This window comes from Gordonia sp. 34D, assembly GCF_056682775.1.
In genome coordinates this window covers 3561873-3790074 of the sequence record NZ_CM155293.1, presented here as the reverse complement: position 1 = coordinate 3790074, position 228202 = coordinate 3561873, and the positions used below count along the sequence as shown (strand labels likewise).

At 63.4% G+C, this 228202-nt stretch carries 224 protein-coding genes, 4 tRNA genes and 1 pseudogene (2 of these 229 only partly in view); 71 read left to right on the top strand and 158 right to left on the bottom strand.

The genetic code is table 11. The features are described 5' to 3' along the window. The 5 genes from AC1L34_RS17695 to AC1L34_RS17675 all read right to left on the bottom strand — a co-directional run. On the bottom strand, nt 1-584 hold the 5' portion of the coding sequence (locus AC1L34_RS17695) for a hypothetical protein (RefSeq protein WP_424294153.1). The gene continues 10 nt to the left of window position 1, outside the view; the window shows 584 of its 594 coding nt (coding positions 1-584); its start codon is at nt 582-584; its stop codon lies off the left edge, out of view. Further along, nucleotides 574-1470, bottom strand: coding sequence for an SDR family NAD(P)-dependent oxidoreductase (locus AC1L34_RS17690; RefSeq protein ID WP_424294152.1), 897 nt, complete (start codon nt 1468-1470; stop codon nt 574-576). Before AC1L34_RS17690 ends, AC1L34_RS17695 begins: the two co-directional genes overlap by 11 nt. Before the next feature lie 33 nt (nt 1471-1503). Continuing rightward, nucleotides 1504-2097: a TetR/AcrR family transcriptional regulator gene (locus AC1L34_RS17685; protein ID WP_424294151.1), complete on the bottom strand. Its 594-nt coding sequence runs from the start codon at nt 2095-2097 to the stop codon at nt 1504-1506. Continuing rightward, nucleotides 2097-3434, bottom strand: coding sequence for a cytochrome P450 (locus AC1L34_RS17680; protein WP_424294150.1), 1338 nt, complete (start codon nt 3432-3434; stop codon nt 2097-2099). Before AC1L34_RS17680 ends, AC1L34_RS17685 begins: the two co-directional genes overlap by 1 nt. A gap of 110 nt (nt 3435-3544) precedes the next feature. Then, a complete protein-coding gene (locus AC1L34_RS17675; RefSeq protein ID WP_424325261.1) occupies nt 3545-4606 on the bottom strand; it encodes an o-succinylbenzoate synthase in 1062 nt (353 codons plus the stop codon). 104 nt (nt 4607-4710) lie between these two features. Here AC1L34_RS17675 and AC1L34_RS17670 point away from each other — a divergent pair, with 104 nt between their 5' ends. Together AC1L34_RS17670 and AC1L34_RS17665 are read left to right on the top strand one after the other, a co-directional pair. Next, a complete protein-coding gene (locus AC1L34_RS17670) occupies nt 4711-5634 on the top strand; it encodes an oxygenase MpaB family protein (RefSeq protein WP_424296420.1) in 924 nt (307 codons plus the stop codon). Between the two features lie 22 nt (nt 5635-5656). Beyond that, the gene (locus tag AC1L34_RS17665) at nt 5657-6184 is read left to right on the top strand and encodes a DUF4334 domain-containing protein (RefSeq protein WP_424296422.1); all 528 of its coding nucleotides are present in this window, start codon (nt 5657-5659) and stop codon (nt 6182-6184) included. Between the two features lie 25 nt (nt 6185-6209). Here the strand turns inward: AC1L34_RS17665 and AC1L34_RS17660 are convergent, their stop codons facing one another. After that, a complete protein-coding gene (locus tag AC1L34_RS17660) occupies nt 6210-6962 on the bottom strand; it encodes an alpha/beta fold hydrolase (protein ID WP_424296423.1) in 753 nt (250 codons plus the stop codon). A gap of 87 nt (nt 6963-7049) precedes the next feature. Between AC1L34_RS17660 and AC1L34_RS17655 the strand changes: the two genes are divergently transcribed. Continuing rightward, on the top strand, nt 7050-7526 hold the full coding sequence (locus AC1L34_RS17655; RefSeq protein ID WP_424322774.1) for a heme-binding beta-barrel domain-containing protein: 477 nt from the start codon (nt 7050-7052) through the stop codon (nt 7524-7526). Between the two features lie 158 nt (nt 7527-7684). Continuing rightward, nucleotides 7685-8620: a hypothetical protein gene (locus tag AC1L34_RS17650; RefSeq protein ID WP_424325263.1), complete on the top strand. Its 936-nt coding sequence runs from the start codon at nt 7685-7687 to the stop codon at nt 8618-8620. A 162-nt stretch (nt 8621-8782) separates the two neighbouring features. Here the strand turns inward: AC1L34_RS17650 and tuf are convergent, their stop codons facing one another. The 5 genes from tuf to AC1L34_RS17625 all read right to left on the bottom strand — a co-directional run bounded on the left by tuf (nt 8783) and on the right by AC1L34_RS17625 (nt 14270). Beyond that, nucleotides 8783-9973, bottom strand: a complete 1191-nt coding sequence (gene tuf, locus AC1L34_RS17645; RefSeq protein ID WP_424321779.1) for an elongation factor Tu — start codon at nt 9971-9973, stop codon at nt 8783-8785. A 175-nt stretch (nt 9974-10148) separates the two neighbouring features. Then, nucleotides 10149-12254: an elongation factor G gene (fusA, locus tag AC1L34_RS17640; RefSeq protein ID WP_424295096.1), complete on the bottom strand. Its 2106-nt coding sequence runs from the start codon at nt 12252-12254 to the stop codon at nt 10149-10151. A 134-nt stretch (nt 12255-12388) separates the two neighbouring features. Then, nucleotides 12389-12859, bottom strand: a complete 471-nt coding sequence (rpsG, locus tag AC1L34_RS17635) for a 30S ribosomal protein S7 (RefSeq protein WP_062393823.1) — start codon at nt 12857-12859, stop codon at nt 12389-12391. A 2-nt stretch (nt 12860-12861) separates the two neighbouring features. After that, complete coding sequence (gene rpsL / locus AC1L34_RS17630) at nt 12862-13233, bottom strand: 30S ribosomal protein S12 (RefSeq protein ID WP_424295094.1); 372 nt, start codon at nt 13231-13233, stop codon at nt 12862-12864. A 362-nt stretch (nt 13234-13595) separates the two neighbouring features. Further along, a complete protein-coding gene (locus AC1L34_RS17625) occupies nt 13596-14270 on the bottom strand; it encodes a FadR/GntR family transcriptional regulator (protein ID WP_424321778.1) in 675 nt (224 codons plus the stop codon). A 55-nt stretch (nt 14271-14325) separates the two neighbouring features. On the opposite strand from AC1L34_RS17625, the gene AC1L34_RS17620 reads away from it, so the two are divergent. Next, nucleotides 14326-15597 carry a CynX/NimT family MFS transporter gene (locus AC1L34_RS17620; RefSeq protein WP_424295090.1) on the top strand — a complete coding sequence of 424 codons (1272 nt, stop codon included), beginning with the start codon at nt 14326-14328 and terminating at the stop codon, nt 15595-15597. Nucleotides 15598-15609: 12 nt separating this feature from the next. On the opposite strand, the gene AC1L34_RS17615 is transcribed toward AC1L34_RS17620, so the two are convergent. The 5 genes and pseudogenes from AC1L34_RS17615 to AC1L34_RS17595 all read right to left on the bottom strand — a co-directional run bounded on the left by AC1L34_RS17615 (nt 15610) and on the right by AC1L34_RS17595 (nt 20339). Next, entirely contained in the window at nt 15610-16371 is a 762-nt protein-coding gene (locus AC1L34_RS17615) for an anti-sigma factor (RefSeq protein WP_424321777.1), read from the bottom strand. Next, complete coding sequence (gene sigK, locus AC1L34_RS17610) at nt 16364-16987, bottom strand: ECF RNA polymerase sigma factor SigK (RefSeq protein ID WP_424295086.1); 624 nt, start codon at nt 16985-16987, stop codon at nt 16364-16366. The genes AC1L34_RS17615 and sigK overlap by 8 nt, the downstream gene beginning before the upstream one ends. Nucleotides 16988-17001: 14 nt before the next feature. Next, nucleotides 17002-18273 carry a class I SAM-dependent methyltransferase gene (locus AC1L34_RS17605; RefSeq protein ID WP_424321780.1) on the bottom strand — a complete coding sequence of 424 codons (1272 nt, stop codon included), beginning with the start codon at nt 18271-18273 and terminating at the stop codon, nt 17002-17004. A 39-nt stretch (nt 18274-18312) separates the two neighbouring features. Further along, a pseudogene (locus AC1L34_RS17600) lies at nt 18313-18969 on the bottom strand (DUF1365 domain-containing protein); the annotation flags it as partial. After that, nucleotides 18966-20339, bottom strand: a complete 1374-nt coding sequence (locus AC1L34_RS17595) for an NAD(P)/FAD-dependent oxidoreductase (protein WP_424295084.1) — start codon at nt 20337-20339, stop codon at nt 18966-18968. The pseudogene AC1L34_RS17600 and the gene AC1L34_RS17595, both read right to left, overlap by 4 nt. 56 nt (nt 20340-20395) lie before the next feature. Between AC1L34_RS17595 and AC1L34_RS17590 the strand changes: the two genes are divergently transcribed. After that, nucleotides 20396-21802: a cryptochrome/photolyase family protein gene (locus AC1L34_RS17590; protein ID WP_424321776.1), complete on the top strand. Its 1407-nt coding sequence runs from the start codon at nt 20396-20398 to the stop codon at nt 21800-21802. Between the two features lie 30 nt (nt 21803-21832). Here the strand turns inward: AC1L34_RS17590 and AC1L34_RS17585 are convergent, their stop codons facing one another. After that, nucleotides 21833-22498, bottom strand: coding sequence for a fasciclin domain-containing protein (locus tag AC1L34_RS17585; protein WP_424321775.1), 666 nt, complete (start codon nt 22496-22498; stop codon nt 21833-21835). Nucleotides 22499-22677: 179 nt separating this feature from the next. On the opposite strand from AC1L34_RS17585, the gene AC1L34_RS17580 reads away from it, so the two are divergent. Further along, complete coding sequence (locus AC1L34_RS17580) at nt 22678-24438, top strand: cytochrome c biogenesis protein DipZ (RefSeq protein WP_424323303.1); 1761 nt, start codon at nt 22678-22680, stop codon at nt 24436-24438. Here AC1L34_RS17580 and AC1L34_RS17575 read toward each other — a convergent pair. From AC1L34_RS17575 to AC1L34_RS17565, 3 genes are all read right to left on the bottom strand, one after another. Then, nucleotides 24435-24950, bottom strand: a complete 516-nt coding sequence (locus AC1L34_RS17575) for a hypothetical protein (RefSeq protein ID WP_424323302.1) — start codon at nt 24948-24950, stop codon at nt 24435-24437. The two genes, AC1L34_RS17580 and AC1L34_RS17575, sit on opposite strands and share 4 nt — an antisense overlap. Nucleotides 24951-25012: 62 nt before the next feature. After that, nucleotides 25013-26887 (bottom strand): flavin-containing monooxygenase, encoded by a 1875-nt coding sequence (locus AC1L34_RS17570; RefSeq protein ID WP_424323301.1) that lies wholly within the window; start codon nt 26885-26887, stop codon nt 25013-25015. Then, nucleotides 26884-27651, bottom strand: a complete 768-nt coding sequence (locus tag AC1L34_RS17565) for an alpha/beta fold hydrolase (RefSeq protein ID WP_424323300.1) — start codon at nt 27649-27651, stop codon at nt 26884-26886. Before AC1L34_RS17565 ends, AC1L34_RS17570 begins: the two co-directional genes overlap by 4 nt. A gap of 133 nt (nt 27652-27784) precedes the next feature. Between AC1L34_RS17565 and AC1L34_RS17560 the strand changes: the two genes are divergently transcribed. Beyond that, entirely contained in the window at nt 27785-28411 is a 627-nt protein-coding gene (locus AC1L34_RS17560; protein WP_424323299.1) for a TetR/AcrR family transcriptional regulator, read from the top strand. 6 nt (nt 28412-28417) lie between these two features. Here AC1L34_RS17560 and AC1L34_RS17555 read toward each other — a convergent pair whose 3' ends face one another. Then, entirely contained in the window at nt 28418-29302 is an 885-nt protein-coding gene (locus tag AC1L34_RS17555; protein WP_424324996.1) for an exodeoxyribonuclease III, read from the bottom strand. A 97-nt stretch (nt 29303-29399) separates the two neighbouring features. Here AC1L34_RS17555 and AC1L34_RS17550 point away from each other — a divergent pair, with 97 nt between their 5' ends. The 4 genes from AC1L34_RS17550 (at nt 29400) to AC1L34_RS17535 (ending at nt 34397) form a co-directional block, all read left to right on the top strand. Continuing rightward, complete coding sequence (locus AC1L34_RS17550; protein WP_424323897.1) at nt 29400-31016, top strand: helix-turn-helix domain-containing protein; 1617 nt, start codon at nt 29400-29402, stop codon at nt 31014-31016. A 164-nt stretch (nt 31017-31180) separates the two neighbouring features. Continuing rightward, nucleotides 31181-32680: an aldehyde dehydrogenase family protein gene (locus AC1L34_RS17545; RefSeq protein WP_424323898.1), complete on the top strand. Its 1500-nt coding sequence runs from the start codon at nt 31181-31183 to the stop codon at nt 32678-32680. Between the two features lie 43 nt (nt 32681-32723). After that, nucleotides 32724-33833 carry an NDMA-dependent alcohol dehydrogenase gene (locus AC1L34_RS17540; RefSeq protein ID WP_424323899.1) on the top strand — a complete coding sequence of 370 codons (1110 nt, stop codon included), beginning with the start codon at nt 32724-32726 and terminating at the stop codon, nt 33831-33833. 54 nt (nt 33834-33887) lie between these two features. After that, a complete protein-coding gene (locus tag AC1L34_RS17535) occupies nt 33888-34397 on the top strand; it encodes a hypothetical protein (protein ID WP_424293320.1) in 510 nt (169 codons plus the stop codon). Between the two features lie 22 nt (nt 34398-34419). On the opposite strand, the gene AC1L34_RS17530 is transcribed toward AC1L34_RS17535, so the two are convergent. From AC1L34_RS17530 to AC1L34_RS17495, 8 genes are all read right to left on the bottom strand, one after another. After that, a complete protein-coding gene (locus AC1L34_RS17530; protein ID WP_424323900.1) occupies nt 34420-35025 on the bottom strand; it encodes a TetR/AcrR family transcriptional regulator in 606 nt (201 codons plus the stop codon). Next, nucleotides 35022-35813, bottom strand: coding sequence for an enoyl-CoA hydratase family protein (locus AC1L34_RS17525; RefSeq protein ID WP_480034970.1), 792 nt, complete (start codon nt 35811-35813; stop codon nt 35022-35024). Before AC1L34_RS17525 ends, AC1L34_RS17530 begins: the two co-directional genes overlap by 4 nt. Before the next feature lie 53 nt (nt 35814-35866). Further along, entirely contained in the window at nt 35867-37024 is a 1158-nt protein-coding gene (locus tag AC1L34_RS17520) for an acyl-CoA dehydrogenase family protein (RefSeq protein WP_424293317.1), read from the bottom strand. Nucleotides 37025-37103: 79 nt separating this feature from the next. Then, on the bottom strand, nt 37104-39146 hold the full coding sequence (locus AC1L34_RS17515) for an acetyl/propionyl/methylcrotonyl-CoA carboxylase subunit alpha (RefSeq protein ID WP_480034969.1): 2043 nt from the start codon (nt 39144-39146) through the stop codon (nt 37104-37106). An 11-nt stretch (nt 39147-39157) separates the two neighbouring features. Continuing rightward, nucleotides 39158-40756 carry an acyl-CoA carboxylase subunit beta gene (locus AC1L34_RS17510; protein WP_424323903.1) on the bottom strand — a complete coding sequence of 533 codons (1599 nt, stop codon included), beginning with the start codon at nt 40754-40756 and terminating at the stop codon, nt 39158-39160. Further along, nucleotides 40753-41913: an acyl-CoA dehydrogenase family protein gene (locus tag AC1L34_RS17505; RefSeq protein ID WP_424324999.1), complete on the bottom strand. Its 1161-nt coding sequence runs from the start codon at nt 41911-41913 to the stop codon at nt 40753-40755. The genes AC1L34_RS17510 and AC1L34_RS17505 overlap by 4 nt, the downstream gene beginning before the upstream one ends. Nucleotides 41914-41916: 3 nt before the next feature. Continuing rightward, on the bottom strand, nt 41917-43635 hold the full coding sequence (locus AC1L34_RS17500; protein WP_424323905.1) for an acyclic terpene utilization AtuA family protein: 1719 nt from the start codon (nt 43633-43635) through the stop codon (nt 41917-41919). Between the two features lie 40 nt (nt 43636-43675). Beyond that, nucleotides 43676-44464: a TIGR03084 family metal-binding protein gene (locus tag AC1L34_RS17495; RefSeq protein WP_480034968.1), complete on the bottom strand. Its 789-nt coding sequence runs from the start codon at nt 44462-44464 to the stop codon at nt 43676-43678. Between the two features lie 226 nt (nt 44465-44690). Between AC1L34_RS17495 and AC1L34_RS17490 the strand changes: the two genes are divergently transcribed. Next, nucleotides 44691-45599 (top strand): PaaI family thioesterase, encoded by a 909-nt coding sequence (locus AC1L34_RS17490; RefSeq protein WP_424321768.1) that lies wholly within the window; start codon nt 44691-44693, stop codon nt 45597-45599. Nucleotides 45600-45733: 134 nt separating this feature from the next. Here AC1L34_RS17490 and AC1L34_RS17485 read toward each other — a convergent pair whose 3' ends face one another. Genes AC1L34_RS17485 through AC1L34_RS17455 form a run of 7 tightly spaced genes read right to left on the bottom strand, consistent with a single transcriptional unit; the run spans nt 45734 to nt 51670 of the window. After that, nucleotides 45734-46966, bottom strand: a complete 1233-nt coding sequence (locus AC1L34_RS17485) for a hypothetical protein (RefSeq protein ID WP_424325001.1) — start codon at nt 46964-46966, stop codon at nt 45734-45736. After that, nucleotides 46963-47517 (bottom strand): nuclear transport factor 2 family protein, encoded by a 555-nt coding sequence (locus tag AC1L34_RS17480; RefSeq protein WP_424293632.1) that lies wholly within the window; start codon nt 47515-47517, stop codon nt 46963-46965. The genes AC1L34_RS17485 and AC1L34_RS17480 overlap by 4 nt, the downstream gene beginning before the upstream one ends. Nucleotides 47518-47520: 3 nt before the next feature. Next, nucleotides 47521-47712, bottom strand: a complete 192-nt coding sequence (locus tag AC1L34_RS17475) for a ferredoxin (protein WP_424293631.1) — start codon at nt 47710-47712, stop codon at nt 47521-47523. Further along, entirely contained in the window at nt 47712-49070 is a 1359-nt protein-coding gene (locus AC1L34_RS17470; protein ID WP_424293630.1) for a cytochrome P450, read from the bottom strand. Before AC1L34_RS17470 ends, AC1L34_RS17475 begins: the two co-directional genes overlap by 1 nt. Further along, nucleotides 49067-49837 (bottom strand): SDR family oxidoreductase, encoded by a 771-nt coding sequence (locus AC1L34_RS17465; RefSeq protein WP_424293629.1) that lies wholly within the window; start codon nt 49835-49837, stop codon nt 49067-49069. The genes AC1L34_RS17470 and AC1L34_RS17465 overlap by 4 nt, the downstream gene beginning before the upstream one ends. Then, the gene (locus AC1L34_RS17460) at nt 49837-51066 is read right to left on the bottom strand and encodes a cytochrome P450 (RefSeq protein ID WP_480035348.1); all 1230 of its coding nucleotides are present in this window, start codon (nt 51064-51066) and stop codon (nt 49837-49839) included. The genes AC1L34_RS17465 and AC1L34_RS17460 overlap by 1 nt, the downstream gene beginning before the upstream one ends. Before the next feature lie 25 nt (nt 51067-51091). Then, the gene (locus AC1L34_RS17455; protein ID WP_424293628.1) at nt 51092-51670 is read right to left on the bottom strand and encodes a TetR/AcrR family transcriptional regulator; all 579 of its coding nucleotides are present in this window, start codon (nt 51668-51670) and stop codon (nt 51092-51094) included. A gap of 86 nt (nt 51671-51756) precedes the next feature. Between AC1L34_RS17455 and AC1L34_RS17450 the strand changes: the two genes are divergently transcribed. From AC1L34_RS17450 to AC1L34_RS17430, 5 genes are all read left to right on the top strand, one after another. Continuing rightward, the gene (locus tag AC1L34_RS17450; protein WP_480034967.1) at nt 51757-53238 is read left to right on the top strand and encodes an aldehyde dehydrogenase; all 1482 of its coding nucleotides are present in this window, start codon (nt 51757-51759) and stop codon (nt 53236-53238) included. Between the two features lie 223 nt (nt 53239-53461). Further along, on the top strand, nt 53462-54199 hold the full coding sequence (locus AC1L34_RS17445; RefSeq protein WP_424293634.1) for an SDR family oxidoreductase: 738 nt from the start codon (nt 53462-53464) through the stop codon (nt 54197-54199). Continuing rightward, the gene (locus AC1L34_RS17440; protein ID WP_424321765.1) at nt 54196-55089 is read left to right on the top strand and encodes an NAD(P)-dependent oxidoreductase; all 894 of its coding nucleotides are present in this window, start codon (nt 54196-54198) and stop codon (nt 55087-55089) included. The genes AC1L34_RS17445 and AC1L34_RS17440 overlap by 4 nt, the downstream gene beginning before the upstream one ends. Further along, on the top strand, nt 55086-55478 hold the full coding sequence (locus tag AC1L34_RS17435; protein WP_424293625.1) for a carboxymuconolactone decarboxylase family protein: 393 nt from the start codon (nt 55086-55088) through the stop codon (nt 55476-55478). Before AC1L34_RS17440 ends, AC1L34_RS17435 begins: the two co-directional genes overlap by 4 nt. A gap of 48 nt (nt 55479-55526) precedes the next feature. Further along, on the top strand, nt 55527-56177 hold the full coding sequence (locus AC1L34_RS17430; protein ID WP_424324248.1) for a PaaI family thioesterase: 651 nt from the start codon (nt 55527-55529) through the stop codon (nt 56175-56177). On the opposite strand, the gene AC1L34_RS17425 is transcribed toward AC1L34_RS17430, so the two are convergent. Beyond that, the gene (locus AC1L34_RS17425; protein WP_424324249.1) at nt 56174-57481 is read right to left on the bottom strand and encodes an ion channel protein; all 1308 of its coding nucleotides are present in this window, start codon (nt 57479-57481) and stop codon (nt 56174-56176) included. The genes AC1L34_RS17430 and AC1L34_RS17425 overlap by 4 nt on opposite strands. A 171-nt stretch (nt 57482-57652) precedes the next feature. Here AC1L34_RS17425 and AC1L34_RS17420 point away from each other — a divergent pair, with 171 nt between their 5' ends. Together AC1L34_RS17420 and AC1L34_RS17415 are read left to right on the top strand one after the other, a co-directional pair. Further along, the gene (locus tag AC1L34_RS17420) at nt 57653-58561 is read left to right on the top strand and encodes an amidohydrolase family protein (protein WP_424324250.1); all 909 of its coding nucleotides are present in this window, start codon (nt 57653-57655) and stop codon (nt 58559-58561) included. Between the two features lie 2 nt (nt 58562-58563). Then, nucleotides 58564-59577, top strand: coding sequence for a TIGR03617 family F420-dependent LLM class oxidoreductase (locus AC1L34_RS17415; protein WP_424321762.1), 1014 nt, complete (start codon nt 58564-58566; stop codon nt 59575-59577). A gap of 86 nt (nt 59578-59663) precedes the next feature. Here the strand turns inward: AC1L34_RS17415 and AC1L34_RS17410 are convergent, their stop codons facing one another. Then, a complete protein-coding gene (locus AC1L34_RS17410; RefSeq protein WP_424293938.1) occupies nt 59664-60632 on the bottom strand; it encodes an NADPH:quinone oxidoreductase family protein in 969 nt (322 codons plus the stop codon). A 43-nt stretch (nt 60633-60675) separates the two neighbouring features. Between AC1L34_RS17410 and AC1L34_RS17405 the strand changes: the two genes are divergently transcribed. The 4 genes from AC1L34_RS17405 (at nt 60676) to AC1L34_RS17390 (ending at nt 66368) form a co-directional block, all read left to right on the top strand. Then, nucleotides 60676-61356, top strand: coding sequence for a class I SAM-dependent methyltransferase (locus tag AC1L34_RS17405; protein WP_424293939.1), 681 nt, complete (start codon nt 60676-60678; stop codon nt 61354-61356). Nucleotides 61357-61569: 213 nt separating this feature from the next. Then, nucleotides 61570-62820, top strand: coding sequence for an ABC transporter substrate-binding protein (locus AC1L34_RS17400; protein ID WP_424321832.1), 1251 nt, complete (start codon nt 61570-61572; stop codon nt 62818-62820). 98 nt (nt 62821-62918) lie between these two features. Further along, nucleotides 62919-65651 (top strand): ABC transporter permease subunit, encoded by a 2733-nt coding sequence (locus AC1L34_RS17395; RefSeq protein ID WP_424293357.1) that lies wholly within the window; start codon nt 62919-62921, stop codon nt 65649-65651. Next, nucleotides 65652-66368, top strand: coding sequence for a branched-chain amino acid ABC transporter ATP-binding protein (locus AC1L34_RS17390; RefSeq protein ID WP_424321833.1), 717 nt, complete (start codon nt 65652-65654; stop codon nt 66366-66368). It abuts the gene before it with no gap. A gap of 103 nt (nt 66369-66471) precedes the next feature. Here the strand turns inward: AC1L34_RS17390 and AC1L34_RS17385 are convergent, their stop codons facing one another. The 5 genes from AC1L34_RS17385 to AC1L34_RS17365 are packed head-to-tail and all read right to left on the bottom strand — an operon-like array spanning nt 66472 to nt 72070. Next, nucleotides 66472-67308: an LLM class F420-dependent oxidoreductase gene (locus tag AC1L34_RS17385; RefSeq protein WP_424294681.1), complete on the bottom strand. Its 837-nt coding sequence runs from the start codon at nt 67306-67308 to the stop codon at nt 66472-66474. Nucleotides 67309-67361: 53 nt separating this feature from the next. Then, complete coding sequence (locus AC1L34_RS17380; RefSeq protein ID WP_424321834.1) at nt 67362-68420, bottom strand: prenyltransferase/squalene oxidase repeat-containing protein; 1059 nt, start codon at nt 68418-68420, stop codon at nt 67362-67364. Between the two features lie 2 nt (nt 68421-68422). Continuing rightward, nucleotides 68423-69139, bottom strand: coding sequence for a class I SAM-dependent methyltransferase (locus AC1L34_RS17375; protein WP_424321835.1), 717 nt, complete (start codon nt 69137-69139; stop codon nt 68423-68425). A gap of 4 nt (nt 69140-69143) precedes the next feature. Then, nucleotides 69144-70379, bottom strand: coding sequence for a glycosyltransferase family 4 protein (locus AC1L34_RS17370; RefSeq protein WP_424294685.1), 1236 nt, complete (start codon nt 70377-70379; stop codon nt 69144-69146). Beyond that, nucleotides 70379-72070 (bottom strand): FAD-dependent oxidoreductase, encoded by a 1692-nt coding sequence (locus tag AC1L34_RS17365; RefSeq protein WP_424294687.1) that lies wholly within the window; start codon nt 72068-72070, stop codon nt 70379-70381. The genes AC1L34_RS17370 and AC1L34_RS17365 overlap by 1 nt, the downstream gene beginning before the upstream one ends. 131 nt (nt 72071-72201) lie before the next feature. Here AC1L34_RS17365 and AC1L34_RS17360 point away from each other — a divergent pair, with 131 nt between their 5' ends. After that, the gene (locus AC1L34_RS17360; RefSeq protein WP_424321836.1) at nt 72202-73020 is read left to right on the top strand and encodes an acyl-[acyl-carrier-protein] thioesterase; all 819 of its coding nucleotides are present in this window, start codon (nt 72202-72204) and stop codon (nt 73018-73020) included. 19 nt (nt 73021-73039) lie between these two features. On the opposite strand, the gene AC1L34_RS17355 is transcribed toward AC1L34_RS17360, so the two are convergent. The 3 genes from AC1L34_RS17355 to AC1L34_RS17345 all read right to left on the bottom strand — a co-directional run bounded on the left by AC1L34_RS17355 (nt 73040) and on the right by AC1L34_RS17345 (nt 74998). After that, entirely contained in the window at nt 73040-73582 is a 543-nt protein-coding gene (locus AC1L34_RS17355) for a DUF3558 domain-containing protein (RefSeq protein WP_424294690.1), read from the bottom strand. Then, nucleotides 73579-74457 carry a DUF3558 family protein gene (locus AC1L34_RS17350; protein ID WP_424325773.1) on the bottom strand — a complete coding sequence of 293 codons (879 nt, stop codon included), beginning with the start codon at nt 74455-74457 and terminating at the stop codon, nt 73579-73581. The genes AC1L34_RS17355 and AC1L34_RS17350 overlap by 4 nt, the downstream gene beginning before the upstream one ends. Nucleotides 74458-74608: 151 nt before the next feature. Continuing rightward, nucleotides 74609-74998, bottom strand: coding sequence for an SHOCT domain-containing protein (locus AC1L34_RS17345; RefSeq protein WP_424294693.1), 390 nt, complete (start codon nt 74996-74998; stop codon nt 74609-74611). A 249-nt stretch (nt 74999-75247) separates the two neighbouring features. On the opposite strand from AC1L34_RS17345, the gene AC1L34_RS17340 reads away from it, so the two are divergent. Next, nucleotides 75248-75700, top strand: a complete 453-nt coding sequence (locus AC1L34_RS17340) for a flavodoxin domain-containing protein (RefSeq protein ID WP_424325031.1) — start codon at nt 75248-75250, stop codon at nt 75698-75700. A gap of 166 nt (nt 75701-75866) precedes the next feature. On the opposite strand, the gene AC1L34_RS17335 is transcribed toward AC1L34_RS17340, so the two are convergent. Further along, a complete protein-coding gene (locus AC1L34_RS17335) occupies nt 75867-76724 on the bottom strand; it encodes a DMT family transporter (RefSeq protein ID WP_480034966.1) in 858 nt (285 codons plus the stop codon). Between the two features lie 56 nt (nt 76725-76780). Continuing rightward, complete coding sequence (locus tag AC1L34_RS17330) at nt 76781-77296, bottom strand: OsmC family protein (protein ID WP_424295579.1); 516 nt, start codon at nt 77294-77296, stop codon at nt 76781-76783. Between the two features lie 178 nt (nt 77297-77474). Between AC1L34_RS17330 and AC1L34_RS17325 the strand changes: the two genes are divergently transcribed. From AC1L34_RS17325 to AC1L34_RS17315, 3 genes are read left to right on the top strand one after another with little or no spacing between them, the layout of a single operon-like run. Next, nucleotides 77475-77756, top strand: a complete 282-nt coding sequence (locus AC1L34_RS17325) for a hypothetical protein (RefSeq protein WP_424295575.1) — start codon at nt 77475-77477, stop codon at nt 77754-77756. Beyond that, on the top strand, nt 77753-78238 hold the full coding sequence (locus AC1L34_RS17320; RefSeq protein ID WP_424295573.1) for a SixA phosphatase family protein: 486 nt from the start codon (nt 77753-77755) through the stop codon (nt 78236-78238). Before AC1L34_RS17325 ends, AC1L34_RS17320 begins: the two co-directional genes overlap by 4 nt. A gap of 30 nt (nt 78239-78268) precedes the next feature. Continuing rightward, nucleotides 78269-78763, top strand: a complete 495-nt coding sequence (locus tag AC1L34_RS17315) for a nucleoside deaminase (protein ID WP_424295571.1) — start codon at nt 78269-78271, stop codon at nt 78761-78763. Here the strand turns inward: AC1L34_RS17315 and AC1L34_RS17310 are convergent. Together AC1L34_RS17310 and AC1L34_RS17305 are read right to left on the bottom strand one after the other, a co-directional pair. Beyond that, on the bottom strand, nt 78760-79866 hold the full coding sequence (locus tag AC1L34_RS17310) for a DNA polymerase IV (RefSeq protein WP_424321838.1): 1107 nt from the start codon (nt 79864-79866) through the stop codon (nt 78760-78762). The two genes, AC1L34_RS17315 and AC1L34_RS17310, sit on opposite strands and share 4 nt — an antisense overlap. After that, a complete protein-coding gene (locus AC1L34_RS17305) occupies nt 79859-80461 on the bottom strand; it encodes a hypothetical protein (protein ID WP_424295567.1) in 603 nt (200 codons plus the stop codon). The genes AC1L34_RS17310 and AC1L34_RS17305 overlap by 8 nt, the downstream gene beginning before the upstream one ends. Before the next feature lie 356 nt (nt 80462-80817). Between AC1L34_RS17305 and AC1L34_RS17300 the strand changes: the two genes are divergently transcribed. Continuing rightward, nucleotides 80818-81741 (top strand): alpha/beta hydrolase, encoded by a 924-nt coding sequence (locus AC1L34_RS17300; RefSeq protein ID WP_480035347.1) that lies wholly within the window; start codon nt 80818-80820, stop codon nt 81739-81741. A 164-nt stretch (nt 81742-81905) separates the two neighbouring features. Here the strand turns inward: AC1L34_RS17300 and AC1L34_RS17295 are convergent, their stop codons facing one another. The 15 genes from AC1L34_RS17295 to rplJ form a co-directional block, all read right to left on the bottom strand. Continuing rightward, a complete protein-coding gene (locus AC1L34_RS17295; RefSeq protein ID WP_424297178.1) occupies nt 81906-85862 on the bottom strand; it encodes a DNA-directed RNA polymerase subunit beta' in 3957 nt (1318 codons plus the stop codon). A gap of 83 nt (nt 85863-85945) precedes the next feature. Further along, a complete protein-coding gene (rpoB, locus tag AC1L34_RS17290; protein ID WP_424321993.1) occupies nt 85946-89446 on the bottom strand; it encodes a DNA-directed RNA polymerase subunit beta in 3501 nt (1166 codons plus the stop codon). Nucleotides 89447-89768: 322 nt separating this feature from the next. Then, complete coding sequence (locus AC1L34_RS17285) at nt 89769-90554, bottom strand: hypothetical protein (RefSeq protein ID WP_480034965.1); 786 nt, start codon at nt 90552-90554, stop codon at nt 89769-89771. Beyond that, nucleotides 90554-91342 (bottom strand): hypothetical protein, encoded by a 789-nt coding sequence (locus AC1L34_RS17280; protein WP_424323312.1) that lies wholly within the window; start codon nt 91340-91342, stop codon nt 90554-90556. The genes AC1L34_RS17285 and AC1L34_RS17280 overlap by 1 nt, the downstream gene beginning before the upstream one ends. A 54-nt stretch (nt 91343-91396) precedes the next feature. Next, complete coding sequence (locus tag AC1L34_RS17275) at nt 91397-92638, bottom strand: MlaD family protein (protein ID WP_424294577.1); 1242 nt, start codon at nt 92636-92638, stop codon at nt 91397-91399. Then, nucleotides 92635-93948, bottom strand: coding sequence for an MCE family protein (locus AC1L34_RS17270; protein ID WP_424294576.1), 1314 nt, complete (start codon nt 93946-93948; stop codon nt 92635-92637). Before AC1L34_RS17270 ends, AC1L34_RS17275 begins: the two co-directional genes overlap by 4 nt. Next, nucleotides 93945-95207, bottom strand: coding sequence for an MCE family protein (locus AC1L34_RS17265; RefSeq protein WP_424294575.1), 1263 nt, complete (start codon nt 95205-95207; stop codon nt 93945-93947). The genes AC1L34_RS17270 and AC1L34_RS17265 overlap by 4 nt, the downstream gene beginning before the upstream one ends. Next, entirely contained in the window at nt 95207-96277 is a 1071-nt protein-coding gene (locus AC1L34_RS17260) for an MlaD family protein (protein WP_424294574.1), read from the bottom strand. The genes AC1L34_RS17265 and AC1L34_RS17260 overlap by 1 nt, the downstream gene beginning before the upstream one ends. A 2-nt stretch (nt 96278-96279) precedes the next feature. Then, a complete protein-coding gene (locus AC1L34_RS17255) occupies nt 96280-97365 on the bottom strand; it encodes an MCE family protein (protein ID WP_424294573.1) in 1086 nt (361 codons plus the stop codon). Then, the gene (locus tag AC1L34_RS17250; protein WP_424294572.1) at nt 97362-98681 is read right to left on the bottom strand and encodes an MCE family protein; all 1320 of its coding nucleotides are present in this window, start codon (nt 98679-98681) and stop codon (nt 97362-97364) included. The genes AC1L34_RS17255 and AC1L34_RS17250 overlap by 4 nt, the downstream gene beginning before the upstream one ends. Nucleotides 98682-98685: 4 nt before the next feature. Beyond that, nucleotides 98686-99558, bottom strand: coding sequence for an MlaE family ABC transporter permease (locus AC1L34_RS17245; protein WP_424294571.1), 873 nt, complete (start codon nt 99556-99558; stop codon nt 98686-98688). Nucleotides 99559-99560: 2 nt separating this feature from the next. Continuing rightward, the gene (locus AC1L34_RS17240; protein ID WP_424294570.1) at nt 99561-100367 is read right to left on the bottom strand and encodes an MlaE family ABC transporter permease; all 807 of its coding nucleotides are present in this window, start codon (nt 100365-100367) and stop codon (nt 99561-99563) included. After that, complete coding sequence (locus AC1L34_RS17235; RefSeq protein ID WP_424294569.1) at nt 100364-101626, bottom strand: ABC transporter ATP-binding protein; 1263 nt, start codon at nt 101624-101626, stop codon at nt 100364-100366. Before AC1L34_RS17235 ends, AC1L34_RS17240 begins: the two co-directional genes overlap by 4 nt. A 523-nt stretch (nt 101627-102149) precedes the next feature. Beyond that, nucleotides 102150-102533 carry a 50S ribosomal protein L7/L12 gene (gene rplL / locus AC1L34_RS17230; RefSeq protein ID WP_424294568.1) on the bottom strand — a complete coding sequence of 128 codons (384 nt, stop codon included), beginning with the start codon at nt 102531-102533 and terminating at the stop codon, nt 102150-102152. A 127-nt stretch (nt 102534-102660) separates the two neighbouring features. Beyond that, a complete protein-coding gene (rplJ, locus tag AC1L34_RS17225) occupies nt 102661-103191 on the bottom strand; it encodes a 50S ribosomal protein L10 (RefSeq protein ID WP_424294567.1) in 531 nt (176 codons plus the stop codon). Between the two features lie 340 nt (nt 103192-103531). Between rplJ and AC1L34_RS17220 the strand changes: the two genes are divergently transcribed. Both AC1L34_RS17220 and AC1L34_RS17215 read left to right on the top strand, forming a co-directional pair. Next, the gene (locus AC1L34_RS17220; RefSeq protein WP_480034964.1) at nt 103532-104722 is read left to right on the top strand and encodes a glycoside hydrolase family 76 protein; all 1191 of its coding nucleotides are present in this window, start codon (nt 103532-103534) and stop codon (nt 104720-104722) included. A 115-nt stretch (nt 104723-104837) separates the two neighbouring features. After that, nucleotides 104838-106916 (top strand): CocE/NonD family hydrolase, encoded by a 2079-nt coding sequence (locus tag AC1L34_RS17215; RefSeq protein ID WP_424321994.1) that lies wholly within the window; start codon nt 104838-104840, stop codon nt 106914-106916. On the opposite strand, the gene AC1L34_RS17210 is transcribed toward AC1L34_RS17215, so the two are convergent. From AC1L34_RS17210 to AC1L34_RS17145, 14 genes are all read right to left on the bottom strand, one after another. After that, nucleotides 106913-107356 (bottom strand): TIGR04338 family metallohydrolase, encoded by a 444-nt coding sequence (locus tag AC1L34_RS17210; RefSeq protein ID WP_480035346.1) that lies wholly within the window; start codon nt 107354-107356, stop codon nt 106913-106915. The genes AC1L34_RS17215 and AC1L34_RS17210 overlap by 4 nt on opposite strands. A gap of 41 nt (nt 107357-107397) precedes the next feature. After that, nucleotides 107398-108225 carry a DUF2786 domain-containing protein gene (locus AC1L34_RS17205; protein WP_424294023.1) on the bottom strand — a complete coding sequence of 276 codons (828 nt, stop codon included), beginning with the start codon at nt 108223-108225 and terminating at the stop codon, nt 107398-107400. A 22-nt stretch (nt 108226-108247) separates the two neighbouring features. After that, on the bottom strand, nt 108248-108511 hold the full coding sequence (locus AC1L34_RS17200) for a hypothetical protein (RefSeq protein ID WP_424294022.1): 264 nt from the start codon (nt 108509-108511) through the stop codon (nt 108248-108250). 67 nt (nt 108512-108578) lie between these two features. Further along, a complete protein-coding gene (locus AC1L34_RS17195; protein WP_424294021.1) occupies nt 108579-109730 on the bottom strand; it encodes an esterase/lipase family protein in 1152 nt (383 codons plus the stop codon). A gap of 393 nt (nt 109731-110123) precedes the next feature. Continuing rightward, the gene (rplA, locus tag AC1L34_RS17190) at nt 110124-110834 is read right to left on the bottom strand and encodes a 50S ribosomal protein L1 (protein WP_424294020.1); all 711 of its coding nucleotides are present in this window, start codon (nt 110832-110834) and stop codon (nt 110124-110126) included. Between the two features lie 90 nt (nt 110835-110924). Then, entirely contained in the window at nt 110925-111359 is a 435-nt protein-coding gene (gene rplK, locus AC1L34_RS17185) for a 50S ribosomal protein L11 (RefSeq protein WP_424294019.1), read from the bottom strand. Between the two features lie 101 nt (nt 111360-111460). Next, nucleotides 111461-112207, bottom strand: coding sequence for a transcription termination/antitermination protein NusG (gene nusG / locus AC1L34_RS17180; protein WP_424294018.1), 747 nt, complete (start codon nt 112205-112207; stop codon nt 111461-111463). A 56-nt stretch (nt 112208-112263) separates the two neighbouring features. After that, the gene (secE, locus tag AC1L34_RS17175) at nt 112264-112653 is read right to left on the bottom strand and encodes a preprotein translocase subunit SecE (protein WP_424294025.1); all 390 of its coding nucleotides are present in this window, start codon (nt 112651-112653) and stop codon (nt 112264-112266) included. 40 nt (nt 112654-112693) lie between these two features. Next, nucleotides 112694-112766: transfer RNA gene (locus tag AC1L34_RS17170), tRNA-Trp, on the bottom strand. 158 nt (nt 112767-112924) lie between these two features. Further along, nucleotides 112925-114019 (bottom strand): fused (3R)-hydroxyacyl-ACP dehydratase subunits HadA/HadB, encoded by a 1095-nt coding sequence (locus AC1L34_RS17165; protein WP_424294017.1) that lies wholly within the window; start codon nt 114017-114019, stop codon nt 112925-112927. Nucleotides 114020-114207: 188 nt separating this feature from the next. After that, the gene (rpmG, locus tag AC1L34_RS17160; RefSeq protein WP_246992217.1) at nt 114208-114375 is read right to left on the bottom strand and encodes a 50S ribosomal protein L33; all 168 of its coding nucleotides are present in this window, start codon (nt 114373-114375) and stop codon (nt 114208-114210) included. A gap of 81 nt (nt 114376-114456) precedes the next feature. Further along, nucleotides 114457-114530, bottom strand: a tRNA-Met gene (locus AC1L34_RS17155). 36 nt (nt 114531-114566) lie between these two features. Then, nucleotides 114567-114639, bottom strand: a tRNA-Thr gene (locus tag AC1L34_RS17150). 131 nt (nt 114640-114770) lie between these two features. Continuing rightward, nucleotides 114771-114851, bottom strand: a tRNA-Tyr gene (locus tag AC1L34_RS17145). Between the two features lie 126 nt (nt 114852-114977). Here AC1L34_RS17145 and AC1L34_RS17140 point away from each other — a divergent pair. The 3 genes from AC1L34_RS17140 (at nt 114978) to AC1L34_RS17130 (ending at nt 116410) form a co-directional block, all read left to right on the top strand. Further along, a complete protein-coding gene (locus AC1L34_RS17140) occupies nt 114978-115469 on the top strand; it encodes a YajQ family cyclic di-GMP-binding protein (protein WP_424321999.1) in 492 nt (163 codons plus the stop codon). A gap of 234 nt (nt 115470-115703) precedes the next feature. After that, the gene (locus AC1L34_RS17135; RefSeq protein ID WP_424294015.1) at nt 115704-115913 is read left to right on the top strand and encodes a helix-turn-helix transcriptional regulator; all 210 of its coding nucleotides are present in this window, start codon (nt 115704-115706) and stop codon (nt 115911-115913) included. Then, nucleotides 115910-116410, top strand: coding sequence for a hypothetical protein (locus AC1L34_RS17130; RefSeq protein WP_424322000.1), 501 nt, complete (start codon nt 115910-115912; stop codon nt 116408-116410). The genes AC1L34_RS17135 and AC1L34_RS17130 overlap by 4 nt, the downstream gene beginning before the upstream one ends. 6 nt (nt 116411-116416) lie before the next feature. Here AC1L34_RS17130 and htpX read toward each other — a convergent pair whose 3' ends face one another. Together htpX and AC1L34_RS17120 are read right to left on the bottom strand one after the other, a co-directional pair. Next, nucleotides 116417-117286: a zinc metalloprotease HtpX gene (htpX, locus tag AC1L34_RS17125; RefSeq protein ID WP_424294013.1), complete on the bottom strand. Its 870-nt coding sequence runs from the start codon at nt 117284-117286 to the stop codon at nt 116417-116419. A 144-nt stretch (nt 117287-117430) separates the two neighbouring features. Next, a complete protein-coding gene (locus tag AC1L34_RS17120) occupies nt 117431-118450 on the bottom strand; it encodes a polyprenyl synthetase family protein (RefSeq protein WP_424294012.1) in 1020 nt (339 codons plus the stop codon). Nucleotides 118451-118548: 98 nt separating this feature from the next. Between AC1L34_RS17120 and AC1L34_RS17115 the strand changes: the two genes are divergently transcribed. Beyond that, the gene (locus AC1L34_RS17115) at nt 118549-119808 is read left to right on the top strand and encodes a geranylgeranyl reductase family protein (RefSeq protein WP_424324835.1); all 1260 of its coding nucleotides are present in this window, start codon (nt 118549-118551) and stop codon (nt 119806-119808) included. 11 nt (nt 119809-119819) lie between these two features. Here the strand turns inward: AC1L34_RS17115 and AC1L34_RS17110 are convergent, their stop codons facing one another. From AC1L34_RS17110 to menD, 3 genes are all read right to left on the bottom strand, one after another. After that, on the bottom strand, nt 119820-120464 hold the full coding sequence (locus AC1L34_RS17110; RefSeq protein WP_480035345.1) for a demethylmenaquinone methyltransferase: 645 nt from the start codon (nt 120462-120464) through the stop codon (nt 119820-119822). Nucleotides 120465-120576: 112 nt separating this feature from the next. After that, nucleotides 120577-121005, bottom strand: a complete 429-nt coding sequence (locus AC1L34_RS17105) for a hypothetical protein (RefSeq protein ID WP_424294009.1) — start codon at nt 121003-121005, stop codon at nt 120577-120579. Beyond that, nucleotides 121002-122690, bottom strand: a complete 1689-nt coding sequence (gene menD, locus AC1L34_RS17100) for a 2-succinyl-5-enolpyruvyl-6-hydroxy-3-cyclohexene-1-carboxylic-acid synthase (RefSeq protein WP_424324836.1) — start codon at nt 122688-122690, stop codon at nt 121002-121004. Before menD ends, AC1L34_RS17105 begins: the two co-directional genes overlap by 4 nt. A 39-nt stretch (nt 122691-122729) precedes the next feature. On the opposite strand from menD, the gene AC1L34_RS17095 reads away from it, so the two are divergent. Together AC1L34_RS17095 and AC1L34_RS17090 are read left to right on the top strand one after the other, a co-directional pair. Then, nucleotides 122730-123344 carry a class I SAM-dependent methyltransferase gene (locus tag AC1L34_RS17095; protein WP_424324837.1) on the top strand — a complete coding sequence of 205 codons (615 nt, stop codon included), beginning with the start codon at nt 122730-122732 and terminating at the stop codon, nt 123342-123344. 60 nt (nt 123345-123404) lie between these two features. Then, the gene (locus AC1L34_RS17090) at nt 123405-124652 is read left to right on the top strand and encodes a saccharopine dehydrogenase family protein (RefSeq protein WP_424294006.1); all 1248 of its coding nucleotides are present in this window, start codon (nt 123405-123407) and stop codon (nt 124650-124652) included. Nucleotides 124653-124781: 129 nt separating this feature from the next. Here the strand turns inward: AC1L34_RS17090 and AC1L34_RS17085 are convergent, their stop codons facing one another. From AC1L34_RS17085 to AC1L34_RS17070, 4 genes are read right to left on the bottom strand one after another with little or no spacing between them, the layout of a single operon-like run. After that, nucleotides 124782-125438: a PaaI family thioesterase gene (locus AC1L34_RS17085; RefSeq protein ID WP_480034963.1), complete on the bottom strand. Its 657-nt coding sequence runs from the start codon at nt 125436-125438 to the stop codon at nt 124782-124784. A gap of 49 nt (nt 125439-125487) precedes the next feature. After that, nucleotides 125488-126150, bottom strand: coding sequence for a TetR/AcrR family transcriptional regulator (locus tag AC1L34_RS17080; RefSeq protein WP_424322004.1), 663 nt, complete (start codon nt 126148-126150; stop codon nt 125488-125490). A gap of 4 nt (nt 126151-126154) precedes the next feature. After that, on the bottom strand, nt 126155-126931 hold the full coding sequence (locus AC1L34_RS17075; protein ID WP_424323743.1) for an enoyl-CoA hydratase: 777 nt from the start codon (nt 126929-126931) through the stop codon (nt 126155-126157). Nucleotides 126932-126962: 31 nt separating this feature from the next. Next, nucleotides 126963-128033, bottom strand: coding sequence for an enoyl-CoA hydratase/isomerase family protein (locus tag AC1L34_RS17070; RefSeq protein WP_424325317.1), 1071 nt, complete (start codon nt 128031-128033; stop codon nt 126963-126965). A gap of 212 nt (nt 128034-128245) precedes the next feature. Here AC1L34_RS17070 and AC1L34_RS17065 point away from each other — a divergent pair, with 212 nt between their 5' ends. Genes AC1L34_RS17065 through AC1L34_RS17055 form a run of 3 tightly spaced genes read left to right on the top strand, consistent with a single transcriptional unit; the run spans nt 128246 to nt 131442 of the window. Next, nucleotides 128246-129199 carry a 1,4-dihydroxy-2-naphthoyl-CoA synthase gene (locus AC1L34_RS17065; protein ID WP_424293232.1) on the top strand — a complete coding sequence of 318 codons (954 nt, stop codon included), beginning with the start codon at nt 128246-128248 and terminating at the stop codon, nt 129197-129199. A gap of 41 nt (nt 129200-129240) precedes the next feature. Further along, a complete protein-coding gene (locus tag AC1L34_RS17060; RefSeq protein WP_424325318.1) occupies nt 129241-130926 on the top strand; it encodes an MFS transporter in 1686 nt (561 codons plus the stop codon). 9 nt (nt 130927-130935) lie between these two features. After that, nucleotides 130936-131442, top strand: a complete 507-nt coding sequence (locus AC1L34_RS17055) for an SRPBCC family protein (protein ID WP_424293234.1) — start codon at nt 130936-130938, stop codon at nt 131440-131442. A 190-nt stretch (nt 131443-131632) separates the two neighbouring features. On the opposite strand, the gene AC1L34_RS17050 is transcribed toward AC1L34_RS17055, so the two are convergent. Further along, a complete protein-coding gene (locus AC1L34_RS17050) occupies nt 131633-132694 on the bottom strand; it encodes an LLM class F420-dependent oxidoreductase (RefSeq protein ID WP_424293235.1) in 1062 nt (353 codons plus the stop codon). Nucleotides 132695-132956: 262 nt separating this feature from the next. Here AC1L34_RS17050 and AC1L34_RS17045 point away from each other — a divergent pair, with 262 nt between their 5' ends. From AC1L34_RS17045 to menE, 4 genes are read left to right on the top strand one after another with little or no spacing between them, the layout of a single operon-like run. Next, a complete protein-coding gene (locus tag AC1L34_RS17045) occupies nt 132957-134177 on the top strand; it encodes an inorganic phosphate transporter (protein WP_424322013.1) in 1221 nt (406 codons plus the stop codon). Nucleotides 134178-134208: 31 nt separating this feature from the next. Further along, on the top strand, nt 134209-134481 hold the full coding sequence (locus AC1L34_RS17040) for a hypothetical protein (RefSeq protein WP_424293236.1): 273 nt from the start codon (nt 134209-134211) through the stop codon (nt 134479-134481). A gap of 48 nt (nt 134482-134529) precedes the next feature. After that, the gene (locus tag AC1L34_RS17035; protein WP_424293237.1) at nt 134530-134841 is read left to right on the top strand and encodes a DUF3349 domain-containing protein; all 312 of its coding nucleotides are present in this window, start codon (nt 134530-134532) and stop codon (nt 134839-134841) included. Nucleotides 134842-134857: 16 nt separating this feature from the next. Next, complete coding sequence (gene menE, locus AC1L34_RS17030) at nt 134858-136033, top strand: o-succinylbenzoate--CoA ligase (protein ID WP_424325319.1); 1176 nt, start codon at nt 134858-134860, stop codon at nt 136031-136033. A 9-nt stretch (nt 136034-136042) separates the two neighbouring features. On the opposite strand, the gene AC1L34_RS17025 is transcribed toward menE, so the two are convergent. Beyond that, nucleotides 136043-137368 carry a PE-PPE domain-containing protein gene (locus AC1L34_RS17025; protein ID WP_480034962.1) on the bottom strand — a complete coding sequence of 442 codons (1326 nt, stop codon included), beginning with the start codon at nt 137366-137368 and terminating at the stop codon, nt 136043-136045. A 165-nt stretch (nt 137369-137533) separates the two neighbouring features. Further along, nucleotides 137534-138895 (bottom strand): alpha/beta hydrolase family protein, encoded by a 1362-nt coding sequence (locus AC1L34_RS17020; RefSeq protein WP_480034961.1) that lies wholly within the window; start codon nt 138893-138895, stop codon nt 137534-137536. 193 nt (nt 138896-139088) lie between these two features. Here AC1L34_RS17020 and AC1L34_RS17015 point away from each other — a divergent pair, with 193 nt between their 5' ends. After that, entirely contained in the window at nt 139089-139976 is an 888-nt protein-coding gene (locus AC1L34_RS17015) for a 1,4-dihydroxy-2-naphthoate polyprenyltransferase (RefSeq protein ID WP_424294299.1), read from the top strand. Nucleotides 139977-140072: 96 nt separating this feature from the next. On the opposite strand, the gene AC1L34_RS17010 is transcribed toward AC1L34_RS17015, so the two are convergent. The 6 genes from AC1L34_RS17010 to AC1L34_RS16985 all read right to left on the bottom strand — a co-directional run bounded on the left by AC1L34_RS17010 (nt 140073) and on the right by AC1L34_RS16985 (nt 145851). Then, nucleotides 140073-140732, bottom strand: coding sequence for a Clp protease N-terminal domain-containing protein (locus AC1L34_RS17010; RefSeq protein WP_424294298.1), 660 nt, complete (start codon nt 140730-140732; stop codon nt 140073-140075). Continuing rightward, nucleotides 140725-140991 carry a helix-turn-helix domain-containing protein gene (locus AC1L34_RS17005; RefSeq protein WP_424294297.1) on the bottom strand — a complete coding sequence of 89 codons (267 nt, stop codon included), beginning with the start codon at nt 140989-140991 and terminating at the stop codon, nt 140725-140727. Before AC1L34_RS17005 ends, AC1L34_RS17010 begins: the two co-directional genes overlap by 8 nt. A 160-nt stretch (nt 140992-141151) precedes the next feature. Then, nucleotides 141152-143680, bottom strand: coding sequence for an FtsX-like permease family protein (locus AC1L34_RS17000; protein WP_424322268.1), 2529 nt, complete (start codon nt 143678-143680; stop codon nt 141152-141154). Between the two features lies 1 nt (nt 143681). Continuing rightward, nucleotides 143682-144362, bottom strand: a complete 681-nt coding sequence (locus AC1L34_RS16995; protein WP_424322269.1) for an ABC transporter ATP-binding protein — start codon at nt 144360-144362, stop codon at nt 143682-143684. A 57-nt stretch (nt 144363-144419) separates the two neighbouring features. Then, the gene (gene cds1, locus AC1L34_RS16990; protein WP_424294044.1) at nt 144420-145523 is read right to left on the bottom strand and encodes an L-cysteine desulfhydrase Cds1; all 1104 of its coding nucleotides are present in this window, start codon (nt 145521-145523) and stop codon (nt 144420-144422) included. A 1-nt stretch (nt 145524) separates the two neighbouring features. Continuing rightward, nucleotides 145525-145851, bottom strand: coding sequence for a DUF4229 domain-containing protein (locus tag AC1L34_RS16985; protein WP_424294043.1), 327 nt, complete (start codon nt 145849-145851; stop codon nt 145525-145527). A 235-nt stretch (nt 145852-146086) separates the two neighbouring features. On the opposite strand from AC1L34_RS16985, the gene AC1L34_RS16980 reads away from it, so the two are divergent. Further along, on the top strand, nt 146087-146302 hold the full coding sequence (locus AC1L34_RS16980) for a BldC family transcriptional regulator (protein ID WP_424294042.1): 216 nt from the start codon (nt 146087-146089) through the stop codon (nt 146300-146302). Between the two features lie 289 nt (nt 146303-146591). After that, nucleotides 146592-146756 carry a hypothetical protein gene (locus AC1L34_RS16975; protein ID WP_424294041.1) on the top strand — a complete coding sequence of 55 codons (165 nt, stop codon included), beginning with the start codon at nt 146592-146594 and terminating at the stop codon, nt 146754-146756. Nucleotides 146757-146813: 57 nt separating this feature from the next. On the opposite strand, the gene ccsB is transcribed toward AC1L34_RS16975, so the two are convergent. The 15 genes from ccsB to AC1L34_RS16900 all read right to left on the bottom strand — a co-directional run bounded on the left by ccsB (nt 146814) and on the right by AC1L34_RS16900 (nt 161191). After that, a complete protein-coding gene (gene ccsB, locus AC1L34_RS16970; protein ID WP_424294040.1) occupies nt 146814-147836 on the bottom strand; it encodes a c-type cytochrome biogenesis protein CcsB in 1023 nt (340 codons plus the stop codon). Nucleotides 147837-147876: 40 nt separating this feature from the next. Continuing rightward, nucleotides 147877-149511 carry a cytochrome c biogenesis protein ResB gene (gene resB, locus AC1L34_RS16965; RefSeq protein WP_424294039.1) on the bottom strand — a complete coding sequence of 545 codons (1635 nt, stop codon included), beginning with the start codon at nt 149509-149511 and terminating at the stop codon, nt 147877-147879. Then, nucleotides 149508-150317 carry a cytochrome c biogenesis CcdA family protein gene (locus AC1L34_RS16960; protein WP_424294038.1) on the bottom strand — a complete coding sequence of 270 codons (810 nt, stop codon included), beginning with the start codon at nt 150315-150317 and terminating at the stop codon, nt 149508-149510. Before AC1L34_RS16960 ends, resB begins: the two co-directional genes overlap by 4 nt. Next, nucleotides 150314-150922 carry a TlpA family protein disulfide reductase gene (locus AC1L34_RS16955; RefSeq protein ID WP_424322270.1) on the bottom strand — a complete coding sequence of 203 codons (609 nt, stop codon included), beginning with the start codon at nt 150920-150922 and terminating at the stop codon, nt 150314-150316. The genes AC1L34_RS16960 and AC1L34_RS16955 overlap by 4 nt, the downstream gene beginning before the upstream one ends. Then, a complete protein-coding gene (locus AC1L34_RS16950) occupies nt 150919-151545 on the bottom strand; it encodes a histidine phosphatase family protein (protein WP_424294036.1) in 627 nt (208 codons plus the stop codon). The genes AC1L34_RS16955 and AC1L34_RS16950 overlap by 4 nt, the downstream gene beginning before the upstream one ends. Next, nucleotides 151546-152901, bottom strand: a complete 1356-nt coding sequence (gene hemL / locus AC1L34_RS16945) for a glutamate-1-semialdehyde 2,1-aminomutase (protein ID WP_480034960.1) — start codon at nt 152899-152901, stop codon at nt 151546-151548. It lies immediately after the preceding gene. 75 nt (nt 152902-152976) lie between these two features. Next, nucleotides 152977-153888: an SGNH/GDSL hydrolase family protein gene (locus AC1L34_RS16940; RefSeq protein WP_424294034.1), complete on the bottom strand. Its 912-nt coding sequence runs from the start codon at nt 153886-153888 to the stop codon at nt 152977-152979. Nucleotides 153889-153890: 2 nt separating this feature from the next. Continuing rightward, nucleotides 153891-154529: a DUF3093 domain-containing protein gene (locus AC1L34_RS16935; RefSeq protein WP_480034959.1), complete on the bottom strand. Its 639-nt coding sequence runs from the start codon at nt 154527-154529 to the stop codon at nt 153891-153893. Next, complete coding sequence (locus AC1L34_RS16930) at nt 154529-154975, bottom strand: hypothetical protein (protein WP_424294032.1); 447 nt, start codon at nt 154973-154975, stop codon at nt 154529-154531. The genes AC1L34_RS16935 and AC1L34_RS16930 overlap by 1 nt, the downstream gene beginning before the upstream one ends. Continuing rightward, complete coding sequence (locus AC1L34_RS16925; RefSeq protein ID WP_480034958.1) at nt 154972-155619, bottom strand: hypothetical protein; 648 nt, start codon at nt 155617-155619, stop codon at nt 154972-154974. Before AC1L34_RS16925 ends, AC1L34_RS16930 begins: the two co-directional genes overlap by 4 nt. A 26-nt stretch (nt 155620-155645) precedes the next feature. Then, entirely contained in the window at nt 155646-156584 is a 939-nt protein-coding gene (gene hemB / locus AC1L34_RS16920) for a porphobilinogen synthase (RefSeq protein WP_480035344.1), read from the bottom strand. Between the two features lie 93 nt (nt 156585-156677). Further along, nucleotides 156678-158285 carry a bifunctional uroporphyrinogen-III C-methyltransferase/uroporphyrinogen-III synthase gene (locus tag AC1L34_RS16915; protein WP_424294029.1) on the bottom strand — a complete coding sequence of 536 codons (1608 nt, stop codon included), beginning with the start codon at nt 158283-158285 and terminating at the stop codon, nt 156678-156680. A gap of 96 nt (nt 158286-158381) precedes the next feature. Next, entirely contained in the window at nt 158382-159305 is a 924-nt protein-coding gene (gene hemC / locus AC1L34_RS16910; protein WP_424294047.1) for a hydroxymethylbilane synthase, read from the bottom strand. Nucleotides 159306-159414: 109 nt separating this feature from the next. Then, complete coding sequence (locus tag AC1L34_RS16905) at nt 159415-160752, bottom strand: glutamyl-tRNA reductase (protein ID WP_424294028.1); 1338 nt, start codon at nt 160750-160752, stop codon at nt 159415-159417. A gap of 196 nt (nt 160753-160948) precedes the next feature. Next, nucleotides 160949-161191, bottom strand: coding sequence for a glutaredoxin family protein (locus AC1L34_RS16900; protein WP_424294046.1), 243 nt, complete (start codon nt 161189-161191; stop codon nt 160949-160951). Nucleotides 161192-161322: 131 nt separating this feature from the next. Between AC1L34_RS16900 and AC1L34_RS16895 the strand changes: the two genes are divergently transcribed. Next, nucleotides 161323-162510 (top strand): HAD family hydrolase, encoded by a 1188-nt coding sequence (locus AC1L34_RS16895; RefSeq protein ID WP_424294027.1) that lies wholly within the window; start codon nt 161323-161325, stop codon nt 162508-162510. A gap of 85 nt (nt 162511-162595) precedes the next feature. On the opposite strand, the gene AC1L34_RS16890 is transcribed toward AC1L34_RS16895, so the two are convergent. The 9 genes from AC1L34_RS16890 to AC1L34_RS16850 all read right to left on the bottom strand — a co-directional run bounded on the left by AC1L34_RS16890 (nt 162596) and on the right by AC1L34_RS16850 (nt 170414). Then, nucleotides 162596-163666, bottom strand: a complete 1071-nt coding sequence (locus AC1L34_RS16890) for a lysophospholipid acyltransferase family protein (protein WP_424322271.1) — start codon at nt 163664-163666, stop codon at nt 162596-162598. A 57-nt stretch (nt 163667-163723) separates the two neighbouring features. Next, nucleotides 163724-164782, bottom strand: coding sequence for an NAD-dependent epimerase/dehydratase family protein (locus tag AC1L34_RS16885; RefSeq protein ID WP_424294302.1), 1059 nt, complete (start codon nt 164780-164782; stop codon nt 163724-163726). 80 nt (nt 164783-164862) lie between these two features. Continuing rightward, nucleotides 164863-164964: a 30S ribosomal protein bS22 gene (locus AC1L34_RS16880; protein WP_003402602.1), complete on the bottom strand. Its 102-nt coding sequence runs from the start codon at nt 164962-164964 to the stop codon at nt 164863-164865. A 252-nt stretch (nt 164965-165216) separates the two neighbouring features. Then, nucleotides 165217-165459, bottom strand: coding sequence for a helix-turn-helix domain-containing protein (locus tag AC1L34_RS16875; RefSeq protein WP_424294309.1), 243 nt, complete (start codon nt 165457-165459; stop codon nt 165217-165219). Between the two features lie 183 nt (nt 165460-165642). After that, nucleotides 165643-166521 (bottom strand): pyrroline-5-carboxylate reductase, encoded by an 879-nt coding sequence (gene proC, locus AC1L34_RS16870; protein WP_424294303.1) that lies wholly within the window; start codon nt 166519-166521, stop codon nt 165643-165645. A 78-nt stretch (nt 166522-166599) separates the two neighbouring features. Continuing rightward, the gene (locus AC1L34_RS16865; protein WP_424323923.1) at nt 166600-167472 is read right to left on the bottom strand and encodes a thioesterase family protein; all 873 of its coding nucleotides are present in this window, start codon (nt 167470-167472) and stop codon (nt 166600-166602) included. After that, nucleotides 167462-168343, bottom strand: a complete 882-nt coding sequence (locus tag AC1L34_RS16860; RefSeq protein ID WP_424294305.1) for a sugar phosphate isomerase/epimerase family protein — start codon at nt 168341-168343, stop codon at nt 167462-167464. The genes AC1L34_RS16865 and AC1L34_RS16860 overlap by 11 nt, the downstream gene beginning before the upstream one ends. Before the next feature lie 10 nt (nt 168344-168353). Next, on the bottom strand, nt 168354-169379 hold the full coding sequence (locus AC1L34_RS16855; RefSeq protein ID WP_480034957.1) for a GtrA domain-containing protein: 1026 nt from the start codon (nt 169377-169379) through the stop codon (nt 168354-168356). A gap of 84 nt (nt 169380-169463) precedes the next feature. Further along, on the bottom strand, nt 169464-170414 hold the full coding sequence (locus AC1L34_RS16850; RefSeq protein ID WP_424294307.1) for a Ppx/GppA phosphatase family protein: 951 nt from the start codon (nt 170412-170414) through the stop codon (nt 169464-169466). A 95-nt stretch (nt 170415-170509) separates the two neighbouring features. On the opposite strand from AC1L34_RS16850, the gene AC1L34_RS16845 reads away from it, so the two are divergent. After that, on the top strand, nt 170510-171376 hold the full coding sequence (locus tag AC1L34_RS16845; RefSeq protein WP_424294308.1) for a DUF3109 family protein: 867 nt from the start codon (nt 170510-170512) through the stop codon (nt 171374-171376). A gap of 114 nt (nt 171377-171490) precedes the next feature. On the opposite strand, the gene AC1L34_RS16840 is transcribed toward AC1L34_RS16845, so the two are convergent. The 6 genes from AC1L34_RS16840 to mshA form a co-directional block, all read right to left on the bottom strand. After that, the gene (locus tag AC1L34_RS16840) at nt 171491-172180 is read right to left on the bottom strand and encodes a winged helix-turn-helix domain-containing protein (protein ID WP_424293899.1); all 690 of its coding nucleotides are present in this window, start codon (nt 172178-172180) and stop codon (nt 171491-171493) included. Continuing rightward, nucleotides 172177-173331 carry a sensor histidine kinase gene (locus AC1L34_RS16835; RefSeq protein ID WP_424293898.1) on the bottom strand — a complete coding sequence of 385 codons (1155 nt, stop codon included), beginning with the start codon at nt 173329-173331 and terminating at the stop codon, nt 172177-172179. Before AC1L34_RS16835 ends, AC1L34_RS16840 begins: the two co-directional genes overlap by 4 nt. A 219-nt stretch (nt 173332-173550) precedes the next feature. After that, nucleotides 173551-173853 (bottom strand): GNAT family N-acetyltransferase, encoded by a 303-nt coding sequence (locus AC1L34_RS16830; RefSeq protein WP_424293897.1) that lies wholly within the window; start codon nt 173851-173853, stop codon nt 173551-173553. Between the two features lie 48 nt (nt 173854-173901). Next, nucleotides 173902-174645, bottom strand: coding sequence for a phosphoglyceromutase (locus AC1L34_RS16825; RefSeq protein ID WP_424293896.1), 744 nt, complete (start codon nt 174643-174645; stop codon nt 173902-173904). 63 nt (nt 174646-174708) lie between these two features. After that, entirely contained in the window at nt 174709-175299 is a 591-nt protein-coding gene (locus AC1L34_RS16820) for a type III secretion system chaperone family protein (protein ID WP_424293895.1), read from the bottom strand. Further along, nucleotides 175296-176615 carry a D-inositol-3-phosphate glycosyltransferase gene (mshA, locus tag AC1L34_RS16815; RefSeq protein WP_424293894.1) on the bottom strand — a complete coding sequence of 440 codons (1320 nt, stop codon included), beginning with the start codon at nt 176613-176615 and terminating at the stop codon, nt 175296-175298. The genes AC1L34_RS16820 and mshA overlap by 4 nt, the downstream gene beginning before the upstream one ends. 165 nt (nt 176616-176780) lie before the next feature. Here mshA and AC1L34_RS16810 point away from each other — a divergent pair, with 165 nt between their 5' ends. The 4 genes from AC1L34_RS16810 (at nt 176781) to AC1L34_RS16795 (ending at nt 180371) form a co-directional block, all read left to right on the top strand. Further along, nucleotides 176781-177683: a metal ABC transporter solute-binding protein, Zn/Mn family gene (locus AC1L34_RS16810; protein ID WP_424293893.1), complete on the top strand. Its 903-nt coding sequence runs from the start codon at nt 176781-176783 to the stop codon at nt 177681-177683. Continuing rightward, on the top strand, nt 177680-178528 hold the full coding sequence (locus AC1L34_RS16805; protein WP_424322729.1) for a metal ABC transporter ATP-binding protein: 849 nt from the start codon (nt 177680-177682) through the stop codon (nt 178526-178528). The genes AC1L34_RS16810 and AC1L34_RS16805 overlap by 4 nt, the downstream gene beginning before the upstream one ends. Nucleotides 178529-178560: 32 nt before the next feature. Next, entirely contained in the window at nt 178561-179388 is an 828-nt protein-coding gene (locus AC1L34_RS16800) for a metal ABC transporter permease (RefSeq protein WP_424293314.1), read from the top strand. A gap of 62 nt (nt 179389-179450) precedes the next feature. Then, nucleotides 179451-180371, top strand: a complete 921-nt coding sequence (locus tag AC1L34_RS16795; RefSeq protein WP_480034956.1) for a homoserine O-succinyltransferase — start codon at nt 179451-179453, stop codon at nt 180369-180371. 21 nt (nt 180372-180392) lie between these two features. Here AC1L34_RS16795 and AC1L34_RS16790 read toward each other — a convergent pair whose 3' ends face one another. Continuing rightward, nucleotides 180393-180869, bottom strand: a complete 477-nt coding sequence (locus tag AC1L34_RS16790) for a DUF2599 domain-containing protein (RefSeq protein WP_480034955.1) — start codon at nt 180867-180869, stop codon at nt 180393-180395. Then, the gene (locus tag AC1L34_RS16785; RefSeq protein WP_424293310.1) at nt 180866-182434 is read right to left on the bottom strand and encodes a carboxylesterase/lipase family protein; all 1569 of its coding nucleotides are present in this window, start codon (nt 182432-182434) and stop codon (nt 180866-180868) included. Before AC1L34_RS16785 ends, AC1L34_RS16790 begins: the two co-directional genes overlap by 4 nt. A 139-nt stretch (nt 182435-182573) precedes the next feature. Between AC1L34_RS16785 and AC1L34_RS16780 the strand changes: the two genes are divergently transcribed. Together AC1L34_RS16780 and rarD are read left to right on the top strand one after the other, a co-directional pair. Beyond that, the gene (locus tag AC1L34_RS16780; RefSeq protein ID WP_480035343.1) at nt 182574-183257 is read left to right on the top strand and encodes a LamB/YcsF family protein; all 684 of its coding nucleotides are present in this window, start codon (nt 182574-182576) and stop codon (nt 183255-183257) included. Beyond that, entirely contained in the window at nt 183254-184180 is a 927-nt protein-coding gene (gene rarD, locus AC1L34_RS16775) for an EamA family transporter RarD (RefSeq protein WP_480034954.1), read from the top strand. The genes AC1L34_RS16780 and rarD overlap by 4 nt, the downstream gene beginning before the upstream one ends. Here rarD and AC1L34_RS16770 read toward each other — a convergent pair. From AC1L34_RS16770 to AC1L34_RS16745, 6 genes are all read right to left on the bottom strand, one after another. Next, entirely contained in the window at nt 184140-185582 is a 1443-nt protein-coding gene (locus AC1L34_RS16770; RefSeq protein ID WP_480034953.1) for a phosphatase PAP2 family protein, read from the bottom strand. The two genes, rarD and AC1L34_RS16770, sit on opposite strands and share 41 nt — an antisense overlap. Before the next feature lie 103 nt (nt 185583-185685). Further along, on the bottom strand, nt 185686-186645 hold the full coding sequence (gene rlmB, locus AC1L34_RS16765; protein ID WP_424322735.1) for a 23S rRNA (guanosine(2251)-2'-O)-methyltransferase RlmB: 960 nt from the start codon (nt 186643-186645) through the stop codon (nt 185686-185688). Further along, entirely contained in the window at nt 186646-188040 is a 1395-nt protein-coding gene (cysS, locus tag AC1L34_RS16760) for a cysteine--tRNA ligase (protein ID WP_480034952.1), read from the bottom strand. It abuts the gene before it with no gap. An 11-nt stretch (nt 188041-188051) separates the two neighbouring features. Continuing rightward, complete coding sequence (ispF, locus tag AC1L34_RS16755) at nt 188052-188516, bottom strand: 2-C-methyl-D-erythritol 2,4-cyclodiphosphate synthase (RefSeq protein WP_424295621.1); 465 nt, start codon at nt 188514-188516, stop codon at nt 188052-188054. A gap of 59 nt (nt 188517-188575) precedes the next feature. Beyond that, nucleotides 188576-189205, bottom strand: coding sequence for a 2-C-methyl-D-erythritol 4-phosphate cytidylyltransferase (ispD, locus tag AC1L34_RS16750; RefSeq protein ID WP_480034951.1), 630 nt, complete (start codon nt 189203-189205; stop codon nt 188576-188578). A gap of 63 nt (nt 189206-189268) precedes the next feature. Beyond that, nucleotides 189269-189757: a CarD family transcriptional regulator gene (locus tag AC1L34_RS16745; RefSeq protein ID WP_424295619.1), complete on the bottom strand. Its 489-nt coding sequence runs from the start codon at nt 189755-189757 to the stop codon at nt 189269-189271. 280 nt (nt 189758-190037) lie between these two features. On the opposite strand from AC1L34_RS16745, the gene AC1L34_RS16740 reads away from it, so the two are divergent. Together AC1L34_RS16740 and radA are read left to right on the top strand one after the other, a co-directional pair. Continuing rightward, complete coding sequence (locus AC1L34_RS16740) at nt 190038-190712, top strand: copper chaperone PCu(A)C domain-containing protein (RefSeq protein WP_424295617.1); 675 nt, start codon at nt 190038-190040, stop codon at nt 190710-190712. Nucleotides 190713-190841: 129 nt separating this feature from the next. After that, nucleotides 190842-192230, top strand: coding sequence for a DNA repair protein RadA (radA, locus tag AC1L34_RS16735; protein WP_424295615.1), 1389 nt, complete (start codon nt 190842-190844; stop codon nt 192228-192230). 51 nt (nt 192231-192281) lie between these two features. Here the strand turns inward: radA and AC1L34_RS16730 are convergent, their stop codons facing one another. Further along, nucleotides 192282-192806: a PaaI family thioesterase gene (locus AC1L34_RS16730; RefSeq protein ID WP_424295612.1), complete on the bottom strand. Its 525-nt coding sequence runs from the start codon at nt 192804-192806 to the stop codon at nt 192282-192284. A 35-nt stretch (nt 192807-192841) separates the two neighbouring features. Here AC1L34_RS16730 and disA point away from each other — a divergent pair, with 35 nt between their 5' ends. Then, the gene (gene disA / locus AC1L34_RS16725; RefSeq protein WP_424295630.1) at nt 192842-193924 is read left to right on the top strand and encodes a DNA integrity scanning diadenylate cyclase DisA; all 1083 of its coding nucleotides are present in this window, start codon (nt 192842-192844) and stop codon (nt 193922-193924) included. A gap of 115 nt (nt 193925-194039) precedes the next feature. Here disA and AC1L34_RS16720 read toward each other — a convergent pair whose 3' ends face one another. Both AC1L34_RS16720 and AC1L34_RS16715 read right to left on the bottom strand, forming a co-directional pair. Beyond that, complete coding sequence (locus AC1L34_RS16720) at nt 194040-194798, bottom strand: hypothetical protein (RefSeq protein ID WP_424322736.1); 759 nt, start codon at nt 194796-194798, stop codon at nt 194040-194042. A 136-nt stretch (nt 194799-194934) separates the two neighbouring features. Continuing rightward, the gene (locus tag AC1L34_RS16715) at nt 194935-195555 is read right to left on the bottom strand and encodes a carbonic anhydrase (RefSeq protein ID WP_424297394.1); all 621 of its coding nucleotides are present in this window, start codon (nt 195553-195555) and stop codon (nt 194935-194937) included. Here AC1L34_RS16715 and AC1L34_RS16710 point away from each other — a divergent pair. Next, nucleotides 195554-196432 (top strand): HhH-GPD family protein, encoded by an 879-nt coding sequence (locus AC1L34_RS16710; RefSeq protein ID WP_424297396.1) that lies wholly within the window; start codon nt 195554-195556, stop codon nt 196430-196432. The two genes, AC1L34_RS16715 and AC1L34_RS16710, sit on opposite strands and share 2 nt — an antisense overlap. On the opposite strand, the gene AC1L34_RS16705 is transcribed toward AC1L34_RS16710, so the two are convergent. Beyond that, nucleotides 196415-197203: an alpha/beta fold hydrolase gene (locus tag AC1L34_RS16705; RefSeq protein ID WP_424297398.1), complete on the bottom strand. Its 789-nt coding sequence runs from the start codon at nt 197201-197203 to the stop codon at nt 196415-196417. The two genes, AC1L34_RS16710 and AC1L34_RS16705, sit on opposite strands and share 18 nt — an antisense overlap. Nucleotides 197204-197251: 48 nt before the next feature. Between AC1L34_RS16705 and AC1L34_RS16700 the strand changes: the two genes are divergently transcribed. Together AC1L34_RS16700 and AC1L34_RS16695 are read left to right on the top strand one after the other, a co-directional pair. Then, nucleotides 197252-197557, top strand: coding sequence for an antibiotic biosynthesis monooxygenase family protein (locus tag AC1L34_RS16700; RefSeq protein ID WP_424297400.1), 306 nt, complete (start codon nt 197252-197254; stop codon nt 197555-197557). Nucleotides 197558-197623: 66 nt separating this feature from the next. After that, complete coding sequence (locus tag AC1L34_RS16695) at nt 197624-199081, top strand: aldehyde dehydrogenase (protein WP_480034950.1); 1458 nt, start codon at nt 197624-197626, stop codon at nt 199079-199081. Between the two features lie 161 nt (nt 199082-199242). Here AC1L34_RS16695 and AC1L34_RS16690 read toward each other — a convergent pair whose 3' ends face one another. The 12 genes from AC1L34_RS16690 to AC1L34_RS16635 all read right to left on the bottom strand — a co-directional run bounded on the left by AC1L34_RS16690 (nt 199243) and on the right by AC1L34_RS16635 (nt 211097). Further along, entirely contained in the window at nt 199243-199854 is a 612-nt protein-coding gene (locus AC1L34_RS16690; protein ID WP_424294322.1) for a hypothetical protein, read from the bottom strand. Beyond that, the gene (locus AC1L34_RS16685; RefSeq protein WP_480034949.1) at nt 199854-200747 is read right to left on the bottom strand and encodes a hypothetical protein; all 894 of its coding nucleotides are present in this window, start codon (nt 200745-200747) and stop codon (nt 199854-199856) included. Before AC1L34_RS16685 ends, AC1L34_RS16690 begins: the two co-directional genes overlap by 1 nt. Continuing rightward, nucleotides 200711-202159, bottom strand: coding sequence for an MCE family protein (locus AC1L34_RS16680; RefSeq protein ID WP_480034948.1), 1449 nt, complete (start codon nt 202157-202159; stop codon nt 200711-200713). The genes AC1L34_RS16685 and AC1L34_RS16680 overlap by 37 nt, the downstream gene beginning before the upstream one ends. Beyond that, nucleotides 202159-203412 (bottom strand): MlaD family protein, encoded by a 1254-nt coding sequence (locus tag AC1L34_RS16675; RefSeq protein ID WP_424294319.1) that lies wholly within the window; start codon nt 203410-203412, stop codon nt 202159-202161. Before AC1L34_RS16675 ends, AC1L34_RS16680 begins: the two co-directional genes overlap by 1 nt. After that, on the bottom strand, nt 203412-204668 hold the full coding sequence (locus AC1L34_RS16670) for an MCE family protein (protein WP_424294318.1): 1257 nt from the start codon (nt 204666-204668) through the stop codon (nt 203412-203414). Before AC1L34_RS16670 ends, AC1L34_RS16675 begins: the two co-directional genes overlap by 1 nt. Before the next feature lies 1 nt (nt 204669). Next, on the bottom strand, nt 204670-205896 hold the full coding sequence (locus AC1L34_RS16665) for an MCE family protein (RefSeq protein WP_424294317.1): 1227 nt from the start codon (nt 205894-205896) through the stop codon (nt 204670-204672). Between the two features lie 20 nt (nt 205897-205916). Further along, nucleotides 205917-206972 (bottom strand): MCE family protein, encoded by a 1056-nt coding sequence (locus AC1L34_RS16660; protein WP_424321966.1) that lies wholly within the window; start codon nt 206970-206972, stop codon nt 205917-205919. Next, nucleotides 206972-208150 (bottom strand): MCE family protein, encoded by a 1179-nt coding sequence (locus tag AC1L34_RS16655; protein ID WP_424294315.1) that lies wholly within the window; start codon nt 208148-208150, stop codon nt 206972-206974. The genes AC1L34_RS16660 and AC1L34_RS16655 overlap by 1 nt, the downstream gene beginning before the upstream one ends. A 5-nt stretch (nt 208151-208155) precedes the next feature. After that, complete coding sequence (locus tag AC1L34_RS16650; RefSeq protein WP_480035342.1) at nt 208156-209007, bottom strand: MlaE family ABC transporter permease; 852 nt, start codon at nt 209005-209007, stop codon at nt 208156-208158. A 3-nt stretch (nt 209008-209010) separates the two neighbouring features. Further along, nucleotides 209011-209775: an MlaE family ABC transporter permease gene (locus tag AC1L34_RS16645; RefSeq protein WP_424294314.1), complete on the bottom strand. Its 765-nt coding sequence runs from the start codon at nt 209773-209775 to the stop codon at nt 209011-209013. 152 nt (nt 209776-209927) lie between these two features. Further along, entirely contained in the window at nt 209928-210818 is an 891-nt protein-coding gene (locus AC1L34_RS16640; protein WP_480034947.1) for a 3-oxoacyl-ACP reductase, read from the bottom strand. An 84-nt stretch (nt 210819-210902) separates the two neighbouring features. After that, nucleotides 210903-211097, bottom strand: a complete 195-nt coding sequence (locus tag AC1L34_RS16635; RefSeq protein ID WP_347956332.1) for a ferredoxin — start codon at nt 211095-211097, stop codon at nt 210903-210905. Between the two features lie 123 nt (nt 211098-211220). On the opposite strand from AC1L34_RS16635, the gene AC1L34_RS16630 reads away from it, so the two are divergent. The 3 genes from AC1L34_RS16630 to AC1L34_RS16620 are packed head-to-tail and all read left to right on the top strand — an operon-like array spanning nt 211221 to nt 215079. Next, nucleotides 211221-212402, top strand: a complete 1182-nt coding sequence (locus AC1L34_RS16630; protein WP_480034946.1) for an acyl-CoA dehydrogenase family protein — start codon at nt 211221-211223, stop codon at nt 212400-212402. Between the two features lie 28 nt (nt 212403-212430). After that, on the top strand, nt 212431-213543 hold the full coding sequence (locus tag AC1L34_RS16625; protein ID WP_424321962.1) for an acyl-CoA dehydrogenase family protein: 1113 nt from the start codon (nt 212431-212433) through the stop codon (nt 213541-213543). Nucleotides 213544-213564: 21 nt separating this feature from the next. Beyond that, entirely contained in the window at nt 213565-215079 is a 1515-nt protein-coding gene (locus tag AC1L34_RS16620; protein WP_424324806.1) for an AMP-binding protein, read from the top strand. A gap of 131 nt (nt 215080-215210) precedes the next feature. Here AC1L34_RS16620 and AC1L34_RS16615 read toward each other — a convergent pair whose 3' ends face one another. Together AC1L34_RS16615 and AC1L34_RS16610 are read right to left on the bottom strand one after the other, a co-directional pair. Further along, entirely contained in the window at nt 215211-216341 is a 1131-nt protein-coding gene (locus tag AC1L34_RS16615) for an NAD(P)H-dependent flavin oxidoreductase (RefSeq protein ID WP_424293116.1), read from the bottom strand. Between the two features lie 30 nt (nt 216342-216371). After that, nucleotides 216372-218000: an acyl-CoA synthetase gene (locus AC1L34_RS16610; RefSeq protein ID WP_424293117.1), complete on the bottom strand. Its 1629-nt coding sequence runs from the start codon at nt 217998-218000 to the stop codon at nt 216372-216374. Here AC1L34_RS16610 and AC1L34_RS16605 point away from each other — a divergent pair. After that, nucleotides 217968-218867, top strand: a complete 900-nt coding sequence (locus AC1L34_RS16605) for a crotonase/enoyl-CoA hydratase family protein (RefSeq protein WP_424293118.1) — start codon at nt 217968-217970, stop codon at nt 218865-218867. The two genes, AC1L34_RS16610 and AC1L34_RS16605, sit on opposite strands and share 33 nt — an antisense overlap. A gap of 92 nt (nt 218868-218959) precedes the next feature. On the opposite strand, the gene AC1L34_RS16600 is transcribed toward AC1L34_RS16605, so the two are convergent. The 3 genes from AC1L34_RS16600 to AC1L34_RS16590 form a co-directional block, all read right to left on the bottom strand. After that, entirely contained in the window at nt 218960-220180 is a 1221-nt protein-coding gene (locus AC1L34_RS16600) for an acyl-CoA dehydrogenase family protein (RefSeq protein ID WP_424293119.1), read from the bottom strand. A gap of 130 nt (nt 220181-220310) precedes the next feature. Next, a complete protein-coding gene (locus tag AC1L34_RS16595) occupies nt 220311-220988 on the bottom strand; it encodes a TetR/AcrR family transcriptional regulator (RefSeq protein WP_424293120.1) in 678 nt (225 codons plus the stop codon). An 81-nt stretch (nt 220989-221069) separates the two neighbouring features. Then, nucleotides 221070-222104, bottom strand: a complete 1035-nt coding sequence (locus AC1L34_RS16590) for an LLM class F420-dependent oxidoreductase (RefSeq protein WP_424293121.1) — start codon at nt 222102-222104, stop codon at nt 221070-221072. A gap of 200 nt (nt 222105-222304) precedes the next feature. Between AC1L34_RS16590 and AC1L34_RS16585 the strand changes: the two genes are divergently transcribed. The 4 genes from AC1L34_RS16585 to AC1L34_RS16570 all read left to right on the top strand — a co-directional run bounded on the left by AC1L34_RS16585 (nt 222305) and on the right by AC1L34_RS16570 (nt 226173). Continuing rightward, on the top strand, nt 222305-223318 hold the full coding sequence (locus AC1L34_RS16585; protein ID WP_424295700.1) for a Zn-ribbon domain-containing OB-fold protein: 1014 nt from the start codon (nt 222305-222307) through the stop codon (nt 223316-223318). 28 nt (nt 223319-223346) lie between these two features. Beyond that, the gene (locus AC1L34_RS16580; protein ID WP_424295702.1) at nt 223347-224390 is read left to right on the top strand and encodes a thiolase domain-containing protein; all 1044 of its coding nucleotides are present in this window, start codon (nt 223347-223349) and stop codon (nt 224388-224390) included. Beyond that, on the top strand, nt 224390-225559 hold the full coding sequence (locus AC1L34_RS16575) for a thiolase domain-containing protein (protein ID WP_480034945.1): 1170 nt from the start codon (nt 224390-224392) through the stop codon (nt 225557-225559). Before AC1L34_RS16580 ends, AC1L34_RS16575 begins: the two co-directional genes overlap by 1 nt. 155 nt (nt 225560-225714) lie before the next feature. Further along, on the top strand, nt 225715-226173 hold the full coding sequence (locus tag AC1L34_RS16570; protein WP_424322351.1) for a DoxX family protein: 459 nt from the start codon (nt 225715-225717) through the stop codon (nt 226171-226173). 85 nt (nt 226174-226258) lie between these two features. On the opposite strand, the gene AC1L34_RS16565 is transcribed toward AC1L34_RS16570, so the two are convergent. Further along, nucleotides 226259-226702, bottom strand: a complete 444-nt coding sequence (locus AC1L34_RS16565; protein WP_424297074.1) for a nuclear transport factor 2 family protein — start codon at nt 226700-226702, stop codon at nt 226259-226261. A 6-nt stretch (nt 226703-226708) separates the two neighbouring features. Next, on the bottom strand, nt 226709-227932 hold the full coding sequence (locus AC1L34_RS16560; RefSeq protein WP_480035341.1) for a cytochrome P450: 1224 nt from the start codon (nt 227930-227932) through the stop codon (nt 226709-226711). Between the two features lie 203 nt (nt 227933-228135). On the opposite strand from AC1L34_RS16560, the gene AC1L34_RS16555 reads away from it, so the two are divergent. Next, nucleotides 228136-228202: the 5' portion of a steroid 3-ketoacyl-CoA thiolase gene (locus tag AC1L34_RS16555; protein WP_424297076.1), read on the top strand. The gene runs 1097 nt beyond the window's last position; the window shows 67 of its 1164 coding nt (coding positions 1-67); the start codon lies at nt 228136-228138; its stop codon lies beyond the right edge, outside the window.

Below are 228202 nucleotides of genomic sequence, written 5' to 3'. Positions count from 1 at the left end.
AACACCAGCCCGGAGATCTTCAGCACGCCGTCTTCGGGAACCATGCTGACCAGCAGGCGCAGGGGCTCAATCGGTGCGGGTGCCGTCGTCGACTCACCCTTGGTGACCTGGACGTTGGCGGCAATCATGATGTCGGCACCCTCGTTGGAGCGATACGAGACGGCCGCCGCATCGACCGTCCCCTTACCGTGCGCGCCCGAACTCTTGACATAGGTCGTGTAGGCGTCGGCCGACTGGGCAAACGAGTCGTGAAACTCACCGGTCGCACCGGTAAGGATGCGGCGAGCCCGGTCGGGGTCGTTGGCATCGACATTGAGGAGTAGGTCGACGCGACTGGTGGCAGCCGCCAGGTAGTCGGCGTCGGAGTACTGCGTGGGCGCCGACGCCCAAAACCAAATGCCGACTACCGCTACCGCTATCAAGGCGGCACCGATCCCGGAGATGATCGCTTTGGTTCGACGCGGCAACGTGGCACGCAGTCCTGCCGACGCCTCTGCCTCTGATAGGTCTTGGCGCGCCCGGCGCACCTGCTTGCGCGAACGACGCCATTGACCCCATAGGTCGTCCGATTCGTTAATCCCCACGCGGCCTAGCGTATCGACTCCTGCCGACACTTTGTCCGATCCGGTTGCTGTACGCCGACCGGGTGTCTGGGTCGGGGTTGAGGAAAATTGCCCCCGACTTATTCGTGATCGAGCGCTTGAGGGCCTGCGGCAAGATCGGGTACACGTTGACCCAACCCATCGAGCGCGGTGCCGCGACCCGGACCCGGACCTTTGCCACCGACGCGAGTACCTGTTGCGCCACCACTTGGGTTTCGACGACGGTCACCATCGAGTTGGTGGTCAGGCCCTCAATCAAGCCGGTGTTGGTGAAGGTCGGCAAGATTGACGACACCCGCACCCCCTGGGCCGACAGTTCCGCGTCGAGCGCCTCGGAGAATTCAATGACCCCGGCCTTCGCCGCGTTGTAGACGGTCAGGCCCGGCGTAGGCAGACGACCGGCAACCGACGCGATATTAATAATCTGGCCGTGCCCGCGGGCCACCATGTGCGACGCCGCGGTCCGACTTCCCAGAATGACGCCGAGCAAATCAATCTCGAGCGTCGAGCGGATCAGCGACTCCTGGTAGTCGAGGAACGGCCCGACCGGCATGATGCCCGCGTTATTGATCAGCACATCGACCGGGCCCACCCGCTCGCTGACCTCGTCAAAGAACTCCTCGAACGATTTGCTGCTCGTGACATCGAGTTCGAGACCCTCGATCCCGAGGTCCGCGGCAGCCTTGGCGACGGCGCTGGCATCAATATCACCGATTGCCACGCGGGCACCGGCGTCGAGCAGTTCGGTAGCGATCTCGAAACCAATACCGCGGGCCCCACCGGTGATGGCAACGACCTTGCCTGCCACGCCGGCGCGGATACGAGCCAAACGTGCGTCAGCACGGTCGGCACGAGAGAAAAATGACATGCACACTCCCAAAGATCGAGGCGAAAAAGGGGTCTAGTAAATCATTGGCGCGAGATGCTTCTCGGCGACTCGTCGCACGTAGCCGGGGTCCCACCGGCCGGGGTCACTGGCGGGCACTTCCAGGTAGGAAATGACCACGCGGACATGAATTTCGACCGCTTCGAGGAGATCGTCGTCGGGCATTTCCGCTCCGCACGCCCGCAGGGTTGCGCCGACGCGGGCTGTCACCATTTCAATAAACAGCGACCCAATGCTGTCGGTAACCTGGCGCACCGAATGGTCCTCGTGAACCATCCGGCGCAGCAGCGGCTGAGTCTCAACCATCTCCGCGCCGAGCGCGAAGATCTCGACGACGGCTTCTTTCGGCGGCAATCCGACGACTGCGTCTTCCAGGGCCGCGACGCCGACTTCGAACGTTTCGACGGCCACCGCCCGAAACAGCGCATCCTTATTCGGGAAGCGTCGATACAGCGTCGACCGACTGACACCGGCGCGCGCAGCGACGTCGTCCATGTTGGCACCGCGATAACCGACGGCCGTGAACTCGGCCGCCGCCGCCGCGAGGATGTCCTGTTCCTGCTGCGGCACCGAAGTCTTGATCCGCGTTTTGCGGGAGGTCGGGCCCACTACAGTCGACGCATCTGTACCGGCAGTTTGTCCTTCGGTACCGGTAGGGCGCTGTAGTCCATCGGCATGGTGTAGCCCTCCGGCACTGACCATTCGTAGTGGCGCAATAGTTGGTGCATCACCGTCTTGATCTGCATCTGCGCAAAGTACAGCCCAATGCACTTGTGCACGCCGCCGCCGAACGGGATCCACGCCATTCGATGCGCTTTGTCCTCCGCGCGATCGGGCGCAAAGCGTTCGGGGTCGAACATGTCGGGGTGCGAATAGATTTCTGCACTCCGGTGATTCGCCAACTGCGGCACCACCACGAAGGTCCCCTCGGGGATGAAGTAGCCGTTGACCTCGGTATCTTTCATGGCCATGCGCGGTTGCGCTGGCACCGGCGGACACAGTCGGAGCGATTCGCGCATGATGAGGTCGATGACGGTGAGGTTCGCCAGATCCGCGTACTCGAGGTTGTCGCCGAACTCGAACGACTGTGCCCGCGCCTTCTCCTGCCATTCGGGATGCTTAGCCATCCAGTACGACATCTGCGTCATGGTGATGGTCGTAGTGTCGTGGGCAGCCATAAGAACGAAGATCATGTGGTTGACGACGTCCTCGTCGGTAAACGACGTCCCGTCTTCACTTTCCGCGTGGCACAACACCGAGAATAGGTCGGGCGTGAGGGTGGCACGCTTCTCGTCAATGTGCGCGTAAAAGAATTCTTCGAGGATCTTGCGCGAACGAATCCCCTTCCACCAGCGTCCGCCGGGGATGGGCTTGCGCACGTAGGCAACGCCGGCGCGAACGGTCTCGATGAACGCTTTGTTGAGGCGATCTGCTTCGTCCTGCGGTAGTTCCAGTCCGAGGAACACCTCCAGCGCAACGTCGAGGGTCAGTTGCTTCAGTTCGGAGAGCATCTTCACCTGCCCGGTCGGGAACCGGGAGATTCGATCAGCGACCATCGGCTGCAATTCGTCCATGTACCCCTTGAGGACCTTCGGCGTGAAGGCCTGTTGCAGGATGTGGCGATGGTCGCGGTGCTCGTCGAAATCTAGGAGCATGATGCCGCGGTTGAAGAACGGGCCGATCAGGTAGGTCCAGGCTGGCCCATTGGCAAATGCGCGGTCTTTGTTCATCAGGATCTGGTTGGCCGCGTCGGGCCCAGAGCAGGTCACGATGGTAATCCCCAGCGCGTTCATCCCGGAAACACGGCCGTATTTGCGCTCACGCTCAGCCGAGAAGGCAAAGGGATCACGCCGCATCCGCATCATTTCCAGAATCCCATTGCGGGTACTGAACGGAACCGCCTTCAGACTGCTTTCCGCGTCTGCCTGAGCGAGCACTGCACCCATCGTTCCTCCTCGGTAGTGGCACATCGGTGTGATGCAGCCCATACCCCTATTGAAACAAAGGCGACGATCTGTGTCTATAGCTCTTGGGACATTTTTTAATTTCGTCGCAATCAGCGGCGAATCAGCAGCTCATGGCAGCGACGGAGGCGGTCGTGCCACCACTGCTCCCGCTCGGCGGAAGCCAACGGCAGATCGAGGCCCGGCTGTATACGACGGCGTTTCATGGCTCCATGGTGAATCCGGAACGACGACGCCACATCCCGACTAAAGAGCTCGCCGGTACCCAATCCACAGGCGCGATGCAGACCAGGCAGGGCCGTTGCGGCGTCGACACCGGCGGCAATACCGATAGCGGTGTCGAGCGCGCTTGAGACAACAACGTCCATCGGCAACTTGCCAGCGAGCGCGATCAACGACCGCATACCGCCCAGCGGCGCCACCTTCAATACTGCGATATCGGCTGCCTTCAATGTCGCGACGCGCAGCGGATCGCCGGAGCGGCGAATCGACTCGTCAGCTGCAATCAGCGCCTTCACCGAACCGCGAACCTCAGCCAATTCCTCGACCGTGCGGCAGGGCTGCTCCACGTACTCGACATCACCAATGGCCTTGATGGCTTCAATAGCCTCGGCGACACCCCACCCGCCGTTAGCGTCGATCCGCACAGTGCCAACCAGTTCACGTGCGGCCTCGACGCGAGCGACGTCGTCGGCGAGACTCTGGCCGGGCTCGGCGACCTTGACCTTAACCGTGTCGACGCCCGGATAGCGGGCGATCAGAGCGGCGACATCCTCGGCCGGGACGGCGGGAACGGTCGCATTGATTCGAACTTCCTCGCGGATTGGTTCGGGCGGACCGAGAAACGCCGCCTCAATCCCGGCCGCAAGCCAGGTCTTAGCTTCGGCGTCGTCATATTCGGGAAAGGGTGCGAACTCGCCCCACCCGGCGGGCCCCTGGAAAACGAGCGCCTCCCGGACGCGCGTGCCACGGAACCGCGTGTGCATCGGCAGCGAGACCACCTTGGCCGTATCGAGGAGGTCGTCGGCGGTCGGCATTCCCGGCGGCGGTGGATTCTTTGGCGTCAAACGAAAGGTCGGGACACCCTTTTTCCGATCGTCGGTCGCGCCAACATTTGATTCCTTGTTCCGTCCAACCGGCGAAGAGAAGACCATATCGTCAGGGTAGGCCAGCCCAGCGACAATTCCCTCGACACCCCAGCCTGGACACAATGACACAGTTCTTTACATCTGTGTCATCAAGGAAGTACAGTCGCCTCATGACAACCCTCGACGAATTCGAGACCGGCATCCGCGAAGCCGAACCGGCCTGCATTGAGTTGACCGAAGTCGATATCGATTCCATCGACCTCCGACTCGGCGCCGACTCCCTCGTCTGGAAGTTTTACGGCGATATCCGCGGCCTCTTCGGATTCCAGCGGCTAGCGGGCACCGAGAACTGCATCGAGCAACTCGCCCAGGGCGTTGAAGACCACTCGGTGATCTTCAACGACTTTATTGGCCGAGCCAGGCGCTCCGGACCGCCAATCATGCGAACCGTCTACTCGGATGAACCCCATCAGTGGGGACGCCGCGTTCGTGACTTCCACCGCGACATCAAAGGCACCATCAACGACGGTTCGCGCTATCACGCCCTCAACCCGGAACTCTTCTACTGGGCGCACGCCACCTTCGTCGACCAAGTTCTCTACATCACCGACACGTTTATCCGACGACTGTCGTACGAGGAGAAAGTCCAGATCTTCGAGGAGAGCAAAACCTGGTACGACCTCTACGGCGTCTCTTCGCGCAGCCAGCCGCAAACCTACGAGGAGTTCCGCGCGTACTGGGAAACCATGTGCGACAAATTCGTCCCCACCCGGACCATCATGTATGCGACCGGCTACCTCCGGCAGGGCATTCCCGGCCCCAAATGGATGCCTAAACCCGTCTGGCGGGTACTCGGCGCACCGCTCAACGGTGCCGTGCAGACCATCCTGATCGGCACGCTGCCACCCCAGATGCGCGCGGTATGCGAGCTCGAATGGAACGTCAAGCGCCAACGCCGCTTCGATCGGTTCGCCGCCTTCATGCGCGCCGCAAACCCGGTGTTCAATCGGCTTCCCATCAAGATCCTGTACATCGAATGGGCGGCCGAGGGATGGGCGCGTACCGGCGTCGATCCTCGCAAGCTGCACAACTGACCTGCGCATTAAGGAGATCCCCATGAGCACACCCACCGTCGACGAGCTAAGCACCGGCCTGGCCCGAGCCGACGCCGAAGCCCTGTTCGATTCCCTACCCGCCGTCACCGTCGCTGAAATGTCGGGACGCTGGCACGGCACCGAAGTTCCCACCGGCCACCCGATGGACGGCCTCCTCGCGATTTCCGGCTGGTACGGCAAGCAGTTCGACGATGCCGACCACGTGCACCCACTGCTCTTCGGCGAACCCGGCGACCTGTATCCGGTGAACCCGAAGCTGATCCCGCTGTCGACGCTCAATCACGTCGGGCCCAAAGTGCCGAAACGCTCGATTCCCGGCAGCGATGTCGCCTTCCGCGCGCTATCTACCCGCAAACATCGGGCGAGAACTCGGGCCGTCGAATACCGCGGGATGGTCAGCGCCGCGATGGTTTACGACGATCTCCCCATCATCGACCACTTCCGCAAACTCAGCGAGGACGCGGTCCTGGGTGCGATGGACCTGCGAAACTCGCCAGCCCCCTACTTCTTCCTACTCGAACGGGACTGATCAACCGTTGACGGCCCGTCAGCCGCTAGCTGACGTCGAGATGTTCTAACAGGGCCGAAAGGAACTCGGCTCGACGGTCGCGGTGCACACTGTGCCCGGCGGGGATGGTCGTAAAACGACCATCGGGCAGCGCCTGCGCCACGTCTTGCAAATGTGTCGGCGGCAGGAAGCTGCGGTCGCCACCCGACACCACCAGCGTCCGGGCCGTCACCGCCTGCAGCCTGTCCCACCATGCCGGGTCGGAAACGTTGAATTGTTCGGTGACCAGGTTGGGCACCGCGCGGTCGAAGCGCAGATATGGGGCCGGGTTAGCGATGAGCGCACCAAGCCCGCGGACCCGCTCCCCCAACGTCGCGGTGGGTGCGATGTGCTCGGCAAGGTCGGCTTCGTCGCGCGGCATCGGTGGCACTTCCTCAAGGACGAGCCGACGTACCCGCTCCGGATTTCCCATCGCGTAGCGCAGTCCTGCGTGCGCGCCGAGCGAATGTCCGACGAGGTCGATTTCCTCCAGCCCCAGGTCATCAACAACGCGGGAGATGTCGGCGGCGAAATCGTCGAGCAAGTAGCTGTCGGCGCGGGAACTGCGGCCATGCCCGCGCAGGTCGATGGCGACCGTCGAACGACGGCTTGCCCGTAACTGCCGGACTGCGGCATCCCAGGTGGTGTGGTCACTGCCCATTCCGTGCACCAACACCACCGGCGGGGCACCGGTGAGGCCACCGGAGATGCCAACGGCCAGATCGGGCAGGTGGGGCTCTGCACTGACAATCATGCGCATCAAACCAGGTTAGAACTTTCGCGTTCTGCGCCTTTGGTCGGTACCGGCACCTACCCGTCGTCGGCGAGGTGGGGATAGCCTGGCAGCATGTCCGATTCTTCGCACGATGTCTTGGGTCCACTCGCGGCTTTCGCTGGCAATTGGCGCGGTTCCGGTGCTGGCCACTACGCCACCATCGACAGCTTCGTCTACGACGAGGAGATCGAACTGTCCCCGAGCGGCAAGCCATTCTTGTTTTATCGGCAGAAGACCTTCGCCCCGAACGGTGGTCGTCCGATGCATACCGAGACCGGCTATTTGCGGCTGGCCGGGTCTAACCACATTGAATTGGTGATCGCCCAGCCCACCGGCTTCGCCGAACTTCAGCGAGCACCTGCACACCCGACAATTCTGGAATTTGTGCAGCACACGCTCGGCGTCTCCCCCGACGCCAAGCAGGTCCTGTCGGTCCGTCGCCGCTTTGAACTGACGTCCCCGGACACCCTCGTCTACGACCTGTGGATGGCCTACGCCGACGTCCCCATCAGCCACCACCTCCGAGCCGAACTCACCCGCGCGGACTAAGCGCGTCGCTCCGCTCCCCTGAGTTCTCGCATGATGCGTCGATTCCCGCACTATGTCTGACATAGTGCGGGAATCGACGCATCATGCGGGAACGGGCAAATGTCAGGCCTGTGGATAACGTAGGAGACAGCGGCCCGCAGTGCCGCTTCAATTGGTCTATGTGGCCATCGGATAGCAACGGCATCATCCGCCGATCAACGGCACTCAACGTAGGTATCAGTGATCTCGAAATCAAGCGGGCTTTACGCCGGCGTGAGATCACGATTCTCGATCGCGGTCGATACGTCCAGACTCAACAATTGCCAGCACCCGACGAACTGGGTCCGGACCAATTCGAAGCGGAGCGTTATCGACTGAAGGTCCTCGCGGCGGCAGACGACGGCGTCGACGAACTCATTGTCAGCCACGAGTCGGCGGCCGCCGTCCACGGGATGCCGACGCTCAACACCGACCATCGTTTCGTCCATTTCGCGACGTCGAGGGCCGCCAGCGGTCGCAAGCTCCGCTCCCGACATGTCCATCCGGGGCTCCCGCCCAATTCGACGACGCTGGTCGGCTCGGTCTTGGTGACGACGCTCGCGCGAACCGCTGTCGATATCGCCGCGTGCAGCGATTTTCCTCGCGGACTCGCCGCCTGTGATTCGGCATTGCGAATGGGTGTCGCCGTCGAAGAGTTGGAGGCCGAGGCCGGAAAACGCCGAATGCGCGGAGCGGCCAATGTTCGAGCCGCGATCAGGTACGCCGATGGACGCGCCGCAAACCCGGGCGAATCGTGGAGTCGTGCCTTGATGATCCAGGCAGGATTCCCAATTCCGGACCTGCAAACTCACTTTCGGCTGCTCAACGGCAACGATGCCTTCGCTGACTTTTCGTGGAACCGCAAACTCGCTGGCGAGTACGACGGCAAGCGAAAGTACATTCGCGATTTGCTGCCGGGAGAGGACGCGGGAAGCGCCGTCTATCGCGAGAAGCAACGCGAAATTGAACTCCGCCGGGTCAACGTGGGCGTCGTCAGATGGATAACGCAGGATCTCCGCGATGGCTCGATGCTCGTCCGCGTCGGCGAAGCACTCAAGGACGAGCGCCTCCTCTGACTCGTTCTCGCATGATGCGTCGATTCCCGCACTACGTCTGACGTAGTGTGGGAATCGACGCATCATGCGAGAACGGGAGGAGGAACGACGACCGGGGGAAAGCAGAACGCCCGCCCCGCGGAAGCGGGGCGGGCGTTCTAGAAAAGCCGTCAGGCTAGATCATCAGGCGATGATCTTGGTGACGCGGCCGGCACCGACGGTGCGGCCACCCTCGCGGATAGCGAAGCGCAGGCCTTCGTCCATAGCGACGGGCTGGATGAGCTTGACGGTCATCTCAGTGTTGTCGCCGGGCATGACCATCTCGGTGCCCTCAGGGAGGGTAACGACGCCGGTCACGTCCGTGGTACGGAAGTAGAACTGCGGGCGGTAGTTGTTGAAGAACGGGGTGTGACGGCCACCCTCATCCTTCGACAGGATGTATGCCTGGCCCTCGAAATCGGTGTGCGGGGTGGTGGTACCCGGCTTGACGATAACCTGGCCACGCTCCACGTCCTCACGCTTGAGGCCGCGCAGCAGCAGACCGGCGTTGTCGCCAGCCTGAGCCGAGTCGAGGAGCTTGTGGAACATCTCGATACCGGTGACGGTGGTCTTGGTGCTCTTCTCGCGGATGCCGACGATCTCGACTTCCTCGTTCACGTTGACCTCGCCACGCTCCACGCGACCGGTGACGACGGTGCCACGACCGGTGATCGTGAAAACGTCCTCAACAGGCATGAGGAAGGGCTTGTCGGTCTCGCGGACCGGGTCCGGGATCGAATCGTCCACAGCCTGCATGAGCTTCTGGACCGACTCAACCCACTTGGGGTCACCCTCGAGTGCCTTGAGCGCCGAGATCGGAACGACGGGGGCATCCTCGTCGAATTCCTGAGCGGCCAGCAGTTCGCGGACCTCCATCTCGACGAGCTCCATGATTTCCTCATCATCAACCATGTCGGCCTTGTTCAGGGCGACGAGGATGTAAGGAACGCCAACCTGGCGAGCCAGGAGGACGTGCTCACGGGTCTGCGGCATCGGGCCGTCAGTAGCAGCCACGACCAGGATTGCGCCGTCCATCTGGGCAGCACCGGTGATCATGTTCTTGATGTAGTCGGCGTGACCCGGAGCATCGACGTGAGCGTAGTGACGCTTCTCCGTCTGGTACTCAACGTGGGAGATGTTGATCGTGATACCACGAGCCTTCTCCTCAGGTGCCTTATCGATCTGATCGAAAGCGAAGCTCTCGTTCAGGTCGGGGTACTGGTCGGCCAGAACCTTGGTGATGGCAGCCGTCGTCGTGGTCTTGCCGTGGTCGACGTGACCGATGGTGCCGATGTTCACGTGCGGCTTGGTCCGCTCGAACTTCGCCTTCGCCACTTGATGTCCTCCTGGACTGTCAATTCTGTCGGGAGTTTCCCGACAGTTGGTATGGGTTCTCCGCAATATGCGGAGAGGCTGGTGGAAATGGTCCCCGAACGGCGGCGGAAGCCGCCGACCGGGGTATTCGTTTGTTCACGCCGAGGCGTGGGTTCCGCCAAGGTGGCAGACGATTTTACTCGCCCGTCGCCTTCGCGATGATCTCCTTCGACACGTTCGCCGGAACTTCAGCGTACGAGTCGAACACCATGGAGTAGTTCGCTCGGCCCTGAGTCTTCGACCGAAGGTCTCCGATGTAGCCGAACATCTCCGACAGCGGCACCTGAGCCTTGACGACTCGAGCACCACTGCGCTCCTCCATGGCCTGGATCTGACCACGGCGGGAGTTCAGGTCGCCAATGACATCGCCCATGTAGTCTTCCGGAGTCGTGACCTCAACGGCCATGATCGGTTCCAGAATGACGGGCTTTGCCAACCTCGCGGCCTCCTTGAGGGCCTGCGAGCCAGCGATCTTGAAGGCCATTTCTGACGAGTCGACGTCATGGTACTGACCGTCGAGCAGAGTGACCTTCAGGTTAACCAGCGGGTAGCCGGCCAGGACGCCGTACTGCATCGCATCCTGCGCGCCGTGATCCACCGAGGGGATGTATTCACGCGGGACACGACCACCGGTAACGGCGTTCTTGAACTCGTAGGTGGCGCCGTCTTCGGCGTCGACCAACGGTTCGAGCTTAATAATGACCTTCGCGAACTGGCCCGAGCCACCCGTCTGCTTCTTGTGGGTGAACTCGTGCTTTTCGACCGTGTTGCGAATGGTCTCACGGTACGCAACCTGCGGCTTGCCAACGTTGGCCTCAACCTTGAACTCGCGACGCATACGGTCGACGAGGATGTCGAGGTGGAGTTCGCCCATGCCGCCGATGACGGTCTGGCCGGTCTCCTCGTCGAGCTGAACTGAGAACGTCGGATCCTCTTCGGCGAGCTTCTGGATAGCCGTTCCCAGCTTCTCCTGGTCCGACTTGGTCTTCGGCTCAATCGAGACGTTGATGACCGGTGCCGGGAAGCTCATCGATTCGAGAACGATGGGGGCCTGCGGATCGCAAAGGGTGTCACCGGTGGTGGTGTCCTTCAGTCCGATCATGGCGTAGATGTGGCCGGCCACCGCGTCGTCGACGGGGTTTTCCTTGTTGGCGTGCATCTGGAAGAGCTTGCCGATGCGCTCCTTCTTACCCTTGGTCGCATTGAGGACCTGGGTGCCCGGATCAACCTTGCCCGAGTAAACGCGGACGAAGGTCAGCTTGCCGAAGAAGGGGTGAGCGGCGATCTTGAACGCCAGAGCCGAGAACGGCTCATCCTTGCTCGGGTGGCGCGTGATGATCTCTTCTTCGTTACCGACAACGTGGCCCTCGATCTCGCCAATGTCGAGCGGGTTCGGAAGGTAGTCAACGACAGCGTCGAGAACCGGCTGGATGCCCTTGTTCTTGAATGCGGTACCGCACAGGATCGGGTAGATCTCGGAGTTGATCGTGAGCTTGCGGATCGCGCCCTTGATCTCCTCGATGGTGAGTTCTTCGCCACCGAAGTACTTCTCCATGAGCGCCTCGTCCGACTCTGCGACGGTTTCGAGAAGCTTTTCGCGGTACTCGGCAGCCTTCTCGACGAGGTCCGCAGGGATCTCTTCGATGGTGGCCTCGGTGCCGATTTCAGTGGTTCCACGCCAGGTCAGCGCACGCATCTCGATGAGGTCGACGACGCCGTCGAAGGCATCCTCGGAACCGATCGGAAGCTGCATGACGAGCGGCTTTGCACCAAGACGATCGATGATCGTCTGCACGGTGTAGTAGAAGTCCGCGCCCATCTTGTCCATCTTGTTGACGAAGCAGATGCGGGGGACGTCGTACTTGGTGGCCTGACGCCAAACCTGCTCCGACTGCGGCTCGACACCTTCCTTGCCGTCGAAGACTGCAACGGCGCCGTCGAGCACGCGAAGGGCGCGCTCAACCTCGACGGTGAAGTCGACGTGGCCGGGCGTATCGATGACGTTGATCTGGTTGTCGTGCCAGAAGCAAGTGACGGCGGCCGAGGTAATGGTGATACCTCGCTCCTTCTCCTGCTCCATCCAGTCGGTGGTCGAGGCACCGTCGTGCGTTTCACCGATCTTGTAGTTCACACCGGTGTAGTAAAGGATGCGCTCGGTGGTGGTGGTCTTACCCGCATCGATGTGAGCCATGATGCCGATGTTGCGGACCTTGGTGAGGTCGTTGAGCACTTCCTGTGCCATCTAATCCCTCCGGGATTCGTGTAGTTCGAAAGACTGTGTGGGGGGCGGTGCGCCGAACCGCGAAAAATTCCCGGCCCGGCACGTACCGTCTGGCGCTAAGCCACCCCCTGCGGAAGCAGCCTTGCGCGGCACTCTTACCAGCGGTAGTGAGCGAATGCGCGGTTGGCTTCGGCCATCTTGTGAGTGTCTTCGCGACGCTTCACCGATGCTCCGAGACCGTTCGACGCGTCGAGCAGCTCGTTGGCGAGACGCTCAACCATGGTCTTCTCACGACGCTGACGACTGAAGGTAACCAACCAACGCAGGGCGAGGGTGTTCGCACGACCGGGCTTGACCTCGATCGGCACCTGGTAGGTGGCACCGCCGACGCGGCGGCTCTTGACCTCGAGGGTGGGCTTGACGTTGTCAAGTGCACGCTTGAGGGTGACGACCGGGTCGGTGCCGGTCTTCTCGCGTGCCTGCTCGAGGGCTTCGTACACGATGCGCTCGGCGGTCGACTTCTTGCCGTCAAGGAGAATCTTGTTGACGAGCTGGGTGACCAGCGGCGAACCGTAAACGGGGTCGCTGATCAGCGGGCGCTTGGGAGCGGGTCCTTTACGTGGCATGACTAGCTTCCCTTCTTTGCGCCGTAACGGCTGCGAGCCTGCTTGCGGTCCTTGACACCCTGGGTGTCGAGCGAGCCGCGGATGATGCGGTAGCGAACACCCGGAAGGTCCTTCACACGACCGCCACGGACGAGCACCATCGAGTGCTCCTGAAGGTTGTGACCTTCACCGGGGATGTATGCGGTGACCTCGACGCCACTGGTGAGGCGCACACGGGCGACCTTACGAAGTGCGGAGTTCGGCTTCTTCGGGGTGGTGGTGTACACGCGGGTGCACACGCCACGACGCTGGGGGCTGCCCTTCAGGGCGGCCGTCTTCTTGGCGGACGTCTTGTCCTTGCGGCCCTTGCGGACCAGCTGGTTAATCGTTGGCACTGAGTTCTTTTCTCTTTGAGGACCGGCTCCCGCCGGGCCTTTCATTTTCGGTGTTGCAGTTGGTGCTCCGGGCAAGTCATCACGCCGCACTCTCGTGCGATATGGCAACCTCCGCAACTCGCCCCACCCGCACTAACGTGCAGGTCAGGTTTGAATCGTGCACCCGGCGTCGGGCGTGTCGCACGCCTTCACCTTGATCACGACCCTCCGCCCATCAGAACCGCTAGGGGAACCGGTAGGTGAGCAGCGCCAAGCATGGCAAGGCGCCGACGGAATACTTTACCGCCCAGATTTCCCACGGTCAAAATCTTTGCTATGTGGTGACCAACACCTACGAAACACTCAACTACCGGCGCCGATGCTCACGATTGTCCGACTTGAACAAGTAGGGCCCTGGCCGCTGCACGTGCGGCAGCTTCGTCCCCTTCGATGACGGCCTCCACCAGTCCAGTGTGCAGGTCATCGTACGAGTCCGCCACTCGGTCTTGATGGTCGGCAATCGCTTCACGCAGCGATGGCAGGAGGATGTCGTAAAACTCTAGATAGATGGCGTTGTGACTGGCCGCCACTATCGCCCGATGCAGTTCGGCATCACTGTCCACGGCAGCGGCACTGGTTGCCCCCGCTTCGCGCTGGACCACCCACAGCCGCTTTGTCTCGGCCAGCAACGCACGCAATCGGGCGATGTCGTCGTCGGTGCGTCTGCGTGCGGCCAAACCCGCCGCGGTCACCTCGAGGCCTTCGCGCAACTCGAGCAGGTCTTGGCGACGTGCCGCAGCAAAGAAGTCACCGATTGCGACAGCGGTCTCATCGGTCGCGATCACATAGGTACCCGACCCTTGGCGTCGTTCCAGGAGGCCGGCGTGCACGAGTGATTGAACCGCTTCGCGGACCGTATTGCGCGAAGTCCCGGTGAGTTCCTGGAGTTCCGGCTCAGTGGGTACACGCTCGCCAACCGCCCAACGTCCTGCGGAAATTTCGGCGCGCAATTGGGCTGTCACCTGCGCGATGAGGCTCTCCCGCTTTACCGTTTGCACCCACTCAGGATAAATCACATTGCCTCGATACAACCATTCATCCTACGATTTGCGAATGACAACGACGCCCGGGACCAGCGCATTTACCCGCCTGACAGCAACGGGACGCTGGCGCGGCCGGGCGATCGTTTTGCTGGCCATCGTCCTGTTCTCACTCAGCCTGCGCACGGCCGTCACCTCAATTACGCCGCTGCTCGCTCGGATCTCCGACGACATCGGCTTCGGCAACACGACCAGCGGCATCATCGGCATGCTGCCCACCCTGATGTTTGGCCTCGCCGGCATTAGCGCTCCCGCCCTCGGTCGCCGATTCGGCATCGAGCAAGTCACTCTCGCGGCCGTCGTGCTGACAGGCATCGGCATCGCCAGTCGGTCCCTGGCGAACGACGTCCCCACCCTGCTGATCTTGTCTTGTGCCGCCCTGTTCGGCATGGGCGTCGGCAATATCTTGATCCCGCCACTGGTGAAGCGCTACTTCAGCGACCGCATCGCACTCATCAGCACGGTTTACATCACGTTTGTCCAACTGGGCACGGCCATTCCGGCAGCACTCGCGATTCCCCTCGCGGACGCTGGCGGTTGGCGGTTGTCTCTTGGCGTGTGGGCCCTGGTGCCGCTGGCGGCCCTCCTCCCCTGGGTGTGGGTGGTGCGCGAACGTCGCGCCACGGTCCGCGCCGAGCGTGACCTACCCGCAGAAGCCCGACCGAGATCTGACGATTCAGCCAGCCTGTCCGATTCCGCCCGAACGTCGCTATGGGGGTCGACGATGGCGTGGGGCCTGACGTTGATGTTCGGGATGACGTCGCTGATGACCTATTCGCTGTTCACGTGGCTGCCGTCCATCTACCGCGACGCTGGCGGCAGCGAAGCCCTCGGCGGCGGCATGGTCGCAGTGTTTTCCGGCGTCGGTTTCGCTGGCACTCTCGTTGCACCGGTCCTGTGCGCCAGGTTCGCCAACCCTTTCCCCTTTGCACTGGCCTTCGCAGCCTGCTGGCTCGTTGGCTTCGGCGGACTCCTGTGGGCACCACTGACCGTGCCATGGCTGTGGGCCATCATGCTTGGCATCGGTCCCACTACGTTCCCGATGGCCCTCACCCTGATCAACCTGCGCACCCGGACAAGTGCGGCGTCGGCGTCGCTTTCTGGCTTCAGTCAGGGCGTTGGCTATCTGTTGGCGTGCGCCGGGCCAATTCTGTTCGGAGTCCTGCACGACGCGACCGGTTCGTGGGCCGCGCCGTTCGGCTTCCTCATCGCGGTGGTCGTGGTGATGCTTTCCGGTGCCTGGGTGATCTGCAAGCCGCGCTACCTTGAGGATCAATTAGCTTGACCTCTCGAGCGGTCACCCCAGGCGCAGTTCGGCGACAGGTGGGGCGATCATCTTTTCCGGAGTCGCCGCATCGCCGACGGTGAAGGCGACCGCCGTCGCACCCGTCATATCGGTGATGACCGCGGTGGTCGACGGCGCAACGTCGGCCGGCGACATGGTCCCGGCGAGCCTGGCACCGTCCGGACCCACCAGCCACATCTGGTAGATCGTGCCCGGGGACGGGCTCGGCACATCGTTCATCACCAGAATTCCTTCGCCTTTCGTCGGCGAATACGTGACGGACGCTTTGCCCCCGGCGACGGTTCCGGTGGTGGTTCGCACGTCGGATGCGGCGAAGATCTGTTCGGCCTGCGAGGGCTGCTGAGGTTCGGAACGATTCGCGACCGTGTACCCGATCACGCCGCCGCCAATACCCAGCACCACTGCTGCCGCTGCAGCGACCGCAGCAAAGCGCGCCCAGCGGGGCTTGCCATCGATCTGTGCGGTCGGCTCATCGACCGTCCGCTCAACGGGCTTTGCTGGCTCACTTCGCCCGACCTCGTCGAGGATTCGGCCACGCAGTTCCTCGGCTGGGGCGACCGCGGTCGCTTCGCTGATGGAAGCGAGGGTGGCACGGACGGCTTTGAGTTCGGCGTTAAAGACGCTGCGTTCAGCCTCGTCCGCACTCTCCACAACCCGCATGATCCGCGCGCGTTCCAGGTCATCGACGGCATCGAGGGCCACGACCGTCGCCAGTTCACGAAGTTCGTCGTCGTTGTAGTTGTATTCAGCCATCGCCCAAACACCCCCGCAGCCGCTTGAGGCCATCTCGTATGCGGCTCTTCACCGTTGGCAAAGCCACGGCGAGGCGGTCGGCGACCTCGCGGTAGGTGAACCCTTCGTAGTACGCCAGGCTCACTGCCTGCGCTTGGAGCGCGGTCAGCGTGGCGAGGCATTCCCTGGCTCGCCGGCCTGCATCACGGGTGAGTGCTTCTTCCTCGACCCCCGCGGTGATCTCGACGAGTTCGCGCATACCGTAGCGGGATTCCCGGTCGGATGCCGACGACTCCGACCGCACGCGGTCAACGGCCCGCCGATGGGCGATCGTCAGCACCCACGACAGCGGGCTACCCTGGTCGGCCCGAAAGCGGTCGGCGTCTCGCCACACCTGCAGGTAGACCTCTTGGGTCACTTCTTCGCTGTACCCGCGATCCTGGAGTACGCGCAGCACCATTCCGTACACGCGGTGGCTGGTCTGGTCGTAGAACTCGCCAAAGGCCGTCCGGTCTCCCTCTGCGACGAGGTCGAGGAGATCAGCCAACGGTTGCGTGCCCGCCGTCATCGACAACTCGGCTGCGGATATGAATTCGTCATCGCCCGCAAGCCTAGTCGGAGCTGGTGCAGTGTTCATGAGATCACCCGTGACTAATGCGGCTTGTCGTACCGAAGCTGGAACACGTCGAGGTAACGCGCGCGGAATCCAGCTTCGGAGTAGGCGAGGTAGAAGGTCCACATCCGCTGGAAGACCTCGTCGAAACCGAGACCGCGGACCGCCTCCGAGTTGGCAACAAACCGTTCCCGCCACAGTTGCAAGGTCTGGGCATAGTGCGCACCGAGCGGGAGCTCGTCGACGAGCCGGAGCCGACTGTGCTCGGCGGGAACCTCACGTAAGGCCTGCAACGACGGAAGTTGACCGCCCGGGAAAATGTATTTGTGCACCCAGGTGTACGTGCCTTCCGACGCCACCATGCGAGGGTGCGGCATCGTGATGACTTGCAGGGCCGCACGACCGCCGGGCACCAGGACGCGGTCGAGGGTCGCGAAGTACTCGGGCCAATACTCGCGGCCCACCGCCTCCAACATTTCGACCGAGACCACTGCGTCGTACTCCCCGTCGACCAGTCGGTAGTCGAGGAGATCCACGCTCGCCCGATCCGACAGTCCCGCCTCGGCGATCCGTTGCAACGCCAGTTCGCGTTGCTCGGTCGATAGCGTGACCGACCGCACCACCGCACCCCGTTCCGCGGCGCGCAAGCACAACTCACCCCAGCCTGTTCCGATCTCCAGAAGTCGCGTACCTTCGCGCACGCCCGCTGCGTCGAGCAGCCGATCAATCTTGGCCTTCTGCGCTGCCTCCAGGTCGGACCACGTGGCGCGAGACGCGGCCTCGTCGGACCCAAAATCGGCGCTTGAGTAACTAAGTGTCGGGTCGAGAAAAGCCGCAAATAGCTGATTCGAAAGGTCGTAGTGTCGCGAAATGTTCGACTGCGTATTGGCTACGGTGTTGGCTTCGTCGACCGGATGACGCGGCAGCACCAGCGATCGCAGTCGCTGAAGTGGCGCAGGCACCAGATCGGCGATGCGTTCGGCAAACGGGGTGAGGACGCCAACGAGGTCGTCGGCGGTCCACTCCCCGGCCATGTACGCCTCGCCGAAGCCGATGAGACCGGAAGATCCGATACGCCGAAAGAACGCTTCGGGATGGGTGATCTGCATGTGCGGCACCCCGTTCCCGGCTGGCGCACCAAGGCGACGACCATCCGGGAACTCAACGCTCACGGGCAGTCTCCGTACCGCATGTACAAAGATCCGTTCGGCGGCAAACGCCCGCACCGGTGACGAAGGAGGTTGCGCAAGGTCCGGCCAACCGTCGAAGGTGTTCGGCGCCTGGGTGACGGGGCGCGGTTGGATGCGCAGCCCGCGCGCCCACAGCCAAACACCGTGGATGCGGATACGCGACGCCACAAGCCACGGGGCCATTGGCGTGCGCAGTTGTGCGCGTACCAGGGCGGAGGTGCTTGCCGGCTGGGCCCGCCCGCTCAGGGTTGCGGTGAATGGTGCCTGACCGGGCCTTTCCAGCACCACCGCCAGGCGGACCCGGCCATCTCCGGTGGGTTCGGGCAACACGAGCCGATATTCGCCGCTGACATCGTTGAACGGTGAAACGTAGAACTCCTTGTCGACCTTGGCGCGGCCATCGGCATCAGTGTGCACCAGATAGCAGTGCCGCTGCCCGTAGGTGTTGTGGACTTCAGCAATGACGTATTGGAGTGCTCCGGTCCGGTCATGGCACCAGAACACGCTCAGCGGATTGAAAACGTATCCCGCCACCCGCGGGGACAGTAGCGCCGTGACGGTCCCGGTTGGTGCCTCCACGCCGGCCGCTGCGGCGAAGGCTTCGATCCGTTCGCGCAGCGTCCGTGCGGGCAGGTCGGTTTCAGCGAAGTGGTCGTCGGCGCGGAATCGTGCCGCCCACCGCAAGCCGCGCGGCAGGCGCGGTAGATGGTCGATGTCAATCAGCCAACTGAGGCTGCGATGGGTAAACGCATGATTGACCGGTTCCCGTCGCGTGTGGGCGATTCGGGTGTGGACGATTGCTGGTGTCGAAATCATTTGCGCACCCGCCTGTCGCTGCCAACGGGAAGCCCCGAAGTGAAGGGAACAACATCGTCGTCATCGACGACTACTGCTTCGGGCCAGGTGGATCCGAAGTGCGCCGCAGCCCTGGCACCCGACGCGGCACCATCTTCGTGGAATCCCCAGCCGTGGTAGGCCCCGGCGAAAGCAATTGCACGCGAATTGAGTTCGGGTAGCCGCTGTTGTGCCGCCACCGACGCGGTGTGGTAGATCGGATGTTCGTAGGTCATCGTCGCCAGGATGCTCGACGGTTCGACGAGGTCCGTTCGGCCCATCGTGACCAGGTAGCGCGGCTGCCCCGCGGCGCGCGGTAAGCGCATCAGCCGGGTGAGGTCGTACGTGACCGCGATATCGGAGTTGTCCGCGCTGATCTGGTAATTCCAGGCGGCACGCGCACGCGGCGCAGTCGGCAACAGTTGCTGGTCGGTGTGCAAGACTGCCGGTTTGCTCGCGTAGCCGATGGCACCGAGGACCTCTCGCTGCAGTGCGGTCCCCTCGCCGAGCATCTGTAGCGCTTGGTGAGGGTGCGTCGCAATCACCACTCCGTCGAACTGCTCCTGGAAGCCTGCCGATTCGACGACCGCGCCGTCGCCGTTCTCCACAATCGAGGTAACCGGGGTGTTGCACCTCACGACGCCGCCTCGTGCGGTCACGGCGTCGGCAACGGCCTGTACGTAGGTTGCCGAGCCACCGGTCACGGTGCGCCAGGTCGGTGACCCGAACACCGACAGCATCCCGTGGTGGTCGAGGAAGGTGAAAAGGTAGCGCGCCGGGTAGGCCGCCGCCTGCGTCGCATCACACGACCACACCGCGGCAACCAACGGCAGCAGAAAATTGTCGCGGAAATACTGCGACAGCCCTGACCGGTCAATAAAAGCGTCGAGGGTCTCGTCGTCGCTCGGGTCGTCGAGGACCCGGCGCGCAAGACGATGAAATCGGGTGATCTCGCCGAGCATCACCAGGTAGCGGCCTCGCAACACCGTGCGCCAGGTGGGGAATAGTCCGGAGAAGCCGCGTGCGCCCGCGTACTCCAGGCCGCTGAGTTCTGACCGCACCGACATTGACATTTCGGTGGGCTGGGTTGCGATGCCGAGTTCGTCGAACAGCCTCAACAGTGTCGGATAGGTGCGGTCGTTATGGACAATAAACCCGGAATCGACGGCAACTTCGGTTCCGTCTGGTGCCCGGAGATGGTGCGTGTGCGCGTGGCCACCGAGACGGTTGTCCGCTTCCAGAAGAGTCACCGTGTGCCGGGTAGAAAGTGCGTACGCGGCGGTGAGCCCGGCGACGCCGCTGCCGATCACGGCAATGCGGGCGGGCTGCGCGAGAGAATCAAAATCAGTCACACCGGTTATTCGGCACCGCTCCGCGATTGGATGGGTCGGTCACGCACACTGGAGAGATGTCTGCTCCCGCGATCCTCTGGTTCCGTCGAGACTTACGATTGGCAGATTTGCCTGCCCTGCTTACGGCCGCCGACAGCGCTAAGTCCGCGCTCGCGGTCTTCGTTCTCGACGACGCGCTGATAAGGCCTGCCGGTGCACCGCGGCTGGCATTTCTTGCGGGCTGTTTGCGTGCGCTCAACGACAGCCTCGACGGACGACTGATGGTGACCCGCGGCGATCCAGTCGAGGTAATCAGACGACTGGCAGTGGACATCGGTGCGCAGTCGGTGCACGTCACTGCGGACTTCGGTCCGTATGGGTCGGCGCGCGACGACGCCGTCGACGCCGCCCTCGGATCGGTACCTCTGGTGCGGAGCGGGTCGCCGTATGCCGTCTCACCCGGTCAGATCCACACGAAGAGCGGTGGTTCGTACCAGGTTTTTACCCCGTTCAAGCGCGCCTGGCTCGACCGCGGTTGGCATACCCCGGCCGCAACGAATGCGGACACTATCGACTGGCTCGACCCCGAAGGACTGTCCGGTCGAGTGCAGCTTGAGGCGCTTTTCCCCGACACCTTTTCGCTCGCCGGGCCCGTCGAGTTGCCGGCCGCGGGTGAGGCTGCTGCCCTGCGCCGTTGGGCTGCCTTCCGCGACGGTCCGGTCAGCGAACTGGACCGCTACGCCGATGATCGCGACCGCCCCGACCTTGACGCGACATCCCGGCTGTCGCCGTACCTCAAGTTCGGCTGCGTGCATCCGCGGACCCTCCTGCACGACCTCCGCGGTCGCAGCGACCCCGGAGCCATGGTTCTGCGCAGTGAGCTGGCCTGGCGCGACTTTTACGCTGACGTGCTGTACCGGCGTCCCGACACCGCTCGCGGCAACTACAACCCGACCTTCGATGGAATGGAATACGACGTTGGCCCGGACGCCGATGCAGCGTTCGAGGCCTGGTGCGCCGGCCGTACCGGCTTTCCGATCGTCGACGCGGGGATGAGGCAGCTCCGGGCCGAGGGCTGGATGCACAATCGGGTTCGGATGATCGTCGCCTCGTTTCTGACCAAAGATCTCCATCTACCGTGGTGGCGTGGAGCGCGTCATTTCATGACGCACTTGATCGACGGCGATCTCGCCTCCAACCAGCACGGCTGGCAATGGACGGCGGGCTGCGGCACCGATGCCGCACCGTACTTCCGGGTGTTCAATCCAATCACTCAAGGCCAGAAGTTCGACCCGACCGGAGATTACGTACGTCGATGGGTGCCCGAACTTGCTGGCATCGCAGGCAAGGCGGTACACCACCCGTGGCTACTCGATCCGGAATTGTTCGGCGACATCGGCCCCGACGTCCCGATGTATCCCGATCCGATCGTCGATCACGCTGCCGAGCGAGAAGTCGCCCTGCATCGATATCGACAGTTGTAACCCGCGGTGTACCGCCTTGCGCGGCGACTGTTAGGGCTTGGCCGGAGGCATCAGCACCTGGTCGATCAGGTACACGGTCGCGTTGGCCGTGTGGACGCCGCCGCAGATCACGCTGGCCCCGTTGACCTTCAGGTCGTCGCCGCTGCCGGTTACCTCAACGGTCTGACCTTCGACGGTGGTGTGCTTTCCCGCCACCTGGTCGGGACTCAACTGGCCGGGTACCACGTGGTAGGTCAGCAGCGAAGTCAACGCGGGCGCATCGGTCTTCAACGAGTCGATGGTGGTAGCTGGAACCTTTGCGAATGCGTCATCGACCGGGGCGAACACGGTGAACTGGCCACCGTTGAGGGTGTCGACGAGGTTGACCTGCGGATTGAGCTTGCCCGAAAGCGCTGCGGTGAGCGTGGTGAGCAACGGGTTGTTGGCCGCAGCGACGGCGACCGGTTCGGTGGACATGCCAGTCACCGAACCAGGGCCGGTCGGGACTTTCTCCGCGTAGGCCTTGCATCCGGATCCAACCAGATCCGCTGCCGGGTCCGCCGTCATGGCCGGTGAACTCATCATGGTTGTGGGTACGGCTTCGCTGGATGCCGTGGTGGTCGAGTTGTCGCTTGAGCACGCGGTCATCGTTGCGGCGATAGCGACCGCGAATCCCATCGCGACTACCTTGGCACCCATCGTTTTGCTCGTTCTCATCAGGCTGCTCTCCCTTGTCGTGGACTTCCGGCGGTCGCCGGAGGTCGTCAGCAGTGACATAGGTCATTCGGAATGCTCGCGGCTCCGGATGGGTTCGCTTGCGAGGAAAGTTTCGAGGGCGGCGCGCGCAGAGTCACGCCGACACCCATCCTGGGTTGGCCCGGCGTCGAATACCCGGCATGAATACAGTCATCGCAATCGGCTTTATCGGCGGACTGATTACCGGAATTTCGCCGTGCATCCTCCCCGTGCTGCCGGTGTTGTTCCTGTCCGGCGCAGACAGTGCCCGAGACCGGGGGTCCGCCACCGACGATGCTGTTGACCAGCCACCGGGGGCCGATCCGGCACCGAAGTCGTGGCGGGCCCGACTGGCCGAGAGTTCACGCCCCTATCAGGTGATCGGCGGCCTGATTGTCAGCTTCTCCATCGTCACCCTCATCGGCTCGACGCTGCTGTCACTGGTGCACCTTCCGCAAGACAGCATCCGGTGGATCGGTTTGGTGGCGCTGACCACGATCGGCCTGGGCTTGATTTTCCCGAAGTTCGAGGAGCTCCTCGAGAAGCCCTTCTCGCGACTTCCTCAACGACCCGTCGGGCAGCGGCGTTCCGGATTCGGACTCGGATTGGCCCTGGGCGTGCTATACGTGCCGTGCGCGGGACCGGTCCTCGCGGCCATCGTTGTCGCTGGCGCGACCGGTGACATCGGCCTCTCCACGGTCGCTTTGACGTTGTCGTTCGCCGTCGGAGCGGCCTTGCCACTGTTGATCTTTGCGTTGGCTGGCCGCCGCGTCGCCGAACGGGTCGCCGCCTTCCGGCGCAGGCAACGGCAGATTCGGGTTGTCGGCGGTTTGGTGATGATTGCCCTCGCCGTTGGCCTCGTGTTCGACGTGCCCGGCGCGTTGCAGCGGGCCATTCCCGACTACACCTCGAGCCTGCAGGAGTCGGTGGGCGGCAACGACCTCAACAACCGCCTCGACCTGGGCGGTATCGTGACCGACGAAAATCGTGAGCTCTCGAACTGCACCGACGGTGCCGCACAACTGCAGTCGTGCGGCCAAGCACCACGACTCACCGGCATCGCCGAATGGTTCAACACCCCGAACAATTCACCGCTGGCATTGTCGGACCTGCGCGGCAAGGTGGTGCTCGTCGACTTCTGGGCGTACTCCTGCATCAATTGCCAACGAGCGATCCCCCATGTCGTCGATTGGGATCGCACGTACCGCGCCAGCGGGCTGGAAGTGATCGGTGTCCACACACCGGAGTACGCCTTCGAGAAAGTGCCTGCGAATGTCACGGCGGCGGCCCGCCGACTCGGTATCACCTACCCCATCGCGCTCGATCAGAACTTCTCCACGTGGACCAACTACCGCAACAGTTATTGGCCAGCCCAGTACCTCATCGATGCGTCAGGGACGGTGCGACACATTGAGTTCGGCGAGGGTGGCTATGCCCAGTCCGAACGCTTGATTCGCGAACTCCTGACCGAAGCCCAGCCCGGGGTCGCCCTCCCGAAACCGACGGAAGAAGCCGATACCACGCCGACGGAACCCACCACGGCGGAGACGTATTTCGGGGTCGGCAAGATGGTGAATTACGACGGTGCCACGCCCTACCGCGCCGGTGCGGCCGACTTCGATTTCCCGGCCACCCAGCGACCCGATTCCTTCGCACTGCGCGGGCGTTGGACCCTCGACTACCAGGGTGCGAGCACCGACAGCGGGGGAACGATCGGTCTCAATTACCAGGCCAAAAATGTCTTCATCGTTGCGGGCGGTACCGGAACCCTGACCGTTCAGAACGGCGGTTCCACCTCAACGATCGCGATTGGCGGCCCACCGACTTTGCATCAGATCGTCGAGGCACCGAGCAACCAGCGCGGGCGCCTGGCAGTGACACCCTCCCCCGGGGTCCAGGTGTTTTCGTTTACCTACGGCTAGAGCTTGCCGAACGACACCGCGCGGTACGTCCAGCCCTTGCCGTTGACGGCGGCTGCGATGGGGTCCTTCATCTCCGAGGTGCGGAAACGATAGTTGTAGACCTCGCCGTACTGGCCCTGCTCGGTGAAGGCATATGCGGAGCCAAACGAAACTTCCTTCTTTTGCCCGCGGAAAGCTTCCCCGCTCATCGAAAGTGACGGCACCCCGGCCCGCCACTCGAGCGTCCATTCACGGTCGACGGCGCGCACCTCGGCCTTCTCCGGGTCGAGTCGCATCTGGATCTGAAACACCGACGTCAAACTGGCCTTGGCGAAGATCTCGTACCAGCGAGCGTCGACAATTCGCCATTCGGCTACGAAATCGCAATCCTCGCCGGGGTTGGCTGGCCGCACCTGGAAAGGTGCGGTTGGCCGGTTCACGGCGAGGATGGCGTTCGCGACTTCCGGCCGCGGCGCCGCCGGAATGTCACTGTCGGGTTTCTTGGTTCCGGTGAGCTTGTCGAAGAGTCCCATGATTAGACATTAGGGCGCTTTGACCTTTCGCGGGCGCGTCGTCGACCAATCGACGGACGGGCTTAGGCGTTCGTTGACTTACGGCGTTCCAACTCGGGGAATTCCTTGTCCGCGCACCATTGCTCAATCATCTTGATGAAAGCCACGGTGCCCGCCGGGTAGCCGCAATTCAACTGGAACGACCGGCCAAACGGTTGGCCATCGTCGTTGTAGTAGCCCGGCGTGCAGTCCGGCCGGCCGAAGGGTTGGCCGAATTCCAGCAACATCGCCACGTAGGCGTCTTGAGCTTCCTTGCTGACCTCGACTTCGTCATTGCCTTCCGCGAGTACTTGCGCGACCACCGCTGCCAAGTTCTGCGCCGCGTAGTTGTTCGCTTGCGTCACGTTGGCACCGAGGAACGACCCCTGGAACAACTGGATGATGAACATATTCGGGAAGCCATGCACGTGCATGCCGTGCAGCGTTTCCATGCCATCGGCCCAGGCCTCCGACAGATCCGTCCCATCGCGGCCGATCAGGTCGAAGCCCGCGCGCTTGACGTACTCGCTGCCACCAGTGCCGTACTCGAATCCGGACGCGTAGATGATGACGTCGAGTGGGTACTCTTCCCCGTCGACGACCGCGCCAGCCTCGGTGATCTCACTGACGCCCTTGCCGTCGGTGTCGACCAGGTGAACGTTGGGACGGTTGAAGCTCTCCAGGTATTCGTCGTGATAACCGGGTCGCTTGCAGAACAGGTCGTACCAAGGCTTCAGACTTTCGGCGGTCTTCGGGTCGGTCACGATCTCGTCGATCCGATTGCGCCGCTCCTCCATCAGCATCAGGTCGAGTTCGCCGACGGCAGCCATCATGGCTTCCATCGAGAACTCTTCCGGTGGCACCGAGTGGATCTGCGCACGCATCCGGCGGCCAAGGTCGGTCCATCCGTCGTTAACCAAATCTTCGACTTCGATGCCCGGCGCGGGTTGGCCGATGAAGCCGTCCCAGTTCACCGAGAAACTCTCGAGCAGCCGTTCCTGACCGTTGCCGCTGCTTAGCAATTCAATTGCTTCGGCCTCGAGCGGGCCGTTGTTGCGGGCCGCCACGGTGCTTGGGGTCCGTTGGAAGACGAACAGTTCCTTGGCGTACTTGGCGACTTCGGGGATCAACTGCAGTGCAGTAGCACCGGTGCCAACCACCCCGACGCGCTTGTCGCGCAAGCCCTCCATCGGCGCTCCCGCTGCGTCGCCGCCCGTGTAGGAGTAATCCCAACGTGCGGTGTGGATCGACTTGCCGGCAAACTTCTCGATGCCGGGGATGCCCGGCAGCTTCGGAACTGACAGCGGACCCAGTCCAATGCCCAGGAATTGGGTGGTGAACCGGTCACCGCGATCTGTTTCAACAATCCACCGAGAGTGGCCTTCATCCCAGGTCACCGTCGTCGCCATCGTGTGAAACAGCGCCTTCCGGTAAAGATCGAATTGGGTACCGATCCGCTTGGCATGCTCCAAGAGTTCCGGGCCGTGGACCCACTTCTCGGTGGGGATGTGTCCGGTCTCATCGAGCAGCGGCATATAGACCACCGACTTGGTGTCGCACATGGCACCGGGGTAACGGTTCCAGTACCAGACGCCGCCGAAGTCTCCGGCACCGTCGATGATGCGGACGTCGGTGATGCCTTGCTTATGCAGTTGCGCACCAGCGCAGAGCCCGGCGAATCCGCCGCCGATGAACGTAAACTGCACATGGTCGAAGACCGGTTCCCGCTCAACGACCGGCATCCACGGGTCGTCCGCAAGCTCGGCGAATTCGTCGGTTAACCGCGAGTATTGGTGCACGCCGTCGGTCCGAAGTCGCTTCTCGCGCTCAAGGTCGTAGCGCTCACGCGTGGCGCGCGCGTCGATCCGCTCATCAAGTTCGACGGGCGCGGTGTTCTGGTCGGTCAGGGAGATTTTCATGCCGCCTGCTCCAAGAAGTTGATCAAGAGTTGAGTAAATTCGGCTTCGCTGTCGAGATTGGCCATGTGGCCCGCACCGTCCAGGACCGCCAGGGTGGCACCCGGGATTGCGGCGGCGATAGTTTCCGAGTGCACTACCGGTAGCAGCATGTCGTCAGATCCGACGATGACGAGTGCGGGTACCGCAATTTCGGGGAGCCTGTCGGTGAAGTTGAGCCCGGCGATCGCTTGGAGTCCGGCATTGAATGCATCCGGGTTGGTGGCGCAAAAGGCCTCGACGAACTCGCGGTAGTACTCGCGGTCTTCGGCGATGGCAGCCGCACAGAAGGTTGCGGGCATGAACATTTCCGAAACGGCGGCCATCCCGATCGTCAGCGCTGCCTGCCCAGAGGCCGCCAGGTTCGTCGCGACGGTTTCGTCGGAGGCCGAACTGGTATCCGCGAGGACGACGCTCGCGACAATGTTGGGGTGATTGAGGGCGAGGGCTTGGGTGATCATGCCGCCCATTGACAGCCCGACGAAGTGCGCGCGGTCGATGCCGACGGCATCGAGGGTCCGGGCGATGTCGTCGGCATAGTCCTCAAGTGCGAGGTCTTCGCCTGCCATCTGCGATTCCCCAAATCCGCGCGAGTCGATGGCGAGGACGCGGTAGGTATCGGCGAGCGCCTCCATCTGCGGACGCCAGTTCCGCCCGTCGCCGCCGATGCCGTGGAGGAAGACGACCGGTATGCCGTCGTTGCCGCCGCCAAGCTCAGTGACGTTCATGTCAATAGTTCCTGCCCTGACTTTCATGCAAACCTCCGGGATCACCTGTGATGTAAGTATCTATTTACTTACAGTGTGATCGTGATCATAGCAAGACTTTGGTTAAACTCGCAGGGCCAATTGGAAGGGATTCATGGAACAGCCACCCCACCGCAAGCGGATGCGTGCACCGCAGCGCCGGGAGCAGATTGTTGTCGCAGCTCGGACGGTATTTACCGAGTCTGGGCACGCCGGTGCGCGGATCTCAGATATCGCCGCAGAAGCAGGGATCAACGAAGCGCTCGTCTACCGGCACTTCGAGTCCAAAGAGCAACTGTTTCAAGAATCGGTCATCGGTCGACTGGATGAAGTCTTGAATCGCCTTGTCAACGAATCTGGCGATCCACCACCGGAGTTCGACGAGGCAGGCGAGGCCATGTACGCCCGAACCTTGCACTACGTGAAAGATCTGGTCGACGCCTTGATCGAGGTCGGCCCACTCCTCGGCGTGGTGTTTTTCGGCGACTCCATTGCCGCCGCCACCTACGTGCGCGAACGTATCTCACCGTTCATGGCGCAAGTCGCGGCAGTGGTCGAGGCCAACCTGCAGGCGTGGCCGCACCGCGACTTCGATCCGGCAATCACCACCGAAGCGACTTTCGGCGCAGTCTGGTTTCACACCACCGTGGCCCGGCTTGAGGGGCGTGTCGTCGACCGCGACAATCTGGCAACCAGCCTCACCACAATGATGATCGACGGGCTCCGTTCGCGGAACCTCTAAGGTCGCTTACTCGCCAGGCGAGTGCGGTTGCTTAATTGACCCCGGCTTCACCTTCGCCGGACGCGACGGCGGCGGCACGACGGGCCCGATGTCGCCGTCGGGCGCCGTGTCGAGGTCGACGATCACCGGTGCGTGATCACTCGGCTTCGTACCCTTGCGGGCCTGACGATCGACCCACGCGGCCGCCGCACGCGCGGCCACCGGAGCGCCAGCGAGGATGAAGTCGATCCGCATCCCCAGGTCCTTGTGGAACATCCCAGCCCGGTAATCCCAGTAGGTGTAGATCTGTTCGTTGGGCCAGCGGTCACGAACGACGTCGTTCATCCCGAGTTCCTTCAACCCCTCAAACGCCGCCCGCTCCGGCCCGGTGACGTGCGTGTGGCCAATGAAAGCCGTCGGGTCGAACGAATCGGCATCGGTCGGAATGATGTTGTAGTCGCCGCAGATCATCGTCGATTCAGCATCGGGGGCGACGGCTTCGCGCAGCTTTTCCAGCCAGGCGAGCTTGTAGTTGTAGTGGTCGGAGTCCACCTCGCGGCCATTGGGCACATAGACCGAGTAGATCCGCACCCCGTCGCAGACCGCGGAGATCGCACGACCTTCGGGTGCGCCGTCGGCTTCGGGGAACCCCGGTGCACCCGGGAAGGCGATGCGGACGTCGTCGAGTCCGACCTTGCTGAGCAGCGCGACGCCATTCCACTGTCCCTGCCCCGCGTGGGCGAACTCGTAACCGCGAGCGGCCAGCTCGGGGCCGAGGTCATCGGCGAATACTTCGTCGGAGACTTTGGTCTCTTGCAGGCACACCACGTCGGGTTGACGGTCGTCTAGCCAGGGCAGCAGACGTGCCGTCCGCTGCTTCACCGAGTTCACATTCCAGGTCGCCACGCGCATACGGACACGGTAGCGGTAGCCAAATACGCAGACCGCAAGGGTATGTCCCGCGACAGACACTCTAGCCAGCCCCTGTAATACATGTCACAGTGGTGCGGTGACAGCGCCCCTACCCCAACGCGAGGTAATCGCCGCATCGTGGCGGCGAGTACGTTCAACCGGACTGACCCCCGACGCCCGGCCAACCCCCGCGGTATTTGATATCGCCTCCGCCGACCCACTGCTCGACGCCGCGCGGCCCGTGCTTGCCCGTGCCGCCGAGACGCTGCACGGCACCAAGACGGCCCTCCTACTGGTCGACAACGAGAGCCGGATGGTCGCCAGGTTCTCCGCCGACGCCACCCTCGAACGGCAACTCACGGACGCGGGCGCGGTCGACGGAGCCGCCTTCGACGAGGACGCGATGGGCACCACCGCACTCGGCACGACGGCGGAAGTACGCGGCGACTTGGTGATCAACAGCGACGAGCATTACCTCGAACAGTTTCGTTCGCTCAGCTGCTTCGGCCGCCCGATCGTGCACCCCGCCACCCGACGCGTAGCTGGCGTCATCTGCATGACCGAGGTTGCACCCCGGATCAACCCGCTGTCGGTCCCATTGATCCGCGGGCTGGTCACCGATATTGCCGAGCGTCTCCTCAGCCGCTCCCACGCCGACCATCGGTCGGTCATCGCGGCATTCGAGAGGGCATCTCGACGGCGCGATGTCGCCGTCGCTGCGGTCGGTGACGACCTCCAGCTCACCAACTCGCTGGCGGCCGAACTACTCGGCCCCGGCGATTTCGGCACCCTTCGCATGATGGTCGACGAGAGCGGCCCCCGTTCCCCCGCCACACGTGACCACCCCATCACCCTGGTCTCCGGGATCACCGCCGACATCGCCGTCGAGCAAATTCCCGGGGTTGGCCACGCTGCAGTTTTCCAACTTCGTCCACGACTGCAACTCGACCCTCCAGCGACCGCCCCGAAAGCACCGCCAGCGGCATCGGTAGCAATTTGCGGCGAGCCGGGTACCGGACGCACCGTCCGCGCACAGTCCCTGACTCCCGACACCCGAGTTCGGATCGATGTCCCCCAGACCTTGCTCGCAGGCGAGGGCCCCGATATTTCCAGTGCCATCCGCCGTGCCCGAACTCTCGAGACCGGACTGATCGTCGATGGTGCCGATCTGCTCGACGACCGGTCACTGCGGCTACTGCAAGCGGCGATTTCCACTCACGAGCGCGGGCAACCGCCGATTGTCGTTGTGTCCGAACCTGCCGCCGAAGGATCGGCGTTAGCCGCTCTCATCGCCTGCTGTCGCCTCCGCATCACTCTCCCTCCGCTACGCCAACGGACCAGCGAGATCGCCGCGCTCGGACAGGCTCTCCTCGAACAGATCGATTCGCGACTTGAACTCAGCTCGACCGCCGCCGACGCCCTGGTGTGTCAGGGATGGCCCGGAAACCTCACCGAGCTGGCGATCGTTCTCGACAACGCTGCATCGGCGGCCCTGACCCGCGGCGCCACCACGGTGACCGTTGCCGACCTTCCGCCGGAATACCGCGGGTCCACCAGAGCCGCACGGCTGATGGGAATGGAGCAGGCCGAGCGGCAGGCCATAATCGAAGCGCTCGACGCTGCTGCGGGGAACAAATCGCACGCCGCCAAGGCTCTCGGGGTTTCACGAACCACGCTCTACACCCGCATTCGGGCTCTCGGAATTAACGGCTGACCTGCAGGTATTCGAAGCTTGAGAGTCGCTGCCGGCAACTGTCCGGCACCACTGTTCAGTTTCCGCACACGGCGATCGCCTCCTGCCGTGGACAGAATGGTGCACCACCAACAAGGTGTCGCGCATCACACTTGCTGCGCGTAGCGTCTACCCCGGAGGCTTACATGACCGCAACGCTCAACTCGGCGCTCCACCCCGCCGTCGCTGACTTCGTCTCCCGCGACCGCCAGATGCTGATCGGGGGCGAATGGGTTGACTCTGCTTCTGGCCGTACCTTCGCCACTCACGATCCAGCTACCGGCGAGATCATCACTGACGTCGCGCACGGCGACGCCACCGACATCGACCGCGCGGTAGCCGCCGCCCGCGCCGCGTACGAGGGGCCGTGGGGCCGCATGAAGCCCAATGAGCGCGAGCGTCTCATTTGGCGTGTCGGTGACATCTTGTCCGAGCGCGCCGACCTCTTTGGACAACTCGAAGCCCTCGACAACGGCAAGTCCGTCGCCATTGCCACCGCAGTCGATGTGAACTGGTCCGCCGACGTCTGGCGCTATAACGCTGGACTCGTCACCAAAATCAAGGGCTCAGCGATTACCCCGTCGATGCCATTCGCTGGCCCCGGTGCCGAGTTCCACGCTTACACACGCCGTGAGTCACTGGGCGTCTGCGGTCAGATTATTCCGTGGAACTTCCCGATCCTGATGGCCACTTGGAAGCTGGCACCGGCGCTCGCCGCAGGCAATACCGTGGTCCTCAAACCCGCCGAGCAAACCCCGCTCAGCGCACTCATGCTCGGTCAGGTCTTCGAGGAGGCTGGATTCCCGCCGGGGGTGGTCAACATCGTCACCGGGTTCGGTGATGCCGGTGCTGCGCTCTCCGCGCACATGGACGTCGACAAGGTCGCCTTTACCGGTTCCACCGAGGTCGGGAAGAAGATCGTTCAGGCGGCCACCGGAAACCTGAAGAAGGTATCCCTCGAACTCGGCGGCAAGAGTCCGAACATCGTGTTCGCCGACGCCGACATTGAGTCGGCCGTCGCGGGCTCGGTGGCGGCCTGGATGTTTAACCACGGCCAATGCTGCGTCGCAGGAACTCGACTGTTTGTCCAACGCAGCATCTTCGACGAGTTCACTCAGGCAGTCGCCGACGCGGCGTCGCAGGCCAAAATCGGCCCGGGTCTTGATCCGACCACCGAACTTGGTCCGCTGGTCTCCCAGGAGCAGTTCGACCGCGTCAGCCGCTACATCAACGAGGGTCTGGCCGACGGTGCCCGCGCGCTGACCGGCGGCAAGCGCTGGGGCGATCAGGGGTACTTCATCGAACCGACGGTGTTCGTCGACGTGCAGCCCGAGTTCTCGATCGTCGAGGAAGAGATCTTCGGTCCCGTGGTTGCCGCCATGCCGTTCGACGACGAAGACGACGTTGGGCGTGCCGCGAATAACTCGATCTACGGGCTCGCTGCCGGGATCTGGACCAAAGATCTATCGAAGGCCCATCGCACCGCAGCAAAGGTTCAGGCCGGCTCGGTGTGGGTGAACCAGTACAACGGCTTCGACACCGCGCTGCCCTTCGGCGGCTTCAAACAGTCCGGTTGGGGTCGGGAGCTCGGCGACTCCGCCATCGACCTTTACACCCAAAACAAGTCTGTCAACATCGCTCTCTGACCTACCGCATCCGACACGAACCACCGATCAAGGAAGTGAACTCATGAAAACCAAAGCCGCAGTTCTCCTCGAAGCAGGCAAGCCATTCGAGATCATGGAGCTTGAGCTCGACGGCCCCCGCGAAGGCGAAGTCCTGATCAAGTACACCGCCGCAGGCCTGTGCCACTCCGATTTGCACCTCACCGATGGCGACCTCCCGCCCCGCTACCCGATCGTCGGCGGTCACGAGGGTTCGGGAATCATCCAGGAGGTCGGGCCCGGTGTCACCAAGGTGAAGCCCGGCGACCACGTGGTGTGCAGTTTCATTCCCAACTGCGGTACGTGCCGCTACTGTTCCACCGGCCGACAAAACTTGTGCGACATGGGCGCCACGATCTTGGAAGGTGCCATGCCTGATGGCACTTTTCGATTCCATGGTGACGGCAAGGATTTCGGTGCCATGTGCATGCTCGGCACTTTCTCCGAGTACGCAACCATCTCGCAGCACTCGGTCGTCAAAGTCGACGATTGGCTGCCGCTGGAAACTGCCGTGCTCGTCGGCTGCGGCGTCCCGTCCGGTTGGGGTACCGCCGTCAACGCAGGCAATCTCCGCGCTGGCGACACCGCCGTCATTTACGGCATCGGAGGGCTCGGGATCAACGCCGTCCAGGGCGCTGTGACCGCGGGCTGCAAGTATGTCGTCGTGGTGGATCCGGTGCAGATGAAGCGGGACGAGGCGTTGAAGTTCGGAGCAACCCATGCGTTTGCCACCGCAGAAGAGGCCCAAACCAAGGTCACCGAGCTGACCTGGGGCCAAGGTGCCGACGCCGCACTGATCCTGGTTGGCACCGTCGACGTTCCGGTGGTGCAGGCCGCAACCGCGGTTATCGGGAAGGGCGGCAAGGTGGTCATTACCGGCCTCGCGGACCCGGCGAAGTTGACCGTCCAGGTCTCGGGCGCGGATTTGACGCTGAACCAGAAGACCATCATGGGCTCTCTGTTCGGTTCCATGAACCCGCAGTACGACATCGTCCGGCTCCTGCGCCTGTACGACGCTGGTGAACTCAAACTCGACGAACTCATCACGCAGCGCTATTCGCTCGAGGAGGTCAACCAGGGCTACCAGGATCTGCGCGATGGCAAGAACATTCGCGGGGTCATCACGCACAGCTAACGCAACAGTCCTAGTTGCCCAACTGGCGCAGCCACGGGTGATTAGGATCTGTGCATGCCTGACACACGTCGTCCACAACCAACGCGTGAGGAGCGCGCAGCTCACCTGAAAGAGTCGATCTATCTCACCTTCGCGGCGCTTTCGGTGACGTTGGCGATCTCGATGCACGGCGGAGTCAGTGCCGCTGCCGCGTTGAGCACGCTGGCGGTTACCCTCGGCGGCACCGTACTCGCGGTCTTCACCGCCGACGTCCTCGCGCACACGGTGGTCCACGGCGAGTTGATCAGTCGGCACCAGTTGGGCTACGCGGTCCGAACCAGTTTCGGTGCCCTGTCCTCGGTGACGCTGCCGTTTATCTTTCTGGGCATCGCGTGGATCACCGGGTGGGACGTGGAGAATGCACTCCTGGCGTCAGCGGTAGCGATGACCGCCGCATTGGTGTTGATCTGCTGGAACACTGTCCGCAAGGTCGGGCTCACGTGGAAACAGCAAGTCATCCTGCTGGGGGTCGAAGCGGCTCTCGCGGGCGCCGTCATCGGACTCCAGGTGGTTTCGCACGGCTGAGATCTGTGGCCCCTGCGTCTTCCTAGCCGGTGCTCAGTGCCACGGCCAGCTGCTCCACCCATGCCGCCTGAACCCCGGCACGGCGACGAGAATCGTCGGTCAGGGTGTCGGCAAGGCCGAAACCGCGAGCGAGGTCCAACGTGATCTGCGCCAGACGGTAGGCCTGCGGGCGGGTACCGTCCGGATCCAGACCCGCGACGACCAATTTGTGTGCCGCCCGCCCGAGCTTGGCCTCCAGCGGACGAATCACGTCGCCGAGGGCCTCGTCGGATGCGGCCGCTGACCACACCTGCAAGGCCGCCTTGAACGGTGTGCCCGTATAGATCGAAACCGCCTGATTCACCACCACACCCACGCGGTCGGGGCCCACCGGCAGATCTTCGATCAACTGGGCGGCCTGGGTAATCATCGTCTCGTACATTTCCTCGATGACCGCGGTGAACAGCGCTTCTCTCGTCGGGAAATGATGCTGCGCGGCTCCACGTGAGACGCCAGCATCCTCGGCGACCCTCGCGACCGTCGTCGCCGCCCACCCGCGGGCGGCGAGGAGTTCCACGGCCGCGGCCAGCAACCGCTCCCGGGTAGCTCGGGAGCGGTCCTGCTGCGGTTCACGGCCCGGTGTGCTCACGATCGAGAAGTATCCCACTCTGGCCGACGCTTACCGAGGAAGGCTGTCATTCCCTCGCGGGCTTGGTCGGAGGCGAAGAGCTTCATCGACTCCTCCGCCCGCTCCGCGGCCGCCTCATCGAAGCCGTCAAGCAGCGATGCGGTCGTGAGCTTCTTGCTCACCGATAGCCCTTGCGGCGACGCCTTGCGGATCCCTTCGAGCACGCTGTCGAGTTCGTCCGCGAGGCCGTCTACGGTGTCCGACGCCGCCGTCACCAGACCGATCCGCTGGGCGACGTCCCCACCGAATTTCTCGCCCGTCAGGAAGTACCGTCCGGCCGAGCGCGCAGTCATCTTGGCCAGCAACGGAATGGAAATGATCGACGCCGCCAACCCCAGCCGCGACTCGGTCAACGCAAACGTTGCGGCTGGTCCGACGAGCGCGATGTCGGCCGCGCCAACCAGACCCAGACCTCCGGCGCGAACATGGCCGTCAGCCACGACAATCACAGGCTTGTCCAGTTCCAGAATCGTCCGGATGAGCCCGACCATCGCCTTACCGCCCTCGGCCGTCGCCTCTTCGGGACTCAAGCCCCGCGTCAACGCCTCCCCGAGGTCGGCACCGGCGCAAAAGGTGCCGCCGGTGTGCGTGAGGACCACTGCGCGCACATCGTCATCGGCCGCGGCGTCGAATGCGGTCTGCAGTTGCGCGACGAGTGCCGAACTGAGCGCGTTGCGGTTCGCAGGCGAATCCAACGTCACCGTCAGCACCGCAGCATCGACGGAAGTACGGACCAGGACATCTGTCACGGGGATCTCCTCTTGGGGTGGGTTGCTTGGCGGCCGTTGTTCGTCGGCTCGAATTAGTACGACTTCGGCAGACCGAGGCTGGTCTGTGCGACAAAGTTGAGAATCATTTCGCGGCTGACGGGCGCGATACGGGTCAGTCGCGATAGCGGCAGCATGGCGGCCATGCCGTATTCGACGGTCAGACCGTTGCCGCCGAGCGTCTGGACCGCGGCATCGACGATGCGCGCGGTTGCTTCACCGGCCGCGTACTTCGCCATGTTTGCCGGAACGGCAGCACCCCAGTCATCGCCGTCGTCGTACAGGGTGGCGGCCTTCTGCATCATCAGCTTGGCCATCTCGAGCTCGATCTTTCCCTGCGCGAGGGGGTGCGCGATGGCCTGGTGCGCACCGATGGGCGTTTTCCAGACGGTGCGGTCGTTGGCGTATTCGACGGCGCGGTCGAGCGCGTAGCGGCCCATGCCGATGGCCGAGGCGGAGGCCATGATGCGCTCCGGGTTGAGGCCGGCAAAGAGCTGGCTGAGTGCCGCATCTTCCGAGCCGACGAGCGCATCTGCTGGCAGGCGCACGTCGTCGAGGAACAAGGTGAACTGCTTTTCTGGGTTCACCATTTCCATCTCAATGACCTGGGCTTCAAAGCCCTTCGCATCGGTCGGCACGATGAACAGTGCAGGCTTAAGGCGTCCGGTCTTCGAGTCTTCGGTGCGCGCGACAATCAGAACCGCCTCGGCTTGATCGACGCCCGAAATGAAGACCTTGCGGCCATTGAGGACCCACTCGTCACCGTCGCGTGCCGCGGTGGTCGTGATCTGGTGCGAGTTGGAACCAGCATCGGGTTCGGTGATGCCGAATGCCATGGTGATGGAGCCATCGGCCAGGCCCGGGATCCACCGCTGCTTCTGATCGTCGGTGCCGAAACGGGCGATGATGTTGCCGCAGATGGCGGGCGAGACGACCAACATCAGCAGCCCGGTGCCCGCGGCCGCGAGTTCTTCCATCACGATCGCCAGTTCGTACATGCCTGCGCCGCCACCGCCGTATTCCTCCGGCAGGTTGACGCCGATGAAGCCGAGTTCGCCGGCTTCCTTCCACAGTTCGTCGGTCTTGCGGCCTTGCCGGGCGCAGTCGGTGAAGTACTTGTGGCCGTACTTGTTGACAAGTCCGGCGACCGACTCGCGAAGTGCGACGCGTTCGGGTGATTCAACAAAACTCATGTGCGATTCCCTCTGTTTTCCGAAACGGGTGTGTGCGTGCGTGATCTACCGTAAACGAGTTTCCTACGCATGTGAATAATTACTCTGCGGTGGCTTCGCCCTCGTCGGCGATCACGGCCAGGACCTCGCCCACCGAGAGTTGCTGACCGGCTTCGACCGCCAGCACCGACACGATGCCGTCGGCTGGTGCCGAAACGGTGTGCTCCATCTTCATGGCCTCCAGCCACAGCAGTGGCTGGCCAGCCACCACGCGATCACCTTCGGCTACGGCCACGCGAATCACCGAACCCGGCATCGGCGCCAGCAGCGAGCCTGGACGCTGCACAGCCGCCGGGTCAATGAAGCGGGGGGCACGAGTCAGGGACACGGAGGCTCCGGGCCAGTCGACGAATACCTGGTCGCCAGCGATGCTGGCCTCGTAACGGCGGGAGACGCCGTCGCGGGTGAGGACCACGGTGTCACCGGACACCGATTCGACGCTCACGCCTTCCAGATCCGGCAGTTCCACGCTGCCGTCACGCCCAAAGCGGTATCGCGCGACAATCTCGGTGCCGTCGGCCGCGAGGTACGTTTTGCGCTGGTAGTCGGAGGGGATGTTGCGCCACCCCGACGGTGCTCCCGGTACGGCCGTCGCGGCCGCACGGTTACGAACCGATGCCGCGAGGGCTGCGACGGTCGCGGCCAGGAGGTCGGCACCGTCGCCGGCCAGCGGCTTGGAAAGTGCGGCGATGCGCTCTTCGCTGAGGTAGCTGGTGTCGGTGGCACCGGCGAGGAAGTCCTTCTCCCGCAAGGTGTTCACCAGCATGTCGCGGTTGGTGACGACGCCGTGGATCTTTGCGTCGGCCAGGGCGCGCGCCAAGATCGCGGCGGCCTGGGTGCGGTCCGGTGCCCACGAGATCACCTTGGCGAGCATCGGGTCGTAGAACGTCGAGATCTCGCTGCCGTCGGCGATACCGGAGTCGACGCGGATACCCGGACGCTCCAGCAGGCCGAAGCGGACCGTGGCCGGAACGTCGATCCGGACAACGGTTCCCGACTGCGGCTGCCAGTCGTTAGCGGGATCCTCCGCGTACAACCGCACCTCAATCGAATGCCCGAAACCACCGGCTTCGGCAGCCACCGGAGCCTCACCGAGGGCCTCGCCCATTGCCACGCGCAGCTGCCATTCGACGAGATCGACACCGGTCGTGAGCTCGGTGACCGGATGCTCCACCTGCAGTCGCGTGTTGGTCTCGAGGAAGAAGAAACGGACGTCTTCGCTGCCACCATCGGACCCGCTCGCTGCGCTCCCGGCGTCCACCAGAAATTCCACGGTGCCCGCACCGCGATAGCCGATCGATTCGACCGCCGTGCGTGCCGCGGCGAACAGGCGGTCGCGCATGTCGCCACCGACCCGCTCCACCAGCGGCGCGGGGGCTTCTTCAACGACCTTCTGGTGGCGACGCTGAATGGAACATTCGCGCTCGCCGACGGTCCAGACCTGGCCGTGGTCGTCGGCCATCACCTGCACCTCGATGTGGTGCCCGCGTTCCACATACGGTTCGCAGAACACAGTCGCATCACCGAAGGCCGACTCGGCTTCACGACGGGCACCGGCGACGGCGTCGGCGAGTTCGCCGAGTTCCCGCACAATGCGCATGCCGCGTCCGCCGCCACCGGCCGAGGCCTTGATGAGCAACGGCAAGTCCGCTTCGGTGACCGATTCGGGGTCGATGTCCTTGAGGACCGGAACCCCGGCGGAATCCATCAGCGCCTTGGCATTGACCTTTGAGCCCATCGCGGTAATCGCGGCGGGCGGCGGGCCAATCCACACCAGGCCGGCGTCGATCACGGCCTGCGCGAACTCGGCGTTCTCCGAGAGGAAGCCGTAGCCGGGGTGAATGGCATCGGCACCGGCGGCCTTGGCTGCGGCGATGATCTTGTCGCCCCGCAGGTAGGTTTCGGCCGACGTCGAACCCGGCAGTCGGACCGCAGAATCGGCGGCGCGCACATGCGGCGCATCGGCGTCCGGGTCGGAGTAGACGGCGACCGTACTCAAGCCCATCGACACGCAGGTGGCGAACACGCGGCTGGCGATCTCGCCGCGGTTGGCGACGAGCACACTGGTAATTGCAGAAGTCATGTGTTGGTTCCTCACATCCGGAAGACGCCGAAGTTACTGGTGCCCTCCACCGGGGCAGTCGCGACCGCCGATAGGGCTTGACCGAGAATCGCCCGCGTATCGCGCGGGTCAATCACGCCGTCGTCGTAGAGCATCCCGGACAAGAACATCGGGACCGACTCGGCTTCAATCTGCGCTTCGATCATGGCGCGCATACCGGCATCGGCTTCCTCGTCGACAGTGCCGCCACGGGCTTCGGTGGCAGCACGGTTAACGATCGAGATGACGCCGGCCAACTGGGCGGCCCCCATGACGGCCGACTTGGCACTCGGCCAGGCGAACAGGAAGCGCGGGTTGTACGCCCGGCCACACATGCCGTAGTGACCAGCGCCGTAGCTGGCACCGATGAGTAGCGAGATGTGCGGGACCGTTGAGTTGGCGACCGCGTTAATCATCATCGAACCGTGCTTGATGATGCCGCCCTGTTCGTACTCCTTGCCGACCATGTAGCCGGTGGTGTTGTGCAGGAACAGCAGTGGCGTATTGCTGCGGTTGGCGAGCTGAATGAACTGCGTGGCCTTCTGCGATTCCGCGGAGAACAGAACACCCTGCGCGTTCGCGAGGATGCCGACCGGGCGGCCGTGAATACGCGCCCAACCGGTGCACAGCGAGCTGCCGTACTCGGGCTTGAACTCGTCGAAATCCGAATCGTCGACAACGCGGGCAATCACCTCGCGCGGGTCGAACGGGATCTTCAGATCCGGCGGCACAATGCCGAGCAGTTCCTCCTGGCTGTACCGCGGTTCGATAATCTCCGCGACCGGCCCGGGGCCCTGCTTTTGCCAGTTGAGGCGGGAAACGATGCCGCGACCTAGGCGGATCGCGTCCTGCTCATCGGCAGCCAGGTAGTCGGCGAGACCGGAGACGCGGGCGTGCATCTTGGCACCGCCGAGCTCTTCGTCGTCGCTCTCCTCGCCCGTGGCCATCTTGACCAGCGGCGGACCACCGAGGAACACCTTGGAGCGGTCCTCAATCATCACCACGTGATCGCTCATGCCCGGCACGTACGCACCGCCGGCGGTCGAGTTGCCGAAGACGAGCGCGATGGTCGGAATGCCCGCGGCCGACAGTTGCGTGAGGTCGCGGAACATCGCTCCGCCCGGCACAAAGACTTCCTTCTGCGTCGGCAGGTCCGCGCCACCCGACTCCACCAGCGACACCACCGGTAGTCGGTTCTGACGGGCAATGTCGTTGCTGCGCAGGATCTTCCGCAAGGTCCACGGATTCGACGTGCCGCCCTTGACGGTCGGATCGTTCGCCACAATCAGGCATTCGGTGCCCTCGACGACGCCGATACCAACCACCACGGAGGCGCCGACGGTGAAGTTGGAGCCGAAGGCCGCCAGCGGGCACAGTTCCATGAACGGTGAATCCTCGTCAATGAGGAGTTCGATTCGCTCGCGGGCCGTCATCTTTCCGCGCTTGCGGTGCCGCTCGACGTATTTCTCGCCGCCGCCCGCAAGGACCTTGCGGAACTCGAGGTCGAGTTCGGTGAGCTTGCTGTTCATCGCCTCGACATTGGCGATGAAGTCCGCCGAAGATGCGTCGACGGTGCTGCGGAGGATGGTCATGCCTGGTACCCCAATCGTTTTGCTGCCAGACCGGTCAAGATTTCGTTGGTGCCGCCACCGATGCCGATGATGCGCATGTCGCGGTATTGGCGTTCGACTTCCGATTCGCTCATGTAGCCCATGCCGCCATGGAGTTGGACCGCTTGGTTCGCCACCCACTCGCCGGTTTCGACGGCGGTGTTCTTCGCGAAGCAGATTTCGGCGATCATGTCGTCACCCGACGCGAGCCGACGCTCCACGACGGCCCGCGTGTACGTGCGGGCAATGTCGATCTTCCGTGCCATCTCGGTGACCGTGTCTTGCACCGACTGGCGGGCAATCAACGGCTTCCCGAAGGTCTCGCGGTTGCGGACCCACTCCAAGGTCAGGTCCAGGCAACGCTGCGCACTCGCGTACGCCTGCACGGCCAGCCCGGCGCGCTCGGAGACGAAGGCCTGCGCGATCTGCGCGAAGCCCGAATTCTCCGCACCCACCAGGTTGGCGACCGGCACGCGCACATCGGTGAACGACAGTTCCGCGGTGTCCGAGCTGCGCCAGCCCATCTTGTCGAGCTTGCGCGCCACCTCGAAGCCGGGCGTTCCCTTCTCAATCACCAGCAGCGACACGCCCGCCGCTCCGGGACCGCCGGTGCGGACCGCGGTGACGACGAAGTCGGCTCGTACTGCCGAGGTGATGAAGGTCTTCGAGCCGTTGACGACGTAGTGGTCCCCGTCGCGGACGGCACTGGTCCGCAGGTGTCCCACGTCGCTGCCGCCGCTCGGTTCGGTGATCGCCAAGCTGCCGATCTTCTCCCCGGCAAGCGTGGGGCGGACCCACTTGTCGATCTGGTCGGGGTCGCCCGCCGCAATGAGATGCGGGAGCGCGATGCCGTGCGTGAACAGCGAGGCGAACACGCCGCCCGCCGCACCGGCGTAGTGCAGTTCTTCGGCGAGGATCGATGTATCGATGAGGTCGCCGCCACTGCCGCCGATCTCTTCCGGAATCCCCAGCCCAAACAGGCCGAGCGCGGCAGCTTCGCGGTGAACGTCGCGCGGTATCAACCCGTCGCGCTCCCAGTCGCCCTGGTAGGGCAGGATGTGCCGACCGACGAAGCCGCGCACGGTGGCGCGCAGTTCTCGTCGTTCCGGGGAATCCCAAACGTCGCTGGCAATCGGCACTGGCTAGCTCTCCTCGGTCTTGCGGAAACGGGTCGGAATGGCGACGGTCCGCGACCGCAGCCACTCACCAAGACCCTTGGCTTGCGGATCGAATCGCACGTTCTCGGCGACGCCACGACCCAGCACTTCTTCAATGACGAAGTTGATGGCCCACATGTTGGGCAGCGGGTAGCGGTGCACCGTGAGATCGGCGATCTCCGGCAGGAGTTCCTTGAGTCGGTTGACGCTGAGCGTCTGGTCGAGCCAGGCGAACTCCTCCGCACTGCGGACCCACACACCGATGTTGGCGCTGCCACCCTTATCGCCGGAGCGCGCGCCGACAATGGTGCCGAGCGGCGCGGTGAACGTCTCCCCCCAGTCGGTGGCCGCCGGGGCATCCACGCTCTGGTCGACGATCGCGTCGGTGCGCAGCGGCGACGGTTCCACCTTCACGGTGACGCCGTCGGGCAGGTTTACCTGGTGCGGGACCAGTGCGGCATCGACGTAGGCGGGCTCAAACACACCGTACGGCGCGCCGTTGGCGGGGGGCGCGGTCAGCGTGAACCCCGGGTAGCTGGCGAGCGCGAGTTCGACGGCGGTGCTGGAGAATTTGCGGCCAGCCTTGCGCGGGTCCGCGTCGCGGGCGACGCACCGGAGGATCGCGCTGGCGGTCTCTTCGGTGTCGGCGTTGGCGCGGTCGTGGCGGACCAGATCCCACGACAGTTCCGCGGGGCGTTCGGCCAGCGCATCCTCGAACTGCTCCTGGAACAGCGCCGCTTTCGCTTCAATGTCGAGGCCGGTGACAACCACCTCGAATTCGTTACGAATACCGCCGAGATGGTTCAGGGACACCTTGAGATCCTTGGGCGGAGCCTCCCCCTTCACGCCGCTGATGCTGACGCGGTCGGCCCCAACCTGTGCGAGGGTGATGGTGTCCATCCGTGCCGTGGCGTCCGGGTTGTAGTAGCGCGGACCGGCGATTTCGTACAACAACTGGGCCGTGATGGTCCCGACCAGGACCGCACCGCCGGTGCCTTCATGCTTGGTGATGACCGACGTGCCGTCGGCGGCGACCTCCGCGATCGGGAAGCCGAGGCGACCCATCTTCGGGATCTCGGTGAAGAACGAATAGTTGCCGCCCGTCGCCTGCGCGCTGCATTCGATGACGTGCCCGGCAACCACGGCACCAGCCAACTGATCGATGTCGTCGTAGCCCCACCCGAAGGCGGACGCAGCCGATCCGACCACCAGTGAGGCGTCGGTGACGCGTCCGGTAACCACGATGTCCGCACCCGCGTCGAGCGCGGCCTTGATACCGAATGCACCGAGGTAGGCATTGGCGGCGATGGGCGTACCCAGGCCTAGTTCGTCCGCGCGGGCAACGATGTCGTCGCCAGCCACAAACGCCACACGACGGTCCACGCCGAGCTTCTCAATCACTTCGCGGAGGTCCACAGCCAAGCCATGCGGGTTGAGGCCGCCCGCGTTGACGACCACCTTCACGTCCTTCTCGGCGATCAGCTCAAGGTTCTCTTCCATCTGACGAAGGAAGGTCTTGGCGTAGCCGAGGTTCGGGTCCTTGAGGCGGTCGCGCCCCAAGATGAGCATGGTCAGTTCGGCGAGGTAGTCACCGACGATGAAGTCGAGGTCGCCGCCTTCCAACATCTCGCGCATCGCGCTGAAGCGGTCGCCGTAAAAACCGGAAACGTTGCCGATCCGAATGGGACGCGGAGCGTCAGACATCATGCCTCCTGCAGGTTCATGAGGGTGTGGTGGAAGTTGTTCAGGACTGGCTGGGTTCGCGGCCGCTGCCGGGAGGGCCCGCGAAAACCTGCGCGATGGACGCCCACTGCCTGGCGTTGTCGCCGATGATCTCCAAGTTGAGGTCGGCGAGGTTGCGTCGCTGGGTGATGAGTTCGCAAAAGTCGACGGCCGAGCCGCGCACAATGTCGGTCGCGTCCTCGGATCCCCAGGTCCAAACCTCGCCCGACGGCGCAGTGATTTCGTAGCGGAACTCCGTGGCCGGGGCTTCGATGCCGTTCACCATGTATGAGTAGTTCCGGGTACGAACGCCGAGGTGGACGATGTTCTTGATGCTGTCGTCGGACACGCGCTCGGCACCGAGGGCATCGGCAACGTCCAGTCCGTGCGCCCACGTCTCCATCAGCCGCGCGGTGGCCATCGACGCTGCCGACATCGGCGGACCGAACCACGTCAGCTTGGTCCCCGACGGAACTGCGAGCAGCGCACCGGCCAGCTTGGCCCGCGTTTTGCGCCAGTCGTCGAGGATCTCAGCGGGCGGTCGTGCCGCTTCCACGGCGGCGGCATCGTCGACGAAGCCGAGCGGATCTGCCGTCGCCTCGGCGAGTGCCTGTGCAAAGCCTTCGGGATCGGTCGCCGACAGGAGCGACGCGCGGTCGGTCCACAGCAGGTGGCCGATCTGGTGGGCGATGGTCCACCCTTCTGCGGGAGTCGGCGCGGCCCAACCTTCCGCGGGCAGCGCCGCGACAAGGTCGTCCAAAGAATCCGATTCGTCCTGCAATGCCTGCACTAGTTCGTCCACAATCGACATGCGACCAGCGTCACACGACTCCTCAAATAAATCAAGCACGCATGATTGTTTATTGAAGTTTCGTCGCGTTGGGGCGCAGCCCTGTAGCTATCCGCGTAGTTCGCTGATTCTCGCTCCCGCACAGACGGAGCGAGAATCAGCGAAGTACGCGAACGCGACGAAGAGTCCAGGAACCGGGAGACCTTCGGTTGGCTCGTTGCATCACCGGCCTGGTAGTGGTGTAGCCATGACCTCTACCCCGACGCAGGCATCCGACCCGTTCCAGAAGTTCGCCATTGGCCGCACGGGTGACCTCGACGAGGTGCTGATGCGGCAGAAGCTCGGGACCAGCGTCACCGACCATCGCGGTCTGATCGAGTTGCCCGCGCTGGCCGTACTGTTCGACGACATCGGCGGCATCCCGTTCTATTTGCTCGATCCCACCACGTCGTCCATGCAGGCGCGACTGACGATGGCGATGGTGCATCGCCCCGCCGTCGACGATGTGCTCATCGCCCGCGGCGACCTGCAGATTCACGACGACGCTTTCGGTTCCACCGCGGTCACCATCTCCGGTCGCGATGGCACGCTCTGCGTCGGGACGGCCCGAAATGTGCGCGTTGGTCGTGCCATCCGCGAGGGCGGTGGCCTCGACGGTGAGGATGCGCAGGCTATTTGGGATGTCGATCCGGAGGCCCCGAACCAGGTCCCCGCACCGGCACCATTGGATCCGGCGCTGTCGGGTGCCGAGGTGGTTGCCGGTCTCATCGACGGTTCGTTCCCGATGGGCCCAATTTCCGACCTGCTCGGCGGTGGCGTCAGCGGCAGCCATGAGGACGGCTCTATTACCGCGCACTTCGCGACGAAGGCGTGGATGAGCAACATGATGGGCACCATGCATGGTGGCGTCATCGGCGCGATGCTGGCGCAGGCATGTTCGTTCGGTGCGCAATTCCACGTGCGCCCCGGTGCCAATTACCAGTTGGTCGACTTCGCCTGCGAATTCCACCGCTCCCCCAGCGTCGACGGTCGTAGCGTGCGTGTCGAGGTAAGCCCGGTGAAGTTGGGTCGCCGCCTGAGCTTGTTCGACGCCCGCATGTACGACGGCGACGTCCTCCTCGGCCGTGCCACCGCCGATGCCAGGTTCGACCTGTAGCAACGTTGGGTGAGGCCTACCCGCTACGGGCTGGCGACTCCGGGAACTGCGGCAGGGTGTCGGATACACATAGCCCCCGAAAAGCGGGAAGGGAGTGAAGCGCCCCCGACGGCGCTTCACTCCCTTCCTGTTATCTAAAGCACCGTTAGTGGCAGTGCTCTAGATGGTCCACGGTCGTCGAAGGTGAACGACGACCCCGCCGAGAAGCGCACGATGGCGACCTCGCCCGACTCTCGTTGGGCCTCGCCGCGCGCGATCGTGACGACCACGGCGTCGTCGGACTCGCTCGCGCCGACAACCCACGTTTCGTCGACGGCCCGAGCGGCCGCCTGCAGCGCACCCAACCGTCCTTCGACGAGCAGTCGCATCCACGCGCCGTCGTCTACTGCAGCCGAACCGCGCGGAATCCGGACCCGCACCTCGTCGTCGATGGCCTCGGCAACAACGCCCGTGTACTGCGTCGGCCCGAATACCGGATGCACATTCAGCACGTTGGCGAGGGTCTCCGCATCGGCACGACCGTCGAACAAGCTGGCCTTCAGTCGTTCGGCGGTAATGCCCGCGATCCCGATGAACTGCTTGTCGAGGATGTTGTCGGCCGTCTCCGGATCGGTGCGCCGGCACACCGACGCTAGGAACCCCAGCGCCAGGAGTTGATGCTGCAGCGCCGTCTCCTCCGCGATCCGCACCAGCGCCGACGTCGAGAACTCACCGAACACCAAGTCTTCGACGAGCGGTCCGCGGTAGTCACTACGACCGTCAACACCAGCCGGGTCGATGGGGCTCAGCGCGATGGTCGCCGCCTGCAGTTCCAGCATCGGTTCGGTGACCTTGGGGAGCGGCAACTCCTCGCGGTCGGGTTCGATCGTCACTGTCCACTCGCAGTGCGGCGTCCGGTCTGCGGGCATGCGCGGCGGCCGATGGACCGGACGGATCCGTGCGCGACGGTTGGTGGCAATAGCCGTCGCATCGAACGTCGGATCTTCAATGTCGTGGCACATGGCGGTCACGTACTCATCGCCCATGGGCTCGACGTCAAGGAGCGCTCCACAACTGTCGAGCACAAACGAGCCGTGATACTTGTCGACGATCCGATACCGGAAGTCCATGAACTGCGGCGGCGCGCCGATGTCGAGTTGCAGACATTTGAACATGTCTTCGACGCCATCACCGTCGATCCCGAGGGCTTCGCGCATGCGGCCGGTATAGACCGGGCTGGCCGCCATCCACTCCTCGATCGCGACCTGCGTCATACCCTCGCGACCAAACTCGGCAATCAGGTGAGCCATGCCCGAACGGTCGATGAGCTGCCCCGACAGCAACGACTCCGGAACCAGAGTCGCCAATTGATCGTGGCTCAAGCTCACGGCAAGTCCCACAGGCCGACGGGCGACGTGCCCTTCGGGTACCAACCGGGAAGCGTGCCCGGCGCGGACTTCTCCATGCGCTTGAGCATCCCCGGGCTGCACGCCTTGTCGGTCAGCATTTCGATGAACAGGGCGGTCACGTTGCCGAAATCGAAGAAGTCACGCTGCCAACTGAACTGGTAGTTCCCCGCGTACCGGAACCAACTACCGCCAATCCCGTGCACCGCATAATTTGAGCCATCGGCACGCACGCCCTCGTTTATCTGCCGCCACAGCCCGATCATGTCGCCGGTCTGCTCGTCGATCACCCACGCCTGGTACGGGTACTCCCAGCCCTCGAGGCCCTCCATTTCCTGGCCCAGGGCGATGTCGCGGATCTCGTCGCGTCCGACAGCCATGAAGTCCTTCTCCGGACCGTAATTCCAGCCGTAGGTGGCGTCTTCGGTGTAGAAGTCGGCGAGCGGTTTCCAGTCGCCAGCCTTCTCGGCGACCACGTTCGCCTCCAGCCAGCGGCGCTTCATTTCGTCGAGCTCGGCGCGGTCGAAAGCCATGGGTTAGTCCTCCACAATCTTGAGAGCTTGGGTTGGGCAATAGCGGACGGCGGCCTCAACTGCGGCGCGCCGGGATTCATCGGGGGTTGGGTTGAGGATGGTCACGGTGTCACGGCCAGCTTCAAAGACGTCGGGGGCTTCCATCTCACACATGCCGTGGCCTTGGCACAGGTCGCGGTCCACTTCGACGCGCACTACGCGCCTCGCTTGCGGTAGGCCACGCGGCACGGCTGCTGCAATTGCACGACCATCTTCGAGTGGTCGTTGCGGTAGCTATCCGGGTCTTGGACGAGGCTGAACTCGTAGTTGCGGAGCAACACGGAAAAGATGGCCTTGAGCTGCATCATCGCGAATTGCGCGCCAACGCAGCGGTGCCTTCCCGCGCCGAACGGGATCCACGTCCACCGGTTGACGAGGTCTTCCTGGCGGGGTTCGGCGTAGCGTGCGGGATCAAAATCGTCGGGGTTCGGGAAGTCTTCGGGCAGCCGGTTCGAGACTGCTGGCGAGACGGCGATCGACTGTCCGGCGCGGACAGTGACGCCCTCAATCTCGAAGTCTTCCTGCACCAGGCGCATCAGAATAATCAGCGGCGGATGCAGCCGCAGCGCTTCCTTGATCGCCCCTTCGAGCGCCGGAATCTGCCGCATCGCGGCAAAGCTGTACTCGGTGCCGTCGTCGTAGATCCCGTCGAGTTCGGCGGTCACCTCCGCGAGGTAGTCGGGGTGTTTCAACAGTTCGATCAACGTCCATGCGGCCGTCCCCGAGGTGGTGTGGTGGCCGGCGAACATCATCGAAATGAAGATGCCGGTGACGGTGTCGGCGCTGAACATCTGCGAGCCATCTTCGTTCTTCAACGACACCAGCACGTCGAGGAGATCGCGGTCGTCCTTGTCGGCGGGCGGGTTCGCCATCCGCCCTTCCAGGACGCCGCCGATGAACTCGACGAGCTCTTCGCGCGCCGCATCGCGACGGCGGAAACTCTCGATATCGGCGTGCATATCGACGTAGGCGATGGGGTCGGTCCCCTTCTCCAACTCGTGGTACAGGTGCGCGATATGCCCGGACAGTTCTTCCCTGAACTTGCGTCCGATCAGGCACGACGACGACGTGTACAGCGTGAGCTCGGCGAAGAAGTCGAGCAGATCAATCTCACCCGCGTCGCCCCAGTCGGCGATCATCCGCTCCACCTCGTCGGGGATTGTGACTGCATGCTGCTTCATGTGCGAGCCCTTGAGGGCCTGGTTGTGCAGCATCTCCGACCGCCGCTCGGGGCTGGTATCGAAGACGACGCCCTCCCCGAAGATCGGCGTCATGAACGGATAGGCGGCAGCTTGGTCGAGGACCTCGTCGGGCGCGCGGAAGAATTCCTCGTTCGCGACCGCGCCGCTGACGAGAACCACTTCGCGGTCGGCGAGTTGGAACATGCCGACGTCGCCGTGCTCGTCGCGGACCCGCTTGAACAAGCCGATGGGATCACTCGCGAGTTCGTCGAGGTGGCCGTGTTCGGTTTCCCCGCCGGAGACGCGCGGGGCTGTGGTGTGAGTACTGGTCATGAGAGTTTTCCTTCGGCTTCGACGTCGATGGCCTTCATGTGCGCGCCCGGAGCGAGGGCGATCATTGCCGCCACCGCCGACGCGAGGTTTTCCGGTTTCAAGAAGTTGCCATGCCTGGCGAGCCCGAAGGCGATCCAGTCGTTCAGCATGGCTTCGGTCTGCTTTTGTTCAAGGTTCATGCCCATACCGGTTAGCGTCTGGCCGGGCCGGACCAGGCCAGCGCGAACGCCACTGCCCTCGAGTTCCATTTGGATCGTGGTGACCAGACCTTCGACGCCGTACTTGGCGGCGACGTACGCCGACGACCACGGTCGTGGATGGGCAACGACGTCGGAGCTGATGAACACGATGTCACCGCGGCGACGTTGCATCATGGCGGGCGCGACGGCCCGGTACATGCGGTAGGCACCGACGAGGTGAACATCGATCTGGGCGGCCCAGTCGTCGACCGGCATCTCGTGCGCACGACCGATCTGCAGGTCACCGGCACCGGTAACGACCACTTCGAGGGGTCCGAGGAGTCGCTCGGCTTCGGCGACGGCGGCAGCGACCGAGTCGTCGTTGGTTACGTCGAGCGAGACGGCCACCGCCTCGCCGCCGCCCGCGACAATCTGCGTGGCAATCTCGGCGCATTTGTCGACGCGGCGGGCCCCGAGAGCCACCGGGTAGCCCGCTTCCGCGAGCATGCGCGCCGTCGCTTCACCAATGCCCGACGATGCTCCGGCGACGAGGACCGGTCGTCGTTCCGGGTGGGGTTGAAATCTCATCAACGCGCCTTCACCGTCATCGGGAGGGTTTCGAAGCCGCGGACGTTCACCGAGTGCACGCGGGCCGCAGCATCGAGGTCCAGGTCGAACCTGGTTGTGGTCCGGACGATTTCGCCGAGGCCGACGTTGGTTTCCAAACGGGCCAGGTGCGCGCCGAGACAAAAGTGCGTACCCAGACCAAACGAGCGAATGGTGCGGGCCGAGTCACGCCCAATCCGGAACTCGCCAGCATCGGGGCCGAAGGCTTCCTCGTCCCGGTTAGCCGACCCGATCAGCAGGAGAACCCGATCGCCCGCGGGGATCGTGAAACCGCCATACTCCACGTCCTCGAGGACGCGGCGCAGCAGCATTTGCGTCGACGTGTCGTAGCGGAGAGTTTCCTGCACCCAATCTTCAACCGCTTCAACCGGCTCTGCGCCGGCACCGACCGCGTCGAAGATTGGTGCGACCTGCCCGCTGCGATAGCCCCAGTAGACCGAGTTCGCGAGCAGCTTGGTGGTGGTCTCATTGCCCGCAACCACCATCAGCATCATGAAGCCGATGATTTCTTCTTCGGACATCGTGGTGACTTCGCCGTCCTCGCCGACGATCTCGGCGCGGATGAGGTCGGAGATCATGTCGTCACCCAGATTGCCGCGACGCTCCCGCACCAATTCCGCGTAGAACTGGTGAAGTTCCAGGTACGCGGTGATCGCGGCGGGCGGCACATCGGTGACGCCCTCTTCCCGATGGATCAGCAGATCCGATTGTTTCCGCAGATAGGCGCGATCTTGCTGGCCAACGTCGAGGAGTTCGGACACCACATCCATCGGTAGCAAGCCGGCAAAGTCGTGGACGAAGTCGAACTCGCCCAACTGCAGGCAGCGGTCCCAATGCTGGTGTGCCAATTCCCCGATGCGCGGGGCCAACTCGGCCACCCGGTTGGGCGTAAAGCCCTTGGAAACGAGTTTCCGCAGCCGTAGGTGCCGCGGATCGTCCATCGCCAGGAAGCTCATCGCATGTTCGGCGTGCTCGTTGTACGCCATCGGATCCATCGAGACACCCCAACTATTGGAGAGTCGGATGTTGTCGCGGAAGGCGTCAGAAACATCCGCGTGTCGGGCCAGCGCCCAGAAGTCGCCATCGGTGTTGCGGTAGACCGGTGCCTCCGCGCGCAGACGCGCATAAGTGGGATACGGATCTTCGTGAAAGTCGTAGTCGTAGGGGTCGAAGGGAATCGATCCCTGCATGCCAGTGGTGATGACGGTCAACGTCTTATCCCATCAGTAGTGCGGCGGCGGCAACTAGCCGCTCGGACGTAGCTTCGTAACTCAGGTGACCCATCCCTGCGGTCACCAAACCTCCCGCGTACAGCATTTGCAGCGCGTCGACGACCTCGTCGCGGTTGGGGAAGTCGTCGCCGACGGCGGCGTTGAGTCGCTCGTGTATAAACCCGCCGATCCGCAGTCGTAGGTGCTGGGAGTCGGGGTCTCCGCCGAGGAGCGCGACGGTGACGGCCCCGCCGAGTTGGCCTTCGCCTGCCACCACCATCGAGACGCCGCGCAGTACCTGCGCCACGCGCTCGGTTGGCGGTAGTGACGGGTCGGATTCGGGGACACCTGCCGCGAGGCGACGCCAAAAGACCTCCGCGACCAGGTGCGACTTAGAACTGAAGTAGGTGTACGCGGTGGCGGGGGCGACGCCTGCACGCTTCGCGACATCGCGAACCGAGAGCGCGTCGAAACCTTCGGCGACCAGAATTTCGACGGCCGCGTCGGCCATTTTGGCGATTTTTTCGGCTTGCTGGGGGTTCAAGCGTCTGCGCGTGGATTCAACTTCGACGGGGGTGGACATGTGAGGAACGTTACTCTAATGTTGAAACGAAGTCTAGACACATGTCCAGATGGAGTTCCGAAACACTGTTTGGAGTTACCGACCACATGACTCAAGCGGCTACTACCCTGAAGCCCCACACCGCGAGCGATCTGCTGATCGACGGCGGCCTCGTCCCCGGATCCGGCGGCGTCTTCGACGTCGTCAATCCCGCCACCGAAGAAGTCATCGGGCAGGCTGCCGAGGCCACCGCCGACGACATGGACGCCGCGATCGCCGCGGCCCGCAACGCCTTCGACAACACCTCGTGGTCCCGCGACCACGCCTTCCGTGCCCGGTGCTTGCGTCAATTGCGCGACGCCCTTCTCGCCCACACCCACGAACTGCGCGAACTGACCGTTGCCGAGGTTGGTTGCCCAGTGTTTCTGACGCACGGGCCGCAATTGGTCGGCCCCATCACCGACCTCGGCTACTTCGCCGACCTCGCTGAGAACCACACCTGGCGAGTCGATCTCGGCGAAGCCAGCCCAATGGGCATCAAGAACCGCCGCGAGCTGCGGTCGGAGGCGATTGGCGTCGTCGGGGCCATCACGCCGTGGAACTTCCCCCACCAGATCAACTTCGCGAAGATCGGGCCCGCCCTCGCCGCCGGCTGCACCGTGGTGCTGAAACCCGCACCCGATACCCCGTGGTGTGCGGCGCTGGTCGGGAAGGTTATCGCCGAGGAGACTGACATCCCGGCGGGCGTGATCAACATCGTCACGTCGACCGATCATCGTCTCGGCGAGCAGCTGTGCACGGATCCCCGCGTCGACCTCATTTCTTTCACCGGTTCCACCACCACCGGTCGTGCCGTCATGACCTCGGCTGCGGCAACGCTAAAGAAGGTGTTCCTGGAGTTGGGCGGCAAGTCGGCCTTCATTGTGCTCGACGACGCCGACCTCTCGGCCGCCTGCTCGATGGCGGCTTTCAACGTCGTCACCCATGCCGGTCAGGGCTGCGCTATCACCACGCGACTCGTCGTTCCGCGCGCCCAGCTCGACGAAGCCGTCAGCGCGACCAAGAACGCGATGGCGGGTTTGGGGGCCAACGATCCAACTAAGCCGGGAACCATCTGCGGCCCGCTGATCTCCGAGCGTCAGCGCCAACGCGTGGAGGGTTACTTGGAGTTGGCTCGCGAAGAGGGCGGCGTGATCGAGACGGGTGGCGGTCGTCCCGCCGATCAGCCGCGCGGCTTCTTCGTCGAACCGACGTTGATTTCCGGTGTGGAGAACTCCGCTCGCGTGGCACAGGAGGAGATCTTCGGGCCCGTCCTGGTGGTGATCCCCCACGACGGCGACCAGAATGCCATCGACATCGCCAACGATTCCCCATACGGACTCTCGGGTGCCGTTTGGGGCACCGACCCGGAACGCATCAACGCCGTCGTCGACGGTGTCCGCACCGGAACCATGGGCGTCAACGGCGGCATCTGGTATTCCGCCGACGTCCCCTTCGGCGGCTACAAAGCATCCGGCATCGGCCGCGAAATGGGCCAGCAGGGCTTCGCCGAATACCTAGAAACCAAAGCCGTCGCCACTCCCGTCTAACCCCGCTTTTCGGCAGTTCTCCGGCTCCGCCTCCTCCCTTTTCTGTCACGTTTCGACCAGACCGTCACAACACACCGCAATCGGTGACGGTCTGGGCGCGTCGAAATTCCGTTTTGTGACAGAAAAGGGGAAATCCGGGGGGCACGCAAGCGGCACGACGGCACACACCCACGCCCCCACGCACCACGCACCCACGCACCTCTCAACCCCATCGAAACGAGGAATCATGAGTAATCGATTTACCGATAAGACTGCGATCGTCACCGGAGCGGCCGGCGGAATCGGCGAAGCCTATGCCCGCGCCTTGGCCGCCGAGGGCGCTTACGTGGTGATTGCCGACATCAACGACGACGCCGGGCAGGCTGTTGCCGACTCGATCGGCGGTATGTACGTGCACACCGACGTGGCCGACCCCGAGTCGGCAGCAGCCCTCGCCAAGGCCACCGTTGACGAGCGCGGCAAGATCGACGCCCTCATCAACAATGCCGCGATCTACGGCGGCATGAAACTCGACTTCCTCACCACCGTTCCCTGGGACTACTACAAAAAGTTCATGTCCGTGAACATGGACGGCGCACTCAACGTGACGCGCGCCTGCTACCAGCACATGCGTCACGGCGGTGCCATCGTCAACCAGTCGTCGACGGCTGCGTGGATGTACAGCGGCTTCTACGGACTGGCGAAGGTCGGCGTCAACGGCCTCACGCAGCAACTCGCCGTCGAACTCGGTGGGCAGCGGATCCGGATCAACGCCATCGCCCCGGGCCCCATCAACACCGAAGCGACCCTGACCAGCACGCCGCAGGAAATCGTCAACGATATGGTCTCGAAGCTGCCGATGGGCCGGGTCGGCACCCCCGACGACCTTGTCGGCATGTGCCTGTTCCTGCTCTCCGACGAGGCGTCGTGGGTCACCGGTCAGATCTTCAACGTCGACGGCGGACAGGTCATGCGCGCATGACCGAAGCTTCCCGCCCCGAAACCACGCGGCTCGGATACGTGGGCCTGGGCAATATCGGCGGCCCCATGGCGGTCCGACTTGCGGAGTCCTCCCCGCTGACCGTCTTCGACGTCTCACCGGAACCGGTCGCCAAGCTCGTCGAAGCCGGTGCGACCGCCGCCGACAGCCTTGCCGACCTGGCCACCGCCAGCGATCTGGTTAGCCTGTGCGTGCGCGACGACGCTCAGGTCGTCGAGGTCGTGACCGGCCTTCTCGGTCACCTCGCCGCTGGGTCGACGATTGTCGTGCATTCGACGATTTCTCCGGAGACGGCGGCGGCGCAGGCCGCACGATGCGCCGAACGGGACATTGCCCTCTTGGACGCACCGATCTCCGGTGGTGCGGCTGGCGCCCAGCAGGGCAGGCTCGCGATTATGGTCGGCGGCGACCGCGCCGCCTACGAAGCGGTGAAGGCTGCGCTCGCTCCGGCGGGCGACATGATCGTGCATGCCGGACCTGCCGCCGGGGATGGCACCAAGATGAAATTGGCCCGCAACCTACTGCATTTCATCTCGTTTGCCGCGACCACCGAAGCGGCACGATTGGCCGAAGCTGCGGGCATCGACATCGCGAAACTCGGCAGGGTGGTCCGCCACACCGATGCGATCACCGGCGGCGCCGGGGCCATTATGCTGCGCGATTCGACCGCACCGATTGAACCCGATGATTTCTGGTTCAGCGTCTTTACTCACGTCCGCGACCTCGGTGAAAAGGATTTGGGCCTGGCCCTGAATCTCGCCGACCAACTCGGCGTCGACCTCCCGATGGGTCGCGTCGCGCGCACCGACCTGGCCGCCGGACTCGGCGTCCCTCACACCCCGTTGCCCACCCCTGCAGAAGGAGCATCATGACCGACAACCAAACGCCCGCACCCGAAATGACCGAGCAGCGCCGCAAAGGTTTGGCGAAAATGTCGGAAGTCTATGGCTGGGAGATGGCCGACGGTCCCGGCGACGTTTTCGCCCACACGGCAGACCAGTTGTTCGGTGAAGTGTGGAGCCGAGAAGGCCTGACCAATCGTGACCGCCGACTGCTCCTACTGGGCGCGCTCGCAGCCAATGGCCACGTGGATATTGCCGAGATTCAGGCCGGGGCCGCCCTCGGTAACGGCGAGTTGACGCCGGAGGAACTCAACGAGATTGGCTTGTTCCTCTGCTACTACGTGGGTTGGCCGATGGGAACCAGCATGGCGATGATGTTCGGTGGGGTCATCAACAAGCACAAGAAAGCGGCCCGGTGACCGGAATCGCATTCGCTAACCAAGCAACTGATTGCTTAGTGTCAACGTATGAAGAGTGTCGGTGCATTGAACTTTCGCCTGGTTGATCTCACCCCCGAGCAAATCGCTGAACGACTCGGCGTCGTCGAGCCGTTGACCGATTCGGTGCGCTCGCTGATCGACGCGGTGATCCGCACCGAGGTCGACGACGATCGGTTGCACGCGGCGCGCGAGAAAATCGATGCGATCGTCGCCGATCTGCGGTCCGAGCAAAAGCCGGGCAGTTTTGGTCTCGAGTTCACCAGCGACTTGCACGGTCTGCCTTGGGGTAACGCAGCGGTCGGGGCGCGCAACGCGATTGCCCCGCCCATGCGGATCGTTCATCACGAGGACAAGACTGCGACGTGCGAGGTCGACCTCGGTGCCGCGTACGAGGGTCCTAGCGGACTCGTCCACGGCGGCGTCTCGGCGTTGCTACTTGATCAACTCCTCGGCGAGGTGGTCAGTGTGAACGACAAAATGCCGTCGTTTACCGGGACGCTCAACGTGAAGTACGTGGCACCGACACCGCTCGGCCCCGTGCGCCTGCACGCGGAGATCGTCAATCGCGAAGGCCGCAAAACCTTTGTCCGCGGGCATATCGCGACGACCGACGGTACCGTCACCGTGACCGCCGAGGGAATCATGGTGGCACCGGCTAACCTGCCGAATCTCGGCTAGGTCCGCTCGCTCGACCCAGCTGACTCGATCGTCTCGAGCGGCGCAGCCTTTAACTCGGGGGCATTGGCCACCAGGAGCCATGCGGCGAGGGTCGCGAAGAGCAGCGGGATCATCAGATCGAATTGCGGCACCATCGCCAATGCAAGAAACAGGCTGATCCAGCCGTTGCGGGTCGCGGCGACAGAGATCCCCACCACGGCCGCAGTCACCGCAATAACGAGCGGTATCGACGGAATCAGGACGTGGGTGCCGAACCCGAGTGCCGCACCGATGAACACCGCCGGGAAGATTCGACCGCCGCGGAACCCGGCCGCGCTCGCCAGCAGCATCGCGCACAGTTTGACGCCGGCGAACACGAAGAAGCCGACCGCGGTCGTCGTCGAGAGTTGCGCAGGGAGCTCTTTCATCTGCTCGAGCCCTTTGAACAGGGTGATCGACCCGCCGAGCACCCCCAGTGCACCCAGTGCCGCGCCTGCGGCAGTCAGCAGAAGGACCGGATTGCGCATCGATCGATGCAGCAGTCGGTGCAGGGGGTCGAACACCATCGCACCCACGATGCCGACGGCGGCAGCTGCCACGCCTACGCCCACCGCTCGGAGCAGGTCGCCCAGACCGCCGACCGTCTCCTCGGGTAGCCCCATCGACATGGTCAAGTCGGTGAAATGCAGGATCACAAATGACCCGGTCGCCGCCGCAACCAACGGCAGGTAAAGCCTGTTCCAGAGGGGAATCCGGGTGTCTCCGCTGTTGAGCTCCGACAGCATCAGCGCTGCGGCGACCGGCGTCCCAAACAGTGCGCCAATGGTGGCAGCGCTGGCGAGTCCGGCCCAGTCCTTGTGCGGAACTTTCGGAATGAGTCGCGCACCGAGAACGACGATAACCGCCGCGTTGATGGCCATGATGGGGTTCTCCGGGCCGAGGCTCACGCCGCCGGCCAGGGTAACGATGGTGGCGATGATCAGCCCCGGTAGCACTTTCAATGGCAGCGGCTCGCTGAGCAGTTCGATGGTGGCGGGATCGTCACCGGCATGCCCGGGCATCCAACGGATCACGAGCCCTGTGATCAGTCCCGCCATGGTGAGGACCACCATGATCCACCACCAGTCGTCCGTGGATGCGCCGACCGCCGAACTCAGGTCGTGCCACACCAGCTTCTGGACGAAGTCAGCGACCGCCGAAAGACCCGCCAGACCGAGTGCACACAGCACCCCCGCCGCGATGGCCACCGGTGTTAACGCGATCATCCGTCCGACCGGAGAGCGAAATTCTTCGGCCCCGGGCGATGCGGGATTGCCTTCGGCCACTGCGGAACTCCCTCCGTCACCGGGGGTGAGCCCCGGCTAGCTGTGGTCAGGAGTTTAGACCCGTCCACCCATGTACGACTGCCGCTCGGAAAACCTCAACCGCCGCCCCGAGTAAGCACTCGCTTGGCCCTTTCGCGGACGGGGGTTGAGGCGTTGGGTAGCGTCGAGGCCATGTGTGACGAGCAACGTGCCGCGCCGTTCTCCGCCGCGGAGACTGACGCCGTGCAAAAGATCTGGCGCGACCTGGGGCTCCCCGGCATCATCGATGTCCATACCCATTTCATGCCGCAGAACGTGATGAACAAGGTGTGGGGCTACTTTGACGAGTTCGGCGCAAAGGCTGGCGTCGAGTGGCCCATCACCTACCGCACTGACGAAGACAAGCGCGTCGAGACGCTCCGCGGCTTCGGTGTTCGGGCCTACTCGTCGATGATCTATCCCCACAAGCCCGACATGGCGCAATGGCTCAACGGGTGGGGTATCGAATTCGCCACCGCCCACCCCGATTGCTTGCAGACGGCCACGTTTTACCCGGAGTCGGGCGTCGGAGGGTACGTGGCCAGCGCGATCGAGGCCGGTGCCGAAGTCTTCAAGTCGCACATTCAGGTCGGCGAGTACGCTCCCAACGATCCCCTACTCGACGATGTGTGGGGATTGCTGTCCGAAACGCAGGTCCCCGTCGTTATTCACTGCGGTTCGGGCCCGGCACCAGGCACCTACACCGGGCCGGAACCCATCGCCGAGTTGCTGGGCCGCTTCCCGAATCTGCCGCTGATCATCGCGCACATGGGCATGCCCGAGTATGAGCAGTTCATGACGCTCGCCGAGAAGTACCCGGAGGTGCGTCTCGATACGACGATGGCCTTCACCGATTTCGTGGAGAATCTGTCGCCCTTGCAGGAATCGTTGAAGCCCCGTCTCCGGGACCTCGGCGATAAGGTGCTGTTCGGCAGCGATTTCCCGAATATCCCGTACGGCTATCCCGAAGCGCTAACTGCCTGCGCTCGCCTTGACCTTGGCGATGACTGGCTCCGCGGCGTCTTCTATAACAACGCCGCCGCCCTCTTCGGCCGGAAGTGACGATGCTCGTCGACACGACGATCGTCACCCATCTGAGCAACATGGCCGACGCGGCAGTTGCCGCCGAGGAAGCCGGCTACGACGGGGTCTGGACCTTTGAGTCGTCGCACGATCCGTTCTTGCCGCTGATGTTGGCCGCCGAGCACACCACGAAGGTGGAGATCGGCACCTCGATCGCGGTGGCGTTCGCCCGCAACCCGCTACTGCTGGCGAGCATCGGGTGGGACTTGCAGTCGTACTCGCGGGGCCGCTTTATTCTGGGGCTCGGCACTCAGATCAAGCCGCACATCGAGCGACGCTACTCGATGCCGTGGAGTCGCCCAGCCGCCCGCATGCACGACATGATTTCGGCGATCCGCGAGATCTGGCAGTCGTGGGAGACGGGCGGGCGCCTCGATCACCGGGGCGAGTTCTATACGCACACGTTGATGCCGCCACTTTTTCGGCCCAACCCCGATGAGGTGCAGGATTTCGGCACACCGCCGATCTGGCTGGCTGGCGTCGGTCCACGGATGACGGAAGTTGCCGGCGAGGTGGCGGACGGCTTTTTGTCGCATCCGCTGTGTCCGCCGGAGTTTCTGCGGGAGACCACGGTGCCGTCGTTGATGGCCGGTGCGGCCAAGGCTGGTCGGCCGGTCCCGGCGATTCATCATTCGGCGATGGTGATCGTCGGACACGATGACGCCGAGTTGAAGGTGGCACGAGAGGGCGTTCGGAAGCAGATCGCGTTCTACGGTTCGACGCCCGCCTACCGCCCGGTTCTCGACTCTGTCGGTTACGGCGATCTCGGGCCGCGCCTGCACGAATTGTCCCGGACGGGCGGATGGTCGGAGATGACGAAACTGGTTGGCGATCAGTTGGTTGACGCGATCGCCGTTAACGCCGCCGACCCCGTCGCCGGTGCCGCCGAACTGCTGCGCCGCTACGGTCCCCTCGTCGATCGCCTCGGCTTCAACACCCCGTACCAGGCGGACCCCGCCCTCCTCGTCAACCTCTCCCGTGCCGTTCGCGCATGATGCGTCGATTCCCGCACTATGTCTGACATAGTGCGGGAATCGACGCATCATGCGGGAACGTGAGGGCGGGCCCGAACCGCCGCGGTCTACTGCGAAATCTGTACGACGGCCTTGCCTCGGACGCGGCCTTCGGCGAGGTCGGTGAGGGCTTGCGGAAGGTCGGCGAGGGCATAGGTGTGGTTCACCGGCGGCCGCATGCCTTCCTTAACCAGCCTGACGATCTCGTTGTGCAGGTTGCCCGGCACCTCGGGATGGGTGCGGATGTATTCGCCCCACGCCGCACCGACGATGGAGATGTTGCGGAACAAGACACGGTTCAGTTTCACCGTCGGGATGCCACCGGCCGCAAAGCCGATCACCACAAAACGACCGTCAGGAGCGACGGTCCGGAGGGCTTCGTCGAAAACGTCGCCGCCGACCGGATCGATAAGGACGTCGACGCCGTTGCCGGTCAGTTCGAGAACCTTGTCTTTCCAGCCATCGGTTAGCTGCACCACCTCGTCGGCACCGAGGCCGCGCAACATTTCCTCATTGCCGGTGCGGTGAACGACCGCAACCACCCTGGCACCCATGGCCTTCGCGACGATGATCGACGCGACGCCGATACCGCCAGCCGAACCGAGCACACCGACGGTTTCCCCAGGCTGCAGGTTGGCGCGCATCTGCAGGGCGAACAGTGCGGTCTGGAAATTAATCCCCAGGGCGGCACCTTCGTCGAAGGTCAGTTCATCGGGCAGCGGGAACAACTGGCCTTCGACGACGGCGATCTGCTCACCGAAACCGCCGAGACCCGAGGCGACGACCACCCGATCGCCGACCGCATACTCTCCGCCTTCGGGTGCCGCACTGACGACGCCGGCCACCTCGGTACCCGGCGTAAACGGCAGCGGCGGCCGCATCTGGTACTTGCCCTGACTCATCAGCAGGTCGGGGAAGCAGATGCCGCACGAGCGGACGTCGACCAAATACGTCCCCGGATGCTGCGTCGGTGCCGGAATGTCTTGCAGTTCCAGGCCTTCCGGGCCTGTTTCGCTCACAATTACCTGTGCTTTCATGCCTTCACCGTATCGGCTGGGCACTCGCCGATACGATCGAACCATGGCATTGACTCCTCCCGCGGCATCGATTCAAACCACCCCCGGCCTCACTGACAAACGACGCCGCGTCGCCGACGACGCCCCGGGATTCATGCCGTTCGACGAGGCGCTCGCACTACATGCCGCGGCCGCCGACTATCTTTCACGCGACGGTTCGGTCGGGATTGGCGTAGAGATCGGTACGTACTGCGGAAAGTCCACCGTCTTCCTCGGAGCGGCCGCCGAGTCGCACGATGCCCTGATCGTCACCGTCGATCACCATCGCGGTTCCGAAGAGCATCAGCCGGGCTGGGAATATCACGACACCGACCTCGTGGACCCGCATAGCGGACGTCTCGACACCGCCGCCCGCTTCCGCCAAACCATGTTCGACGCCGATCTCGAGTCCACGGTCCTCGGACTCCTAGCTCCGTCAACGGCGGCAGCACGCGTGTGGGGCAAGGAAGTCGACTTCGTTTTTATCGACGGCGGCCACTCGATGGAAGCCGCACAGAACGACTACGACGGGTGGTCGCGATGGGTCCGACCGGGCGGCGCACTACTTATTCATGACGTCTTCCCGAACCCGGAAGATGGTGGCCGACCGCCGTACGAGATCTACCGGCAGGCCATCGACTCGGGACGCTTCACCGAGGTCTCCGTACACGGTTCCCTGCGGATTCTGGAACATTTGCCGCTTTAAGGGGCTTTCGTCAGCCAGCCTCAAGCACCGAGCTAGACCGTTGTCCAGTTCGAAATTCCCCGATCAGACGTGTGCAATCTTGCGCGAATCGCTACATCGTGACGTCGAACACGTTATCTTTCTCAATTGACTGCACTCACATGTTTTTCAGCAGCCGACACTGTGTATCGCATCCACACCAGGATGCGACACGGCATCACCGAAGGGATACTCGTGAAAACCTCCCCACGATTCGTGCGCCCCATGCGCGCGGCAGGTGTGGCCTTGGCCGCCGCTGCCATGCTCGCGAGCGGACTGACCGCATGTTCTTCTGACGATTCGTCGTCGAACTCCACTGGCCCCACCGTGGAGCTGCCGGACAACCCGGCCAAGGGCAGTGCCATCAAGATTGGCTTCATTACCCCCGAAGGCGGAGCGATCAGCCTTCCCGAGGTCCGCCAGGCAGCCGAAGCCGCCACCACCTACCTCAACGACAACGGTGACGGCATCGGCGGCCACAAGGTCGACCTCGTCGTCTGCAAGGAGCACGAGGAAGCCGCATCGGCCACCGCGTGCGCCAACCAGATGGTTGAAGACAAGGTCACCGCCGTCGTCTCGCCGTTCGGCTCGATGGGTTCACTGATGATCCCGATCATCACCGGCGCGGGTATCCCGTTCATCGGCCAGGCACCCGTGTCGCAGCCTGAAATGACCAGCCCCAACACCTACATGCTGTCCGGTGGTGTCATCTCGGTCCTCGGCGGCCAGGCTGAGCAGGCTGTCAAGGACGGCGTCAAGAAGTTCGCCATCATCGTCGGCGACACCGGCGACGCCGCCTCGCAGATCGGCGCGATGGCCAAGATGCAGTTCGCACCGCGCGGCATTGACGTCCGCGTCATTACGATCCCGGCATCGATCGCCGACCCGACCCCGAACCTCACGGCAGCGCTGAAGGATAAGCCCGACGCCGTGACCATCATGGGCGACACCCGCCAGTGCACCACCGCCATCAAGGCTCTGCAGACGGTGGCACCGGACATCAAGAAGTACATGATCTCGACCTGCATCGATAAGCCCGTCACCGATGCTGTCGGCGCGGATGCTGTCGCAGGCTCGAAGGCCTTCACCACCGTCAACCTGACGGATCAGACCGACGAGTCGGTCAAGCTGTACCGCAGCATCATGGCAAAGTACGCCCCCGAAGTTGACCCGAACGGTATCGCTTACCTCGGCTACCAGACCCTGATGTCGCTTGCTGGCGTCGGCGGTTCGCTGCCGCAGACCGATGCACCCACGTCGAAGGACATCATCACCGCCCTGACGACCGCGAAGAATGTGCCCGTGCCCGCCGCACCGGGACTGACCTTCACGTGCAACGGTAAGGCCGCTCCGATGTTCCCGACGGTTTGCAACAAGGAACTGCTCGTCAGCACCGTTTCGCCTGACCTGCAGCTCGTTGACACCGTGATCGGCAACAAGGGCTGATCTCTGCGTTAAAGCCTGACTATCGGGGGTCGCTGCCTGCAGCGGCCCCCGTGTCAGTTTTTGCCGCATCCTGATCGACGTCGATATCTGAGGATCCAATGACCTCCGTTTTTGCTTACTTACTCCTCGGCCTGGGCAATGGCGCCGTCTACGCGGCACTCGGCCTCGCCCTGGTCATGACCTACAAAAGTTCCGGTGTGGTCAACTTCGCCACCGGTGCCGTCGCGCTCTACGCGGCCTACACTTTCGCTTTCCTCCGCAAGGGCGAACTCCTCCTTCCGATCCCAGGGATCGATTCGACCATCAAGCTCGGTGGCCCCTGGTCGGTGCTACCGGCGCTGATTGTGGCGGTGATCATCGCCGCCATAGTGGGCGTGATCGTCGAACTAGCGGTGTTCCGGCCCATGCGAACCGCCCCCGTGGTCGCCAAGGCTGTCGCCTCGATCGGTGTGATGCTGGTGCTGCAGGCGCTCATCGCACTGCAGGTGGGCTCCGAGCAGCCCATCGTCGGCCCGATCTTCGCGCAGAACACCCTCAAGATCGGCGACGCCGTCATCCCAACGGACCGGCTGTGGCTGGCCGCGGTGATCGTCGGACTGGCCATCTTGGCCGGTCTCGTCCTCAAGTTCACGCGATTCGGTGTCGCTACCGAAGCTGCCGCCGAGTCGGAAAAGGGTGCGCTGCTTACCGGACTGTCGCCCGACCGCATCTCGCTCACCAACTGGGCACTGTCGGCGGCAACCGCCGGTATCGGCGGCATCGTGATCTCGCCGATCGTGCCGTTGAACCCGATTGCCTACACGATGTTCATCGTGCCTGCCCTCGCCGCCGCCCTCGTCGGCGACTTCGCGAGCATCGGAATCACCGTCGGCGCTGGTCTCCTGATCGGCATGCTGCAGTCGGAAACCACCTACATGCAGTCGGTGTGGGAGTCCCTGCCCGAATCCGGCATGGCAGAGGCCGTGCCACTGATCTTGATTCTGGGCTTCCTCTTGATTCGCGGACGACCGCTACCCGGCCGAGGCGCGATCTCGACCAACTCGCTGGGTCGATCGCCACGACCGCACAAGATTCTGCTTCCGACACTCATTTGTGTGGCCCTTGCCGTGGTCGTGCTATTGCTCACGTCCGGCAGTTTGCGGCTAGCGGTCATTGTGTCGATGATCTTCGGCATCATCGCGCTCTCGCAGTTGGTTGTAACCGGCTATGCCGGCCAGGTATCACTCGCACAGCTCACGCTCGCGGGTACCGGAGCCTTCGCACTCAGCCGATTCACCACCAACATGGATCTCCCGTTCCCCATCGCACCGCTGCTCGCCGCACTGGTCGCCATGGTGATCGGCGTGGTCGTCGGACTTCCCGCACTGCGCGTTCGCGGTCTGCCGCTCATGGTGGCAACGCTGGCACTCGCGGTGTTCGCCGAGGCGTTCTGGTTCCGCAACCCGACATTCAACGGCGGCCAGGAAGGTGCACCGGTCAAGTCGCCGACCCTGTTCGGTATCGACCTCGGGATCGGCTCCGGCGACGGCTACCCCCGCGTCTCGTTCGGCATCCTGTGCCTGGTGGTCCTGACCATCACCGCACTCTGCGTGGCGGCGCTGCGGCGCAGTCGCCTGGGTGCCTCGATGCTGGCGGTCCGCGCTAACGAGCGGTCGGCCGCATCGGCAGGCATCGACGTGGGCGCCACCAAACTGTTGGCATTCGCGATTGCCTCGTTTATTGCCGGTCTCGGCGGCGCACTGCTGGCCTACCAGCAGACACTCGCCGCCATTAACACCTACTCGGTGTTCGCTGGCATCGCGTTGTTCGCCACCATTTACATCGCGGGCGTCACCTCGATCACCGGTTCCCTGATCGCCGGTGTGATTGCCCCCGGTGCGCTCTTGTTCTTCCTCATGAATAAGTACTTGAGCTTTGGTGACTACTACATGCTGGCGAGCGGCATCCTGCTGATTGTCGGTGTTGCGACAAGCCCGGACGGTGTGGCGGGTCGCCTCATGGAACTGCGTCCCAAGAAGAGTGCGGCTGGCACCGAAGTGGCCCGCGATGCGGGCGACGAGATCACCATGCCCAAGCTCGATGGCGCGGCCGACCCGGTCCGCCTGATCGGCGATACCGTCCTCAAGGTCGAGAACGTCTCCGTCAAATACGGGGAGGTCACGGCCGTGAACAATGTTTCGTTCGACTTGCACGCTGGCGAGATCATCGGCCTCATCGGCCCCAACGGTGCCGGTAAGACGACCCTCGTCGACGCCATCTGCGGGTTCGCACCGGCAGCTGGCACCGTGCAGGTTGGCAGCCGTCGGATCGACAAGATGGCACCGCACCGTCGCACCCGCGCCGGTTTGGGCCGTACGTTCCAGGACATCGAGTTGTACGACGACCTGTCGGTCGCCGAGAACTTGAATGTCTCGGCCGGCCGCAGCGAGCCGGGGGCCGTTGAGAACGCCCTGTCGTTGCTCGGTATTACCGAGTTGGCCGATGTGCCTGCCGCCGACCTGTCCCAGGGGCAGCGTCAGCTGGTGTCGGTGGCCCGAGTTTTGGCTGGCGAACCCCAGGTGGTTCTGCTCGACGAGCCCGCCGCCGGGTTGGACACGTCCGAAAGCCGATGGCTCGGTGCGCGACTGCGTGCCGCGCAAACCGGCGACACCGCGATGCTGCTGATCGACCACGACATGGACCTGGTCCTGAACGTGTGCGACCGCGTGATCGTGCTCGATTTGGGCACCGTCATCGCGAGCGGCACCCCGGAGGAGATCCGGTCGTCGGACGCGGTGATCAAGGCGTACCTCGGCTCGCCGCTGAGCGCCTCAGGCAAGGAGGATCTGTAGATGACCGTTCTCGAAACCGGCTCACTTTCGGCCGCGCGCATCAGTAATAGCCCGTGCGTTCACGACGTCGACCTGGCAGTTCCGAAGGGGCAGGTCATCGCCCTCCTCGGCCCTAACGGCGCAGGCAAGACAACCCTGCTCGAGACCCTCGCAGGCCTGCTGCCGCGCGAGTCCGGGACTGTCTCGATGAATGGCCAGGCGCTGCCGTCGGGCAATCCGCGGGCGGCCGTCCGCAACGGTTTGGTGCTGGTTCCGGACGATCGGGCACTGTTCCGGAAGCTCACAACCGAACAGAACATGCGGCTGGCCATCACCACGCGCGGACGCAAGGCCGCGACCGAGGAACTGGAAGTAGTCCTCGGCTACTTCCCCGCCCTCCGCAAGCGGCTGTCGGTGGCCGCAGGTCAGTTGTCGGGCGGTGAGCAGCAGATGCTGGCGTTGGCTCGGGCACTGCTGCAGAAGCCGTCGATCCTGTTGATCGACGAACTCAGCATGGGCTTGGCGCCGGTCATCGTCGAAGCGATCCTGCCGGTCCTCCGCCAGGTCGCTGCCGAACAGGGCACGTCGGTGATCCTCGTCGAACAGCATGTGCATTTGGCGTTGGGGATCGCCGACCGGGCGGTCGTGCTGGTGAAGGGCCGCATCCTCCTCGACGAGGACGCCGCCACCCTGGCCGCCGACCTCGGCCGCTTGGAGGCCGCCTACATGGGCGGCTAACCCTCCCCGCCCCGGTGCTTCTCGCATGATGCGTCGATTCCCGCTCTTTGTCTGACAAGGAGCGGGAATCGACGCATCATGCGGGAACGGGCGGAGGGGGTTGTTACCCCAGTTTCGCGGACAGCTTCGCCAGGTAGGCCTTGGCGGTGTCGACGTCTTTGTCGGGTAGACCGTAGAGGACGCGGGTGACGCCGATTTCGGCCCAGCGGGCAAGGCGGTCAGCATCCGGACGCATATCCAGGGCGACGATCTGCGGTTGGCCCTCGCGGCCCGCGTCGGCCCAAACTCGCTTCAGGAGCGTTACCGATTCTTCGATGTCTGTCTCGCCGGGCGTCGTGATCCACCCGTCCGCACTGCGGGCAATCCACTTAAAGTTCTTCTCCGTCCCCGCCGCACCCACGTTGATCGGGATCGCGCGCGACGGTTTGGGCCACGCCCAACTCGGACCGAAGTCGACGAATTCGCCGTGATACTCGGCCTCTTCCTGCGTCCACAGCGCCCTCATCGCCTCCAGGTACTCGCGCAGCATCGTACGACGACGGCCAGCGGGGACGTGATGGTCGGCCAATTCGTCCAGGTTCCAGCCGAATCCGACACCCAAACTCACGCGCCCCTCGGAGAGATGATCGAGCGTGGCAATCGTCTTCGCGAGCGTCAGCGGGTCCGACTGCACCGGTAGCGCGACGGCCGTCGACAGTTCGATTCGGGACGTCACCGCGGCAGCGGCCGCCAGCGACGTCCATGGATCCAGGGTGCGGGTGTAGCGCTCGTCGGGCAGGCTCGAGTCGCCGGTTCGGGGATGGGCGGCCTCGCGTTTGGTCGGAATGTGACTGTGTTCCGGCACGTAGTAGGCGGCGAATCCCGCGTCTTCGATCAGCGGTGCCAAGTGTTGGGCGCGTAGCCCGCGATCGCTGGTGAACTGCACGATTCCAAAATCCACAATGACCTCCGCATTACCGCGCCCCCAAGTTGGACGCCAGACTGGACACTAGTCTAACTGGGGAATTGGGCGGGCACAGCGGCTCCACCAAGATCGGCGAAAATTCCACCGGCCGGAGTGCTCCGACTAATCGCGTCTGCGGCCAGAATTACCGCCGCCGACGTCCAACAGCTGCGTTCCACCGGCCACCGCTTGCCGTCAGAAAACACCAGGCCGGTCCAATACGAGCCGTCCGGATCGCGCAGGTGTTGGATCGACGCGACCATTGCGGCAGCCCGATCCACATCGCCGATCGCCGCCAAGGCAATCGCCAATTCGCTAGTCTCTGCCCCGGTCACCCACGGTCGATGGCTCACGCAACGGACACCCAGACCGGAAACCACGAACCGGTCCCATTCGGCATCGAGCGCGACTCGTCCCGCCTCCCCACGCAAAACGCCCCCGAGCACCGGGTAATACCAGTCCATCGAGTGTTCGCTCGGCGGCAAAAAGCTCTCCGCCGGCACCGCAAACGCTCCCGCTAGGTCGGCACGCGCACGTTCCCACTCGACGACTGCGCGCTGCGCCGATTCGTCGTCGACGCGGGCGGCGATCTTTAGCCCGCACACCAGCGACGAATAGATACTGGCATTGCCGGTGATCAGCGCGGCGTCGAACATGGCACCGGTGACGTAGTCGGCAGCCCACCGGAACGCCCCGTCGGGCCGCTGAAACAGCAGGACCCGATCGAGGGCGGCCCGGACCGTCGGCCACATGCTCCACAGGAATGCGTCATCGTCGGAGATCAGGTAGTGATGCCACACTCCGACGGCGATGTAAGCGCAAAAGTTGCTGTCGACGCCGGCATCGACGATGCGGCCCTGCCGGATTTCCATCGGCCACGAGCCGTCGTCTCGCTGGTTGTGGGCCGACCATTCGTACGCCGCACGGGCCGGATTCAGGTAGCCGCTCGCCGAAAGTGCCATGGCCGACTCGACGTGGTCCCACGGGTCGGTTTTGCCGCCCGGAAACCACGGAAGCGCACCGTCTGGTTCTTGCATTCCAGCGATTGCCGCACCCGTCTGCCGCACTTGTTCGACGGTCAGGATCCCCGGGATCGACGGAATATTCATACTTATCCGGTGGGCTTCCGCAGGTAGATCGCCACCGACTTACCGACCACCGGGTTGAGCAGTTGCTCGCCGAATTGAGTCACCCAGGGCTTGCTCATCATGTCCCACACCAACATCTTGTGATAGCCGCGGACCAGTAGATTCTTATCGTTATCGACGCCGACCGCGCACTTGAGCCACCAGTACGGGGCGTGCAGCGCATGGGCGTGCGACGTTCCCGTCAGCTCAAGCCCGGCTGCCTCCAGCTTGGACGACAGTTCCGACTCCCGGTAGATGCGAACGTGCCCGCCTTCCACCTCGTGGTACTCGTCCGACAGCGCCCAGCACACCTTTTCCGGCCAGTAGCGCGGCACGGTGACTGCAGCCGTTCCGCCCGGCTTAAGGATCCGGACCATTTCGGCGATGGCCGCTTCGTCGTCGGGAATGTGCTCCAAAATTTCCGACATCAGCACGACATCGAAGGTCGCGTCATCGTATGGGAGGGCCAGCGCGTCGCCGACTTCGGTGCGGGCAACGCCCGATTCCGGAACTTCACCGGCCGCGGCGAGCGCACCGAACATCTCGGCGACGTCTGCCATGTCACCGTCGTTCTGGTCGAAGGCGATGACATCGGCGCCGCGCCGCAGCATTTCATATGAATGCCGCCCCTGCCCCGCACCAATATCGATGGCACGAATACCGGGCCCCACCTGCAGGCGGTCAAAATCCACAGTCAGCACGGTTCTAGCGTCCTTCCGCGGCGGCGTCGATGGCCGCCTGGTATCGGTCCACGGTGGCCTGCGCGACGGCCGCCCAGCTGTAACGAGCCTGCGCCCGGGCACGACCACCAGCGCCAAGCCGGGTCGCGAGCCCGGGATCGTCAAGCAGCCGGAGCAGGGCTTGCGCCAGCGCCTCACTGTCGCGGGGTTCGACGAGGATGGCCGCCGATTCGTCGTCGCCAACGACCTCCGGAATCGCCCCGGCGCGACTGGCGATGAGGGGCGTCCCGCAGCTCATCGCCTCCACCGCGGGCAACGAGAAACCTTCGTACAGCGACGGCACGCAGGCGACCTCCGCGCGGCTCAGGAGCCCAGCGAGTTCCGTGTCATCGATGCCCGAGACAACCGACACGCGATCTGCGATCGACAGGTCGTCGATCAGTTTCGCGGACGGTCCTTCGGGGTCAAGTTTCGACACCAGCGTGAGGTGAATGTCGCGTTCGGCCGACACCTTTGCGACGGCTTCAAGCAGGTACGAAACCCCCTTGAGTGGGGCATCGGCGCTGGCCACGCAGACAATCTCGCCGGGGACTCGTCGTCCGCTCGGCGCAAACAGGTCAACGTTTACCCCCAGCGGGATGGTCGCCAACACGCCGGGCTTCACGTGAAACGCCTCGCGAATATCGTCTTCGCTGCTCTTCGACACGGTCAGCAGCGACGGAATCCGGCGCGCCACCCGCCCCTGCATGGCGAGGAACGAATGCCAGCGCCAGGCACTGATCTTTTTCAGGCCCCGCGCGGCCTTCACCGCCAGGGCCCGATCACGAGTGATCGGGTGATGGATGGTGGCAACTAACGGAAAGCCCTGTCGCTTGATCGACAGCAGCCCGTAACCCAGGCACTGGTTGTCGTGCACGACGTCAAAGTCGTTGCGCCGACCGCGCAGTACCCGCTTGGCGCGCAGGCTGAACGTCAACGGTTCACCAAATGCCGCTGTCCACATCAACGCCACCTCGACGACGTCGATCCAGTCGCGGTACTCGCGTAAACGCGGCGTTCGGAAGGGGTCGGGTTCGCCGTACAGGTCCAAGCTCGGGACCTTCGTCAGCCGGACACCCTCATCAAGTTCGGGGTACGGCTGACCCGAGAACACCTCGACGTCGTGCCCGAGTGCGGCGAGTCCGGCCGACAAGTGTCGGACGTAGACACCCTGTCCCCCACAATGCGGTTTACTGCGGTACGACAGGAGCGCAATTCGCACTATGCGCCACCGACAACGTCACCCACTGGCTCGGATTCACCCGCCACATTCTTCATTTCTTCGATCGAGGTGATCTTGACGCGACGACGTCCCGCACCAGCACCAGCCTCGCGTTCGGCAGCGTCGATCCGCTTCCAGCCCTGCAGGTCCACGCGATGCGCACCTCGGCTGATCACCAAGTCGGCGACGTCGATGGCGTCCGTCGTCGGCGTCGGGAGTGCCCCGTTGGCAAAGTCGAGGAGGATCGTCGCGGCAGCCTGCTCGCCGCACAACCGGTTGCGGCCGATGCCGCCGGTGGGTCCACGTTTGATCCATCCGGCAACGAACACGCCGGGCAGCGGTGCACCGCCGGGGCCATCGAGCACTCGGCTGTCCTCGTTCGGCACCAGCGAGGAGGCTTCGTCGAACGGCAGGTCCTTGACCGGCTGGGTGCGGTAGCCGATGGATCGAACGATGAAACCGCTGTCGAGATCGGATGTGGTGTCGGTGGCTTCGATCTTGCCGCCGCCGATGTAGCGATTGCGGACCAACTTCACTGACGAAGCGGAGTCGGTGCCCGTGATCTCGACCGGCGAGGTCAGGAACTTGAAGACGATCCGACGGTTGCCTTCCACGAGCGGCTTGGCCGCAAATTCGCGGGCCAGGCGCACCTTGGTCGCGATGACCGAGTCGAGGGTGTCGTCGGCTTCTTGTGCAGCAGCCTCGTCCGACAGCGTCAGTTCAGCCTCATCGATGACGACATCAATACCGTCAACCTCACCGAGGCCAAGGAGTTCGCCGTTAGTGAAGGCAGCGTGTTCGATGCCGCGACGACCCACCACGAACACTTCGCGAATATTCGATTCGCGGAGCGCGGCGAGTGCGTGGTCGGCGATGTCGGTGCTCGCGAGCAACTCGGGATCGGTAGCCAGGATGCGTGCGACGTCGAGCGCCACGTTGCCATTGCCAATCACGACGGCACGCTCACCCGACAGGTCAAAGGTGTGGCCCGCGAAATCGGGGTGCCCGTTGTACCAAGCGACAAACTCGGTGGCGGCGATCGAGCCGGCGAGGTCTTCGCCCGGGATATTGAGGTGACGGTCGTGCGGGGCCCCGACGGCGTAGAGGACCGCGCCGTAGCGTTCGCGGAGTTCGTCGTGCGAGATGTGCGTCCCGACCTCAACCCCGAGGTGGTAGGTGAAGTTTCGCTTCTTCTCGACGGCCGCAAAGGTGTCTTCGACACCCTTTGTCTGCGCGTGGTCGGGCGCGACACCCGCACGCACCAGGCCGTACGGGGTCGGCAGACGGTCGAACATGTCGACCTTGATCTGCGACTTCTTCACCAGTTCCTGCGCGGCGTAGAACGCTGCCGGACCGGCCCCGACGATTGCTACGCGCAGTTCGTCTGCGGGCAACTGCGGCGGTCGTGGATGCTTAACGATGCCACCCTCGACGTCGTGATCCTTGTAGTAATCGGTGTTGATCTGCAAGAACGGCAGCTGACTCGCGGGCAGCTGGTCGTCTGGGTAGATCGCACTGACGGGGCATTCGTCGACGCAAGCGCCGCAGTCGATGCAAGTCTCCGGGTCGATGTACAGCATCTCGGCCGTCAAGAAGTCCGGCTCGTCCGGAGTCGGGTGAATACAGTTGACCGGACATACTGCAACGCAGGATGCGTCGTTACAGCAGGCCCGCGTAATAATGTGCGTCATCTGTGACTTCCCTCCAACCACCAAGGGTGAACGTGTTCTAGTTTCCTTGAGAGTACCGTATTCCGCGTCACTGTCGGATTCACGCTTTCTGAGACCGATCTCCGACACCATCTCAGTTGAGGGGCCCGTTCATGACCGCATCACAGGAATACCAACCGCTCCCCGAGCGCAAAGAGGGCGCCAACTTCTACACCGCTGACTACCGCGTTCGAACCGGCGACATCGATCAAGAAATGCGGGTGCGCCTCGACGCCGTCGCCCGGTACCTGCAAGACATCGCCAACGACAACATCGCGGCGCTCCCCTTCTACGAGACCGACCCGTTCTGGATTATCCGCCGCACCGTCATTGACGTGCTGGAACCAATCACCTGGCCGTCAGATTTCACCGCCGAGCGCTGGTGCAGTGCACTCTCGACCCGCTGGACCAACATGCGAGTCCGGATCAATGCGGTCAGCGAAACAAACCGTTTCAACAGCGAAATGCGCCCCAACGGCCACATCGAGACCGAAGCATTCTGGATCAACATGACGGAATCGGGCCTACCTGCCCGCATCTCTGATCTGGCGATGGAAACTCTGGAGCCGATGACGGACGAGCATCGACTCAAGTGGAAGGCGATGAATCCGGGGAAGGCCCCGGCTGCAGCCGACGTCGACCTCCCGGATCGCGAACACGTTCTGCGGATCACCGACTTCGACCCGTTTAAGCACCTCAACAACGCCGCCTACTTCGAGGCCGTCGAAGACGAGCTGGTCGACCACCCCGACCTGATCGCGAAACCACATCGCGCCGTCATTGAGTACCTTCGGGCTATCCAGCCGGGCATGCAAGTCACCATTCGACGCCAGCGCATCGGCGACACCCTGCTCATGTGGGTCATGACGCCCGACGACGCAGGCAATTTGCAGGTGGCAGCTTCAGTGTCGGTGACGCTCATTCCCGAGTAGGCAGTGGCCCGGACTGCCCCTAGTACGCACCGCTCAGGATGAGTTCCATCAACTTAATCGGCGCCGCGCACGGGTCGCCGCCCTGCGGTGCCTCCGGCTCCACCCACCAGGTGAAGATGCCGCCAGCCGTCGCCTTCGCCGTCACCCCGCAAACGCTTGGCCGCTGCGGGTCGCGCTGGGTAAACGCAGATTGGCTGCGAACCGAGATGTTCTCGGTGGTGAAGCCCATATTCTGCGCGGTTTCCTTTTCCAGGTTGTAGTCGCCCCACTCGAACCAGTTGAACGTGACGTCAATGATCTGCGGGCTGACGATCCAGCGGCAGTTGGCACCGAAGAAATTCGGGTCCGCGGATGTTCCGCCGACCGCCTTCGCGATGGTGGGCCCGGGTAGCACTTCACATTCGGAGAGCAGATTGTCGAATTGGTCAGTGTCGACGTGCCCGGTGTCGACGCCACCTTCACGGACCGCCGTCCCGTCGACGCTGCAACCGGCGATGGTCGTAGCGGCCACGGCAATGGCTCCGGCCGCCAGCCACTTGCGGGTACGTCCGTTCCTGTTCATGACGCGCCCTTCACAACTTTCTCGGTGATGGTCTTAGCGGCCTTGCAGAGATCGCCGAGCGCGATGGTCGGTAACCGATCGGGCCCGCGCGGCGAGGCCATCGATATCTCAATGAAGTCGGCGTCCCACGCGATCGCCGTCTCGCAGATACCTTCCGTGGAGGCGATGAACCCGGGGTGACCGTCCACCTCGTAGTCACTAGTGGTGTCGCGGCTGAGCTGCTCGGTTCCGCGTTCACGGCCGATCGGCGATCCGCGATACCAGTTGAACGAAACCGACCCATTGCGTTGCTCGGAGTCGGCCCGCCACTCGCAAGTCGACGTATTGTCGATCGCCAGTTTTAGTCCCGCCATACCCGAGGTGGCAATGACATCCTCGGTGGTGAGGCCACCGCATCGCGCAAACTGCGGCCCGGTGCCCGGTTTCGGGGTCTGCGTCGACACCACGTCCGGGCTGTTCCCATTGGTGCAGCCGCTGACGAGAAGTACCAAAGCCGCGAAGACGGCGAGCAGCATCGACCCGGACTGCAGGCGGTCGATCTGGCGCCGTTCGCGTTTCGTTGGACGCCCAGCGCCGCGATCGCGGCGCGGAATGGACGCGAGGACTTCCTTCGGCGGAGGCGGCGGAGAATGGTCGATATAGCATTCGGCCGCGACCGGTGCCGAGACTCGCTTACTGATGAGTTTGACTACTTCAACAATCTTGGTCTGCTGGTGCAGTCGCACGGTAACGCGATCACCGATCGAAACCGGCGTCGCTGGTTTGGCGGTTGTGCCGTTGACTTGCACATGCCCGGCGCGGCAGGCAGCCCCCGCCGCAGACCGGGTTTTAGCTAGCCGGACCGACCACACCCAGCTATCGATACGCGTGGTCATCGTCCCCTTCTTTCGCCCCGGCACCGTTGTTGAAACGAGCTCCCAATTTGGATGTGTCCCACCCTAATTAACCGCCAGGAGTTACACGAGCGGCCCGGATCCTGATTACCAGGTTCCGGACCGCTCGTCGTTCATTGCGCTGACGCAGCCGTTAGCTGGTCAGGGCCTTTGCCTTAAGGGCATCAAACTCAGCCTGAGTAATGGTGCCGGCGTCGAGCAGTGACTTCGCGGTGGCGATGTCGGCTGCGGGCGATGCCTTTCCTGCCGCATGACGGATGTACTCCTGGCTCGCCTGTTCAGCGGAAACGGCTGCGGCGCGACTGCGGTTTGTCATGCCGGTACCGCGGAAGATCAGGTACGCGAACGCGGTGATGTACGGAACGATCACCAGGAAGATGATCCAAACGACCTTCCACCATGCCGACAGCTTGTGATCGCGGAAGAGATCGGTCAAGACCATGAAGAGAACCATCAGGTACGCGATAAACGCAAAGATGACGACCGTGTACCAGAGGACGTTCCAGAGAGAACTCCAGTCCATTTCGGGACCTGCTTTCGTAGTTGGAATTCGATCGTAGCCCCTGGGGCGACGGATTCGATGCAGACTTCCCGCTCACAAAGTACAGCGTTCACGAAAGTGACGCTAGCTGCGGAAACAGGCAAATTTTGAGCCTAAAGTCCCTGGTCGGGAATTCGACGCAGCCACGTTGTTACGCTACCGTAATCGTCGATTACCGATCACGAAAGTGCGCTCATCTGCGCCGACCCGAGCTTCAGGAGTACTACGACCATGGCAGCAGTCATCCTCTACGGCACCGAAACCGGCACCGGCGAACTCGTTGCCGATGCAATCGCTGACGTATTGGCTGCCGACAACGATCCGTCGGTGTTCGACATGGCCGAGTTTGCCGTCGAAGACCTCAATGTCGAAGACTTCCTTGTCGTCATCTGCTCCACCTACGGCGAGGGCGAATTGCCTTCGAGCGCGCTGCCCTTCGCTGAGGAACTCGATGAGGAAAAGCCGGACCTGACGGGCCTGCGTTTCACCGTCTTCGGCCTGGGCGACACCGTATACGGCGAAACTTACAACCGCGGCGGCGAAGTAATGGCAGAAAAGCTCGTCGCCTTGGGTGCCGTCGAGGTTGGCGAGCACTTCCGCCACGACGCCTCGTCGACCATCAAGCCCGCCAAGGCCGCCGCTGAGTGGGCCGAGGCAATCCCCGCCCTCATCGCCGAAGGCTAATCCGGTCCCGACGCCTCATCGTCGTTCCTCCGATTCGCGCATTTCTGTCACATCTGGCAACCGCACTCCGCCCTAGCCGTCACCAAACGCGGTGATCGGTGACGGTCTGGTCGAATCGTGACAGAAAGGCGCGGTTCGAGCGCAGCGAAATGGCGGTGGACGGGCGCTAGCTGAGTTCGACGGCGGCTTCGCGGTCGTGGAGGGGGCGTTCGGAACTTCTGGCGCTGTCTTGGGCGAGCTTCACTACGGCGATACCGGTGACCACGGCGACGATGCAGAGGAACGCGGCGGTCGGGACCGTCACGTAGATGTTTTCGCCCAGTAGGGCGACGCCGAGCGCCATGGCCACGGCCGGTTCCATCACGTTCATGGCCGGGAACGACGTCTGCAGATCTCCCGCACCGAAACCGCGCTGCTGCGCGATGATCGCCAAGAGCACCACCGCCAGCAGCAAATACAGTTCGACGTGAACAAACAGGGTGCCCGGAGCGTCGATCATCCGGAAGGCGACGGCCTTCACCAACGGCGCGGAAACACCGAACAGCGCACCGGCTGCGAGGCCGTAGCTGAGCGCCCGGAGATGCCCGCTCTGGCAGCGCTCGGCCGCGACCACGATGCCGATGATCCCGACCACCAAGACCGTCACGGTGATGACCATGCTCAGCATGTCGGGGCGACGATCGGTCGATACTGGACGGGCCAGCAGCAAGAACAATACGACGCCGACAACCAGCGCGGTGCCCCACAGCCATTCGCTTTTGAGCAGGTGCCGTTTGTCGATCCAGTTCTCCATCGGCAACGCAAAGAGCACCGCCAGGACCAGCAGCGGTTGCACCACCAGAATTGATCCCAGAGCCAGCGCCGTCGCCTGCAGGCTAAACCCCATCAGCGCGATGAATGCGCCGAGCCACCAGCCCGGGGTGATTGCCCCGCTGGCCGCCGAGGACCGTTGGCGGAGAACGGTACCGGCGGCAATCAGAACTGCCGCGGCGATCGCGAACAGAATCGGGGCCCAGGTGTGCATTAACTACAGATTAGTGCCCTAGCCCCGGGCTAGCTGCCCGACGGTGGCGAGGAACCTCAACGTGTGACGAGCAACTCGGTCGATACCGGCGTCGGGTTCACGGTGAGATCCTGGACCGGGCAGTGTCGCTCGACGGTTTCCTGAAGTCGGCGGTAGTCCCCGTCGGACGCTGGCCCGGTGATCCTGGCGACCACCCGGACGGCAGTGAATCCCGGGCGGACGTCGTCCGCTAAACCGAAGAAGCCGCGGACGTCGAGGTCTCCTTCGGCAGTCAGTTGGAGGTCGTCGAAGGTAATGCCAAGCCGCTCGGCCCAGAACCGGTAGGTCACTACCTGGCACGACAGCAGCGCCGCCAAGTAGTACTCGACGGGGTTGGGTGCGGTGTCATTGCCGCCGAGCGTCGGCGGTTCGTCCGCGGTGATACTGAACGACCGCAAGCTGATCTCACTGGAGACACCGTCGGCAGCGACGGCCGACGCGGCAAATACCACCTGCCCGTTTGTCGGTTTGGTTGAAACAGCGTTTGCTGTCGCACTGGCGATCTTGTTCAGCGGGGTCGCCGTGGCAGGGATGTCGATGAGTTCTGTTGTCGTCATGGGACGACCGTACGAACCCATGCAGCCGATCAGAAGGGTTCGGCGCAGCGGGGGTTTATGTCGCCGAATCAAAGCTCGGGCACGGACAATCGAGCGGCCGCCGCGAACTGCGCGCCTCACGAAAACTGTCAGTGGGTCGTTCTACGGTGGTTCTATGAGTTATCGCAGAGCTCTCGAACGCTTGGCGACGTTGCCGTCGCACGAGATAGCCGCGGCCTGCTCCGGCACCCGGATCCCGTCATTGATAACGCAGTGCGTCGATGAACTGATGGAGTTGACCGCTCTCGCCGATGAGGCCATGCTCGACGATCGGTACATGGAGTTTGTGCTCTACACGCAAGAAGTTTCGGCGTGGAGCGAAACGGTGCAGATGCTGCGCATCATGGCGAGCGACTCAACTCTGACTGCCCGTGCGGCCATGGGCGAAATCGCATGAGCGACCGCACACTGGTTCTGATGCGCCACGGAAAGTCGGCCTACCCCGATGGTGTCTACGACCATGACCGCCCGCTCAATGGACGAGGCATGCGCCAGGCAGCGCTCGCTGGCCAATGGCTCACCGACGACCGCATCGACGTCGACTTCGCGTTGTGTTCTACCGCCGAACGCACCCGAATGACGCTCGCGCAAACCGAGATCGATGTGCCAACGGAATACGTCAGCGACCTTTACGGGGGAACCCCCGCCGAGATCTTCGAGAGCATCCGCATCTATGCGCCCGCTGACGCCTCCACCGTGCTCGTGGTTGGACATTTCCCCGGCATGCCCGAGGCTGCCCTCGCCCTCGACCCGAACGGCGAGATCGACCGCTTCCCGACGTCGGCGTACGCCGTCGTGAAAGTTGGCGTTCCGTGGGATCGGCTCGGCATCGACGTCGATCCCGATGCCCGACTCGTCGGGTTTCAAGTCCCGCGGTAACCCATCCACGCGCCAGGTACGCTCGCAGCCATGGCCCCCGTGATCACTACTCCGACCAATGCGGACCTGGTTCACCTGCGAAGCTGCGTCACCCTTGCCCGCGAAGCCCTCGACGAGGGCGATGAACCCTTCGGTTCCCTTATCGTCGACCATGCTGGCGTCATCCGATTCGCGGACCGCAATCGGGTCAGCGGCGGCGACCACACGCGTCACCCCGAGTTCGCGATCGCCCGCTGGGCGGCCAAGAACCTCACCGAGGAGCAACGCGCAGCCGCCACCGTTTACACGTCGGGCGAACACTGCCCGATGTGCGCAGCAGCGCACGCATGGGTTGGACTTGGCCGCATTGTGTACGCCGCCAGTTCCGATCAACTATCCGTCTGGCGAACCAGTTGGGGCCTGCCAGCATTGCCGGTCGCCGCCTTGCCGATTAACAAGGTCGCGCCCGATGTTGCTGTCGCTGGACCGGCTCCGGAGCTGGAGGACGAGCTACGCCAGTTGCACGCCCGCTCCGCAGGCGTTTAAACGGCCGGATCCAACAACTCCAGCCGCACAGCCATCAGCCTGATGGGTTTTTGGATGTCGAACGCGTCGAGGAGAGCGATTGCCGTGCCGACGATTGTCTCGAAGTCGATGGTTGGTTCCGGCAGCTTCCGCATCTTTGTGCGGGTGAAGAACGACGCGGTCCGGACCGTTAGACCGACCCGAAACGGTACCCGCGCCTCGGCAACTACTTGATCGAACGCCTCCTTCGTCAGGTCGCGCACCGCCGCGCGCAGATCGTCGCGATCAGTGAGATCCACATCAAACGTGCGCGCCTTGGAGTGCGACTTGGCGATGTACGGCTCGTCGGAGATCGCGTCGTCTCCCCCACCGCGGCACAGCACATACAACCAATTGCCTTGGTGCGGACCAAACATCGCGACCAATTGTTCGCGGTCGGTAGCCACCAACTGGGCGACGGTGTCGATGCCCGCCTCAGCGAGTTTGGTTGCCGTCCGCGAGCCGACGCTCCACAGGTCCCGGCACGGACGGTCGTCCATCAGCGACGACCAGTTGCCGTCGTCGAGGACAAACACCCGGTCGTCCGGCGAGGCCGCCGGGTCTCGGACCGCCTGTTTCGCAAACCCTGTCGCGGCTTTAGCCCGCTGTTTGTTGTCGGAGATTCCTACGCAACTGTGCAGGCCCGTCTCAACCAGTACTGACTGTCGGACGCGCTGCGCCACGGCAATCACGTCGTTAACGCTGCGGGCTGCGGGCTCTGACTGCACTTCCAGGCCGAGGTACGCCTCGTCCCAACCCCACACTTCCAGGGCATCGCCGCCCCGAGCGACGACGTTCATGACGCGCGCTGACGCCTCCTCGTATGCGGCCATGTCGAGCGGCAGAAAGACGGCGTCGGGCACCTTTTTCGCGGCGGCCCGCATCGGCATTCCGGCGCGGACGCCCAGTGCCCGCACCTCATACGACGCGCATGTCACGACCTGCCGTGGCCGGGCCGGATCGCCGTCCCCACCGACGATCACGCCGCGACCAGCAAGATCAGGCCGGCGGAGTCGTTCCACCGAGACTTGAAATTGGTCGAGGTCGATGTGCAACAGCCAGCGGTAGCGCGGCGGGTCACCCATGCTTCGACTGTATTCGCGTTGAGCCGACGGCATCACTAGACCGCTGCCACGCGTACCACGCCACTCCGCAGAACGCCGCGAGCATGACGAGGTCGGCGATGAAAGCTACCGGTGCCTCGCGCGTGACGCGCGCAATCGGGAACGCGACCGCGGCGACGAGCACCGCGACGACGCAGGTCTGGGGCACCGTGCGCGCCCGCCACAGCATCGCCCCGAAAACCATCAGCGCGAACGGAAAGGTCGGCCCGGCCAGCAAGAACATAATCGTGCCGACCGTCGGATAGCCGTCGAACGCCGCGAGGGCCGAACTGTTGTCGGCCCCGAACACGGCTTCAAAGAAGCCCTGCAGCCCGAATGCGACGGTCCCGAACATGCCGATCAGCACCAGCAGGACCCAGAGCCCGGAAACGACGGGGAAGGGTTTTCGCAGGTTCTCGTACTCACCGAGCAGGCCGAAGACCCACGGCACGGTCGACACGGCAATGAGCATTCCGCCTGCCACTCCGTAATGCCCGTCGTTCCAGAACAGCGGGGACAGTGCGAAGATGGCCGGACCTACGACCAGTCCCAGAGCTTGTAACCGTGAGATGAGCATGGGCTGACGGTAATCCATTCGGGAGATTGGGATCTCCCTTTCATCTTCATCGCCGCGGGTCGCCCATCCTTGCAATGCAATTCCGGCACAACGTCGGTATTCATGTTCGCGGCCATCGCCATGCCCCACATCGTCGATGCTGTCGACGTTCGTCCCCTATCTGCCGCAGCTAGGGGCGACCACACCGCGTGATTGCGCAACATGTCGCTATCGATTGGGAAACGACCGGCACCCGAACGTCGCTGGAGAATGCCCAGTTGCGTACCGTCAAACAGATGATGGCTCTGCGCATACCCGGCACTTCGTTCGAATTTGGTTCTCGTGCACCGGTTGTCGCGCTGGCTGTTGTGCTCGCAATGGTGTCCAGTCTGATCGTTGGCCCCGCGCCCACGGCCACGGCGGACCCGGTCACGCCGGTCGCAAAACCTGTCAGCGCAACAAACACCACGATCTCCGTCTACTCGCAGGCGATGCACCGCTGGGTTCGTAGCGACGTTCTCCATCCGGTCGGTCGTCCCGCTGGGTTGCCGACCTTTTACATGCTGCCCGGAGCAGGCGGTGCCGAGGACGGCATCTCCTGGTTCAACAACACCCGGGTCCGACAGTTCTTTGCGGGTAAGCGCGTCAACGTCGTTCTGCCGATTGGCGGCAGGTTTTCGATGATGACTGACTGGCGCTCGAACGATCCGGCGCTTGGACGAAACAAGTGGCAGACCTTCATCACGAAGGAACTCCCAGCCGCTGTGAATCGGCAGTTCCGCACCAATGGCATCAATGCCCTGTCTGGCGTTTCAATGTCGGCTGGGCCGGCTCTCGATCTCGCGACCCAAATGCCCGGCCTGTATCGGGCGGTCGCCGCCTATAGCGGCTGCCCCGGCACAACCGATCCCCTCGGCCAGCTCGCGACGATGGCGGTCGTCGCTCGGGGCGGCGGCAACGTCGCGAACATGTGGGGTGCACCCGGTAGCGCCATGTGGCGTCAGCACGATCCGGTCATCAACGCGGGCAAGCTCCGCGGCAAGGCCATTTACCTGTCCGCGGGTTCCGGGATCGCCGGCCCCGTCGACGGCAGCCTGCTCCAGAACGGTAGCGGCCTGGTCGGGGGCAACATCATCGAGGCCATCGCCCTTCAGTGCACCACCAACATGTCGAACCGCTTGAATGGCCTCGGCATCGGTCACCGCTTTGTGCGTCGCCCCGACGGCGTCCACACCTGGGACCTCTTCTACGCTGACCTCCGCAACTCCTGGCCCATGATCGCCCGCGCCATCGGCGCATAGCGACAGGCGCCGTAGGTGCTGAACAAACGCATCCGCGTAGTTCGTTGGTCTTCGCTCCGTCTGTGACGGAGCGAAGACCAACGAACTACGCGGATGTATGTATTTCCGGGCGCGACAACGAAAAGGCCCCCGAACCGTTAGCGGTTCGGGGGCCTTCGGCTAGGTCAGCGGAACTCGCTGCCGAAGCCGTAATCGTCGAGAGGAACGGCGGCACCGCTCGGGGCACCGAAGGTGCCGTCCGGGCTGTAGTAGGTGTCGTCGTAGGTCGGCAGAGCGTAAGCGGCTGCACGAGCCTCTTCCGTCGGCTGAACCTCGATGTTGCGGTAACGGTTGATGCCGGTACCGGCCGGGATCAACTTACCGATGATCACGTTCTCCTTGAGGCCGACGAGCTTGTCGCTACGGCTGTTGATAGCCGCATCGGTCAGCACGCGAGTGGTCTCCTGGAACGACGCGGCCGACAGCCACGAGTCGGTGGCCAGCGAAGCCTTCGTGATGCCCATGAGGACCGGACGGCCGGCAGCCGGCTCTCCACCCTCGGCAACCACGTTGCGGTTCGCGGCTTCGAACTCGGCGCGCTCGGTCAACGAACCTGGCAGGAACTCGGTCGCACCGGAATCGATGATCGTGACGCGACGCAGCATCTGCCGGACGATCGTTTCCACGTGCTTGTCGTGGATCGACACACCCTGGCTGCGGTACACCTCCTGGACCTCGTTGACGAGGTGGATCTGCACCTGACGCGGGCCCATGACGCGGAGCACCTCGTGCGGGTCGGCAGCGCCCTCAAGCAGCTGCTGACCAACCTCGACGTGATCACCGTCGGCGAGCAGACGCTCACTGCCGTCTTCGTGCTTGAAGACACGCAGACGCTGACGCTTCGAGAGCTTGTCGTAGACGACTTCCTCGCTCCCGTCATCCGGGATGATGGTGATCTTGTAGAAACGATCATCGTCTTCCATGCGGATGCGACCGGAAACCTCGGCGATCGGAGCCTTGCCCTTGGGGACACGGGCTTCGAACAGCTCGGTGACACGAGGCAGACCACCGGTGATGTCGTCACCGACGCCACCCTGGTGGAACGTACGCATCGTCAGCTGGGTACCGGGCTCACCAATCGACTGAGCGGCGATAATACCGACCGCTTCGCCGATGTCGACGAGCTTGCCGGTGGCCATCGAACGGCCGTAGCAAAGCGCGCAAACGCCGGTGCCCGTGCCACAGGTGAGGACCGAACGCACCTTGACCTCGGTGACGCCAGCGGCGAGGAGTGCCTCGATAGCCGGATCGCCCAAGTCATTGCCACGCTCAACGACGACGTTGCCGTCAGCGTCGACCGCGTCGGACGCCAAGGTCCGTGCGTAAGCCGACGTCTCCACGTGTGCATCGCGGATGATGGTGCCGTCGGCCTGCTTCTCGCCGAGCGTCACCAGGATGCCGCGCTCAGTGCCACAGTCGGTCTCGCGAACGATGACGTCCTGCGACACGTCCACCAGACGACGGGTCAGGTAACCCGAGTCAGCGGTACGCAGAGCCGTATCGGCCAGACCCTTACGGGCACCGTGCGTGTTAATGAAGTACTCGGCAACCGTCAAACCTTCACGGAACGACGACTTGATCGGGCGCGGGATGAACTCACCCTTCGGGTTTGTCACCAGGCCCTTCATGCCCGACAGGTTACGCACCTGCGTCATATTGCCGGTTGCACCCGACTTCGGGATCATCGTGATCGGGTTGTCGTCCGGGTAGTAATCCTCAAGCGCCTTACCGACTTCTTCGGTGGCCTGCTTCCAGATCTCAACTAGGGCGTCACGACGCTCGTCGGGGGTCAAGCCACCGCGCTGGAACTTGCGCTCCAGACCGTCGGCCCGCTCCTCGTAACGTTCCAGGATCTCGGCCTTGGCCGGGGGAACCAGAACGTCCGACATCGAGACGGTGACACCCGAACGGGTTGCCCAGTAGAAGCCGACATCCTTCAGCTTGTCGACAGTCTGAGCGACGACAATCATCGGGTAGCGCTCGGCGAGATCGTTAATGATCACGGCCTGACGCTTCTTCGGCATCTGCTCGTCGATGAACGGGTAGTCACGCGGGAGCAGCTCATTGAACAGCACGCGACCGAGGGTCGTGATGGTCTCCCACGCCTGTCCACGGGTCCAGCCGTCGGGGAACTGCTCGGCCTCAACATCGGCCGGCGGACGCTGCTCGGTCAGACGCACCTTGATGCGCGACTGAATCGACAGGGCGCCGCGGTCGACGGCCATGATCGCTTCAGACGGGGTCGAGTAGACGCCGCGTTCCACGTCGTCCTTGGTGGCCGGGGTGTATTCGCCGATCAACCCATCCTTCTGGGTCGTCAGGAAGTACAGACCGGTCACCATGTCCAGGCGGGGCATAGCGAGCGGGCGGCCCGAAGCCGGCGACAGGATGTTGTTGCTCGACAGCATCAGGATGCGAGCTTCAGCCTGTGCCTCCGACGACAGCGGCAGGTGAACTGCCATCTGGTCACCGTCGAAGTCGGCGTTGAAGGCTTCACAGACGAGCGGGTGCAGCTGAATTGCCTTGCCTTCAACCAGCTGGGGCTCGAACGCCTGAATACCGAGGCGGTGCAGGGTAGGTGCACGGTTCAGCAGAACCGGGTGCTCCGAGATGACCTCTTCGAGGACGTCCCACACGGCGGGGCGCTGACGCTCCACCATGCGCTTGGCCGACTTGATGTTCTGAGCCTGGTTGAGGTCAACCAGACGCTTCATCACGAACGGCTTGAACAGCTCGAGAGCCATCAGCTTCGGCAGACCGCACTGGTGCAGCTTGAGCTGCGGGCCGACGACGATGACCGAACGGCCCGAGTAGTCGACGCGCTTGCCGAGGAGGTTCTGGCGGAAACGACCCTGCTTGCCCTTGAGCAGATCGCTCAACGACTTCAGCGGGCGGTTACCCGGTCCAGTGACCGGACGTCCACGACGACCATTGTCGAAGAGGGCGTCGACCGACTCCTGCAGCATCCGCTTCTCGTTGTTGACGATGATCTCGGGAGCACCGAGGTCGATCAGTCGCTTGAGGCGGTTGTTGCGGTTGATGACACGACGGTAGAGGTCGTTCAGGTCGGAGGTCGCGAAGCGACCACCGTCGAGCTGAACCATCGGACGCAGCTCCGGCGGGATCACCGGCACGGCGTCGAGGACCATGGCCTGCGGCGAGTTGCCGGACTGCTGGAACGCCGCAACGACCTTGAGTCGCTTGAGCGCACGCAGCTTCTTCTGGCCCTTGCCGGTGCGGATGGTTTCGCGCAGCGATTCAGCTTCAGCTTCGATGTCGAAGGTCTCGAGCAGACGCTTGATGGCCTCGGCACCCATCGAGCCGGTGAAGTACTCGCCGAAGCGGTCTTCGAGCTCGCGGTAGAGGCGCTCGTCGATGATCAGGTCACCGAGCGACAGCTTGGTGAACTTGTCCCAGATCTCGTCGAGAGCTTCGACCTCACGGTTGGCGTGGTCACGCATGCGCTTGAGCTCACGCTCAGCGGCATCGCGCACCTTGCGCTTGGCGTCGGCCTTGGCACCTTCAGCTTCGAGCTCAGCCAGGTCGGCTTCGAGCTTCTGCTGGCGCTCGTTGAGCGCAGCTTCCATGTCGTCGAGGATCGCCTTGCGCTCCACACCGATCTCAGCTTCACGGGTCGACAGTTCCGCATGGCGGAGTTCGTCGTCGATCGCGGTGATCACGTAGGCGGCGAAGTAGATGATCTTTTCGAGATCCTTCGGAGCCAAGTCGAGCAGGTAGCCCAAGCGACTCGGAACGCCCTTGAAGTACCAGATGTGCGTGACCGGGGCGGCCAGCTCAATGTGGCCCATCCGCTCACGGCGGACCTTGGCCTTGGTGACCTCAACGCCGCAACGCTCGCAGATGATGCCCTTGAAGCGGACGCGCTTGTACTTACCGCAGTAGCACTCCCAGTCGCGAGTAGGTCCGAAGATCTTCTCGCAGAACAGGCCGTCCTTCTCAGGCTTCAGCGTGCGGTAGTTGATGGTCTCCGGCTTCTTGACTTCACCGAACGACCAGTTGTGGATGTCGTCGGCCGTCGCCAGGCCGATCTTGAGTTCGTCGAAAAAGTTGACGTCGAGCACTAGTTGCCTTTCAGTGTCTCTTATTGTCAGCGGGCGGTGCGGAGTGTGAACTTCGCACCGGCCCTCCAGGTCGGTCGGTCAGGTCAGTTAGCGAGGTCGTCCACCGTGGCGGCCTCATTACGCGACAGGTTGATGCCAAGGTTGGCAGCAGCGCGCTCGAGGTCCTCGTCGTCGGTGTCGCTCATCTCGATTGCGGTGCCCTCACTCGAGAGGACCTCCACATTGAGGCAAAGCGACTGGAGCTCCTTCAGGAGCACCTTGAACGACTCGGGGATGCCGGGCTCGGGGATGTTCTCGCCCTTGACGATGGCCTCGTAGACCTTGACGCGGCCAACCACATCGTCCGACTTGATCGTGAGCAGTTCCTGCAGGGTGTAGGCGGCGCCGTACGCCTGCATTGCCCAGCACTCCATCTCACCGAAGCGCTGGCCACCGAACTGTGCCTTACCGCCGAGCGGCTGCTGCGTGATCATCGAGTACGGACCGGTGGAACGAGCGTGAATCTTGTCGTCCACCAAGTGATGCAGCTTGATGATGTACATGTAGCCGACGGAGACCGGGAACGGGAAGGGCTCGCCCGAACGACCGTCGAACAAGGTGGCCTTGCCGTCCGGTCCAACCATGACGTCGCCGTCGCGGTTCGGGAGGGTGGAGCCCAGCAGGCCCGCCAGTTCGTCATCCTTGGCACCGTCGAAGACCGGGGTGGCGGTGTTGGTGTTCGGCGGAGCCGAATGCATCGCCTCGGGCAGGCGCTTGGCCCACTCTTCTTCCAACTGCGCGGTGTCGATGTTCCAGCCGGCCTTCGAAACCCATCCGAGGTGGGTTTCGAGGATCTGGCCGATGTTCATACGACGCGGAACACCGTGGGTGTTCAGGATGATGTCGACCGGGGTGCCGTCAGGGAGGAACGGCATATCTTCCTGCGGAAGAATCTTGCCGATGACGCCCTTATTGCCGTGGCGGCCAGCGAGCTTGTCGCCGTCCTGGATCTTGCGCTTCTGTGCCACGTAGACGCGGACCAACTCGTTGACGCCGGGCGCCAAATCGTCGTCTTCGTCGCGGCTGAAGGTGCGGACGCCGATGACCTTGCCGGTCTCGCCGTGCGGAACCTTCAGCGACGTGTCGCGAACCTCGCGGGCCTTCTCACCGAAGATCGCGCGGAGCAGACGCTCTTCCGGAGTCAGCTCAGTCTCGCCCTTCGGCGTGACCTTGCCGACCAGGACGTCGCCGTCGCGGACCTCAGCACCAATGCGGACAATGCCACGCTCATCGAGGTCCGCGAGAACCTCATCGGAGACGTTGGGGATGTCGCGAGTGATTTCCTCAGCACCGAGCTTGGTGTCACGCGCATCGATCTCGTGCTCTTCGATGTGGATCGAGGTGAGGGTGTCCTCTTCGACGAGGCGCTGCGACAGAATGATCGCGTCCTCGTAGTTGTGGCCCTCCCACGGCATGATCGCGACGAGCAAGTTCTTGCCCAGCGCCATTTCGCCCTGATCGGTGCACGGTCCGTCGGCCAGAACCTGGCCGGCCTCGACACGCTGACCTTCGTCAACGATCGGGACCTGGTTGGCGCAGGTGCCGTGGTTGCTGCGCTCGAACTTCCGCAGGCGGAAGCTGTCGCGGGTACCGTCGTCGGCCATGATCGTGATGAAGTCGGCCGAAACCTCTTCCACCACGCCAGTCTTGCCGGTGACGATGACATCGCCAGCGTCGACGGCGGCACGCAGTTCCATGCCGGTACCGACAAGCGGCGACTCGCTGCGAACCAGCGGCACTGCCTGACGCTGCATGTTGGCACCCATCAGTGCACGGTTAGCGTCGTCGTGCTCCAGGAACGGGATCATCGCGGTAGCGACCGACACCATCTGGCGCGGCGAAACGTCAAGGTACTCGACCGACTTGGCCGGAACGAACTCGACCTCGGCACCCTTGATACGAACGAGGACGCGCTCATCACTGATGCGACCGTCGGCGTCGTAGTTGGTGTTCGCCTGACCAATGAGGAAGCGGTCTTCCTCATCGGCGGTCATGTACTTGATCTCGTCGGTGAGCACACCGTCGACGACCTTGCGGTACGGCGTTTCGATGAAGCCGAACGGGTTGACCCGCGCATACACCGACAGCGAACCGATCAGGCCAATGTTCGGGCCTTCCGGAGTCTCAATCGGGCACATGCGACCGTAGTGCGACGGGTGAACGTCACGAACTTCCAGTCCGGCACGCTCACGTGAGAGGCCGCCGGGACCCAAAGCCGACAGACGACGCTTGTGCGTCAGACCCGACAGCGGGTTGTTCTGGTCCATGAACTGCGACAGCTGGCTGGTTCCGAAGAACTCCTTGATCGCAGCCACAACGGGCCGGATGTTGATCAGGGTCTGCGGGGTGATTGCCTCGGCGTCCTGGGTGGTCATGCGCTCACGCACAACACGCTCCATACGCGACAGGCCCACGCGAATCTGGTTCTGGATCAGCTCACCGACAGTACGCAGACGACGGTTGCCGAAGTGGTCGATGTCGTCGACCTCGACGGGCACCTCGACGCCGTTCGGGACGGTCATCATGGTCTGCTGGTGCGGGTCGGCCTCGTGCAGACGCACCAGGTATTCGACGGTCGCAATAATGTCTTCGGTGGTCAGCGTCGATTCGCCGACCATCGGGTTAGCCGTGAGACCAAGCTTCTTGTTGATCTTGTAGCGGCCGACGCGAGCGAGGTCGTAGCGCTTGTCCTTGAAGAACAGGTTCTCCAGGAGGCTTTCTGCCGACTCCTTCGTCGGGGGCTCGCCCGGACGCAGCTTGCGGTAAACCTCGAGGAGCGCTTCGTCCTGGTTGGTCGTCGAATCCTTTTCGAGGGTCGACATCATGATCTCGGAGAATCCGAAACGCTCGGAGATCTCTTCGGTCGTCATGCCGAGGGCCTTGAGCAGGATGGTGACCGGCTGGCGACGCTTGCGGTCGATACGCACACCAACGGTGTCGCGCTTGTCGACGTCGAACTCAAGCCAGGCACCGCGGCCCGGGATCACCTTGACCGAGTGGAGCGTCTTCTCCGTGGTCTTGTCGATGCTGGAGTCGAAGTACACACCGGGGCTACGAACCAGCTGGCTCACGACGACACGCTCGGTGCCGTTGATGACGAAGCTGCCCTTATCGGTCATGATCGGGAAGTCGCCCATGAAGACGGTCTGCGACTTGATCTCGCCGGTGTTGTTGTTGATGAACTCCGCGGTGACGAACAACGGTGCCGCGTAGGTCATGTCCTTGTCCTTGCACTCCTCAATGGAGGCCTTGACCTCGTCGAAGTGCGGGTCGGAGAAGGAAAGTGACATGGAAGACGAGAAGTCTTCAATGGGTGAGAGTTCGCGGAGGACTTCCTCAAGTCCGCCAACCGGGTTCTCCTCACCCCTTGCAATCGCCTTTGCGCGCCACTCGGGCGTACCCACGAGCCACTCAAAGGAGTCCAGCTGCAAATCAAGCAGACCTGGAACCTCTAGTGGCTCATCAATCTTGGCGAAGGAAGCGCGCTGCGGCGCGCCCGGGATTGAACCCGCTGTGGTTGAGGTGGACTGGCGGTCGAGTGCCAAGATGCGTCCTTCCAACACGAAGTTTCTCGGTGCGTTGGCCAATGTGGCCTGCGGCGGCTGTGCAACCTGCACAAATCACCACCCGAGGGCCCTCCCAAAAAGGGACGGCTGGAAGGATGAACGATCAGCGGACAGGAGGCAGCCAGCGCAACGTCCAACTGTATCAGAAATTAACGGGGATGTATACCACCCATTGAGTTAGCCTGTCTGCGGCTGCCTGCCCGTGACAATCGGCTGGACACAGATTGACTCGCCTAGGCCGCTACGTCAAGCCATACGCGCCGAAAAGTTCCGATAAAACCACCCGAACAGGCGAGTTTCGTCAGAAGTCGCCGACCTTGGCAATCCGCCAACGATCATCGATCAGTTTCATCGTCAACTGCACGTGCGGCGAAGCATTGCTCGCAATCAGGCCGTCTTGGGTCGTACTAACAAGCAACTGCGTGAGAACCACCGCGTCGTCGCCATTCAAGTACGACACCCCGATGGACTCCACCTGGCAATCCGAGCCGGACTTCGAGTCGACCGCAGCCTTGCGGTTGGTCGCCTCGTAGTCGCGGAACTGCTGAGCGGCTTCCCCGGTCAACGCGTCGCGAACCTTCGCATACGACTTGTCAATGGTGCGGTAGTCAAAGGCAAATGGCGTGCACGCCGCCTGGGTCGCCTCCGAAATCAACCGCGTGGTCGCCGATTGATCGACGAAGGCGACATTGTCGGTGACCGATGCCCCCGGATGGAAGGCGAAGACTGCGGCGATCGCGCCGATAACGGCCGCGATGGCACCCAGCAGGCCTGCCAACCGGTAAGTCGACGCGGTGTCGTGGGCTGCCGGGCCGGCTTCAATCTCGCTGTCCCGGACCTCTTGTTCGGCCTTGGCCGATTGCGCAGCCGCCGCCGCACGACGTTTGCGTTCGACTCCCGAAAGGGTCGAACCACTCGCCGTCGGTGCCGGCTTGTCTGCGCCACTTGCTTCTGGTTCGACAATTGCTGGTTCGGCCGCCGATACCGGATCGACGCCAGACTTAGAGACCGTTACTCGCGGGGCACCGCGACCGGCGACCTTCGGTGTCCGCTTTGGACCGCTGCTGCGTGGTTTACCGGTGGCCATCAGTTACCGCCCTCCGGTTGAGGCTGCTGTGAAACATCCGAACCCGCGTCGCTGTAGGCGACCGCCTGCAACGGGACCACTTTCTCTGCCTTCCGAATACCGTCCACTTCAACCATGGTCAGTAAGAAACCCATTTGGTTCGCCGCAGCCTGTTGGTTCGGCACGGTTGCCTTCACCTTCACGTACACGAGGACGGTGGCGCGATTCTCGTCGGCGTCGACCTCGGTCGCGGCGCTTCGCGAGACCTGCGATTCGATCTTGCCCGGCTTCGATCCGCTCGCCGCGACCTGTCGTTCCACATCGGCGACGACCTGCGCGTTAACTTGCTTCCAAGCATCACCGGTCAACGATGACTCGAGACGCTTCTTCCAGCCCTCGGGGTCGGACGGGTCAACGGTCGTGATGTTGATTGCCGCCTGCTCCGCCGCATCGACTGATTCGGTGCGGAGCGTTTCCCGTGCCGAGTCGGTGGTGTACGCGCGGATACCGGTGTACCCGAAGTAGCCAAGGCATACGACTGCCGCAACCAAAGCCGCAACCGCTGACGCTAACGCCAACGACGCCAGCGGAGACCTGGGCGAAGCGTCGTCAGGGTCCTCTTCGTCCCGGCCATCGTCCGCGGCATCCGTGTCGGCGTCGTCCGCATCCCCGTCATCCGCGTCATCGGCGTCTGCGTCATCGGCGTTTGGGGGATCCGCGGCCGACGCGTCGGCGGCCACCTCGGACGTGGCGTCCGCAACGGTCTCGTCGACGTTTGTCTCGTCCGGTGTGCTGTCGTCGTGTGTCATCGAGCGCAACTGTAGTCACGGCGGGGCTCGCGTCGCCAGTTGCCTGGCTGCGAGCTACCGCGCATGAACACCCATCAGCGCAGCGAGCTGCGTGGCAACGGGGTTGAGGTTGAGTTTGTCGGGATCCTTCTTTGGCTTGTTGTCCCACGGCTGCGGGATGTCCGGGTTCGCCAACGACGCGCGCTCAGCGCCGCGCACCGACGTCGGGTTGCCGACCGGCACGGTGCACTTGGCGTTGGTGTTGAACGGGAAATCGTCGTAGTTGACATCGAAGTTCGGATTCTTCTTCTTGATGTCCGCGATCATCTGCGCCGTTCCCTCGTAGCCGCGAGTACAGCTGACGGGGTTACCGGTCTCCAACACGATGCCAAAGTGGATTTGTCCATCGCCGGGAGCCGGACTGTGACTGCCCGCAGCGAGTGCCGAAAGCATCGCCACCGTGGCCGACGTCGCAAACGACGCAGGCGCCGCCGTATGCACCGTGACCCCGAGCTGATGGATCAGCTTGGTCGCATCCGCACCGTTGTCTTGAATGAACTTCGACAGGGCGGTCGCCGCGTTCGGAGCATTGTCGAGGATTCGTCGCAACGCCGGGTCGGAGCCGGCCAACTGCGCCGTCACCAAGTCCAGGTTGTGGCTCCACGCCAGGATGTCGTCGGACTGCTCGGCCTGGGTTGCCAGGACCGGATTCGAGTTGCGGATGAGTTCGGTGATAGGACCGATGTTCTCGACGCCGTCCTTCGACAGCTTGTCGAGTGAGGCCACCAGGCGGGTGAGGTCGTCGCCCTTGCCGTTGAAGGCCTTACCAAGCTCCTTCACCAACGAACTCAACTCGTCGACCGGAATGGTCTTTGTCAACGTGATGGTGTCGGCGATGACGTCCTGAAGTTTCGGCGGCGTAACCGCACCCTCGATGGTGTCACCGTTCGCCAGGTACGGACCAGCGCTCGATGACGGCTGCAGATCGATGAACTGCTCACCGATGGCCGACCGGTTCGCCAGCACGGCTTTCGCGGATGCCGGGACCTTGGGCGCATCGGAGTTCATCTGCAGGTTCACGTTGACACCGCCGGGAACCATCTCCATTTTGGAGACCAACCCGACTGGCACGCCCCGGTAGGTGACTTCGGCGTTGGTGAAGACACCGCTGGCGTCGGGCATGTGCAACGTGACGTTGTACGTCGAGATTCCCGCAAGTTTGTCTAGGCGGGCGTACTTGGCGCCAACGTAGACGATCGCAAGGAGACCGATCACCACGAAGGCAATCAACTGAATCTTGACAAGGCGGCTAGTCACTGACCTTCGCCTCCGATCATCTCAATGGTTCCGGCGAGGAAGTTCTGCTCCCCGGAAGGCAGCGTCGAGTACTGGTTCTTCTTGTTGGTCTTCTTCTTCGACGCCGGGTTCATCGGGTACGTGCCACCCGAAGGCGGCGTATTCGGTCCCGGTCGCGAGTTCGCGGCGGGCGGCAACAGCGAGATCGTTGGCCAGCCGTAGCGCGGTCCGTTGCCGTTGACGTACGGGTTATTCGGATCCACCTTGGGCGGACTCACCGATGGCGGCGTGTACTTCGGGGTGCCCTGACCGACACCGAGGGCCTCCAACTGGTTCAGCAGTCGCAGGTCGAGGGTCATGAACAGGTTTGTCGAGTCGCCCTTCACACCCGGAAGCAAGTCATCCGGGTAGGGGTGCGTCAGCATCAACGGTGCGGCAGTGACAACGTCCTGTGCCGACTTGGCCAGCTCCGACAGGATCGGCCGCAGTGCCTTCAGATCGTTGATGATCTGTTTGTGCGCCTTACCGAGGATGTCGGTACCGACCTCTCCCAGCGTGTCGAGCTTCGTCAGCAGGTCCACAAACTGCGGACGCTGCTGCTCAAGTACCTCAACGCCTGCGGGCAACTGCTTCAGGACCCGCTCGATCTGATCAGTCTGCTGGCTTGCGCGATCGGAGAGCTTTCCGACGCCGTCGATGGCGCGAACAATGTCGTCACGCTGCTTGTTGAGGCTGCCGATCAACGTCTCCGACTGCGTGAGCAGCGACCGGACCGCATTGGGTCGGTCGCCGAGCGCCTCGTTGAGAGACGTGATGATCGGCTCAAGCTGGTTGATGCCGCCGCCGTTCAACAGCATCGACAATGCCCCGAGCAGTTGCTCAATGTCGGTGACCGTCCGGGTCCGGTCGGAGTTGATTGGCGCCGACTCCGGCTGACGCGGGGTCGCCAGGGTCACGTCCTTCGGCTCCGACAGGGCCACAAACTTTTCACCCAGAAGGTTGGTCTGCTGCACCGAGGCCGACGCCTCGTCGGACAGGTTGACCTCGTTCTTCACCTTGATCGTGACCAAGGCATTCCAGGCACCCTCCGGTACCTCAACTTTGGTGACCTGACCGACGGGAATGCCGTCCATCTTCACCATCGACTGCGGAACCAGGTCGAGAATGTTGTCGAACTCCACCTTGTAGGTGCGCGGGTTGCTGCCAACGTCGACGCCACCGGGCAGCGGAACCGAGCTGATACCCGAGCAACCTGTCGTCACCGCGAGGACCGTGACGAGGGCGGCGCCCATACCGGCCGCGCGTGCGCGCACCGAGCGTTTCACCTTCATCGCTGTCCTCCGGGGAGTTTCGGATCCGGGTTACCCGGTACGGTGCCGGGTGCCGGGTACTTCTGTTCCTTGTTGCCGCTCATGATGCCGAATGGCAACACCGGCAGCATTGGCTCCAGGACACCCTTGGTGACCTGATTGGCGAGGCCCTCACAGCCGTTCACCAGCGGAGCCATCTTGCGACTGAAGTCGACAGCCATGGGATTACCCGGCAACAGTTTGCCCAGATCGAGCATGCGGCACTGGGCACCCAGGAGGTCTTGCAGGTCCGGGATGTTCAACCGCATGGCGAGTGTGCCCGACTCCGCGTCGTATGCGTTGATCAGGTTGTTGATCGTCACCGGCAAGACCGTCAGGATCTCGAGCAAATGATCCTTGTTATCCAGCAAGGCCTGTCCGGTCGGCTGCAAGTCGCGAATCGTATCGCCGATCTGGCTGCTGTTGTCGTTGATGAACCTCGCGACGTCCCCGAGGGCGTACGACAGCGTGTTGAGGGCGCTCCCCAGGTTCTCCCGCTCACCGGCGAGGAACGTGTTGAACGAGGCCATCTGCTTGTTGAACTGGCGGACCTGCGAATCGTTCTCCTTCAAGGCCCCGACAAAGACGTTGAGGTTCTTGATGGTGCTGACGAGGTTGTCGCTGCCATTGGCGAGCGTGCCGGCCGCCTTCGACAGGTTAGTGATCGCCTGACCGAGTTCAGCACCGTTGCCTTCCATGTTCTTGGAGAACACATCGACAAAATCGGTGACTGCGCCGTTCTGGTTGGCACCGTCCGGGCCGAGGGACTTCGACAGTTTCTGCAGGTTGGCGTAGATCGCGTCAATTTCGACGGGCACGCCGGTCTGCTTGCCAGACAATTCCACCTGGCTACCGGCCTCGGGGCCACCCGAGTAAGCCGGGGTCAACTGAACGTAGCGGTCGGCGACGATCGACGGGATGATCTGCACGGCCTTCACGTCGGTGGGCAACTTAACGCCCCGGTTGACGCGCATCTGCACATCAACCACGTCGCCGCGCGGCGTCACCTCGGTGACCTTGCCGACGTCAACACCGAGTATCCGGACATCGCTGCCCTTGTAGATGCCGACAGCACTGGAGAAGGTGGCCTTGACCTTGGTGGTACCGATGAGCGTTGAAGCCCACCAACCACCAGCCCCGATGAGGAGGAGCAGGATGGCACCGAGCGCGGTATAGACAATATTGCGCTTGGAGAACAGCCCGGAATTCTGGTCCTGAGAAGAAGGCGCTGCGTTAGTCATTAGCTGGCCCCCGTTCCACCGTTGTTGAGATTCTTAGTCATGTTCGGCGGGCGCGTCGTGTTCTGCTGCGGCAGCGCCGGCGGCAGCAGGTTCGTGACGGTCGATTCGAACCAGCGACCGTTGCCGAGGACGTTCGCGTACAGGCGGTAGAAGGGTGCCATGTACGTGATGGTCTGGCGAAGGTTCGAGTTCTGGCGAGTCAGCATGTCGGTGACACCCTTGAGCGAGTCGAGGGCCGGGCCGATCTGCGCTTCGTTATCGCGAACGATCCCGGTGAGCGCCTTACTGAGAGTCGTGGTGCTGGCCAGGAGCGCCGAGATGCTCTCCTGACGGGTATTGAGTTCCTTCAACAGGACACCTGCCCCAGCGATCAGCTTCGTGAACTCCTCATTGCGGTCAGCGAGGATCTTCGTCGAGTCCTTGGTTGCCGCCAGCAGCTTCTGGACTTCCTGATCGCGGCTGGCAATCGTGTTCGACAACCGAGAAATACCGGTCAGCGAGGAATTGATGTCCTCGGCGTTTGTTCCGGAGAACGCATTCGACAACGTGCGCAGCGATTTCGCCAGCTGGTTGGTATCGATGTTCTCGATCTGGTCCGCAGCATCACCAAAGGCCTCGATGACGTCGTACGGCGCCACCGTATCGGTGAGAGTCACATCGGGATCGGCCAGTTCACTGCCGCGCGGGTTCAGCGCCAGGTACTTCTGGCCCAGCACGGTCTTGATCTGGATCGACGCCTGCGTCTGATCACCGATCCACGTGTTGTTGGCACGGAAGGAGACGTCGACCTTGTCGCCGGCGAGATTCACGTCGGTGACCTCGCCGACCTTGACACCGGCGACGCGGACTTCGTTGCCCGGCTTGAGTCCCGCCGCTTCTGAGAACTGCGCGGTGTACTTGGCTCCGGCACCCACGAGCGGGAGGTCCTTCAGGTAGAAGGACGACACCGCAACCATGATCAGCATCAGCAAGCCCAGAGCACCAATGCTGACGGGACTGCGGCGACCGGCGAATCGGCGTGACTTCTTCGGTGTTGTCGGCACCGTCGGCTGTGTTTCTTCGCTCGTCATGCTCACGCCCCCGGCTTTCCGTCGCGCCAGCAACGCGTCGCGGCGCTGGTGTACAGGACGTGGTTGATGTTCGGTAGCGGAACCACCGGCTGAGTCAACAAGGTGGACTTGCCGTTACCGGCAACCACATCGATACCGCAGAGGTAGAACTGGAACCAAGAGCCGAAGGTCGCGGCGCGACCGATCTTCTCCAGCTTGACCGGCAAGTTCGTCAAAACCTGCTCGATGTCGCCGGTACGCGAGTTCAGCTGATCCGACAGCGACTTGATCCCGGCAATATCGCCCTGGATAGCCGGCCGCGTCTTGCTAAGAATCGAACCCGTCACGGTGGTCAGATTCGACACCGAGGTGATGGCCGACCCCACCGAGTCCCGCTGCGCGGCGAGACCGGTGATCAGCTTTTCCGTGTTCACCAGCAAGCTCGAGAACTGATCATCGTTCTTGTTCACCGTGTCGAGGACCTTCGTGAGGTTGGTGATCATGTCGCCAATCACCTTGTCCTTGTCGGCGAGCGCATTCGTCAACCCCGCGGTGTCGCTGATCAGGTCGCCGATGGTCGTGTCCATGTCGCCCTGGAAGACCTTGATCATGGTCTCGGCAAGCTTGTTCATGTCTTCCGGCGTGATCTGCTTGAAAAGCGGGCGGAAGCCGTTAAACAGTTCAGTCAAGTTCACGGCGTCGTGCGTGCTCTTATTGGTGGCCGTGTTCGTGAACGTGTAGCCCTTGTTCACGGTTTCGTTGGCAGGCCCGGGCCCCTTGTCGAGCGCCAAGTACCGCAGACCCGTCAGGTTGCGGTATCGGATAAACAACTGGGTGCTCTTGGGCAAGGTGCTGCGGTCGGCACTGAACGACACGAGCGCCTTGTTGCGGTCGGTGATCTCGACGCTCTCAACCTGACCGACGCGTACACCCGCGATGCGGACGTCGTCGCCGGGATTGAGCATCGCGGCATCGTTGAAGACACCCGAGAAGCTCGCCTTGCCGGAGTTGCCAGCGTTCGCGATCGTCAAGCCGAGCATGGCGGTGGCAAAGATGGTGACCAAGGCAAAAACAATCAGCTTTACCAGCGGTGGAACGATGCTTTTCACTTAATCGTCACCTCCGCTCCCTTCAGGGCTCCGCCACCGATGTAGGTGACCCACAGCGGCACGTTCTCCGGTAGTTCTCCGGCCGACGCGCCATAAATCAGACGTAATTGTTTCTGGTAATCGGTCTCGCCGATCGTTCCGCTCGGCGTAGCGCTGAACTGCGGCTGAGGCAGATCCGGCCAGGTTGTCGGGCCACCGTTGCGTGACGGCGGCTGGTACGAACCATCCGGAATACTGCCACCCGGGTACTGCGGGAACGGGCGACCATTCGACGCTGGCTCGTAGCAGCGTGCGGGCGGATCCTTCCACATCAGTCGCGGCTCATCCTGATTCGGCAGGTAACGGCCGCGCGGGTTCACGAACTGCAGGTTCACCCGGACACCCGGGTTCGGGGTGTCCACGCCGACGATCTTTTTCGAATCCGGAATCAGCGTCGCGAAGTTACGGAACGTGCAACCAAACACCGGTGACTGTCGTGCCAGTCCCTTGAGGAAGGGTTCCGAGTCGATGAACAAGTTGAGCATGTCCTTCTTGTTCGTCTTGAGGAACTTGCTGGTGTCGACGGCGGCCACACTCAACGTCGAGATCGTGGTTCGCAGGTCGCCTTGGCGTTCGACGATCGTGTTGCCGGTGACGCGCAGATTGTCGAGCGCATCAATGACATCGGGCAGTGCGTCCGCGTAGGTCTGCGAGAAGGTCGCCAAACCGCGGATCGTGCCCTGAAGGTCGTCCATGTTCGCGTTAACGCGAGTGAAAATCACGTTGAGCCGGTCGACGATCTTGCCGATTTCCTGCCCCTTGCCGCCGATGGCCTGCGAGATGGCGCTCAGCGTCACGTTCAAGTCCTCCGGCGGGATCGCCTTGATGACCGGGAGCAGCGCGTCGAACAGGTCCTCGACCTCAGCCGAGTTGCCCTTGGTGTCGGTGTTGATCTGGCTGCCGTTCGTGAGCGTGGGTCCGCTCGCGTTGGCTGGCACCTGGAGTGCAATGTAGCGCTCACCAAACAGGGTCTTCGGGAGGACCCGAGCCGTGGTCGACGTCGGCAGGTTCTTCAACTGGTCGGGCTTGATCCCCAGGTCGACCGTCACCTTGCCGCCGGTCTGCACGCTGACGTCCTTGACGGTGCCGACGACGACGCCGTTGGCCTTCACGTCAGCGTTCTTGACGAGCGAGTTACCTGCGCTATCTGTTGTCAGCTTCACGATCGCGTAATCGTCGAACGTGCCGCGGAACTTCAGCACCGAGGTTGCCAGCAACCCGAGCACCACAATGAAGAACAGCAGGCCCAGAAGTCTGCGTTTAAGCGTCTTCCCCACGTGCCTAACCTCCCACTCGGATCGACGTGGTTGTACCCCAGATCGCCAGGCCCAGGAAGAAGTCCATCACGGCGATCAGCACGAGGGCTGTTCGCACGGCGTGTCCCACGGCGACACCAACGCCGGCCGGGCCGCCACTGGCGTAGTAGCCGTAGTAGCAGTGGACCAGAATGATGACGAACGCGAAAATTAGCACCTTGCCGAACGACCACAGGACGTCGACGGGAGGCAAGAACAGGTTGAAGTAGTGGTCGTACGAACCGGTCGACTGTCCGTTGAACACGGTGTTAACCGTTCTCGACGCCAGATAGGCGGCCATCAGGCCGAGCACGTACAGCGGGATCACCGCGATGAAGCCCGCGATTACGCGCGAGGACACCAGGAACGGGATCGACGGCACCGCCATCACTTCGAGGGCGTCAATCTCTTCCGAGATGCGCATGGCACCGAGCTGGGCGGTAAAACCACAGCCGACGGTTGCCGACAACGCCAGGCCCGCCACCAACGGCGCAACCTCGCGGGTATTGACGTAGGCAGACAGGAAGCCGGTCAGGGCCTGCGAACCAATCTGGTCGAGCGCCGCATAGCCCTGCATGCCGACCACAACGCCGGTGAAGCCGGACATCAACACCATCACGCCGATGGTTCCGCCGATCACGGCGAGGCCACCGGAACCGAAGGCCACCTCGGCCAGCAGTCGCGTTACCTCACGCGTGTAGTGGACCAGCGTCTTCGGGATGGCCGCCAGAGCCCTCGCATAGAAGGACATCTGCTCGCCAGCACCGTCAAGCATCTTGAGCGGCTTGCCCAACTGCTTGCGAACCTCGTACCAGTAGTACTCGGGGCGACTCTTGGCAATCGTTACACCACGCGTCATTGCTAACCCACCTTCGGCGGAACGATCTGAAGGAACACGGCGGTAATGATCAGGTTGGCGAAGAACAGCAGCAGGAACGTAATCACGACGCTCTGGTTCACCGCATCACCGACACCCTTGGGTCCGCCTTTCGGGTTCAAGCCCTTGTAGGCGGCGATCACACCGGCAAGCACACCGAAGATTGCCGCCTTCAGCGTCGAAATATAGAGGTCCGGGAGTTGCGCAAGCGCACCGAACGACGCCAGGTACGCACCGGGCGTACCACCTTGAACCACGACATTGAAGAAGTAGCCACCGCCAATGCCGACGACGGCCACCAGGCCGTTGAGCAGGACGGCCACCAAAACCATTGCCAACACGCGTGGCACCACCAGTCGCTGGACCGGGTTGATGCCGAGCACCTCCATGGCGTCAATCTCTTCACGAATCGTTCGTGAACCAAGATCTGCCGCCACTGCCGAGCCCGCAGCTCCTGCGACCAGCAGCGACGTCACCAGTGGTGATCCCTGCTGAACAACGACCAGCACCGAAGCAGCACCCGTGTACGACTCAGCGCCGAGTTGCTTGATCAGTGAGCCGGTCTGCAGCGAGACGATGGCGCCGAACGGGATCGCAATGAGCGCGGTCGGCAGAATCGTCACGCTGGCAATAAACCAGGCCTGCTGAATGAATTCGCGCAGCTGAAAAGGCCGCACAAAGAGCTGGCGAGCGACATCGACGAACAACTGAACAATATTGCCGGTCTGGGCAAGTGCGCCCTCTCCAGCCTTGGTCAGCTTATCGACGCCACGCGAGGTGGCACTGGTCATGCCTTGGCACTCCCCTGTCCGTCTGACTCACGAACCGCGGTTTCGATCGCGGAGGTGTCGATGGGTTGCGTCTGCGCGTCGTCATATCCGGCCGCGGCGTCGACGACCTGTGTGTCCTTCTCCATGGCGGGAGTGGTCATCACCTGGGTGGCCGCATTAGCGGCCTGGGCGTCTGCTGCGGCCAGCGAGTTGTCGAGCGCACCCGCCTGACTGAAGTCGGTATTGGCGAGGGCAACGAGTGTGGCAACCGATTCCGGTGACGCTGCGGCGCGAGCATCTTCCTCGGCGATCGATGCACGGATTGCTTCCTGTGCGCTGACCGGGAGTGTCGGCATCATTTGCAGCACGTTGGCACGGTGGCGCAGGGCCGCCTTACGGACCGGCATATCGGGGTTCGGCTGAACCTGCGGAATGATCTCGGAGAAGTCTTCCTGCGTACCGCCGCCGGAAATGCCTGCAGCCTGGAGGGCAGCCTCGGCCGCGGCCACGGTTTCGTCCTTCTCCTCCGACATACCGATCGGTCCGAAGCGGTCACCGGAGAGGAACTGCTTGACGACCGGTTGCTCCGAGGTGAGCAGTTGCTCGCGCGGACCGAACATGACCAGTTCCTTGCGGAACAGCATGCCGATGTTGTCCGGGATGGTGCGGGCGATGTTGATGTTGTGCGTGACGATGAGGATCGTCGCATCGATCTCGGCGTTGATGTCGATCAACAGCTGCGAGATGTAGGCGGTGCGGACCGGGTCCAGACCGGAGTCCGGCTCGTCGCACAGGATGATTTCCGGGTCGAGGACCAATGCGCGGGCCAGGCCTGCGCGCTTACGCATACCGCCCGAGATCTCACCGGGGAGTTTGCCTTCGGCGCCAGCCAGACCGACCAGCTCCACCTTGTCCATCACGATGCGGCGGATCTCGTCTTCCTTCTTCTTCGTGTGCTCACGAAGCGGGAAGGCGATGTTGTCGTACAACGTCATCGAGCCGAAGAGCGCACCGTCCTGGAAGAGGACACCGAACAACTTACGGACTTCGTACAGTTCTTTGGCCGAAGACTGCGTGATGTCGGTGCCGTCGATGATGACTGAACCCTGTTCGGGATGCAGCAGACCGATCAACGTTTTCAGGAAGACCGACTTACCGGTACCTGACGGCCCCAGCAGCGCGTTGACCTCACCCGCGGGCAGGGTCAGCGAAACGTCCCGCCAGATGTTCTGCGAACCGAACGACTTGGTAAGCCCCTCGACCTTTACCTCAACACCCACAGTGTCCCTCCAGACCTTTCATGTGTACCGCGTACGAGATGCGAGGCAATTCCTTCGCCGCGCCCGTAGACGAGTTTTCGCCGCCACTTACCAGAGGCGGCTGTGGCTGCGGTCACTCTAACGCACAGGGAAGCGAAACTGCACTTCGGCCAAGGGCGAGAAAGCTGACACAAAACCGCCACTACCCATCGGTAACATCTTGCTGGGCTGAGAATACCCAAAGAATGGCCGTGGTCCAAAGCGAAATTCACCCACCATCGAGCCGTGGGTCACAGCTCGGATTTGCAGATATGAGCCAGAAGGCCCCCTCAGACTCATCGATCGCCAGGTCTCACAGACGCGCTGGCGCGCCATCTGAACGCCCGACACCAAAACAGGCCGGGAGGGTGCGCTACGCACGCATAGCGCTTTACGCACGAATTTGATCAACGTCAAACAGATGCACAAAAAGAGGCCCGCGGGTTTCCCCACGGACCTCTTTTGCACTCGCAGCTAAGCGGCGAGAAATGCTGTCAAGTTCAGATCACTTGAGCGAGATCTTGGCGCCAGCCTCTTCGAGCTTGGCCTTGGCAGCCTCAGCGTCTTCCTTGCTGACCTTCTCCAGGAGTGCCTTGGGAGCGCTCTCAACGAGGTCCTTGGCTTCCTTCAGGCCCAGACCAGCGACGACCTCACGGACGACCTTGATGACCTGGATCTTCTTGTCGCCAGCCGAGTCGAGCACGACGTCGAACTCATCCTGCTCTGCAGCAGCCTCAGCGGCAGCCGGAGCACCGGCAGCAGCGACGGCGACCGGAGCAGCAGCGGTGACCTCGAAGACCTCTTCGAACTTCTTCACGAAATCGCTGAGCTCCAGCAGGGTCAGTTCCTTGAACTGCTCGATGAGCTCGTCAGCGGTGAGCTTCGCCATGGTGGCGTCCTTCCGTTAAATCCCCGCTTGGCGGGGGCGCCTGCAGTGCAGGCTGGTATATGGGGTTGTCGTCGCCCGCCACAAAAGTGTCGACTGCAGCGGGATCCGAGGGTGGAGCAAAGGGGAACTACGCGGCTTCGCCGGCAGCTTCCTTCTTCTCCTGCAGAGCCGCGGCGAGACGCGCGACCTGCGATGCAGGCTGGTTGAACAGCCCTGCGGCCTTTGCCAAGTTGCCCTTCATGGCACCCGCCAGCTTTGCCAGCAGGACCTCACGGGTCTCCAGGTCGGCGATCTGTTCGATCTCAGCCACGGACAGCGCACGGCCGTCCATGAATCCGCCCTTGATGACCAGGTTCTTGTTGTCCTTGGCGAAAGTCTTGATCGCCTTGGCAGCCACGACCGGCTCGCCCTCAATGAAGGCAATAGCGGTCGGACCGGTGAACAGGTCATCGAGACCCTCGAGGCCCGCCTCAGTGGCGGCGCGCTTCGCGAGGGTGTTCTTGGCGACGGAGTAGGTAGCGCCTTCGCCGAGCGAGCGACGCAACTGCTGGAGCTGCGGCACCGTGAGTCCGCGGTACTCCGTGATCACAGCGGCAGTCGAACCCTTGAAGTTCTCGGTGATCTCTGCAACTGCAGAAACCTTGTCAGCCTTAGCCATACTTCGCCTCCTCTCGTGTCACATTCGTCGTGACCCGGTAAACCGAGCCACCTCTATCCAGAAGGCTCGATGGCCTGGAGTAATCGACGAAGACATCCTGCGAGAAAAGAAAAGCGCCCCGGCAGGAAGCACGGGGCGCACATGGCACGTACCGGAGTACGGCTAAAGTTTCACCACGTTCATCCTGCGCGGGCTGCCGACTCACATCGGGCCTTCGATCGGACTAATCCGATAACCAACGGTCTCTGGTTGAACTTGACGCAACGGGCCTGACTCCAACATCCCCTCGCGGAGACACCTTGCGCCATAACTCATTGCACCGACCAATAGGCTAACTGCCATGACGCGCGAATCCAAATCCCAGGTCGACCTCCTGCAGGCCCGCGCCGGGGCGGCCCAAGCGGCAATCGCCTCCCGCCACCTGCGGCGCATCGGTAAGTGGGTACCCGGAACACGCATCGGCCAGGTCGCGTGGCCGCCCGTCGGACGTCCCCTCTCGAAGGAACGGCTAACCGGCTCATGGAACTACTGGTGGCAGGCTCACCTGGTAGAACTGCTCGTCGACGGTGCCATCCACCGGGACGACGCACGTTGCGCGGCCGACGCCCTCGCACTGCTGCGCGGGATCCGGATTCGCAATATCGGCAAGTGGACCAACAACTATTACGACGACATGGCGTGGTTGGGGTTGGCCATTGAACGCGTCGAACGTCACCTCGGTCCATCACTGCTCAGCACCAGACGACGGGCCGTAAGGAAACTCTCCGACCGGATGTATCAGGCATGGTCGCCCGAACACGGCGGCGGCATCCCCTGGCGAACGACCGACACGTTCTTCAACGCTCCCGCCAACGGTCCGGCCGCCATCCTATTGGCGCGCACAAGGCACGAGGGCCGCAGCGTTGCGATGACCGACTGGTTAAACCGCGAACTGTCGTTGCCGTCCGGGCTGATTGCCGACGGCCTGTGGATTCGACCAGGTGGCAACCGCGAACTGGATACGGCGGTCTTCACCTATTGCCAGGGCGTCGGGTTGGGGGCGGCGGTCGAAGCCCACCGCATCACCGGCGCGGACGTCTATCTGGAACAGATCGGCACACTCCTGGACGCAATCGACAAGCACCTGATTATTGACGGCGTAATCAAGTCCGCTGGCGGCGGTGACGGCGGACTGTTTGCCGGGATCCTCGCCCGCTACCTCGCACTCGTAGCCACCGACCTCCGCGACGGTGTCGCCGACAGCCTGCGGGCCCGCGCCAGCCAGATCGTTCTCACGAGCGCCGAAGCCGCCTGGGACCACCGCGCAACGGACCCCGAGGGCCTCCCCGTCTTCGGCCACAACTGGCGACTCGACGCCGTCGTCCCCGACGGAACCGGCACCGCGGCACGAAAATTCGGTGGTGCCGTCGCGGCATCGAGCATTCCCGAACGCGATCTTTCGGTCCAGATTTCGGCCGGAATACTGCTCGAAGCAGCGGTTTCCGTAACAAACCGGTCAAGCGAGCACACCTATTCGGCAACCCTGGATTAACAATCTGGATGCTGATCGTTTTAGATTGGGAGGGAGCTTTGCGTGACTCACACCACATGAGTCATCGAATCGCCCGCGACCTCGCGCTTGTTAACGCAATTAGGGGGACCAGAGTATGACGCTTCAGTTTGACGTGAACGACGACAGTTTGAGCCGCGACCATCTCCACCGCGGGTCCATCTCTGCGCCACGCCAGCAGTCCACGCTGATCTCTGCGCCCAACTATCGCGATGCAGCGGGCGGTGTCCCCGGCCTCGAATGGCGGCGCGCCGTCGACGAGGCGCAGACCTACCCTCGTGTCCATATCGACCGCAGTGTCCGGCTCACCATGAGTGACGGCATCGCACTCCGCACCACCATCGTGCGGCCAGCGAACAGTTTCGGGGTTCCGGTCGCCACGCCGTTCCCCGTGATTCTCAACGTGAACCCTTACAATCGCGCGGTTCTCGACGGAATCGACCACGCCTTGCACGCCCCCGTCATCGGCAAGGCCGTCAAGACCCTCAGTTCCACCCTCACCACCGACGAAGGTCCGCTAGCCGGTGCCACCCGCATTACGCGCAGCCTTTCCAAGGGTCTGTGGGATGTGTTCGGCGTCAACCGGAACCTGGTGCGCTCCGGCTACGTCCAGGTCATCGTCGATGTCCGCGGCACCGGCACCTCCCACGGCAGGTGGGAAATTCTCGGCGCCCGCGAACAGCAGGACAGCGTCGAGATCATCGACTGGATTTCCAAGCAGGACTGGTACACCGGCGGCGTCGGGATGACCGGATGGTCGTACTCGGCCATCAACGCCCTGCAGGCTGCCAGCCATCGACCGGAAGCACTCAAGGCCGTATTCGCGGTTGAGGGCAGCGAGGACGTCGTCCGGGACATCTACATCACCGGCGGCATGCCCTCGGCATTCATTCCGTTCTGGCTGGCCTTGGTGAACGGCATGAAGTGGCTCCCGAACCCGGCCACCGCAGTCGCGGACCTGCTCCGCGGCGACGCCTACCGGTGGCTGTCGTCGCGCATCAAGTCCCCAGCCACCGAGATGCCGTCGCTCCTGTGGGGTTTCCTCACTGCCCGCGACGACCGGATCTTCGACGATCCCTACTTCGACGAACGTGACCCGAAGGTCGAGAACATCGAATGCCCGACGTTTACCGTCGGCGGCTGGCACGACCTGTTTGGCCGCAGCGCCACCCGCGTCTACTCCAAGCTTCAGATGGAACCGGGCCGCAAGCAGATGCTGATCGCCAACGGCTACCACATTGATCCCGGATGCGACCACGAACGTCCCTACTCGCCGCCGCGCCTCGACGTGTTGCAGCGCGCATGGTTCGACCGATGGCTCAAGGGCATCGAGAACGACGTCGACTCGTACGGACCGGTCACCCTCGAACAGCAGGGCGGCGGATGGTCGTGCGGACCGTCGTTCCCGCGCCGCGAAGTCGCGCCGCGCCGTCTGTTCCTCACCGAGGAGCCGACCGGCACCGCAATGCACACCCAGCACGACGGCAGTCTGCGTTCAACGCCGGCCGTCCGCCGCCGCTCGCTGCGTATCGTCCCCAGCCTGAAGGGCTTCGTCTCCCGCGATCTTTCCCAGGTCACTGCCGGCCTGGCGATCGTCCTCGGTGAAAAGTTCTCCACCAACGCCCATTACCAGGAGACGAGCGGGCTGTCGTTCACGAGCGAGCCCGTGAAGCGGGCCACGCAGTTGTCCGGCGAGATGAATCTGCGCCTCAACGTATCGACGACGGCGCACGAGGGGATTTGGGCGGTTACCGTCAACGACGTCGCCCCCGACGGGACGTCGACGGTCCTTACCAACGGTGCCTTGACGGCGTCCAACCGCGCGCTGGATCCATCGCGGTCCACCTACACTGCGGACGGTGTCCTGCTCGACGCCTACCATTACCTCTCGCGTGATCGGCGCCTGCCGGTTCCCGCCGACGAACCGGTACGCATCGACATCGACATGGTGCCCACCGACGCCGTACTCAAGCCCGGCCACCGGCTGCGCGTCGACGTGTACGCGGCGAGTCTGCCGCGCTACCTGACGATTGTGCCGGACCTCATCAAGGCCCGCGGTCGTCGCCAACAACTGGTGCTGGACCCGGCGAAGCCGAGCTACCTGACGTTCCAGACCGACGGTGACCTCGGCACCCTGCCGGTCCCGCTCGTCACCGCGGCCAACAACATCGTCTAGAGAAGCCCGCTGTCGCCGAAGATGACGCGGTAGACGAGCGCCGATTCCGGACCGAGAACGGCATCGACCAAATCGATGAGCGTGGTGACGAACGACCGACCGTGCGAAGGGTCGCCAACCGGGTCCAGGTGATGGGCCAGTTCGTGCACGACTACCAGCTCGCGCAACGCCCACCGCCCGTCTGAGTTGTCGGGAACAGCGATGGTGCTGTTCAACCGCTCGTAGTGAGCGGCACGACTGCCGCGACGCGCTCGAACCACGACGGGCAACTTCGCCCGCTCAAAACCGTCACGAACTGACCGCAATGCGAGCACGCGGTCGACGTAGACACGCACTTCGTCGAGCGAACCGAACCGCACTTCGGCGGGCACCGTGATTTCGGCGCCGGCGATCTGCACTGTGTGCGCGCCGCCTGCGCGTTCAAACAGCCGGTACACCATCGCCTCCGCCGCATAAATGCGGCCACGTAGCTGGTCCTTGCTCACGACTCGAGCGCGCCCCGAGATCCACCCAGTTCCGGATTGGCACCGATGCGGGCCCGACGACCGGCACGATCGCCCGCTTCACGGGCCGCCGCCGAAAACCCTGCGGTCGCACGGTTTGGTCGCCAACTCCCCCGGGCCTTCGATTCCGCCTTGTAGAAGTCTTTGACCTCGAGTTCCTTGTTACGCATCGCGACGGCCGTCGACACCGGCCTGGCCGCGGCCACGTCGTCGATCCGGGCCTGCTCACGTTGCTCGTCGCGGGCCGCGCGGAGTCGTTCGCCGATCCGTCCGGCAAATGCCGACTGGAAGTTCAATCGCGCGGTGATCGGCGACAGTGCCTTCTCTTCGACAAAGCGACGTCGAACGTAGCCGTTGGTCTTGGTGACCATCTGCTGCGCAGTATGTCCCTTGTAGGCACCGGACTTCAGGTAGGCGTCGCTGGCTGCCACCATCTGAATCACCAGCGAGGTGTATAGCGCCTCGCAGGTGTCAATGTCGCTCTCGAAGCCGTAGGCGATCACGAACGTGGAGTTGGAGGCGACGTCGCACGTGATGTCGTTAGCGACGGCAATCTGCACAAACAGTTGGACATACGTCTTGAGCCCGCGTTTGCCTGCCTGCCCGATGGCAATCTGCCGGGTGACTGGGACAGCGGTCCGCATGGCTTTGGGATCGTGTGCTCGGGCTAGTGCCAGATCGATCGATGCTGCTGTCGCCAACCGCTGGGCCGCCGCCATGAACGCCTCGGCCTCGTGCTCATTGTCGGTCCCCTCCGCCTGCCGAAGCAGTCCGCCGATCCGGGTTAGGAGTTTGTCGTCGCGCATGCCTGCAACGGTAATACCTGGATCACCGCTGGCCGAGTCGGCTATCCACAGGCTCCCGCACACCGGCTTCGGCCCCCGCATCGCGTCGCATTTCTCGCCGCACGAAGCCGATAGCTCGCTGAATGTCCTGGGCGACGTCTTCAGCCCGGCCGAGCGACATCGCCGTTCCGCCCTTCGTGAGAATGAGCCGAGCGGCGACATCCACCTCGACGCAGTCGCCGAAGTAGGCGTACAGATGTTTCTGATCGATGCGGTCGGGTTCGATCGAGGGGACACGAATCTGCATGATCAGGCACCTCTCATTGCTGAGATCTCGAGACACGGAAAAGGCCGGGGCGGATGTTGACGCATCCTTAGAAGCTGAAGAACCACGGACTCGACGAGCACACCAGCTTCGGGTAGCGCTGCGGGTCAAGCGTGTGGAGAGCAATTGACAAGGCGCGCGGCGAGTACGACATCGAGATGTGATCGGAAGTGTCCTGCTCGCAGCCGTTCTGCAACGTGACGTTCTTGACGTTTCGGTAACCGGGCAGGAACGTCAGGTCGTATGGGGTGGTCACCTCGTCGTAACGCGATCCGACGATCGTGTACTCGACGTCCGGGTAGACGCGCTTCTGCCCACTGTCATGGAAAGGTGCCCGATTGTTGACGTACTTGACCGTCGGAGAATCGATGGTCTGATCGATGCCCGCAGAACCAACCAGCAGGGTTACCGGGGCGAGGACGTCGAGGCCGACATTGTTAATCGATCGACCAAGCCACCCAATACCGTCCAGAGTGGTGCCGTTGTTGGTCGCACCGTAAGTGATGAGCTTGTCGACCTTGAGGTGGCCGTTGAACCGCTTCATCCAGTAGCGCGCAAGGAGTCCGCCCTGGGAATGCCCGATGAGATTGATCTTCTTGGCACCGGTCTTCGCCAGGACCTTCGTGATGTACGGGTCGATCTGTTCAGCGGAGCGGCCGACTTTGGCTACCCCATTGGTTCCGGGGAGGATGGTCCCCAGACCGCCGACGTCGAGCAGATCGGTGCGGCCATAGTTCGGGGTGAAGACGCAGTAGCCTGCCTTCTTCAGTACTGGTGCGAAGGCCGCCCAGTTGTCGTACGCGTTCTCCCAGGTTCCGTGCAGCAGCACGACCGGGTTCTGCCCCGCCTTGGGCTTGCAACTCCAGTCGTTCGCGCCGGGCGGCGCGACCCGGGGATTCACCTGACTGTAGGCGAATGCCGGCCAGAATCCGGTCTGCCGCGGCCCCACCCCCACCGTCGATGGGATGGGCGGAAGCTTCCTAGTGGGACCCGACCAGTCGGCATCGTGCTTGAAGCCGTTGACCGCGCGACGCCCGGCGGGCGAGCCAGCGTTGATGTAATCGGTCAACCGCTGCGCCGCAGCGGCATCTGCCGACTCGGTGCCCGGTACCGCCAATGCCGGGCCCGCCTGGGCCGCTGCACCGCACATCACGATGACCGAGACTAACGCGACGAGACTTCCTCGCAAAGTCGACCTCATGCTCAAGCTCTCCTTCAATCCAGCAACAACTACTGGCCAGTAACCTACGGAATAGTAAGAGAGGTTAGCGACAGAACTAGGATCGTGTCAAGCATTTGAGTGCATAAGTGTTCACCGGTTTAGACAATCTGATGTTCCACATTTCAGCAGGTTAATGTGTCATCATCGACGGGTCTGCACAATCAGTGAACGGTTAATCACTCACTTTCTTGATCGAGATTGGGCTCCGCTGCGGCGATATCGGTGGAAGTCATCGGCGCAGAGGCTGGCAAGGGGACACAACGATCGTGTGCTGGCGCCAAATCGTGCCCGGGTGAGCTGCCCGCGGGTCAAGAACGACGAAAGGCGCCACCCTTGCGGGTGGCGCCTTTCGTTTCAAGCTGTGAAGGGGAATTACTCCGCTTCGGTGAAGTTCCGCGAGACGGAAGGATCAACCTGGATGCCCGGACCGGTGTTGGTCGAGACGGTGATCTTCTTCAGGTAGCGGCCCTTGGCTGCGGTCGGCTTCGCACGCATGATCTCGTCGTACGCAGCGCCGTAGTTCTCAGCCAGCTGCGCGACGTCGAACGATGCCTTGCCGATCACGAAGTGCAGGTTTGCGGCCTTGTCGACACGGAAGCTGATCTTGCCGCCCTTGATGTCGTTGATGGCCTTGGCGACGTCGTTAGTGACGGTGCCGGTCTTCGGGTTCGGCATCAGGCCGCGCGGTCCGAGGACACGTGCGATACGGCCAACCTTGGCCATCTGATCCGGCGTCGCAATTGCGGCGTCGAAGTCCAGCCAACCACCCTGGATCTTCTCAATCAGATCCTCGGCACCGACCTCGTCAGCGCCAGCAGCGGCAGCTTCGGTGGCCTTGTCGCCAGCGGCGAACACGATGACGCGGGCAGTCTTACCGGTGCCGTTCGGCAGGTTGACGGTGCCGCGGACCATCTGGTCAGCCTTGCGGGGGTCGACGCCCAACCGCACAGCAACCTCAACGGTCGCGTCAGTGTTCTTCGACGACGTCTCTTTCGCGAGTGCCACAGCCTCCAGCGGGCTGTACAGGTTGTCGCGATCGATCTTTTCAGCGGCGGCCCGGTAGGCCTTGCTCTTCTTGCTCATGCTCTGTTCCTTCTCTCCCGCATGCACGGGGAGTTAGTGGTTAGTGGGCCGAGCGCGGCCCTCCCACGGGGTCAAACTGATCGGGAAAGATCAGCCTTCGACGGTGATGCCCATCGAGCGCGCGGTACCGGCGATGATTTTCGCGGCGGCGTCGATGTCGTTGGCGTTGAGGTCTTCGGTCTTGGTCTTGGCGATTTCGCGCACCTGATCCATGGTGACCTTGCCGACCTTGTTGGTGTGCGGCTCGCCCGAACCCTTCTGCAAGTTCGCAGCCTTCAGCAGCAGCTTGGCTGCTGGCGGGGTCTTGAGCTTGAAGTCGAACGAACGGTCTTCGTAAACGAAGATCTCGACCGGGATGACGTTTCCACGCTGGGATTCCGTCGCGGCGTTGTACGCCTTGCAGAACTCCATGATGTTCACGCCGTGCTGACCGAGCGCCGGACCCACGGGCGGGGCCGGGTTGGCCTGGCCTGCCTGAATCTGGAGCTTGATGATTCCGGAGATCTTCTTCTTCTTAGGAGGCATCCTAAAATCCTTTTTCCTACAAATCCGCGCACGCTGGATACGCGGAAGTCTCTTCGATGGCGCGGCGCGCGGCCGCGGCCAATGGTGTGGGCAACTCTGTGTTAGAGCTTCTCCACCTGGTTAAACCCGAGCTCGACCGGGGTTTCGCGGCCGAAGATCGAGACGAGCACCTTCACCTTGCGCTGCTCTGTGTTGACCTCGCTGATCGACGCCGGGAGCGTAGCGAACGGGCCGTCCATGACGGTGACCGATTCGCCGATCTCGAAATCGACCTCGACGAGGTTTCCGGCAGCAGCTGCGGCAGCCTCAACACTTTCGCCCGCGGCGGCGGCAGCCTTGGCGGCCTCGGCCTTGCGGACTTCTGCGCGCGGCATCAGGAACTGAACGACTTCCTTGATGGTCAGCGGCGACGGACGCGAGGTCGTCATGCCGATGAAGCCGGTAACACCCGGGGTGTTGCGGACGGCGCTCCACGATTCGTCGTTGAGTTCCATGCGCACCAGGATGTAGCCCGGCAGAACCTTGCGGTTGACCTTCTTCTGCTGGCCATTCTTGATTTCGGTGACTTCTTCGATCGGAACTTCGACCTGGAAGATGTAGTCGCCGACATCCAAGTTCTGGACACGGGTTTCGAGGTTGGTCTTGACCTTGTTCTCGTAGCCCGCGTACGAGTGCACGACGTACCACTCGCCAGGGAGGCGACGCAGTTCGGCCCGCAGCTTTGCGACCGGATCGACGACTTCGGGCGCAGCTTCGTCAGCTACGGTCTCCGCGATATCCGCCTGCGTGGCCTCGGGGGTCTCGTCACCGATCTCCGGCGATTCGATCTCATTCTCCGGGGTGCTCACTGCCCCACGCTCCTTCATTGGTCACTTCGGGCTGCAAGCCCGAGGTAGTTGCCTTATCAGCCGAACACCAGCAGGGTCAGCTTTGCAAACCCGATGTCCAGTCCCGCGATCAACGCCGTAATCAAAACGACGAACACCAGCACTGCGATGGAGTAGTTGACCAGCTCACTGCGGGTCGGCCACACCACCTTGCGCATTTCTGAAACAACCTGCTTGAGGAAGATCCAGATCCGCACGAACGGGTTCCGGCTGGCACCGGTATCCGTCGCGGTGGACTCGGTCGTGCGCTCGGCGACCGCAGTCGTCGAACCGGCACCTGCATTCCGTCGGCCACGCGCCGAGCGCTTACCGCTCGGACGTAAATCCGAGGCATCGGACAAATCGACGTCGTCGACCGCCAGATCGTCGTTGACGTCTGAAGAAGCCTTGCGATCACGCCTGGCCATCTTCATCACCGATCCCTTCGTCTGCTAGTGCCCTCGTGGGCAGGGGCGACAGGACTCGAACCTGCAACCTGCGGTTTTGGAGACCGCTGCTCTACCAATTGAGCCACGCCCCTTTGCGAGTGCCCGTCGGCTCTCGCTGGTGGTCTAACCCTAACAAGACCAACGCGCCACCCTCAGGCAGCGCGCAAGTCTAGAAGCATCAGACTCAAACGAGTGTAGAGCAAAGCTGCCACTCACCCCAACTCGCCCTGATCTTCGGCGACCGCCTTGGCTAGTTGAACTGAACCATTGCCTGTGCACGACCAAAGATTTTACGCCCGTCCTGCTTGCCGACGAGTGCAATCACACCGCGACGGGTCACCGGGTCGAGGGACTTGATCTTGCCACTGAACTCAACCTCCGCAGTCCCGACCGCCGGCACGTACACCGGCGACGTGAAGCGAACGTTGTACTCGTGAATAGCGGCGGGATCGCCGACGAAGGCACCGAGAACGCTGGCTCCCAGCCCCATGGTCTGCATGCCGTGAGCCACGACGCTATCGAGCCCAACAGTCGCGGCCACTTCGGGTGAGAAGTGAATCGGGTTGGGATCGCTGGCGACGCCGGCGTAATTCGTCAAGTTGCCCAGGGTGAGGGTTTTGGTCACGACGGGCAGTTCCTGGCCAACTTCGAGGGTGTCGAAGTTGATCGCACCGTAAGCCTTGGGCTCAGTTGACGGGTCGGGGTCGTTGTAACGGTCAAACGGGCCGTGCACAGTCTGGCCGATGACCGGCTCCGAATCGACCTGCATCATGACCGCGTTGAGCTTGGCGACGAGTTCTTCGTCAACCTCAACGGAGGCGCGCGCCACGATCGAGGTGAAGGTGGTCATCACCGGTTCGTCGTACTGGTTCCAGATCACGTTCTTGGTCACCAGGAGGTCAGCACCCATCGACTGGCGGAACGATTCCAGCGAGACATCGCACACCAGGCGGTCGCCGACCTTAATCGGTTGGTGGTAGATGATTCGCTGATCTGTCTGCATGATCTGCCACATGTCGTAGCCGGTGATGATGTCGTCGAACAGTCGACGCTGGGCGATCAAGCCCAACACCGCGACGAAGGTCGGCGGCGCGATCATGGTTGCGTGCCCATGTTCGGCGGCGGCCGTCTCGTCCCAGAAGATCGGGTGGTCGTCCTGCACTGCTCGCGCGTACTTGCGGATTTCCTGGCGGCCGACCTCGTAGTAGTCGTCGACCGTGTAGGTGTAGCCAACGAGCGACTTGGTGTGCTCGCCCACCTCTTCGGGGGACATCTTGCCCGGCTCGAGATCCGCGATCAGTTCGTCGAGCTCAACACCTTCAATTGAATCGGCAACAGCCGTCATCTCTAAACCTCTCCGGCGGCACACCGTGCCGCATCCACCACAGTCAACGAACCCTTCGTTCAACTGACAATGGCTCGTCCAAGATTGAACACCCTTTAGGGGTGTCAAAGGAAAATAAGCGAGGCACCTCACACTTGTGAGGCGCCCCGCTTAGTAAAGTTATTTATGGTCGCAAGGCGACCTGCGCGCTAGCGCGACTCCTTGTGAGCCTGGTGCGTTCCGCAGTTCGGGCAGAACTTCTTCAGCTCGAGACGGTCGGGGTCGTTACGACGATTCTTCTTGGTGATGTAGTTGCGGTGCTTGCACACCTCGCATGCCAAGGTGATCTTCGGCCGTACATCCGTTGAGGAAGCCACTTTGTTGCCTACTTTCGCGTCTTGCAGTTCTTCGGTCCCACGCTTTAAGGTCCGTAGTCCCACCAGCGTAAGCGGTTTGTGTAGCGGTGGGGGGACTCGATCCCCCGACCTCACGATTATGAGTCGTGCGCTCTAACCAGCTGAGCTACACCGCCCTGATCAACCGGCACCATTTAGTGACCGGCTAAGCGAGCCCCCTGACGGAATCGAACCGTCGACCTTTTCCTTACCATGGAAACGCTCTACCGACTGAGCTAAGGGGGCGAACATCTGACCTCAGAATTGTCCCAGCGGGGGATTCATCTGTGATCGTTGAGCCTCAACGAGGTTACACACAGGCATCGGGAATAACCAAAACAACTGGTTAACCCACTTGCGCAGCGTGTAGCTCGCAGTGGCAGATGAAGGATTCGAACCTTCGTAGCTTGCGCGACGGATTTACAATCCGCTCCCTTTGGCCGCTCGGGCAATCTGCCGATTCGCTACGTTCGACAGTCACACAGACGCGGTCTGAGTGCTGGCGAAAGCAACGGGAATCAGAATACAACGACCTCCCCCGGTACATGCAAACCGGCTGCTCAGCGCACTGATAGTGTGGGGCTATGGCTGATTCTTCGTTTGACGTCGTAAGCAAGGTCGACCGCCAGGAGGTCGACAACGCCCTCAATCAAGCGGGCAAGGAACTTTCGCAGCGGTACGACTTCCGCGGCACCAACACCGGCATCGACTGGTCCGGCGAGGAGAAGATCGTCATCACCTCCGACTCCGAGGAGCGCGCCGTGGCCGCCCTCGAGGTCTTCAAGGAGAAGCTGATCCGCCGCGACATTTCCCTCAAGGCGTTCGACGCTGGCGAGCCGGTCGGCTCCGGCAAGGTTTACAAGATTTCCGGCGACATCGTTCAGGGCATCGACTCCGAACACGCCAAGAAGATTTCGAAGAAGATCCGCGACGAGGGCCCCAAGGGCGTCAAGGCACAGATTCAGGGCGACGAACTCCGCGTCTCGTCGAAGAAGCGCGACGACCTCCAGGCCATCATCGCCCTCCTCAAGGGCGAAGACTTCGGCATCGCCCTCCAGTTCGTCAACTACCGCTAGCTCACCCCGCCCCTCCCCGCGCCGTTTCCCGGCCCTCTTCCCGGGCCTCTCCCCAGCGGCATGTTCCGCTTTTCTGTCACGATTCGACCAAACCGTCACCGATCACCTCGATCGGCGACGGTTTGGCTTATTTCTGGGCTGCGAATGTGACAGAAAAGCGCAGATCCGCCGGGACGACGAACCCAAATGTCAAAGATCCTTGACATCTTGTGACAAGTGGACTTGACTTCAATCATGTCCGACGACACCCCGGTGAAGGCCGCACGCACCCGTGCGGGAATGCGACAGGCCGACCTTGCCACCGCCGTGGGGGTCAGTCGGCAGACGATCGTCTCCCTGGAACGCGGCGACTACTCGCCGTCGGTCTATCTGGCGATCCGAATTGCTCGTTCGTTGGCAAGCACAGTCGAAGAACTCTTTCCACTACCGGAGGAAGACCGATGACCGCACGCCCTGCTGGATCCACCACAACCCTGCCAGGCCTACTACTCGGCAAGTCCAGCGACGCCTGGGGCGACGAACGCGAACGCTCGGTGATGCTTGAGGCCTACGCCTACGTGTTCGTGCTCGCGACCATCGTGTTGTGGACAGCGGCCGCCGTCATCGCCTGGTTTGTCCCCTGGTGGGTCACGCTGGTGCTATTCCTCGCGCTGATCATCCCGTCGATGGAGTGGCAACGGTATTGCAAGGCTCGCGACGTTGACGCCAACCTCCTCGCCTACGGCGGCTCGTCATGGCTTCGAGCCACCCTCATCGGCGTCTATTTTGGCGTGTGCGCCATCTCAATGACCGTGGCGGTCCTGACCGAAATCGGTCGCGGCAACTCCGTCACTGGCGGCCTCATCGGCGGCGTCCTCGGCATGATTGGGGCGGTCACTGGCGCGCGTTGGGCGGCCAGACGTAAAGCTCAACGGCTCCTCAACGACGACGACGCGCAGTAACGCCGATCAGTTCCGCTGGCCGCCGTTGCGGGCCATTTCCTGTAGCCGCGCAATGCGCTCCGCGGTCGGCGGGTGCGTCGAGAACAGCTTCGACATCTTCTCGCCCGCACGGAAAGGGCTCTCGATCATCATGTGCGACTGATTCGCCAACTCCGGCGTCGGCGGCAGCGGCGCGGCCGCAATCCCGCCGGAGATTTTCGACAACGCCGACGCCAGGGCCAACGGATCGCCGGTGAGTTCGGCACCGGATGCGTCCGCTTGGAACTCGCGCGCCCGCGATACCGACATCTGGATCACCATGGCCGCGACCGGGCCGAGGATCGCAATCAGAATCATCGCCAGCGGGTTGGGACCGTTGCCGCGGTTACCTCCAAAGGCACCCATCCACATGGCCATATTGGCCAAAGCGCTGATCACCGCGGCCATGGCACCGGCGACCGAGCTAATCAGGATATCTCGGTTGTACACATGCGACAGCTCATGGCCGAGGACCGCACGGAGCTCCCGTTCGTCGAGCAGGTCCATGATCCCCGTCGTACAGCAGACGGCCGCATTCTTCGGGTTGCGTCCGGTCGCGAACGCATTCGGCGACTCGGTGGGGCTGATGTACAGGGCAGGCATTGGCTGTCGTGCTTGCGTCGCGAGGTCGCGGACAATTCCGTACAACGCTGGCGCTTGCACTTCGGTCACCGGTTGGGCATGCATGGCACGCAACGACAGCTTGGCGCTGTTGAAGTAGGCGTAGGCATTTGTTCCGATGGCGAGCAACACCGAAAACACTAGGATCGTCGGATTCCTGAAGAGCGCTCCAATGCCGACGATGATCGCCGACATCAAGCCCATCAGTGCCGCGGTCTTGAGCCCATTGAAGTTCAAGAGGACCTCACTGTCTAGGGAAACAGGTTCACTACGACAAACGCGCCGATGCGCCGGGAAGTTCCAGCAAACCAACAACAACCCACGTAGCTGTTGCGGATATTACGTGAACTAGGTCCGATTCCGGCGCAGACGTAACCGAACTTAGCCCACGCGGTCGACGGTGTAGCGAACCAGCGCGCCGAAGGCATCGTTTGCCGGGCCTGCGGGCAAGCGTGCCAGGAGTTCGTCGGCCTCGGCAGCCATCTGTTCTAGACGAACTTGCGCTTGCTTCATGCCCTCGGAGTTCACCAGCAGATGCAGCGCTTCGTCGACCTCGGCATCATCGACCAGGGCGCGTGCCGCGCCGGTCTCGGCGTCGACGAGTAGTTCCCGGAGACGATCCTCGGTTGCGCCTTGGCCGGCCAAAGCGAACAGCACCGGTAGCGTGTGAACGCCCTCGCGCAGGTCCGTTCCCGGAGTCTTTCCCGATTCGCCCGTCACCGACGCAATGTCGATGAGGTCGTCGGACACCTGGAAGGCCGTGCCAACGACGTCGCCTAGCCGAGCCAGCGTCTCGACGGTCTTTTCGTCTGCCCCGGCGGTGAAGGCACCAAAGCGGCCAGCCGTCGCGATCAACGAGCCCGTCTTTTCCCACACGACCTTCAGATAGTGCTCGACGGGATCGGCACCGGCGGTCACACCGACGGTTTCCCGCATCTGCCCGGTGATGAGTTCGGCGAACGTATCGGCGATGATCCGCACCGCTTCCGGGCCCAACGTCGAAACCAGGCGCGAGGCGCGGGCAAACAGGAAGTCGCCAGCGAGGATCGCGATCGAGTTCGACCATCGGGCGTTGGCCGAGGGTGCGCCGCGACGCAACGGGGCTTCGTCCATCACGTCATCGTGATAGAGCGTCGCCAGGTGGGTCATTTCCAGGACCGTCGCGGAGGTAATGACCTCCTCGGAGCCCGGCTGCGGACCAAAGTGCGACGACAAGATCGCGAACATCGGCCGGAATCGCTTACCGCCCGCTTTCGCGAGGTGCGTTGCGGCTTCGACCAGAATGTCGTCGCCAGACGACAGCTCACTGATCAGCAGATCCTCGACCCGCTGCAGCGACTCCTGCACCTGATCGGCGAACTCGCCGGTCCCGAGATCCAGTCCGGCAAAAGTGGACTTCACGTGTTTGGCCCAATCCCATCGGTGATCCGAACGGCGTGGATTCGTCGTTCGGCGACACCAGAAGCGTAACTGCTACCCACGACAGACATACTTGTCGGGTGACCAGCGCAACGCCCGGCGAGGCCATTGACGATTCCGCAGACCTCCTCGTGGTGGGTGCCGGACCAGCAGGTTCGGCAGCCGCCGCGCAGGCCGCAGCGCGTGGTGTCGACGTCCTATTGATCGACGCCGCACACTTCCCGCGCGACAAGACCTGCGGCGACGGCCTCACCCCGCGCGCAGTCGCGGGCCTGCACAAACTCGGGATGAGCAGCCTGCTCGACGACCGTCCCCGCATCCGCGGACTGGAACTCAACGGTTGGGGTGTCCGACAGCGCGTCGACTGGCCGGGGGCGGATCATTTCGGGCATTACGGCAGTGCCATCGCCCGCACGGAACTCGACGACGCAATCCGACAGTTCGCGGTCGGACAGGGTGCCCGAATGCTGTCGGGCGCCAAAGCGATCGGCGCGCAACTGGTTGGTGGCCGGATCGAGTCAGTGACCCTCGTGCACAACAGTCAGCGCAAGCAAATCAAAGCTAAACATGTGATCGTCGCCGACGGGGTGCGGTCGGCATTGGGCAAGTCTTTGGGACGGACGTGGCATCGCGATACCGCCTACGCGGTCGCGGCCCGCTCGTACGTCGATTCGGATTTGGCCGATTCGGCATGGATGGGCTCGCACCTGGAGCTGCGCGACCCGCAGGGCGCATTGTTGCCCGGCTATGGCTGGGTGTTCCCGCTGGGTAACGGCACTGTGAATGTCGGCGTTGGCGCACTGGCCACCGCCAAACGCCCGGCGTCGATGGCGCTGCGGCCAATCGTGGAGCATTACGCCGCGATGGTGTCCGACGATTGGCAGCTCACCTCGCCGCCTCGCGCGATTGCGTCGGCAATGCTGCCGATGGGCGGCGCGGTCAGCGGAATCGCCGGTGCCAACTGGATGCTGATCGGCGACGCCGCAGCCTGTGTGAACCCCCTTAACGGCGAGGGCATCGACTATGCGTTGGAGACCGCGACGATGGCTATCGACATGCTGACCGCCCAGAATGATTTCACCGACGCCTGGCCAGCCCTGTTGCGCGCCGAGTATGGCACCGCGTTCGCCGCAGCACGTCGGGCCGCGGGACTGCTGACCATGCCGCAAACGGTGCCGATCTTGGGTCGCCCCGGCATTCGTTCGGCGAAACTGATGTCGACGGTGGTGCGCGTGATGGGCAACCTGCTGACGGCCGACGACGCCGACCTGATTGCCCGCGCCTGGCGCAGTGCCGGGCGGGTGACGTCGGGGCTCGAGAACCGTCCCCCGTTTACCTAGGCTTTTGTTGCCTAGGCTTTCTTGATGCCCTTGTGGATCGCGACGATGCCGCCGGTCTGGTTTTCCCAGGCGACGTCCTCGAAGCCGGCGTTGGCGATGAGCTTGGCGAGACCTGCCTGATCGGGCCATGCCCGGATCGACTCGGCGAGGTACACGTATGCGGCCGGGTTGCTGGAGACGGCGGTCGATACCGACGGGAGCGCCTTCATCAGGTACTCCATGTAGACCTTGCGGAACGCCTTCATGGTGGGCGTCGAGAACTCGCAGATCACGAGGCGACCGCCCGGTTTGAGGACGCGACCGAGTTCCGAGAGCGCCAGCGGCACATCGTTGACGTTGCGCAGGCCGAACGAGATGGTCGCGGCGTCGAACGAATTGTCCGCGAACGGGAGGTGCTGGGCGTCGGCGGCGACCTTCGGGACGTCGCGCTTGGCGCCGGCGCGCAGCATGCCGAGCGAGAAATCGGCGGCAATGCAGGTGGCACCCGACGATGCGAGTTCGACGGTCGAGACGGCGGTTCCCGCAGCGAGGTCGAGGACAATGTCGCGCGGCTTCAAGTCCAGCGTGCGGCGCGTGGCCCGACGCCAGCGACGGTCCTGCCCAAACGACAGCACCGTGTTAGTGATGTCGTAGCGGCGAGCGACACCGTCGAACATCTCGGCAACCTCGGACGGCTCCTTGTCGAGGCTCGCGCGGGTACCTGCGCCCCCGTCGTGGATCTGGCCGTCGTGGATCTGGCCGTCAGTGCTGTCAGTCATGGTCTCCAGCCTAAACGCGGCGGCTGCGACGACCGGTCTCGGCCACCCCAACCATAAGCAGAATCACCAGCACCCACCCGGCGGCGATGACCGAGAGCGCAGGTAGTAGCGCCAGGCTCGCATCACGTCCGACGGGACGCGCCAGGTTATCGGGGTCGGTCATGTCGTAGTCGACGAGAATCCGCTGCCCGGTCGATAGCTGCGTCGGGTACAGGAGTCCAAGTTTTGGGTTGCGGAGGACCCCGTCCGGCGTCACGAAGTTGACGGCCGCGTGCAGCCGGTCGGCGGAGATGACGTCGGCGACGGCCGTTGCTTTGTTGGCGTCGATCTTCGCATCATTGCGGTAAGCGCCGACGATGATCACCGTGCCAATCAGGGTCACGATGACACCGAGCGCGGCCAGCGCGATCTGAACGCGCCGCTGCACGATACGAGTCATGGTTGCCCAGGGTAGTCGGAAGCCTCGGGAAGTCGTGCAGCGATGCGCGCATGCAATTGCCGCAGGCCGTCGCGGCTGGTCCGGACTTCCACCACTTCGATGCCGCCCGCAGGTGCGGGCTCAGCGAGGACCCCGGGAAGTTCGTCGATCCTCGCGACGCGGTAACCGATATTGAAACCGACACACATGGCGGCGAGGTCGGTGCGGTGCGGTGTCCCGAAAATGCGGTCGTACACGCCGAGGTAGGCATCCCGCGCGAATCGGGGATCCCCCTGTTCGAGGAGCGCGAAAATGCCTCCGCCATCGTCGTTCGCGACGACGATCCGCAGGTCGGCGGGGCGCGGCTCGTCGGGTCCGATGATGAGTCCGGTGGCGTCGTGGATAAACGTGAGGTCGCCCATGAGTGCGACGGTACGACTGCCGCTGGCGAGGGCAGCACCGATTGCGGTGGCGTTTGTGCCGTCGATGCCTGCGACGCCCCGGTTCGACATCACCTTGACGGCCGGGTCGACTCGTCCGGCGAGTGCGACGTCGCGGATCGGGTTCGACGCCCCCAAGACCAGGGAGTCTCCGGGGCGCATTGCGGCGGCCACGGCATGCGCCACGTGCAGTCCGGTGACCTCGGCGGTGGCGTCGAGTTCGGCGGCGACGGCGGCGTCGACTGACCCGCCGAGCTCCGCCGTGTGCCCGAGCCAGTCGGGTGTCGGATCGTTAGTTGCGATGGCGCGAGTGCCGGTGGCGCAGACATTGCCGGACACATCGGGCCAGCGCGGCCCAGTGGTGAGCGCATATACATCGACGGCCGGATCGGCGAGCAGCCTCGACACGGAACGGTGCAGGGTGGGGCGCCCGCAGATGATCGCCTGCTGCGGTTTGAGCTTTCCCAGCGCCAGCGGATGCAGCGGATTCTCCGGATGGGGGGCGGTCGGTTCGGCGACCGTCGGTAGCGCCGCGAGTTCGGGGTGTACGCCCGCACCATGCCCGGAGACGACGACGGTGTCGCGTGACAGGTCGATCTCGAGCGGGATATCGAGTTTGCCGACCGGCGACATGGTCCACGGTGCATCCCCGGGTCGACCGGCGAACCGGCCACCGTCGGCGACTGCGAGGTCGGTACCGGGGTCGTCGTCGACGTCGGGAATGAGGGGTTCGCGCAGCGGGATGTCGAATTGGACGGGTCCGGGGTTGCCGGTGCGGGCACCGCGAGCCGAGGCGAGGACGCGTCCGACCGCCGACCGCCATTGCGAGTTGGTGTCGAGGTCTTCTTCGGCGAGTCCGAGGCTGATGGCTGCCCGGACCTGCGTGCCGAACATGCCGAACTGTTCGATGGTCTGGTTGGCACCGGAACCCAGGAGTTCGTAGGGCCGGTTGGCGCTGATCACGACCAGCGGCACGCGCGCGTAGTTCGCCTCGAAGACGGCGGGGCCCATGTTCGCGACGGCGGTACCCGAGGTCATGACGATCGGCACCGGGTGTCGGGAGGCGACGGCGAGACCGAGGGCGAGGTACCCGGCCGACCGTTCGTCGATGCGCACATGCAGTCGCAACCGCCCCTGGGCATCGGCGGCGTGCAGGGCGAAGGCGAGCGGCGCATTGCGCGATCCGGGGCACAGGACGGCTTCGGTGACGCCGCCGCGGATCAGTTCGTCGACGATCACGCGAGCCTGCAGAGTGGACGGATTCATGTCCTAGAGCCTAGGTGTCGACCGCACTAGGCTGGACACATGGGCATTTACTCCGAGCACGTCCTCCCCCGAATCATCACCAAAACGTGCGGGATGCCGGGCATGAACAAACTCCGGCGACAGGCGTGCGCACCGCTCACGGGCGAAGTGGTGGAGATCGGATTTGGCTCGGGATTCAACGTCGGCCAGTACCCGGCGGCGGTGACGCGTGTGTCGGCGGTGGAACCGAGCGATGGAGGCTGGCGGCTTGGCACCAAGCGGGTCGCGACATCGAATATTCCGATCGAACGGGCCGGGCTGGACGGGCAGCGTCTCCCCTTCGACGACAACACGTTCGATTCAGCGCTGTCGACGTTCACCATGTGCACCATCCCCGACCTTCCCGCGGCCCTCGCTGAGCTGCGACGAGTCGTCAAACCCGGTGGGGTCTTGGCTTTTCTGGAGCACGGTCGGGCGCCGGAGGCGGGGGTTCGACGCTGGCAGCGTCGGCTTGAGCCAGTGCAGAAAAAGTTGGGTGGCGGCTGCCACTTGACCCGTGACATTCCCGAGATGATTGGCGAATCCGGCTGGGAGGTAGTCGATCTCGATTCGTTCTATGCCGAAGCCGCACCCAAGCCGTTCGCCGCTTTTTCACTCGGCTGGGCCCGCAACTGACGTGCCTTCCCGCACGCGGTCGGTCGATTCTGTGGACTACTTCACAGTAGGGTCAATCCCATGAGTCGCGAATTCGACATCGTCGTTTATGGAGCCACCGGTTTTGTTGGCGAACTGACCGCTCAGCACTTGGCCGACCGGGCGCCAGCGGGCACCAAGATCGCGCTGGCTGGCAGGTCTGAAACGAAGCTGGCGGCGGTCCGACGACGACTCGGCCCGGCGGCGCGCGAATGGCCGCTGATCGTTGCTGACTCGGAGTCCCCGTCGTCGCTCGACGCGATGTGCGAACGCACGCAGGTCGTGTGCACCACGGTGGGTCCGTACCTGCGGTATGGCGAAAACTTGGTGATTGCGGCAGCTACCGCAGGGACCGACTATGTGGATCTGACGGGCGAGGTCCCTTTCGTTCGGTATTCAATCGACAAGGCCGATGAGATTGCGACCGCGACGGGCGCGCGCATTGTGCACTCGTGCGGTTTCGACTCGATCCCCTCGGATTTGGGCGCCTACCTGCTGCACCGCACCATCGCCGAGGACGGCGCGGGCGAGATGACCGACACCACCATGGTTGTCACGTCGTTGCGCGGCGGCGTGTCCGGCGGAACCGTCGATTCGATGCGGGTGATTGCCGAACTCGCTAAGGACACCGAGATGCGGCACCTGATTATGAATCCGCAGGCGCTGTCGGGCGACGCTGGCGAAACGCCGCGCGCCGGCATCAATTCTGAGCCAAGCGACATTAGTCCGGTTGATGCGAAAAAGGTCGATCCCAGCTTGCGCGGCACCCTCGCCCCGTTCTTCATGGCGTCGTACAACACGCGAGTGGTTCGGCGGTCGAACTTTTTGCTCGACGGTGCCTACGGCGACGGCTTCCGCTACCAGGAGACGATGTCGGTCGGCGGTGTTCGCGGCGTGTCGGCGGCGCTCGCCGGTGTGGTGACGGTCGGCATTGGCGGCTTTTTGGGCGCGATGAGCTTTGCCCCGACTCGCAAGGTGATGGACATGGTGCTGCCGAAGCCCGGCACCGGTCCGAGCGAAAAGTCCCGCGAGACAGGCAATTTCGCGACCCAAACGTTCACGACCACCACGTCGGGCCGCCGTTACCGCTCGCAGATGCGCGCGCACGGCGACCCCGGCTACAAGGCGACCGCCGTGATGCTGGGCCAGAGCGCCCTGGCGTTGGCGCTCGACCGCGACCGTCTCCCCGACCGGAAGGGCGTCTTAACCCCCGCCGTCGCCATGGGCGACGCCCTCATCGACCGCTTGCAGACCGCAGGCTTCGTCGTCGAAGCCCACGAACTGAAGTAACCCCGCCCCACACGCACACCCGCCCCCAAGCCGTTCTCGCATGATGCGTCGATTCCCGCACTATGTCGGACATAGTGCGGGAATCGACGCATCATGCGAGAACGGGCGGGGAGGGGTGTCGCGCCGGAGCTAGGCTTGGCCCGGCTTGAGTGCGATAAAGAGGGCGTCGACTTCGGCGCAAAGGCGGTCGCCGTCGTGGATGGTGCCTACGACGTAGTACTTGCGTCCTTCGAAGCGGTCCACCCAGACGCGCAAGTCGAGGGGTTTGTCGAGCGGTGTCAGCGACCGATACTGCACGGTCAGATATGCCGTGCGTGCGACGCCGCGCAACTTAAGCGCCGCCGCCATGCCACCGAGATCGTCGAACGCAACCGCCACGTGGCCACCGTGCGCGACGCCGTTGCCGCCCAGGTGGAACCGACGGAAAGTGACCGCGGCATGTACCCCGTCGGGGCCACCGTCAATGATCTCGTACGGCGGCAGCGTGATGTTGCCGCGCGACGGCAAATCGATCCGGGTACCCGACGGCGTGGTCCATTCATCGACGGCAACCGCGTCAAGCTTTTCGTTGAGGCCCCGAAGGTTCGCGATCACCTCGTCAGCCAATTCGGGCGACGGCGCGGCGTAGCGCACTTTATCCATCAGGGTGCGAACCTGCTCGATCATCTCCCCGTAATGGGGGCCACCGATCTCGGTGGTCACTTCAAAATCGGCTCGGAAGCCGCCCTCGTGCCGTGAACGTTCATTGGCCGGGACATTCCAGTCTTGCTCGGGCGCACCCTTCATAGTCTCACCGTATCTTCTAGCGCCGACATGCTCTGCAGTCGGCGTCCGCTCACCGATCCTGGAGTTCCAGAAGCCGGTCAATTTTCGACTCGATTGTCGCCAGCCGGTTGTCCGACGCCTTTCCCGTTCCTATCACGAGGTCGACGATTTGCCGTCCTACACCGGCCGTGTGCACGGTGCGACCGGCATACATTTGTCCGCGTGCGCTGTGCTCTAGGGTTCCGAAGATCATGTCTCGGACCAGCGCGGTCGGCAGTGCCGGGTCCATCTCGCCCGCGGCTTTCATCTCATCGATGACCGCCGCATACAGCCGCGTGTACTGCCTGTTCGACTCAATAACGACCGTCGCAAGTTCGGTCCCGGGGAACGCTTGCGCGGTGTGGATGAAGACCTGAACGAGCGGCCACTCACGTGTCATAACTTCGCACCAGTCGTGGACCAAGCGGCGCAGCCGCTCAGTGGGAGTCGCCTCGGATTCGGCGACGACGGTGGCCCCCCGCTGCTGTATCGCGTCATAGAAGTCGACGGTGACAGCAGTCAGTAACCCCAGCTTGCTGGCGTAATGCACAAACACGGTGCCTTCGGAGACCCCGGCGCGGCGGGCAATCTCGGCGGTCGTCGCCGCCTGGAACCCGGAGTCGGCAAAGCAGGCGGCGGCCGCAGCGCGCACGGCGCTGCGGGTCCGCTCACTCTTGCCCCCAACCGGTTTCATCGTCTTAGCGGTGAGTGAAGGTCGGTTCGCGCTTCTCGGTGAAGGCCGCCATACCTTCGGCTTGGTCTTCGGTGGCGAACAACGAGTAGAAGAGGCTGCGTTCGGCGCGGACGCCTTCGGTCAGACTCGACTCGTAGGCGCGGTTAACTGCTTCCTTGCCGTACGACGACGCGATGAACGACTTGCTCGCGATGGTTGCCGCGACCTCGCGGGCCGTCGCGACGACGTCTTCCTTCGGGACAACGCGCGAGACGAGGCCGAGACGCTCAGCTTCGTCGACCTTCATCTGGCGGCCGGTAAGGATCAGGTCCATAGCCTTGGCCTTGCCGATGGCGCGGGTAAGGCGCTGCGAGCCGCCAATACCGGGGATCACGCCTAGATTGATTTCGGGCTGACCGAAGCGAGCGGTGTCGCCTGCGATGATGATGTCGCAGAGCATGGCGAGCTCGCAGCCGCCGCCAAGGGCGTAGCCGGACACGGCTGCGATGATCGGGGTGCGAGCGCGGGACAGTTCGTCCCACGCGGCGAAGAACTGCTCACCGGTGACGTCGGCGAAGCTCTTAGACTGCATTTCCTTGATGTCGGCACCTGCGGCGAAGGCCTTTTCACTGCCGGCGATCACGATGGCGCCGATGCCTGCGTCGGCGTCGAATCCGCGAACTGCGTCAACGACCTCACCCATAAGTTCCGTGTTCAGGGCGTTGAGCGCCTTGGGGCGGTTCAGGGTGATGACCGCGACGCGGCCGTCGGTCTCGGTGAGGATGGTGCTGTAGTCGGTCATGGGGTCTCCAATGCGGTTGGTCGGGGAGGTCTTACGGGTTGGTGATGACGAGTTCCAGGCCGTCGGCGAGCGGAGCAAAGTAGCCATCGACGTCGCTGGTGTTCACGGCGTCGAGGGTGGCCGGTTCCCAGGTGGGGTTGCGGTCCTTGTCGATGACCTGCGCACGGATTCCCTCGGCCATGTCGTGGTTGCGGATGCACCGTAGCGAGACGCGGTACTCGCGGTGCAAAGTCTCGTCGAGGGTGTCGAGAGGCTCGCGCAGGGCGCGCAGTGTGACCGAGAGCGTGGTCGGACTCTTGCCAGCCATCGCGGCGGCGGCCTTGGTTGCGGCTTCGTTTCCAACAGCCTCGCACCGGGCGATGATCTCGGCGACGGTGTCGGCGGCGAAGGCCTCGCGGAGCCAGTCTCGCTGGGCGTACAGCTCAGACTCGGGTGGCGTTTGCGCGTAGGTGGCTAACGCTTCGTCGAGCGAGGTGTCGGCAATCGCGGCGACGAACGCTTCCAGGTCAGCACCCAGAACATAGTGGTCGGCGAGGCCGAGCGCGATGGCATCGGCACCGTTGATCGACGCGGAAGTGAGGCCGAGGTAGATGCCAAAGTTGTCGACGATGTGCGCCAGCAGGTGGGTTCCGCCGACGTCGGGGACGAAGCCGATGCCGGTCTCAGGCATGGCGAGACGTGTGCGGTCGGTGACGATGCGTGTGTTGGCATGCGCGGAGACGCCAACACCGCCGCCCATCACAATGCCGTCCATCAATGCCACGTAGGGCTTCGAGTACTTCGCGATCTCGGAGTTCAGTTGGTACTCCTCTCGCCAGAACACGGCAGACGGGCAGGCTGCGGCTTCCACGTCGCCTGCACCGGCCTCGAGCAGTGCGGTGGCATCGCGGTGGATGGACACGATGTCGCCACCGGCACACAGGCCGCGCTCACCAGCTCCCGACAACACGACGGCCTTGATGGCTTCGTCGTCGCGCCAGGCGCGCAGGGCGTCGGCCATGATGGCCACCATTTCGTCGTTCAACGCGTTGATCGCCTTCGGGCGGTTGAGCAGCAAGTGCCCAACCCCTCCGCGCTGCGTCACCAGAACCGGCTGTTCCATTCGTCTATGCGCTTTCATCCGTGCGGCAGTCGCTCCCATTTATGAAGCAACACTCAATTTTCGAACCTAACACTTGACCCGGCATGACAGGAACTATGCCCGCTGAAGGTGCTAAGAAATTGAGCATCACTTGACCACTGTTGACTGTCTCTCCCCCGCGCTGGCGACGGCATCGGCAACGCGACGCCGGGTAGCAACTAAGGTCAGGTGGCATGACACCGCAACAATCGCCATTTGACCCGACCCAATGGAAGGGCGTCGCAGGCTTCGACAACCTCACCGACATCACCTATCACCGGCACGTCGGCGAGGGCCGAGCCAATGGCATCGTCCGCATTGCATTCGACCGCCCCGACGTCCGCAATGCCTTCCGCCCGCACACGGTCGACGAGTTGTACCGCACACTCGATCACGCACGTCGCTCCCCCGACGTCGGGACCATTCTGCTGACCGGCAACGGCCCGTCCACCAAGGATGGCGGTTGGGCCTTCTGCAGTGGCGGCGACCAGCGCATCCGCGGCCGCAGCGGCTACCAGTACGCCACCAGCCACGACAGTGACGTCGCCGCGGCGACCGTCGACGGCGTCGACGAAGGCCGAGTCAAGGCCGAGGGCGGCCGCCTGCACATCCTCGAAGTGCAGCGCCTGATCCGCACCATGCCGAAGGTAGTTATTGCCGTCGTCAACGGCTGGGCAGCAGGTGGCGGGCATTCGCTGCATTCCGTCGCCGACCTGACGTTGGCATCCCGGGAGCATGCGCGCTTCAAGCAGACCGACGCCGACGTGGGCAGCTTCGACGCCGGCTACGGCAGCGCCTACCTGGCCAAGCAGGTCGGGCAGAAGTTTGCCCGCGAAATCTTCTTCCTCGGTGAGGCCTACGACGCCGAAACCATGCACAAGATGGGCGCGGTGAACCGCGTTGTCGACCATGCCGAGCTCGAGAACACGGCCATCGAATGGGCGCGCGCCATCAACTCAAAGTCGCCGACCGCGCAACGCATGCTGAAGTTTGCCTTCAACCTGGTCGACGATGGCCTGATGGGCCAACAGGTGTTCGCCGGCGAGGCGACGCGCCTGGCGTACATGACCGACGAGGCCGTCGAAGGTCGCGACGCTTTCCTCGAAAAGCGTGACCCAAATTGGGACGCGTACCCGTACTACTACTAGGCATCCCACAAAACACGACGCCGATGGGTTGAAATCGACACATGTCAGACGTTCGCGATAAATCTGACAACGCCGAAATCGTTCAGCCGCCGACACGCCGCGAATGGATTGGGCTCGCAGTCCTCTCCATCGGCCTCGGACTGATCGTCCTCGACGGCACGATCGTCGGTGTGGCACTGCCGGTAATCATCGCCGACCTGAAGCTCGACCTCACCGACGCCCAGTGGGTGAACAGTCTCTACGCCGTGGTGCTGGCTGCGCTGCTGCTATCGACGGGGCGACTGTCGGACCGGTGGGGCCGGAAGAAAATGTTCCTGTTTGGCCTCACGATCTTCGTCGGCGGCAGCCTGCTTGCCGCCGCGGCCGGGTCTGCGGGCGTGTTGATCGGGGCCCGCGCCGTTCAGGCCGTTGGTGCTGCGTTCATCATGCCGTCGACGTTGTCGACGGTGAACACGGTGTTCCGCGGCAAGTATCGAGCCGCCGCATTCGGCGTCTGGGGTGCAGTGATTTCCGGGGCCGCGGCGATCGGCCCGCTGGCCGGTGGTGCCCTGACGCAATGGGCTTCGTGGCATTGGATCTTCTTGGTGAACTTGCCGCTGGGCATCTTGGTTGCCGTAGCGGCGATCTTCACCGTGCCCGAGTCGAAGGGCCGCAGCGACCGTCCCGGTGCCGACGTCGACGGCGCGCTGCTGAGCATCATCGCCTTTGGAGCCCTTGTTTTCGCGGTCATCGAAGGACCTGACCTGGGCTGGTGGAAACCGATCAATGAGTTCCGCGCCTTTGGTTTGACGTGGTCCACCGATGCTGCGATTTCGATTGTTCCGGTCGCATTCGCTATCGCGGCGGCAGCACTTGGCCTGTTCCTGATCTGGGAGAACCACCGCCGCAAGAATGGCCGGTCGGCGCTGCTCGATCTTCGACTGTTCCGTCTTCCCACGTTCTCGTGGGGCAACCTCACGGCCACGACCGTGGCGGTCGGCGAATTTGCGCTCCTGTTCGCGCTGCCGCTGTACCTCATCAACGCTCTAGGTTTCGACGTGATGGAGGCCGGTCTGGTGCTGGCGGCGATGGCTGTCGGCGCGTTCGTCTCCGGTGCCTTGGCTCGACATCTCGCCGCCCGGTTCGGTGCCGCCACGACCGTCCTCATCGGCCTCGGCTTAGAACTGATCGGCGTGCTAGTTCTGGTCCTGGTAATCCACGGGACCACCTCCGGCTGGATCATTGCGCTCCCGCTGATCGCGTACGGTCTGGGCCTCGGGCTCGCGTCCGCCCAGCTCACAAGTACTGTGCTGCGTGACGTTCCGGTCGACGATTCGGGTCAGGGGTCGGCCACGCAGAGCACTGTCCGCCAGGTCGGTTCGGCGTTGGGCACCGCCTTCTCAGGTGCGGCGCTGTCCATCGCCCTCGCGATCACCCTGCCCTCGTCGTTGACCAGCGCGGGAATCTCCGGGCCGGAGGCAGACCACCTCGCCGACGCCACCCGAGAGTCGGCGGGCACGACCATCTCGATGCTGCGTGTGGAAGGCACCCATAGTCCGGTGGGCGAGCAGACCAACGATGCCGTCCACGCGCTGGCTGACGGATTCGCCGACGCCACCCGCTGGTCGATGCTCGTCGGTGCGCTGTTCCTGGCACTCGGCTTTATCGCCGCGACTCGACTGCGTCGTGCCAGTGCCACCACGAAAGCTAGTCGACGGCGTCCGACACCGTCGTTCACTCACGAATAGAGGACCTTCATGCGCTTGCGCGACAATCCCATCATTCAGGTCAGCCGGAATCTGCCGTGCACCCCGGAGCAGGCGTGGGCGCTCGTCACCGACATCGCGCTCCCCACACAGGTCGACGGCGAATTGCAGCGCGCCGAATGGATCGACGGCGCCGACGGTGTGGCCCCCGGGGCCCGTTTCCGTGGCTTCAACGCCAGCGACGCGATGGGCGAATGGACGACGCTGTCGGAGGTCGTCGACTTCGAGGACGGTCGTCGTTGGGTGTGGTCCGTCGGCCCCGACTCCGCTGACACCGCCGGTGCCTCGTGGGCAACGTGGGGATTCGAGGTCGACCCCACGCGCGACGGCTGCGTCGTCCGACAGTTTGCACGCGCCGGCGACGGCGACTCCCCCTTCGCGGCGGTCGTAGCTGCTACCCCAGAGAAGGAAGGCCGCATCATCGACTACCGCCTCAACGTGTGGCGTCAAGGCATGGAAGCCAACCTCGACGCCGTCGAAGCTGCGCTCGCACCGTGACTAGGCCGAACCCAAAGTTGTGACCGAGCATTTTCGGCAACTCTCGACCATGAACCTGAATCGGATTCGCATTTTCGGCATTCTTGGGTAACGGATGGAGTGTCGCTGCTGCCCTAATAGTTTCCGTATCTGCCAGATACAGGCAGCTACGGAAACTATTAACGTTCGACGAGCCTCGACGGCGCGCGACCTAGCCGATGAGTTCCTTCATCACGGCCATGTCGTCGACGCGCTGCTTGTGGGTGCTCGCGACGGCGGAGCCGAGGATGACGCTGGCGCCGCTACCGCGGAAGCGGTCGACCTGCTCGGCAACCTTGGCGCGCGGGCCAATGAAGCTCATGGCTTCAATCAGTTCCTGCGGGACGGCCGCGGCTGCCTCGTCCTTGCGGCCTTCCAGGTATAGGTCCTGGATCAGCTTGGCCTCTTCGACGTAGCCGTACCGCTGCACGAGGGCGTTGTAGAAGTTCTTGCCGCGCGCACCCATGCCGCCCACGTAGAGAGCCGTGTGGTGGCGGACCGCGGCCTGGGCGTTCGCGATCTGGTCGGCGTCCTCGGTAATCAGCACCACGGCCTGCACCACGATCTTCAGATCCGGCAACGACGGATCGCGCTTAGCCTTGCCCTCGGCCAACGACTCACCAAACGCCGCGTCCACGTGATCGGGATGGAAAAGGAAGGGCTGCAGTTCCTCAAACATTTCGGCAGCGAGCGACACGTTCTTCGGGCCAATAGCGGCAAGGAGCATCGGGATGTTGTCGCGCACCGGATGGTTGATGATCTTCAGTGCCTTACCGAGGCCACTGCCACCGTCTTCCTTGGTGAGCGGCAACTGGTAGTGCTTGCCGCGATGCTCGAGGCGTTCACGACGCCACACCTTGCGGCAAATCTCGGCGTTCTCGCGGGCCCGGCCCAGCGGGTAGTCGTACTTGACGCCATGAAAGCCCTCAATCACCTGCGGTCCCGAAGCCCCGATACCCAAAACCGTACGACCGCCGCTCACATAATCGAGGCCGGCCGCCGTCATCGCGAGGTTGGTTGGCGTCCGCGAGTACATCGGCAGAATGCCGGTCTGCAACTCCATGGTGTCGGTGCGGGCGGCAATGTAGCCAAGCTGGCTGACGGCGTCGAAGGTGTAGGCCTCGGCAACCGCGATACGACCAACGCCGACCCCCTCGTAGTCACGGAGGTTATCAATGGTCTCGCGGAAATCTCCCGCGTAATTGATCGGCATTCCCAGCGTCATCTGCGTCATGGGCCGATTCTGGCACATCGTCTCAATCCCCATCCGACGACGCGCAACACCCGCGGATGCCCGGCACCGGTTCACCTGCCGGACACCTGCGTTCCACCTGGACTTCCCAATCACCTAACAACACCCGGTGACCCGTTACCCACCAGCAGATGAACTTTGAGTTAACGAGGTAGCTGAATGTAGATATCCGCAGGTCAGAGGACTAATGACTACGTCACACCGTCTTGACTCGGACCAGGCTGGAACCGTCATAGTGGTGGTCATGACCGCAGAGATGCTCATCCTCGTGCTGTTGATAGTCACGGCCCTCGGCTTTGACTTCACCAACGGGTTTCACGACACCGGCAACGCTATGGCCACGTCCATCGCCACGGGCGCCCTCAAGCCCAAGGTTGCCGTTGGTCTGTCGGCAATACTGAACTTGGTCGGCGCGTTCCTTTCCGTTGAGGTTGCGGCAACCATCACCAAGGACGTGCTGAAGATTCAGCAAACATCCGGTGACGACAAAGGCGACCTCGTCGCCGGGCTCGACGCCAACAAGGCGTTGATCATTATTTTCGCCGGCCTTATCGGTGCCATCCTGTGGAATCTCTTCACCTGGCTGTTCGGTCTGCCGTCGAGTTCGTCGCACGCCCTGTTCGGTGGCCTGATCGGTTCCGGCCTCGCGGCCATCGGCTCGTCGGGCATCAACTGGCACGGCATTCTGGCAAAGATTGTGGTCCCCGCACTGTTTGCCCCGGTCATCGCTTGCATCGTCGCCGCCCTCGGCACGCTCCTGATCTACGCGATCACCCACGGCATCTCCGACCGCAAGAAGGAGAAGGGCTTCCGGAACGGCCAGATCGCTTCCGCGTCGCTCGTCTCCCTCGCTCACGGCACCGGTGACGCACAGAAGACGATGGGTGTTATCGCCCTCGCCCTGATCGCGACCGGTCACCTCGACGCCAGCAGCGTGGCCCACGGCCTCCCGTTCTGGGTTGTCCTCTCCTGTGCCGGAGCGATTGCCCTCGGCACTTGGCTTGGCGGCTGGCGCATCATCCGCACCCTCGGCAAGGGCCTCGTCGAGATCAAGGCCCCGCAGGGGATGGCTGCCGAGGCTTCATCCGCGGCCATCATCCTGACTTCGTCGGTGTCGGGCATGGCACTGTCGACCACGCACGTCGCCACCGGCTCGATCCTTGGTTCGGGCCTAGGAAAGAAGGGCGCCGAAGTCCGCTGGGGCGTGGCTGGCCGGATGGCCGTCGCCTGGTTGACGACACTCCCCGCCGCAGCCCTTGTCGGCGCACTCTGCTTCTGGCTCGCCAACGCTGTCGGCGGCGCTACGGGCGCCATCGTGATCTTCCTGGTCCTCGTCTCCATGTCCGCGTACATCTACTTCCGCGCCCAGCGCCAGAAGGTCGACGCCGACAATGTCAACGCCGAATGGGACGACTCCACCAACTCGCCAGTGCCAGCCGCGGGTGACCCCGCAGGCCAGGCCTAATCGTCGAACCAGAGAAAGGCACTACTTCCTCATGGACATCGTCACTTCCATCACCCGGGTCCTCGCCATCGGACTCCTGTTCGGTGCCGGCCTGCCCGCACTGTTTGCGGTTGGCATGCGACTAGAAGCCATCGGACACGGAGACACCGGTAAGGAGCCCAACGCGGTTCCGCGTGTTCTCGGTTATGTGCTCTTCGCCATCGCCGGGCTCGTGATCGCGATCGCCATCCTGTGGATCACGCGGCAAACGCTCTACTACTACTTTGACCTGAAGATTTTCCCCGACTTCGCCTACAAGAAGTGACGGCCCCTCAAAAGCTTGCCAACGGTCTGAAAGGCACTGGTTAACACCATGGCACCATCGCTGTTCGACAACGTCATCAAGTGGGTTCGCGCGGGATACCCCGAGGGTGTCCCGGCATCGGATTACCCACCGCTCCTGGCTCTGCTGACTCCGGTCCTGTCTGAAACTGAAATCACCGACATTGTGCTGACGCTCGCCCTCGAGCACGGTGCCGACACTCCGGCCTCCCCGGAACGAATCCGCGACGCTATCCATGCGGTCACCGAAACTGCACCGTCCGAAGATGAGACCCGCCAGGTGGCCGCTCGACTGGCCGCCGCCGGTTGGCCGCTGACCGACCACGTCATCGTCGCCGAATAACGCCGCTGATCCCGGTATGTCTGCGCGCGTCCTTCGGCCGCTAGTTTTGCCCGCAAATCCCGCCGTGCTCGATGCCCGGCGGGATCTGTTGGCTCTGCTCAACGGCGAGGCCGCCTACTTGCCACTCCCCGCTGATTCGCCTGCCGAAGTGCAACGACTATCGCAGGCATTGGCTGTCGACGAACCCATCCGGGACGACGCAGTCCTCGTCGTATCGACATCGGGCACCACGGGTACCCCCAAGGGCGCGATGCACACAGCAGGCTCATTGCGGGCCTCCGCCGACGCCACCGCCGAACAGCTCGGCGGCCCCGGCAGTTGGCTGCTGGCTCTCCCCCCGCACCACATTGCGGGGATGCAGGTGATGCTGCGGTCGTTGGCCGCGGGCCATGACCCGGTCGTCTTAGACCTCACCGAGGGATTTAACCCGGTGACCTTCGCTGAGGAACTTCGGTCCATGCGCGGCGAACGTCGCTACACCTCGCTGGTCCCGGGACAACTGTGGAAAGCACTCAGCTACCAACCGGCCGTCGAGGCACTTCGAGATGTTGACGGCATCCTCGTCGGCGGTGCCGCCACCGGCCCCGACCTGCTGGCCGCCGCATTCGACGCGCGCCTGCCGATCGTCCGCACCTACGGCATGAGCGAGACCGCTGGCGGCTGCGTCTACGACGGCTCCCCCCTCCGCGGCGTCCAGATCAAAGTCAGCGACCCCGACGACGCCGGCATCGGCCGGGTCGCTCTTGGCGGGCCGACCCTGGCACTCGGCTACCGCAACCTCCCCGACCATCCGGCATTCGCCGAACCCGGCTGGTTCCAGACCGATGACCTCGGCCGATTTACCAGCGCCGACAACGGCGATCTTCTCGAAATCGTCGGCCGGGCCGATGAAGCGATTTCCACGGGCGGTCTCACCGTAATCCCACAGATCGTCGAATCGGTGCTGCAAGCGTTCGGCGAAATCGCCGAGTGCGCCGTGTTTGGACTGCCGGATGATCGACTCGGCGAGAGGATCGTCGCGGCAGTCGTGCTGACACCCGGTTCAGACCTGGACGTCGCCGCGGTTCGTGAACTGGTGACGAAACGGCTCGACCGCTACGCGGTACCGCGCGAAATCTTCTACGTCGATGCACTCCCACTGCGCGGGCCCGGCAAGGTCGATCGCCGGGCACTCGTCGCGCAGTTCTCGTAACGCGCCGACTTATGCGGCGGGCAGGAGCGCGTCACCGTCGGACGGAACGCTAGCGCCGACATCCGCAATGGCCGGTGTCTCCGCCGCATCATCACCGATGGCCGGGGCTGGCACCCCCACAGTCGGCAACTCGGGCACCTCACTGGGCGCGATCGCGTTGGGCACCGCGGGCGCACTCGGCTCTGCCAGGACCGGTCCATCTTCGCTGCTGGGCAGCACGATCGGTGCCACCGCTGGCTGCGGATTCACCACCTCGGGCAGCGCCGGGTCGACGGCCGTCGGGTCGGCAACCGGCACCGTCGGGTCAGGGGTCAGCGGCACCTCGTGAAGTTTCACCGTCGCATCGGTATTCACCGCCGTAATCTCCTGGGTTGGGAAGAACCATTCCGCCAAGGCATCCCAACGCTCAAGTCGCGCCAGCGACACCGGGATCCCCAGCCAGCCGTAGACCATCTCCCGGAACAGCGCGATCGGGTGGAAGGTGTCGTAAATCTCGTAGGTGCTGTTGCCCTCGTAGCTCTTGAAGGTTTTGATGTGCTTGAGGTTCTCGATGTGCGCGTACGTGTATGGGCCGGTACCCGTATGGATTACCGAGTAGCCGAGCAGGTTCACGACCAGCGACGTCACCGGCCGGTACCAGGTCCATTGGACGTGAGCGATAGTGTCGCCCTGCACGATGACGTGAATCACGGTGGTGTCGCCGGTCTTGCCCGGGTCGCGAGCACCGTCGTTCTGGACGCCGAGCAGGCCCAACAGCAGACCGGAGAAGGGCACATTCTTGAGCGCCCCCTTTATTCCCCAGGGGCTACGCGGATCGGAGATGATCAGGACCGTGGTGTTAGGGCCCAGCGAACCGGCTTCCTCTGCGGCATTACCCAACGCGTCGGCCCCTTGCGAGTAGCCGGTGTAGACGATGACCTCGCCCGAATCTTTCAGCGTTTTCATCACTTCCACGGTGTGTGCCACTGCCACCGACTTCGATTCGTCGTACGTGGGTGCCCACAGCGGTAGCCACGCACCAGACTTACCTGAGATCGCTGGCCAGAATGATTCCGGGTAGCGGATGATCAGCGATTCGCGGTCGCCGATGAGGTCGTTGATGCGCGGGGAGCGATTGTCGGTGGTGCCTGGAACCACCACGACGAAGGCATCGTCCGAGTTGGGAACCCACATTCCGAGTTGATTGTGATCGGCGTGCAGGGTGTCCCCCGGAAACGCGATCGTGTCCTCGAAACCGGCAGGCATCGGACTCGCCGACACCAGCGCGCCTGGCACCACCAGCCCCAAACTGATTCCGAATGCAGCAATTGCCGACGCTACTTTATTGCGCTTCACAGTAATCTCCACGACTGAAGTCGTCCCCCGACGAGACGATGTCCACATATCGTCCCGCCACGGCGGCAAAAGCATGCCTCGTTTGCCGAAAATGTCGATTATTCAGAAACGAATAATTGGCAGCCGCGACCGCAGCGCAAGCAAAGGCAGCGCTCAACCCTGCAGTTAGGCAGCGGGCGTGAGGGATTCGTCGCTGGATGTGTCGCCGGCAGCATCGACACCCGCGATATCACCGACCGGTTCAACTGGCGCTTGATCGTCCGCGGAATCCGAAACTGGGCCCTGCTGGCTCAAGTCTTCGGTGACCGGAGCATCGGGTGCCGCATGACTCGGGGCGGTAAATTCGGGCCCATAGTCGTTGGTGACCGGGTCGCCCTGTTCGTCGACCAATTGGTGCTTCGGCTCCGACGCCGAGCGCAATGTCGACTCACCGCCAGAGGCGTCCGTCGCCGGATCGCCAGCCTCGGGAACGGTTGGCGCGGACACCGGCGATCCCGAGGACAACGGCACCTCGTGAACCTTCACCTTCGGGTCGGCGTTCGATACCGAAACCTCCTGGGTGGGATAGAACAGTTCGGCACTCGCATCCCAACGCTCCAACTGCGTTTGTGACACCGGCAAGCCCAGCGCGTCGTAGATCATCGCGTTGAACAGCGCGATCGGGTGGTAGGTGTCGTAGATCTCGTAGGTGCTGTTGCCGTCGTCGCTCTGCAGAGTCTTGACGTGATTGAGATTCTCGGTGTGCGCGTACGTGTACGGGCCGGTCCCGGAATGGATCGTCAGGAACCCGAGCCCATTCACGGCCAACGACGACACCGGCCGGTACCAAATCCACTGGGTATTGGCGACGGGATCGCCCTGCACAATCACGTGGACCACCTTGGCGTCGCCCGCCTTTGCGGGGTCGCGAGCACCGTCGTTATCGATGCCGATGACCTTGAGCACCTGGTCCGCGAACGGCACCTTCTTGCCGAACGACTTTATCCCCCACGGGCTGCGCGGATCGGAGACCAGCACGATGGTCGAGTTGGGCCCCAACGTACCGGGCGGTGCCTGCTCAACAGCGTTACCCAAGGCGTCCGAACCCTGCGAATAGCCGGTGTAGACAATCACGTCGTCGGCGTCCTTCAACGCCTCCATCACCGCGAGGGTGTTGTTCGTGGCGACCGAACGCGACTTATCGTAGGTCGGCGCAAAGAACGGCAGTTTGCCAGACTTACCGGCGATCACCGGGAAGAACGATTCAGGGTAGTTGACGATCAGCGATTCGCGCTCCCCGACCAAGTCGTTAATGCGCGGCGACCGATCATCATCGGTGCCGGGTACCACCACGACAAAGGCATTGTCGGCGTTGGGAACCCAATCCCCGAGTTGGTCATGATCGGCAGTGAGTTGCTCGCCGAGCGTCCCGACCGATTGATCGAAGCCGGCGGGTAGCGGGTTCGCTGTCGCCAGCGCCCCCGGAACCACAAGTCCCGCACAAATTCCGCATGCTGCTACCGACGTCGCAATTCTTCCGCGTTTCAAGGCACGTCCCCCACTGAATGTCACTTAATGGCGAGACGTGTCCTCCGCATCGTCGCGCCGCAACAATAAAAACATGCCGCAATCTCCCAAAAACAGTCCTTCCTACAGTGACGTATGAACGGCTGTCACCTGTTCTCGTGACACCTACGGAGTCGTTCCCAGTGGGCCAACTCCGGGATGAGAGACTGATCCCGTGGCAACCGTGACTCAATGGATCGAAGGCGCTCGACCGCGCACCCTCCCCAACGCAATCGCTCCGGTGATCGCGGGCACGGGTGCCGCCGTGCACCTGAGCAGCATCGACGGGCACAACGACGTCGTCTGGTGGAAAGCCGCACTCGCGCTCGTCGTCGCACTGGCACTCATCGTTGGCGTGAATTACGCAAACGACTACTCCGACGGCATCCGCGGCACGGACGACGATCGAGTCGGCCCGCTGCGACTCGTCGGATCCGGGGTCGCTTCCCCCGGGTCGGTAAAGGCCGCGGCGTTCACCTGCCTGGGCGTCGGTGCCGTCGCCGGGTTGGTGTTGGCCATCGCGACAGCGTGGTGGCTGGTGCTGATCGGTGCGGTCTGTATCGCTGGCGCATGGTTCTACACCGGCGGCAAACGTCCCTACGGATACTTGGGCTTTGGCGAGATTGCCGTATTCGTGTTCTTCGGTCTGGTCGCCGTCCTCGGCACTCAATTCGTCACCGTCGGCACCATTGACTGGATCGGTATCGGATGTGCCATCGCGGTGGGCTCGTTGTCGAGCGCGGTCCTCGTCGCGAACAACCTGCGTGACATCCCGACCGACACCGAGTCCGGCAAGGTCACCCTCGCCGTCCGTCTCGGTGACGCCCGCACGCGCACCCTGTTCCTGGTGTTATGCCTGGTGCCGGTGGTCGTGAGTATCGGCCTCGCCGTTGCCGTTCCGGCCGCTGCGGCCGGTCTGATCGTGATCGTCCCACTCATTAAGCCGATCAAGTTGGTCCTTGGCGGCGCCCAGGGCCGCAACCTCATCCCCGTCCTGGCCCTCACCGGCATGGCCATGCTGGTCTGGTCGGTCGCCACCGCGCTGGGACTGTCGTTCGGGTAGCGACACAGATCCGCTGCGCGTCGACGTGGCGGGATCCCAAACAAGGAGGGCGACAACGCATGATTGCGTCGTCGCCCTCCCGTTTTGATTGTCGTACTAGTGCGCGGGCGCGTCCGGCATGGTGGCGAGGACGGCAGCGCGGAGACTGTCGACGGTCGTCGCCGATTCGACGACAGCTACTCCGGCCGGGTCACCACCGTCGAGGATGGCCAGGAGCAACCGCGAGACGCTGATGTCCTGGTCGTGATGCTCGCGGGCGGAGTGGAACGCGTCCCGGATGGCTTCGCGTGCCGGCCCGGACAGCCGACTGCCACGGCCCCGACCGCGAGGCCCACGACGGCCGCGGCCGCCGCCCGGACCAAACCCCGGGCCTTCGCCGCATCCGCGACCGCCTGGCCGTCCACGACGGGGGCGATCACCCCAGCCTTCGGAGAGGTCCTCACCGAAGCGGTCACCGACTGCTTCGCGCAGTTTGTCGAGGTCAATGCCGATGGTGAGCAGGGCTTCTCGGTCTTCTTCGTAGCGGTCGGCGCGATCTTTCGGATCGCTTTCCGAGCGCCGTTCGCGCACGGCCTCTCGGGCTGCCGCCAAGGTGAGCCCCTCGTCGGCCAGCACCGCGAACAGCGGACTGCGAGCGTTGCCCAACATGCCAAGGAGGAGGTGGTCGGTGCCGATCTCGCGGCTGCCGAGTTCTTGTGCTTCTTGCCCCGCGAACATCATCAGGGCGCGTGCGTCTGAGTTGAAACGGTCAAACATTGTTGCCGTCCTTTCCTACCGCTTGCGCGGCTTCACGATTTGAATGCTTTTGATGCACCGCTTGACGGCTGATCTGCAGAACATCGGCAATCGCCTGCCAGCTCCAGTCCTGCGACCTTGCCGAAGTCACATGAATGTCCTCGAGCCGGTCGGCGAGAGTTCGCAGAGCCCGAACCACGGCCAGTCCCGCTGCGGGGTCGTCGCTAATCGCTGCCCGCATCATGGAATCGTCGCCGTTCGGTCGTTCATCACTGTGCATGATGTCAATATATGTTGACGCTCGACCTCTGTCAACAATTATTGACAATTGTTCGCTGCGCACGGCCCCCGGCCCGTTCTCGCATGATGCGTCGATTCCCGCACTATGTCGGACATAGTGCGGGAATCGACGCATCATGCGAGAACGGGAAAAGGTGGGGTTACTCTTCGACGAGGGAGGCGGAGATGTTCATGCGGGAGGCACGCATGGCCGGGACCAAAGCACCCACGAGACACAAGACGACGGGGACTGCGACATAGCCAAAGGCCGACCACTGTGGCGCGTAGGCAATGTCGATCGACGTGGTCTTTGTGAGGATTCGGTCGGCGAGGAGGTGCAGACCGCTGCCGAGCAGGAGTCCGACCGCCGCGCCAACCAGCGCAATCGACGCCGCCTCAGCCAACACCATCCGAGAAATGAAGCGGCGCGACGCCCCCATGGCACGTAGGACGGCGAGTTCGCGGCGTCGTTCCAACACCGACAACAGCAATGTGTTGAGCAACGCGATCGCGGCCGCGCCCGCGACGATCCATTGAATCGCGACGGTAAAGGCACCCGCTTGTTCGGCGCTCTTCTTGGTCGCGTCAAGCGCCTCCACCCCGGTGTACACCTGGACTGGCCGGTCGCCGAGGCCCGGATGCGCGGCCGCGATCGCCGACAGTTCACCACGCAGTTGCGCCTGATCGGCCCCGGGTTCGGCCGTCACCTGCAGGTAGGTGTTGCCGTCGCGGAGGAACCACTCTCTGAGCAACGTATTCGACACGGCCCCGGTCCCAGAGTCAATAGCGACGTAGTTGACGGTGTCTCGGACAACGAGTTCGTGATAGCCGGTGGGCGTCGCGAGGCGGACGGTGTCGCCGGTCGTGACACCGAGAGCCCTGGCGAGCACCTTCGACAGCAGGATTCCGTTGCCAGCCAGGGTTTGCCGGACGGCGTCGTCGGACGATTTTTTAATGAACGGTGCCGACGCTCCGGGTTCGAGCCCCTGTAGCAGTACCCGGGCATCGCCGATATTGACGGTGGCCCATTGGCCGCCGACCACCTTCTTCACGCCCGGCAGTTGGCTGACCTGCTCCTTGATCTCCGGCGCCAGAATGGGGCCCAGCGGAATTGATTCGGCACTGCGCGACGAGACATAGAAATCCGGGTCCGACAGTCCTTCCATCGACCCCGAGATCGAGCCGATGAGGTTGTTGAGGGAACCGGAGATGCCAACGCCGACAGCGATCGCGACGGCCACGGTCATCACTGTGGCCCACACGCGCCGTGGCGCACGACCACTGTTCACCGAGGCCAATCGGCCGGGGCCGCGCCACCAGTTCGACGCTACGACTACCCCGCGAACGAGCAACACCATGAGTGCGAAGCAAAGCAGGATCCCGCCAGCCGAATACACTGCGCCAGCCAAAATCGCGGCACGACCGTCGATGGTTTCGGCGACAACCCAGGCCCCGACGATCAGCGCGACCCCGACGACCCCGCTGGCGATCAGCAACCGCCTCGCGGGTGGTGTCGCATCGGCGGCTTCTCCGGGCACCATCGCCTCGACGGGCGCGACGGAGAACACCGACCGGGCCGCCAGCATCGTCGCACCGACGCACGCGGCAACGCAGGCCAGCACGGCCACGACCGGCGCATAGGCTGGCAAATGGTAGTTGACGACGACGCCGACGGCTTCGGACGCGTCGGGTAGGCGACCGATAATCCAGCGGCCGGCGAGGATCCCCAACGGGATACCGACAATTCCGCCGACGAGCCCGAGGATCGCCGATTCAGCGAGCAGGTCACCGACCAGGTGCCTGCGGCGGGCACCGAGCGCGCGCAGCAACGCCAACGACTGTCGCCGCGAAGCAACGGCCATGTTCATGGTGTTAAAGACGAGGAAGGCCGCGATGATCAACGACACCAGCGACACCAGGAGTGTGGAGTCATGCGTGACGGAGTTCGCCACCTCGACTTGCTTTACCCGAAAGTCGGGGTTCACCACCGTGGCACGACCGCCAACAACGTTGGCCGCCTGTGTGCTGAGATCCGCCTGCGCCACACCTGGTTTCGGCACGATGAGGATGGAGTCGACGGCACCGTTGAGACCGGCCAGACGCTGCGCGAGTCCCAGGTAGGCGAACACGAAACGACCGCCGTTGAGTGTTTGTGAGGCTGCGTCGTCGATCACCTCGACAACCGTCACGTCCACTCCCGACAGCGTCAACTGCTGCCCCTTGTGAAGCCCGGTGGCCGCCCCGACGACGATTCCGTCGTCGAGTTGGGAGGTATCGATGCCACCCGATCCGCCGGAGTTGATGGCGTCGCGCAACGTGCTCGACAGCGATGTCACGTACATGTCGGAGCCGAGGAGCACCGCCGGATGGTTGTTGAGGATGACGGTGCTGCGGACCAGCGGCACGACGGCTTTGGCACCAGGTGTCTCGCGGCGGAGTTCGCCGACGAGGTCGTCGTCGACGCCGCTGTCGGTGATGGCAGCAACTTCGACCGTCGCATCACCGGATAGGGCGGCATTAAACGCCCGCACTGATTCCGACATCGACCCGTAGGTGCCGAGAACCGCCACCAGGAGGGCCGATGACACCAGCACCACCGCGAGCGAGGTCACCACCCGGAGACGATGGCCGACGAGTTCGCGCAGGTTGAAAATCCGGACTCGCGTCAGCCCGGCGAGCAACGCACTCACGTCAGTGTCCCCCGTCGATCTTTCCATCTCGCACGGTCACCACGCGGTCGCAGACGGCGGCGGCGTTAGCATCGTGGGTCACCATCAGCACCAGGCGGTCGGGGTCGTCGTGCGCAACTTCGGCGAGCAGTTCCAGCACGTCGGCACCGGTCTTGGAGTCAAGGTTGCCCGTCGGTTCGTCGGCGAGCAGGATTTTGGGGTCCATCATCAGCGACCGCGCGATCGCGACGCGTTGCATCTGCCCGCCCGATAGTTCCGACGGTCGGTGGTCGGTGCGACCGCCAAGGCCGACCCGCTCCAGAAGTTCTATCGCCCTCGGCTTCGAAGCCCGCAGCGATTGGGAGTCCAACAGCCTTGGCAGTGCCACATTTTCCCACGCGGTGAGGGTGGGGACGAGGTTAAAGAACTGAAAGATAAAACCGACTCGCTTGCGTCGAAACTCTGATGCGGCGTCGTCGGACAGGCTCGCTAGGTCGGTGCCGTCGACCCGAATGGTGCCGGAGGTGGGGACATCGAGCGCCCCGATGATGTGCAGCAGCGTCGATTTACCCGCGCCGGACGGTCCCACGACCGACACGAATTGGCCGCCGTCGAGAGTCAGGGACGCACCGTCGAGTGCCCTGACTGTTTCGGTTCCCATCTGGTATTCGCGAACGAGATTCGACGCCTCGACTACCGCCATGATTCTCCGTGCTCCCCGCATTGCGTTGCACGACAAGGCCGACGGGCCCCAGTGCTTCTACCTGGGCTCGCGCCACTCTCCGGTATCGAAAAATTCGGTGAGCGTGGCAGTTGGTGGTCCCAGGTCGAGTTGTTGCTCGGCGATCCACTCGTCGTTGAAGTATGTGTGATCGTATCGGTCACCACTGTCGCACAGTAACGAGACGACACTGCCAGAACGTCCCATCTTGGCCATGTCGGCGATGAGCGTGCAGACACCCCAAAAGTTTGTGCCGGTCGATCCCCCGACCCGACGGCCGAGTCGGTCACTCAGAAAACGCATCGCGGCCACCGATGCAGCGTCGGGCACCGGAATCATGCCGTCGATAACCTGTGAAACAAACGACGGTTCGACGCGCGGTCGTCCAATGCCCTCTATGCGTGACGCGGTCGACGAAGTGAGCGTGCCGTCACCAGATTCGTAGGCGGGCAGGAACACCGAGTTCTCGACGTCGACAACGCACAGGCGTGTCGGGTGCTGGCGGTAGCGCAGGTAGCGGCCGAATGTCGCCGAAGTGCCGCCCGTGCCGGCACCAACCACAATCCATTCGGGGATCGGGTGACGTTCGGCCTCCATTTGCGCAAACACCGACTCGGCGATGTTGTTGTTGCCGCGCCAATCGGTGGCGCGTTCGGCCATCGTGAACTGGTCGATGAAATGGCCACCGAGTTCGGCTTCCAGCCGCTGGGCGACCGTATAGATTTCTGACGGGGTGTCAACAAAATGACAGATGCCGCCTTGCGCTTCGATCAGCCGCGTTTTAGCGGGCGACGTTCCGCTCACCATCACGGCAATGAAGGGCAGCCCGATCAACTTGGCGAAGTACGCCTCCGACACCGCCGTCGACCCCGACGAGGCCTCAATGACGGTCGTATTTTCGCTAATCCAACCGTTACAAAGGCCGTACAAAAACAACGACCGTGCCAGTCGATGTTTAAGCGAGCCGGTGGGGTGCGTCGACTCGTCTTTCAGGTAGAGATCAATGCCGCCGCTAGCCGCCCATTCCGGAAGATCCACCTTGAGCAGGTGAGTATCGGCACTGCGACGACCGTCGGCCTCGATGAGCTGCACGGCCCGCGACGTCCACATGCGGTCGGAGGTGTGCTGCACCATCGACGTCATGTCACTCGCCGCGCAGTCGAGACTGCAGGTCGTCGCGCTGTGCGGCGCGCCTGGCGTCGACCTGGGCGATTTGGTCGTTGACGTTGATGCGCAGCGTCTTGAACAGCACCATTCCGAGGGGGATGGCGATGAGCACACCGAACACGGCGGCAACCAGCGGTGGGACCTTCACACCGATGAGGATGCCGAGGCCAAAGATGGCCAGAGCAATCGCCACGACGAGGGCGATGCGCGCCAGTGAGTAGAGCACCACAGCGAGGATCAGCGTCTTCGCGGTTGCCGGGGCCTGCTGATCGGTCGGTTCCTCAGCGGGTCGTTGATCTGTCATACCTCTCAGGGTACTTCGCCGTGAACGGCAGTCGCGACATCGATCCCAAAGACCGCCTAACCAGGACAAATAGAAGAATCCGCTCCTCCAAACGGAGGACGAAGAAACCGAACTCATCCGACATTACGGACTCTTTACCAACTCCTGACTGTTCGAGCAATCGGCACTTGGGGGTGTACTCCTGTTGGTATGGCCGAAAAGGCCTGTACGTCCGCTACCGAACGAGGGGAATCCGATGACTGCCATCGCCGACAACAATGCGGGGCTGATCACGCCCGCTTTGGCCACCCAACACAACCTGACCCCCGGCCAGGTTGCCGCCATGTTTAACGTCAACCCGAAGACCGTCGCCCGCTGGGCGTCGTCGGGTGTGCTGAAGTCGATCCGCACTCCGGGAGGCCACCGCCGCTTCCGCGAGGCCGACGTGGTCGATCTGCTCAACCACTCCTAAGTCACTCCACAGCCCTGCCCCGGTTCAGGTGGCACCGACCTCTCCCCCGAGCGGTGTCACCTCAACCGGGGCAGTGCTGTTTATCCCCAGAGTTTTTCCCGCAATTGCCCCTTTTCTGTCACATCCGACACGAACGCTCCGACCTTTCCGTCACCGATCGCGGCGTGTTGTGATGGATCGATCGAATCGTGACAGAAAAGGGAAGATCGGCGGAGCCGCGGCGGGGCGACGTCCCCAGGTACCCTGGGAAGTCAGGGTCCGGAATGTGTAAGTAGAGGAGGCATCCGCGATGGCATACCTGATCATGATCGCGATTGTGATCGCTGCGGCGTACCTCTCGTGGCGGCTCATGCAGAGCCAATCGGTTGAGAACGGTCAGCCGCGCGGCTCACGCCCACCAGCTCCGAAGGGGCCCGACGACGATCCGGACTTCCTCCGCACGCTCGGTCACTAGAAACACTCGCGGCCCCACTCGAAAGAGCGGGGCCGCGAGAAGTTAGCGAACTTTGTCTTACAGGCCAGCGTAGGAATGCAGGCCGGAGACCACCAGGTTGATGGCGAACAGGTTGAAGATCAACGCCACAAAGCCTGCAACGTTGACCCACGCGGCGGCATTGCGCCAGCCAGCGGTTGCGCGGGCGTGCAGGTAGGCCGCATAAATCACCCAGGCAATGAACGACACCGTCTCCTTGGGGTCCCAGCCCCAGAATCGGCCCCATGACGCCTCGGCCCAAATGGCACCGCAGATAATGCCCAGACCAAACAGTGGGAAGCCGATGACCGTGCACTTGTAGGCGGTCCGGTCTAGAGCGTCCGCGCTCGGCAGGTGAGCGGTCAGTCGGCGAATCGATGCACCGAACCCGGTGGCCCGCTCGTCGGCGCCGTCGACGGTCGGCCAATTGGTGCGAACCAGGTACAGGATGCTCGCCACACCGGCCACCAGCAGCACACCCGAGGCGATCGAAATGATCGAGACGTGAATCGCCAGCCAGTACGACTTCAGTGCGGGCACCACCGGCGCCGCCTGCGTGTACAGGTAGCGGCCCCCGATAAACATCAGCAGCACGACGGGGACGAGCACAAAGCTCAGCAGCGGACGTGCTTCGCGCTTGCGCAGCACCACAAGTCCCGCGCCGACGCAGGCGAGGCAAGTCAGCGAGATGAACTCGTACATGTTGCCCCACGGGGCACGCTCGGTCGCAAGACCGCGCAGCACGATGGACGCGAGCTGAGCGGCAAAGCCAACCCAAACAACCGGGTAGGCCATCGCTGCGAGCTTCTCGCCGAGACTACGACGCGGGGTCCGGTCGGCGACCTTGCCGGGGACGCGATCGCCAGCCGATGATCCACCGACCGAAGCGCCGACCAATTCTTTGGCCTCCGCCTGATCTTCGATCTTCGCGTAGCGGGCCGCGGCCAGCGATCCCAGGAACATCAGCATCGCAATCACATAGACGGTGATGCTGGTGGCATAGAACCAATCCGAATACCGCGACAGCGTCTCGTTGACGTAGCCGACTGTGACCTCGTTCATGAACGAATCCTCATCTCATTCCGCAACCGGTGCCGCAATCTCATAGCGTGCCCCGGTTCTTTGGCGCTTCGGTGGAGAAGAGCCCGCGAGCTTGCTCCTCGAATCCATCGCCCCAGCCAGCCTGGTCCGTCCGGGCCAGGCCAGCCACCTCTACTACAGTACGTCGTTGAGTGCCGTCGGCAACAGGCACTAGGCGAGCCCAAATTCGACGACGGCGAATCATCAGCGATACGACCAGCCCCAACACCATGGCGACCGCCGAAATTAGGACACCGAGCTGCGCCGGATCGTGCGATACCTGAATCGACACCCACCGCTCGTACCCGTCGAAGCGAACGTTGGTTCCGTCGGGCAGCGTGGTGTCGGCACCGACGGCAAGGTTCACCGACGACTTCTGCTTGAGCCGACCTTGATCGATCAACTTTTGGTCGAGTTGGTACACGTTTTGCGGGAGCCCGGTATCCAGGCCAGTGTCACCCTGGTAGACGCGGATGGCGACCATCGGCTTGTTCGGTACCGGACCGCCGGAGTCGAGGATCCCCTCGTGCGGGAACACCGCGTCGGGCGCGAAGAGACCCTCGATGGCGATCTGATTCTTACGACGATCGTCCTCGTTCGGGAACATCCCCGCGGGGGTGTCGAAACGGACAGCGCCCTCCGACAGCATGGTCTGGGTGCTCTGCGGGATGAACGGCTCGGTCATCGTGCGCTTCTCCCCGTTCGGGAAGGTCACGGTGAACGTCGGCGCAAAACCGTTGCCGAGCACGTATACGCGGTCACCGGCGATACGCAGGGGGTTGTTGACCTGGACCTGCGTTGTCGGCCAGGTGTCGGCTGGCGCACTCATGTCCGTCGTGTGGGCGATCTTGGCGTCGTACATGTCGGGCTGACCGGTCTGCAAGAAGGTCGCCTTGAAGTCGTCGATGCGGATGCAGAAGGGTTCGAGGCCCGTGCCGTCGACCATTGAGCCCGCCCGGAATGAGTCATAACCCGCCGTCGACGTATTGCACAGCACCTGTTCGCCGTCCGCGACCAGCGTGCGACTGCCCTCGTAACCGAAGAGCTTGCCGAAGGCGATGGTGATCAGCAGCGCCAGCAACGCGAAGTGGAAGGCCAAGTTGCCAAACTCGCGAAGGTAGCCCTTCTCCGCGGAAACTTCGACGGCGCCTTCCGGATACCGCGCCGACGGCTCAACCTCACGCACCACGGTTCGCCACCCGCGGAGATTGGTGTCGATCCGCTCGGCGATCTCGGCGGGCTCACCGTCGACGGTGTCGGTAATGTGCCGCGGCAGTCGCGCCAAGTTGCGGGGAGCCTTCACCGGCTTGGTGCGCAATGCTTGGTAGTGCTCCCAGGTGCGGGGTGTCAAACAACCGACCAGCGAAATAAATAGCAAAACGTAGATGGCGGTGAACCAACTCGACGAGAAGACGTCGAACAGTTGGAATCGGTCCATCCACACGCCCCACTCGCCCTTGTCGGCGATGTACTCGAGAGTCTTCGACTCGTTGAGATCACGCTGCGGGAGCAGGGCACCCGGAATTGCCGCGAGGGCCAGCAGGAACAGCAAAGCAAGTGCGGTTCGCATGGACGTGAGACCACGCCACACCTTGCGGAGCGGGGTCACAACGAACCGATTGAAAACCGAACGCTTGGGTACTGACGGCTCACTCATACGGGCAACTCCACATTGCTAATGAACGCGAACCGAATCCAGTCGATGAATTCGGTCCACCAGCCGGTCACCAGCATGATGCCGACCAAGATCAGGAACACGCCGCCCACAATCTGGATGGTGCGCGCGTGCCGGCGAACAAAGGTAAGACTCCGAACGGCCCACGCCGACGAGAACGCCAGGAGGACAAAAGGAATGCCAAGGCCAAAGCAGTAGGCCGCAACCAGGAGCGCACCGCGGGCCGGGGTGTTCCCGTCGGTACTCATGGCCACGCCAATCACGGCACCCAGCGTGGCGCTGCTGCAGGGGATCCATCCGATCGCGAACACGGCACCGAGGATGGGTGCGCCGATCACGCCCGAATATCTGCGCGGTGTCATGCGTTTATCGCGCTGCAGCCACGGAATCATCCCAATGAACACCAGGCCCATGATGATCGTGAAGACGCCGCCAATGCGTTGCATCAACTGCAGTCGGTCAGTGTCGAGGAACAACGACGTTGCCCCAAACAGCGCTACCGTCGCCAACACATAAACAACGGTGAAGCCGAGGACGAAGAGTCCGGCGGCTCCGACGACCCGCCAGCGACCGTCCTTGCGGCCTTCGTCAACACCCACCGCGGGGGCCTCGGCTCCGACCAGCCCCGCCAGGTACGACAGGTAACCGGGAACCAGCGGAACCACGCAGGGCGAGGCAAAAGAAATCAGTCCCACCAGCACACAGACGCCGAGTGCGAGCAGCAGTGGGCCGCTCGTGACCGTTCCGGCGAAAGTGGAGCCCAGATCGGCCAAGTGGGTTTGGGTCATCGAGAAGCCGACCCTTCGGCCGCCACCTCATTGATGGCGGCGGTGAGCTCGGTCTCGGTGATCGCCCGCAGGTACACCTTCGCGGGTCGGTGCTGCCGATCAAGGATCACCGTTGTCGGAACCACGCCGACCGGAACCCCCAGGGCTGCCAGGTTCTGACCGCCGTAGTCGAAGATTGACGGGTACGGAACCTTGCGGTCACTGACGAAGTCTTGCGCACGGGACTTACTGTCCCGGAAGTTGATGCCGACGAATTGCACGCCCGCAGCCTTGGTGTCCTCGAACGACTTTTCCAACTCGCTGAACTCGGTGCGGCATGGCGGGCACCAGGAGGCCCACACATTCACCACGACCACCTTGCCCGCGTAATCCGACAGCTTCACGGTCTCACCGGTGACCAAGTTTTCGCCCTGGACGGTGCCGATGTCCTTCCGCGAGCTTTGGTCGTATTCGATGACCGTCTTGCCATCCGGTGAGACGAACTGATTGCCGTTGGCCTGCGCCACAGCGTCGTCCCCGGTGCTGCAACCGGCGAGCACGGCTACACCGACGACAAGCGTTCCGAGCACCGCTGCCACACGCTGCCCCCGCTGCCGGGCGGTCATGCTCCGGTGACCCTGGGGTCGGATTCGCCAGCCGGTTCCGAATAGACGATGTCGACCAGGGCGTCGTCGTCGAAGATCAGCGATGTCAGCGAAGCGAGGGAACACTGGCGGACGCGGGGGTCGTGCCAGAGTCGCTGCCCTTCCAGGAATCGGCGCAGCGTGTAGACCGGCAACTGGTGGCTCACACAAACAGCTTCGTGACCGCGTGCGGCATCCCGCGCGGTGTTGGCCGCAGCCAGCATCCGGTGTGCGATCTGAATGTACGGTTCACCCCACGACGGCGTGAAGGGGTCGCGCAGTTTCATCCAGTGGCGGGGCTTGCCGAGGGCACCATCTCCGACGGCCACCTTGAGGCCCTCAAACTGGTTTTCCGCCTCCAGAAGGCCGTCGAGCGGGGTGATCGGCAGGTCGTGTGCCAACGCGATCGGCGTCGCGGTTTCCTGTGCGCGTTGCAGCGGCGAGGCGAAAACCGCGGTGATGTCATGGTCGGTGAGGGCGTCGGCGACGATCTGCGCCTGCGCGGCACCCGTGTCCGACAGGTGGAATCCGGGGAGCCGACCATAAAGGATGCCCTCGGGGTTATAAACCTCGCCGTGGCGCATCATGTGGACGATCGTCTTCATCTAGGATCCCTCCCCGGGATTACGTGCCGCGGCCGCAGCTGCGGCGGCCGCCGGAAGCGCCTCGGCGATGATTGAGAATGCTTCATCGTCAAGTGCTGCGGAAACAAACCACGCTTCAAACGCGCTGGGCGGCGGGTAAACACCGCGAGCGAGAAGGGCATGGAAGAACGGGGCAAACCGCCAGGTCTGCGTGGCCTTGACGCCGTCATAGTCGACAATCGGTTCGCTCTGGTCGGCATCGGGGTCGGTGAAGAAGACACTGAACAGGTTGCCGGCCTTCTGTACTCGGTGGCTCACGCCAGCTTCGGTGAGTGCATCACCGATCAATGCGGCCAGACGGGCGGCGTTGGCGTCGAGCGCGGTGTAGACGTCGGCGGTCGCAGCACGCAGGGTCGCCAGACCCGCGGCAACGGCGACCGGATTCCCCGAAAGGGTTCCAGCCTGGTAGACGGGACCATTGGGAGCCAAGTAATCCATGATCTCGGTGCGTCCGCCGAACGCGGCGGCAGGCAAGCCCCCGCTCATCACCTTGCCGAACGTGTAGAGATCACCGGCGACGCCGTCAATGCCGTAGTAGCCGGCCGGGCTCACCCGAAACCCGGTCATGACCTCATCCATGATGAGGAGGGCACCGTTGTCCGACGTCACCTTGCGGAGGCCTTCGTTGAACCCGGCGACCGGTGCGACGGCACCCATGTTTCCCGCTGCCGCTTCGGTAATGACAGCGGCGATGTCAGATCCGTATTCGGCGAAGACACGCTCCACGGCGGTGATGTCGTTATACGGCACGACGATCGTGTCGTGGGCGGCCGCACCGGTCACCCCGGGCGAAGTCGGCAGACCGAGGGTCGCCAAACCCGAGCCAGCGTCGGCAAGCAGTGCATCGACGTGACCGTGGTAGCAGCCCGAGAACTTCACGATCTTGACGCGACCGGTAAACCCGCGGGCCAATCGGACCGCAGACATGGTGGCCTCGGTCCCGGAGTTCACCAACCGCACACGCGACACGGGGTCGACGCGGTCAATGATTTCTTCGGCGAGTTCAATCTCGGCTTCGGTGGGCGCGCCGAACGACAGACCGGTGGTCGCGGCCTTCTGCACGGCTTCGACGATCGCCGGATGCGCATGCCCGAGAATCATCGGGCCCCACGAACAAACCAGGTCCACATAGGTGTTGCCGTCCGCGTCGGTCAGTTCCCACCCGTTGGCCGAAGCCATGAAACGCGGGGTCCCACCGACGGCGGAAAACGCCCGAACCGGGGAATTCACGCCGCCGGGAATTGCCTGCGACGCCCGCTTGAACAGGGCCGCGCTCACCGCAGTGTTCGTGACAGAAGCATCGACAGGATTGGCCATGGCCTCCAGTGTTCCAAAACCTGGCGGCTCCGCCCAATCGCAGCCGCCAACGTCACACTAAAGCGGGCGCTGGGATCAGCGCATTTGGGCGGCGACGGCGGCGGCGATAGCCTCTTGGCCTCGCTCGTTCGGGTGCATTACGACTGCCGTGTCGGCACCGTATTGCGGTTCGATCCAGCGAGTTCCCCGGGCAGCGCAGGCATCGTGCCCGGCAAAGGGTCGCTCAAGGTCGACATAGGTGACACCGGTCGCTTTCGCGGCCGCGCGCACGGCGGCGTTGAGAGCCGCTTCGATCCGGTTCACATAGTCGAGGTCCCCGTCCGCGATACCGACCGCGGGGCGGCAGGTGCGGGCCGCAGGCATCAGTCTCGGATATCCGACGATGAGGACCTGCGCACTGGGTGCCCGTCGACGGATCTCGGCCAGGGTGGCGGTGACATCGGGCTGGGTATGCGTGGCGATCGCGCGGAATGGTTTTCGCCCCAGCGCACTGGTGCATGGGGAGCCCGTCGGATCATCTTGCGCCAACCGCGTGCACTCACCGACCAAGGTGGTGAATAGCGCCCCATCGTTGCCGCCGATCATCACCGTCACATACTTCGCGGACGTGCTCAGCGAATCCAGTTGGGGGCCGACGCCGTCGTACTGGGCCACCCGGAAATCCTCGGTGGTCGCGCCAGCGCACGACACATCGGTGACCGTCAGCTTCCGGGTCGCAGCGATACGTTCGCCGAAGTTGGCTTGCGCGCGCTGACACATCACCGGCGAATCCTCGACCAGCGGGGTGGTTCCCGCACCGGAGGCAAAGCTGTCACCGAGGTGCACCAACTGCGGACCTGCGACCGGTGCGGGCGAATTGGCGACAGTGTCGTCGTCGTCCGGGGTGGCGTCAATGATCCAAATCGCACCGGCCGCCACGGCGACAACGGCGGCGAGCGCAGCGAAGGCCGGAAGTACGACGGTCCGGAACCTCGACTCGCTCGCCACAGCTAGCTGCGTCCTTTCGGCGGCAACCCCATCTTGACGGCGAGATGCGCTTCGGTCAGCTCCGCGCGCAATCGGTCCACATCACGTGCCCACGCCTGCGCCAATTTGCCGCTCTTGAGTCGGACGCCAATCCCGCGTCGACGTCGAGGCACCGCCGGGAGCTCACCGAGGGCCCGGGCACTCTCCCATTCGTAGGTCTCGTTGCCGTGGTTCTCCGGAAAGATCTTCACGATGTCGGCGAGCGCGACGGTCTCCGCCCCCTGCGTCAGTGTGGTTTCGGTGAGCGTCACCGAGACGTGCTGTCGTGCCGCGAAGACCTGCAGGATCGAGAAGCCGATGAGGACCACGCCAAAGATCGTGAGGACTTCCCAATGGATCCGCCCCTTGCCGAGGATCTCCATCACCAGCGTCGCAATGATCAGGACCGGTCCGATCGCCACCACCCACCAGCTTCCGCCGGGCTCATAAAAGAGCGTCTCCCCGGGATCAACAGGTTCTGGCTTGTCGACCGGTTCGTTCGGTGTTTCCTCGGTGTCGACCTCGTCGCTCGCAGCGTCGTCGGAGGACTGCTCGTCGATGTCAGCGTTCTTCTCGGCTGAATCATCCTTTTGCTGCGGTGAATCGTCCTTGCCGCTGGCCACTAGTTGCAGTCTCCGGTACCGAGTTTGCACTTGAACCACGCGTCGGCCTGCGGCCGGTAGGCCAGCACCGAACCGCACAGTCCGACGACGGCCGACGCCAGCACCAGGGCCAGGCCCCCGCTTTGGAAGCCAATGGTTAACGGCAGCAGCATCGCCGCCACCACGCAGGTCAGGGCAGACAGCGACGACCGCCACTGCACGGCACCCCGGTAGGTCTTAGCCCCCAGCAGGAGGTAGGCGACACCGAGGATGATCACGAGAACGTCGATGGCGAGGACGCCGAAATCGAACCCGAAGTTCACTACGTCGTCGATGATGCCGAGCACGCCAAGTGCGATCAGCAGCACGCCGGAAAGCATCCACAGTCTCAGCGCCCACACCACGAGGGTCGGGCGGGCATGCGGATCCGGGCGGGGAGTTCTCCTCCGCGGGGCAATTTCAATCATCGCAAGTCATTCTGCCCGTTGGGGTCACGCCAGGGCAGATTCTGGACCGGCGAGTTGGGGTCCGGCCAACCGGGCCCGCTTGGCGGCGGCTGCTGTCGATTGCGTCGCCGTTGTGTGCGGTACTCCGACATGCTGCGGCAGTACGCGGTGCTGTCACGGTGCATCAAAGCAATCAATGCACCGAGCGCGCACACGCCGCCCAGGATTGACGGAATCATGCCCCACGCCGGCGGCTCGGGCAGATCGGAATTCGAGGTCGAGGTGCTGAAAAGTGCAACGAGGGCGAAAGCGAGGTCGACGGTCAGGAACGCGCTCGCCCAGCCGAGCAGGAGCCGAGCCCAGTTGTGTCCGGCATAGGTAAACCACATCAGGATTCCCGCGATCGCCGAGAGGACCACGGCAAGCAAGACCAGGGTCACGATCACCATCAGCGTGGTGTTGTTCACCAGCGACGGCTCGTTCATTTTCTTCGCGACATCTTCGAGTTGTTGCTCGGAGCTGGCTTTGAGGACGTTAAACTTCGACGCCACCGCCACAATCTGCAGGACGATTACGGCAAACCAGAGCTGCACGCCGAGCACAATTGTGTCCGGGCGTTGAGGGCGCGCGTCCACGGGCACGTGGGGCGATCCGGGAGCGGTCATGACACCAGCCTAATCACGATCGGAATTCAGCGGCGCTGCAACCGGCGCGCGATACCTGTCGCCGCGTAGGTGAGCACGATGGATGCGCCAGCGCGCACGATCGACAACACCGCCTCGTCGATGGCCGCATCGAAATCGATCCATCCGTTGCTAGCGGCTGCGGCAATCATCGAGTACTCGCCACTGACCTGGTAGGCCGCAACCGGGGAGTCCGTGCGGTCGGCGACGTCGCGAACGATGTCGAGGTAGCTCATGGCAGGCTTCACCATCACCATGTCGGCACCTTCCTCAAGGTCGGCGAGGAGTTCGCGGGCCGACTCGTGCCGGTTAGCCGGGTCCTGCTGGTAGGTGCGGCGGTCGCCGACGAGCGACGATCCGACGGCCTCGCGGAAGGGCCCGTAAAACGCCGACGCGTACTTCGCGGTGTAGGCAAGGATGGCCGTGTCGATGAAGCCTTCGGCGTCAAGCGCGTCGCGGATGGCTGCCACCTGACCGTCCATCATGCCGCTGGGCCCAACCACGTGGGCACCGGCGCTGGCTTGCGCGACGGCGAGCTTTTCGTATCGCCGCAGGGTGGCATCGTTGTCGACGGTGCCCGACGCAGTCAGCACACCGCAGTGACCGTGGTCGGTGAACTCGTCGAGGCAGGTGTCGGCCATGATCACGGTGCTGTCACCGAGGTCGGAACGCAGTGAGCCGAGGGCCCGATTGAGGATGCCGTCGGATCGGTCGCCGACCGAACCAGTCGCATCTTTATCTTCCGCCTTCGGAACCCCGAACAGCATGAGCCCGCCGACGCCGGCGGCCACGGCATCGTCGGCCGCGGCGCGCAGCGAATCCATGGTGTGCTGGTGCACGCCCGGCATTGACGAAATGGCGCGAGGTTCGTCGATTCCGTCGGCAACGAACATCGGCAGCACCAACTGCGCCGGGTCTAGCCGGGTTTCGGCGACAAGGCGCCGCATCGCGGGTGAAGTGCGCAATCGACGGGGCCGAACCACAGCGGGACGACTTTCAGGACCGGTCAATTTACTACCTCACTTCACCACTTCACGAGCTCAGGAACGCGAACGACGCGACTTCTTACGCGGCGGAGGCAGGGCCCCCTCGGCGCGCAATTGCGCGGCGTGCGCGGCGAGCGCATCGACGAGCTCCACAATCGAAGCGTTCTCGGGGCGCACGTCCACGCGCAAACCGAACTCGATGGCCGTCTCGGCAGTCTTCGGCCCGATGCACGCCACGATGGTCCGCGCGTGCGGCTTGCCTGCGATGCCGACCAAGTTTCGGACCGTCGAACTGGAGGTGAAGCACACCGCGTCGAAGCCACCGGTCTTGATCATTTCGCGGGTGGCTGCTGGTGGCGGTGCCGCCCGAACGGTGCGGTACGCGGTCACGTCATCAATCTCCCAGCCGCGTTCACGCAAGCCTTCGGAGAGGGTTTCGGTCGCGATGTCGGCGCGCGGCAGCAGGATGCGGTCAACGGGGTCAAAGACCTCGTCGTAGGGCGGGAACGAATCCAACAGACCCAGCGACGACTGCTCGCCGTCGGGAACCATGTCGGGTTCAACACCGAACGAGCGGACCTTCGCTGCGGTACCAGCCCCAACGCAGGCAATCTTGACGCCGGAGAACGCGCGGGCATCCAGGCCGAACTCGGCGAACTTCTCCCAGACGGCGCGAACGGCGTTAGTCGAAGTGAAAATGACCCACTGGTAGCGGCCATCCACGAGACCCTTGACGGCGCGTTCCATCTGCGCGGGGCTGCGCGGCGGTTCGACGGCGATCGTCGGCACTTCCTTGGGGATGGCACCGTGCGATTCGAGACGTTCGCTCATGTCGACGGCCTGTTCCTTGGTGCGCGGCACCAGGACGGTCCAGCCATACAGGGCGCGCGATTCCCACCACGAGAACTTGCCGCGCTGGCTGACAACCTTGCCAACCGTCACCACAAGTGGACCGGTGAGGGCGTTGCCCATTTCGTTGACGGTCGCGAGCGTCGCCTCAATGGTTCGCTGCGCACACGTGGTGCCGTTGACGGTGATGGCGACCGGAGTCTGCGGGGCCAGTCCGTGTTCGGTGAGGGCACTGGCAAGCTCGGCCAGGTGACCGGACGTGGCATGCAGGACCAGCGGGCCGGGCGCGGCGGCCAGGGCCGGCCAGCTCACATCGCCGCGCACATCGGCGACGGTGTGACCCGACCCCAGTGGCATGCCTGCGAAGCTCGGGACAGCGGACGCTGCGGAAATACCGGGCAGCACCTCGAACGGGACGCTAGTGCGGGCCACCGCGGTGACCTCGGCGAGTACGGCATCCGAACTCATCGGATCACCTGCGACTACGCGAATCACGTTGACCCCGGTCTTGGCCTCGGCAACGAGCGCCTTGGCGACCTGCGCCGGATCTCCCAGCGCGGGCTTGCAAACCTCCGGTGCGTCTTCGCTCTGCTCGGCGGCGGCCTTGCGACCAGCGCGCGTCGGCGGCTGTTCGTCCACGGCGTGCGCCGAACCGATGACGGCCAGCACACCGGCTGGCACGTCGGGATCCACATAGGCGGTCGTCGCGTTCACCAGGACTTCTTGTGCTCGCACGGTCAGCAGATCCGGATTACCGGGACCCGACCCCACGAACAGGATCCGGCCAGGATTAGCATTCTTCGTACGGCTCATGCGTTCGCACTCTCCTGCCCCGCCCCCGGGGCTGCAGTTCGTTCCTATCCCGCCACATCGGGATAAAGGTTCTCCTGCACGAGCGTCGACCGCGACCTACGGTCCCTTGGGGACCAAAGCCGCAGCACCGAGCTCGAGCAGTTCGGCGGCGAGACCTTTGCCGAGTTGTGCGGCCTGATCGACCGGGCCCACCACCGAAGCCCGGATCACCTCGGATCCGTCCTCGGCCGCCACTACCGCGCGGAGCGACAGTTCGGCGAAGATGCGCCCGTCCTCGTCGATCGAATCGACCACCTCTGCCAGTGCACCGACCGGCGCGGTGCACCCGGCCTCAAGGGCCGCGAGTACCGCACGCTCGGCATCAACCGCTGCGCGGGTGGACGGATCGTCCAACTCGGCGAGAATTCTCACCAGTTCAGCATCATCGGAACGACATTCCACTGCCAAGGCACCCTGCGCCGGAGCAGACAGCATGACCAATGGATCAAGTGCCTCGGTAACCACATCGGCTCGACCGATGCGTACCAACCCGGCTCGGGCTACCACAACGGCATCCAGCTCACCGCTCGCGACTTTGCCTAACCGAGAATCAAGGTTGCCTCTTAGGGGGCGAATTTCCAAACCGAGACCCAGTGCTCTAAGCTGTGCGGCCCGTCGCGGCGACGATGTGCCGATCACGGACCCCGGCGGCAGTTCGCCCAGCACCAGATTATCCCTACTGACCAGCGCATCTCTGGAGTCGACGCGGGGCGGAACGGCACCCATCGCAATGCCATCCTCCGGCGCTGTCGGAAGATCCTTGTACGAGTGGATTGCGACGTCGCATTCCCCCTCGCGCAACGCCAGTCGGATGGCAGTCGTGAACACACCGACACCAATCTGGGCGACCGGTGCCGTCGAGGTATCGCCCGCCGTACTGATGATGACCAGTTCCGCGGGATGACCGGCCTCGGTCAGTTGATCGGCCACACCCTGCGCCTGGGTGGTCGCCAGGAGCGACCCGCGAGTACCGATGCGGATCGTCCGTCCGAACGCTCCCGCAGGTACCCGGTCACCGGTCGCTTGCGGAGAAGAATCTTGCACGATGATCTCGTCCTATCTGTGGGATCTGCAACTGACCAAGATCGACTCAGCGCAGGTCTTCGATACCCGAATCGGAAGCCGAAACCGATTCCGCAGCACCAGGTTTCAGTTCAAACAGCTCTCGCAGGGCTTCAGCATAATGGTCGCCGCGGCCCGACGACGCCAACTGCTTAACGCGAACGGTCGGTGCGTGAAGCAACTTGTCGGCCACACGCCGCACAGCATTCGAAACCTCGTCGCGCTGAGCATCGTCCAAGCCGGTCAGCCGCCCCTGTAACCGCAGCAACTCCGCCTCAACCACCTCCGCGGCCCGCTGACGCAAGGCGGCGACAGTCGGCGTTACTTCGGCTTGCCGTTGCAACGCCAAATAGGTGGCGAGTTCGCCAGCGACGATCGACTGCGCGGCGAGCGTGTCGGCCTCGGCCGCACGCGCCTGCTCATCTCCCCGCAAGCCCTCAATGTCGACGATGTGCACGCCAGGCAGACGACCGGCGGCCGGGTCCACGTCACGCGGAATCCCAAGGTCGCAGATCATCATCGGCGCCGGGTTGGCGCGGTGTTTCAGCGCCGAGTGCACGTCACCGACCTGGACAACCGCGCTCACCGAACCCGTGCAGGTCACCACGATGTCAACGTCGGTCATGCTGGCGGCGATGTCGTCGAAGGTGACTCCGCGCGTATTGATCCCGTACTTTTCGGCGACGGTTGCCGCGACCTCGGTGGCCCGGGCCGCCGTCCGGTTGACGACCGTGATGTCGGTGACGCCGTCGTTCGCCAGTTGGCTGGTCGCCAACGAACCCATGGCACCCGCACCGAGCACCACAGCTTTTCGCATGGGCGGCTGATCGGCTCCGCGAATGGTTGTCGCTCGATTCACCGCAACCGACACCACGGAGGCGCCAGCCCGGTCGATACCGGTTTCGGTGTGCACCCGCTTACCGACCCGAAGCGCCTGCTGCGCCAGTTCGTGCAGGGTGCTGCCTGCAGCGCGATGGTCGTCGGCCTCGGAGTAGGCGGAGCGGATTTGGCCGAGGATCTGCTGTTCCCCGACCACCATGGAGTCCAAGCCTGCGGCCACCGTGAAGAGGTGCTCAACGGCCGCTTCCGAGTAGCGGACGTAGGCGTGGTCGGTGAGTTCGGCGACCGTCAGACCGCTGAAGTCCCCGATGACCTGACCGACGGCCTCCAAGGCGGGGTGGAAGGCATCGACCACCGCGTAAATCTCGACACGATTGCACGTCGAAACCAGCATGGCTTCGGAAACGGTGCGCGTAGACAGGAGCGCGTCAACCAGCTTGGGTCGGTCGTGATCGGCAACCGAGAGTCGTTCGAGCACCGACACGGGGGCACTTCGGTGGGACACGCCGAACAACAACACACTCACAGTGACAAGCCTCCCGCCCGCGGATCTTCACCGCGTCAGCGGATACTGAAGACCACCCACTGGCGCTCTTTTTGCTTTCCAATTCCCGTCGGTCGACCGGATGGACACAGCCTCCAGAGTAGGTCAACGTAATGTCGGCGCGCACGCGCCCTCCTCGCCGCCGGAATCGCGAAGATCGTGCCGCCCACGTACCGAACTACTGGCGCAGGGCATCAAGGTCGGCACGAAGACGTCGTTCGTCGACCTCCCAGTAGCTGTGTTCCCGCCCGTTCAGGACGACCACGGGGACGCGATCGCCGTACTCCGCACGCGGAAACTTGTCGCCTTCCGCAGCACGCTGGTCGACGTCGACGACAACGGGGGTCAGATCGTAGTCGGCCAGGATGACAGTCAATTCTTGGTGTGCCCGGGCACAAGCCGTGCATCCGGCGCGGGACATCACTTCAACAACGGCTTCCACACTTGCAAGTGTAGAGAAGATCACTCTGCGGTCGACGTAGGCTCGGGGCGAGGCCGTCGGTCCCGCGATAGGCTGAGTGCCAATCGTTTCCATGGCGAAGGAGGTGGCTTGTGAGCCGCAATTCGATGGACCATTCCGATTCCGACGATGGACTCTTCGCTGATCCCGAATTTCCCGACCTCGACAGCGACCTGTCGTCCGACGAAGCCGACGAACTCGATGCCGATGCTCACGAAGCAGCCGAGCTTGAAGCTGAGCAGTTCGACATCGAAGAGCACGAGGACGTTCTCGAGGATCGCGATGGCGGTCTCATCGAGGTCGGCGTCGAACTCAATCCGGAAGAAGCCGCTGCGGCGGACCGGGACGCCGAGGCCCGCCGGGTTGCCGAATGGCTCAGCGAGCGGGCAGGGCGTTTCCGTCAGACCGCTGGCGAACTCCGTCAGACTCTCGCCGGTGAGGCAGCCGCGAAAGCCGCCATCGAATCACTGCGCGCCCGCACCCCAGATACTGATGGCGGCCAACACACCGACCTCACGGCGGCCGCATTTTTCGACGTGGACAACACGCTCGTTCACGGGGCGTCCATCGTCTTGTTTGCGCGCGGGTTAGCGTCGCGAAACTACTTCTCGTACAGCGACATCATGAATTTCGCCTGGCAGCAGGCCAAGTTCCGGATCACCGGCAGGGAGAACGCCGACGATGTCGCCGAGGGCCGCGACAAGGCACTGTCGTTCATCGCGGGCCGTGAGACCTCCGAACTGGTCCGATTGGGCGAGGAAATCTACGACGAGTACATCGCCGACAAGATTTGGCCCGGCACCGCCGCCTTGGCTCAGCGTCACCTTGACGCCGGTCAACAGGTTTGGCTGGTGACCGCAACGCCGGTCGAACTAGCTCAGACCATCGCCAAACGTCTTGGCCTGACGGGTGCGCTGGGGACCGTCGCCGAGAGTGTCGATGGAGTCTTCACCGGCCGTCTCGTCGGAGACATCTTGCACGGCCCGGGTAAGGCGCACGCCGTCCGCAGTATCGCGGTGCGCGAGGGCCTGAACCTCAAGCGCTGTACCGCCTACTCCGACTCCCACAACGACGTCCCCATGCTGTCGCTGGTCGGAACGGCCGTCGCAATTAACCCCGATGCCGACCTACGCGAGATCGCCCGCGTCCGCGGCTGGGAACAGTACGACTTCCGCACCGCCCGCAAGGCCGCCAAGTACGGCGCGCAAACCGCGGCGGTCGTAGGCGCAGCTGGCGGTGCCGCCGCCGTCGCAACGAAGGTCCTGCGGCACCGCTCCTGACCCTTCTCGCATGATGCGTCGATTCCCGCACTATGTCCGACATAGTGCGGGAATCGACGCATCATGCGAGAACGGGCGGGAGCCCCTAGCCGAGGTAGACGCTGCCGCGGCGGCTGAGCATCCGGAAGAGGGTCTGTTGGATCTCTTCGCGGACGTGGTCGGTGAGATCGAAAACAACCATCGGGTCGTCGGCGGCCGACTCGTCGTAGCTATCGGTCGCGATCGGCTTGCCAAAGTGGATGTGCCACTTCGACGGAAGCGGAACCGCCCCGAGGGGGCCGAGGAGCGGAAATAGCGGGGTGATCGGGAAATAGGGCAGCCCGAGTGCCCGCGCGACCGGCTTGAGGTCGGCCAGCATCGGATAGATCTCTTCCGATCCGACGATCGACACCGGGACGATCGGGGCCTTCGTCCGGAGGGCGGTCGTCACGAAGCCTCCGCGCCCAAAGCGCTGCAGCTTGTAGCGGTCTTTGTACAGCTTGCCAATGCCCTTGTACCCCTCGGGCCACACCGCCGTGAGTTCCCCGCGCCGCAGCAGGGCGTCGGCGTCGTCGTTGCAGGCCAGGGTTGCCCCAATGCGTCGTGCCACATCTCCGACCACCGGTGCGTCGAACGCCATGTCGGCAGCCAACAACCGCAAGTAGCGCTGGTTTGGGTGATTGTCGCGGACGGCAAGGGAGGTGATCATCGCGTCGATCGGAATTGATCCGGCGTGGTTGGCGACAAGCAGCGCGCCGCCGGAGGTCGGCAGGTTCTCAATTCCGGTCACTTCGACGCGGAACCACTTCTCGTAGAGTTGCCGAATCGCCGGGAACCACACCGATTCGGCGAAGTGCGGGTCGAAGCCAAACTCGTCGACCGAGTAGTCACCGGTCATGCGTTCGCGGATGAAGCCGCTCGTCGAGATCAGCGTGTCCGCCACCGCACTGCGCAGTCCACCGAGACTGAACAACGGCGAATTGCGGACCTCCGCGACCGGAGCTGTCGGCTCATCGCTGAGATCGATGCCCTCGTGAATGGGGGTCACGTCGGCGCCCTGCCAATTGTTGAGGTCGGTGCCCGAGTATTTCGTAGCTTGCCGATGGACATGGGGATCGGTGTAGAGCGAAATGACCTTCGCAGTACGTGGATCACCCGGTTTACCAGCTGTCGCCATCTTCTACACCCCCGATCTCAAAGCGCCTTTGGCTTATCGTACGTCCCAATCGGACCACTACTGAAGTCGTGTGGCAACCGCCACCGCTTTGTGTTCCAGGTCTCGCCAGGTGCCCGCTGAGATAACCGGCGCGGTATGGCCGCCCGCGATGAAATCGTCGAGTGTTTCGAGTGTTGAGTACCTCGGTTGGAAGCCCAACTCCTCGCGCATCCGGGTGGTGTCGACAACCCGCCCGTACGACAGGTACGGCGTATTTTCCGACCGGATGATTGGCAGCCGTCCGTCTTGCATTACTCCGACGATGGGCGAGATCAGCGCACCGGGCACCGGGAGTTGGATGTGGCCGGCCCGCTGCACGCATTGCGAGAGGCTGACGATCCCTTCGCCCGCGATGTTGAACGTGCCCGGCCGGGCGTGCAGGGTTGTGTGCTCAAGTGCCGCAAGCGCATCTTCCTCGTGGAGAAACTGCAGCCGAGGTTGGTGGCCGAATGCTTTCGGTACGACGGGCAGCGCCAAGTAGGCGCTCATTCGAGTCCGGATGCGTGGCCCGAGGAGCGACTGGAATCGCAGGATCGTGACGTCGACGTCCCGACGACGGCGCGACACCCCGCGCACGTAGCCCTCCATGTCGATCAAGTCGCGTCCGTAGCCGCGGCGCGGTTCTTTCCGCGCGGGTGTGCCTTCGAGGAAGACGACGGGATCTGCCGGTCCGGCGCCGTAAACCATGGCGCTCGACCGCAGGATGAGTCGCTTCACGGACGGACTGCGCTGACAGGCCGCGGCAACCTGCATGGTGCCGACAACGTTGAGTTCTTTGATCGCCGCCGAATGTTCGACGCTGTCCATGATCGACGGGGCCGCATGCACGACCGTGTCGACGTTGTAGTTGGCGATCACCTTGGCGATGGCGGGGCGACGAATGTCGAGGCGGACAAAGTCGGCGCGGCCCATGCGGCGCAGCAGTGCTTTGCTGGGTACCCGCGAGTCGACGGCTATGACGCGGTCAATGTCGGGGTTTGCGGCCAGCCTGGCCACCAGGTAGCCACCGAGGAAGGTCGACGCGCCGGTTACCAGAACTGAGCGCGGCAGCGGTGCACTGTTTGCCTGATCGTTCATGTTGCATCCTCGGTCATGCGGTCAGCTTATCCCGACCCCGGAAAGCACAGAACCCGCCACGAGGGCGGGTTCTGGGTTGATCATTTGCCGAGTTTACGACGCTGCACTCGTGTGCGGCGGAGAAGCTTACGATGCTTCTTCTTCGACATGCGCTTGCGACGCTTCTTGATTACGGAACCCATGGGGTCTCCCTCGCGATTGGTACTGATTGGACTCAAGTGGCCTGGCCGAAAGACTCATGCCGGGCCGTCGCCGACAGGGGTACAACCAGGCGACAGCGACCTGACCGATTATGTTACCGACCGGATGAACCTGAGGCTAATCAGGCCCTCACACTTGTCGCCGTGCTGGTTAATCCCACTGAACCGTCGACCTAACGCCGAAGCCCCCCAACCGCGTGGGCGGGCGGGGGTCTCGGCGGTTATTGGCTCGACCTAGCCTGCGTCGAAGTACGAGGTTTCCAGGTACTCGTGCACGGCCTTGGCGTGCACGCGGAACGAGCGGCCAACGCGCACGGCAGGCAGTTCGCCGTTGTGCACGAGACGGTAGACGGTCATCTTCGAGACACGCATCAGTGATGCGACCTCGGCGACGGTGAGGAACTGAGTGGCAGACGCTCCGTTGACTCCGCGGTCTGCGAAATCGTTACGTTCACCAGGCTTTTCTGCTGCAGCCATGAAAATACCAACCTTCGGTGCACGCATCGCGGCCACCGGCTTCCCCTCCGGCGGACATCAGACACGTACGTGCTAGCAGCAGCTTAGCGTGACTAATGTGAAAAGTGCGACGTGAGTGGCGAAATGCTGGCGACTCGCCGCGCGCTACGGCTCGTAAATCCCGCATTCCCGCAGGCTGGGCCGCTATTGTGCCTCGCCTGCAGATTCGGCACCAAGTTGAACGCCCATTCCAGAACCCTCAACTTCCACTCGACGTCCAGTTTTCGCGCTGACTTCAGCACAGGCAGCCGTTGCCTCGTTGACGGCATGCCGCAAGCCATACCGCTCAAACTCTCGCAGGGCGGCCGCGGTGGTACCGGCAGGCGAGGTGACCGCCGCACGCAGTTCCAGCGGCGACAGCCCCGATTCGCTCAACAACATGCCCGCACCCTTGATGGTCTGCACGGCCAGTTCGCTGGCCTGCGGACGCGTCAGACCCAGCGCCACGCCCGCGTCGATCAGCGCCTCAACCATCAGGAAAAAGTACGCGGGCCCGGAGCCGGAAATCGCGGTGACCGCATCCATCAGCTTCTCCGGCACCACGGTCACCTTGCCGACCGACTCGAGCAGTCGCACCGTCAGCGCCACTTGCTCTTCTTCGGCATAGCGTCCGGGGCTGACGGCCGACATCGCTTCCCCGACCAGCATCGGGGTGTTCGGCATGACGCGAATGACCGGCGAACCGGCCTGCAGCGCATTCTCGTAGCGCGAGGTAGGGATACCGGCGACCAAAGTAACGGTGATGCGTTCGAGTTCGCTGTTGTCGTCGGTCACCGACAGCTTGCTAAGGACACCGTCGACGGCATCGGGCTTGACCGCGATGAACACCACGCGTGCGCCTTCGACAGCGTCGCTGATGTCGTCGGTCACCCGAATCCCGTAATCCTCGACGAGCTCGGCCGACCGTTCCGGCGACAGTTCCACGACGGCGAGGTCGCGGGCCGACTTGCCCGCGCCAATCAAACCGGCCAGCAGTGCCTCACCGATCTTGCCGCCTCCGATGATTACGACGCGTTCGGCCATGGTCGACCACTACCTTTCACAAAGAAGTTTTCACCGCGATTTTTCGCGATGAGTCAGGAAACGATTAGAGCAGCTTCGCTATTGGGACGCTGCGGGGATCAACGCTAACTGGCGCGATTGAGCGACCGTCGCGCCGGTCGCATCAAGGACAACGTGATCTTCAGCGAACATGCCGTGACCGACTTCGGAGGTGGTCGCCGCGAACCGCAGCCAGCCGTCGGGCCGATCTTGAGCAATGTCGGGGATACGTCGCAAATAGGTCGTCAGCTGGACCGTCGGAGCCCAGCCGAACATCCCGAGGTTCATCACGACGGGCGGCGACAGATCGGCCACCAGGATCGGGAAGTCGGCCCGCACGCCGGGCGCCTGCCGATCGGCGTTCTTGGGTCGAGTCCATCCGCGCACCAGCGGTTCGCCCTTTTCGCCGCGGGCGGCTGGAAACTTGTCCATGTCGAGAACCACGTCGAGCGCGGCCCCAAGGTGGACGACGTTGCCCATCGGGGTGGAGTACAGGTCGACCGAACCGGGTGGCGGTTCGACCGGCAGGTCGCTGACCGGCGTTTCGGCTCGGTAGTGAGCGTCGCCATGATCGGGACGACCCAGCGTGACGGTGGAAGTAACCATGGTGCGGTCGTGCTGGCGGACATCCACGCGCGCCAGCGACACCGTGCGCCCAGTCTTGATCAGCGACACCTGAACGTCGACCTCGGCAGGGTCGGGTGCCAGCAGATAGTCCGACGCGATGGCCAACACCCCGGCTTCGGGATCCGGACCACCGAGGTCACGGTAGGCCTGCCTAGCTGCCGCCGCGACCACCATTTGCAAGCTGCCGCCGTGCACTTTGGGCCCGATTGTGAACACCGGGTCGATCGTGGCGCGGTAGGTCGCGCCCCCGTCCGACGGCGAGCCCAATTGGGTCACGGATGTTAGGGATGAGAGGTCAGTCGACATGGCTGGCATCTTTCGGTTCCCGGCGCAGGTGGGTCCGCGCGAAATCCAGGGAGCGTGCCAGCATCGCGGCGCGCTCATTCTTGGTCCGGGCCGATCCCGTTTGCACCTCCAGGACCACCGCGCCGGCGAAGTTGCTGGCGGCGAGGTTGCGGCACACTTCGATACACGGCTGCGACCCGTCCCCGGGAATCAGATGTTCATCGTGCGCGGCACCGGTTCCGTCGGTCAGGTGCAAGTGTTCCAAGCCGGCACCCATGCGTTCCTGCAGGCCGAGCGCGTCGGCACCAGCGGTCGCCGCGTGCGACAGGTCGAGCGTGTAGTGCTCGTAGCCGTCGGCCGTCGGATCGATCGACTTACCGAACGCCGATGCGCTGCGGCCCGGGTCACCACCCCGTGCGGCCATGCGGCGCGCTGACCGCTCCCCCGCGCCAAAGATTCGGTCGGCACGCATCGGGAACATGTTTTCTACCGCGACAGCCACATCCGACGACGCTTCCAGTTCGGCCACGAGGTCGTCGAAGGCGGCGACGTACTCGCGCTGCCAGCGGAAGGGCGGATGAACCACCACGGTGCCGGCACCGAGGTCTTCGGCGGCTTGCACGGAACGGCGCAGTTTGAGCCGCGGATCGCGGCCCCAAACTCGCTGCGAAATCAGCAGGCAGGGGGCATGCACGGAAAGCACCGGCACCTGGTATTTCTGCGACAGGTGCGTCACATGGGCGACGTCTTGGCTGACGGGGTCGCCCCACACCATGAGTTCGATGCCGTCGTAGCCGAGGTCGGCGGCGTACCGGAACGCGGCCTCCGTGTTCTGCGGATACACCGACGCCGTGGAGAGCCCAATGGGGATCGGGAATTGGAGTTCAGACACGTGTACCGGCTCAGGCCGCCAGCAAGACGAGCGGCCCGATGGTCACCAGCATGCCGACACCGAGCGCCAGGAGCGTGGTCGCCAGGTCGCGCTTACGGAGGATGTGCGCAAAGGTGACGATCGCGAAGATCACCACAACCGCCAGAATCAGCGCCAAGTACACGTAACGCTTCCACAGTTCGGTAAAGCCCCAGAACAGGCCGGCACCGATCACCAGTCCGCCAACCATTTCGGCGAGCAGCGTCAGCCACCCCATGAGGGCCGACGACCCCAGAGCTGCGGTCTTGTCGACGTTTGCCGACGTACTGGTGCCGACAGCCTCGGCGTCTACGCCGGAGTCGGCGATCAGGCTGCCTGCCTCGTCCAGATCGTCCCCGACCTCCGCGTCGTCGACCAGCGAAGTCGCCTGTGACTTCTTCGCGGCCTTCACCCGGCGTGCCCGCTTACGCAGCGAACGCTTGTCCGGCTTGGCGGCGGCCAGGATCTCCGGGGTGTCATCGGCTTCATCGAGTTCCGGCTCGACCGACGTCTCATCCTCGTCGAAGGTCTCGTCCAGCTCGCGCTCATCAAGATCGGTGTCGACGAGTGCGAGTTCATCAATCTCGGTATCAGCTTCGGGGCCGTCGACGAGGGACTGGAGCTGAGCGGTCGTCGCGACATCGGGGTCTCCGCCGGTCGCACCGACGACCACCGGTGTACCCGGCGTGGCCGGTGCGGTGCGGTATTCGACGGGCGGCAGGTCGACGCCGAGCAGATCGTCGGCGGCAACCCGGGTAAAGCCGTCGGTCGCAAAGTCTTCTTCGTCGTCGTAGACGATCGGGATAATGCCGGTGACCGCATTGGCCGCCGGATCGGGAGCTGGCTCGGCCTTCGGTTTGACCGGCGGATGCGACGGCATGCCTGACGCGCCGACCGTCCGTCGTCCGGCACGACCTTCGTCGTCAGGGGACTTCGGGAACGCCGCATCCGTCTCGGATCGAGCAATCAGCTCCGAGACAGTGATCGGCCTTGCTCGTGGACCGGAATCCTTGGCCATACCTGGGGTACCCCGTTTTCAGCGTCGAACTGTCAACATGTCGTGTCCGAAAGTTCTCCGGACGCCCGCACCGAGGACACTCGGCTAGCCAGCACTCACCATGGCCCCGGCCGGCTCGGCATCGAGGCGTCGAAGGATGACACCTTCTCGCAGAGCCCACGGACAGATCTCAAGTGTATCCACACCGGTGGCCCGCATCGCTGCCTCTGCCACCAGCGCGCCCCCGACGATTTGTGCCGCACGGTCGGCGCTCACGCCCTCGAGTCCAGCCCTGTCGGCCGCCGTCATCCGGGAAATGAACGCAATCAGTTGTCGTAATCCACTCACGGTGAGAGTCCGACGCACACGCGGTCCCGCACCCGACGGTGCCGCGCCGGTTAGTCGGGCCAGGGATCGGAAGGTCTTCGAGGAGCCGACCGACAGTTCAACTTTTCCGGCGGCGGACAGTTCCTTCGCGGGTTCGCGAAGTTCAGCGTCGAGCCAGTCGCGAAGCACCGACACGTGCCGCTTGCTGGGTGGGTCACCGGGCAGCCAGTCGCGGGTCAGCCGACCGGCACCGAGCGGCAACGACAACGCGACGTCGGGTTCTTCGTCGACGCCGCTGGTCATTTCGAGACTGCCACCGCCAATATCGAAGGTGAGGATGCGGCCCGCGCTCCAGCCGTACCAGCGGCGGACCGCGAGCGACGTCAGGCGGGCTTCGTCGACTCCTTCGAGCACGTCGACGGTAAGACCCGAAGCGTCCTTGACCTGCTTGAGTACCTCGTCGGTGTTGGTGGCGTCGCGGACGGCCGACGTCGCAAACGCCATCACCTGTTCGCAGCCGGATGCCTTCGCGATCCGCGAAAAGTCTTCTACCGTCGAGGTGAGGGCGTCGGCACCGGATTTGGTAATCCGGCCCTCCTCGTCGATCTCCTCTGCTAGCCGCAGCACGGCCTTCGTCGAACTCATCGGGCTGGGGTGACCACCTCGATGCGCGTCGACAACGAGCAGATGAACGGTGTTGCTGCCTACGTCGAGCACTCCTAGTCGCACGTGGTCAAAACTACTGGTCCGCGCGCCTCAACGCGACCCGACGTGCCCAAACGCCCGATGGGACTACGGTAGGTCGTTGAACCGAAGAAAGAACGATGGTGGCTGACTCCAAGAAATCTAAGGGCAACAAGCGCCCTGCCGCACCGGTCCCGGAAGTCCCGTTGGACTTTGCGCGCGAATGGTACGAGTTCGTCGACCCGGACGACTCAGATCACGTGATCACCGCCGACCTGACGTGGCTCCTGTCTCGATGGAATTGCGTCTTTGGCACGCCCGCCTGTCACGGAATCATCGCAAGCCGACCCTCCGATGGTTGCTGTACCCACGGCGCGTACCTCAGCGACGAGGAGGACCGTGAGAAGTTGGCCGCGGGCGTGGCGATGTTGACGAAGGACGATTGGCAGTTCTTCGATCTGGGTTCGGCAGACGATCCCCTCGATGAGGGTGGTTACCTGGTTGAAGCCGACGACCTCGAAGGCGAACCCGCCCTGAAGACTCGCCTGCACGACGGTGCCTGCATTTTCTTGAACCGCCCCGGGTTCCCCGCGGGGCAGGGCTGTTCACTGCATTCGATGGCCTTGCGCAAGGGCCTCGAACCGCTCACGGTGAAGCCCGAAGTCTGCTGGCAGCTACCGATGCGTCGCGAAGAAGAGTGGGTAACTCGGCCCGACGACACCGAGGTTTTGAAGACCACGATCACCGAGTTCGATCGTCGTGGTTGGGGCGAGGGCGGACATGACCTCGATTGGTATTGCTCGGGATCGCCAGAGGCGCACACCGGTGCCAAGCAAGTCTTCGAGTCGTACCGCCCCGAACTCGTCGAACTGATCGGCGAGAACGCCTACGAGGTCCTCGCTGCCGCCTGTCGTCGTCGAACTGAACTCGGCCTGGTCGCCGTCCATCCGGCCACCGCCGCCGCCACGTCCCGCCGAAAGACGGACCTCAAGTACGAGCAGCTATAGGCGCTTACCCCACCCGCGCGGCGCGTTCTCGCATGATGCGTCGATTCCCGCACTATGTCAGACGTAGTGCGGGAATCGACGCATCATGCGAGAACAGCGGGAGCGGAGCGAGCGCTATGCCTCGAACTTGTAGCCGAGGCCGCGGACGGTGATGAGGTGGCGGGGCTGGGAGGGGTCGGGTTCGACCTTCGACCGCAGTCGCTTGACGTGGACGTCGAGGGTTTTAGTGTCGCCGACGTAGTCGGCACCCCACACGCGGTCGATCAGTTGGCTGCGCGTCAAGACGCGGCCGGAATTGCGAAGCAAGTACTCGAGAAGGTCGAACTCTTTCAGCGGCAACGTGACCTCATTACCGGCGACGGCAACGGTGTGGCGCTGCACGTCCATGCGGACCGGGCCCACCTCGACGACGCCGATCGCCGCATCTTCGTCGTCGGCCACCACACCGCCGCGGCGCAGCACGGCGCGAATACGGGCGATCAACTCGCGAGCCGAATACGGCTTCGTCACGTAGTCGTCGGCGCCCAATTCCAGTCCGACAACCTTGTCGATCTCGCTGTCACGAGCGGTCACCATAATCACCGGGACGGCCGAGCGCACTCGAATCTGCTTGCAAATCTCGGTACCCGACATGCCGGGCAGCATCAAATCCAGCAAGACGATGTCCGGGTTGACCCGCTCAAAGGTCGAAACCGCCAGCGCGCCGTCGTTGACGATGCTCGCCTCGAAGCCTTCCTTGCGGAGCAAGAAAGCCAGCGGGTCGGCTAGCGATTCTTCGTCTTCAACGATCAGTACGTGCGTCAACTCGTCAGTTCCTCTGTGTTCGTCGACGGTCCACCGGGCGGTGACGTCGGGTCGATGGGGATGTACAGGCTAAAGGTCGATCCGGTGCCGGGCCGTGACCACAAACCAATGTGTCCGCCATGGCTGGCCGCGACGTGCTTTGCGATAGCAAGACCGAGGCCGGTACCGCCGGTCGCGCGAGAGCGCGCCTTGTCGACTCGGAAAAACCGTTCAAACACTCGCTGCTGGTCCGCCGGGGCAATTCCGATCCCGCGGTCGGTGATGGCGATCATCACCATCTCCTCGTCGTCGAGGGTGACTGCCTTGCGGCTAACTGAGACCACCTCGCCGGCGGGCGAATGGTTAATGGCGTTGATCAACAGGTTCGACAATGCCGTCAACAGCAGCGTGCGGTCGCCCTGGATGAAAAGGCCGCTGTGGCCGTCGGTCACCAGGTCGATCTCCGCTACCTCGGCCGAAACCCCCGCCGCCGCAACCGCGTCGTCGACGAGCGCATCGACGTCGACCTGCGTGAAGTCCGGGATACGACCTTCCTGCAGCCGCGAAAGACCAATCAACTCGTTGACCAGTGACCCCATCCGGGTCGCTTCCTTCAAGACGCGGCGACCGAAGTGCTCCACAGCTTCCGGATCGTCGCGCGATTCGAGCATCGCCTCGGTCATCAGACTGATGGCACCGAGCGGGGTCTTCAGCTCGTGGGAGACGTTCGCGGCGAAGTCGCGCCGGGTGGCCTCCACCCGCTGGTTGGTGGAGTCGTCGTCTCCGAACACCAGGGCGTACCCAACGCCGTCGAACGTTGCCAACTGCGCAATGCAACGAACATTCTCGACCTGGCGGGGCATGGTGCGGCCCGTCGACAGGAAACCCAGTGACGAGTGCGGCGGAACAAAGTCGAAGTGTCGGTCGATGCCGGTCAGGAAGACCTCGGTGACAACCTCTGCGACGCCGTCGGCGAGTTGGTCACGCAGCATGCCAAGCTCTGCGGCGCGCTTGTTGTAGAGAATGACCTGGTGGTATTCGTCGACGACGACAATCCCGGTCGCGGTGTGCGCGACGATCAGCCCGAGTAGATCGGGGCGGAAACGCTGATGATCGACGATCACCAGATCTTCAAGTGGCGTGTCGGCAGCACCGGCTCCGGCCGCACCCATCGGCTCCTCGCCCCGCACGTCTCCCTGCTTCGCTCAACTGACATGAACAGCTTCTGACCGTTCCGGTAACCCGGATACCCCCGAAGCTTACGTTGAACCGGCCGTTGTTCGCAGCCTGTGGGCTCAGTATTCGAAGCGTGTTCACGGCACGTTCGCCTGGGTTGCAGACAAGTAAACCCCCGGGGTGCCGGGGGTTTACTCGGTTCATCTCAAGAGGCTTTAGGACGCGACGATGTCGTTGTACTCGGGATGTTTCTTGACGTAACTCTGAACGTACGAGCAGACCGGCACGACTGTTTGGCCGTTGGCGCGAATGTCGTCGAGGACATGCTTGACCAGTTCGCCCGCGTAGCCGCGGCCACCGAAGCGGTCGTAGACCACGGTGTGCGTCAGGGCGAGACGATCGCCATCTTGCGTGTAGTCCACATAGCCGACTTCGAGCGGCGCGTCCGCTTCCAAAACATCGGCGCGATAGCGCTCGCGGGAAGCGATGTGAGTTATCTGAAGAGTACCGTCAGCCATAGCTTCTAATGTAGCGCAGGCCACATGGGTGCGCCACGCGTGGCAGAGCTACTTATTGCCCTGTGCGGCAACGGCTGCCGCGCCTGCGGCCGCCGCTTCCGGATCCAGGTAGACGCCGCCCTTGGTGACCGGACGGAGGTTGTCGTCTAGGTCGTAGCGCAGCGGGTTGCCGGTCGGAATGTTGAGCTCGGAGATGTCGGCATCGGAGATGCCGTCGAGGTGCTTGACGAGGGCCCGCAGCGAGTTGCCGTGCGCTGCGACGAGGACGGTCTTACCGGCGCGCAGGTCGGCTTCGATGGACTCGGTGTAGTACGGGATGAGGCGTTTGACGACGTCTTCGAGGCACTCGGTCAGGGGAACTTCGATGCCCGTGTAGCGGGGGTCACCGACCTGGCTGTACTCGGCGTCAGCTTCGATGGCCGGCGGCGGGGTGTCGTAGCTGCGGCGCCACAGCATGAACTGCTCGTCCCCGTACTTGGCCTTGGTTTCGGCCTTGTTCAGCCCCTGCAGGGCACCGTAGTGACGTTCATTGAGACGCCAGTCGCGGACTACCGGAATCCAGTGGCGGTTGGCGGTGTCGAGCGCGATCTGCGCGGTGATGATGGCGCGACGCAGCAGCGACGTGTAGAGCACGTCGGGGAGCAGGTTGTGTTCAACGAGGAGTTCGCCAGCGTGAACCGCTTCAGCGCGGCCCTTGTCGGTGAGGGCCACATCGACCCATCCGGTGAACTGGTTGGAAGCGTTCCACTCGCTCTCGCCGTGACGCATCAGAATCAGGGTGCCGTTGCTCATAACGGCCAGTTTCCCATATCGCTCACCAACTCCGGCAACCACCGCGTAACCCGACGTGCTCGATTACGACGGGGCGTCTCCAACCGACCACACGGGCAGCGCATCGGGATCATCGAGCGGGGCAATTTCGGGGAGTTCAGACTCGTCGATGAGGTGGGCGAAGGCCTCGAGATTTCGCATCGACTCACCGCGCGCCTTGCGCCACGCCCATTCACGTTTGATGGAGGTCAGGAAGCCAATCTCAAGGATCTGATTGAAGTCGCCATCGGCAGCCTCCAGTACTTGACCGAGGATGCGGTCGACTTCATCGCGCGTCAATGCGTCCACCGAGATTCGACCGACGAGGTAAATGTCGCCGATGTTGTCGAGGGTGTACGCAACGCCGTACAGCCGCCGGTTACGCTTCAGCAGGTACTTGTAAACACCTTCGAGATTCTCGTCGGCTCGGCGGCATACAAAGGCTTCGACGCGGACGCCGTGTGCGCCTGCGGTCAGCAAGACCGTGGTTTTGAGCTTCTTCTCGCCCGGCAACTCGATGACGAAGTGCTCGGATTTGGCCCCGCCGGAATCCTTCCTCGCGTACGGGATTCCCGTTTCGTCGAGGACCGCGACCAACGCGGCAATTGTTTCGGCCGGGTTCTGTTTTTCGTTCACGCCAAAATCCTCGCTCGGTTGCGCCAGTGTTGGGAGCCGAACCGCGTCTGGTCCAGCGGTCGCGTGGCGCCCAGGGCAGCACCGGCGCGCGCGTAGCTTTCCAGTAGCGCGTCGGTGGTGTGCTCCCACGAAAACTGTTGGGCGTGGGCTGCGGCCGCTCGGCCCATTTGTGCCCGACGTGCCGGGTTGTTGATTAGTTCGGCAAGTTTGGGTGTCCAGATTTCGATGTCGTGTCCGTCGACGAGGACACCGGATCTGCCGTCGTCTACCGCCACGGAGAGTCCGCCAACGTTGGCAGCGATCACCGGTACACCGCAGGCCTGCGCCTCGATGGCGACGAGCCCAAAGCTCTCCGAGTAGCTCGGCACGGCAACTACGTCGGACGCCCGATAAACGTGGACCAGTTGGTCCGGAGCCTGCGGCGGCAGGAAGTCGACGCGGTCGGCCAGTCTCAATTCGTTGACCAGGTCGATCAGGGCGGTTGGTTGCGCGAGACCACTGCCCGATGGCCCTCCGACCACCAGCACGCGGAGGCGCCCGGTGGAGTCAGCGCGAAGTAGCGGGGCCATCGCCGAGACGAGCACATCGGGGGCCTTGAGTGGCTGGATGCGGCCAACGAAAGTCACGAGCACATCGTCGGCGGCCAACCCCAGGCGAGCGCGGGACTCGGCACGGTCGCCCGGCGAGTATTGATCGAGGTCGGCACCCGGCACCACAACGTCGATCCGCGACGGGTCGGCCCCGTACATGTCGACAAGTTCGGCGACTTCGGTCTGCGTGTTGGCGATGAGACGGTCGGCTTCGTCGACGACTTGCTGTTCGCCGACAACGCGCACCATGGGCTCGGCCGGGTCGCCTTCGGCGAGGGAGGCGTTCTTCACTGCGGCCAGCGTGTGGGCGGTGTGCACCAACGGAACACCCCAGCGGTCGCGCGCCAGCCAACCAACCTGGCCGGACAGCCAATAGTGCGAATGGATGAGTTCGTAATAGCCGGGCTTCTGCGCGGCCTCGGCACGCAGCACGTTGGCCGAGAATGCGCAGAGTTGACCGGGGAGGTCACGCTTGTCGAGGCCGTCGAATGGTCCGGCGACCACATTGCGGACGGTCACTCCGGGGGCAGCCTCGACCACCGGTTTGTCGCTCGACGACGTCGCCCGGGTAAAGATCTCGACTTCGATGCCGCGGCGGGCCAGGCGGGTCGCGGTCTGCCAGACGTAAACGTTCATGCCACCTGCGTCACCCGTGCCGGGCTGTGCCAGTGGTGAAGTGTGCACCGAGATCAACGCAATGCGTCTCGGGGCGTGGCCGACGGTCATACCACCAGAGTAGATAATCGACGACGAATTGGGTGCGCCGCGTCTGGCACCGATCGCGACAATGCGACATATGCACAGCTAGGCATTGCTTCGACAAGATCTACTTCCCGGTAATACACTCTCTCGGTAACGATTTTCATTATCTAGAGAAGGTGGATTTCCCACATGACACGACCCGGCATCGCGCGGCGCATCACCCTGGCAGTGGCCACCCTTCTCGCCGTAGCGACCGCAACCGCCTGCGGAGCCGACAGCAGCGGTCCGCAAGCTACTGACCATCCGGTGGTCGTTGCCTCGACCGATGTGTGGGCTTCGGTCGCGAGCGCGGTCGGCGGCGATCGTGCCGAGGTGATCGCGCTATACAAGTCGCCGGACGGCGATCCCCACGAGTACGAACCCTCGAGCGCCGATACTGCCCGCGTGCACGACGCCAACCTCATCGTCATGAACGGCGAGCACTACGACGCGTTCATGGAGACCGCCGCCGAAGGTGCCGAGGGTGCCAAGGTCGTCGCCTACGACGCGCGGTCGGACCAGGACCGCGGAAACGAACACGTCTTCTACGACCTCGCCGCCGTCGCCGACACAGCCAACCAGATCGCCGACAAGTTGGCTGACATCGCTCCGGTGAACGCCGACTACTACCGGGGCCGCGCGTCCGACTTCGTCGGCCAGATCGGCACGCTGCGCGCAGCTCTCGATGCCATCAAGCAAAGCCACGGCGGCACCGAGATCGCCGCCACCGAACCCCTCGCCGCCACGATGATTACCGATGCCGGACTGGTCGACGCTGCTCCGGCCGGCTTCCAGGAGGCCGTCGAGCAGGGGCAGTCACCGTCAGCCGCCGATCTCGCCAAGTTCAATGACCTGCTGTCACAGCACCGGGTTAAGGCACTGATCTACAACACCCAGGCCGTTGATTCGAGCACGCAAGCAGTCTTGGACACCGCGCGGGCGTCGAAGATCGCCATCGTCGAGTTCACGGAGTCGCTTCCCGCCGGGGTCACCGACTACATCACGTGGCAGCGTGCGCAGATCGATGCACTGGCGAAAGCCCTGAACTCGTGAGCACCGACGGTACCGCCACCGATGCAGCATTGAGTTTCCGCGACGTCGGTCTCACGTTCGGCGACCGCACGCTGTGGAGCGGCCTCGACCTCGACATCGCGCCCGGCGAGTTTGTGGCCGTACTGGGACCGAATGGTTCGGGTAAGACCTCGCTGCTGCGTGCGATCTTGGGGCAGACGGCGTTGTCGTCCGGTTCCATCACCGCCCACGGCAATATCGGCTACGTGCCACAGCAGCATGCCGAGGACTCGGACTCCATGATGCTGCGTGGCCGGGACCTGGTGGGATTCGGTGTCGACGGCGCTCGTTGGGGCGTCGGCCTGCGCGGGATCCGTCAGCGCCGTGCGTTGGTCGACGCCGCCGTGGCCGAGGTCGGCGCGGAAGCCTTCGCCGACCGGCCGCTGGGTTTGCTGTCCGGTGGCGAACAACAGCGGTTGCGGATCGCTCAGGCGTTGACGCGCGATCCGGAAATCCTGCTGTGCGACGAGCCGCTGTCGAGCCTCGATCTGGCCAGCCAGAGCGTGGTCGTTGACCTGCTTGATTCCCGTCGCCGCCGGGCAAACACCGCGGTCCTATTCGTGACGCACGAGCTGAATCCGGTGTTGCCCTTCGTGGATCGGGTTCTCTACTTGGCTGGCGGCTCGTTCCGCATCGGGTCGGTGACCGAAGTGATGAATTCGCAAACGTTGAGCGAGCTGTACGGCAGTCCCGTGGAGGTATTGCGGATCGGCGGGCGACTGGTGGTGCTCGGCGGCGATGACGACCACCACTGCGCGACGCACACCTATCCCGGTGACGCGCTCGGCACCGATGTCGGTTTCGCTATTGCCGGGGACGACCTGTGATCGGCCCGCAGACGACGGTGCTCGCGGCCGACATGGGCAACTTCTGGAACTTTTCGCAGACCGCCGATCTCCTGTCCCGCAGCTTTGTGCAGCAGTCGATCGTGGCGATCGCCCTTCTCGGCCTTATCGGCGGGCTACTCGGGCCGATGATCGTCGCGCGTCAGATGAGTTTTGCGGTGCACGGTGCGGCGGAACTGTCGTTCACCGGCGCGGCGGCGGCGCTCCTCGCTGGGGTGAGCGTGAATGTCGGCGGCGTGATCGGCGCGGTCTTGGCCGCCGCGGTTTTTGGGTTGCTGGGCAACCGGGCGCGCGAACGCGATTCGGTAATCGGTGTCGTCATGGCCTTCGGCCTGGGCTTGGGCGTCCTGTTCCTGAGTTTGTACGGCCGGGTCGGCACGGGTTTTGCCCTGTTGACCGGTCAGATCGTTAGCGTCAGTCATGGCGGACTGATCGCCGTTGCGCTTACGGCGTTGGTGATTGTGGTGGTGTACGCGATTATCTACCGCCCGTTGATGTTCGCCAGCTTGGATCCACGCGTTGCGGCTGCGTCGGGGGTACCGGTGCGCGCACTGTCGATCATCTTCGCCATTCTGGTTGGCCTGGCGGCGGCACAGGGCGTGCAGATCATCGGCGCCCTGCTGGTGATGAGTTTGCTGATTACGCCCGCGGCCGCCGCGGTGCGGGTCACCGCAAACCCGACAACGGTATTGATCTTGTCGATCGTGTTCGCTGAGATCGCCGCAATCGGCGGCTACATCCTCTCCTTGGCGCCGGAACTGCCGGTGTCGGTGATGGTCACGTCAACTTCGTTCGCGATCTACGTGGTGTGCCGTGCGTTCGGTATGCGGGCTCGGGACTGAGTCCGGAGCCCTGCGACCTTCCGACGCTGCCGGGCTCGAATGTCCCTGGCACTATTGAAGGTATGCCGGTCAACATCCCGCGAGACCTTCCCGCCCGAGCGATCCTCGAGGACGAGGGCATCTTTGTCATGTCCGACGAGCGCGCACGCACTCAGGACATCCGGCCCATGCGCATTGCCATCCTGAATCTGATGCCGACGAAGGAAGCCACCGAGACCCAACTGCTGCGGGTGCTGGGCAGCACTCCCCTGCAGGTGGAAGTGACCCTGCTGCACATGGCGAGCCACTCCTCACGCAACACCCCGCCCGAGCATCTCGAAGCTTTCTACACCACGTTCGCCGACGTCGAGGACCAGTACTTCGACGGCGTGATCATCACCGGTGCGCCCATCGAACTGCTGAAGTTCGAGGACGTCGACTACTGGCCCGAGATGGTGCAAATCTTGGACTGGACGCGCGAGCACGTCTACTCGACCCTGCACATCTGTTGGGGCGCGCAAGCCGCGCTCTACCACCATCACGGTGTGCAGAAGTACGAGTTGCCGAGCAAGCTGTCGGGGATTTTCGAGCACCGGGTGGTGCGACCGGAGTCGGCACTGCTGCGCGGTCTCGACGATTCGCTGACCGTCCCGCAGTCGCGCCACACGGGCGTTCACGCTGCCGACCTTGAGTCCGCAGGCACCGTCGAGGTCCTCGCCGTGGGCGACGACGCCGGGGTGCTGCTGGCGACCACCCCGGATCTGCGCCAAGTGTTCATCACCGGACATCCCGAATACGACCGCGACACGCTTGACCGCGAGTACAAGCGCGACGCCGAGGCCGGGCTGTCACCGGCGCTACCTGAGAACTACTACCCGGATGACGACCCGTCCCGCGAACCCGCCGTCACCTGGCGCAGTTACGGTGTCATGCTGTACGCCAACTGGCTCAACCACTGCGTGTACCAGCAGGTTCCGTTCGAGCAGTCGCACCCACTCCGATAACCGCGGACGGTGGCGGTCTACCTATTCTTCCGGCATCCCGGGGTTACAGCGCGAAGCGATCATTTCTTCGGGGGTAACGACGGGACGGTTGGGTTCCAGATTCCAGGTGGGCTTATTTGGTTCAACGAGACGGGCAAACGTCCAGTGGCAGTCGAACTGAGCCTTCATCCCGGGAGTGTCGGCGCCCGGGTCTAATGCCAGGACTTCCCGCCACGCTTCAGTCCCCGCGGTCGGTGACTGCACCCTGCGTCCGTTGGTGGTCGGCGCAATCTGCAGACTTGGTCCGACCGCCGTATCGGCCCACGTCGCCGATGCGATGTACGGCGGCGGCAGAACCTCATTCGGACCCGTCGACGACGTGAGCGTCACGGGTGAGGTCACCGGGACGGGAGCGGACGACGACGTCGAATCCGAGGCAGTTTCGTCCGAACTCGAGCAGGCCGACAGTATGAGGGCGGTAATACCGACGATGACTGCGCCGACCACCCGTCGCGTCATTCCGAGACCGTCACTGATTCGTGCGGGGCCACCGTCACGCGTTCCCACGCTTCACGACGCGGTCCGTGCGGGTCCACTTCGAGGCGCGGCGGGTCGTCGAGGATCATCACGTTCCGCTGCTCGCGGGTGTAAACAGGCCAATCAAGTGCAGGCTTTCCGGTGCGCGCGAACCACGACCACCGCGATTGCATGAGGGCGGTGATGCGTTTGGTCTCGCCCCAACTGCCGGCGGCTGCCAGGGGCGCACCAATTGCGTCGCGGTAGGTACCGAACACGGCCAATAGTTCCGTTGCGTGCGTGGCACCGATCCCACTGAGGTTGAGCAACTTCGGCGCGTAGTCGTAGCGGTACACGTACGTCGGTGCGTGCTCGCTGTGGTAGCCGGCAAATCGAATAGTGGGGGTCCAGAACGTGGCGTCAGCCGCAATCAGGACTGCCCGGCGCTTACTCGGATAGAGCTTCTGGAGTTCTTCGACATCCGCCGAGGCACCCAGTTCCACGAAGGCCTGTTCGCGATCGGGCAGGATGTCCCAGAATCGGGCAAAAAGTTCACCCTCGTCTTTGTTGTTGCCGATGATTGTCGGCACCGAGAAGGTGTTGCCATCGCGGGCGGCGTCGAGCGGGTTTTGCGGCAGGTAATCGCCATCAATGACCGGCGCAAACGGGATCGGGTCGGTGAGACGAGCACCGCGGGTAAACCCGAGAAGCTTGTTTCCAATGCGCAGCAATTCGCTGGGACTCGCGCTGTCCACAATGCGAGCCACATACTCGGGATCGAGCGGTTCTTCGGTCCGTTCGGGGCCCCTGCGCCGGGTCGGATCCACGAGCAGCCGCACATACTCGTCGGCGAAAATCTGCGCATTCTCCTTCGTCACCACGAGGTCCGGGGCCGGACTCTGCGAGATGGCACCGGAGAACAGACCTTCTGCGGCGGGCGTCGACAGCAGGGTGAGGACGGCTGAGCCGCCAGCGCTCTCACCGAACACGGTGATCCGTTCGGGATCACCACCGAAAGCGGAAATGTTGCGCTTGACCCACTCGAGTCCGGCAACCATGTCCCGGAGACCGGGGTTGGAATCGAAGACTCGCTCGTCAGTGGAGTAGTCACTCAAATCGAGGAACCCGAACGGGCCAAACCGGTAGTTCACGGTCACGATGATGACGTCGCGGGCGCGGGCCAGGAACGAACCGTCGTAGATCGGCGTTGACGTGCCACCCAAGATGTACGCGCCGCCGTAGTTGAACACCATCACCGGTCGCGGCGTTGCCGAGACGGTAGACGGGGCAAACACGTTGAGCGTCAAGCAGTCTTCGCTGCGCGGCTGGAAACCCGCACCGCGCGCGGTGAAGACCTTTTCTTGCATCGGCGCCGGACCGTACGCGTAGCACTCACGCACGCCAGGCCACGGGGTGACCGGCCGCGGCGCGCGCCACCGGAATTTGCCGACGGGCGGCTCAGCGAAAGGGATTCCCCGCCACGAAATAGTGCCGCGGCGCGCGCCCCGGCCTCGCTTGCCGTCGACGACGCCGTCATAGGTCTCGACGAGAGTGTCCATAACTGCCATGAACCGACCCTAGTGCAGTCGGGTAACTAGCAGTGCAGTGGTGTGGCTCGCGGTGCAGTGGTGTGACTAGCATCGAAGCGTGGCACTCGAAATCGACCTCAACGCTGACTTAGGCGAAGGTGTCGGCGACGACGACGCCATGCTTTCCCTGGTTACCAGCGCGAACATCTCCTGCGGATTTCACGCTGGTACTCCCCGAGTCCTGCACGAAACGTGTCGCAGCGCGGTCGCGGCCGACGTGCGGATCGGCGCTCAGGTGTCGTACCCAGACCTCGCCGGCTTCGGGCGACGACCCATGGACATCGAGCCTGCCGATCTCACCGCCGACATCCTGTACCAGGTCGGCGCGCTGACTACCCTCGCTCAATCCGTGGGCGGCACAGTGCGATACCTGAAACCCCACGGCGCGCTGTACAACACCGTCGTCCACAACGAACGGCAGGCCGCCGCAGTCGTCGCCGCCGCCGTAGCGGTGCGACTGCCCCTGATGTGTCTGCCCGGATCCGTCGTTGAGTCCCTTGCACGGGAGGCCGACCTACCGGTCATCACCGAGGCCTTCGCCGACCGTAGCTACACCGCCGAGGGCACCTTGGTTCCCCGCACTCATCCGGGTGCCGTCCTGACCGATCCGCAGGTCGTGGCCGCGCGGGTGGTAAACCTCGTCGAGACCGGACGCATCATTGCGATCGACGGCAGCGAAGTCACTGTTGTCGCCGATTCGGTCTGTCTGCACGGCGACACGACCGGCGCCGTAGCCCACGCCCGCCGCGTCCGGGAAGCACTGGCCGCAGCTGGGGTGCGTGTTCGACCGTACGGTTCATGACCGGCCGCGAGGCCCTTCGTTCGGAGACGGCGCGCGGAACCCTCGCAGGCTTCACGGCCTACGGCGTGTGGGGACTGTTTCCCCTGCTCTTTGCGGCCATGGTGCCAGCAGGGCCGTGGGAAATTCTCGCGCACCGCATCCTGTGGACGTTGCTGCTGTGCGGGGTCCTCCTGACCCTCATGCGCGACTGGTCGTGGATTCTGCCGCTACGACGTCAGCCCAGACTCCTTGCCGGGGTGACTGCGGCGGCCTTCCTGATTGCCACCAACTGGGTGGTGTACGTGGCTGCGGTGACATCCGGCAACACCAGCGACGCCGCCCTCGGCTACTTTCTGAATCCACTGGCGACGGTAGCGCTCGGGGTGGTCGTCGTGCATGAACGACTCCGGCCTCTGCAGTGGACCGCGGTGGCAGTCGGAGCCGTAGCCGCCATCTATCTGGCGGTGGTGGCTGGCGAGTTTCCGGCCACCGCATTGGTTCTTGCGGTGTCGTTCGCGCTCTACGGACTGGTCAAGAACAAAGTCGGCGTTGCACTACCCGCCCTGCACAGCTTGTCGTTGGAGACCGCGATTCTGTCGCCGGTAGCGGCGATCATTCTGGTGATCGTTGCCTTTACTCCCGCGGGCATGACTTTCGGCACGGGTATTGGGCACACCGGACTTCTGGTCTTTTCCGGTGTCGCCACCGCCATTCCCCTGCTGCTGTTCGCGGCAGCGGCCCGTCGAATCCCTCTTGTGACCATCAGATTGATCCAATTCATCACGCCGATTCTGCAACTGCTGTGCGCGGTGCTACTACTTGGCGAGCAACTACCCACCCAACGCTGGATTGGCTTCGGGATCGTCTGGGTGGCGCTGATCCTGCTCGCCACGGACAGCGTCCTTAAAGTTTGGTCGACTCGGTCTTCTTCGACTCCGGGGTGATCATCGCAACGGTATCGGCCGTCCATCGGCGCGCCGATCCGACGACCTCACGCAGGGCTTCCGCGGTCTTCTGACCGACCGTGGGCGGGCGCGGACCGTCGAACGCCCGCTGATAGCCCGGATGCAGTTCCACGGTCAAGAAGGCGATCGCGACGGCGAGGACAACGCCGAGCAGCGCAAGGCCGCCGACCGCACCGCTCACGGCTAGTTCCACTGAGAGAAAGCGGGTCGACAGGAGTACGCCACTAAACGCTGTGGCGCCGAAGGCAATGACTCCGGCGCGATGCCACGACCATCCCAGTTCCGGTCGGGTGAGTGCTGCTTCCAGGGTGAGGGTGAAGATGATGCCTGCGAGGATGTCGATGCCGTAATGGAAACCGAAGCCGAGAGTGGCCCCGGTGGTGCAGACCAGCCAGAGGGTGCCGAAGATCTTCGACACGGTGGATCCGCGCCAGCCGTGAATCAAGATGCACGTCGCCCATGCGGTGTGCAGACTCGGCATGCAGTTGCGAGCCACCGCTTGCGCGAACGGGGCCGATTCGGGGTCCCCGATGATCGGCAAGTGCAACGGCCACACGTCTTGCCATCCGGCACCGGCCAACTCATGCCCAAAGGCGTAGGTGGGCCCGACGACGGGGAACACAAAGTAGACGAGTGGGCCGATCATGCCGATCAGCAAGAAGGTCCGAATGATGTGATGGCGGGGGAAGCCGTCACGCGCACTATTGCGGAGTTGGAAGAACGCGATGATGGCCGCACCGACCGGCAGGTACACGTAAACCTTGCTGAAAATCTCGGTGAGGATCGGGCTTTCGCTGACCACCGATCCGACCGCCCACGCCGGACTACCGAGCGCGCGGTCGGCCATTTCAACAAACTCATCAAGCACGGACGGATTCGCACGACTCGACAGCACCAACCACACATCGCCAACGCGGCCCATCACGATCAAGAGCAGTCCCAGCCCCGCGGCTTTCAGGGTGCTTGCTTGCTCAGGCCCGCGCAGTCGCCACGCCGCGTATGCGGCAGTGCCCACCAGCGTGAACAGGATCCCGTTGCCAACCGTCAGTTCGTTGCCGGCAAACAGTCGCTGTGCGTTCCACAGGAGTTCAATCGCGGCCGCAACACCGATCACCGGCAACCGCAGGCGCGACGGCAAGCACACCAGAGCTAGGAGCAACCCCGCAATCTTGATCTCACCGATCTGTGCACGACCAACAAAGTCCGTCGCCAGCAACTCAAACGGGCCGGTGATGTCGTTAGCGACCGCAATGGCGTTGCTGATCAGGGCAAAGGTAAACAAAAACCCGATGGCAGCAATCCAGGCACCGCGGGTGAACTCGATACGGCGCCCCTGCCGCATCTGTGTACCCAACGAACGCAGGGTTGTTCCACCAAACATTCATTACACGTTAGTTAACAGACCCTGAACGCCAACAATCAGTCACCGTTCATTGTCACCAATTCGATGCCTCCCTGTGCTCTGATGCACAGGTCACCCGGAACTACGCGAGCCGACGTTGGCGGGCAAACTCCGAAAGAACCACACCGGCCGCCACGGACGCATTCAGGCTTTCGACCTTGCTGGCGATCGGGATCGACAGAATCGAATCGCAGTTCTCTCGCACCAGACGCGAGAGTCCCTTACCTTCCGAACCGACCACAATGACGACCGGTCCGGTGCCGTCGTAGGTGTCGAGCGAGACATCGCCGCCCGCGTCGAGGCCGACAATCTGGGCGCCGTGCTTGGCCCAGTCGAGCAGCGTCCGGTTCAAGTTTGCGGTGGTCGCGACGGGCAGTCGTGCCGCCGCGCCAGCGCTGGTACGCCAGGCGACAGCCGTCATGCCAGCGCTGCGACGCTGCGGGATCAGCACGCCGTGGCCGCCGAAGGCCGCGACACTGCGGATCACCGCACCCAAGTTGCGAGGGTCGGTGATGTTGTCGAGCGCCACCAGCAGCGGTGCGTTGTGCGACGCCAGGGCGTCGGCCATCAGATCACTCGGGTGCGCGTACTGGTACTCCGGCACCTGCAGGGCAATGCCCTGGTGGAGGCCGTTGGGCGACATGCGGTCGAGTTCGGGCTTACCGACTTCCAGGATCGAGATCCCGCGGTCGCCAGCGGTCTGCACCGCTTCTTTCACTCGCTCGTCCGCGTTGATGGTGGTCATCACGTACAGCGCGGTGGCAGGCACCTCGGCGCGCAGACATTCGACGACCGGGTTGCGTCCAACGACATACTCCGGGCCGCCCTCTTCGGACTTGCGGTGGGTGCGGGCGCGACCGGTGGAGGCCTTCGCCGCTGCCTTCGCCTTCTTGTGGGCCGCGTGGTACGTGCGGTCCTCTGCCTTGGGGGTGGCGCCGCGCGCTTCCAGACCGCGACGGCGCTGACCGCCGGAGCCGACCGTCTGCCCCTTCTTGGTTCCGGACTTGCGGACCGCGCCGCGACGCTGGGAGTTGCCAGCCATCTACTGTTCCTTTGATTTGAGCGCCCATGCGGCGCCGTCTGGAGTGTCGGTGACTTCGATGCCCGCGGTAGCGAGGCGATCTCGGACCTCGTCTGCGACGGCCCAGTCTTTGGCGGCGCGTGCCTGCGCTCGCCGCTCCAATTCTGCCTTGATGAGGACATCGAGCGCAGCGTGAGCGTCGTCATCGTCACTGTCGGTGACCCAGTGCGGGTCGAGAGGGTCGGTACCGAGGATGCCGGTCATGGCTCGCACCTGCGCGGCGATTGACCGCGCCCGTTCACCGTCCCCGGCTTCCAACGCCGTGTTGCCCTCGCGGACCGCGTTGTGAACGGCCGCCAGTCCCGCGGGCACACCGAGATCGTCGTTCAGCGCCGCGGCGAACTCGTCGGTCACCTCACCGACCGGGACATCACCGACACGGTCGACGACGCGGTGCACAAACGACTCGATGCGCCGGTAACCCGCGGCGGCCTCCACGAGCGCGCCGTCGGAGTATTCGAGCATGGACCGGTAATGCGCGCTCCCGAGGTAGTACCGCAGTTCCACGGCACGGACCTTTTTCAGCATTTCCGGAATCGCGACCACGTTGCCGAGCGACTTGCTCATCTTTTCGCCACTCATGGTGACCCAGCCGTTGTGCAGCCAGTACTGCGCAAAGCCGTCGCCCGCGCCGTGGCTTTGAGCGATCTCATTTTCGTGATGCGGGAAAATGAGGTCCATGCCGCCGCAGTGGATGTCGAACTCGGGGCCGAGAAGCGAGGTGGCCATGGCCGAGCACTCCAGGTGCCAGCCGGGGCGGCCATGACCCCACGGCGTCGGCCACGACGGCTCGTCGGGCTTGGCTGCCTTCCAGAGGGTGAAGTCGCGGGGGTCGCGCTTGCCGGTGCCAGCGCTTTCGCCCTGGTGCACGTCTTCGAGTTTGTGCCCGGACAGGCTGCCGTATTCGGGAAGGCTGCGAACATCGAAGTAGACGTTGCCGTCGGACGAGTAGGCGTGGCCACGCTCAATGAGCCGCTCCATGTACGTCACCATTTGGGTGACGAAGCCGGTCGCACGCGGTTCCGCCGACGGAGGCAGGACGCCGAGCGCGTCGTAGGCGCGAGTGAAGGCGCGTTCGTGGGTGGCTGCCCACTCCCACCACGGACGGCCAGCGTCGGCCGCCTTGTGAAGGATTTTGTCGTCAATATCGGTCACGTTGCGAATAAAAAGGACGTCGAGCCCACGATAGGCAAGCCAGCGTCGCAGCACGTCAAAGGCGATTCCACTGCGCACATGACCAATGTGGGGAACGCCCTGGACGGTGGCACCGCAGAGGTATACCGAGGCGGTTCCTTCGCGCAGCGGAACGAAGTCGCGAACCTCGCGGGTGGCCGAGTCGTACAGGCGTAGAGTCACGGCCTGCAATTCTACTTCAGCGCGAGGAGTGCTGTGGCCACCGCCGCGATCCCCTCGCCCCGGCCGGTCAATCCAAGTCCGTCACTGGTGGTTCCAGACACCGAGACCGGGGCCCCCAGGAGGTCGCCGAGCACCTCCTGGGCTTGCGCTCGCCGAGGCCCAATCTTGGGTCGGTTACCGATAATTTGGACGGCCGCATTGACCGGGGTGAAGCCCTCGGCGTCAATGAGTTGGCAGACGTGGGCCAGCATGGTGGCACCGGTGACGCCGTGCCATTCGGGGCGGCCCACCCCAAACACGGCACCGATGTCGCCGAGGCCGGCTGCCGAGAGCAGTGCATCGCACAGCGCATGGATCCCAACATCACCGTCGGAGTGCCCCGAGCAGCCATCGGCGTCGTCGAAGAGTAGGCCGACCATCCAACAGTCGCGGCCAGGTTCGATGGGGTGGACGTCGGTACCGATTCCCACGCGCATGTTCACTCCTGACATTTCGTCGGCTGCTTTCTACTGCCCGGGTTACTGACGGGGTTTCGCTAACTGGATTGACGGTCGGCCACCAGGAGCCGAGCCAGTCGCAGGTCGAACGGGGTGGTGACCTTGAAGGCCATCGCATCGCCGGGCACTACCGTGACGGCGACACCCTCGGCCTCGACGAGACCGGCATCGTCGGTGGCGTCACCTTGCCCGCTGTGCGCTTGACGCAAAACATCCGCCGCGAATCCCTGCGGCGTTTGCACTGCCCGCAATTCGTCACGATCAGCGGTCCCCAAGACCGCGCCCGTCGCGTCGACGCGTTTAAGCGTGTCGACTACGCGCAGTCCCGGCACCACCGCCCGGGCACCGTCACGGAGGGCCGTCACCACCGAAGCGAACAGTTCCGGCGGAGTCAAAGCCCGAGCCGCGTCGTGCACCAAAACAAATGCGGCGTCGGGTGCGGCGGCGAGACCGGCACGCACCGAATCGCTCCGTTCGGCACCGCCGGGAACGACGATCGCGTCGGGCACAAGGGCGGCTGCCCTCTCGATGAGTTCAGTCGGTGCGGCGACCACAATCTGGTCGACCACACCAGACCGACGAGCCGCGTCGGCACTGAGTTCCAGCAGGGTGACTCCGTCGATTTCGACGAAGGCCTTCGGGACGGCCTCGCCGAGGCGAGTCCCCATCCCTGCAGCTGGAATCAATGCGACGACGCGGCCGCGGTTGTCTATCAGAACGTCAGATACCGATCAGGATGCTTCGGCGAGGATCTCGTCGAGCATGGTGTCGGCCTTCTCGTCGTCCGTGTGCTGTGCCAGTGACAGCTCGTCCACCAGCACTCGGCGAGCACGCGTCAACATGCGCTTCTCGCCTGCCGAGAGTCCCCGATCCTGTTCACGACGCCAGAGGTCGCGAACAATTTCGGCGACCTTGATGATGTCGCCGGAATTCAGCTTTTCCTGGTTGGCCTTGAACCGACGCGCCCAGTTGGTCGGTTCTTCGGTATGCGGTGCCCGCAAGATCTGGAAAACCTCATCGAGGCCTTCCTCACCAACAACGTCGCGAACTCCCACGTACTCGAGCTTGCTCGACGGAATCTGAACCGTCATGTCGCCGTCTGCAACCTTGAGTACCAGGTACTCAACTTCGTTACCCTTGATGGTCCGTACGACGATGTCTTCGACATGAGCAGCACCGTGATGGGGATAAACAACGGTGTCGCCAACTTTGAAATTCAATGTCCACTACCCCTTTCGAATGTAATCAGTCTAACACGCGGAGCACGACTACCTCCGCCAACGATGCAGGTCAACCCACACGTTGGCAGGTGGGCGGCACTATTTACCGCTGTTTACCTACCGTCGAATCGAGCCTTACCGGACCTTGGCACAAGGTCTCAGCGCTAAGATCATCGAAGCAATCCGTGACCCGGGGGAACATTTCCGGGACCCGGCAACTACGCTGCGTAGTGAGAGTTCGCGATTATCCGCGGACAACGCGACGATCACCCCGGAGGAAATGGTGTCAGTGCTTAATCGGTCCACCCACCGTCTGGCTTCGGCCGCTGCAGTCGGCGCGCTCGGAATCGCGATCGCCTTGGGCACCACGGCGTGCGGATCGGGAGAGATCTCGCAGACTGCAAACCAGGAGCCTGCCGTCAACGGCGCAAGCGGCACCATCGTTTTGAGCCCGTCGGACTTCAACGGCGAAGAGATGCAGAACGGCGTCATCGCAATCCGCAATGCGCACGTGATTTACCCGGTCGCCAAGGCCGACAAGATCTTTGGCGACGGCGGCCCGTTCAAGATTGCCTTCAACGTTGCGAACGACAGCCCGACGCGAGTGATCACCCTCGACAGCATCACCACCCCGACCGGCAACATCAAGATCGGGACCGCGAACAACGGCAAGATCAACCCCTCTCAGGGACTGTTGGCTGGCGAGACGGCCATCGCCGACACCGCGACCGACGCTGAGCGCGCTGCCGCCACCACCCGACTGGATGTGGAGCTGACCAACGCGGGCACGACCGTCGCCGCTGGCCTCACAATCCCGTTGACCTTCAACTTCACCGTCTACGATCTGGCGGGCAAGACGAAGGTCGAATCGGTTTCGACAACGATCGCGACCCCGGTCGACGCTGGCCCCAACCTGGATCGCCAGGACGAGGTCCGCGACATCTCCGGCCACTGAGCCAGACCCCAAAATAGCTAGCAGCGATGCCCCGGCCACACGGCCGGGGCATCGCTTTTATTGCCTCCCGGTCCGCGCAACCCGAAGTGCCCAAGAATACTTGTCAGACCGCCCGCCTACAGTGAACGCATGGCAAAGGCGAAGGCGGTATTCCGATGCACCGGGTGCGGGCATCAGGTGCCCAAATGGGTTGGTCAGTGCCCCAGCTGCCGCGAGTGGGGGACTATTTCCGAGTCCGCCCCCGCAGCGGCTGCCGTTCGCGCGGGAACTACCTCGGTCGTCCCGTCGAGCCCGGCGGTACGCATCACCGAAGTCGCCTCGAATTCGGCGACGTCGGTCCCAACCGGCATCGGTGAATTCGACCGTGTCCTCGGCCGCGGGGTGGTGCCGGGTTCGGTCATCTTGCTCGCCGGCGAGCCCGGTGTCGGCAAGTCGACGCTGCTGCTCGAGACCGTGAAACATTGGGCCACGCAAGGCAAGACGGCCCTGTACGTGACCGGCGAGGAGTCCGCTGGCCAGGTCCGGTTGCGGGCCGAACGGACCGATGCCGTTAACGAGAATATCTACCTGGCGTCCGAAACCGATCTCGCGACAGTTCTCGGTCACGTAGAGGCCGTCTCCCCCACCCTCCTGATCGTCGACTCTGTCCAGACCATGGTCGCCTCGGGAACCGACGGGGTCACGGGCGGTGTCACACAGATCCGTGCGGTCACCACCGCGCTGGTATCTCTGGCGAAAACGAGCGGTATCGCTGTCATTCTGGTTGGTCATGTCACCAAAGACGGCAACGTCGCCGGGCCTCGCTCTTTAGAACACCTGGTCGACGTCGTGCTGTCGTTCGAGGGCGATCGTCATTCGTCCCTCCGCATGATCCGCGGCATCAAGAACCGCTTTGGCCCCTCCGACGAAGTCGGCTGCTTTGAACAGCGATCCGACGGCATTCACGAGGTCAGCGACCCGTCAGGCATCTTTGTGCACCACCACGAATCAGATGTTCCCGGTAGCGCAGCACTGGTGGCAATGGATGGGCGGCGGGCCATGGTCGGCCAGATTCAAGCCCTGCTCAACGACACCAAAATGACCTCACCCCGGCGTGCCGTGTCCGGCCTGGATTCGGCGCGGGTGGCAATGATGCTGGCCGTCGCCGAGAAGCACGCCGCAGTCCGCGGCAGCGACAAGGAAGTGTACGTCTCCACCGTCGGCGGCATGAAGGTGACCGAACCGGCCGCCGACCTAGCCATCTTCTTGGCTTTGTACTCCTCGCAACACGACAAAGTGGTGCCGTCGACAACCGTCGCCATCGGCGAGGTCGGCCTGGCTGGCGAGGTACGCCGAGTGTCGTCGGTGGCGCGTCGCGTGTCCGAAGCCAAGCGACTCGGTTTCACCCATGTCATCATCCCGGCTGGCTCCACCGACGAGGACATGCCTCGCGGTGTCCGGATTAGCCGAGTGAACAATCTCCTGGAGGCAAGCGCGGCCGCAGTTTCGCGAATGGGCCTGGTCGACGCCCCGTTTTAGCTGATTTGGTGACCGCTTGAGCAGATTTGGCTGTCGCGTTAGCAGATTTGGCTACAGCGTTCCGTGAACCGCTTTGTCTAGGTAGCCAGCAAAGTGCTTCTGCAGGTCGATGGTGATGAAGACGGCGTGTGCGGCCGCGACCGGCTCGTTCGGGTCACCGAGGTGCGCGATGGCCCGGGTGTACACCTTGCGCCGGACGCCGCCCAGGATTTCTCCCTCAAAATGCACGGTGCTTCCGAGTGGGATGGGCTTGGCGTAGTCGATCTCCAAGTGCCCGGTCACGACCGGCTTTCGTACCAACAGCGGTGACGTGCCCATCACTTCATCGAAAGCCGCGGACAAAATGCCCCCGTGAATCACGCCCGGGCCACCCTGCATCCAGTCGACAACCTGCAACTTCCCGCGGACGGTGGTTCCCTCGCCCGCATACACGTGCAACCGCAAGCCGACGGGGGTTTCATCGCCGCAGCCGAAGCACATGCTGTGATGCAGGCCGATGCGTTCACCGGGCGGCGTGGCCTTCGGGTCGCGGGTCAGCGGCTCCATGTCCGCAGGCAGCACAAATGAGGTCTTCACGTACGGCTACCCTAGTGCAGGTGGACGAAATCCTTATGCACGATTCCAGCCGGGGTGAGCAAATTCGCTCGGCACTGCGCAGGGTAGCGCCCGGCACGGGCCTCCGAGATGGCCTGGAACGTATCCTCCGTGGCGGCACCGGTGCCCTCATCGTTCTTGGGTACGACGACGACACCGAACGCATTTGTGACGGCGGGTTTCACCTGGACGTCGAGTTCGCGCCGACGCGTCTGCGCGAGTTGGCGAAGATGGACGGTGCCGTCGTGCTGTCCGACGACGGTAAGCGCATCGTGCGTGCCAACGTGCAGTTGGTCCCGGACCCGACGATCCCCACCGAGGAATCCGGCACCCGTCACCGAGCCGCCGAACGTACCGCCATCCAGACCGGGGTTCCGGTCATTTCGGTGAGCTCGTCGATGTCTATCGTCAGCGTGTACGTCGCTGGTCGCCGACGCGTCGTGGAGAACCCGGACGCAATTCTGTCGCGCGCCAACGTCGCCTTGGCGACGTTGGAACGGTACAAGCTGCGTCTGGACGAAGTCAGCAGCCAGCTGTCGCGCGCGGAGATCGAAGATTACGTGCTGCTGCGCGATGCCATGAGCGCCGCGCAACGCATGGAGATGGTGCGCCGGGTGTCCGTCGAGATCGACGAGTACGTCCTGGAGTTGGGCGTTAACGGTCGTCAGGTTTCGCTGCAGTTGGAAGAGCTCATCAGCGACAACGACACCATGCGTGAACTCCTGGTCCGCGACTATCACGCCAGCCCGGAGCCCGCGAACACCGAGCAGGTGCGGCAGATCATCGAGGCTGTCGAATCCCTTTCGGACGCAGATCTTTTGGACCTCACGATGGTTGCTGGTGCGTTCGGTTACCCCACTTCTCTTGAGGCCCAAGACACCGCGATGAGCCCGCGCGGCTACCGTCTGCTGGCCCGCATTTCGCGGCTGCAGTTCGGTCACATCGACCGCCTCGTTCGCCACTTCGGGACCTTGCAGTCACTCCTCGCCAGCAGCGCCGCCGACCTGCAGTCCGTCGAAGGCATCGGCAGCATCTGGGCCCGCCATATTCGCGAAGGACTCTCACGCTTGGCCGAGAGCAGCCTCGAGCGTTTCGACTAGCAAGCCACTAGCGCCGACTCGGTTGGTCCGGGTTTTCCGCCCGGCAAAAGAATTGCTCCGTACTTTGCGCCCAAAACAGGGGCACAAAGTACGGAGCAAAGAGTTCAGCGGTTTACTACTGCTGCGCTGGCGCCTGTGCGGGCGGGACCACGTTGAAGGTGATGGGTGCCGATTCTCGTTCGCCGAGTTTGCCGGTGGCCTGGTAGGCACCAGCGGCGATCTGCACGCGCTTACGCTTGCAACCGGGACTGCTGGTGGTTCCCGACCAGGTGATGGTGTCGTTGACCTGCTGGCCAGGCTGCAGCGGTTGCACGTTCACGCTCTTGTCCGGAGCACAGTCTTGCGCCGACCACAGGACGCGCGCGCCATCCAACGTGCGGACGATGACGTTTTGAGCGGCCTTACCAATGTCGCGCGAGCAGGGCGCCAGTCCACCATTCGTAGTGACGATCGTGAAGATCGGCTGATCGCCGACGGTGTAGGTGGGCTTGTCGGTGTACAACACCACCGACAGGCTCTGATCCGCACACGGTTCCATTCCGGGGACACCCGGGGCGGGCTCGGCAGCCGGAGTCGCGGGCGACGACGGCGGCGCGCTCGGGTCGCCGCCAGCACCGTGCTCGCCGCCACCACTCGGGGCTTCGCTGCTGGGCGGCGCACTCGGCGTCGACGAAACAGGTGCGGGGGCAGGCGCGTTGGCCGATGCCGAGGTCTTTGCTGCCGCGTTCGCAGAGTCCGGCGTCGAACCGGATCCGCTGCTGAGCCACACGATCAACGAGATGACCGCAATGACCGCAACCGCAGCGCCCAGACCGGCGACGAGGCGACGTCGCCAATAAACCTCGGGTGGCAGGGGTCCTTGTGGGTCAATCACACTCGTAACGGTATCGCCGCGACCAGCGAAATAGACGAGCCTGCCTCGGCGTGTCGTAGATAAGATTCACAACCGGTGGAGTAACGGCCAGTCTTGACCTATCCAACCCCACCGACGTCAGTGTTCCCCACCGACGTCAGTGTTCACCGATATCGCCAATCACTTCGAGGAACTCCACCTGACCGTCTTCCAGGCGGTACGTCAGTCCCACGACTGCCAGCGTTCCAGCCTCGACGCGCTCGGCGATGATCCGACTGCGGTCCATCATCAAATGCATCGTCTCGGTGACGTGCCGGCCGACGAAGTCGTAGTACTCGGTGATGCCTTCAGCCCGTCCGGCGAGAATGCTCGGCATCACCTTTTCTACGATGGTGCGAACGTAGCCGTTGGGCAGGGTGTTCTTGTCGAGCGCTTCGAGGGTCGCACCGACGGCACCGCAACTGCTGTGGCCGAGCACCACGATCAGCGGGATGTCCAAAACGTCGGGGCCGAACTCGATGGTGCCGAGAACTGCTTCGTCGAGCACGTGACCTGCGGTGCGGACGACGAACATATCGCCGAGGCCCTGGTCGAAGATGATCTCGGCGGCCAGTCGGGAATCGCCGCACCCGAATAGCACGACGTGCGGGGTCTGCCCCTTCACCAGGCTCGCGCGTTGGTCACTACTCTGGTTTGGATGTATCGATTCCCCTTGGACGAAACGTTGGTTGCCATCTTTCATCACTCGCCACGCTTGGGCAGGGGTTAGATTTTCCATGAATTCGAGTATGCCACCGCACATTCTTTTGGAATGGTTTGGTACCTCACGGCGCGACCTTCCGTGGCGCGAACCGGACGTTTCCGGCTGGCAGATTCTGATCAGCGAAATCATGCTGCAGCAGACGCCGGTGGCCCGTGTCATCGAACCGTGGAACCGGTGGGTGGAGCGCTGGCCGGTTCCCTCGGCAATGGCCCGCGAAACCAGCGGCGAAGTGGTGCGGGCCTGGGGAAAGCTCGGCTATCCGCGACGTGCGATGCGCCTTCACGAATGTTCGCAGATCCTCGCCGCCGAACACCGCGACGTGGTTCCAGACGACGTCGAGACGCTCTTGGCATTGCCCGGTATCGGCGATTACACGGCACGTGCCGTCGCCTGTTTTGCGTACGGACAATCCGTACCCGTGGTCGATACCAATGTGCGGCGGGTCATCGCCCGCGCCATCCACGGTCGCGCCCAACCGGCCAACCCGTCAAAGCGCGATCTAGCCGATGCCGAAGCACTCCTACCCGAGGACGAAACGGCCCCCGAATTCTCTGCCGCGCTCATGGAGTTGGGGGCTCTGGTGTGTACCGCACGCAGTCCTGCCTGCGACGATTGTCCGCTGGTCGAGACGTGCCGTTGGGTGGCACTCGGCAAGCCCGCCTACGACGGACCTCCCCGCAGGACCCAGAAGTACGACGGCACCGACCGTCAGGCGCGGGGCCGTTTGCTTGACGTTCTGCGGGCGACAACCGGGCCCGTCGAACGGGCACGACTGGATTTGGCGTGGACATCTGATCCCGGCCAACGCGACCGCGCCCTCGACTCGCTACTGGTCGATGGGCTGGTCGAAGTTACCGACGACGGACTGTTTGCCTTAGCCGGGGAGGCTTGAGAGAAACGCTTCGACCGCCCCGCGATACACGTCGGGATGGTCGTCGTGGATCAAATGCCCCGCGCCTTCCACGCGCAAGTACTGCGACTGTTCGTATCGAGTTTGCTTGCCGCGCTGCGCCATCTGCGCCATCTGACCCTCCGGCGTCACCGTGAACTCGGCCTCCAGGAGTAGTGCGGGCACGTCCACCGCATCCCACTGCGGCCAAAAGTCGCGGGTCCCCCACTCTTCGGCGATCGCACCCCACACCGGGATGCTCCCGTGCAGGCGCCCGTCATCGAACGACTCGTAAAAGTACCGGCCAGCCACCTCACCAAACATGTCGACCGCGTGCTCAAGGTTGTCGAACCGATCGGGCCAACTGTTAAACCACGGCGCCCAGTCGCCGGTGGTGCGGCCGCGGAAGTCGGGGGCCATGTCTTCGACGACAATCGCCGAGACCAGTTCTGGATACTGCGACGCAGTGCACCAGGCGTGCAGCCCACCCATCGAATGCCCGATCAGGACCGCTGGGCCACGGTCGATCCACGTAATGAGTTCGGCAACGTCGGTGGCGAACCGTTCCGTTGCGATGTCCTCGTCGGTGGGCATTGGATCGTCGGCAAAAGCACCCTGATGATAGGCGGCGTCGAAGGTGAACACCCGGCCATAGCGTTTGAGCCACGGAATCTGCCGGTTCCAGGTGCGGCCGCGGCCCATGAGCCCGTGCAGGAGGACGATGGCACCGAAGCCCCCGTTGTCGCGCCCGCCATAGTCGAGGAGTCCATTCACGACTTCCGACCCTAATGGCCAAGACCGTTCGCACGTAGGGTGGATCGCATGGCAATTGTGAAGATTAATGCGATTTCGATTCCCGAAGGTGCCGGCGCCGAGTTGGAGAAGCGCTTTGCGGCGCGCGCAGGCGTCGTGGAAGGCGCCGAAGGATTCCTCGGCTTCCAGCTCCTGCGTCCCACCAAGGGCGAGGACCGCTATTTCGTCGTCACCCAGTGGGCCGACGAAGACAGCTACGACGCCTGGGCCAACGGCGATGCACGCGCAGCTCACAAGAGCGACCGCAAGCCCGTGGCCTCGGGTGCCAGCCTGCTGGAATTCGATGTCGTCATCGACGTCGCCCCCAAGGCGTGACGCTAGCCACAAGTTAGAACGTGTTCTAGTATCGAGGAAAAGGTTCCCCGATATCTAGGAGCACGCATGACCGACCCCATCGAAACCACCCAGCTCTACATCGGCGGAAAGTGGCAAGACCCGCATTCCACCGAGGTGTTGGAAGTGTTCTCGCCCGCGACGGGCGAGAAGGTGGGTTCGGTCCCTGTCGCTGACGCTACCGACGTCGACGCCGCTGTGCGCGCCGCTCGCGCATCGTTCGATTCGGGCGTATGGCGCAACACCCCTCCGGCGCAGCGAGCTGCGGTTCTTCGTCGTGCGGTCGAGTTGATCAACGAGCGCGGTGCTGAGATTGGGGCCCTCGTTTCGGCCGAAATGGGTGCCACCCCGGGCGACGTCGCCACCCTGCAGCAGCTCGCCGGAACCGGTGTTCTGAATGCCTACGCTGACGCCACCGATGCCTACGATTGGGAAGAGACCCGCAACGGTCTGTTCGGTGAAGCACTCGTGGTCCGCGAGCCGGTCGGCGTGGTCGGCGCGATCATCGCGTGGAACGTTCCTCTGTTCCTTTTCTGCAACAAGTTCGGGCCTGCTCTGGCCGCCGGTTGCTCAATTGTTCTCAAGCCCGCACCGGAGACCCCGCTCAACGCGAATGTCCTCGCCGAGATCTTCACCGAGGCGGGCGTGCCCGAGGGTGTTATCTCGATCGTTCCGGGCGGCATCGAGACCGGAAAGGCGCTCGTCGATCATCCGGACGTCGACAAGATCACCTTCACCGGTTCTACCGCTGCCGGCCGGGCAATCGCCGCTAGCTGTGGCGACCAGTTGAAGCGTTGCTCGCTGGAATTGGGCGGCAAGTCGGCTGCGATTGTCTTGGAAGATGCCGACATCGCCGCCAGCGCGCCAATGCTCGTCTTCTCCGGCATCCTCAACTCGGGTCAGGCATGCGTTGCCCAGACTCGCGTACTGGTCCCCCGCAGCAAGCAGGACGAGATCGTCGAAGCGATGGTCGCCGTTGCGTCGACCTTTGTTCCCGGCATCCCCACCGAACCCGGAACCACCATGGGGCCGATCATCACTTCAAAGCAGCATGAGAAGGTCACCGGCTACATCGCCAAGGGCAAAGAAGAGGGTGCGACCGCTGTCCTCGAAGTTCCGGCTCCGGCCGTCGGCACCGGCAACTTTGTTGGGCCGACTATTTTCACCGGCGTCACCAATGACATGACGATCGCCCGCGAGGAGATCTTTGGACCGGTTATCAGCGTCATCGCCTATGACGACCTCGATGAGGCGATCGCTATCGCCAACGATTCCGACTACGGCCTCGCTGGCTCGGTCTGGACCACCGATGTTCCCAAGGGCATCGAGATCGCGAAGCAGATCCGCACCGGCACGATGGGCATCAACTGGTACGCCATCGACCCGTCGTCGCCGTTCGGCGGCTACAAGAACTCGGGCATCGGTCGCGAGAACGGCCGCGAGGGCTTGGAAAGCTACCTCGAGCACAAGGCCATCCTGATGCCGATGGGCTACACCAGCAACTAGCTCAACCAAACTAGCGCCCGTCTCCGATCCCATGGAGGCGGGCGCTACTTTGTCTCCCCCTCTCCCCCCCCTGCGCGTTCTCGCATGATGCGTCGATTCCCGCACTACGTCTGACGTAGTGCGGGAATCGACGCATCATGCGAGAAGGGGTGGCGGGGCAGTTAGCCGGCCGGGGTTTCCGCGGGGGGCGGGGTTGTCGCGGACTGCGGGGCGCCGGGGATCGGGACGGCGCCGGGCGGCGGTGCGCCAGTTACCCCGGTCATGCGATCGCGGAGGCTCTGATCATCGAGAATGTCGATCTCGTTGATCTTCCACATGTCGCCATGCTTCTCCATCGTGAAGATCAGCCGCGACTTGTCGATCTGGACCTCGGAGACGTCATTGCGCGTCGACGACTGGTTGATGAACAGCATCACCTTCGAGGTGTTCCGCGTGTTCTCCATGGTGCCCGCACCCTGGACAGTCACGACCGTCGAAACACCTTGCTTCTTGACGCCCTCGGCAACCTTCTCCGAGACGATGTTCTTCTGGTATTCCTTCTGCGCCTCACCCGTCAGGCGACCCATCGTCGCATTGATGTGGGCGTCAACATCTTTGGGATTCCACGAGAACATCTCGACCACGTACTGCTCTGCGGCGGCCTTCGACGAGTCGCGGGCGCGTTCCTCCGCAGCGGCATTCGCATAAACGACGCCCAAGAAGACGGTAACTGCCACTACCAGGACGACGATCGCCGCCAACAGCGGCAACAGCCACTTCTGTGTCCGACTCATCACGCCACCCAATCGAAATACGTCATCTTCAGTTCGCCGTTGATGCGTGTCATGTCGACGCGGGCGCGGAAGGTTGCGAAGTCAGTGTTCTTCTTATCGTTCTTCGGGTGCCCCTCCCAGGCATAGACCACCAGAACAGATCCCTCATCATCGGTCGACTTCGCGACGGCGTCCGCGAGGACTGTCGTCTTGGTGACCATGTCGCCCTTGCGGATCATCTCGGCCACCTGCTTCATGTTCTCTTCGAACATTTGCTTGGCACGACCGCTGGTCTTCTCCATCGCATTCCGGTACATCTGGTCCGCGTTGTCGGGATTCAAAGTGCTCATCGATACGACCATCTGCTGCGCAAACGTCGAGTACTCGGCCCGCAGTTCTCGCTGGTGCTCGATCTTGGAGTACTGGTATCCGAAGAACGCCGACAACACGACGCCGGCAACAAACACGAGTGCCGCGACCGCGGCAGCAACGACTTTCCATGCCGATCCGCCGCTGGCCTTCGCCGCGGCAGATTCCCGAACGACCGCATCCCGTCCGACGGCTTTCTTGCGTCGGCGCTCACGGTAGGCGGCATTGCGCGCAACCTCGTCACCGTCGGGTTCGACGGCATTCTCCACCGTCGCGTCGTCGGTAGCCGCCGCGGCGGTCTTCTCCAGGCTCACGGTGTCGGCGTTGGTTTCAACACCGCCAGTCGCCCCATCACCAGCCTCGTCAACACCAGCCTCGTCAACACCTGTGTCGTCAATGCTGGCTTCGTCGACGCTGTCTGCCGGAACCGGAACCGCAGGCTTCGACGACTTCTTGCGTCGTCGCCCTAGCGGACTGGTCCGGTGAACAGTGTTGTCGTCGGGCGCGGTCAGTTTTCTACCGGGTTCGTGATCAGGTCGGTCCATGTGCCGCTCTTGTTCTTTGCCTTCGCCGAATCGTTTTCGCTGGTCACATACGTCTTACCGTCGGGCCCGATGAATTCACCGGTCTCGGGGTCGTAGGTGGTCGCGTAAACGGCGGGCGATGGGTCGTAGTCGGTCGGTGTTCCCGGAACCACATAGCTAGACGGCTTGTTGGCCGGCTTGGGGTCCTTGGGGAGGTTGGTGCCGGGGAGACCGTTCGGGAATGCCAGGTTGCGCTGCGGATCGGGCTTGAAGCCGGTCCGACATTCAGCTGGCGTCGGTGCACGACGGCCCGGGAATTCCGCGCACGGGAAGTTACGGGCACCGCGGACTGCGGTTTGCGAGTCTTGCGGGAGTCGGCACAGCAGCCCCGGTGGGAGTTCGCGCGCATCCTGGACGGACGGGAAGCGCCACTGGTCTGGGGGCATGAACCCGACAGTACAGGCTGGCGGGTCCTGGAAGCCGAGGCCAAAGTTCACGTTCGGTCCATGCCGGTTGCTTCCGCTGTTGATCGCGGTGATCAACGCCGACAGCACACGGGGGTACAGCACGACGATCTGCTGCAGGTTCGGCAGGTACACCGACTGAGTGTGCGCTGCGACCTTCAAGTTCGACACGGCGAGCGGGAACGAGGTGTTCATGCTCTCGAATAGCGCTTGCGTTTGCGATGCAACGCCGGGCCCCTTCGCCAGAATGTCAGAGACATCCGGACGGCTGGCGCGAAGCTGATCGGTCACCGTCACGAGGTCCTTGGTCCACGAGCGGATGTCGTCGGCCGTGCGGTTCTGCGTGGCGAGCAACGGGCCGGCCTGGCGTACCAGGTCGACAGTCGTGTCGACATTCTTGTCGAGTTCCCCAACAAACAGGGTCATCGAATCCATGAGGCGTTGCAGATCTTCACCGGTTCCGTTGAAAGCCAGGAAGGCTTCGTCCATGACCGATCGGATTTGGGAGTCGCCGACCGCGTTGAGGAGGGCGTCCGCTTGGTCGAGCATCGACGAGATCTCGACTGGGATCTCGGTGACCTTGACCTGATCACCGTCGGTGAGGTTGCTGCTCGACGGCTGCGCCGGGGGCACAAACTCGACGAACTGCTCACCAATGGCCGAGACACTTCGCACCGAGGCAGTCGAGTTACTGGGAATCTTGGTGGACGAGTTGATCGACAGATTCGCTTCGACGCCGGTGGGCGTCAGATTCACGGCCGTCACCTTGCCAACGTCGACGCCGCGGTAACTGACGTTCGCGTTCTGATACAGACCGCCCGTCGAGTCCATGGCGACCTTGACGTTGTAGCTGCCGATCCCAAACATCTGCGGGACGCGAATGTAGTACACGGCCATCGCAACCATCGAGATCACAGTGACAATGCTGAAGATGATCAACTGCATGCGAACAAAGGGAGTGATCTTCATTAGTTACCCCCACCAATCTTCGGCAGCAGATCTTCCAGCGTGGGATTGCCGGGGTTCTGCTGTTTACGTTCGGTCGGGCCCTTCTTCAGTGGCGCATTGAACGGGTTTGCCCCGTTCTTGGATCCGCCCGCAGGCTTACCGACAACAATCTCCGGGCCCGGTGTGACAACCGACTCCACCATCGTCTTGTTGAGTCGCTTCCAGGTCAGGTCGAGGACGAGATCGGAGTTCACGTAGTCGCCCTTGACGATCGTCGGGATCAGTTCCTCGACGAACGGGAAGGTCAGCAAGATACGTAGCGAGTTCGACAGTGCCGGACCGGTCTGCGCCAACTGATCGAGCAGTTCGCGCAGATTTGGTACCACGGCGCGGATGTCGTTGCCGCTCGCGTCGAGGACTTGGTTCGCAGTCTTCGACAGGTTGCCGACACTGTCCATTGCCGCAGTGAGGTTCTCGCGCTGATCAACCAGCAACTGGAGGATCTTCGGCGCGCTAACCAGCGCACGCTGGATGGTCGGCGTCTGTGCGTTCATCGTCGCTGACAGCCGGTCGAGGCCCTCCATCGCGCTGATGATGTTCCCGGTCTGCGTATTGAGGTCGGAAACCAGGACATTGAGGCGCGGGACCAGCTTGGTCAGCGTTTCCGAGTTGCCGGAGAACACCTGGTTCATCTCGTGGACGACGTCGCCCATCTGCGACAATCCGCCACCGTTAAGGACCACGGACAGCGAACTCAGTACCTGTTCGGTTGTCGGGTACATGCACGGGTCAACGGTCTGCGCCGAGGTGATGTCCGGGACCTTCTTTGCGTCGGTCTGCGCGATCTCACCGGTCTTCGGGCAGTTCGGCAACGACAGCGAGCCACCGTTGGCCAGGTAGGCACCGGTCGGCTTCTCTGGCGGCACAATCGCGATGTGCGACGAGCCGAGGACGCTGGTCATGGCCACCATCGCGTGCGAGCCGACGGGTACCTTCGCGTCCTTATTGAGGCGCAGGGTCAGCTTCGCATTCCAGTTATCGATGGTGATTTCGCCGATGCTGCCGACAGTGATGTCGTCCATCATGACGGGCGCATTGCGGACCAGGCCGGCCGCAGACGGGATCATCGCATTGATCTCGTAGCCATCGGCCCCGGTACCTGCGGCACCAAAGGCGGCAAGGGTGGAGATGCTCTCACTGCTGCAACCAGCGGTAATCGGCACCAGCACCAGGCTCGCGGCCATCAGCGCTGCCGCTACTTTCTTAGACTTCATTATCCTTCACCGCCGAACGGGACCAGGAGCCGCTTGAGCGGGTCGGGAGTCGCTGCGCGGGTTGCCGCATCGCGGTCTCGCACCCCCTGCTTTGCCCGTTGTTCAACGCTCGCGTTCTGGTAGGTGATCTGGTCGGGATTCGCCGATCGGCCGATCACCGGGTTGGACAAGAACGGCGGGTAGTTGACGACGATGTCCTTCAGGACCGGTGCCAGCATGTCCACACACTGTTCGATGTCGGCCTCAGTGTCGCCGGGACGCGAGGTGGCCGCCATGCTGCCGCAGAGCAACGAGATCAGGTTGTTGCCCATACCAAGACCGAAGACGCCGTCAAGAGAGCCAGCAAGCGGGTTGTAGATATTGAAGAAGTTGGCCAGCTGGTTGGGACCCGAGTGCAGGAGGCCGCGGAGCTGCTCATCCTTGCGCTTGAGCGTTCCCGTCAACTGCGCCAGCTTCTCGGTGGTATCCGAGATCACGCCGCTGTTGGTACCGAGGAAGCCTTCGAGTTCGGTGACGGCCTCGTTGAGGTTCGTCATGGCATCGCCGAGCTCACCGCTGCTGCCCGCAAGGACATCACTGACGCTAGCCATGCGGCCATTGAACTGGACGAGCTGCTCGTGGCTGGTCGACAGCGCGTCGGTCAGCTTTTGCAGGCTCTTGATAGTGGCGAAGACATCGTCGCGGTTGTCGGACATGGTGCCCATCACGCGGGACATTTCCTTGATCGACTCGGAGATCGCCTTGCCGTTGCCCGACAGGTTCTTGTCCATCACGTCAATTGCGGCGACTGCGGTACCCGGATCGGTGCCGTCTGGCCCAATGGCCTTCGTGAGCTCGTCCAACTGCTTCTTGACGTCGTCCCATTCCATGGGCACAGCGGTGTGATCCATTTGGATGGTGCCGCCGTCGGACATTTCCTTGCCTCCGCTGAACGCGGGGGTCAGCTGGACAAAACGACCGGAGACCAACGACTGGGCCACGACGACCGCACGCGCATCGGCGGGAATCGGGGTGTCTCGGTCGATCCGCAGGGTGACCTTCACATCGCCCGTGCGGGGTTCGATGCCCGACACCTTGCCGATATTGACGCCGATCACACGCACGGGGTCGCCGGTGTACAACCCACTGAGACTCGGGAAGTACGCGGTGACCGTGCGGGTAGTGGCCTTCTGAACGCCGAAGTATGCGCCGACTGCCAGCAATGCCAGGACCAGAGCGGCAGCAATGCCAGCACCGATTTTACGGTTGAAACGCATGTCAGCCTCCGTTTCCGTGTCGCTGGCCAGGTGGCAGGTCGTTGTTGTTCTGCGGAGCCTGCGGGATCACCGTCGGGTTCTGTCGCTTCGGCGCAGGCCGACCGACATCAGGTGCACCCACGTTGGGACCCGGCTCCCAGTTCTTCGGGATCAGGGGGTTGCCGGAGTAATCGAGGAAGTACTTCGCAGCCTCGGGGTACTTCCGCTGCAGCACCTTCAAGAAGGTACCGAAGTAGTCACCGAAGGTCGGCAGACCGACCAGTGAGGAGAAGTACGGTCCACCGCTGACGGCTTCGCCGAGGATGTTGGCGTACGGGCCGAGACGGTCAATGGCCTTGCCAAAGTTCTCTTCGTTGTCGTTGAGAATGTTCAGCACACCGTTGAACTTGTCGAGGACCGGCTTCATCTGCGCATTGTTCTCTTCGATGAAGAGGGTGATCTGCGCGGTCACGTCCTTGGTGCCCTTGATGACCTGACGGAGCGCCTCGCGGCGAAGGTTCAATTCACCGAGCAATGCGTTGGCATCGAGCAGCATCTGGCGGATCTGATCGCTGCGCTGGCCAACAACATCGGTAACGCCGCGGGCACGCCGAAGCAGGTCACTGAGCGCGTTATCGCGGTCGGCGATGGCCTTCGACAGTCGTCCCACACCGGTGACCGCTTCGCCCACGTTGGCGGGCGTCTTGGAGAACGTCTGCGTCAGTGTTTCCAGCGCGCGGTTCAGTTCATCGGTGTCGGTGGTCTCGAGCGTGCTGGTGGCATCGTCGAGAGCATCGGTGAGCGAGTATGGCGAGACCGTCGAGTCGATCGGGATGGATCCACCCGGGCGGATGCGCTCGGTGCCGATGGGGGTGATCGTCAGGTTACGGCGACCCAGAACGGTCTCGGTCTTGATCGAGGCGCGCGAACGGTCACCCATTTCGATGGTGTCGTTCATGCGGAAGCGAATCTTCGCCTTGAGTCCGTCAGCGGTGTCGGCGATGGAAATGTTCTGCACCGTACCGACATTGACGCCCGAAACCAGCACGACATCGCCAGTGACGAGGCCGCCGGCATCGTCGAAGTAGGCGTCGTACGAACTGATCTGCGACAGGAAGGGCAGGCGGTCGATCTGCATAGCCGTGATGACGAGCATCGCGGTGAGAATGACACCGATGACGCCGATCTGCCACTTTGGTCGGCCATCACGGACGAACGGCTGCGGGTCGGCATCCACGTCGTGTTCCATGTGGGAATTGTTGCTCTCGCTCAACTTGCGCACCTCCCGCCGGCCTTAGTCGAATCGCCCATCGCATCGATGGCCGTGAAGTAGTACTGAGTGTTTCCCGGACCCGGGACTAGCAGTCGGATGCGGCAGAAGTAGATCTGCAGCCAGGATCCGTAGCTACCGAGGTTCGACAGCATCTTGAAGTCGCCGGGGAGCCGCCCGAGCAGGTCGCGAATGAAGGCTTCAGACTTCAATGCCTGACCACTCGTGACTCCCAGCGAAGTGAGGCTCTGGGTGACGTCGGGTCGGATGTCGCTCATCAGACTGGCGAGCCCGGTGGTGGCCTTGCCTGCCTGCGTGATCGCTTCGCCGAGGACAACGCGATCACCAGCGAGTCCGGAAATCAGCTGCTGCATGCGATCGACGCTCTGATCAAGTCCGCGATGGTCGGCTTCGAGCGTCCCCATCGTGGTGTTGAGGTTGTCGATGACGCTGCCGATGAGCTTGTCGCGGTCGGCGATCGAGTTCGTGAACTCTCCCGTGTTGGCGAGCAGCTTGTTGAGACCCGGTCCCTGACCCTGGAAAACCTCGATCAGCGACGCTGACAGTTGGTTGACCTCTTTGGGATCGAGGGTGCGGAACAGCGGCTTAAAACCACCGAGCAGGTTGTCGAGGTCGAGTGCCGGCTCAGTCTGCGTCATCGGGATTTCATCACCGGCCGACAGCGTCTTGTTGAGATCGCCAGTTCCGGGCTGCAGTTCCAGATACCGGTCACCGGTGAGGTTCTGGTAGCGGATCAACGCCTGCACCGAGGTCGGCAGACGGTAGTTGGAGTTGACGCTGAACGAGATACGGGCTTCGTTCTCGCGGGTCAGGTCGATCGAATTGACGGCGCCGACATCAACGCCGGCGATCTTGACGACACTGCCCGACTTCATGGCCGAAGCACTGGCGAAGACGGCCGTGTACTTATCGCTGCTTCCACTCTGGTAGCGACTGAACACCAACACCAGTCCGGTAAACACAAGGACCATGGCGACCGCGAAAGCGGTGAGTTTGATGACCGTCGCACGAAATGCGCGTGCGCGAGTATCCACTAGGGGGTACCTCCGAACAGCAGTTGGAACAGCTTGCGCGATTCCACCTTGGGGGTGGTACGCGGCTGGTACGGCTGCGCTGCGTTATCGATGACGTAGAAGGGAATGTGTTCCTTGGACTGGACGTTGCTCAGACCTGCATCGCAAGTGGGCGCGCCGTTACCTCGGACCTCGGGGAGGTCCTGCGGGAAGCGGTACGGGTCCTTGCCGGGGGTCAAGCCTGCGTCGAGCAGCAGCATACCGTTGCGGCCACCAAGGAGCGGCGTCGCAATGTCGGTGGCATCTGATGCGGCCGTGATGAAGCAGCGCAGGCCGGGAGCCTGTCGCCCGAGCAACTCTGCGACCGGATTCAAGTCGCTGAGCATCGCGATCAGGTCGACCTTTGACTTCGACAGCATGCTGTTGCCTGCGTTGGCCATACCGGTCACGTTCATCAGCAGTGAGTCGAGGTTCGACGCGTTTTCCACGAGCGTGTTTCCAAAGACAGTCGAGTTGTCGACGACACGCATCAGGTCGGGCATCACGTCCGCGAACACGTTGGTCGCGGTCGATGCCTCGGTGAGCAGTCGGTTCAGTTCCGGCAGGTACTTGTTGGTCGTGCCGAGAACATTGGTCAGCTGGACAAGCGCATTGCCGATTTCCTTACCGCGCCCGGACAGTGCTTCGTCGACGGCACCGATGGTGACGTTGAGCTTGTCGGGCTGCAGTTGCGCGAGGACATTCACGAGCTGCTGGTAGACGGTGTTGAGTTCGACGACCACGTGGTCGGCCTTGATCTCAGCGCCCGGGGTGAGCTGGCCCTTGGGGCCGGTCTCCGGAACCACGAGGTTAACGGCCTTGGCTCCGAAGATGGTGTTGGACTTGATGTCCGCAAACACGTTTTCGGGCAGGAACTGCATCTGGTCGCTCTTGATGTTGAGCGTCAGCTTGGCCTCATCGCCGACAATGTCGATGGCGTGGACTCGTCCGACCTCAGCACCGCGGAGTTTCACCTTCGCGTCCGGGTTCATCACCAGGCCGGCGCGTTTCGCCATCAAGGTGATCTGCTGCGTGTCCTGGAAGGCACCCAAGAACTGGGCAGAGGCCAGCGCAATAATGCCGCCAAGCACGCCAACCATGATCAGTGCGGCAATCTTGCGCGTGCCGCCGCTGTAGCCGCGCCTATTTACTTTCGCCATCTAACTCAGCCCGCCAGGTTGAACTTGCCGTCGGCGCCATAAATGGCGAGCGACGTCAGGAGCGTAATGATCACGACAACGACCAGCGAGGAGCGGACCGCATTGCCGACTGCCACGCCGACGCCGACGGGGCCGCCGGAGGCGTTGAAGCCGTAGTAGGTGTGAATGAGCATGACCGCAACCGCCATACAGATGGCCTGGACAAACGACCACAGAATGTCGGAAGGGATCAAGAAGGTCGAGAAGTAATGGTCGTACACGCCCGACGACTGCCCGTACAGGACGACAGTCGCGAACCGGCTGGCCAGGAATGAGGCAAGCGCGGCGAGCGAGTACAGCGGGATGATCGCGACGAGACCGGCGACGATTCGCGTGCTCACCAGGTACGGGACCGAGGCGATCGCCATCACTTCGAGGGCATCGATTTCCTCGGAAACCCGCATGGCGCCGAGTTGGGCCGTGGCACCTGCGCCGATGGTCGCAGCCAAGGCGATACCCGCAATCACCGGGACAGCGATGCGGACGTTGATGAACGCCGAGAAGAAGCCGGTCAGGGCTTCAACGCCGATGTTGGCGAGCGAGCTGTAGCCCTGCACGGCGATCGTTCCGCCGGTGAACAGAGTCAGGAAGCCGACGACGACGACCGTGCCGCCGATCATCGCAAGCGCGCCGGTACCCATGGAGATTTCCGCGATCAGGCGGAGCGTCTCCTTCTTGTACAGGCGCAGTGCGCGCGGAATCGAAATGATCGCGTCCCAGTAGAAAAGGGCTTGATCACCGATCTTGTTCCAGTCTTCGCTGGCCCGCGCAATGGCGGTGCGGGCAGTAAGCAGTCGGGTGGTACCTGGCAGAACCATCATCTATCCCATCGTCGCCTTGAGACCGACCGCGGTGACCACCACGTTCACGACGAACAGCGCCATGAACGAGTAGACGACGGTCTCATTGACGGCGTCTCCGACGCCCTTCGCTCCACCCTTAACGTTGAGCCCGCGGTAGCAGCCAACGAGTCCGGCAAACAGGCCGAACAGTGCGGCCTTAATCATCGAGATGATGAGCTCTCCGAGCCCCGTGAGCAGGGTGAGGTTGGCGATGAAGGCGCCAGGGTTCACGTCCTGCAAGTACACGGAGAAAATGAAGCCACCGGCGATTCCGATGGTGCACACCAAACTATTGAGCAACAGCGCCACACCGGTCGAAGCAATGACGCGCGGGACCACCAACCGGTGAACCGGGTTAATGCCGAGAACTTCGAGAGCGTCAATCTCCTCGCGAATCGTGCGGGCTCCGAGGTCAGCGCAGATGGCGGTCGCGCCGGCACCGGCCACGATGAGCACGGTGACGATGGGGCCAATCTGGGTAATCGTGCCGAGTGCGGCTCCAGCACCTGAAAGGTCCTGCGCACCGATCTCCCGCAGCAGGATATTCAGCGTAAAGCTGACCAGAACGGTGAAGGGGATGGCCACGAGGAGAGTCGGAACCAGCGATACGCGGGCGATGGCCCACGACTGTTCGACGGTTTCCCGCCACTGGAACGGTCTGCGAAAAAGCTCGCGCGCGGACTCCACACCGAGCGAGACGAACTCCCCAACGCCGTTCATGGGGGCTGCGAGTCTACTCGGCAATGTCCCCTCCTCCCGCCCTCTAATGTTGGCAACCTATCATGTGGTAAAAATTGTGCTCTGCGTTACATTCCGAGCTGGGCAGACTTTCGCCCCATTCTTGCGAAGACCCGATTAGTCCGTTTGCACGAGACAGTAAATCAGGTCGGCGTTGCCTATTCCATCAAATCGGAAGCGGAGAACGTACCCGCGTGGTCCGGCGATGCAAAATATCCTGTCATGGCGGCACTTAGCGAATCGACGTCCCAAATTTCACCCTCGGCAGCAAAGACTTCCTGCACGCGCGGGGCCGCCATCAGGCTGACCTTCGGGCCATAGACGACGAAGACCTGGCCGGAAACCTGCTGAGCTTCCGGGCTCGCGAGGTAGCGCACCAAGTTCACCACGTGCTCCGGCGACAGCGGGTCGACGCTACCTTCCGGTGCGTCACCGAAGACGTCGGCGGTCATCGCCGTGCGGGCACGGGGGCAGATCGCATTCGCGGTGGCGCCGTAGCGAGCCAGCGCGCGACTGGCCGAGACGGTCAGCATCGAGATGCCGGCCTTGGCCGCCGAGTAGTTTGCCTGACCGGCGCCACCGAGCAGCGCGGCTTCGGACGAGGTGTTGATCAGGCGGCCGAACACCGGAGCTCCGGCAGCCTTCGACTCCGCACGCCAGTGAGCGGCGGCATTGCGGTTCAGCAGGAAGTGACCGCGCAGGTGCACGCGGATCACCAGATCCCACTGATCGTCGGTCATGTTGAAGAGCATGGCGTCGCGCGTGATGCCCGCATTGCTCATCACCACGTGCAGTCCGCCGAGATCCTCGGTGGCCACGCGCATGATCTCGGTGGCGGTGGCCGAATCCGCAATGTCACCGGCGACCGGAACGGCCTTGCCGCCAAGTGAGGCGATCTCGTCAAAGACGTCGCTGACATCGAGAGCCTGCTGGAGGTCGTTCACGATGACGGTGGCCCCGTCGCGTGCGAGGCCGATGGCCTCAGCCCGCCCAAGACCGGCACCAGCACCGGTGACTACTGCTACCCGACCATCCAACGACTGACTCACGTGCATCCCTTCAAACAACCAAAAGTAGAACTTGTTCTAACACAGATCTGGCCGTGCGGCCAGCCGACACAATCTCAACAGGTGCTAATCGTCGACGATCGAGAGGGCCGAACGCGGGCAGCTGGCCACCACCTGACGCATCTCTTCGCGTCGCGTCTCAGCGACATCATCTTGAAGAATCACCAGGTAATCGTTGTCATCCAGCTCGAAGACATCGGGTGCCATGCCGACACAGACAGCATTTGACTCACACAGGTCGTAATCGCATTTGATGTGCATCAGTTTCTCCTCCGCTTGCGGCCCTCACAGTTGACGGGCTCGCCTCCTACACGTTAGAACGTGTTTCAGTCCTAGGGAAGCAGTATTACCCCCAAAGTGGGAAACAGCAACGGTGGGAGAGCCATGCAGATCGCCTACACGCAAGCACAAGAAGAGCTCCGCAACGAGCTTCGTGCTTACTTCAACGACCTGATGACACCGGAGCGCCGCGCAGCGCTCACCGGTGGCGACGGGGAACTCGGCGAGGGCGACGCCTACCGCGACGTCGTGCGCCAGATGGGCCAGGACGGATGGCTGGCGCTCGGCTGGCCGACCGAATTTGGGGGCGCAAACCGCTCGATGATGGATCAGCTGATCTTCACCGACGAGGCCGCAATCGCGGGCGCACCAGTCCCGTTTTTGACCATCAACTCAGTCGCGCCGACCATCATGCATTTCGGCACCGAGGAGCAGAAAAAGTTCTTCCTGCCGAAGATCGCCGCGGGAGAACTGCACTTCTCGATCGGCTACTCCGAGCCGGGCGCAGGCACCGACCTCGCGGCACTGCGTACGACCGCCGTCAAGACCGGCGACGAGTACATCGTCAATGGTCAGAAGATGTGGACGTCGCTAATCCCCTACGCCGATTACGTGTGGCTCGCTTGCCGCACCGATCCGGAAGCGGCCAAGCACAAGGGCATCTCGATGCTCATCATGCCCACCACGGCCGAAGGCTTCTCGTACACCCCGGTGCACACCATGGCCGGCGTCGACACTAGCGCGACCTACTACCAAGACGTGCGCATCCCCGCCGCCAATCTGGTCGGCGAAGAGGGCGGCGGCTGGTCACTGGTGACCAACCAGCTCAACCACGAGCGCGTTGCCCTGGTGAGTGCCGCCCCCATCCAGACGGCACTCCGCGAGACGGTCGCTTTCGCGAACGAAGAAGTCGACGGCCGTCGTCTCATCGACACCCCGTGGGTGCGGGCCAATCTCGCGAAAGTACACGCCAAGGTCGAGTTCTTGAAGCTCGCCAACTGGAAGGTCGCTTCGATCGCGGCATCCGGCGGCTCACCGTCGCCCGCCGACGCGTCGGCCACCAAGGTGTTCGGCACCGAGTTCGCGACCGAGGCCTACCGACTGCTGATGGAGGTCGTCGGACCTGCCGCCACGCTGCGCCAGGGCACACCCGGCACGCATCTACTCGGCCGACTCGAGCGCTTCCAGCGCACTTCGTTGATCCTCACGTTCGGTGGCGGCACCAACGAAGTCCAGCGCGACATCATCGGTATGCGCGAACTCAAACTTCCGCCCGCCCGCCGCTGACTCGCCGCCCACATCTTTAGGAGACATCATGGATTTCACCCCTACCGAAGCGGCAACCGACCTGGCGAAGCTCACCGCCGACATCGTCAACCGCATTTCCCCGGCCGACCGCGTCGCCGAGCTTGAAAGCGCCAACGCACCCATCGACGAGCGCCTGTGGGCTGAGCTTGCCGGTGCCGGCCTGCTCGGCTTGGCCGCCCCCGAATCGGCTGAGGGCGCTGGCCTCACCACGCTCGAAACTGTCGCTGTCGCAACCGAACTCGGACGCGGGCTGGCTCGCGTTCCATTCGGCCCGCACGCCGTCGCCGGTGTTCCCGTCGTCACCGCACACGGCTCCGACGAGCTTGTCGCCGAACTGCTCACTGCAGCGGCAACCGGCGGAAAAACGATCACGGTTGCCGTCGAGGAAGACCGCAACTACACCGTCGCGCAGCCCCGCACAGTCCTCGACGGCGCTAGCCTCTCGGGCACCAAGGTGAACGTTCCGTACGCCGCCGTCGCCGATGTTGTCCTGGTCTCGGCTGCCACGCCGGACGGTGCCGTCGTGGTTGCGGTTCCGGTCAACGATGCAAACGTGACCATCACCGAGACCCGCGTAACGGGCCTCACGCCCGCGTACACGGTCGAGTTCAACGGCGTCAATGTCCCGGCGTCACACGTCCTCGGTGGCGGTGCGGAAACGGTCGCCAAGTTGGTCGACCTGCTGCGCCTGGCAATCTGCGCCGACCAAGAGGGCGCCACCTCAGCGGCCCTGGCAGCCACCGCCGAGTACGCCCGCGAACGCGAACAGTTCGGTCGTGCCATCGGCTCGTTCCAGGCCGTCGCCCAACGCCTGGCCGATGCGTTCATCGACATTCAGGGCCTCTCGCTGACGACCACCCAGGCGGCATGGCTGCTATCGGGACTGGCCGAGACCACGCCGGGAGAGGCGACCATCGCCGTCAACGCCGCCAAGTTCTGGGCCGCCGAAGCCGGACATCGCGTGGCGCACACCGCCGTTCACGTTCACGGTGGCGTCGGCCTCGACACCACCCACACGGCACACCGCTACTTCCTGCGCGCCAAGCAGAACGAGTTCACGCTCGGTAATGCACCCGTCGTCCTCGACGAGTTGGGCGACCTCCTCGCCGCACAGGTTTAGGGCTTACGGACACTAGAAGTCATGACCGGACCGACAGTTTCTGACGCACGCACATTTATCGAGTTGCTTGAGCCCCTGCGCGAGGTGACCGATCGAGGCATGTTCTTCGACGGTGACTTCGTGTCGTGGCGCGACCATCTCGTCGCCAGTCGGCGGCGCGCGGCAGCACTGTCGGCCCGGTTGGCTTCGCAGCGGCCGCCGCACATTGGGATCCTGCTCCCCAATGTTCCCGAATTCAGTTACCTGTTCGGCGCTGCGGCGCTCGGCGGGTTTGTCCTCGTCGGTCTCAACAGCACGCGTCGCGGCGAGGCCCTCGCCGCTGACGTCGCACTATCGGACTGCCAGTTGGTGGTCGTATCGGACGAGACCGCCGACCTCCTGCCAAGCACCCTGCCGGCGCCACTGCTGAATATCGATTCCCCCGAGTGGTCGTCGATGGTTCAGTCGGCGTCCGCCGATGACTTCGTCGAACCGCAGGTGCGGCCCGACGACATGCTGATGCTGATCTTTACTTCCGGTACCACCGGCAACCCCAAGGCCGTCCGGTGCAGCCAACGAAAGTTCGCGGCGCCGGGCGTCATGCTCTCCACGCGGTTCGGCCTGACGCGCGACGACGTCGCCTATCTGTCGATGCCGATGTTCCATTCCAATTCGCTGATCGCCGGTTGGTCGGTGGCGGCCTCCGCGGGCGCGTCTTTCGTGATTCGGAAAAAGTTTTCGGCATCGGGTTTCTGCGACGACGTTCGCCGCTACGGCGTCACCTACGCCAACTATGTCGGCAAGCCGCTGCACTACATTCTGGCGACCCCGGAGCGGCCCGACGACGCCGAGGTGACGCTCCGTTTGATGTACGGCAATGAGGCCTCGGCGACCGACCGCGCCGAGTTCCTACGGCGGTTTAATGCCCGCGTGGTTGACGGTTTTGGGTCAACGGAAGCGGGCGTGTCGATTACGCGGACCGCCGAAACCCCCCACGATGCGCTTGGCCCGCTGGTGGCACCGAACGCGATCGTCAATCCGGACACCTTGGAACCGGTTGCGGTTGGCGAGGTTGGCGAAATCGTGAACGCTTCTGGCCCAGGACTTTTCGACGGCTATTACGGTGACGATGCCGCAACGGCCGAGCGGATGCGCGGCGGCATGTATCGGACCGGCGATCTCGGCTGGGTCGACGCCGAAGGCTTTGTTCATTTCGCCGGCCGCATCGGCGACTGGCTGCGCGTCGACGGGGAGAATCTGGGCACCCGCCCGATTGAGCAGATCCTGCTGCGCCATCCACAGATTACCGACGCCACCGTGTTGGGCATCCCGGACGAGATCGGCGACACCGTAGGAGCGGTCGTGGTGGCCCCCGGCCTCACCGAGACCTCACTCATCGAGTTCTTGGCGGCCCAGGACGACTTGGGCCCCAAGCAGTGGCCAACCACGGTCTGGCTCACCGACACCCAGCCGGAAACCGCAACATTCAAAACAGCGCGCGCAGCGCTAGCGGCCTCATTGGGCAAGCCCACCTGGCGAATCCAGCCACAACGGTAGCGGCAGGAGCAGCAGCCGACCGAAATCCGTCGGCGTACGACACCCGGACGCCCCCAATAGATAGGTCAAGCCGGCAGTCACTACGGGGGTGTGACTGCCGGCCGACAGGGGACGGGCGAACCGTCCGCAACCTATTCTAGTGTCGAATTCATTCGTTGCACAGCAACTTTGTACTCTGCGACGAGATCGTCGATAAGTTCCTGCACCGGCGTGATCGAGTTGCAGCGACCCACGATCTGACCTGCGGGCATGGCGACGACCTTGGGATCGTCGGATGCCGAGATGCGGGCATGAGCCTCTCCGACGAGCAAATTCTGCAGCGGCATCGGCAGGGCATCGGGCGCGCCGGGCGCATCCCAGGCATCCGTCCACGCCGTCTTGAGCAGACGCGCCGGCTTGCCCGAGTAGATCCGACGACGCACGGTGTCGCGCGACGTCGCAGCCAACAACGCCTGCTGAACCGTGGTCGGACCGTCGCCGTGAGCACCGAGGCGATACTCCGCCGCCGTCAGCCAGTAGGTCCCCATCCAAACACCCTGTGCACCGAGCGCAATGGCCGCGGCGATCTGACGGCCACTGCCGACACCACCGGCGGCCAGGACCGGATGGTCGCCGACCGCATCGACAAGCTCGGGCCACAGGATCATCGAGGTGACCTCACCGGTGTGGCCGCCGCCCTCGTAGCCCTGCGCGATCACAATGTCGACGCCAGCATCCACATGGTGCAGCGCATGCTCCTTGGCGCCAGCGAGCGCCGCGACGGCCACGCCATTCTCGTGCGCCAGGTCAATCACGTCCTGGGGCGGCGAGCCGAGGGCATTGGCGATCAACTTGATCTGCCCGTACTTGCGCTTGTGTTCCATCGCGATGTCGACGTGCGAGCGGGCTACCGAATGCAGCCAGCCCAGGACACCGGTGTTAACCCGGTCGCCACCGTCCGGCAGCGGCGGGACGCCGAGGTCATCGAGGGTCCGCTCGACGAACGCGCGATGCTCCGGCGGAATCATCGTGTCAAGATCCACCTTCGATCCCTCGGTCGGGATCTTGGCAGGCATCACGACATCGACACCAAAAGGCTTGCCGTCGGTGTTCTCGTGCATCCACTCGAGGACCTCGTCGAGCTCCTCAGCCTCGTTAAAACGCACGCAACCAAGCACACCGAGTCCGCCGGCGCGACTGATGGCGGCGGCGACCTCCGCGCTCGGGGTAAAGCCAAAGATCGGGTAGTCGATCCCGAACTTCTCGCACAATGGGGTTTTCATGACGGTCCTGTCGTTAAAGGTGATCGGAAGTTACAGCGATTGATCAGCGGGACGCGAGTCAGTGATCTCGCGGGCCCAGCGATAGTCGGGTTTGCCTGCGGGCGAACGCTTTACGGCGTCCACGATCCACAGGCTGCGCGGGCATTTGTAGCCTGCAAGTTCCTGGCGCACAGTCTCGTTGAGCGACTGAAGGGTCGGAACAACACCATTCCGAACGGCGGCAACGGCAGCAACACGCTGCCCGAACCGCTCGTCGGCGACGCCCACGACGACGACATCGTCAATATCGCGGTGTGCCTTGAGTGCGGCTTCAACTTCTTCCGGGAAGACCTTCTCGCCACCGGTATTGATCGACATCGAGCCACGCCCGAGCATGGTGATGGTCCCGTCGGCCTCAAGCACGGCGGTATCGCCGGGCATGGAGTAGCGCACACCGTCGTAGACGACAAAAGTCTCGGCAGACTTGGCTTCGTCATTGTGATAGCGCAACGGAATGTGTCCCGATCGGGCGAGCCGTCCGGGCTGGCCCGTTCCGGGTTCAAGAGGCTTACCGTCGTCGGAGAGGACGTGCGTGTTGGGGTCGGCCTTCACGGTCGGCGCACCGACCCGACTCTGCCCCTTAATGGCCATTCCCATGCCACCGAAGCCAGTTTCTGACGAGCCGATGGCGTCGACGATCACGGCATTCGGGAACTTCTCCAAGTAGCGATCCTTCACCGAAGGCGAGAACAGCGCCGCCGATGACGCCACCGATACCACCGTCGAGGTGTTGTAGTCGCCTGCTTCGAGTGCATCGATCATCGGCTTGGCCATCGCATCACCGGTAATAAACAGGACGTTGACACCGTGCCGGTCGACGGCCTCCCAGACGGCCTTGGGATCGAAATCGGGGTAGACCACCGCCTTGCCGCCAGCGAACAGCGACTGGAACACGGCCCACTGACTGCCACCGTGAATGAAGGGTGGGACCGGGAAGCGCACCAACTGGCCGCCCGCCGCACCGGTTTCGGCGTGCTCCCACTCGTTGGCGATCGGCGTTCCGGAGTACCAGTCGATGCCTCCGCCGAGAACTCGCCACACATCTTCCTGACGCCAGATGACGCCCTTCGGCTTACCCGTGGTGCCGCCCGTGTAGAGCATGTACAGGTCGTCGTTGGAACGCTCTTCAAAGTCGCGGGCGCGCGAACTCGAAGCGATCGCCTCCTCAAATGCGGAGACCGCCAAATTTTCGTCCGAACAGTCGACGGCCACATCCGACCCGTCGTCGATGACGATTCGCGCAAGAATGTCGGTTGTCGTACTCGCCAACACGTTGCAGACCTTGGGCGTGTACTCCCGCTCGTGGATCAACACCTTCATTTGGGAGTCGACAAAGATGTGCTCGAGTTCGCTCTCCACGTACCGGTAGTTCACGTTGACCATCACCGCGCGCGCCTTGAAGATCGCGATCATCGCCTCGACGGATTCGATGGTGTTCTTGCTGTACAGCCCCACAGAGTCGCCCGGTTGCACACCGAGTTCGCGAAGCTTGTGAGCGAGCGCGTTGGCACGCTCGTCGAGGTCGATGTATGTGCGAGTACGGTCGCCGGATTCGAGTGCGATGCGGTCGGGCATGAGGTCGACAGCATGCTCGAAAAGGTCCGCAATAGTGAAGGCCATGCGTCAAAACTAGAACGTGTTACTGTTCGCGGCAAGGTTATCGCGACACCAGGAGGAAAGTTGACCGCAGCGAACACCGAAGCCGCCCCGGAATGTCTCGTCGAAAAGCGGGGCCACGTACTGATCGTGACGCTGAATCGCCCGCAGGCGCGTAACGCGCTGTCGGGCCCCATGATGCGCATCATGGAGCAGGCGTGGGACCAGGTCGACTCGGATCCCGACATTCGCGTTGCGATCCTCACCGGCGCGGGTGGCTACTTCTGTGCCGGTGCCGACCTGAAGGCGATGAACCAATCCGCGCCGGGCGATTCATTCGCCAAGGGCGGCTGGGACCTCACCAAGATGCCGGCTCTCCTCAAGGGTCGTCGTCTCACGAAGCCGTTGATTGCTGCCGTGGAAGGCCCCGCGATTGCCGGTGGCACAGAAATCTTGCAGGGCACGGATATTCGCGTCGCCGCGGAGAGCGCGAAGTTCGGTGTCTCCGAAGCGAAGTGGGGCCTCTTCCCACTCGGTGGCAGCGCCGTGCGCCTGGTCCGCCAGATTCCCTACACCGTCGCCGCTGACATCTTGCTGACCGGACGCCACATCACGGCAGCCGAAGCCAAGGAGTACGGCCTCGTCGGACACGTGGTCCCCGACGGTACCGCCCTCGACAAGGCCCTCGAGATCGCCGATCAGATTGCCGCCAACGGACCCCTCGCGGTGCAGGCCATCCTCAAGACCATTCGCGATAGCGAAGGGATGCACGAAGAGGAGGCATTCAAGATCGACGCCGAACTCGGTTCCAAGGTGTTCCAGTCGAAGGACGCAAAAATCGGCCCGCGTGCGTTTGCCAACCGCGAGAAGCCCGTCTTCACCGGCGAGTAGTTCGCTAACACTGCATAACAGCTCCCGCTCACGGTCGTTGTTCCGACTATTCGGACCATCGACGGTGAGCGGGAACTGTTATGTACGGCCGACTACTTCGCAACCAGGTCGCGGTACTGGCGCAATTCCTGACGGGCGATGGCTCGCTTGTGCACTTCGTCAGGACCATCGGCCAGCCGAAGGGTGCGCATGTGGGCGTAGGCCATCGCCAGCGGGAAGTCGTCGGTAACCCCTCCGCCTCCGTGGACTTGAATAGCTCGGTCGATAATCTTCAAGGCAATGTTCGGCGCGGCAACCTTGATCGCGGCAATCTCGGTGCGCGCTTCCTTATTACCGACGGTGTCCATCATGTAGGCGGCCTTGAGCGTGAGAAGTCGGACCATCTCAATGTCGATGCGGGCTTCGGCGATCCAGTCCTGAATGTTGGCGTTCTCGCTCACCGGCTTGCCGAACGTGACTCGGGTGGAGGCGCGCTTGCACATCAATTCCAACGCGCGCTCTGCCATGCCGATGGCCCGCATGCAGTGGTGAATGCGGCCGGGTCCCAGCCGCGCCTGGCTGATTGCGAAACCCTCGCCTTCACCGGAGAGGATGTCCTTGGCGGGAACCCGCACATTCTCGAAGGTGATTTCTGCGTGCCCTTCTCGATCGTGGTACCCAAAGACCGGCAGGTTACGGACGACGGTGACGCCGGGCGCATCGATCGGGACCACCGTCATTGACTGCTGGCGGTGCGTTGCGGCATCGAAGTCGGTCTTACCCATGACAATCAGCACCTTGCAGTTCTGGTGCAGGGCGTTCGACGCGAACCATTTGTGCCCGTTGAGGACGTATTCATCGCCGTCGCGGTCCATCCGCAGTTGAATGTTGGTGGCGTCGGAGCTCGCTACTTCAGGTTCGGTCATCGCGAAGGCCGACCGGATCTCGCCAGCAAGGAGCGGCTTAAGGTACTTCTCCTTGTGTTCGTCGGTACCGAACAGCGTGAGCACCTCCATGTTGCCGGTGTCAGGGGCAGCGCAGTTGGTGGCCTCGGAAGCGAGATGACTACGCCCCATTATCTCCGCAAGCGGTGCGTATTCCAGGTTGGTCAGGCCCGGACCCCACTCCGGATGGGGGTGAAAGAGGTTCCACAAACCGCGGGCTTTGGCTTCCGTCTTTAGCTCTTCGATGATGGGAGGCTGGAAGTGCGGATTGCCGGCCTCCCGCATTTGCGCCTCGTAGACCGCCTCCGCCGGATAGACATGCTGGTCCATGAAGTCGATCAATTCAGCCTGGTACTGCTTGGTGCGATCCGAGAACTCGAAGAATGCCATGGAGACTCCTGATTTTGTGGGGAGACGGGATGGATCGGACACTCACCTCAAGTGAGCTACATCTCCCCTCCATGTATAGTTGAATCCGACGTCAACTTCAACAGAGGTTGGCCTCGAGCCGCTCCGACCGTCAGTCGCGATCAGGGAATTTCAGCGCATTAGCCCACAACTTGGTGACGGTGACAACGACGTCCTCAAAGTCCACGGGTTCACCACCAAGCCTGCCTTCGCCCAACGTGAAGGCACTAAACGCCAGGCGGCTGACCATGCCAGACAATGCAATTGACGCAATCATGGGATCCAGCGACGCGTCGGCGATACCGCGGGCCTGAAGGTCGGCTATACCGCGAGCATTACGTTCGATAAATAGATCGCCGCGCTTGTTGCGAAGTTTTCGGAACTCCGGGTCGATGTGCGCGACCTGTTCCATGATCCCCATCAGCTTCGCATTGCGTTGATAGGCCGCAAGGTATGCCCGGTTGCTTGCCTCGAGCACCGCGTACGGGTCGTCGGCGCTCGCGACCCGCCCCATGCCGGGATGCATCATCTCCTCGCGAGCAACTTCGAGGACCGCCGCGAAAACCTCTTCCTTGTTGGCGAAGTAGGTGTAGAAGGACCCGGTCGCACAACCGGCCCCCTTGGCGATATCAACGAGGCGAGCATCGAGGTAGCCGACATTTTCGAATACCTGACGCGCCGAGGCGATCAACGCCGCCCGGGTCCGCGCCCCACGTTGAGTCAGGGGCGGATCGCGTGGCACGGCCGGGGCGAGTGGCGTCTGCGCCACCGCAGATTCATCGTCGAGCACGGCCCCTCCTGGTCAATGAAGTCACTGGCCCAAGAATACGCACGCCAAACTCGACCTTGACGTCAAGTTCAGGTTCTTCGCTTACGCGAGCGACCCCAGCGCACGAACCGTTTCGACGTCTTTCGCCGTCACCATAAGAGTCGTCACTCCTGCCGCTTCCCACACCTTGACCTGGTCGCGGACTTCGTCGGCGGTACCAACGAGCATCGTTTCACGGACCATTTCGTCGGGAACGGCAGCGACGGCTTCGGCCTTGCGGCCCGCGCGGAACAGGCGACCGATGTCGTCGACTTGTTCGCCGTATCCCATCCGGCGGTACAGGTCAGCGTGGAAGTTCTTCTCCTCCGCGCCCATGCCGCCAACATAGAGGGCAGTCGACGGGCGGTAGCGATCGATCGCCTCCGCGACATCGTCGGTAATGACGCACTGCACGGTGGCCGAGATCTCGAAGTCTTCGCGCGAACGACGAGCACCCTCGCGGGCGAAGCCTTCGTCGAGCCACTCGTCGTACATGCCCGACAGTCGGGGCGTGTAGAAGATCGCGAGCCAGCCGTCCGCGATCTCTGCGGTTTGGGCCACGTTCTTGGGACCTTCGGCACCGAGCCAAATCGGGATATCGGCCCGTAGCGGGTGCGTAATCGGCTTGAGTGACTTCCCCAAACCGGTGACGCCGGCCCCTTCGCGCCGCGGCAGCGGATAGTGCGGACCGTCGCTGGCCACCGCACCTTCGCGGGCGAGTACGTCGCGCACGATCGAGACGTACTCGCGGGTGCGAGCGAGCGGCTTCCCAAACGACTGCCCGTACCAACCTTCGACGACTTGCGGGCCGGACACGCCGAGCCCAATGATGTGCCGTCCGCCGGAGAGGTGATCCAAAGTCAGCGCAGCCATCGCGAGGGTTGTCGGCGCGCGGGCCGACAGCTGAGAGACGGCGGTACCCAGCCGCAGGGTCTTGGTTGCCGAACCCCACCAGGCAAGCGGCGTGTAGGTGTCCGAGCCCCAGGATTCAGCCGTGAATGCTGAGTCGAATCCCGACTCTTCCGCCGCGACCAACAGGTCGGGAACGTCGGACGGAGGCTGCGCTCCCCAGTACCCCAGCTGCAAACCAAATTTCACGCCACTGCCCTTCCGTCTTTACCTTGCAGGCCAATACTAGAACGTGTTCTAGTGCGTCGCAGCTGGCAGGGCAAAAACTCGGTCGTTCGATGTCATCTGAAGTGACATCGAACGACCGAGTCAGAACCGACAGTTCGCACCGCTGCGCCGTACCGTGCATAGCCTTGCGAACCAAGACTAGAACGTGTTCTACTTCGAAAGTGTCCAATAGTGCAATCCCCACCCATCCAGAGGTGCAGGTACCTGAGCCGAAGTCACGAATTCTGTCCGCGGAGTTGAAAAACACCTTCGCCTACACGCGCTCGCTCGGACCCGTCCTATCGCAGTTCGCCCTCGCCCTTCGCGATGGCCGCATCCTCGGCAGCCGCAGCGCCGACGGACGGGTGACCACCCCTCCCGACGAGTTCGACCCAACCACCGGCACACTAACGACCGACCTCGTCGAGGTCGCCCCGGTTGGCACCATCGAAAGCTGGTCCTGGCAGCCAAGCCCAGTGGAAGGCCAGGTCTTCGACCGTCCATTCGCCTTCGCACTCATCAAGCTCGACGGAGCCGACACGTCACTTCTGCACGCTGTCGACGTGGCCAGCGCCGACGACATCAAGGTCGGCGCCCGCGTCCATGCCGTGTGGAATGCCGTTCGCACCGGCGCGATCACCGATATTTCGCACTTCAGCCTGGGCGACGCCCCGTCAGACGCCCCCGCCGCGACCGGCGACATGACCGTCGACGCCAACGGCGACGTCATCATCACGACGCCGATCACGAACTCGATCATGCACTCGGCCACCGAGTCGGAGAGCTGGTACCTCGAGGGCCTCAAGGAAGGCAAACTCCTCGGCGGCCGCGTCCAGACCGGCGAAGTCTACTTCCCGCCGCGTTATGTGAGCCCGTCCGACGGAAGCCCCACCATCGAGCGCGTCCAGCTCGCCGAAACCGGCATCGTCACCACTTTCTGCATCGTCAACGTCCCGTTCCTGGGTCAGCAGATCAAGCCGCCCTACGTCGCCGCCTATGTTCTCCTCGACGGCTCCGACATCCCGTTCCTGCACCTCATCCTGGACACGCCCGCCGAGGACGTCCGCATGGGCATGCGGGTGAAGGCCGTGTGGCGTCCCGAAGACGAATGGGACTACACCATGCGCAACATCAGCCACTTCGCCCCGAGCGGCGAGCCGGACGCCGACTTTGAGTCGTACCGGAACCACCTCTGACGCTCGCGGAAGGACCTTAAGTACCGAGATGACAAATTCAAATCTCCCACGCATTGCAGTCGTGGGCTTCGCGCACAGCGCCAACGTTCCGGAAACAACCGGCACCACCAACGGTGTGGAAATGCTGGTTCCCTGCTTCAACAAGCTGTATTCCGATCTGGGAATCAGCCGCACCGACATCGACTTCTGGTGCAGCGGATCGTCGGACTACCTGGCCGGTCGAGCGTTCTCTTTCATTTCCGCAATCGACGCCATCGGCGCGGTTCCGCCGATCAACGAGTCGCACGTCGAAATGGACGGCGCCTGGGCCCTTTACGAAGCCTGGATCAAGATCGCCACCGGCGAGGTCGACGTCGCGCTGGCGTACGGCTTCGGTAAGGCCTCGGCTGGCGACTCTGACCGCACCCTGGCAATGCAGACCGATACCTACACGGTCGCTCCCCTGTGGCCGGACGCCCGTTCGCTCGCAGGTATCCAGGCGCGTGCGGGACTCGAGTCGGGTGCGTGGACCGAAGCCGACATGGCGGCCGTTGCCGCCCGCACCACCGGCGCTTCGGTCGATGAATTGCTCGCTACCGACTACGTGTCGAACCCGTTGCGCGCTCATGACATTGCGCCCTACTCCGATGCTGGCGCTGCCGTGATTCTGGCTTCCGAGGAACGTGCCCGCGAACTGGTCGCGACCCCCGCTTGGATCACCGGCTGGGATCACCGGATCGAGACACCAAACTTTGGTGCCCGCGACCTGACCCGTTCACCGTCGACCGCCATGTCGGCCAACACCGCCTTCGGCGACCGCTCGCGCGACGTCGACGTCGCCGAGATTCACGCGCCATACACCCACCAAGAGCTGATCATTAAGCGCGAGCTTGGTGTCAGCGACCGCACGCGGATCAACCCGTCGGGCGGCGCACTCACCGGAAACAGCCTGTTCACCGCAGGTCTGCAGCGCATCGGCTACGCCGCATACGAGATCTTGACCGGCAACGCGGAAACCGCCGTCGCCCACGCGACCAGTGGCCCGCTGCTGCAGCAGAACATGGTCGTCGCACTTTCAGGAGGAGAAAACTGATGGGCCGCAATCGCGTTGCCGTCATCGGCACGGGACAGACCAAGTACGTCGCGAAGCGGACCGACGTGACCATGGCTGGCATGGTCCGCGAAGCGATCGACCGCGCACTCGCCGACGCTCATTTGACGATGGACGACATCGACGCCATCGCCATCGGCAAGGCCCCCGACTTGTTCGAGGGTTCGATGATGCCGGAACTGTCGATGGCCGCCTCGATCGGCGCAGTGGGCAAGCCGCTGATCCGTGTGCACACCGCCGGTTCGGTGGGTGCGTCGACGGCCGTCGTGGGCGCGTCGATGGTCAGCAGTGGCGTGCACCGCCGCGTGCTGGCAGTGTCGTGGGAGAAGCAGTCGGAGTCGAATGCCATGTGGGCGCTGTCGATTCCGGTTCCGTTCACCATGCCCGTCGGGGCTGGCGCGGGCGGCTTCTTTGCCCCGCACGTGCGGTCGTACATCAACAATTCGGGTGCCCCCGACAACATCGGTGCGATCGTCGCCGCGAAGGATCGCCGCAACGGTGCCAAGAACCCCCTGGCACACCTGCATCAGCCCGACATCACCGTGGAATCGGTGATGGCCTCGCAGATGCTGTGGGACCCGATCCGTTTTGACGAGACCTGCCCGTCGTCCGACGGTGCCTGCGCGGTGATTCTCGGTGACGAGAAGACCGCCGACGACGCCATCGCCGACGGCCGCAAGGTCGCGTGGGTCTTGGCCACCGCGATGCGGACCGAGCCGCTGTCGTACTCGCACCGCAATGTCGTGAGCCCGCAGGCTGGCCGCGATGCATCGGCCGCCCTGTGGAAGGACGCTGGCATCACCAATCCTCTCGAGGAAATTGATGCTGCGGAGATCTACGTCCCGTTTTCCTGGTTCGAGCCGATGTGGCTGGAGAATCTGGGCTTCATGCCGCAGTACGAGGGCTGGAAGCTGACGCAGGCTGGCGAGACCGAAATCGGCGGCAAGCTGCCGGTCAACGCTTCGGGCGGCGTGCTGTCGTCGAACCCGATCGGCGCGTCCGGCATGATTCGTTGCGCCGAGGCGGCCATCCAGGTGATGGGCAAGGGCGGCGACCATCAGGTCCCCGACGTCCACAAGGCGTTCGGCCACGCCTACGGCGGCGGCTCACAGTACTTCTCCATGTGGGTTCTCGGCGCCGACAAGCCGTAATACCAACAACAACGACGACGGCCCGTCCCGGATTCTTCCGGGGCGGGCCGTCTCGCGTTATCGAGACAGTGACGGCGACGACAACCCTTGCACTACGGGAGCGCAGATGTTTCAATTTTGGTCAACACGTTAACCAATTCTCAAGGAGCCCCGCTATGAACGCGCTCAAGAGCGGTCAGAATCTGGCCACCACCATTGCCCGCATCATCCTCGGCATCATCTTCTTCGCGCACGGCTGCCAGAAGTTCTTCGTGTACGGCATGGACAATGTCGCCGCGAACTTCGATGCCATGGGCGCACCGCTGCCGACCTTCTCCGCCTGGGTGGCGGCGATTGCCGAACTAGTCGGCGGCGCAATGCTGATCGTCGGACTCGCGATTCCCGTTGTCGCCGTCATTCTGATCCTCGACATGATCGGCGCCATCTTCATCGCCCACATCGACGCGGGCTTCTGGACCGCTGACGGCGGATACGAGCTGCCCCTCGCCCTGATCGCCGGCCTCATCGCCGTCGGATTCGCCGCCCACGGCCCCTTCGCCGCCGACACCCACCTCATCAAGGCCGCGACAAACAAGACCTCGACCAACAAGACTTCGACCCAGGTCGACGCTTAGCCACCCAACAATAAAGTCCCGGCAACCGATGGTTGCCGGGACTTTATTGTTGCGGTTCTTGGGCCTAACCCTGTTGGGCCTAAACCTATTGGGGGCGCAGCGACTTCATGGTCGCCCCGACCTCCCAGAACGCGCGCAGCGCCTGCAGATCCCCGTTCTCGTCCGCCTTGTAGGTGAATACACCCTCGGCGTCGGTCAGGTGACCGCCGATGTACGAGACAATCTTGCCGATGTAAGCCACTTCGTTGCCGCAGATGACTTCCCGATCGAACACAAACTCGATCTTCTCGGTCGTGGCAATTGTCTTGTCCCAGAACGCCGAGAGCTCGTCGAGCCCCCGGTGCCCCTTGCCTTCTTCGTCAAACATCGACGGACCCACCGGATCCTCGACGGATCCGGTGGCGGAGAAATTCTCCAGCCAAGCCTGCTTGTCGCGGGCTTCGACGGCGTCCCGCGAGCGTCGCCCAGCAAGCACTGCCGGGTGATTCTCACGATCGATATTCAAGTAAGCGGGTGCGTTGTCAGCCACCGAAACCTACTTGGTTCCGTAGTTGACCTGGAGTTCCTTGATGCCGTTGATCCAACCGTGGCGCAAGCGGCGAGGCTGCTCCACCTTGCTGATATCCGGAACGAGGTCCGCCAAGGCGTTAAACATCAGGCTGATCTCCATGCGGGCCAGGTTGGCACCGATGCAGAAGTGCGTGCCGTTACCGCCGAAACCGACGTGCGGGTTCGGGTCGCGCATGATGTTGAACGTGAAGGGATCTTCGAAGACATCCTCGTCGAAGTTCGCCGAGCCGTAGAACATACCGACTCGCTGGCCCTTCTTGATCTCGACGCCGCCGACCATCGTGTCGCGCTTGGCGGTCCGCTGGAAGACGTTGACCGGAGTAGCCCAACGAACGATCTCGTCGATCGCCGTGGCCGGACGCTCCTTCTTGAACAGTTCCCACTGACCGGGATGTTCCAGGAAGGCGTTCATTCCGTGGGTAATGGCATTACGAGTCGTCTCGTTGCCCGCTACCGTCAGCAGGATGAAGAAGAAGCCGAACTCCGCCTCGGTCAGCCCGTGACCGTCGATGTCGGCCTCGATCAGCTGCGTGACGATGTCGTCGGCCGGGCACGCACGACGCTGCTCAGCCATGTTGTAGCCGTAGCCGAGGATCTCCATGTTGGCGGTCAACGGATCGGTGGTGAACTCCGGGTCGTCGGCGTTCATCATCGAGTTCGACCAGTCGAACAACTTCATCCGGTCTTCCTCGGGGACACCGAGGAGGTCAGCGATCGCCAGCAGCGGCAGGTCGACGGCAACCTGATGAACAAAGTCACCGGAGCCTTCATCCGCGGCCTTCTTCACGATCTCGCGGGCAGCCTCGTCGAGCTTGTCCTCAATCGCGTGGACAGCCTTCGGGGTGAACGCACGCGAAATGACCTTGCGCAGACGGGTGTGCTCTGGCGGGTCATGGTTGATCAGCAGGGTCTTGGTGACCTCAAGCTGCTCGGGAGACATATCGTCTTCGAAACGGATGATCACACCGTTGTCGTGGGCCGACCAGTCATCAGCGTTCTTCGAGATCTCGCGGATGTGCTCGTGCTTCGTGACGGCCCAGTAACCACCGTCGTTGAAGCCGCCACCCTTGCCGGGGAGCTGCGCATTCCACCAGACGGGAGCGGTCTTACGGAGCTCTGCAAACTCCTTGACCGGAATGCCCTGAACCAGCAAGTCGGGATCAGTGAAGTCCCAACCTTCCTGATGCATGAACGGACACGTGCCAGCAGCGCTGTCTGTCGGCGTTTCAGTCACGCCATCACCTCGTTTCTTTATGCCATGTGCAGGCTCCCGACCCAAACGAGAACCCGTTACAATTTGCGGTAGGTCACACTCTGCCACACAGGATAGACATGAACAAGAACTTGTTCTAGTTTCGAGCTAGAGACCATTTTATTAATGAAGGAGAAATCATGGGCGTACCGGTGATCGTCGAGGCCGTTCGCACCCCCATCGGCAAGCGCAACGGGTGGCTCTCGG

Coding starts and splice junctions, on each gene's coding strand:
- AC1L34_RS16790 (WP_480034955.1), bottom strand. CDS start 180,869: ATGACGCGACGGGTGGTCGGCGCAGTCATCGTCGGTATTACCGCCCTC.
- AC1L34_RS17585 (WP_424321775.1), bottom strand. CDS start 22,498: ATGAGAACGAGCAAAACGATGGGTGCCAAGGTAGTCGCGATGGGATTC.
- rpsG (WP_062393823.1), bottom strand. CDS start 12,859: ATGCCACGTAAAGGACCCGCTCCCAAGCGCCCGCTGATCAGCGACCCC.
- AC1L34_RS17085 (WP_480034963.1), bottom strand. CDS start 125,438: ATGAAGGGTGCGCCCGAGCAAGACTGGAATGTCCCGGCCAATGAACGT.
- AC1L34_RS17040 (WP_424293236.1), top strand. CDS start 134,209: ATGGACATCGTCACTTCCATCACCCGGGTCCTCGCCATCGGACTCCTG.
- AC1L34_RS16880 (WP_003402602.1), bottom strand. CDS start 164,964: ATGGGTTCCGTAATCAAGAAGCGTCGCAAGCGCATGTCGAAGAAGAAG.
- AC1L34_RS16825 (WP_424293896.1), bottom strand. CDS start 174,645: ATGAGCAACGGCACCCTGATTCTGATGCGTCACGGCGAGAGCGAGTGG.
- AC1L34_RS16665 (WP_424294317.1), bottom strand. CDS start 205,896: ATGGAACACGACGTGGATGCCGACCCGCAGCCGTTCGTCCGTGATGGC.
- AC1L34_RS17565 (WP_424323300.1), bottom strand. CDS start 27,651: ATGAACGTCACTGAGCTTGGCGGCGGCAACGACGGCATACCGGTCGTC.
- AC1L34_RS17060 (WP_424325318.1), top strand. CDS start 129,241: ATGTCAGACGTTCGCGATAAATCTGACAACGCCGAAATCGTTCAGCCG.
- AC1L34_RS16575 (WP_480034945.1), top strand. CDS start 224,390: ATGGGCCGCAATCGCGTTGCCGTCATCGGCACGGGACAGACCAAGTAC.
- AC1L34_RS16675 (WP_424294319.1), bottom strand. CDS start 203,412: ATGAAGTCTAAGAAAGTAGCGGCAGCGCTGATGGCCGCGAGCCTGGTG.
- AC1L34_RS16865 (WP_424323923.1), bottom strand. CDS start 167,472: ATGTCGACTGACCTCTCATCCCTAACATCCGTGACCCAATTGGGCTCG.
- AC1L34_RS16770 (WP_480034953.1), bottom strand. CDS start 185,582: ATGTTTGGTGGAACAACCCTGCGTTCGTTGGGTACACAGATGCGGCAG.
- menE (WP_424325319.1), top strand. CDS start 134,858: ATGTCTGCGCGCGTCCTTCGGCCGCTAGTTTTGCCCGCAAATCCCGCC.
- AC1L34_RS17380 (WP_424321834.1), bottom strand. CDS start 68,420: ATGAATATTCCGTCGATCCCGGGGATCCTGACCGTCGAACAAGTGCGG.
- AC1L34_RS17130 (WP_424322000.1), top strand. CDS start 115,910: ATGACCGCACGCCCTGCTGGATCCACCACAACCCTGCCAGGCCTACTA.
- AC1L34_RS16980 (WP_424294042.1), top strand. CDS start 146,087: ATGACTGCCATCGCCGACAACAATGCGGGGCTGATCACGCCCGCTTTG.
- AC1L34_RS17520 (WP_424293317.1), bottom strand. CDS start 37,024: ATGAGTTTTGTTGAATCACCCGAACGCGTCGCACTTCGCGAGTCGGTC.
- proC (WP_424294303.1), bottom strand. CDS start 166,521: ATGGCCGAACGCGTCGTAATCATCGGAGGCGGCAAGATCGGTGAGGCA.
- AC1L34_RS17535 (WP_424293320.1), top strand. CDS start 33,888: ATGCCTGACACACGTCGTCCACAACCAACGCGTGAGGAGCGCGCAGCT.
- AC1L34_RS16560 (WP_480035341.1), bottom strand. CDS start 227,932: ATGCATCAGGAAGGTTGGGACTTCACTGATCCCGACTTGCTGGTTCAG.
- AC1L34_RS17065 (WP_424293232.1), top strand. CDS start 128,246: ATGACACCGCAACAATCGCCATTTGACCCGACCCAATGGAAGGGCGTC.
- AC1L34_RS16785 (WP_424293310.1), bottom strand. CDS start 182,434: ATGGCAGTTATGGACACTCTCGTCGAGACCTATGACGGCGTCGTCGAC.
- AC1L34_RS17660 (WP_424296423.1), bottom strand. CDS start 6,962: ATGCGCATGATTGTCAGTGCAGAGCCCCACCTGCCCGATCTGGCCGTT.
- AC1L34_RS16900 (WP_424294046.1), bottom strand. CDS start 161,191: ATGTCCCGCGCCGGATGCACGGCTTGTGCCCGGGCACACCAAGAATTG.
- AC1L34_RS17615 (WP_424321777.1), bottom strand. CDS start 16,371: ATGGCTGAATACAACTACAACGACGACGAACTTCGTGAACTGGCGACG.
- AC1L34_RS17410 (WP_424293938.1), bottom strand. CDS start 60,632: ATGAAAGCACAGGTAATTGTGAGCGAAACAGGCCCGGAAGGCCTGGAA.
- rplA (WP_424294020.1), bottom strand. CDS start 110,834: ATGAGCAAGAAGAGCAAGGCCTACCGGGCCGCCGCTGAAAAGATCGAT.
- AC1L34_RS17540 (WP_424323899.1), top strand. CDS start 32,724: ATGAAAACCAAAGCCGCAGTTCTCCTCGAAGCAGGCAAGCCATTCGAG.
- AC1L34_RS16855 (WP_480034957.1), bottom strand. CDS start 169,379: ATGGCCAAGGATTCCGGTCCACGAGCAAGGCCGATCACTGTCTCGGAG.
- AC1L34_RS17110 (WP_480035345.1), bottom strand. CDS start 120,464: ATGTTCGACGGTGTCGCTCGCCGCTACGACATCACTAACACGGTGCTG.
- AC1L34_RS16800 (WP_424293314.1), top strand. CDS start 178,561: ATGGGCAACTTCTGGAACTTTTCGCAGACCGCCGATCTCCTGTCCCGC.
- ccsB (WP_424294040.1), bottom strand. CDS start 147,836: ATGAACGAGGTCACAGTCGGCTACGTCAACGAGACGCTGTCGCGGTAT.
- AC1L34_RS16620 (WP_424324806.1), top strand. CDS start 213,565: ATGACCGGACCGACAGTTTCTGACGCACGCACATTTATCGAGTTGCTT.
- AC1L34_RS16710 (WP_424297396.1), top strand. CDS start 195,554: ATGAATTCGAGTATGCCACCGCACATTCTTTTGGAATGGTTTGGTACC.
- AC1L34_RS17080 (WP_424322004.1), bottom strand. CDS start 126,150: ATGAAACCGGTTGGGGGCAAGAGTGAGCGGACCCGCAGCGCCGTGCGC.
- AC1L34_RS17350 (WP_424325773.1), bottom strand. CDS start 74,457: ATGACCACGCGTATCGATAGCTGGGTGTGGTCGGTCCGGCTAGCTAAA.
- AC1L34_RS17220 (WP_480034964.1), top strand. CDS start 103,532: ATGACGCGCGAATCCAAATCCCAGGTCGACCTCCTGCAGGCCCGCGCC.
- AC1L34_RS16635 (WP_347956332.1), bottom strand. CDS start 211,097: ATGCACATCAAATGCGATTACGACCTGTGTGAGTCAAATGCTGTCTGT.
- AC1L34_RS16890 (WP_424322271.1), bottom strand. CDS start 163,666: ATGGCGACAGCTGGTAAACCGGGTGATCCACGTACTGCGAAGGTCATT.
- AC1L34_RS16580 (WP_424295702.1), top strand. CDS start 223,347: ATGACAAATTCAAATCTCCCACGCATTGCAGTCGTGGGCTTCGCGCAC.
- AC1L34_RS16695 (WP_480034950.1), top strand. CDS start 197,624: ATGACCGACCCCATCGAAACCACCCAGCTCTACATCGGCGGAAAGTGG.
- AC1L34_RS16625 (WP_424321962.1), top strand. CDS start 212,431: ATGGATTTCACCCCTACCGAAGCGGCAACCGACCTGGCGAAGCTCACC.
- rplL (WP_424294568.1), bottom strand. CDS start 102,533: ATGGCGAAGCTCACCGCTGACGAGCTCATCGAGCAGTTCAAGGAACTG.
- AC1L34_RS17135 (WP_424294015.1), top strand. CDS start 115,704: ATGTCCGACGACACCCCGGTGAAGGCCGCACGCACCCGTGCGGGAATG.
- AC1L34_RS17495 (WP_480034968.1), bottom strand. CDS start 44,464: ATGTCGATTGTGGACGAACTAGTGCAGGCATTGCAGGACGAATCGGAT.
- AC1L34_RS17515 (WP_480034969.1), bottom strand. CDS start 39,146: ATGACTTCTGCAATTACCAGTGTGCTCGTCGCCAACCGCGGCGAGATC.
- AC1L34_RS17500 (WP_424323905.1), bottom strand. CDS start 43,635: ATGTCTGACGCTCCGCGTCCCATTCGGATCGGCAACGTTTCCGGTTTT.
- AC1L34_RS16685 (WP_480034949.1), bottom strand. CDS start 200,747: ATGGACCGACCTGATCACGAACCCGGTAGAAAACTGACCGCGCCCGAC.
- AC1L34_RS17240 (WP_424294570.1), bottom strand. CDS start 100,367: ATGACCAGTGCCACCTCGCGTGGCGTCGATAAGCTGACCAAGGCTGGA.
- AC1L34_RS17620 (WP_424295090.1), top strand. CDS start 14,326: ATGACAACGACGCCCGGGACCAGCGCATTTACCCGCCTGACAGCAACG.
- AC1L34_RS17200 (WP_424294022.1), bottom strand. CDS start 108,511: ATGCAGATTCGTGTCCCCTCGATCGAACCCGACCGCATCGATCAGAAA.
- AC1L34_RS17315 (WP_424295571.1), top strand. CDS start 78,269: ATGGCCCCCGTGATCACTACTCCGACCAATGCGGACCTGGTTCACCTG.
- AC1L34_RS17460 (WP_480035348.1), bottom strand. CDS start 51,066: ATGCAGGGATCGATTCCCTTCGACCCCTACGACTACGACTTTCACGAA.
- AC1L34_RS16615 (WP_424293116.1), bottom strand. CDS start 216,341: ATGAAAACCCCATTGTGCGAGAAGTTCGGGATCGACTACCCGATCTTT.
- rlmB (WP_424322735.1), bottom strand. CDS start 186,645: ATGGCTGGCAACTCCCAGCGTCGCGGCGCGGTCCGCAAGTCCGGAACC.
- AC1L34_RS16795 (WP_480034956.1), top strand. CDS start 179,451: ATGCCGGTCAACATCCCGCGAGACCTTCCCGCCCGAGCGATCCTCGAG.
- AC1L34_RS17310 (WP_424321838.1), bottom strand. CDS start 79,866: ATGGGTGACCCGCCGCGCTACCGCTGGCTGTTGCACATCGACCTCGAC.
- hemB (WP_480035344.1), bottom strand. CDS start 156,584: ATGCGGCGCCTTGTCGCCGAAACCCGGCTAGACCCGGCGCAGTTGGTG.
- AC1L34_RS16915 (WP_424294029.1), bottom strand. CDS start 158,285: ATGAGCCGTACGAAGAATGCTAATCCTGGCCGGATCCTGTTCGTGGGG.
- AC1L34_RS17325 (WP_424295575.1), top strand. CDS start 77,475: ATGAGTTATCGCAGAGCTCTCGAACGCTTGGCGACGTTGCCGTCGCAC.
- rplK (WP_424294019.1), bottom strand. CDS start 111,359: ATGCCTCCTAAGAAGAAGAAGATCTCCGGAATCATCAAGCTCCAGATT.
- sigK (WP_424295086.1), bottom strand. CDS start 16,987: ATGAACACTGCACCAGCTCCGACTAGGCTTGCGGGCGATGACGAATTC.
- AC1L34_RS17510 (WP_424323903.1), bottom strand. CDS start 40,756: ATGACCATCCTCCGCAGCACCGTCGACGCATCTTCGGCGGACTTCATC.
- AC1L34_RS17260 (WP_424294574.1), bottom strand. CDS start 96,277: ATGACGAGCGAAGAAACACAGCCGACGGTGCCGACAACACCGAAGAAG.
- AC1L34_RS16995 (WP_424322269.1), bottom strand. CDS start 144,362: ATGGCGGTAGTCGAGGCGTCGAATCTCGTTCGCGAATACCAGATGGGA.
- AC1L34_RS17580 (WP_424323303.1), top strand. CDS start 22,678: ATGAATACAGTCATCGCAATCGGCTTTATCGGCGGACTGATTACCGGA.
- AC1L34_RS16630 (WP_480034946.1), top strand. CDS start 211,221: ATGCAGATCGCCTACACGCAAGCACAAGAAGAGCTCCGCAACGAGCTT.
- rarD (WP_480034954.1), top strand. CDS start 183,254: ATGACCGGCCGCGAGGCCCTTCGTTCGGAGACGGCGCGCGGAACCCTC.
- AC1L34_RS16700 (WP_424297400.1), top strand. CDS start 197,252: ATGGCAATTGTGAAGATTAATGCGATTTCGATTCCCGAAGGTGCCGGC.
- AC1L34_RS17320 (WP_424295573.1), top strand. CDS start 77,753: ATGAGCGACCGCACACTGGTTCTGATGCGCCACGGAAAGTCGGCCTAC.
- AC1L34_RS17665 (WP_424296422.1), top strand. CDS start 5,657: ATGAGCACACCCACCGTCGACGAGCTAAGCACCGGCCTGGCCCGAGCC.
- AC1L34_RS17490 (WP_424321768.1), top strand. CDS start 44,691: ATGACCTCTACCCCGACGCAGGCATCCGACCCGTTCCAGAAGTTCGCC.
- AC1L34_RS16680 (WP_480034948.1), bottom strand. CDS start 202,159: ATGAAGATCACTCCCTTTGTTCGCATGCAGTTGATCATCTTCAGCATT.
- AC1L34_RS17345 (WP_424294693.1), bottom strand. CDS start 74,998: ATGGACTGGAGTTCTCTCTGGAACGTCCTCTGGTACACGGTCGTCATC.
- menD (WP_424324836.1), bottom strand. CDS start 122,690: ATGAATCCGTCCACTCTGCAGGCTCGCGTGATCGTCGACGAACTGATC.
- AC1L34_RS17560 (WP_424323299.1), top strand. CDS start 27,785: ATGGAACAGCCACCCCACCGCAAGCGGATGCGTGCACCGCAGCGCCGG.
- AC1L34_RS17440 (WP_424321765.1), top strand. CDS start 54,196: ATGACCGAAGCTTCCCGCCCCGAAACCACGCGGCTCGGATACGTGGGC.
- AC1L34_RS16830 (WP_424293897.1), bottom strand. CDS start 173,853: ATGGCTGACGGTACTCTTCAGATAACTCACATCGCTTCCCGCGAGCGC.
- AC1L34_RS16670 (WP_424294318.1), bottom strand. CDS start 204,668: ATGCGTTTCAACCGTAAAATCGGTGCTGGCATTGCTGCCGCTCTGGTC.
- AC1L34_RS17045 (WP_424322013.1), top strand. CDS start 132,957: ATGACCGCAGAGATGCTCATCCTCGTGCTGTTGATAGTCACGGCCCTC.
- AC1L34_RS17430 (WP_424324248.1), top strand. CDS start 55,527: ATGAAGAGTGTCGGTGCATTGAACTTTCGCCTGGTTGATCTCACCCCC.
- AC1L34_RS17450 (WP_480034967.1), top strand. CDS start 51,757: ATGACTCAAGCGGCTACTACCCTGAAGCCCCACACCGCGAGCGATCTG.
- AC1L34_RS17340 (WP_424325031.1), top strand. CDS start 75,248: ATGGCAGCAGTCATCCTCTACGGCACCGAAACCGGCACCGGCGAACTC.
- AC1L34_RS16600 (WP_424293119.1), bottom strand. CDS start 220,180: ATGGCATTCTTCGAGTTCTCGGATCGCACCAAGCAGTACCAGGCTGAA.
- AC1L34_RS16780 (WP_480035343.1), top strand. CDS start 182,574: ATGCTTTCCCTGGTTACCAGCGCGAACATCTCCTGCGGATTTCACGCT.
- AC1L34_RS16875 (WP_424294309.1), bottom strand. CDS start 165,459: ATGGCTGCAGCAGAAAAGCCTGGTGAACGTAACGATTTCGCAGACCGC.
- AC1L34_RS17075 (WP_424323743.1), bottom strand. CDS start 126,931: ATGACCGACTACAGCACCATCCTCACCGAGACCGACGGCCGCGTCGCG.
- AC1L34_RS17010 (WP_424294298.1), bottom strand. CDS start 140,732: ATGTTTGACCGTTTCAACTCAGACGCACGCGCCCTGATGATGTTCGCG.
- AC1L34_RS17140 (WP_424321999.1), top strand. CDS start 114,978: ATGGCTGATTCTTCGTTTGACGTCGTAAGCAAGGTCGACCGCCAGGAG.
- AC1L34_RS17280 (WP_424323312.1), bottom strand. CDS start 91,342: ATGACACACGACGACAGCACACCGGACGAGACAAACGTCGACGAGACC.
- AC1L34_RS17435 (WP_424293625.1), top strand. CDS start 55,086: ATGACCGACAACCAAACGCCCGCACCCGAAATGACCGAGCAGCGCCGC.
- AC1L34_RS17690 (WP_424294152.1), bottom strand. CDS start 1,470: ATGTCATTTTTCTCTCGTGCCGACCGTGCTGACGCACGTTTGGCTCGT.
- AC1L34_RS17680 (WP_424294150.1), bottom strand. CDS start 3,434: ATGGGTGCAGTGCTCGCTCAGGCAGACGCGGAAAGCAGTCTGAAGGCG.
- radA (WP_424295615.1), top strand. CDS start 190,842: ATGGCAAAGGCGAAGGCGGTATTCCGATGCACCGGGTGCGGGCATCAG.
- AC1L34_RS17455 (WP_424293628.1), bottom strand. CDS start 51,670: ATGTCCACCCCCGTCGAAGTTGAATCCACGCGCAGACGCTTGAACCCC.
- AC1L34_RS17335 (WP_480034966.1), bottom strand. CDS start 76,724: ATGCACACCTGGGCCCCGATTCTGTTCGCGATCGCCGCGGCAGTTCTG.
- AC1L34_RS16655 (WP_424294315.1), bottom strand. CDS start 208,150: ATGGCGAAAGTAAATAGGCGCGGCTACAGCGGCGGCACGCGCAAGATT.
- AC1L34_RS17675 (WP_424325261.1), bottom strand. CDS start 4,606: ATGGTCTTCTCTTCGCCGGTTGGACGGAACAAGGAATCAAATGTTGGC.
- AC1L34_RS17390 (WP_424321833.1), top strand. CDS start 65,652: ATGACCGTTCTCGAAACCGGCTCACTTTCGGCCGCGCGCATCAGTAAT.
- AC1L34_RS17095 (WP_424324837.1), top strand. CDS start 122,730: ATGGGCATTTACTCCGAGCACGTCCTCCCCCGAATCATCACCAAAACG.
- AC1L34_RS17570 (WP_424323301.1), bottom strand. CDS start 26,887: ATGAAAATCTCCCTGACCGACCAGAACACCGCGCCCGTCGAACTTGAT.
- AC1L34_RS16605 (WP_424293118.1), top strand. CDS start 217,968: ATGCTCGAAAAGGTCCGCAATAGTGAAGGCCATGCGTCAAAACTAGAA.
- AC1L34_RS17285 (WP_480034965.1), bottom strand. CDS start 90,554: ATGGCCACCGGTAAACCACGCAGCAGCGGTCCAAAGCGGACACCGAAG.
- AC1L34_RS17055 (WP_424293234.1), top strand. CDS start 130,936: ATGCGCTTGCGCGACAATCCCATCATTCAGGTCAGCCGGAATCTGCCG.
- AC1L34_RS16570 (WP_424322351.1), top strand. CDS start 225,715: ATGAACGCGCTCAAGAGCGGTCAGAATCTGGCCACCACCATTGCCCGC.
- AC1L34_RS16740 (WP_424295617.1), top strand. CDS start 190,038: ATGGTGTCAGTGCTTAATCGGTCCACCCACCGTCTGGCTTCGGCCGCT.
- AC1L34_RS16955 (WP_424322270.1), bottom strand. CDS start 150,922: ATGACCGCCCGGCAGCGGGGGCAGCGTGTGGCAGCGGTGCTCGGAACG.
- AC1L34_RS16930 (WP_424294032.1), bottom strand. CDS start 154,975: ATGATTGAAATTGCCCCGCGGAGGAGAACTCCCCGCCCGGATCCGCAT.
- AC1L34_RS17090 (WP_424294006.1), top strand. CDS start 123,405: ATGAGTCGCGAATTCGACATCGTCGTTTATGGAGCCACCGGTTTTGTT.
- AC1L34_RS17575 (WP_424323302.1), bottom strand. CDS start 24,950: ATGGGACTCTTCGACAAGCTCACCGGAACCAAGAAACCCGACAGTGAC.
- AC1L34_RS17265 (WP_424294575.1), bottom strand. CDS start 95,207: ATGACTAACGCAGCGCCTTCTTCTCAGGACCAGAATTCCGGGCTGTTC.
- AC1L34_RS17395 (WP_424293357.1), top strand. CDS start 62,919: ATGACCTCCGTTTTTGCTTACTTACTCCTCGGCCTGGGCAATGGCGCC.
- AC1L34_RS17105 (WP_424294009.1), bottom strand. CDS start 121,005: ATGACTCGTATCGTGCAGCGGCGCGTTCAGATCGCGCTGGCCGCGCTC.
- AC1L34_RS17050 (WP_424293235.1), bottom strand. CDS start 132,694: ATGACGCAGATGACGCTGGGAATGCCGATCAATTACGCGGGAGATTTC.
- AC1L34_RS17360 (WP_424321836.1), top strand. CDS start 72,202: ATGACCGCATCACAGGAATACCAACCGCTCCCCGAGCGCAAAGAGGGC.
- AC1L34_RS17035 (WP_424293237.1), top strand. CDS start 134,530: ATGGCACCATCGCTGTTCGACAACGTCATCAAGTGGGTTCGCGCGGGA.
- AC1L34_RS16810 (WP_424293893.1), top strand. CDS start 176,781: ATGACACGACCCGGCATCGCGCGGCGCATCACCCTGGCAGTGGCCACC.
- AC1L34_RS17245 (WP_424294571.1), bottom strand. CDS start 99,558: ATGACGCGTGGTGTAACGATTGCCAAGAGTCGCCCCGAGTACTACTGG.
- AC1L34_RS16715 (WP_424297394.1), bottom strand. CDS start 195,555: ATGGAAAATCTAACCCCTGCCCAAGCGTGGCGAGTGATGAAAGATGGC.
- AC1L34_RS16885 (WP_424294302.1), bottom strand. CDS start 164,782: ATGAACGATCAGGCAAACAGTGCACCGCTGCCGCGCTCAGTTCTGGTA.
- AC1L34_RS17590 (WP_424321776.1), top strand. CDS start 20,396: ATGTCTGCTCCCGCGATCCTCTGGTTCCGTCGAGACTTACGATTGGCA.
- AC1L34_RS16985 (WP_424294043.1), bottom strand. CDS start 145,851: ATGACAGATCAACGACCCGCTGAGGAACCGACCGATCAGCAGGCCCCG.
- AC1L34_RS17480 (WP_424293632.1), bottom strand. CDS start 47,517: ATGGCTTTCGACCGCGCCGAGCTCGACGAAATGAAGCGCCGCTGGCTG.
- AC1L34_RS16975 (WP_424294041.1), top strand. CDS start 146,592: ATGGCATACCTGATCATGATCGCGATTGTGATCGCTGCGGCGTACCTC.
- AC1L34_RS17545 (WP_424323898.1), top strand. CDS start 31,181: ATGACCGCAACGCTCAACTCGGCGCTCCACCCCGCCGTCGCTGACTTC.
- AC1L34_RS17555 (WP_424324996.1), bottom strand. CDS start 29,302: ATGCGCGTGGCGACCTGGAATGTGAACTCGGTGAAGCAGCGGACGGCA.
- cds1 (WP_424294044.1), bottom strand. CDS start 145,523: ATGACGTCGATGGTGCAGCACACCTCCGACCGCATGTGGACGTCGCGG.
- AC1L34_RS17215 (WP_424321994.1), top strand. CDS start 104,838: ATGACGCTTCAGTTTGACGTGAACGACGACAGTTTGAGCCGCGACCAT.
- disA (WP_424295630.1), top strand. CDS start 192,842: ATGCACGATTCCAGCCGGGGTGAGCAAATTCGCTCGGCACTGCGCAGG.
- AC1L34_RS17670 (WP_424296420.1), top strand. CDS start 4,711: ATGACAACCCTCGACGAATTCGAGACCGGCATCCGCGAAGCCGAACCG.
- AC1L34_RS17420 (WP_424324250.1), top strand. CDS start 57,653: ATGTGTGACGAGCAACGTGCCGCGCCGTTCTCCGCCGCGGAGACTGAC.
- AC1L34_RS16950 (WP_424294036.1), bottom strand. CDS start 151,545: ATGAAGACGATCGTCCACATGATGCGCCACGGCGAGGTTTATAACCCC.
- AC1L34_RS16610 (WP_424293117.1), bottom strand. CDS start 218,000: ATGGCCTTCACTATTGCGGACCTTTTCGAGCATGCTGTCGACCTCATG.
- AC1L34_RS17415 (WP_424321762.1), top strand. CDS start 58,564: ATGCTCGTCGACACGACGATCGTCACCCATCTGAGCAACATGGCCGAC.
- AC1L34_RS16835 (WP_424293898.1), bottom strand. CDS start 173,331: ATGGGTGCGGCCGGAGCCGGTGCTGCCGACACGCCACTTGAAGATCTG.
- AC1L34_RS17405 (WP_424293939.1), top strand. CDS start 60,676: ATGGCATTGACTCCTCCCGCGGCATCGATTCAAACCACCCCCGGCCTC.
- resB (WP_424294039.1), bottom strand. CDS start 149,511: ATGAGTGAGCCGTCAGTACCCAAGCGTTCGGTTTTCAATCGGTTCGTT.
- AC1L34_RS16845 (WP_424294308.1), top strand. CDS start 170,510: ATGGTGGCTGACTCCAAGAAATCTAAGGGCAACAAGCGCCCTGCCGCA.
- AC1L34_RS17205 (WP_424294023.1), bottom strand. CDS start 108,225: ATGCGCGACGACAAACTCCTAACCCGGATCGGCGGACTGCTTCGGCAG.
- hemL (WP_480034960.1), bottom strand. CDS start 152,901: ATGGCCAATCCTGTCGATGCTTCTGTCACGAACACTGCGGTGAGCGCG.
- AC1L34_RS17365 (WP_424294687.1), bottom strand. CDS start 72,070: ATGACGCACATTATTACGCGGGCCTGCTGTAACGACGCATCCTGCGTT.
- mshA (WP_424293894.1), bottom strand. CDS start 176,615: ATGACCGTCGGCCACGCCCCGAGACGCATTGCGTTGATCTCGGTGCAC.
- AC1L34_RS16690 (WP_424294322.1), bottom strand. CDS start 199,854: ATGAGTCGGACACAGAAGTGGCTGTTGCCGCTGTTGGCGGCGATCGTC.
- AC1L34_RS17195 (WP_424294021.1), bottom strand. CDS start 109,730: ATGAGGTCGACTTTGCGAGGAAGTCTCGTCGCGTTAGTCTCGGTCATC.
- AC1L34_RS17355 (WP_424294690.1), bottom strand. CDS start 73,582: ATGAACAGGAACGGACGTACCCGCAAGTGGCTGGCGGCCGGAGCCATT.
- AC1L34_RS16650 (WP_480035342.1), bottom strand. CDS start 209,007: ATGGTTCTGCCAGGTACCACCCGACTGCTTACTGCCCGCACCGCCATT.
- AC1L34_RS17650 (WP_424325263.1), top strand. CDS start 7,685: ATGTGGCCATCGGATAGCAACGGCATCATCCGCCGATCAACGGCACTC.
- AC1L34_RS16925 (WP_480034958.1), bottom strand. CDS start 155,619: ATGACCGCTCCCGGATCGCCCCACGTGCCCGTGGACGCGCGCCCTCAA.
- AC1L34_RS16960 (WP_424294038.1), bottom strand. CDS start 150,317: ATGACCCAAACCCACTTGGCCGATCTGGGCTCCACTTTCGCCGGAACG.
- ispD (WP_480034951.1), bottom strand. CDS start 189,205: ATGGGGACTCGCCTCGGCGAGGCCGTCCCGAAGGCCTTCGTCGAAATC.
- fusA (WP_424295096.1), bottom strand. CDS start 12,254: ATGGCACAGGAAGTGCTCAACGACCTCACCAAGGTCCGCAACATCGGC.
- AC1L34_RS17165 (WP_424294017.1), bottom strand. CDS start 114,019: ATGACGGCTGTTGCCGATTCAATTGAAGGTGTTGAGCTCGACGAACTG.
- AC1L34_RS17470 (WP_424293630.1), bottom strand. CDS start 49,070: ATGACCAGTACTCACACCACAGCCCCGCGCGTCTCCGGCGGGGAAACC.
- AC1L34_RS17655 (WP_424322774.1), top strand. CDS start 7,050: ATGTCCGATTCTTCGCACGATGTCTTGGGTCCACTCGCGGCTTTCGCT.
- AC1L34_RS17300 (WP_480035347.1), top strand. CDS start 80,818: ATGGTGTCCAGTCTGATCGTTGGCCCCGCGCCCACGGCCACGGCGGAC.
- AC1L34_RS17005 (WP_424294297.1), bottom strand. CDS start 140,991: ATGCACAGTGATGAACGACCGAACGGCGACGATTCCATGATGCGGGCA.
- AC1L34_RS17070 (WP_424325317.1), bottom strand. CDS start 128,033: ATGGAACAGCCGGTTCTGGTGACGCAGCGCGGAGGGGTTGGGCACTTG.
- AC1L34_RS17270 (WP_424294576.1), bottom strand. CDS start 93,948: ATGAAGGTGAAACGCTCGGTGCGCGCACGCGCGGCCGGTATGGGCGCC.
- ispF (WP_424295621.1), bottom strand. CDS start 188,516: ATGCGCGTGGGAATCGGTACCGACGTCCACCCCATCGAACCTGGCCGC.
- secE (WP_424294025.1), bottom strand. CDS start 112,653: ATGGCCAGGCGTGATCGCAAGGCTTCTTCAGACGTCAACGACGATCTG.
- rplJ (WP_424294567.1), bottom strand. CDS start 103,191: ATGGCTAAGGCTGACAAGGTTTCTGCAGTTGCAGAGATCACCGAGAAC.
- AC1L34_RS17305 (WP_424295567.1), bottom strand. CDS start 80,461: ATGCTCATCTCACGGTTACAAGCTCTGGGACTGGTCGTAGGTCCGGCC.
- AC1L34_RS17465 (WP_424293629.1), bottom strand. CDS start 49,837: ATGAGATTTCAACCCCACCCGGAACGACGACCGGTCCTCGTCGCCGGA.
- AC1L34_RS17210 (WP_480035346.1), bottom strand. CDS start 107,356: ATGGTGTACCGGCTGTTTGAACGCGCAGGCGGCGCGCACACAGTGCAG.